The 230,686-nt window shown below is 72.7% G+C and carries 198 protein-coding genes, 1 tRNA gene, 3 pseudogenes and 2 riboswitches (2 of these 204 cut by a window edge); of the genes and pseudogenes, 81 read left to right on the plus strand and 121 right to left on the minus strand.

Translation table 11 applies throughout. The features are described from left to right. Positions 1-552, plus strand: the 3' portion of a protein-coding gene (locus tag ACN28C_RS02785) for a medium chain dehydrogenase/reductase family protein (RefSeq protein WP_422772047.1). 480 nt of this gene lie to the left of the window's left edge; only the last 552 of its 1,032 coding nucleotides appear in the window; its start codon lies off the left edge, out of view; it ends in the stop codon at positions 550-552. 183 nt (positions 553-735) lie between these two features. Here ACN28C_RS02785 and ACN28C_RS02790 read toward each other — a convergent pair whose 3' ends face one another. The 3 genes from ACN28C_RS02790 to ACN28C_RS02800 all read right to left on the minus strand — a co-directional run bounded on the left by ACN28C_RS02790 (position 736) and on the right by ACN28C_RS02800 (position 2,158). Next, a complete protein-coding gene (locus ACN28C_RS02790) occupies positions 736-1,056 on the minus strand; it encodes a DUF1416 domain-containing protein (protein ID WP_422772048.1) in 321 nt (106 codons plus the stop codon). Between the two features lie 5 nt (positions 1,057-1,061). After that, positions 1,062-1,910, minus strand: a complete 849-nt coding sequence (locus ACN28C_RS02795) for a sulfurtransferase (protein ID WP_422772049.1) — start codon at positions 1,908-1,910, stop codon at positions 1,062-1,064. A 170-nt stretch (positions 1,911-2,080) separates the two neighbouring features. Further along, a complete protein-coding gene (locus ACN28C_RS02800) occupies positions 2,081-2,158 on the minus strand; it encodes an Ms5788A family Cys-rich leader peptide (RefSeq protein ID WP_311202345.1) in 78 nt (25 codons plus the stop codon). Here ACN28C_RS02800 and ACN28C_RS02805 point away from each other — a divergent pair. Then, the gene (locus ACN28C_RS02805; protein WP_422774951.1) at positions 2,157-2,303 is read left to right on the plus strand and encodes a hypothetical protein; all 147 of its coding nucleotides are present in this window, start codon (positions 2,157-2,159) and stop codon (positions 2,301-2,303) included. The genes ACN28C_RS02800 and ACN28C_RS02805 overlap by 2 nt on opposite strands. Here ACN28C_RS02805 and ACN28C_RS02810 read toward each other — a convergent pair. Both ACN28C_RS02810 and ACN28C_RS02815 read right to left on the minus strand, forming a co-directional pair. Next, positions 2,296-3,108 (minus strand): DUF2993 domain-containing protein, encoded by an 813-nt coding sequence (locus ACN28C_RS02810; protein WP_422772050.1) that lies wholly within the window; start codon positions 3,106-3,108, stop codon positions 2,296-2,298. The two genes, ACN28C_RS02805 and ACN28C_RS02810, sit on opposite strands and share 8 nt — an antisense overlap. Before the next feature lie 191 nt (positions 3,109-3,299). After that, positions 3,300-4,310, minus strand: coding sequence for a hypothetical protein (locus ACN28C_RS02815; protein WP_422772051.1), 1,011 nt, complete (start codon positions 4,308-4,310; stop codon positions 3,300-3,302). A gap of 274 nt (positions 4,311-4,584) precedes the next feature. On the opposite strand from ACN28C_RS02815, the gene ACN28C_RS02820 reads away from it, so the two are divergent. From ACN28C_RS02820 to mshD, 3 genes are all read left to right on the plus strand, one after another. After that, entirely contained in the window at positions 4,585-5,298 is a 714-nt protein-coding gene (locus ACN28C_RS02820) for a winged helix-turn-helix transcriptional regulator (protein ID WP_422772052.1), read from the plus strand. 283 nt (positions 5,299-5,581) lie between these two features. Further along, positions 5,582-6,553 (plus strand): polysaccharide deacetylase family protein, encoded by a 972-nt coding sequence (locus ACN28C_RS02825; RefSeq protein ID WP_422772053.1) that lies wholly within the window; start codon positions 5,582-5,584, stop codon positions 6,551-6,553. A gap of 32 nt (positions 6,554-6,585) precedes the next feature. After that, complete coding sequence (mshD, locus tag ACN28C_RS02830) at positions 6,586-7,584, plus strand: mycothiol synthase (protein WP_422772054.1); 999 nt, start codon at positions 6,586-6,588, stop codon at positions 7,582-7,584. A 66-nt stretch (positions 7,585-7,650) separates the two neighbouring features. On the opposite strand, the gene pstB is transcribed toward mshD, so the two are convergent. From pstB to ACN28C_RS02860, 6 genes are all read right to left on the minus strand, one after another. After that, positions 7,651-8,430: a phosphate ABC transporter ATP-binding protein PstB gene (gene pstB, locus ACN28C_RS02835; protein WP_422772055.1), complete on the minus strand. Its 780-nt coding sequence runs from the start codon at positions 8,428-8,430 to the stop codon at positions 7,651-7,653. Between the two features lie 19 nt (positions 8,431-8,449). Beyond that, a complete protein-coding gene (pstA, locus tag ACN28C_RS02840; protein ID WP_422772056.1) occupies positions 8,450-9,526 on the minus strand; it encodes a phosphate ABC transporter permease PstA in 1,077 nt (358 codons plus the stop codon). Next, positions 9,523-10,506 carry a phosphate ABC transporter permease subunit PstC gene (pstC, locus tag ACN28C_RS02845; RefSeq protein ID WP_422772057.1) on the minus strand — a complete coding sequence of 328 codons (984 nt, stop codon included), beginning with the start codon at positions 10,504-10,506 and terminating at the stop codon, positions 9,523-9,525. The genes pstA and pstC overlap by 4 nt, the downstream gene beginning before the upstream one ends. A 141-nt stretch (positions 10,507-10,647) precedes the next feature. Continuing rightward, complete coding sequence (pstS, locus tag ACN28C_RS02850) at positions 10,648-11,748, minus strand: phosphate ABC transporter substrate-binding protein PstS (protein ID WP_422772058.1); 1,101 nt, start codon at positions 11,746-11,748, stop codon at positions 10,648-10,650. 235 nt (positions 11,749-11,983) lie between these two features. Further along, positions 11,984-12,430: a hypothetical protein gene (locus ACN28C_RS02855; RefSeq protein WP_422772059.1), complete on the minus strand. Its 447-nt coding sequence runs from the start codon at positions 12,428-12,430 to the stop codon at positions 11,984-11,986. Between the two features lie 233 nt (positions 12,431-12,663). Beyond that, entirely contained in the window at positions 12,664-13,494 is an 831-nt protein-coding gene (locus ACN28C_RS02860) for an NUDIX hydrolase (protein ID WP_422772060.1), read from the minus strand. A 115-nt stretch (positions 13,495-13,609) separates the two neighbouring features. On the opposite strand from ACN28C_RS02860, the gene ACN28C_RS02865 reads away from it, so the two are divergent. Next, positions 13,610-14,578, plus strand: coding sequence for a Gfo/Idh/MocA family protein (locus ACN28C_RS02865; protein ID WP_422772061.1), 969 nt, complete (start codon positions 13,610-13,612; stop codon positions 14,576-14,578). A gap of 55 nt (positions 14,579-14,633) precedes the next feature. Here the strand turns inward: ACN28C_RS02865 and ACN28C_RS02870 are convergent, their stop codons facing one another. Both ACN28C_RS02870 and ACN28C_RS02875 read right to left on the minus strand, forming a co-directional pair. Further along, positions 14,634-15,635, minus strand: coding sequence for an inorganic phosphate transporter (locus tag ACN28C_RS02870; RefSeq protein ID WP_422772062.1), 1,002 nt, complete (start codon positions 15,633-15,635; stop codon positions 14,634-14,636). A 5-nt stretch (positions 15,636-15,640) separates the two neighbouring features. After that, entirely contained in the window at positions 15,641-16,267 is a 627-nt protein-coding gene (locus ACN28C_RS02875) for a DUF47 domain-containing protein (protein ID WP_421496718.1), read from the minus strand. 287 nt (positions 16,268-16,554) lie between these two features. Here ACN28C_RS02875 and sigJ point away from each other — a divergent pair, with 287 nt between their 5' ends. Continuing rightward, entirely contained in the window at positions 16,555-17,571 is a 1,017-nt protein-coding gene (gene sigJ / locus ACN28C_RS02880) for an RNA polymerase sigma factor SigJ (protein WP_422772063.1), read from the plus strand. A 23-nt stretch (positions 17,572-17,594) separates the two neighbouring features. Here the strand turns inward: sigJ and ACN28C_RS02885 are convergent, their stop codons facing one another. Beyond that, a complete protein-coding gene (locus tag ACN28C_RS02885; protein WP_422772064.1) occupies positions 17,595-18,098 on the minus strand; it encodes a DUF402 domain-containing protein in 504 nt (167 codons plus the stop codon). 143 nt (positions 18,099-18,241) lie between these two features. Between ACN28C_RS02885 and ACN28C_RS02890 the strand changes: the two genes are divergently transcribed. After that, entirely contained in the window at positions 18,242-20,644 is a 2,403-nt protein-coding gene (locus tag ACN28C_RS02890; RefSeq protein ID WP_422772065.1) for an ATP-dependent DNA helicase, read from the plus strand. 114 nt (positions 20,645-20,758) lie between these two features. Here the strand turns inward: ACN28C_RS02890 and ACN28C_RS02895 are convergent, their stop codons facing one another. Then, on the minus strand, positions 20,759-22,054 hold the full coding sequence (locus ACN28C_RS02895) for an AI-2E family transporter (protein WP_422772066.1): 1,296 nt from the start codon (positions 22,052-22,054) through the stop codon (positions 20,759-20,761). A 142-nt stretch (positions 22,055-22,196) separates the two neighbouring features. Between ACN28C_RS02895 and ACN28C_RS02900 the strand changes: the two genes are divergently transcribed. Next, positions 22,197-22,535, plus strand: coding sequence for a GroES family chaperonin (locus tag ACN28C_RS02900; RefSeq protein WP_422772067.1), 339 nt, complete (start codon positions 22,197-22,199; stop codon positions 22,533-22,535). A gap of 12 nt (positions 22,536-22,547) precedes the next feature. On the opposite strand, the gene ACN28C_RS02905 is transcribed toward ACN28C_RS02900, so the two are convergent. Then, the gene (locus ACN28C_RS02905) at positions 22,548-24,089 is read right to left on the minus strand and encodes a PrsW family glutamic-type intramembrane protease (RefSeq protein ID WP_422772068.1); all 1,542 of its coding nucleotides are present in this window, start codon (positions 24,087-24,089) and stop codon (positions 22,548-22,550) included. 99 nt (positions 24,090-24,188) lie between these two features. Next, positions 24,189-24,310: riboswitch (SAM riboswitch) on the plus strand. A gap of 44 nt (positions 24,311-24,354) precedes the next feature. On the opposite strand from ACN28C_RS02905, the gene ACN28C_RS02910 reads away from it, so the two are divergent. Beyond that, the gene (locus ACN28C_RS02910; protein WP_422772069.1) at positions 24,355-25,674 is read left to right on the plus strand and encodes an aminotransferase class V-fold PLP-dependent enzyme; all 1,320 of its coding nucleotides are present in this window, start codon (positions 24,355-24,357) and stop codon (positions 25,672-25,674) included. A 21-nt stretch (positions 25,675-25,695) separates the two neighbouring features. Here the strand turns inward: ACN28C_RS02910 and ACN28C_RS02915 are convergent, their stop codons facing one another. Continuing rightward, positions 25,696-26,967, minus strand: coding sequence for an FUSC family protein (locus tag ACN28C_RS02915; protein WP_422772070.1), 1,272 nt, complete (start codon positions 26,965-26,967; stop codon positions 25,696-25,698). Between the two features lie 152 nt (positions 26,968-27,119). Between ACN28C_RS02915 and ACN28C_RS02920 the strand changes: the two genes are divergently transcribed. Continuing rightward, positions 27,120-28,514 carry an FAD-binding oxidoreductase gene (locus ACN28C_RS02920; protein ID WP_422772071.1) on the plus strand — a complete coding sequence of 465 codons (1,395 nt, stop codon included), beginning with the start codon at positions 27,120-27,122 and terminating at the stop codon, positions 28,512-28,514. 106 nt (positions 28,515-28,620) lie between these two features. Here the strand turns inward: ACN28C_RS02920 and ACN28C_RS02925 are convergent, their stop codons facing one another. Continuing rightward, complete coding sequence (locus ACN28C_RS02925) at positions 28,621-30,450, minus strand: glycerol-3-phosphate dehydrogenase/oxidase (RefSeq protein ID WP_422772072.1); 1,830 nt, start codon at positions 30,448-30,450, stop codon at positions 28,621-28,623. A 97-nt stretch (positions 30,451-30,547) separates the two neighbouring features. Between ACN28C_RS02925 and ACN28C_RS02930 the strand changes: the two genes are divergently transcribed. Both ACN28C_RS02930 and ACN28C_RS02935 read left to right on the plus strand, forming a co-directional pair. Beyond that, the gene (locus ACN28C_RS02930) at positions 30,548-33,151 is read left to right on the plus strand and encodes a S8 family serine peptidase (protein WP_422772073.1); all 2,604 of its coding nucleotides are present in this window, start codon (positions 30,548-30,550) and stop codon (positions 33,149-33,151) included. Between the two features lie 79 nt (positions 33,152-33,230). After that, complete coding sequence (locus ACN28C_RS02935) at positions 33,231-34,226, plus strand: GNAT family N-acetyltransferase (RefSeq protein WP_422772074.1); 996 nt, start codon at positions 33,231-33,233, stop codon at positions 34,224-34,226. Positions 34,227-34,588: 362 nt separating this feature from the next. Here the strand turns inward: ACN28C_RS02935 and groL are convergent, their stop codons facing one another. After that, a complete protein-coding gene (gene groL / locus ACN28C_RS02940) occupies positions 34,589-36,211 on the minus strand; it encodes a chaperonin GroEL (RefSeq protein WP_107257537.1) in 1,623 nt (540 codons plus the stop codon). Between the two features lie 839 nt (positions 36,212-37,050). After that, a complete protein-coding gene (locus ACN28C_RS02945) occupies positions 37,051-37,254 on the minus strand; it encodes a cold-shock protein (protein ID WP_033342363.1) in 204 nt (67 codons plus the stop codon). 317 nt (positions 37,255-37,571) lie between these two features. On the opposite strand from ACN28C_RS02945, the gene ACN28C_RS02950 reads away from it, so the two are divergent. Further along, positions 37,572-38,234: a GNAT family N-acetyltransferase gene (locus ACN28C_RS02950; protein WP_422772075.1), complete on the plus strand. Its 663-nt coding sequence runs from the start codon at positions 37,572-37,574 to the stop codon at positions 38,232-38,234. A 45-nt stretch (positions 38,235-38,279) separates the two neighbouring features. On the opposite strand, the gene paaN is transcribed toward ACN28C_RS02950, so the two are convergent. The 4 genes from paaN to ACN28C_RS02970 all read right to left on the minus strand — a co-directional run bounded on the left by paaN (position 38,280) and on the right by ACN28C_RS02970 (position 44,026). Continuing rightward, on the minus strand, positions 38,280-39,953 hold the full coding sequence (gene paaN / locus ACN28C_RS02955) for a phenylacetic acid degradation protein PaaN (RefSeq protein WP_422772076.1): 1,674 nt from the start codon (positions 39,951-39,953) through the stop codon (positions 38,280-38,282). 85 nt (positions 39,954-40,038) lie between these two features. Further along, a complete protein-coding gene (locus ACN28C_RS02960) occupies positions 40,039-41,055 on the minus strand; it encodes a GNAT family N-acetyltransferase (protein ID WP_422772077.1) in 1,017 nt (338 codons plus the stop codon). Between the two features lie 467 nt (positions 41,056-41,522). Beyond that, positions 41,523-42,818 (minus strand): threonine synthase, encoded by a 1,296-nt coding sequence (thrC, locus tag ACN28C_RS02965; RefSeq protein WP_422772078.1) that lies wholly within the window; start codon positions 42,816-42,818, stop codon positions 41,523-41,525. A gap of 14 nt (positions 42,819-42,832) precedes the next feature. Next, positions 42,833-42,949: riboswitch (SAM riboswitch) on the minus strand. A 111-nt stretch (positions 42,950-43,060) separates the two neighbouring features. After that, positions 43,061-44,026, minus strand: a complete 966-nt coding sequence (locus ACN28C_RS02970; protein ID WP_422772079.1) for a S24/S26 family peptidase — start codon at positions 44,024-44,026, stop codon at positions 43,061-43,063. Positions 44,027-44,344: 318 nt separating this feature from the next. On the opposite strand from ACN28C_RS02970, the gene ACN28C_RS02975 reads away from it, so the two are divergent. Next, positions 44,345-45,037 carry a response regulator gene (locus ACN28C_RS02975; protein WP_422772080.1) on the plus strand — a complete coding sequence of 231 codons (693 nt, stop codon included), beginning with the start codon at positions 44,345-44,347 and terminating at the stop codon, positions 45,035-45,037. Here the strand turns inward: ACN28C_RS02975 and ACN28C_RS02980 are convergent. Then, positions 44,974-46,266, minus strand: a complete 1,293-nt coding sequence (locus ACN28C_RS02980; protein ID WP_422772081.1) for a sensor histidine kinase — start codon at positions 46,264-46,266, stop codon at positions 44,974-44,976. The genes ACN28C_RS02975 and ACN28C_RS02980 overlap by 64 nt on opposite strands. A 296-nt stretch (positions 46,267-46,562) precedes the next feature. On the opposite strand from ACN28C_RS02980, the gene ACN28C_RS02985 reads away from it, so the two are divergent. Both ACN28C_RS02985 and ACN28C_RS02990 read left to right on the plus strand, forming a co-directional pair. Beyond that, entirely contained in the window at positions 46,563-47,066 is a 504-nt protein-coding gene (locus ACN28C_RS02985) for a Panacea domain-containing protein (RefSeq protein WP_422772082.1), read from the plus strand. A gap of 6 nt (positions 47,067-47,072) precedes the next feature. Next, positions 47,073-47,552 (plus strand): hypothetical protein, encoded by a 480-nt coding sequence (locus ACN28C_RS02990; protein ID WP_422772083.1) that lies wholly within the window; start codon positions 47,073-47,075, stop codon positions 47,550-47,552. Between the two features lie 62 nt (positions 47,553-47,614). Here ACN28C_RS02990 and ACN28C_RS02995 read toward each other — a convergent pair whose 3' ends face one another. Both ACN28C_RS02995 and ACN28C_RS03000 read right to left on the minus strand, forming a co-directional pair. Further along, positions 47,615-48,514: an ABC transporter permease subunit gene (locus ACN28C_RS02995; RefSeq protein ID WP_422772084.1), complete on the minus strand. Its 900-nt coding sequence runs from the start codon at positions 48,512-48,514 to the stop codon at positions 47,615-47,617. Position 48,515: 1 nt separating this feature from the next. Beyond that, a complete protein-coding gene (locus ACN28C_RS03000) occupies positions 48,516-51,503 on the minus strand; it encodes an alpha/beta fold hydrolase (RefSeq protein WP_422772085.1) in 2,988 nt (995 codons plus the stop codon). Between the two features lie 377 nt (positions 51,504-51,880). Here ACN28C_RS03000 and ACN28C_RS03005 point away from each other — a divergent pair, with 377 nt between their 5' ends. The 7 genes from ACN28C_RS03005 to ACN28C_RS03035 all read left to right on the plus strand — a co-directional run bounded on the left by ACN28C_RS03005 (position 51,881) and on the right by ACN28C_RS03035 (position 61,100). Beyond that, positions 51,881-53,176 carry a hypothetical protein gene (locus ACN28C_RS03005; RefSeq protein WP_422772086.1) on the plus strand — a complete coding sequence of 432 codons (1,296 nt, stop codon included), beginning with the start codon at positions 51,881-51,883 and terminating at the stop codon, positions 53,174-53,176. Beyond that, positions 53,166-56,324 (plus strand): nitrate- and nitrite sensing domain-containing protein, encoded by a 3,159-nt coding sequence (locus ACN28C_RS03010; protein ID WP_422772087.1) that lies wholly within the window; start codon positions 53,166-53,168, stop codon positions 56,322-56,324. The genes ACN28C_RS03005 and ACN28C_RS03010 overlap by 11 nt, the downstream gene beginning before the upstream one ends. After that, complete coding sequence (locus ACN28C_RS03015; RefSeq protein ID WP_101369297.1) at positions 56,321-56,791, plus strand: roadblock/LC7 domain-containing protein; 471 nt, start codon at positions 56,321-56,323, stop codon at positions 56,789-56,791. The genes ACN28C_RS03010 and ACN28C_RS03015 overlap by 4 nt, the downstream gene beginning before the upstream one ends. A gap of 151 nt (positions 56,792-56,942) precedes the next feature. Next, on the plus strand, positions 56,943-57,413 hold the full coding sequence (locus ACN28C_RS03020) for a DUF742 domain-containing protein (RefSeq protein ID WP_422774491.1): 471 nt from the start codon (positions 56,943-56,945) through the stop codon (positions 57,411-57,413). Further along, positions 57,391-58,179 (plus strand): GTP-binding protein, encoded by a 789-nt coding sequence (locus ACN28C_RS03025; protein WP_422772088.1) that lies wholly within the window; start codon positions 57,391-57,393, stop codon positions 58,177-58,179. The genes ACN28C_RS03020 and ACN28C_RS03025 overlap by 23 nt, the downstream gene beginning before the upstream one ends. 50 nt (positions 58,180-58,229) lie before the next feature. After that, positions 58,230-58,637 carry a hypothetical protein gene (locus ACN28C_RS03030; RefSeq protein ID WP_422772089.1) on the plus strand — a complete coding sequence of 136 codons (408 nt, stop codon included), beginning with the start codon at positions 58,230-58,232 and terminating at the stop codon, positions 58,635-58,637. Positions 58,638-58,805: 168 nt separating this feature from the next. Further along, the gene (locus ACN28C_RS03035; RefSeq protein ID WP_422772090.1) at positions 58,806-61,100 is read left to right on the plus strand and encodes an AAA family ATPase; all 2,295 of its coding nucleotides are present in this window, start codon (positions 58,806-58,808) and stop codon (positions 61,098-61,100) included. Between the two features lie 94 nt (positions 61,101-61,194). On the opposite strand, the gene ACN28C_RS03040 is transcribed toward ACN28C_RS03035, so the two are convergent. From ACN28C_RS03040 to ACN28C_RS03050, 3 genes are all read right to left on the minus strand, one after another. Beyond that, positions 61,195-61,713, minus strand: coding sequence for a GNAT family N-acetyltransferase (locus ACN28C_RS03040; protein WP_422772091.1), 519 nt, complete (start codon positions 61,711-61,713; stop codon positions 61,195-61,197). Positions 61,714-62,060: 347 nt separating this feature from the next. Beyond that, entirely contained in the window at positions 62,061-62,924 is an 864-nt protein-coding gene (locus ACN28C_RS03045) for a hypothetical protein (RefSeq protein ID WP_422772092.1), read from the minus strand. A gap of 42 nt (positions 62,925-62,966) precedes the next feature. After that, a complete protein-coding gene (locus ACN28C_RS03050) occupies positions 62,967-63,986 on the minus strand; it encodes a phosphotransferase (RefSeq protein WP_422772093.1) in 1,020 nt (339 codons plus the stop codon). 158 nt (positions 63,987-64,144) lie between these two features. Between ACN28C_RS03050 and ACN28C_RS03055 the strand changes: the two genes are divergently transcribed. After that, the gene (locus ACN28C_RS03055) at positions 64,145-64,357 is read left to right on the plus strand and encodes a hypothetical protein (RefSeq protein WP_421496687.1); all 213 of its coding nucleotides are present in this window, start codon (positions 64,145-64,147) and stop codon (positions 64,355-64,357) included. Positions 64,358-64,385: 28 nt separating this feature from the next. On the opposite strand, the gene ACN28C_RS03060 is transcribed toward ACN28C_RS03055, so the two are convergent. From ACN28C_RS03060 to ACN28C_RS03080, 5 genes are all read right to left on the minus strand, one after another. Then, positions 64,386-64,847, minus strand: coding sequence for a DUF3263 domain-containing protein (locus tag ACN28C_RS03060; protein WP_422772094.1), 462 nt, complete (start codon positions 64,845-64,847; stop codon positions 64,386-64,388). Positions 64,848-65,168: 321 nt separating this feature from the next. Next, entirely contained in the window at positions 65,169-66,185 is a 1,017-nt protein-coding gene (locus ACN28C_RS03065) for an ABC transporter permease subunit (protein WP_422774492.1), read from the minus strand. Next, the gene (locus ACN28C_RS03070) at positions 66,182-67,216 is read right to left on the minus strand and encodes an ATP-binding cassette domain-containing protein (protein WP_422772095.1); all 1,035 of its coding nucleotides are present in this window, start codon (positions 67,214-67,216) and stop codon (positions 66,182-66,184) included. The genes ACN28C_RS03065 and ACN28C_RS03070 overlap by 4 nt, the downstream gene beginning before the upstream one ends. 241 nt (positions 67,217-67,457) lie before the next feature. Then, entirely contained in the window at positions 67,458-68,114 is a 657-nt protein-coding gene (locus tag ACN28C_RS03075; protein WP_422772096.1) for a hypothetical protein, read from the minus strand. Between the two features lie 169 nt (positions 68,115-68,283). Further along, positions 68,284-69,069 carry a DeoR/GlpR family DNA-binding transcription regulator gene (locus ACN28C_RS03080; protein WP_422772097.1) on the minus strand — a complete coding sequence of 262 codons (786 nt, stop codon included), beginning with the start codon at positions 69,067-69,069 and terminating at the stop codon, positions 68,284-68,286. A gap of 276 nt (positions 69,070-69,345) precedes the next feature. Here ACN28C_RS03080 and ACN28C_RS03085 point away from each other — a divergent pair, with 276 nt between their 5' ends. The 4 genes from ACN28C_RS03085 (at position 69,346) to ACN28C_RS03100 (ending at position 73,750) form a co-directional block, all read left to right on the plus strand. Next, positions 69,346-70,275 carry an SIS domain-containing protein gene (locus ACN28C_RS03085; RefSeq protein WP_422772098.1) on the plus strand — a complete coding sequence of 310 codons (930 nt, stop codon included), beginning with the start codon at positions 69,346-69,348 and terminating at the stop codon, positions 70,273-70,275. A gap of 206 nt (positions 70,276-70,481) precedes the next feature. After that, a complete protein-coding gene (locus ACN28C_RS03090; protein WP_422774493.1) occupies positions 70,482-71,441 on the plus strand; it encodes an ROK family protein in 960 nt (319 codons plus the stop codon). Positions 71,442-71,515: 74 nt separating this feature from the next. Continuing rightward, positions 71,516-72,649, plus strand: coding sequence for an N-acetylglucosamine-6-phosphate deacetylase (nagA, locus tag ACN28C_RS03095; RefSeq protein ID WP_422772099.1), 1,134 nt, complete (start codon positions 71,516-71,518; stop codon positions 72,647-72,649). A 498-nt stretch (positions 72,650-73,147) separates the two neighbouring features. Further along, positions 73,148-73,750, plus strand: coding sequence for a DUF3105 domain-containing protein (locus tag ACN28C_RS03100; protein ID WP_422772100.1), 603 nt, complete (start codon positions 73,148-73,150; stop codon positions 73,748-73,750). A gap of 71 nt (positions 73,751-73,821) precedes the next feature. On the opposite strand, the gene ACN28C_RS03105 is transcribed toward ACN28C_RS03100, so the two are convergent. Together ACN28C_RS03105 and ACN28C_RS03110 are read right to left on the minus strand one after the other, a co-directional pair. Next, the gene (locus tag ACN28C_RS03105; protein ID WP_422774494.1) at positions 73,822-75,057 is read right to left on the minus strand and encodes an APC family permease; all 1,236 of its coding nucleotides are present in this window, start codon (positions 75,055-75,057) and stop codon (positions 73,822-73,824) included. A 113-nt stretch (positions 75,058-75,170) separates the two neighbouring features. Further along, the gene (locus tag ACN28C_RS03110; protein ID WP_422772101.1) at positions 75,171-75,935 is read right to left on the minus strand and encodes a phosphatase PAP2 family protein; all 765 of its coding nucleotides are present in this window, start codon (positions 75,933-75,935) and stop codon (positions 75,171-75,173) included. A 211-nt stretch (positions 75,936-76,146) separates the two neighbouring features. Between ACN28C_RS03110 and ACN28C_RS03115 the strand changes: the two genes are divergently transcribed. Then, the gene (locus ACN28C_RS03115; protein ID WP_422772102.1) at positions 76,147-77,361 is read left to right on the plus strand and encodes a DUF4032 domain-containing protein; all 1,215 of its coding nucleotides are present in this window, start codon (positions 76,147-76,149) and stop codon (positions 77,359-77,361) included. A gap of 78 nt (positions 77,362-77,439) precedes the next feature. Here ACN28C_RS03115 and ACN28C_RS03120 read toward each other — a convergent pair whose 3' ends face one another. Then, positions 77,440-79,371, minus strand: a complete 1,932-nt coding sequence (locus ACN28C_RS03120) for an NAD-binding protein (protein WP_422772103.1) — start codon at positions 79,369-79,371, stop codon at positions 77,440-77,442. Between the two features lie 117 nt (positions 79,372-79,488). Here ACN28C_RS03120 and ACN28C_RS03125 point away from each other — a divergent pair, with 117 nt between their 5' ends. The 3 genes and pseudogenes from ACN28C_RS03125 to ACN28C_RS03135 all read left to right on the plus strand — a co-directional run. Next, a complete protein-coding gene (locus ACN28C_RS03125) occupies positions 79,489-79,989 on the plus strand; it encodes an MSMEG_6728 family protein (protein ID WP_422772104.1) in 501 nt (166 codons plus the stop codon). Beyond that, positions 79,989-81,467, plus strand: a complete 1,479-nt coding sequence (locus tag ACN28C_RS03130; RefSeq protein ID WP_422772105.1) for an FAD-dependent oxidoreductase — start codon at positions 79,989-79,991, stop codon at positions 81,465-81,467. The genes ACN28C_RS03125 and ACN28C_RS03130 overlap by 1 nt, the downstream gene beginning before the upstream one ends. Before the next feature lie 111 nt (positions 81,468-81,578). Then, positions 81,579-82,760, plus strand: a pseudogene (locus ACN28C_RS03135) (cation:proton antiporter); the annotation flags it as partial. A gap of 255 nt (positions 82,761-83,015) precedes the next feature. On the opposite strand, the gene ACN28C_RS03140 reads toward ACN28C_RS03135, so the two are convergent. Beyond that, positions 83,016-83,252 carry a hypothetical protein gene (locus ACN28C_RS03140; RefSeq protein WP_422772106.1) on the minus strand — a complete coding sequence of 79 codons (237 nt, stop codon included), beginning with the start codon at positions 83,250-83,252 and terminating at the stop codon, positions 83,016-83,018. 57 nt (positions 83,253-83,309) lie between these two features. Continuing rightward, a complete protein-coding gene (gene lhgO, locus ACN28C_RS03145; RefSeq protein ID WP_422772107.1) occupies positions 83,310-84,500 on the minus strand; it encodes an L-2-hydroxyglutarate oxidase in 1,191 nt (396 codons plus the stop codon). Between the two features lie 320 nt (positions 84,501-84,820). Between lhgO and ACN28C_RS03150 the strand changes: the two genes are divergently transcribed. Then, positions 84,821-85,129 (plus strand): hypothetical protein, encoded by a 309-nt coding sequence (locus ACN28C_RS03150; RefSeq protein WP_422772108.1) that lies wholly within the window; start codon positions 84,821-84,823, stop codon positions 85,127-85,129. A gap of 40 nt (positions 85,130-85,169) precedes the next feature. Then, positions 85,170-85,799 (plus strand): hypothetical protein, encoded by a 630-nt coding sequence (locus tag ACN28C_RS03155; RefSeq protein ID WP_422772109.1) that lies wholly within the window; start codon positions 85,170-85,172, stop codon positions 85,797-85,799. 73 nt (positions 85,800-85,872) lie between these two features. On the opposite strand, the gene ACN28C_RS03160 is transcribed toward ACN28C_RS03155, so the two are convergent. Next, positions 85,873-86,778: an AraC family transcriptional regulator gene (locus tag ACN28C_RS03160; RefSeq protein ID WP_422772110.1), complete on the minus strand. Its 906-nt coding sequence runs from the start codon at positions 86,776-86,778 to the stop codon at positions 85,873-85,875. A gap of 159 nt (positions 86,779-86,937) precedes the next feature. On the opposite strand from ACN28C_RS03160, the gene ACN28C_RS03165 reads away from it, so the two are divergent. Continuing rightward, on the plus strand, positions 86,938-87,711 hold the full coding sequence (locus ACN28C_RS03165; protein WP_422772111.1) for an SDR family NAD(P)-dependent oxidoreductase: 774 nt from the start codon (positions 86,938-86,940) through the stop codon (positions 87,709-87,711). 1,703 nt (positions 87,712-89,414) lie between these two features. Continuing rightward, entirely contained in the window at positions 89,415-89,948 is a 534-nt protein-coding gene (locus ACN28C_RS03170; RefSeq protein WP_422772112.1) for a hypothetical protein, read from the plus strand. On the opposite strand, the gene ACN28C_RS03175 is transcribed toward ACN28C_RS03170, so the two are convergent. From ACN28C_RS03175 to ACN28C_RS03185, 3 genes are all read right to left on the minus strand, one after another. Further along, on the minus strand, positions 89,945-91,258 hold the full coding sequence (locus ACN28C_RS03175; protein ID WP_422772113.1) for an ISL3 family transposase: 1,314 nt from the start codon (positions 91,256-91,258) through the stop codon (positions 89,945-89,947). The two genes, ACN28C_RS03170 and ACN28C_RS03175, sit on opposite strands and share 4 nt — an antisense overlap. A 357-nt stretch (positions 91,259-91,615) precedes the next feature. After that, positions 91,616-91,894 carry a hypothetical protein gene (locus ACN28C_RS03180; protein WP_422772114.1) on the minus strand — a complete coding sequence of 93 codons (279 nt, stop codon included), beginning with the start codon at positions 91,892-91,894 and terminating at the stop codon, positions 91,616-91,618. A gap of 76 nt (positions 91,895-91,970) precedes the next feature. Next, on the minus strand, positions 91,971-92,432 hold the full coding sequence (locus tag ACN28C_RS03185) for a hypothetical protein (protein ID WP_422772115.1): 462 nt from the start codon (positions 92,430-92,432) through the stop codon (positions 91,971-91,973). A 184-nt stretch (positions 92,433-92,616) separates the two neighbouring features. Here ACN28C_RS03185 and ACN28C_RS03190 point away from each other — a divergent pair, with 184 nt between their 5' ends. Beyond that, complete coding sequence (locus ACN28C_RS03190) at positions 92,617-92,823, plus strand: hypothetical protein (RefSeq protein ID WP_422772116.1); 207 nt, start codon at positions 92,617-92,619, stop codon at positions 92,821-92,823. A 105-nt stretch (positions 92,824-92,928) separates the two neighbouring features. Here ACN28C_RS03190 and ACN28C_RS03195 read toward each other — a convergent pair whose 3' ends face one another. From ACN28C_RS03195 to ACN28C_RS03210, 4 genes are all read right to left on the minus strand, one after another. Further along, the gene (locus ACN28C_RS03195) at positions 92,929-93,198 is read right to left on the minus strand and encodes a hypothetical protein (RefSeq protein ID WP_422772117.1); all 270 of its coding nucleotides are present in this window, start codon (positions 93,196-93,198) and stop codon (positions 92,929-92,931) included. Between the two features lie 5 nt (positions 93,199-93,203). Beyond that, a complete protein-coding gene (locus tag ACN28C_RS03200) occupies positions 93,204-93,359 on the minus strand; it encodes a hypothetical protein (RefSeq protein ID WP_422772118.1) in 156 nt (51 codons plus the stop codon). After that, positions 93,356-93,742, minus strand: a complete 387-nt coding sequence (locus ACN28C_RS03205) for a hypothetical protein (RefSeq protein WP_422772119.1) — start codon at positions 93,740-93,742, stop codon at positions 93,356-93,358. Before ACN28C_RS03205 ends, ACN28C_RS03200 begins: the two co-directional genes overlap by 4 nt. Positions 93,743-93,838: 96 nt before the next feature. Then, complete coding sequence (locus ACN28C_RS03210) at positions 93,839-94,054, minus strand: hypothetical protein (RefSeq protein WP_422772120.1); 216 nt, start codon at positions 94,052-94,054, stop codon at positions 93,839-93,841. A 130-nt stretch (positions 94,055-94,184) separates the two neighbouring features. On the opposite strand from ACN28C_RS03210, the gene ACN28C_RS03215 reads away from it, so the two are divergent. Together ACN28C_RS03215 and ACN28C_RS03220 are read left to right on the plus strand one after the other, a co-directional pair. Next, positions 94,185-94,967, plus strand: a complete 783-nt coding sequence (locus tag ACN28C_RS03215) for a GntR family transcriptional regulator (RefSeq protein ID WP_422772121.1) — start codon at positions 94,185-94,187, stop codon at positions 94,965-94,967. Next, a complete protein-coding gene (locus ACN28C_RS03220; RefSeq protein WP_422772122.1) occupies positions 94,964-95,515 on the plus strand; it encodes a GCN5 family acetyltransferase in 552 nt (183 codons plus the stop codon). Before ACN28C_RS03215 ends, ACN28C_RS03220 begins: the two co-directional genes overlap by 4 nt. A gap of 438 nt (positions 95,516-95,953) precedes the next feature. Here the strand turns inward: ACN28C_RS03220 and ACN28C_RS03225 are convergent. Beyond that, positions 95,954-96,027 (minus strand) — tRNA-Thr (locus tag ACN28C_RS03225). 318 nt (positions 96,028-96,345) lie between these two features. Here ACN28C_RS03225 and ACN28C_RS03230 point away from each other — a divergent pair. Continuing rightward, on the plus strand, positions 96,346-97,437 hold the full coding sequence (locus ACN28C_RS03230; RefSeq protein ID WP_422772123.1) for an ABC transporter ATP-binding protein: 1,092 nt from the start codon (positions 96,346-96,348) through the stop codon (positions 97,435-97,437). Positions 97,438-97,524: 87 nt separating this feature from the next. Here the strand turns inward: ACN28C_RS03230 and ACN28C_RS03235 are convergent, their stop codons facing one another. The 8 genes from ACN28C_RS03235 to ACN28C_RS03270 all read right to left on the minus strand — a co-directional run bounded on the left by ACN28C_RS03235 (position 97,525) and on the right by ACN28C_RS03270 (position 109,768). Continuing rightward, the gene (locus ACN28C_RS03235; RefSeq protein ID WP_422772124.1) at positions 97,525-99,132 is read right to left on the minus strand and encodes a right-handed parallel beta-helix repeat-containing protein; all 1,608 of its coding nucleotides are present in this window, start codon (positions 99,130-99,132) and stop codon (positions 97,525-97,527) included. 102 nt (positions 99,133-99,234) lie between these two features. Then, positions 99,235-100,857, minus strand: coding sequence for a pectate lyase family protein (locus ACN28C_RS03240; RefSeq protein WP_422772125.1), 1,623 nt, complete (start codon positions 100,855-100,857; stop codon positions 99,235-99,237). Positions 100,858-100,955: 98 nt separating this feature from the next. Continuing rightward, positions 100,956-102,377: a pectate lyase family protein gene (locus ACN28C_RS03245; protein WP_422772126.1), complete on the minus strand. Its 1,422-nt coding sequence runs from the start codon at positions 102,375-102,377 to the stop codon at positions 100,956-100,958. A 257-nt stretch (positions 102,378-102,634) separates the two neighbouring features. Next, positions 102,635-103,930, minus strand: coding sequence for a Gfo/Idh/MocA family protein (locus tag ACN28C_RS03250; protein WP_422774495.1), 1,296 nt, complete (start codon positions 103,928-103,930; stop codon positions 102,635-102,637). A gap of 101 nt (positions 103,931-104,031) precedes the next feature. Then, positions 104,032-105,555, minus strand: a complete 1,524-nt coding sequence (locus ACN28C_RS03255) for a mannitol dehydrogenase family protein (RefSeq protein WP_422772127.1) — start codon at positions 105,553-105,555, stop codon at positions 104,032-104,034. Then, positions 105,552-106,862 carry an enolase C-terminal domain-like protein gene (locus tag ACN28C_RS03260; RefSeq protein WP_422772128.1) on the minus strand — a complete coding sequence of 437 codons (1,311 nt, stop codon included), beginning with the start codon at positions 106,860-106,862 and terminating at the stop codon, positions 105,552-105,554. Before ACN28C_RS03260 ends, ACN28C_RS03255 begins: the two co-directional genes overlap by 4 nt. A gap of 61 nt (positions 106,863-106,923) precedes the next feature. Next, a complete protein-coding gene (uxaC, locus tag ACN28C_RS03265; protein ID WP_422772129.1) occupies positions 106,924-108,360 on the minus strand; it encodes a glucuronate isomerase in 1,437 nt (478 codons plus the stop codon). An 82-nt stretch (positions 108,361-108,442) separates the two neighbouring features. Continuing rightward, entirely contained in the window at positions 108,443-109,768 is a 1,326-nt protein-coding gene (locus ACN28C_RS03270; protein ID WP_422772130.1) for a Gfo/Idh/MocA family protein, read from the minus strand. A 262-nt stretch (positions 109,769-110,030) separates the two neighbouring features. On the opposite strand from ACN28C_RS03270, the gene ACN28C_RS03275 reads away from it, so the two are divergent. The 5 genes from ACN28C_RS03275 (at position 110,031) to ACN28C_RS03295 (ending at position 115,141) form a co-directional block, all read left to right on the plus strand. Further along, complete coding sequence (locus ACN28C_RS03275) at positions 110,031-111,185, plus strand: LacI family DNA-binding transcriptional regulator (protein ID WP_422772131.1); 1,155 nt, start codon at positions 110,031-110,033, stop codon at positions 111,183-111,185. A gap of 18 nt (positions 111,186-111,203) precedes the next feature. Continuing rightward, positions 111,204-112,550, plus strand: a complete 1,347-nt coding sequence (locus tag ACN28C_RS03280) for an ABC transporter substrate-binding protein (RefSeq protein WP_422772132.1) — start codon at positions 111,204-111,206, stop codon at positions 112,548-112,550. 74 nt (positions 112,551-112,624) lie between these two features. Next, positions 112,625-113,605, plus strand: a complete 981-nt coding sequence (locus ACN28C_RS03285) for a carbohydrate ABC transporter permease (protein ID WP_422772133.1) — start codon at positions 112,625-112,627, stop codon at positions 113,603-113,605. Next, positions 113,605-114,480: a carbohydrate ABC transporter permease gene (locus tag ACN28C_RS03290; protein WP_422772134.1), complete on the plus strand. Its 876-nt coding sequence runs from the start codon at positions 113,605-113,607 to the stop codon at positions 114,478-114,480. Before ACN28C_RS03285 ends, ACN28C_RS03290 begins: the two co-directional genes overlap by 1 nt. Positions 114,481-114,505: 25 nt before the next feature. Next, entirely contained in the window at positions 114,506-115,141 is a 636-nt protein-coding gene (locus tag ACN28C_RS03295; RefSeq protein WP_422772135.1) for a hypothetical protein, read from the plus strand. 27 nt (positions 115,142-115,168) lie between these two features. On the opposite strand, the gene ACN28C_RS03300 is transcribed toward ACN28C_RS03295, so the two are convergent. The 8 genes from ACN28C_RS03300 to cysS all read right to left on the minus strand — a co-directional run bounded on the left by ACN28C_RS03300 (position 115,169) and on the right by cysS (position 124,889). After that, complete coding sequence (locus ACN28C_RS03300) at positions 115,169-116,428, minus strand: cytochrome P450 (protein ID WP_422772136.1); 1,260 nt, start codon at positions 116,426-116,428, stop codon at positions 115,169-115,171. After that, positions 116,425-117,060 carry a GTP-binding protein gene (locus tag ACN28C_RS03305; protein ID WP_422772137.1) on the minus strand — a complete coding sequence of 212 codons (636 nt, stop codon included), beginning with the start codon at positions 117,058-117,060 and terminating at the stop codon, positions 116,425-116,427. Before ACN28C_RS03305 ends, ACN28C_RS03300 begins: the two co-directional genes overlap by 4 nt. After that, positions 117,041-117,412, minus strand: coding sequence for a DUF742 domain-containing protein (locus ACN28C_RS03310; RefSeq protein ID WP_422772138.1), 372 nt, complete (start codon positions 117,410-117,412; stop codon positions 117,041-117,043). The genes ACN28C_RS03305 and ACN28C_RS03310 overlap by 20 nt, the downstream gene beginning before the upstream one ends. Positions 117,413-117,460: 48 nt before the next feature. Beyond that, entirely contained in the window at positions 117,461-117,865 is a 405-nt protein-coding gene (locus ACN28C_RS03315; protein WP_422772139.1) for a roadblock/LC7 domain-containing protein, read from the minus strand. 27 nt (positions 117,866-117,892) lie between these two features. Beyond that, positions 117,893-119,371, minus strand: a complete 1,479-nt coding sequence (locus ACN28C_RS03320) for an ATP-binding protein (protein ID WP_422772140.1) — start codon at positions 119,369-119,371, stop codon at positions 117,893-117,895. Between the two features lie 249 nt (positions 119,372-119,620). After that, positions 119,621-122,278, minus strand: coding sequence for an Hsp70 family protein (locus ACN28C_RS03325; protein WP_422772141.1), 2,658 nt, complete (start codon positions 122,276-122,278; stop codon positions 119,621-119,623). A gap of 8 nt (positions 122,279-122,286) precedes the next feature. Further along, the gene (rlmB, locus tag ACN28C_RS03330) at positions 122,287-123,468 is read right to left on the minus strand and encodes a 23S rRNA (guanosine(2251)-2'-O)-methyltransferase RlmB (RefSeq protein ID WP_422772142.1); all 1,182 of its coding nucleotides are present in this window, start codon (positions 123,466-123,468) and stop codon (positions 122,287-122,289) included. Continuing rightward, positions 123,468-124,889 (minus strand): cysteine--tRNA ligase, encoded by a 1,422-nt coding sequence (gene cysS, locus ACN28C_RS03335; RefSeq protein ID WP_422772143.1) that lies wholly within the window; start codon positions 124,887-124,889, stop codon positions 123,468-123,470. The genes rlmB and cysS overlap by 1 nt, the downstream gene beginning before the upstream one ends. Before the next feature lie 151 nt (positions 124,890-125,040). Between cysS and ACN28C_RS03340 the strand changes: the two genes are divergently transcribed. Then, positions 125,041-125,724 (plus strand): IclR family transcriptional regulator, encoded by a 684-nt coding sequence (locus ACN28C_RS03340; protein ID WP_422774496.1) that lies wholly within the window; start codon positions 125,041-125,043, stop codon positions 125,722-125,724. 49 nt (positions 125,725-125,773) lie between these two features. Here ACN28C_RS03340 and ACN28C_RS03345 read toward each other — a convergent pair whose 3' ends face one another. Beyond that, positions 125,774-127,174 carry a class II fumarate hydratase gene (locus ACN28C_RS03345; protein ID WP_422772144.1) on the minus strand — a complete coding sequence of 467 codons (1,401 nt, stop codon included), beginning with the start codon at positions 127,172-127,174 and terminating at the stop codon, positions 125,774-125,776. A 70-nt stretch (positions 127,175-127,244) separates the two neighbouring features. Beyond that, a complete protein-coding gene (locus ACN28C_RS03350; RefSeq protein WP_422772145.1) occupies positions 127,245-130,238 on the minus strand; it encodes a BTAD domain-containing putative transcriptional regulator in 2,994 nt (997 codons plus the stop codon). Between the two features lie 244 nt (positions 130,239-130,482). Between ACN28C_RS03350 and ACN28C_RS03355 the strand changes: the two genes are divergently transcribed. Beyond that, positions 130,483-130,737 (plus strand): hypothetical protein, encoded by a 255-nt coding sequence (locus ACN28C_RS03355; RefSeq protein WP_422772146.1) that lies wholly within the window; start codon positions 130,483-130,485, stop codon positions 130,735-130,737. A gap of 752 nt (positions 130,738-131,489) precedes the next feature. On the opposite strand, the gene ACN28C_RS03360 is transcribed toward ACN28C_RS03355, so the two are convergent. The 3 genes from ACN28C_RS03360 to ACN28C_RS03370 all read right to left on the minus strand — a co-directional run bounded on the left by ACN28C_RS03360 (position 131,490) and on the right by ACN28C_RS03370 (position 135,317). Continuing rightward, entirely contained in the window at positions 131,490-133,160 is a 1,671-nt protein-coding gene (locus ACN28C_RS03360) for a fumarate hydratase (protein ID WP_422772147.1), read from the minus strand. Positions 133,161-133,279: 119 nt separating this feature from the next. Beyond that, positions 133,280-134,707, minus strand: a complete 1,428-nt coding sequence (locus tag ACN28C_RS03365; protein WP_422772148.1) for a PQQ-binding-like beta-propeller repeat protein — start codon at positions 134,705-134,707, stop codon at positions 133,280-133,282. 124 nt (positions 134,708-134,831) lie between these two features. Then, complete coding sequence (locus tag ACN28C_RS03370) at positions 134,832-135,317, minus strand: Lrp/AsnC family transcriptional regulator (RefSeq protein WP_422772149.1); 486 nt, start codon at positions 135,315-135,317, stop codon at positions 134,832-134,834. Between the two features lie 133 nt (positions 135,318-135,450). Between ACN28C_RS03370 and hppD the strand changes: the two genes are divergently transcribed. The 5 genes from hppD (at position 135,451) to ACN28C_RS03395 (ending at position 140,660) form a co-directional block, all read left to right on the plus strand. Continuing rightward, a complete protein-coding gene (gene hppD / locus ACN28C_RS03375; protein ID WP_422772150.1) occupies positions 135,451-136,671 on the plus strand; it encodes a 4-hydroxyphenylpyruvate dioxygenase in 1,221 nt (406 codons plus the stop codon). Between the two features lie 76 nt (positions 136,672-136,747). After that, positions 136,748-137,698: an RDD family protein gene (locus tag ACN28C_RS03380; protein WP_422772151.1), complete on the plus strand. Its 951-nt coding sequence runs from the start codon at positions 136,748-136,750 to the stop codon at positions 137,696-137,698. Further along, a complete protein-coding gene (gene hisC, locus ACN28C_RS03385) occupies positions 137,695-138,858 on the plus strand; it encodes a histidinol-phosphate transaminase (RefSeq protein ID WP_422772152.1) in 1,164 nt (387 codons plus the stop codon). The genes ACN28C_RS03380 and hisC overlap by 4 nt, the downstream gene beginning before the upstream one ends. A gap of 205 nt (positions 138,859-139,063) precedes the next feature. Then, a complete protein-coding gene (locus tag ACN28C_RS03390; RefSeq protein WP_422772153.1) occupies positions 139,064-139,618 on the plus strand; it encodes a hypothetical protein in 555 nt (184 codons plus the stop codon). A 217-nt stretch (positions 139,619-139,835) separates the two neighbouring features. Further along, positions 139,836-140,660 (plus strand): hypothetical protein, encoded by an 825-nt coding sequence (locus ACN28C_RS03395; protein ID WP_422772154.1) that lies wholly within the window; start codon positions 139,836-139,838, stop codon positions 140,658-140,660. Positions 140,661-140,667: 7 nt separating this feature from the next. On the opposite strand, the gene ACN28C_RS03400 is transcribed toward ACN28C_RS03395, so the two are convergent. The 5 genes from ACN28C_RS03400 to ACN28C_RS03420 form a co-directional block, all read right to left on the minus strand. Then, positions 140,668-142,062, minus strand: coding sequence for a PQQ-binding-like beta-propeller repeat protein (locus ACN28C_RS03400; RefSeq protein WP_422772155.1), 1,395 nt, complete (start codon positions 142,060-142,062; stop codon positions 140,668-140,670). A gap of 211 nt (positions 142,063-142,273) precedes the next feature. Then, a complete protein-coding gene (locus ACN28C_RS03405) occupies positions 142,274-142,876 on the minus strand; it encodes an SRPBCC family protein (protein WP_422772156.1) in 603 nt (200 codons plus the stop codon). Positions 142,877-143,150: 274 nt separating this feature from the next. Further along, entirely contained in the window at positions 143,151-143,348 is a 198-nt protein-coding gene (locus ACN28C_RS03410; protein WP_422772157.1) for a DUF397 domain-containing protein, read from the minus strand. Between the two features lie 103 nt (positions 143,349-143,451). Then, positions 143,452-144,672: a fumarylacetoacetase gene (gene fahA / locus ACN28C_RS03415; RefSeq protein WP_422772158.1), complete on the minus strand. Its 1,221-nt coding sequence runs from the start codon at positions 144,670-144,672 to the stop codon at positions 143,452-143,454. Between the two features lie 36 nt (positions 144,673-144,708). Then, complete coding sequence (locus ACN28C_RS03420; RefSeq protein ID WP_422772159.1) at positions 144,709-145,566, minus strand: hypothetical protein; 858 nt, start codon at positions 145,564-145,566, stop codon at positions 144,709-144,711. A 94-nt stretch (positions 145,567-145,660) separates the two neighbouring features. Here ACN28C_RS03420 and ACN28C_RS03425 point away from each other — a divergent pair, with 94 nt between their 5' ends. Further along, positions 145,661-146,842, plus strand: coding sequence for a homogentisate 1,2-dioxygenase (locus ACN28C_RS03425; protein WP_422772160.1), 1,182 nt, complete (start codon positions 145,661-145,663; stop codon positions 146,840-146,842). 28 nt (positions 146,843-146,870) lie between these two features. Here ACN28C_RS03425 and ACN28C_RS03430 read toward each other — a convergent pair whose 3' ends face one another. The 4 genes from ACN28C_RS03430 to ACN28C_RS03445 form a co-directional block, all read right to left on the minus strand. Beyond that, positions 146,871-147,914, minus strand: coding sequence for a tetratricopeptide repeat protein (locus ACN28C_RS03430; protein ID WP_422772161.1), 1,044 nt, complete (start codon positions 147,912-147,914; stop codon positions 146,871-146,873). Between the two features lie 229 nt (positions 147,915-148,143). Continuing rightward, positions 148,144-148,614, minus strand: a complete 471-nt coding sequence (gene ispF, locus ACN28C_RS03435) for a 2-C-methyl-D-erythritol 2,4-cyclodiphosphate synthase (protein ID WP_422772162.1) — start codon at positions 148,612-148,614, stop codon at positions 148,144-148,146. 18 nt (positions 148,615-148,632) lie between these two features. Further along, entirely contained in the window at positions 148,633-149,343 is a 711-nt protein-coding gene (gene ispD, locus ACN28C_RS03440) for a 2-C-methyl-D-erythritol 4-phosphate cytidylyltransferase (RefSeq protein ID WP_422772163.1), read from the minus strand. Between the two features lie 63 nt (positions 149,344-149,406). Next, positions 149,407-149,892 carry a CarD family transcriptional regulator gene (locus ACN28C_RS03445; RefSeq protein WP_007073334.1) on the minus strand — a complete coding sequence of 162 codons (486 nt, stop codon included), beginning with the start codon at positions 149,890-149,892 and terminating at the stop codon, positions 149,407-149,409. Positions 149,893-150,219: 327 nt separating this feature from the next. Here ACN28C_RS03445 and ACN28C_RS03450 point away from each other — a divergent pair, with 327 nt between their 5' ends. Continuing rightward, a complete protein-coding gene (locus ACN28C_RS03450; RefSeq protein WP_422772164.1) occupies positions 150,220-150,972 on the plus strand; it encodes a hypothetical protein in 753 nt (250 codons plus the stop codon). A gap of 41 nt (positions 150,973-151,013) precedes the next feature. Here the strand turns inward: ACN28C_RS03450 and ACN28C_RS03455 are convergent, their stop codons facing one another. From ACN28C_RS03455 to ACN28C_RS03470, 4 genes are all read right to left on the minus strand, one after another. Next, positions 151,014-151,505, minus strand: coding sequence for a hypothetical protein (locus ACN28C_RS03455; protein WP_422772165.1), 492 nt, complete (start codon positions 151,503-151,505; stop codon positions 151,014-151,016). A 58-nt stretch (positions 151,506-151,563) separates the two neighbouring features. After that, entirely contained in the window at positions 151,564-152,664 is a 1,101-nt protein-coding gene (locus ACN28C_RS03460) for a type III polyketide synthase (RefSeq protein WP_422772166.1), read from the minus strand. Between the two features lie 196 nt (positions 152,665-152,860). After that, on the minus strand, positions 152,861-154,030 hold the full coding sequence (locus tag ACN28C_RS03465; protein ID WP_422772167.1) for an acyl-CoA dehydrogenase family protein: 1,170 nt from the start codon (positions 154,028-154,030) through the stop codon (positions 152,861-152,863). 47 nt (positions 154,031-154,077) lie between these two features. Then, positions 154,078-154,944 carry a methyltransferase domain-containing protein gene (locus ACN28C_RS03470; RefSeq protein WP_422774497.1) on the minus strand — a complete coding sequence of 289 codons (867 nt, stop codon included), beginning with the start codon at positions 154,942-154,944 and terminating at the stop codon, positions 154,078-154,080. Between the two features lie 4 nt (positions 154,945-154,948). Between ACN28C_RS03470 and ACN28C_RS03475 the strand changes: the two genes are divergently transcribed. The 4 genes from ACN28C_RS03475 (at position 154,949) to disA (ending at position 159,666) form a co-directional block, all read left to right on the plus strand. Beyond that, complete coding sequence (locus ACN28C_RS03475; RefSeq protein ID WP_422772168.1) at positions 154,949-155,836, plus strand: UbiA family prenyltransferase; 888 nt, start codon at positions 154,949-154,951, stop codon at positions 155,834-155,836. 194 nt (positions 155,837-156,030) lie between these two features. After that, positions 156,031-156,750 (plus strand): hypothetical protein, encoded by a 720-nt coding sequence (locus tag ACN28C_RS03480; protein ID WP_422772169.1) that lies wholly within the window; start codon positions 156,031-156,033, stop codon positions 156,748-156,750. A gap of 52 nt (positions 156,751-156,802) precedes the next feature. Further along, the gene (radA, locus tag ACN28C_RS03485) at positions 156,803-158,248 is read left to right on the plus strand and encodes a DNA repair protein RadA (RefSeq protein WP_422772170.1); all 1,446 of its coding nucleotides are present in this window, start codon (positions 156,803-156,805) and stop codon (positions 158,246-158,248) included. 236 nt (positions 158,249-158,484) lie between these two features. Beyond that, complete coding sequence (gene disA, locus ACN28C_RS03490; protein WP_422772171.1) at positions 158,485-159,666, plus strand: DNA integrity scanning diadenylate cyclase DisA; 1,182 nt, start codon at positions 158,485-158,487, stop codon at positions 159,664-159,666. A 55-nt stretch (positions 159,667-159,721) separates the two neighbouring features. Here the strand turns inward: disA and ACN28C_RS03495 are convergent, their stop codons facing one another. The 3 genes from ACN28C_RS03495 to ACN28C_RS03505 all read right to left on the minus strand — a co-directional run bounded on the left by ACN28C_RS03495 (position 159,722) and on the right by ACN28C_RS03505 (position 161,739). Further along, on the minus strand, positions 159,722-160,459 hold the full coding sequence (locus ACN28C_RS03495) for a hypothetical protein (protein ID WP_422772172.1): 738 nt from the start codon (positions 160,457-160,459) through the stop codon (positions 159,722-159,724). 135 nt (positions 160,460-160,594) lie between these two features. After that, positions 160,595-161,134 (minus strand): peptide deformylase, encoded by a 540-nt coding sequence (locus ACN28C_RS03500; RefSeq protein ID WP_422774498.1) that lies wholly within the window; start codon positions 161,132-161,134, stop codon positions 160,595-160,597. Positions 161,135-161,226: 92 nt separating this feature from the next. After that, the gene (locus ACN28C_RS03505) at positions 161,227-161,739 is read right to left on the minus strand and encodes a glycine cleavage system protein R (RefSeq protein WP_422772173.1); all 513 of its coding nucleotides are present in this window, start codon (positions 161,737-161,739) and stop codon (positions 161,227-161,229) included. Positions 161,740-161,841: 102 nt separating this feature from the next. Here ACN28C_RS03505 and ACN28C_RS03510 point away from each other — a divergent pair, with 102 nt between their 5' ends. After that, complete coding sequence (locus tag ACN28C_RS03510; RefSeq protein WP_422772174.1) at positions 161,842-162,735, plus strand: A/G-specific adenine glycosylase; 894 nt, start codon at positions 161,842-161,844, stop codon at positions 162,733-162,735. A 75-nt stretch (positions 162,736-162,810) separates the two neighbouring features. Here ACN28C_RS03510 and ACN28C_RS03515 read toward each other — a convergent pair whose 3' ends face one another. From ACN28C_RS03515 to lysS, 3 genes are all read right to left on the minus strand, one after another. After that, positions 162,811-165,342: an ATP-dependent Clp protease ATP-binding subunit gene (locus ACN28C_RS03515; protein WP_422774499.1), complete on the minus strand. Its 2,532-nt coding sequence runs from the start codon at positions 165,340-165,342 to the stop codon at positions 162,811-162,813. A gap of 525 nt (positions 165,343-165,867) precedes the next feature. Then, positions 165,868-166,218, minus strand: a complete 351-nt coding sequence (locus tag ACN28C_RS03520; protein ID WP_421496606.1) for a histone-like nucleoid-structuring protein Lsr2 — start codon at positions 166,216-166,218, stop codon at positions 165,868-165,870. A 108-nt stretch (positions 166,219-166,326) separates the two neighbouring features. Beyond that, complete coding sequence (gene lysS, locus ACN28C_RS03525) at positions 166,327-167,781, minus strand: lysine--tRNA ligase (protein WP_422774500.1); 1,455 nt, start codon at positions 167,779-167,781, stop codon at positions 166,327-166,329. Positions 167,782-167,924: 143 nt separating this feature from the next. On the opposite strand from lysS, the gene ACN28C_RS03530 reads away from it, so the two are divergent. Beyond that, complete coding sequence (locus ACN28C_RS03530) at positions 167,925-168,671, plus strand: class I SAM-dependent methyltransferase (RefSeq protein WP_422772175.1); 747 nt, start codon at positions 167,925-167,927, stop codon at positions 168,669-168,671. A gap of 56 nt (positions 168,672-168,727) precedes the next feature. Here the strand turns inward: ACN28C_RS03530 and ACN28C_RS03535 are convergent, their stop codons facing one another. From ACN28C_RS03535 to ACN28C_RS03565, 7 genes are all read right to left on the minus strand, one after another. Next, positions 168,728-169,486 (minus strand): type III pantothenate kinase, encoded by a 759-nt coding sequence (locus tag ACN28C_RS03535; RefSeq protein ID WP_422772176.1) that lies wholly within the window; start codon positions 169,484-169,486, stop codon positions 168,728-168,730. Between the two features lie 46 nt (positions 169,487-169,532). Then, a complete protein-coding gene (nadC, locus tag ACN28C_RS03540) occupies positions 169,533-170,534 on the minus strand; it encodes a carboxylating nicotinate-nucleotide diphosphorylase (RefSeq protein WP_422774501.1) in 1,002 nt (333 codons plus the stop codon). After that, positions 170,531-172,294 carry an L-aspartate oxidase gene (locus ACN28C_RS03545; RefSeq protein WP_422772177.1) on the minus strand — a complete coding sequence of 588 codons (1,764 nt, stop codon included), beginning with the start codon at positions 172,292-172,294 and terminating at the stop codon, positions 170,531-170,533. Before ACN28C_RS03545 ends, nadC begins: the two co-directional genes overlap by 4 nt. A 129-nt stretch (positions 172,295-172,423) precedes the next feature. Then, entirely contained in the window at positions 172,424-173,329 is a 906-nt protein-coding gene (locus ACN28C_RS03550; RefSeq protein WP_422772178.1) for a septum formation family protein, read from the minus strand. Positions 173,330-173,438: 109 nt separating this feature from the next. Then, positions 173,439-173,864: an aspartate 1-decarboxylase gene (gene panD, locus ACN28C_RS03555; RefSeq protein ID WP_422772179.1), complete on the minus strand. Its 426-nt coding sequence runs from the start codon at positions 173,862-173,864 to the stop codon at positions 173,439-173,441. A 39-nt stretch (positions 173,865-173,903) separates the two neighbouring features. Then, on the minus strand, positions 173,904-174,779 hold the full coding sequence (gene panC / locus ACN28C_RS03560; RefSeq protein WP_422772180.1) for a pantoate--beta-alanine ligase: 876 nt from the start codon (positions 174,777-174,779) through the stop codon (positions 173,904-173,906). Between the two features lie 118 nt (positions 174,780-174,897). Beyond that, the gene (locus ACN28C_RS03565; protein WP_422772181.1) at positions 174,898-175,923 is read right to left on the minus strand and encodes a Rossmann-like and DUF2520 domain-containing protein; all 1,026 of its coding nucleotides are present in this window, start codon (positions 175,921-175,923) and stop codon (positions 174,898-174,900) included. A gap of 250 nt (positions 175,924-176,173) precedes the next feature. Between ACN28C_RS03565 and ACN28C_RS03570 the strand changes: the two genes are divergently transcribed. Together ACN28C_RS03570 and ACN28C_RS03575 are read left to right on the plus strand one after the other, a co-directional pair. Then, a complete protein-coding gene (locus ACN28C_RS03570; RefSeq protein ID WP_422772182.1) occupies positions 176,174-177,319 on the plus strand; it encodes an SAM-dependent methyltransferase in 1,146 nt (381 codons plus the stop codon). Positions 177,320-177,379: 60 nt separating this feature from the next. After that, positions 177,380-178,543: an NADH-quinone oxidoreductase subunit D gene (locus tag ACN28C_RS03575; RefSeq protein WP_422772183.1), complete on the plus strand. Its 1,164-nt coding sequence runs from the start codon at positions 177,380-177,382 to the stop codon at positions 178,541-178,543. Positions 178,544-178,612: 69 nt separating this feature from the next. Here ACN28C_RS03575 and ACN28C_RS03580 read toward each other — a convergent pair whose 3' ends face one another. From ACN28C_RS03580 to ACN28C_RS03595, 4 genes are all read right to left on the minus strand, one after another. Beyond that, entirely contained in the window at positions 178,613-180,859 is a 2,247-nt protein-coding gene (locus ACN28C_RS03580) for a hypothetical protein (protein WP_422772184.1), read from the minus strand. Between the two features lie 172 nt (positions 180,860-181,031). Further along, entirely contained in the window at positions 181,032-182,045 is a 1,014-nt protein-coding gene (locus tag ACN28C_RS03585; protein ID WP_422772185.1) for a glycine betaine ABC transporter substrate-binding protein, read from the minus strand. Between the two features lie 245 nt (positions 182,046-182,290). Next, positions 182,291-183,025: an ABC transporter permease gene (locus ACN28C_RS03590; RefSeq protein ID WP_422772186.1), complete on the minus strand. Its 735-nt coding sequence runs from the start codon at positions 183,023-183,025 to the stop codon at positions 182,291-182,293. 1 nt (position 183,026) lies between these two features. Continuing rightward, positions 183,027-183,713: an ABC transporter permease gene (locus tag ACN28C_RS03595; protein WP_421496593.1), complete on the minus strand. Its 687-nt coding sequence runs from the start codon at positions 183,711-183,713 to the stop codon at positions 183,027-183,029. Between the two features lie 2 nt (positions 183,714-183,715). On the opposite strand from ACN28C_RS03595, the gene ACN28C_RS03600 reads away from it, so the two are divergent. Then, positions 183,716-184,861, plus strand: coding sequence for an ABC transporter ATP-binding protein (locus tag ACN28C_RS03600; RefSeq protein ID WP_422772187.1), 1,146 nt, complete (start codon positions 183,716-183,718; stop codon positions 184,859-184,861). Positions 184,862-185,024: 163 nt separating this feature from the next. Here the strand turns inward: ACN28C_RS03600 and ACN28C_RS03605 are convergent, their stop codons facing one another. After that, positions 185,025-185,516, minus strand: a complete 492-nt coding sequence (locus tag ACN28C_RS03605) for a hypothetical protein (protein WP_421496591.1) — start codon at positions 185,514-185,516, stop codon at positions 185,025-185,027. 332 nt (positions 185,517-185,848) lie between these two features. Between ACN28C_RS03605 and ACN28C_RS03610 the strand changes: the two genes are divergently transcribed. After that, a complete protein-coding gene (locus ACN28C_RS03610) occupies positions 185,849-188,464 on the plus strand; it encodes a beta strand repeat-containing protein (RefSeq protein ID WP_422772188.1) in 2,616 nt (871 codons plus the stop codon). A 180-nt stretch (positions 188,465-188,644) separates the two neighbouring features. On the opposite strand, the gene ACN28C_RS03615 is transcribed toward ACN28C_RS03610, so the two are convergent. The 6 genes from ACN28C_RS03615 to folP form a co-directional block, all read right to left on the minus strand. Continuing rightward, on the minus strand, positions 188,645-188,953 hold the full coding sequence (locus tag ACN28C_RS03615) for a hypothetical protein (RefSeq protein WP_422772189.1): 309 nt from the start codon (positions 188,951-188,953) through the stop codon (positions 188,645-188,647). Positions 188,954-189,005: 52 nt separating this feature from the next. After that, positions 189,006-190,205, minus strand: a complete 1,200-nt coding sequence (locus tag ACN28C_RS03620) for an ABC transporter permease (RefSeq protein WP_422774502.1) — start codon at positions 190,203-190,205, stop codon at positions 189,006-189,008. Between the two features lie 329 nt (positions 190,206-190,534). Further along, complete coding sequence (locus ACN28C_RS03625) at positions 190,535-191,014, minus strand: DUF3180 domain-containing protein (protein ID WP_422774503.1); 480 nt, start codon at positions 191,012-191,014, stop codon at positions 190,535-190,537. A gap of 223 nt (positions 191,015-191,237) precedes the next feature. Further along, the gene (folK, locus tag ACN28C_RS03630; RefSeq protein WP_422772190.1) at positions 191,238-191,762 is read right to left on the minus strand and encodes a 2-amino-4-hydroxy-6-hydroxymethyldihydropteridine diphosphokinase; all 525 of its coding nucleotides are present in this window, start codon (positions 191,760-191,762) and stop codon (positions 191,238-191,240) included. After that, complete coding sequence (folB, locus tag ACN28C_RS03635; protein ID WP_422772191.1) at positions 191,759-192,172, minus strand: dihydroneopterin aldolase; 414 nt, start codon at positions 192,170-192,172, stop codon at positions 191,759-191,761. The genes folK and folB overlap by 4 nt, the downstream gene beginning before the upstream one ends. Continuing rightward, complete coding sequence (gene folP, locus ACN28C_RS03640) at positions 192,169-193,092, minus strand: dihydropteroate synthase (RefSeq protein ID WP_422774504.1); 924 nt, start codon at positions 193,090-193,092, stop codon at positions 192,169-192,171. Before folP ends, folB begins: the two co-directional genes overlap by 4 nt. A 414-nt stretch (positions 193,093-193,506) precedes the next feature. Between folP and ACN28C_RS03645 the strand changes: the two genes are divergently transcribed. The 8 genes from ACN28C_RS03645 to ACN28C_RS03680 all read left to right on the plus strand — a co-directional run bounded on the left by ACN28C_RS03645 (position 193,507) and on the right by ACN28C_RS03680 (position 203,296). Beyond that, complete coding sequence (locus tag ACN28C_RS03645; RefSeq protein ID WP_422772192.1) at positions 193,507-193,824, plus strand: hypothetical protein; 318 nt, start codon at positions 193,507-193,509, stop codon at positions 193,822-193,824. A 15-nt stretch (positions 193,825-193,839) separates the two neighbouring features. Continuing rightward, the gene (locus ACN28C_RS03650) at positions 193,840-194,202 is read left to right on the plus strand and encodes a hypothetical protein (RefSeq protein WP_421496584.1); all 363 of its coding nucleotides are present in this window, start codon (positions 193,840-193,842) and stop codon (positions 194,200-194,202) included. Positions 194,203-194,331: 129 nt separating this feature from the next. Beyond that, positions 194,332-197,787: an ATP-binding protein gene (locus tag ACN28C_RS03655; RefSeq protein WP_422772193.1), complete on the plus strand. Its 3,456-nt coding sequence runs from the start codon at positions 194,332-194,334 to the stop codon at positions 197,785-197,787. Between the two features lie 2 nt (positions 197,788-197,789). Further along, the gene (locus ACN28C_RS03660; RefSeq protein WP_422772194.1) at positions 197,790-199,742 is read left to right on the plus strand and encodes an MFS transporter; all 1,953 of its coding nucleotides are present in this window, start codon (positions 197,790-197,792) and stop codon (positions 199,740-199,742) included. Between the two features lie 3 nt (positions 199,743-199,745). Next, on the plus strand, positions 199,746-200,288 hold the full coding sequence (locus ACN28C_RS03665) for a hypothetical protein (RefSeq protein WP_422772195.1): 543 nt from the start codon (positions 199,746-199,748) through the stop codon (positions 200,286-200,288). A 25-nt stretch (positions 200,289-200,313) separates the two neighbouring features. Beyond that, the gene (locus ACN28C_RS03670; RefSeq protein ID WP_422772196.1) at positions 200,314-201,447 is read left to right on the plus strand and encodes a M23 family metallopeptidase; all 1,134 of its coding nucleotides are present in this window, start codon (positions 200,314-200,316) and stop codon (positions 201,445-201,447) included. Positions 201,448-201,471: 24 nt separating this feature from the next. Continuing rightward, on the plus strand, positions 201,472-202,443 hold the full coding sequence (locus ACN28C_RS03675) for a phosphotransferase enzyme family protein (RefSeq protein ID WP_422772197.1): 972 nt from the start codon (positions 201,472-201,474) through the stop codon (positions 202,441-202,443). Positions 202,444-202,489: 46 nt separating this feature from the next. Beyond that, positions 202,490-203,296 (plus strand): SAM-dependent methyltransferase, encoded by an 807-nt coding sequence (locus ACN28C_RS03680; RefSeq protein ID WP_422772198.1) that lies wholly within the window; start codon positions 202,490-202,492, stop codon positions 203,294-203,296. A gap of 86 nt (positions 203,297-203,382) precedes the next feature. Here the strand turns inward: ACN28C_RS03680 and ACN28C_RS03685 are convergent, their stop codons facing one another. Beyond that, positions 203,383-204,057: an alpha/beta fold hydrolase gene (locus tag ACN28C_RS03685; RefSeq protein ID WP_422774505.1), complete on the minus strand. Its 675-nt coding sequence runs from the start codon at positions 204,055-204,057 to the stop codon at positions 203,383-203,385. 294 nt (positions 204,058-204,351) lie between these two features. On the opposite strand from ACN28C_RS03685, the gene ACN28C_RS03690 reads away from it, so the two are divergent. Then, positions 204,352-204,981, plus strand: coding sequence for a hypothetical protein (locus ACN28C_RS03690; protein WP_422772199.1), 630 nt, complete (start codon positions 204,352-204,354; stop codon positions 204,979-204,981). A gap of 27 nt (positions 204,982-205,008) precedes the next feature. Here ACN28C_RS03690 and ACN28C_RS03695 read toward each other — a convergent pair whose 3' ends face one another. After that, complete coding sequence (locus tag ACN28C_RS03695; RefSeq protein ID WP_422772200.1) at positions 205,009-205,575, minus strand: hypothetical protein; 567 nt, start codon at positions 205,573-205,575, stop codon at positions 205,009-205,011. A 173-nt stretch (positions 205,576-205,748) separates the two neighbouring features. Between ACN28C_RS03695 and ACN28C_RS03700 the strand changes: the two genes are divergently transcribed. Beyond that, positions 205,749-208,595, plus strand: coding sequence for an FtsK/SpoIIIE domain-containing protein (locus tag ACN28C_RS03700; protein WP_422772201.1), 2,847 nt, complete (start codon positions 205,749-205,751; stop codon positions 208,593-208,595). Next, positions 208,592-209,023 carry a hypothetical protein gene (locus tag ACN28C_RS03705; protein WP_422772202.1) on the plus strand — a complete coding sequence of 144 codons (432 nt, stop codon included), beginning with the start codon at positions 208,592-208,594 and terminating at the stop codon, positions 209,021-209,023. The genes ACN28C_RS03700 and ACN28C_RS03705 overlap by 4 nt, the downstream gene beginning before the upstream one ends. 145 nt (positions 209,024-209,168) lie before the next feature. Here the strand turns inward: ACN28C_RS03705 and folE are convergent, their stop codons facing one another. The 4 genes from folE to ACN28C_RS03725 form a co-directional block, all read right to left on the minus strand. After that, complete coding sequence (gene folE, locus ACN28C_RS03710; RefSeq protein ID WP_422774506.1) at positions 209,169-209,846, minus strand: GTP cyclohydrolase I FolE; 678 nt, start codon at positions 209,844-209,846, stop codon at positions 209,169-209,171. Between the two features lie 41 nt (positions 209,847-209,887). Further along, positions 209,888-211,912: an ATP-dependent zinc metalloprotease FtsH gene (gene ftsH, locus ACN28C_RS03715; protein ID WP_422772203.1), complete on the minus strand. Its 2,025-nt coding sequence runs from the start codon at positions 211,910-211,912 to the stop codon at positions 209,888-209,890. 343 nt (positions 211,913-212,255) lie between these two features. After that, positions 212,256-212,831, minus strand: a complete 576-nt coding sequence (gene hpt, locus ACN28C_RS03720; RefSeq protein WP_422772204.1) for a hypoxanthine phosphoribosyltransferase — start codon at positions 212,829-212,831, stop codon at positions 212,256-212,258. 102 nt (positions 212,832-212,933) lie between these two features. Continuing rightward, positions 212,934-213,065 carry a hypothetical protein gene (locus tag ACN28C_RS03725; RefSeq protein WP_422772205.1) on the minus strand — a complete coding sequence of 44 codons (132 nt, stop codon included), beginning with the start codon at positions 213,063-213,065 and terminating at the stop codon, positions 212,934-212,936. 180 nt (positions 213,066-213,245) lie between these two features. Here ACN28C_RS03725 and ACN28C_RS03730 point away from each other — a divergent pair, with 180 nt between their 5' ends. Then, positions 213,246-214,223, plus strand: a complete 978-nt coding sequence (locus ACN28C_RS03730; RefSeq protein WP_422772206.1) for a GlxA family transcriptional regulator — start codon at positions 213,246-213,248, stop codon at positions 214,221-214,223. Between the two features lie 96 nt (positions 214,224-214,319). Here the strand turns inward: ACN28C_RS03730 and ACN28C_RS03735 are convergent, their stop codons facing one another. The 7 genes and pseudogenes from ACN28C_RS03735 to dacB all read right to left on the minus strand — a co-directional run bounded on the left by ACN28C_RS03735 (position 214,320) and on the right by dacB (position 221,843). Next, a complete protein-coding gene (locus ACN28C_RS03735; RefSeq protein WP_422772207.1) occupies positions 214,320-215,513 on the minus strand; it encodes a hypothetical protein in 1,194 nt (397 codons plus the stop codon). Beyond that, on the minus strand, positions 215,506-216,036 hold the full coding sequence (locus tag ACN28C_RS03740; protein ID WP_422774507.1) for a sigma-70 family RNA polymerase sigma factor: 531 nt from the start codon (positions 216,034-216,036) through the stop codon (positions 215,506-215,508). Before ACN28C_RS03740 ends, ACN28C_RS03735 begins: the two co-directional genes overlap by 8 nt. A 201-nt stretch (positions 216,037-216,237) precedes the next feature. Beyond that, positions 216,238-217,878 carry a gamma-glutamyltransferase family protein gene (locus ACN28C_RS03745; RefSeq protein WP_422772208.1) on the minus strand — a complete coding sequence of 547 codons (1,641 nt, stop codon included), beginning with the start codon at positions 217,876-217,878 and terminating at the stop codon, positions 216,238-216,240. A gap of 9 nt (positions 217,879-217,887) precedes the next feature. Further along, positions 217,888-218,109: pseudogene (locus ACN28C_RS03750) on the minus strand (TilS substrate-binding domain-containing protein); the annotation flags it as partial. Between the two features lie 144 nt (positions 218,110-218,253). Next, a pseudogene (gene tilS / locus ACN28C_RS03755) lies at positions 218,254-218,994 on the minus strand (tRNA lysidine(34) synthetase TilS); the annotation flags it as partial. Positions 218,995-219,009: 15 nt separating this feature from the next. Beyond that, on the minus strand, positions 219,010-220,080 hold the full coding sequence (locus tag ACN28C_RS03760) for a zinc-dependent metalloprotease (RefSeq protein WP_422772209.1): 1,071 nt from the start codon (positions 220,078-220,080) through the stop codon (positions 219,010-219,012). A 113-nt stretch (positions 220,081-220,193) separates the two neighbouring features. After that, positions 220,194-221,843, minus strand: a complete 1,650-nt coding sequence (gene dacB, locus ACN28C_RS03765) for a D-alanyl-D-alanine carboxypeptidase/D-alanyl-D-alanine endopeptidase (protein ID WP_422772210.1) — start codon at positions 221,841-221,843, stop codon at positions 220,194-220,196. A 685-nt stretch (positions 221,844-222,528) separates the two neighbouring features. On the opposite strand from dacB, the gene ACN28C_RS03770 reads away from it, so the two are divergent. Continuing rightward, positions 222,529-223,035: an inorganic diphosphatase gene (locus ACN28C_RS03770; RefSeq protein ID WP_421496564.1), complete on the plus strand. Its 507-nt coding sequence runs from the start codon at positions 222,529-222,531 to the stop codon at positions 223,033-223,035. A gap of 22 nt (positions 223,036-223,057) precedes the next feature. Here ACN28C_RS03770 and eccD read toward each other — a convergent pair whose 3' ends face one another. Further along, positions 223,058-224,485: a type VII secretion integral membrane protein EccD gene (gene eccD / locus ACN28C_RS03775; RefSeq protein ID WP_422772211.1), complete on the minus strand. Its 1,428-nt coding sequence runs from the start codon at positions 224,483-224,485 to the stop codon at positions 223,058-223,060. Positions 224,486-224,737: 252 nt separating this feature from the next. On the opposite strand from eccD, the gene eccCa reads away from it, so the two are divergent. The 3 genes from eccCa to ACN28C_RS03790 all read left to right on the plus strand — a co-directional run. Continuing rightward, the gene (eccCa, locus tag ACN28C_RS03780) at positions 224,738-228,718 is read left to right on the plus strand and encodes a type VII secretion protein EccCa (protein ID WP_422772212.1); all 3,981 of its coding nucleotides are present in this window, start codon (positions 224,738-224,740) and stop codon (positions 228,716-228,718) included. Positions 228,719-228,871: 153 nt separating this feature from the next. Then, a complete protein-coding gene (gene mycP, locus ACN28C_RS03785; protein ID WP_422772213.1) occupies positions 228,872-230,209 on the plus strand; it encodes a type VII secretion-associated serine protease mycosin in 1,338 nt (445 codons plus the stop codon). 475 nt (positions 230,210-230,684) lie between these two features. Then, positions 230,685-230,686: a 2-nt sliver of a pentapeptide repeat-containing protein gene (locus ACN28C_RS03790; RefSeq protein WP_422772214.1), read on the plus strand. 820 nt of this gene lie beyond the right edge of the window; a 2-nt sliver of its 822-nt coding sequence is all that appears in the window; the start codon is cut by the window's right edge — 2 of its three bases fall inside, at positions 230,685-230,686; its stop codon lies off the right edge, out of view.

The following is a 230,686-nucleotide window of genomic DNA, read 5'->3' on the forward strand; positions in this document are numbered from 1 at the left end:
ACACTGGTCCAGCTCGCCCGCCTGGCCGGGATCCGGGTCATCGGCACCGCGTCCCCGCGCCACCACGACCGGCTGCGGGACCTCGGCGCCATCCCGATCGACTACCACACCGATGTGTCCGCCGCCGCCCGCGCGATCGCTCCCGGCGGCGTCGATGCGGTCTTCGACCACCTCGGGGCCCGGAGCGTCCGAAACTCGTGGCGACTACTCGCCCCCGGCGGCACCCTCGTCGCGTACGGAAGCGCTGCCACGCGCGACGACACCGGCAGCAAACAACGTCCGGTGCTCGAGATCCTCGCCCGGGTCTGGGCCTGGAACGCGCTGCCGAACGGTCGGCACGCCTACTTCTACAACGTCTGGTCCGGGCGGGCGCTGGCCAGGCAGCGATTCCGCGTCCGGCTCCGGCACGACCTCACCCAGGTCCTCCAAGCCGTGGCCGAGGGGCAGATCACCGCGCAGGTTGCCGCCCGGTTTCCCCTCGCCCGTGCCGCCGACGCCCTGCGGCTGGCCGAGTCCCGGACCGTCATCGGCAAGGTCGTCCTCACCCCCTGACCAACGCGGGGCGCACGGGCGGGGCAGCTCGACAGCGTCCGAAACAGGACCTCTTCCGCAGTCAGCTCTCCGGACTGACCACGAAGACAGCCCCTGCTCTGCCGGGGTGACCCGGTTCCGGGGCACACGGAAGGGCCCGCCGATCGACACGAGATCGGCGGGCCCTTCGACGTGGTACGGAAATCAGGCGACCGTGACCGTCACCTCGTTGACGCCACGGGCGGCGGTCACCTCGGTGTCGCCGTTGCCGTGCCGGGACAGCGCCCGCAGCGTCCAGGTGCCGGGCGCGGCGAAGAACCGGAACTGCCCGGCCGGCGAGGTGACCACCTCGGCGGTGAACTCGCCGGTCGAGTCGAGCAGCCGGACGTACGCCCCGGGCACGACCTCGCCGCTCTCGGCGCTGACGATCCCGGTGATCACGGTTTCCTTCTCCAGGTCCAGGCTTGCCGGCAGCGGTGCCGCCTGGTCGGGTGCCGCGCAGCCGGCGGCTATCGGAGCGGTCATGGTCGTCACGCCTCCCCCGGTTCGTCACCGAGCGCCACCGGCACGCCGACGAGCGAGCCGTACTCGGTCCAGGACCCGTCGTAGTTCTTCACGTTCTGGTGCCCGAGCAGCTCCTTGAGCACGAACCAGGTGTGCGAGGAGCGCTCGCCGATCCGGCAGTAGGCGATGGTGTCCTTGCTGCCGTCCAGCCCCGCCTCGCCGTAGATCCTGCGGAGCTCGTCGTCGGACTTGAAGGTGCCGTCCTCGTTGGCCGCCTTCGACCACGGCACGCTGATCGCGGTCGGGATGTGCCCGGCGCGCTGCGCCTGCTCCTGCGGCAGGTGCGCCGGGGCGAGCAGGCGGCCGGCGTACTCGTCGGGAGAGCGGACGTCGACCAGGTTCTTGGCGCCGATCGCGGCGACCGCCTCGTCGCGGAAGGCCCGGATCGACAGGTCCGGCTCCCGGGCCACGTACTGCGTGGCGGGCCGGGAGACCTGGTCGGTGACGAGCGGCCGGGCGTCCAGCTCCCACTTCTTGCGACCGCCGTCGAGCAGCTTCACGTCGCGGTGGCCGTAGAGCTTGAAGTACCAGTAGGCGTACGCGGCGAACCAGTTGTTGTTGCCGCCGTATAGCACCACGACGTCGTCATTGGAGATGCCCCGCTCGGAGAGGAGCGCCTCGAACTGCGCCTTGTTGACGAAGTCCCGGCGCACCGGGTCCTGGAGGTCGTTCTTCCAGTCGAGCTTGATTGCACCGGCGATGTGCCCACCGTCGTAGGCGGTGGTGTCCTCGTCGACCTCGACGAAGACCACGCCGGGGGCGTCGAGGTTCTTCTCGGCCCAGTCGGCCGAGACGAGTGCGGTGTCGCGACTCATCAGATCACTCCTTGGTGAGGATGGTGTGTGAGCCTGCGCGTGGTGATCGACTGCCGTTGTTGTCGCATGTCACGCGCGGAACCCATGGAAGGACGGATCACGGGACGTGCGACGGCGCCGCTGCCGGGCGTGAGGGAAGGACTCAGAGGGTACGCAGAACAGCCCCGCCGTCAGATGACGGGGCGACACAGGCAGGTGGCCACGCGGCACAGGTCGACCGCGCGCCGTTTGGTGAGGAGCGTCCCCATGGATCCGAAGCCTACCAGTGGGAGCGGGCCGGAACCCAGGACCAACCACGATCCGGGATCGTTCCACCCCGACGAGTCGCCACCGCCACTCCGCGGCTCGGCCCGGCCGAGCTGCCCTGCCGCCACCATCCTCACGCTCAACTGAGCTGGCTGAGCGCCACGTTCTCGGCGCTGGCCGTCACGGCGAGACCGTCGGGCGCCGGCCGCACCTCGTGCAGTTGCAGCGCGAAGGGCAGCGGCGGCAGCGGCACCCGGACGGCGAGCTGCCGGGCGAAGTTGGTGACGAAGGTCTGGATCACCGGGTTGTCCGGCAGGTCGGAGGAGCGCAGGTTCTCAAAGTTGATCACGACGTCGTCGCCCTCGACGCTCAGCTTCGCGGTGCCCTGGACGGTCAACTCCTGGTTCAGGATCGGCACCTGCACCGGGGCGGTGATGCCCAGGTTGCCGTCCTGCTCCCGCAGTTGCACCCCGGGCCGGTCGATCAGCTCGACCACGCTGTCGTACGCGATGGTCCCGGTACCCCGCACCGTCGCGGCGGTGACCTCGCCCTGCCCGGTGCGGAGCGTGTCCATCGAGGCGGTCACGTCCTGCGCGTCGACGGTCAGCTCCGGCACCCGCACCGCCGCGCCGGTGCCCTGCACCGGGCCCTGTACGTCGCGGAGCAGCACCTTGATCGAGTCGTACCTGCCGTTGAGCACCTGGGTCAGGAACGGGAAGCTGCCGACCGTCACCTCGGGGGCGGTGGACTGCACGTTCTGCTGCGCGAGCTCCTGCTCGACCTGGTCGGCGACCATCCGCTCGGCGACCCCCGCGGCGACCCGGTCGGCCACCACCAGGAGCCCGGCCAGCACGAGCAGGACGACGATCAGGATGACCACTGCCCGACGCCCCCTGCGCCGGCGCGGCCGCTCGCCGTATGTCCCGCCCTCTGCCGGATAGCTATCCGCCACGCCGCCTCCCCGATCGCAGGTGCCGTCGCAGCACGGCACCGTCCGTACATCATCATCGCCGGGACCACTATCTACCCGACACAGCACATCTCCAACCGTCGGGGACGCCCGCGGCCTACGCGTCAGAGCCGGCGGCCAGCGGTTAGGAGGGGGCCCTTCTACAACAGAAAGCGATAAGCGGGGGCCCTTCCTTACAGGAAGAAGACGGACATGGCGTAGGCGGCGGGGGCGGCCAGGGCAAAGCCGCCGAGCGGGCCCTGCATGTGCCGCGCGACCCACATCGTCGGCGGTTCGCCGGCCATCTGGCGGCCCGCCTCGGCGTACCCCACACCGAGGTCGGCCAAGGCGGCGGCGGCCGCCGCGACCAGCCCGACCAGTGCGCCGCTGGTCGGGGTGAAGGCAACCAGATAGCTGCCGAGAAGACCGGCGGCGAGGGTGCCGAGCATCGCTCCGATCACCACGCCGGCGGCGCCGCGCGGCACCTGCGGGGCAAGTCGCGGCCAGGGCAGCAGCGCGTCGGTCAGCCGGGCCACGGCCAGGGCCACCGCCGCCGCGGTCAGGCAGACGAAGATCGCCTGGGTGCCCTTCGGGATCCGGCTGAGCACGATCAGCGTGCCGAAGGAGACCACACCGACCACGATGAAGAGGGTGGCGCCGAGTGACTCGGTCACCCGGGCCCGGTCGGCCGGACGGACCAGCTGCCCGAGTACGCCGACGAGGAACCCGCCCGCGGCGACGTACCCGAGGGGGGCCAACGCGGCTATCTGGGGCAGCACGGCGGCCGCGTCGGAGGCGGCCGCCACCGCCACCGCGACCCCGGCGACCAGCGGCAGTGCCGGCGGCCGCATCGCCATGGTCCAGGCGAGGACGAAGAGGAGCTGCACGCCGAAGACCACCACGGCGAACGGCAGCCGGGCGCCCGGCCCGGCGGTCTGGGCGCCGAAGATCAGTCCGACGCCGAGCAGCCCGGCGAACCCGGCGATGGCCACCGAGAGCAGCCGGCGGACCGGGACGGGCGGGGCGTCGTCGTCGCCGTCGGTGGCCGCCGGGTCGGGGTCCGTTCCCGCCGGCCGGGTGGCGCCGCCGCTACGTGGGCCGCCCGGGTTGCGCGGGCCGGCGTCGCCGGGGCGTGGACCGTCGAAGGGGTTGCGCGGTTCCGGCCAGGAGTCGCGCCCTGTCTCCGGTGGAGTCGAGGGGTACACGCCCCGATCGTGCCAGACCCACCGGCCGACGCGCCGGGCCCGGCCCCGCCCAACCCGGAAACACGATCCGGAAACCTGCCTGTAATGACCGATCACACAAGCGATGAACCGAACGTGTGAGAGCGCCGGCCGTAAGTTCCGATAAGGTTAAGCCTTACCTGCCCGTCAGTGACGCCGGGACGACCCCATTCCCAGCGGTCCCGGAGTCCCCGCCCGAGTGCCGCTGGCCACCGCGCGGCGCATACTCCCGGTGCCGCGGGGACGGAGGTGATGTGTGGAGATCCTGCTGCTGGTGACCGCGCGCGCAGGCGAACCGTCCGTTGTGCTGCCGGCCCTCGACCTGCTTCCCCACTCGGTGCGTACCGCTCCGCGCGATGTCCGTACGCTCGTCTCCGGGCCGAGCCCGGACGCCGTGCTGGTCGACGCCCGCTCGGAACTGAGCGAGGCCCGCGCGACCTGCCGGATGCTGCACGCCACCGGGCTCGGTGTGCCGCTGGTGGCGGTGGTGACCGAGGCCGGCCTGATCGCGTTGAACGCCGACTGGGGCGTCGACGACGTCATCCTGGCCAGCGCCGGACCTGCCGAGGTGGAGGCCCGGCTGCGGTTGGCGGTGGGCCGGCTGAGCAACGCGACCGCAGCCGCCGGCGGGATGATCCGGGCCGGCGAGCTGACCATCGACCCGGACACCTACGCCGCCAAGCTCAAGGGCCGGCCGCTCGACCTGACCTACAAGGAGTTCGAGCTGCTCAAGTTTCTCGCCCAGCACCCGGGTCGGGTCTTCACCCGGGATCAACTACTGCGCGAGGTCTGGGGCTACGACTACTTCGGCGGCACCCGCACCGTGGACGTGCACGTCCGACGCCTGCGCGCCAAACTGGGCTCCGAGTACGAGTCGATGATCGGCACCGTCCGCCAGGTGGGCTACAAGTTCGTCACCCCGCCGTCCCGGCCGCTGCCGGAGTCCGAGGGAGTTCCGCTGCCCGTCTGAGCAGCTGCTGCTGCCCTGTCTGAGCAGCTCTGCTGCCCGTCCGGATCACGACCAGAAGGCCACCCAACGCGCCGGGTGGCCTTCTGGCGTGCGTCGGGCATCGCAGCAGATCGGCAATTATCGGAAAAGTGAGATAATTCGGTCATTCCGTACGTAGCCTTTTACCGGAAGTATCCGGTAGGAGGCAGGGTTTGGTACCAGCGGTCACCACGATGGTCCGCAGCGTGGCACGGGCGGTTTCACACCGGGCGGCGCGCTGATGCCGGCCGTCTCCAGGACCCGCATGCTCACCGCCGCGACGGTGCTCGCCGTCGCCGTCCTGGGCGGTGCGTACGCGCTCGGCCACGTCCTGGGCCGGCCCGGCGGGCCACTGGCCGCGCCCACACCCCGCGCCCAGCAGCAGCCGGAGCCGCACGCCGGAGCGGAGCCGGACGTACGGCCCGGCAACCGCCCCGGCGGGCACCCGGAGGGGCGGGGTGACCCCGGCCTGACGGCTCCACCGCCCGGGAGTGGCACCGCGCCCGGCGCATCGGCCACGACGTCGCCGGGCGCGCAGCCCTCGCCCGGCGGCAGCCCGCAGCCCGGTGCCACCGGGCCGGACCCCGACCACGGGTACGGGCCACCGCAACTCCCCGCCGAACAGGGCGGCCCGTACGGCGCCCGGGTCAGCACCGGCGACAGGTACGTGGCGCTGACCTTCGACGACGGCCCCGATCCCCGGTACACGCCGCAGACCCTGGCCGCGCTCCGCGACCATCACGTCAAGGCGACGTTCTGCCTGGTCGGCCAGAACGCCAAGGCGTATCCGGAGTTGGTACGGGCGATCGCGGCGGACGGGCACACCCTCTGCAACCACTCCTGGCAACACGATCTCAAGCTCGGCAGCCGGTCCGGCGCCACCATCCGGGCCGACCTGGAGCGCACCAACGCGGCGATCCGGGCGGCCGTCCCCGATGCCCGGATCGGCTACTTCCGGCAGCCCGGCGGCGCCTGGACCTCGTCCGTCGTCGCGGTGGCCCGGCAGTTGGGGATGACGTCGCTGCACTGGGCGGTGGACCCGCAGGACTGGACCCGCCCCGGCGCCGGCACCATCGCGGCGCGGGTGACCGCCGGGGTCACGCCGGGGGCCATCGTGCTGCTGCACGACGCGGGCGGCAACCGGCAGGGCACGGTCAACGCGCTCTACCGGCTGCTGCCGAACCTCGGCCGGTGGTACGCGCTCGCGGCGCTGCCGACCGCCTCTCGACCGGCCTGAGCGCCGGATCAGGGCGCGGATACGGTGTAGGTGTGTACGGCAGCAACGCGGTTTCCGAAGCACGCCGGCTCGCCCCGGCCGAGGTCGACGAGGTGCTGGCGCTCGCCCGGGCCGCCGGCACCGCCGACGGGGCGGATCCGCTCGCCGAGCACGTGCTGCTCCGACTCCGCCAGCCGGACGCCCCGGCCACACACCTGACCGTACGCACCGCCGACGGCGTACTCGCCGGCTACGCCTACCTGGAACCGGACGAGCCGGATGGACCGGATGGACCGGGCGAGTCACGCGAGCCCGGCGGGTACGGCGAGCCGGCGGCCGGGACGACGGCCGAGCTGGTGGTGCATCCGGAGCACCGGCGCCGCGGAGTGGGGCGCGCGCTGGCGGAGAAGGTCGCGGCGACGCCGGGCCCGCTGCGCCTCTGGGCACACGGCGACCACCCGTCCGCCGCCGCACTCGCGGTCGACCTGGGCTTCCGGCGGGCCCGGATGCTCTGGCAGCTGCGCCGCCCGCTCGGCCCGGCGCTCCCGGAGGCGCCCCTGCCCGCGGGCGTACGGCTGCGCGCCTTCCGCCCCGGCGTCGACGACGAGGCGTGGCTTTCGGTGAACGGGCGGGCCTTCGCCAGCCATCCGGAACAGGGCCGGTGGAGCCTCGCCGACCTGCGGCTCCGGCTGGCCGAGCCGTGGTTCGACCCGGCCGGTTTCCTGCTCGCCGTCGAGGAGTCCGGCGATCGCCTGCTCGGCTTCCACTGGACGAAGCTGCACGGCGGGGGAGAACCACACGGCAAGGCAGAGCTGCACGGCGAGCCGGGCCCGCACCGCATCGGCGAGGTCTACGTGCTCGGCGTGGATCCATCGGTGCACCGGGGCGGGCTCGGCCGGGCGCTTACCGTCGCCGGACTGGCCTACCTGCGGGACCGGGGCGTCGCCCGGGTCATGCTCTACGTCGACGAGTCGAACACCTCGGCGGTGGCGCTCTACGAGCGCCTCGGCTTCGCCCACTGGGCGGCACACGTCCACTACCGCCGGGACTGACCCCCGGTACCGCCGGGACCGACCGCCGCCGCAGCGCGGTCGCCCGGCGGGCGAGGGCAGGGCGGCTCAGCCGAAGCGACCGGTGATGTAGTCCTCGGTGGCCTTCACCGACGGGTTACTGAAGATCTTCTGCGTCGCGTCCATCTCGATCAGCCGGCCGGGCTTGCCGGTGCCCTCGATGTTGAAGAACCCGGTCCGCTCGCTCACCCGGGCCGCCTGCTGCATGTTGTGGGTCACGATCACGATCGTGAACTGCTCCTTGAGCTTGTAGATCAGGTCCTCGATCGCCAGGGTCGAGATCGGGTCGAGCGCCGAGCAGGGCTCGTCCATCAGCAGCACGTCCGGCTGGACCGCGATGGCCCGGGCGATGCAGAGCCGCTGCTGCTGGCCGCCGGAGAGGCTGGACCCCGGCCGGTTGAGCCGGTCCTTGACCTCCTCCCAGAGGTTCGCGCCGCGCAGCGTGCTCTCGACCAGCTCGTCCAGGGCGGGCTTGCGCATCCGCCTGCTGTTGAGCTTCACCCCGGCCACCACGTTGTCGTAGATCGACATGGTGGGGAACGGGTTCGGCCGCTGGAAGACCATGCCGACGTGCCGGCGTACGGCGACCGGGTCGACACCGTCGCCGTAGAGGTCGTGGCCGTCCATCACGACCTTGCCGGCGACCCGCCCACCCGGCAGCACCTCGTGCATCCGGTTCAGCGAGCGCAGAAAGGTCGACTTGCCGCACCCGGACGGTCCGATCAGAGCCGTCACCGAGCGCGGCTCGATCGCCATGTTCACGCCCTCCACGGCCTTGAACGAGCCGTAGAAGATGTCGAGGTCCGAGACGTCGATCCGCTTGCCCACGAGAGGTCCTTTCCGCGCGTCAGCGGTTGTTCGAGATGCTGAAGAACCGGGAGATGAGCCGGGCCACCAGGTTCAGGCCCATCACGATGATGAAGAGCGTCAGGGCGGCGGCCCAGGCGCGGTCGACGCCGAACTCCGGCCGCGCCCCTGGAATGCTGTACGAGTAGTAGGTGAAGACCGGCAGCGACGCCATCCGGCCGTCGAAGAGGTCGGTGTTCACGCTGGTCGTCGCGCCGGCGATGATCAGCAGCGGTGCCGTCTCGCCGATCACCCGGGCGATGGCGATCATGACGCCGGTGGCGATCCCGGCCGCGGCCGTCCGGAGCACGACCCGGATGACGGTGCGCCACTTCGGCACGCCCAGCGCGTACGACGCCTCGCGCAGCTCGTTCGGGACGAGCTTGAGCATCTCCTCGACCGACCGGACCACGATCGGCACCATCAGCACCGAGAGCGCCACGGCACCGCCGATGCCGAACCGGACGCTCGGGCCGAGGAAGATCGCGAAGAAGGCGAAGGCGAAGAGGCCGGCGACGATGGAGGGGATGCCGGTCATCACGTCGACCAGCAGTGTGATCGCCCGGGCGAGCCGGCCACGGCCGTACTCGACGAGGTAGACCGCGCACATGACGCCGACGGGTACGGAGATCGCAGCCGCCGCACCGGTCATCAGCAGGGTGCCGACGACGGCGTGCAGCGCACCGCCGCCCGGGCCGAGCACCCCCCGCATGTCGCTGCTGAGGAACTCCCCGTCGAGCCGGCCGATCCCCTTGGTCAGCACGGTGACGAGGAGGGAGATCAGCGGCAGGATCGCCAGGCTGAAGGCGACCGAGACCACCACCGTCACGAAGCGGTCCTTGGCCCGCCGTGCCCCCTCGACCCGGGCGGAGACCGCCGGCAGCACGATCGCGGCCAGCAGCACCGCGAGCACCACGGCCAGCGGCAGCGCCGCGCCGAGCAGGGTGGCGCCGACGACGCCGACGACGATGCAGGCCGCGGCGATGGTCCACGGCGCCCAGCCGGGCAGGACGGGCCGGCTCAGGGCGGCGCCGAGAGCGGCGGGCGGTGCGCTCGGCTTGGTGGTCGTCGCCGTCATGCGTTCGCTCCCGAGAAGTCACGCCGCCGGGCGACGATCGCCCGGGCCGCGTAGTTGACGACGAAGGTCAGGACGAAGAGGACCAGGCCCGAGGCGATCAGCGCGTTGACCGCGAGGCCGCTCGACTCCGGGAAGTCCAGCGCGATGTTCGCCGCGATGGTGTTGGTATTGGTGCTGCTGATCAGGTTCACGGTGATGACGTTGGAGGCGGAGAGCAGCATGGCGACCGCCAGCGTCTCGCCGAGGGCCCGGCCGAGCCCGAGCATGCTGGCGCTGACGATGCCGGAGCGGCCGAACGGCAGCACGGTCATCCGGATCATCTCCCAGCGGGTCGCGCCGAGCGCGAGCGACGCCTCCTCCTGCAGGGTCGGCGTCTGGAGGAAGACCTCCCGGTTGACGGCCGTCATGATCGGCAGAATCATCACCGCCAGCACCAGGCCGGCGGTGAGCATCGTCCGGCCGGTCGTGGAGGTCGGGCCGGCGAAGATCGGGATGAAGCCGAGGGTGTTCTCCAGCCAGCGGTAGACCGGCACCACCTGCGGGGCGAGGAAGAAGATGCCCCAGAGGCCGTAGACGACGCTCGGCACGGCGGCCAGCAGGTCGACGAGGTAGCCGAGCACCGCGGCCACCTTCCGGGGGGCGTAGTGCGAGATGAACAGCGCGATGCCGATGGAGAGCGGAACCGCCACGACCAGGGCGATCACGGCGGCGAGGACCGTACCGAAGAGCAGCGGACCGACGAAGGCGAGGAAACCCTCACCGCCCGGCACGTCCACCGGGTCGGCGACGAGGGCCGGATAACCCTCGTAGATCAGGAAGGCGGCGACCGCGGCGAGCGTGAGGAGGATGAGGACCCCGGAGGCGACCGCCGAGCCGGAGAAGATCCGGTCGCCGATCCGCCGGCTCGCGGTCGTCCATCCCGCCTGCGGTCCCTCTCCGCCGGTCGGTGCCCCGCTCTGCGCGGTGGCGGGGGTGGTCACGTGTACGCCTCCTCAGGCTCGTACCCGGTTTCAGGCTGGTATTCGGTTGTCGAACCTGTGCCGCGGCGGTGGGCCCGGCCGGCGATCACACCGGTCATCCGGGCCCACCGCGTCACACCACTTGACGCATCGGTACGGCGGTCAGCCAGCGACCTTGATGGAGTCGATCGCCTGCTTGGCCTGCGTACGCAGGGTGTCCGAGATCGGCGCGGAACCCGCGTTCTTGGCGGCGGCCTCCTGGCCCTCCGGGCTGATCACGTAGGAGAGGAACGCCTTCACCAGGTCGACCTTCTCCTGGCTGTCGTACTGGGTGCAGGCGAGCTGGTAGGAGACCAGCACGATCGGGTAGACGCCCGACTGCTTGGTGTCGCGCGGCAGGTCGATCGCGTAGCTGTGGGTGGGCCGGCCGGAGACCTTCTCCGCGGCGTCCACGACCGCAGCGGCAGCCTCTGCCGAGTACTCGACGAAGCCCTCACCGACCTGCACGGCGACGGTGCCGAGGCCACTGGCCTGGGAGGCGTCGAGGTAGCCGATGGTTCCCTCGCCACCGCGCAGCGCGGCGGCGACGCCCTGGGTCTGCGCCGCGGCCTCACCGGTCTGGGTCGGCCACTCACCGTCGACCTCGTGCGTCCAGTCCTGCGGAGCGGCCTTGGCGAGGTAGTCGACGAAGTTCTCGGTCGTCCCCGACTCGTCGGAGCGGTGCACCGGCGTGATGTTCCGGTCGGGGAGCTGGACGCCCTCGTTGAGCTGGGCGATCGCCGGGTCGTTCCACTTGGTGATCTTGGTGTCGAAGATCTTCGCGATCACCGACGGGGAGAGGTTGAGCTTCTGCACGCCGGGCAGGTTGAAGGCGACGGCGATCGGGCTGATGTAGCCCGGGAACTCGACGAAGCCGTCCGGCCCGCAGGTCGCGTTCGCCGCGGTGATCTCTTCCGGCTTCAGGTAGGCGTCGGAGCCGGCGAACTGCACGCCGCCGCTGGTGAACTGCTTGCGGCCGGCACCGGAGCCGGCCGGGTCGTAGGTCACGGTCGCGTCCGGCGCCTGCTCCGAGAACCCGGCGATCCAGGCCTCCATGGCGGCACCCTGCGAGGAGGCGCCGGCACCGGCGAGGTTGCCGCTGACCGAGGCCGCGTCGCCGTTGCCGCTGTCGGAGTCGTTGTCGCCACCGCCACAGGCGGCCGCGCCCAGGGTAAGCATGACGGCGACCGGCAGTGCGGCCAGCCGAAGGGTCTTACGCTTCACGGTAATGGTTGCCTCTCTGAGGTCTGGGTCGAGCCGCCGGCCTAGCGGCCTGGTACTGGTCCCGTGTCGAACGCCGTGGACAGTACGAGCCGTTCATAAACGGCTGGACCGGCCATGGTGAACGGAAGCTGAACAAAAGCTGTCGCCGTGGAGTTGCGCCCGCCCAGCCATTCGCCGTCTGGATCATTTCCGGCCGACGCGTGCCCTTATTACCGTTTGTCGCTCGCCCGGCGCGTTATTCGCCGTCCCGGACCAACCGCCACCGGCGGGCCTGTTCCGCCGAGACGCCGTAGTAGACGACGGTGGCCCGCCCCGGAGCCGACTGGCACGTCCGGTGCACCGGTAGGCCCCATTGCTGATAATCGTGGTACGCCTTCACGATGCGGGTGAGTCCACCCAGCGCGCCGATCAGTTTGCCGACCGGGCTGCCGAGTTCGGCGGCGATCTCGCTCACCGGAAGCCGCTCCCCCGGGCGGTCGGAGAGCAGGTCGAGGACGGCGACGACGGTCTCGTGGGTGCGGGAACGCCCCTGGGCGAACCGGCGCAGCTCGTCGACCGGCCACTCACCGCCGTGCGGGGCCACCACCGGCTTGTCCCGCCGGGTCGGCGGCGCCAGCGGCCGGGCCCGCCGGTCGAGATCTTTGATCAGCCGGGCGATGTGTTCGACGTACTCGGCCGGCACGGCAATGTGTACGAGATCCGATTCCCGCGGCGTGTCGTTCGCGATTGATGTTCGTTGTGGGTTCATCTACCCCGTCCGATAGCTGTACGACCGCCGCCGAAGGCGATTGACTTCCGTCTACCCGTGCCGCCTGCGCCAAAATATCACCACTCGGTAACGTTTGATCACCGAGTGGCAACCCGATACACGAACTCGACGCCGAGAATTCATCTTCCGTACGTCCGGCGGAAGATTCAGTCCAGTGTGAACCGGGACGTGCCGTCCGGGGCGGTGCCGAGCCTCGGGGTCAGCGGTCGGGCCGGGTCCCGCTGGGCGGCGGCGACCGGCACCGCGGCCAGGTCGGGGCAGCCGGCCAGCTCGGTCAGGGTGATCAGCGTGGGCGGCAGCATGGCGATCGTCCCGGCCCCGACCTGGGCCAGCGCATCGGCCGGGCGGATCCACATCGTGTGGTCCGCCTCCCCCGAGACGTCCCGGGGACGTTGCCCGGCCGGCAGCAGCGCCACGAAGAAGTACGTGTCGAAGCGGCGCGGCTCGAACTCCGGCGTCACCCACCGGCTCCACGGCAGCAGCAGGTCGGAGCGGAGCGTGAGCCCACGGTCCCGGAGTAGGTCGGCGAAGCCGGTGCGCCGCTCCACCAGCGCCCGCCGGTCCCGCTCCCACTCCTCGCCGCTGACGTCGCCGACCACCGTCTCCGGGCTCGGCCCGGCGAGCAGCACGCCCACCTCCTCGAAGACCTCCCGGGCCGCCGCGCAGACCAGCGCCTGGGCCGGCCCGGCGGCCTGCCCGAGCCGGTCGCCCCAGTCCGCCGGGGCGGGACCCGACCAGTCCAGCCGGATCTCCGAGTCGCCCGGGTCGACGCTGCCGCCCGGGAAGGCGTACATGCCGCCGAAGGTCATCGAGGCGGCGCGGCGGAAGACGTACACCTCGAAGCCCTCCCGGCCGGACGGGTCCGGCCGGAGCAGCAGCACGGTGGCGGCCGGCCGGGACGGTGCCGGCATCCTGCCCTCGGCGTAGAACCGGCGGGCGTGCGCGACGATCGACTCCGGGGCGACGAAGCTGGTCATGCCGCGAGCGTAGTTCCCGAAGGAGGGGCGGCCGGGAGTCCCGGCCGGGAAGCCGCGCGATCTTGCCCGCCGGGGTGCGCCGTCCGGCCGGGCCCGGCTGGGCTACCGTGCCGGGATGACACGTTGGGGCATCCTGGCCACCGGCTACATCGCCGCCACCTTCGTCGAGGACCTCCGGCTCCTCCCCGACGCCGAGGTGGTCGCGGTCGGCTCCCGTACGCCGGAGACCGCCCGGGCCTTCGCCGACCGGCACGGGATCGGCCGGGCGCACGGGTCGTGGCAGGAACTCGCCGCCGACGACGAGATCGACGTCGTCTACGTCGCCACCCCGCACGCGGCGCACTTCGAGGCCGCCTCGGCCTGCCTCGCCGCCGGCCGGGCGGTGCTGGTGGAGAAGCCGATCACTCTGGAGCGGTCCACCGCCCAGCGACTCGTCGACACCGCCGTCGCCGGCAACCGCTTCCTGATGGAGGCGATGTGGATGCGCTGCAACCCCGTCGTACTCCGGATCCTGGAGCTGATCGCCGACGGCGCGATCGGCGAGGTGACCGGCGTGCAGGCGGACTTCGGGGTCGGCGGACCGTTCCCGCCGGAGCACCGGATGCGGGCCCGGGCGCTCGGCGGCGGCGCCCTGCTGGACCTCGGGGTCTATCCGATCAGCCTGGCGCACCTGCTGCTCGGCCTGCCGGACCACGTCCGCTCCTGGGCGAAGATCAGCCCGGAGGGCGTCGACGAGAACACCGGCATCATCCTCGGCTACGACTCGGGCGCGGTCGCCACGCTGAGCTGCGGCATGATCGGCGCCAGCCGGGTGGCGGCGGTGATCACCGGCCGCACCGGCCGGATCGAGCTGGCGCCGCCGTTCTACCGGCCGGGCCAGGTCACCCTGCTCCGGGACGGCGCCGACCCGGAGCTGCTCCCGGTCGACCTCACCGGCTCCGGCTACCAGCACGAGGCGGCCGAGGTGCAGCGCTGTCTGGCCGCCGGGCTGCTGGAGAGCCCGCTGGTGCCGCACGCCGCCACCCTCGAGGTGATGGGCCTGCTCGACGAGATCCGCGCCCAGCTCGGCGTCACGTATCCGTGAAAGGAAGGGCCCCCGCTTATCGCTTTCTGTTGTAGAAGGGCCCCCTCCTTACACCTCAGAAGAGCGGGTTGACGAGCACGTACATCAGGGCGCCGATCGAGCCGGCCGCCGGGAAGGTGAGGACCCAGGCGCCGATGATGTTGCCCGCCACGCCCCACCGGACGGCGGAGAGCCGCTTGGTCGCCCCGACGCCCATGATCGCCGAGGTGATGGTGTGCGTGGTGGAGATCGGGGCGCCCAGCACCAGGGCGTTGAAGTAGAGCACGCCGCTGGCGACGGTCTCCGCGGCGAAGCCCTCCGGGGGGCGGAGATCGATGATCTTCCGACCGAGGGTACGGATGATCCGCCACCCGCCCGCGTACGTGCCGAGGGCCAGCACGGTCGCCGAGGTCCAGAACGCCCACTCGGGGATGTGCTCGCCGCTGCTCTGGTAGCCGCCGACATAGAGGGCGAGCACCACGATGCCGATCGTCTTGGCCGCGTCCTGCATGCCGTGCCCGATCGACATCGCCGCCGCCGAGACGGTCTGGGCCCACCGGAAGCCCCGGTTGAGCTTGCTGGGCTGTCTGTTCCGGAAGATCCACTGCACGGCGACCATGACCAGGTAGCCGAGGACGAAGCCGACCATCGGGGAAAAGATCATCGGCAGGACGACGCTCTCCCCGATGCCCTTCCAGAGCACCGTGCCGGCGGCGGCGAGCGTCGAGCCGACCAGCCCGCCGATCAGCGCGTGCGAGGAGGACGAGGGGAGGCCGAAATACCAGGTGATCAGGTTCCAGGTGATCGCACCGATCACGCCGGCGAAGACGATGCCGAGGCTGGAGACGCCGGTCGGCAGCTCCACCAGCCCGGAGCCGACCGTCTTGGCCACGTCCGCGCCGAAGTGCGCGCCGACGAAGTTGCCGACGGCGGCCATGGCCAGGGCGACCCTGGGGGTCAGGGCCCGGGTGGAGATGCTGGTGGCGATGGCGTTCGCGGCGTCGTGGAAGCCGTTGGTGTAGTCGAAGACGAGCGCGACGGCGATCACCGCCAGGACGGCGATGAGTTCAGGGGTCACCGGAGTCAGCTCTCCTTGACCGCGATCGTCTCGATGGTGTTGGCCACGTGCTCGAACGCGTCACAGGCCGCCTCCAGCTCGTCGGCGACCTCCTTCATCTTCAGCACGGTCAGCGCGTCGTACTCACCGGAGAAGAGCCGGACCAGCAGCATCCGGTACGCCTGGTCACCGTCGTTCTCCAACCGGTTGCACTCGATCCAGTAGTCCTCGAGGTCCTTCATCGCCCGCAGCCGGGGCATCGCCTCGGCGGTGAGCTTCGCCTGCTGGTCGAGGACGTTCACCAGCTCGTGCATCTCCCGGGGCAGCGACGGCAGCTTGGTCAGCCCGTAGAGGTAGAGCAGGTTGCCAACCGCCTCCAGGTGGTCCATCACGTCGTCGAGCAGGGAGCCGAGCCGGTAGATGTCCTCCCGGTCGAACGGGGTGACGAATGTCGAGTTGATTTTCTTGTACAGCTCGTGGGTGATCTGGTCGCTGTCGTGTTCGACCTCGGTGAGCCGCTCGCTGACCGACTGGACGTCGACGCCGGGCAGGGCCAGCTCGTTGAGGAGCTCGGTGCCCCGTACGAGGTTCTGCGCAGCTCTCGTGAACAACTCGTAGAAGGCGCCCTCGGAGGGGCGGAGGGAAAACTTCACGGCTCAGGAACCTCGTTGCGTCGGCGGACGGGTGGCGGGCGCAAGAGGCTGCCCCCCGGGAATGCTAGGAAACCTCGGATCAGCGCTCTCGCCGGCCCACCCCTGGTCAGGGTTGATTCAGCTTCCATTCATCTAATGTTCACTTAGCAACCCGACACGGCGGGACGGAGAGCCCGGAACCGGTCGAGAGGGAGGACGGGGCGGGTCACACCGCCGGGCTAACCTCGCGGGAAAGAACCTTGGAGTCGAGAGAGCTCGGGACAAGGTTACGGCGGCGGGAGGCGGCGATGCGGGACCTGGCAACCGAGTTCGAGGCCGAGCGGGACCACCTCACCGCGGTCGCCTACCGGATGCTGGGCAGCCGGGCGGAGGCGGAGGACGCCGTGCAGGAGACCTGGCTCCGCTACGCCGCCGCGCTCGGCACCTCGCAGGCCCGTGCCGAGATACGCGACCTGCGGGCCTGGCTGACCACCGCCACCGCCCGGATCTGTCTCGACCTGCTCCGCTCGGCCCGGATACGGCGGGAGTCGTACCACGGCCAGTGGCTGCCGGAGCCGACCGTCGGCCGGCTGCCCGGTCCGGCGGGTGCCGGGTCGCCCGGTCCGGGCGGCTCCGGGCCGGGCAGCGGCGCGGAGGGGTTCGCCCCGGACCCGGCCGAGCGGGCCGCGCAGACCGAACAGGTCGGCATCGCCCTGCTGACCCTGATGGAGCGGCTCATCCCGGAACAGCGGGTCGCGTTCGTGCTGCACGACGTCTTCGCCGTGCCGTTTCCGGAGATCGCCGTGGTGCTCGGGACCAGTCCGGGCGCCGCCCGGCAGCTCGCCTCGCGGGCCCGGCGCGCGGTCACCGAGGACGGCCCCCGCCACTCCGCCGACCCGGCCGAACACCGCCGCCTGGTCGCCGCGTTCCTCCGGGCGGTCGAGTCCGGCGACCCCGAGCGGCTGCTCGAGGTGCTCGCCCCGGACGTGGTCTTCGTCGGTGACGGCGGTGGCCTCTTCCCCACCGCACGGCAGCCGGTCGCGGGTGCCGCCAAGGTGGCCCGGTTCGCCCTCGGGCTGATGCGCCGGGCCTCCCGGGAGACCCGCGACCTGCGAATGCGGCTGGTACTGGTCAACGGGACGCTCGGCATCCAGGTCGAGGCGGAGTACCGGCCGGGCCTGCCGCTGCACGGCGTCATGTGGTTCACCGTCGCCGACGGCCGGATCACCGGCGCCTACCACCAGGTCAACCCGGAGAAGCTGGCCCGGGTGCCCCGGATCACCGAGGACGCAGGGGCCCGCCCGGTGCCGCCGGTGCGTGGCTAGCAGGGTCCGGGAGCGGTGCCGGGTCAGACCACCAGGGCCAACCACTTCCGGTACGCCGACGCGAACGGCTCGGTGCCGTCACCGAGGGCGACGAAGAGCCATTCCGCCGCCGCCCTGGCCTGCGCCACCGTCTCGTCGGGATAGCCGAACCGGATCCGGTGCTCGGCGAACTCGTCCTCGTCGCGCAACTCCACCAGGCCGGTGCCGCGCCGGCGCACCACGTCCAGGTCCAGGTCGATCAGGTGGACCGTGTCGCCCTCCCAGCGGGCCGGGCTGGCGATGTCGCAGTAGACCTCGCTGGTCCGGGGTGGCGGGTTGAACATCGTGCTCCACCAGGCGTCGTGCGGCACCAGCAGCACGAACGGGATCTGCTCCACCGACGGCCGGCCATGGTAGACCGACTCCGTGCCGGCGGTCACGCCGAGCCAGACCCCGAGATCATCCTCAGCCAGTCTGCGGGCGGGGTAGTCCCGGTGCGCGGTGCCGTCGTACTTGCGGTAGACGACCCGGACCACATCGCTCGACATGCCTCCGCACCCTAGCCGATATCGCCCAAGTCGCGTGGTGCGCGAAGCGTCCGGAAGGCGTCTGGATCAACAACATCGCCCGTGGGCCGGCGGTTCCCACCAGCGCCCCGTGCTCCGCGACGCCGGTCCGGTACGAGGCGGGGGTGGCCCGCGGCGAACCCGCCCGGGGGAGGCGGGTGCGCGACGGTGTCGGGATCGGCCGGTACGGTCGCACAGTGACCGTGCCCGCCACCGACGCCAGTTCCCCCGCCCCGACCGGCTCCACGGCGGCAGACTCCGGCCGGTCCCCGGCGTCCCCGGGCCGCCGACGGCGCCGGGGCGACCGTCCGACCGGTTCAGACCTGCTGGCCGCCGCGGTCGGCGCCGTGCCCGGCGGCAGTGCCCGGCCGGGCCAGCAGCAGATGGCCACCGCGATCGAGGAGAGCATCCTCTCCGGCGACCACCTGCTGGTGCAGGCCGGCACCGGCACCGGCAAGTCGTTGGCATACCTCGCCCCGGCGCTGACCGTCGACGGCCCGGTCGTGGTCTCCACTGCCACCCTCGCGCTCCAGTCCCAGCTCGTCGAGCACGACCTGCCCCGGTTGGCCGACGCGGTCGCCCCGGTCCTCGGCCGGCGGCCGACCTTCGCGGTGCTGAAGGGCCGGCACCACTACCTCTGCCTGGCCCGGCTGGAGAACTCCACAGAGGACGAGCCGGAGGACGCCCTCTTCGACGCACCGGGCCGGGGCGGCGGTGGCGCGACGAAGTGGCTCGGTGAGGCGGGGCGGCTGGGCAAGCAGGTCGAGCGGCTCCGCGACTGGGCGATGGAGACCGAGACCGGCGACCGCGACGAACTCGACCCGGGCGTCGACGACCAGACGTGGCGGCTGGTCTCGATGCCGGCCCGGGAGTGTGTCGGGGCGGGCCGGTGCCCGTACGGCACCGAGTGCTTCGCCGAGGCGTCCCGGCTGCGCGCCCGGGAGGCCGACGTGGTGGTGACCAACCACAGTCTGCTCGCCGTCGACATGCTCGCCGGCCGGCACATCGTGCCGCCGCACAAGCTGCTGGTGATCGACGAGGCGCACGAGCTGGCCGACCGGGTCTCCTCGGCGGCCCAGGCCGAGCTGATTCCGGAGCTGATCGACCGCGCCGCCCGGCGCAGCCGGACGCTGCTCGCACCGGAGCTGGCCGAGGCGCTGGTTGCGGCCGGCGACGCGCTGGCGGTCGGACTGGCCGAGGCGCCGGCCGGCCGGATCACCGGTGAGCTGCCGGCACCGCTGCGCGAGGCGTGCACGCTGCTCGACGGGGCGACCCGGGCGGCCCTGGAGAAGATCGGCGACGTCAAGGCCGACGACCCCGACCCGGTGCGCAAGCAGCAGGCCAAGGCCGTACTCGACGACCTCTCCACGACCGCCCAGCGCCTGCTGGAGGAGGCCGACCACGACGTGGCCTGGGTGGAGAAGCCGGATGGCGCCGCCGCGGGGCGCCGCGCCCTGGTCGTCGCGCCGCTCTCCGTGGCCGGCACCCTCGCCACCCACCTGTACGACGACCGCACGGTCGTCGCCACCTCGGCCACGCTCGCCCTCGGCGGCCGGTTCGACACCGTGGCCCGGTCGCTCGGGCTGGCCGCCCCGGCCGATCCGGCGGCCGACCCGACCCGGCCACATCCCCGGGCGGCCGCACTCCGCACCGTCCGGCCCGCACCCGCACCCGCACCCGCACCCGCACCGGCACCGGCACCGGCACCGGCCGGCAAAACGACGGCGGGGCCGGACCGGCGCCCGTCACCCGGCCCGGCCGCGTCGCCGCCCGCCGGCTCCGCCCCGGCGAGGCCGGAGCCGGCTCCGTCGGGCACCGGCGCGGCCGCGGCGGGCCGGGGCGGCGCGGAGCCGATCGCCGGCTGGCGCTCGCTCGACGTCGGATCCCCGTTCGACTACCCCCGGCAGGGCATCCTCTACGTCGCCGCGCACCTTCCCCGGCCCAGCGCCTCGGGACTGCCGGCGGCGGCCGGTGAGGAACTGCTCGGGCTGGTGGGCGCGCTCGGCGGCCGTACCCTCGGGTTGTTCTCGTCCCGCCGGGCGGCGTTGCAGGCCGCCGAGCTGCTCCGGGCGCGTACCGACCTGCCGATCCTGTTGCAGGGTGAGGAGGCGCTGCCGCTGCTGGTACGCCGGTTCCGCGAGGAGCGGGCGAGCTGCCTGTTCGGGGTGATGTCGCTCTGGCAGGGCGTGGACGTGCCGGGCGACTCCTGCCAACTTGTCGTGATCGACCGACTGCCGTTCCCACGCCCGGACGAGCCGCTGGCGGCGGCCCGGTCGGCGGCCGTGGATGCCTCGGGCGGCTCGGGCTTTGCCTCGGTCAGCGTGCCGATCGCCGCCGTACGCCTGGCGCAGGGGGTCGGCCGGCTGATCCGCTCGACCGGCGACAAGGGTGTGGTGGCGGTGCTCGACTCCCGGCTGGAGACCGCCCGGGGATACGGGGCCTTCCTGCGCAGGTCACTGCCGCCGTTCTGGTACACCATCCGGCCGGAGGTCGCCCGGGGCGCCCTGGAGCGGCTCGGCCGGACCTGAGCCGGCCCGTTTCCGGCCGCACCGGACACCGACCGGACACGAACCGGACGCGCGAGCCGGACGCGAGCCGGACGCGAACCGGACGCGAACCGGACGCGAAACTGCCCGGGGCGGTTACGGGGACTTGGCGGCGATCACCACGGCGTCCGGTGGCACCTCCGGCGCCCGGCGGTGCGCCAGCCGGCGGACCGCCGTGTTGAGCACGGCGATCAGCGGCACCGAGACCAGGGCGCCGACGATGCCGGCCAGCACCACCCCGGCGGTGATGCCAACGATCACCGCGAGCGGGTGGATCGCCACCGCCCGCCCCATGATCAGCGGTTGCAGGATGTTCCCCTCCACCTGCTGTACCCCGATCACCACGCCGAGGATGATCAAGGCGGTCACCCAGCCGCTGTCGACCAGGGCGACCAGCACCGCCACCGCACCGGAGAGGGTGGCGCCGACGATCGGAATGAACGCGCCGAGGAAGACCAGGGCGGCGAGCGGAAACGCGAACGGTATGTCGAAGATGACCAGGAAGATCCCGATCCCGACCGCGTCGATGAAGGCGACCAGGACGGTCGCCCGGACGTACGCGACAAGCGTCGACCAGGAGGCCCTACCGGCGTCGTCGACCCGCCACCGGGCGGCCACCGGCAGCAACCGGACGAGGAAACGCCAGATCTTCTCGCCGTCCCTCAGGAAGAAGAAGGTGGCGAAGAGCACCAGCAGGGTGCCGGTGAGCAGCTCGGCGACGGTCGCGGCGGTCGAGACCGCTCCGCTGGTCAACGACTGGGTGTTCTCGTCGATCCACCGCTCGCCCTGCTCGATGTAGGAGTTGAGCTGGTTGTCCGACAGGTGCAGCGGCCCGGTCTTCAGCCATTCCTGGATCTGCCGGATCCCCCGGGTGGCGTCACGGCTCAGGTGCGGTACGCCCTGGATGAACTCGTTGACCACCAGGGTGAGCGTGCCGACCACGGCGGCCACCCCGGCGACCAGCACCACGGCGGTGGCCAGCGAGCGGGGCAACCGGGCCCGGAGCAGCACCCCGACCAGCGAGGCCAGCAGCGCGGAGAGCAGCAGCGAGATCGCCAGCGGGATGATGACGATCCGGATCGTGCCGATCACCCGGACCAGTGCCCAGGCAACGAGGCCGATCACGATCAGTCGCCAGGACCAGGCGGCGGCGATCCGCAGTGCGTGCGGCACGTCCGCGTCGTCCCGGCTCGACGTCGACGGGTGGAGGTCCTTCGGTTCCTCGGCGCCCGGCGGTGGCACGGCAAGCGGCCCCGGCTCGGGTGTCGCCGCCGGGTGGCTGTCCGACGCGGCGGCGTGCCCGGCGGAGGGGTCCGACGACCGTCCGGACGCGTACGCGCGACGGATCCTTGCTCGTAGCTCATCGAAACGGCGCAAGCGCGCACCTCCCACGGCGGCCGCCGGGGCATCCGCGCCGACCCGGCGGCGGAATCGGCCTCCCTACGGTAGCGGCACCGGTACAGGTCGGCTCGGTGCGGCCAGCGGGCCGACGCCACCAAACCCGCCGGTGGTGGCGCACGGTACCGTCACCGTCGTGATCGCCGAGGAGAACAACGACAACGGCCTGCCGATCCGACTCCTGCACGACCGGGTGTTGGTGCGGACGGACGGCAGCGAGGGCGAGCGGCGCTCGACCGCCGGCATCGTCATCCCGGCAACCGCTTCGATGGGACGGCGGCTCGCCTGGGCGACCGCGGTGGGCGTCGGTCCGAACGTCCGCTCCATCGTCTCCGGTGACCGGGTGCTCTTCGATCCCGACGACCGCTCCGAGGTGGAACTGCACGGCCGGGAGTATGTGCTGCTCCGCGAGCGGGATGTGCACGCCGTGGCCGCCAGGCGGGTGGAGACCGACTCCACCGGGCTCTACCTCTAGATTCAGGGCCCTTCAGGGCCGGCCCGGCCCACCGTGCGGGCCTGGCGGCATCCAACCAGGTCCGGACGGAGGCGGGGCGCCGTAACCGGACGGAGGCGGGGCGCCGTAACCGGACGGCGGGGGCGGATAGCCGGTGCCGGCCGAGGCCGGCGGTCGCGGCGGTGTCACCAGGACCACCGGGATCGGCACCACCGGCTCGGCCGGGGCCGCCAGGCTCCGCCGTGAACCGTCCGGGAAGGCCAGGTGGTAGCGGTTGCCGTCCCAGATCCCGACCGGCGCCTGCGGATCACGGCCCACGAAGACCCGCCGGGTGGCCTGGATCGCGTCGAGCAGCCGGCGTTCCTCGCCCAGCCCCTGGGCCAGCCGCCCCGGCCGGGTCTCCAGCCCGCGCACCAGCCCGTCCCGGAGTAGCGCCAGTTTGGTCGCGGAGACCTGCAATCTCCGCATCGCCTGCACGCCCTCGTCCCCGGCCACCCGGCGGGCCCAGCGGCGGGCGGCGTGCCGCCGGCCGAGCGTGCCGAGCGCGGCCAGCTCGGGCGGGGTGAGCCAGCCCGCCCGCACGTACTCGGGCAGCCGTCGCTGGGTGAGCCGCCCCTCCCAGCTCCGCACCCACACGGCGAGGCCGACCACGCCCAGGAAGATCGGCACCATCAGGCCGACGTAGCTGTAGAGCAGGATCAGTGGCTCCCCGGCGACCTGGGTCAGGGTCGCGGCGAGATTCCACGTGCCGTGCAGGATCATCGCCAGCAGCAGACCGGCCAGCGGGGCGAGGATCCGGATCGCGCGGCTGGCCGAGCGGGCGGCGATGCCGAGACCGATGCCGGTCATCGCGGTGAAGAGCGGGTGGGCGAAGCCGCTGATCAGTACGCGCAGGATGAAGATGCCGAAGACGTTCTGCGCGCCGGTCGCCGGCCCGTACTGGTCGACGCCCTCGGCATAGCCGTGCAGGCCGAAGTAGAGGATGTTCTCCACCATGGCGAACCCGACCGCCGACAGGCCACAGTAGACGATTCCGTCGGTGATCCCGGCCCACTTCCGGCGCTGGTAGATCAGCAGCAGCAACGGGCCCAGCGCCTTGGTCAACTCCTCGATGAAGGGCGCCACCAGCACCCCGACCAGCGGGAGGGGCAGCTCCAGGGTGTCGGCAGCGAAGGTGTTCGTCCGCAGCGACGCGTACGTCGACACCGCCGCGCCCCAGCCGAGGCAGAAGAGGAGATACCTGACCGGCTCCGGGTCGTACCGGTCGAGCCAGAGGAAGCAGGCGACCAGCACCGGCACCGGCAGCAGGGCCGCGGCCAGTCCGACCAGCGGCGGTGTGATCCCCGCCGGCTGCACCAGCTCGATCGCCATCAGCACCGTGCAGGCGACGATGAGCGTGATCGCCCCGACCACCACCAGCAGGCGGGCCCGACTCCGCTTCTCGGGCGTCGCCGCACCCTCCGGCGCCGCGCCCGTCACCGGCGACGGTGGTGACTGGGGTGGCGGGGTGGGCGGCCACGGCGGAATCGGCGACGGCGGCTGCGCCGCCGCCGCACCGGGTGGGGTGTCGGCCATGTGGTCAGCGTAGTTCCTCCGGAGAGGCCGGCCGGACCAGATCCGCCCGCGCTGGACGGCCTGGCCGCACGGCATCCGCTCCGGCTATGCTTCCGGCCAGGTCACGAGTGCCAGCGTCCAAGCCCCGGCTTGCTGGCCGGCAACCCTCGTCGAGGTTCGCGGTGGGGTGCCCCGGGTGATGACCGGGCTCGGTGCGGAAGCGCGTCGGGCAAGCGCGGACCCCGCTCCCGCCCGCACCGGGGTCCCTGAGACCGGAGGTACCCCGATGGGCAGCACCCTCGTGTCCACGTCCGCCCGCCCCACCCGCCCCACCGGCCCGGCCGGGCCGCTCGACGCGCCGCCGCCGTCCGGGACGAGCCCCTCCGGGCCGCTCGACGTGCTCGGCGTACCCGGGCAGGTCAACCTCGACTACGCCGCCACCGCACCCTGCGCGCGGGCCGCCGCCGACGCGGTGGCCGAGCTGCTCCCCTGGTACGGCAGCGTGCACCGGGGAGCCGGCGCGCTCTCCCGGCGCAGCACCCACGCCTACGAGCAGGCCCGGCAGCGCGTCGGTGACTTCCTGGGGGTGCGCCCCGACGACCACGTCGTCTTCACCCGGAACACCACCGACGCGCTGAATCTGCTGGCCCGGGCCCTGCCGCCCGGTTGCCGGGTGGTGACCTTCGCCGCCGAGCACCACGCCAACCTGCTGCCCTGGCCCGCCGGAGCGGTCCGGTTGCCGGTGCCCGGCTCGGCCGGCGACGCCATCCGGGCGGTCGACGCGGCCCTGCGTGAGCTGCGCCGGGGAGACGGTGGCGGCGCACCGATCCTGGTCGCGGTGACCGGGGCCGGCAACGTCACCGGCGAGTGCTGGCCGGTCGCCGAGCTGGCCCAGGTCGCCCACCGGCACGGCGCCCGGATCGCGCTGGACGCCGCGCAGCTCGCCCCGCACGCGGAGCTGGACATCGCCGCCCTGACCGTCGACTACGTCGCCGTCTCCGGACACAAGCTCTACGCCCCGTTCGGGATCGGCGTACTGGCCGGGCGGGCCGACTGGCTGGACGCCGCGCCGCCGTACCTGGCCGGTGGCGGGGCCACCCTCGGGGTCGGGGCCGCCACCCATGACGTCCGCTGGGCGACCGGACCGGGGCGGCACGAGGCCGGCACCCCCAATCTGCTCGGCGCGGTCGCACTGGCCGCCGTCTGCACCGCGCTGGCCGGTGCCGACCGGGCCGCGCTGCACGCCGCCGAGCAGGCCCTGCTCAGCCGCCTGCGCACCGGGCTGGCCGCGCTGCCGGACGTGGTCGAACTCCGTACCTTCGACGCGGACGCTCCCCGGGTCGGGATCGTGTCGTTCGTGGTCGCCGGCCGGGACTCGGCGACGGTCGCCGCCGACCTCGCCCGAGGCTGGCAGGTCGGCCTGCGCGACGGCCTGTTCTGTGCGCACCCGCTGGCCCGGCGGCTGCTCACCGAGGCGGCCGCCCGGAGCGGGCGGCGGGACCTGCCACCGACCGCGCTGCGGGCCAGCATCGGGCTGGGCAGCACGGCGGCGCACGTCGACCGCCTGCTGACCGCCCTCGCGGCCCTCGGCGGGCCGCCCCGGTAGGTCCACCCACTGGCCCCGGTGCTACCGGGCGGCGGGGCCGGCCTCGGAGGACGGGGTGTCGGAGGGCCGGTCCGACGCCGGCGTGCCGGGCTGCGCGGCGGCCGTCTCGGCGGCCTCGCCGGCATGTCCGCCCGCCGCCCGGCGCACGAGCTGGTTGGCCTCGAGCCGTTCGATCCCGGTGGCCCGGAGCAGGTCACTTCCGGTGGTACGCACCTGCGCGATCACCACGCTGCCGGAGAACCCGACCCCCTCCGCGTACGCCCGGCCGGCCTGGCCGATCGCCTGCAACGCCTGCTCCCGGGTGGCCTCCGGGCGTACCCCGTGGCCGAGGTCCTTGCGGAGCAGCCGCACCGACTCGGCCAGCAGGGCCACCGCCTGGGACATCTCCTCCGGGATCGGCTCCCCGTCCTCGATGGCGGTGACCGCCCGCCGGATCAGGGTGCCACTGTTGTGCACGGCATGTTCGATGTACTCGGAACTCTCCACGTACTGGGTCAGCGCCCCCCGGCGGTGCCAGCGCACCGGCGACAGCACGGAGGTCTCCCGGCCGCCCTCCAGCGCCTCCTCGAAACCCTGCATGTGGCTCTCCACCTCGCGCAGCCGGTCGAGGGCGGCCTGGGCCCGACCGGGGTCCCGGGTCCTGATCGCCTCCGCGGTCTCGCTGAGCTCCTCGGCGAGCCGGCCGAGCGCGGGCCGGGCCGCCCGGTCGACCACCCGCAGGGGGTTCAACGGCAACAGCAGGGTGATCACCAGCAGTCCGGCGGCTCCGCCGATCAGCGCGTCGATCACCCGGGGTAACTCGACGCCCGCCTCCGCCCGGGTCGTCACGGTCACGATCAGCACGGCGGTCGCCGCCGCCTGGGTCACGACGGCCGGACCGCCGCCGAGGAAGATCGTGGTCACGATCGCCAGGAAGACGATCAGGCCGAGCTGCCAGGGCCCGGTGCCGGCGGCGAAGACCAGCGCGTCGCCGAGGCCGATGCCGACCGCGACCCCGATGATCAGCTCGACGGTCCGGCGGAGCCGCTGGCCGACCGAGGAGGCGAGGGTGCCGATGGCGGAGATCGGCGCGAAGACCGGCGACGGGTTGCCGAGGAACTCGTGCGAGCCGACCCAGGCCAGCGCCGCCGCCACCCCGGCCTGGAGCGCCAGCACCAGATTGAACCGTACGGCGTGCCAGCGGTCCTTCACGGTCGCCCGGGACCGCTGCCGGAACTCCCTCGCCAGGCCGGCGACCCGCTCCCTGTCAAGCTCCTTGGGGCTTCTGGCCACGGTGTCCCGGACGGAGCGCATGGCGGGGACTACCCGCTGACGACCCCGCCGAACCCGCGCAGGTCGTCGGCGTCCCGCCGATCCCCGGCCGTCCCGTGCCGTCCCCGGTGGCCCGGAAACTGCCGCCGTCGCCGCACTCGTCGGGCGGCGGGTTCCGCACTAGCCTGCCAGGCATGCCGGATCTTCTCGACGACCTGCGGGGCGCGCTCGGCGAGTCCGCGGTGCTGACCGACCCCGACCTGCTCCGTGCCCACCAGCGCGACGAGGCCGACCTCTGCCCGGCCGGCGTGCCCGCCGTGCTGGTCCGGCCCCGGAGCACGGCCGAGGTGGTCGCCGTGATCCGGGCGGCCGTCGCGCACGGCGTGCCGGTGGTGCCGCAGGGTGCCAGGACCGGGCTGGCCGGTGCCGCCAACGCGGTCGACGGGGCGATACTGCTCTCGACCGTGGGGATGGACGAGATCCGCGAGATCGACCCGGTGAACCGGATCGCGGTGGTCCAGCCGGGCGTGGTCAACGCCGCTTTGGCCGCCGCCGTCGCCAAGCACGGCCTACGCTATCCGCCCGACCCCGGCTCCTGGGAGTCGTCCACCATCGGCGGCAACGTGGCGACGAACGCGGGCGGTATGTGCTGCGTCAAGTACGGCGTGACCACGGAGTACGTCCTCGGCCTGGAAGTGGTGCTGGCCGACGGAGAGATACTGCGCACCGGACGCCGTACCGCCAAGGGAGTCGCCGGATACGACCTGACCCGGCTCTTCGTCGGTTCGGAGGGAACTCTCGGGGTGATCACCGAGATCACCGTCTCGCTGCGACCGGCCGCCGAGGAGTCGCTGACCCTGGTCGCGGTCTTCCCCTCCACCGCCAGCGCGGGCCGGGCGGTCGCCGAGATCTCCGCCCGGGGCCTCACCCCGAGCCTGCTGGAGCTGCTGGACCGGACGCATCTCGGCGCGATCGAGGCGTACCGGCCGATGGGGTTGCGCACCGACGCCGAGGCGCTGCTGCTGGCCGCGGCCGACACCGGCGACCGGGCCGCCGCCGACCTCGCGCGACTCGCCGAGGTCTGCACGGCCAGCGGCGCCGACGAGGTCTTCGCGGCCACCGACACGGAGGAGGCCGCCGCGCTGCTCCAGGCCCGCCGGTCGGCGCATCCGGCGATGGAACGGTTCGCCGCCGAGAGCTTCCCCGCCGGCAACGGCGGCCTGGTCATCGACGACGTCGCCGTACCCCGGGACGCGCTCGCGGCCCTGCTGGACGGGGTGGCCCGGATCTCCGCCGAACACGACGTGCCGATCGGCGTGGTCGGGCACGCCGGTGACGGCAACATGCATCCGAACATCGTCGTCGACCGGTCCGACCCGGCAAGCCTGGAACGCGGCCGGCGCGCCTTCGACGCCATCATGGAGCTCGGTCTCTCGCTCGGCGGTACCTGCACCGGCGAGCACGGCGTCGGCCTGCTGAAACGGGACTGGCTGGCCCGGGAGGTCGGGCCGGTGGGTCTGCGGGTGCAGCGGGCGATCAAGGACGCGCTCGACCCGACCGGGCTGCTCAACCCCGGCAAGGTGCTCTGATCGGCGGGCCGGCCCGACACTCCACCCCGGCCCGACGCCCCACAGCCCGGCCCGACGCCCCACACCCCGGCCCGGGTCAGCCCGGCCCGGGTCAGCCCGGCCCAGGTCAGCCCGGCAGTTCCACCTCGTCCAGGCCGGCGTCCCGGCCACGGTCGGCAGCGAGGCCCCGCACGTCCGGCGCACCCATCCGGGCCGCGTCCGCCGTGGCGTCGTCCGGCATCCGCTGCGACTGCCGTTCCGCCTGCACCCGGGCGAGATAGTGCTCGACCTCGCGGGCCCGGACCGAGGCGTCCCAGCCGAGCACCCGACCCATGATCTCGGCCGCCTGCTCGACCGACTCCGCCCCCCGGTGCGGTGTCTCGAACGAGATCCGGGTACGCCGGGTCAGCACGTCGTCGAGGTGCAGCGCCCCCTCGGCCCGGGCCGCGTACGCCACCTCGGCGGCGAGGTATTCCGGTGCCCCGGCCAGCGGGGTGCCGAGCAGCGGTTCGGCATCGATCATGTCCAGCAGGTGGGTGGTGAGGTTTCCGTACCGCTCCAGCAGGTGTTCCACCACCCCGCCCGGTACGCCGTGCCGGCGGGCCAGGTCGGCACGGTCCCGCCACAGCGCCGCATACCCGTCGGCGCCGAGTAGCGGCAGGTCGGCGGTGCGCGACGGGCGTACCCCGCCGAGCCGCCGGGCGGCCCGGTCGACCACGTCGGCGGCCATCACCCGGTAGGTGGTGTATTTCCCGCCTGCCACCAGCAGCAGCCCGAGCATCGGCTCGTAGACCGCGTGCTCCCGGGAGAGTTTTGAGGTGGAGTCCGCCTCGCCGGTCAGCAGCGGGCGCAGTCCGGCGTAGACGCCCTCGATGTCGGCGGTGGTCAGCGGCCGGTCCAGTACGGTGTTGACCTGGTCGAGCAGGTAGTCGATGTCCCGGGCCGAGGCCGCCGGGTGTGCCCGGTCGAGCCGCCAGTCGGTGTCGGTGGTGCCGATGATCCAGTGCCCACCCCACGGGATGACGAAGAGCACCGAGGTGGGCGTACGCAGGATCAGCCCCGCCTCCCCGGTGATCGCCGAGCGGGGCACCACCAGGTGCACGCCCTTGGATGCGCGTACCCGCAATCCTCGCCGGACCCCGACGTCGCCGAGCATCTCGGAGAGGTCGTCGCTCCACACGCCGGTGGCGGCGATCACGGTTCGGGCGCGTACCTCGAACTCGGCGTCCGGTGAGCCGGGCGGCGCCTCCATGTCCCGGACCCGCACCCCGGTGACCTCGCGGGCCTGCCGGGTCAGGCCGACGACGCGTGCACTGGTCACCATCGCCGCGCCCACGCTGGCCGCGGTGCGGGCCAGCGTCACCACCAGCCGGGCGTCGTCAACCTGGCCGTCGTGGTAGCGGATGGCCCCGGCGATCGCGTCGGCGCGCAGGCTCGGGAAGGTGCGGCGGGCACCCTCCCGGGTGAGGTGCCGGTGCAGCGGCATCCCCCGCTCGCCGCCGAAGAGCCCGGCGAAGGCGTCGTAGGCCGCGACACCGGTGCCGTAGTAGGAGCGCCGCCAGACCCTGCCGGGCAGGCCCCGCGGACCGCGTCCGGCGGGCAGCGGCACCAGGATCGGCACCGGGCGGACCAGGTGCGGGGCGAGCCGGGTGGCGAGCAGGCCCCGCTCGACCAGCGCCTCGTGGACCAGCCCGAACTCCAACTGCTCCAGGTAGCGCAGCCCTCCGTGGATCAGCTTGCTGGACCGGCTGGAGGTGCCGGAGGCGAAGTCGCGGGCCTCGACCAGGGCCACCTTGAGCCCCCGGGAGGCGGCGTCGAGCGCGGCCCCCGCGCCGGTCACTCCACCCCCGATGACGAGTACGTCGAACCGCTCGCTCCGGAGCCGTCGCAGGTCGGTGGCGCGGCGGGACGGGGAGAGCCGGCTGGCCGTGTTGCGGGAAAGGCTGGGGTCACGCACCCGTCCACGGTAGCCGCAGCGGCGATCCGGACAAGCTCGGCCGGGCGAGCCGTCGCCGACACGGTCGTCGTCCGGGCCGACACCGTACTGTTCGATGATGCCGGACCATCCGCCCCCGCCGCCGGACCATCCGCCCCCGCCGCCCGACGAGCCGCCCCCGCCCCTCGCCCACCAGCCCTGGTCGGGCTCCCCCGCCCGTCCGCGGCCGGCCCGCACCCACCATCCGTTGCCGGCGGGCGCGAGCCTGCCGGCGCACACTCCCGAGGGTGGTGGTGTGTGGCCGGTGGTCGCCGCCGTGCTGATCGGCTGCTGGGCGGTCGGGGCGACCGTCGGCGGCCAGAGCATCGCCTGGCTCGTCGAGCAGGTCCTGCTCGTCGCCGGCCTGGATCGGCAGGCCTGGCTCTGGCCGACGATCGCCCTCGGAAACGCGCTGCTCGTCGGCGTGCCGGCCGCGCTGCTCGCCGCGCTCCCCCGCTCCGCGGCGGTACGCACCGCCGGCCGCGCCTGGTTGCTCGGCGCGCTCGCGCTCGGCGGCCTGGGGCTGCTCCGGGCAGTGCCGCCCTCCCAGCCGGAGGTCTACCTCGTCGGGTTGGCCGGTACGGCCGGGGCGGCCGCCCTGCTGATCGGGCGCCGCCGCGATCGGCGGGAGCAGCTCCGCGCCGAGCCGGCCGCGATCGGCCTGGCCGTGGCCGGCGGGCTCGTCCTGCTGCTGCCCTGGGTCTGGCTGGGTGCCCTGGGCGGGGTGCTGGAGACGGTGTGCGGGCTGCTCGCCTCGGCCGCCGTGGGCTGGCTGGCCGCCGCCATCCTCGATGGACGGTTCTGGGCCGGTTACGAGCGTTGGGCCGGCCGCCGCAACGCGGGAGCCGGCGTGCGGCCGCCGGTCGGCGGGGCGCGGCTCGTGCTGGTCGGCGGCCTGGTGGCCGGGGTGACGCTGGCACTGGTCGCCGGTGGGCTCGGCCAGTCCGGTGCACAGCTCTGCGCGCTGCTCGTGCTTCCGCCCGCCGGGTTCGCGATCGCCGCCCTGCGGGTTCCCTCCCGGCCCCGGCCGCCGGCCGAAGCCGGCCCGGCGGAGGCCGCGCTCCCGCCCGTCGGGTCCGCGCCCGTCGGCTGGCTGGTCGGCATCGCCGCCGCCGGGCCGCTGACCCTGGTCGACCCGGAAGAGATCACACTGCTGCTCTCCGGTGCCCGGGACATCCCGTTCTGGGCCGCCGTCGCCGCCGGCGGCTCGCTCGCCGTCGCGCTGCTGCTCGCGCTCGGGTACGGCATCGGCCTCGGTCGCGCCGGCACAGCGGCACCGCGACGCCCGGTCGCCGCCGGCGTGGCCGGCGTGCTGCTGCTCGTCACCGGCGTGGTCCACGTCGGGCTCGGCTCGCCCGGCTGGCACGGCGAACGGCTCTTCGTCGTGCTGAGGGAACAAGCGGATCTCGCCGGGGTGGCCACCGGGCAGACGGGTCCGGCGGGTCGGGCCGCCCGGGGCGGCGAGGTCTATCGCCGGCTGGTCTCCACCGCCGAACGCTCCCAGGCGGACCTGCGCCGCGAACTGGACCGGCTGCACCTCGACTACACGCCGTACTACCTGGTCAACGCCGTGGAGGTGGACGGCGGATCGGCGGTGCGGGCCTGGCTCTCCCGCCGGACGGACGTCGACCAGGTCCTGGTCAGCCAGCGGTTACGGCCACTGCCGGCGAGCGGATCACCGAGGCGTGGCGACGAGCCGGCACCGGCCACACCGACCTGGAACCTCGGCGTCATCGGTGCGGACCGGGTCTGGTCGCAGCTCGGCGTCGACGGCTCGGGCATTCTGGTCGGCAGTTCGGACTCGGGCGTGGACGGCCGCCACCCGGCCCTATCCGCCGGGTGGCGGGGTGGCGACGATTCCTGGTACGACCCCTGGAACGGCTCCCGTCTCCCCACGGACCTGGGCGGGCACGGCACGCACACCCTCGCCACCGCCGTCGGTGAGCAGCGGGTCGGCGTGGCGCCGGGCGCCGAGTGGGTCGGCTGCGTGAACCTCGACCGGAACCTGGGCAACCCGGCACGCTACCTGGACTGCCTCCAGTTCATGCTGGCTCCGTTCCCGCCCGGCGCCGACCCGTTCACCGCCGGGCGTCCGGAGCGGGCGCCACAGGTGTTGACCAACTCGTGGGGCTGCCCGGCGATCGAGGGCTGCGCCCTGGAGACGCTCCGGCCGGCGGCCGAGGCGTTCGCGGCGGCCGGGGCCTTCTTCGTCGCCGCCGCCGGCAACACCGGCCCGTTCTGCGGCTCGGTCGACGACCCGCCCGCACCGTATCCGGACGTCTTCACGGTCGGCGCCGTGGACCGGCAGCGGCAGGTCGGCCTCTTCTCCAGCCGCGGCCCGACACCCGGCGGTCTGGTCAAACCCGACCTGGTCGCACCCGGCGTCGAGATCCTGTCGGCACTGCCCGGCGGTGGCTACGGCACGCTGACCGGCACCTCCATGGCGGCGCCGCATCTGGCCGGGGTGGTCTCGCTGATGTGGTCGGCGAATCCGGCACTGGTCGGCGACCTGCCGGCCACCCGGCGCATCCTGCGCGACACCGCCACACCCGCCGAGCCGACGTACCGGTCACGGCAGAGCGCCGACACCTGCGGCGCGGAGCGCAACATCACCGGGGCCGGCCTGGTCGACGCGTACGCCGCGGTCCAAGCCGCCCAGCGGCTCGCCGGGGCCGCCCGGTGATCCGGGACGGCCTGATGACCGCGGGCCGCCCGGTGACCGGGGTACGTCGGGGCGGCGGGCTCGGTTATGGTCGGCGACCATGAACGCCGAGTCCGTCTCCGCCGGGTCTTCCGCTGCCGGGTTCACCCTCACCGACCTGACCGGTGACCGGATCCCCGCCGTCGTGCGGCTCTGCCGGACGGCGCTGGACCTGCCGGACGACTCGGCCGAGGCGGCGCAGATCGTGGCCCGGCTCCGGGACGACTCTCCGCTGCCCGGTGCCGCCGGGCCACGCCGTACCGTCGGAGTCGCCGCGGAGCGGGACGGCGCGCTCGCCGGGGTCGCGCTCGGCTCGATGGCGGACCTCGATCCCGACCCGGCCGTCGGCCACGTCGACCTGGTCGCGGTTCACCCCGACCTGCGGCGTCGGGGCATCGGCCGGGCGCTGGTGTCGCGGCTGGAGCAGGCGCTCGGCCGGCTCGGCGCGGCACAGGTACGGATCGCCGGCAACCCACCGCACTATGCCTGGCCGGGGATCGACGTCCGGTACACCCCGGCCGTCTGCACCGCCCTTGCACTCGGCTACGCCCCGGACGGGACCGCCTGGAACATGACGGCCGACCTTTCCACCGGATCCTCGCCGGCGCTGCGCTCCACCGAAGCCGCCGAGCAGCGGCTGGCGGACCAGGGCGTCACGGTACGCCGGGCGGAGCCGGCCGACGTGGCGATGCTCACCCGGTTCGCCCGGTCGACCTTCGGCGGCAGTTGGGACGCCGAGCTGCTGCACTCGATCGGCAGGGAGGGTGCCGGCTGCCACCTCGCGGTGCGTACGGCCACTGCCGACGGCACACCGGAGTTGCTCGGCTTCGCCGCGTACGGCTCGTCCCGGCCGAGCTGGTTCGGGCCGATGGGCACCGCCCCGGCCGCGCAGGGCATGGGAATCGGAGGTGTGCTGCTCCGTCGGTGCCTGCGCGACCAGCGGGCGGCCGGACACCTGCGGGCCGAGATCGGCTGGGTCGGCCCGGTGCCGTTCTACGCGGCCAGCGCGGGTGCGCGGATCGAGCGGGTGTTCTTCCTCTACCGCAAGCGGCTCTAGGCCGCCCTCAGGGCTAGGCGCCTCCGGGTTGCTTCCAGGAGAGCCTCGCCACTACCCGCCCGCCGTCGACGAACAGCGAACGTCCGGCCCCTGGGCGGGCACTCGGGCGCTCGGGCGCTCGGCCCCTGGGCGGGCACTCGGGCACTCGGGCGCTCGGCCCCTGGGCGGGCACTCGGGCGCTCGGCCCCTGGGCGGACGCTGTCGGGTCACCGCGGTCGGCGTGACCGAGGTCTGCCGAGGCTGGCCGTCCCGCAGATAGGTCAGTGGTACCTGATCGCCCGGCTCGACGCCACGCAGCGCCCCGAGGAAGGAAGGGGGCGGACCGCTGACGCGGTCCGCCCCCTTCGACGTGGAGCGTGGACTCAGAAGTCCATGTCCCCGCCGCCCGGCGCAGCCGGGGCAGCCGGGGTCTTCTCCGGCTTGTCCGCCACCACAGCCTCGGTGGTCAGGAACAGGGCCGCGATCGACGACGCGTTCTGCAGCGCCGACCGGGTCACCTTGGCCGGGTCGATGATGCCGGCCTGGAGCAGGTCGACGTACTCACCGTTGGCCGCGTTGAGGCCGTGCCCGGCGTCCAGGTTGCGGACCTTCTCGACCACGACGCCGCCCTCGAGACCGGCGTTGACGGCGATCTGCCGCAGCGGGGCGTCCAGCGCGATCTTGACGATCTGCGCACCGGTCGCCTCGTCGCCGGCCAGGTCCAGCTTGTCGAAGGCGGTCTTGCCGGCCTGCACCAGCGCGACGCCACCACCCGGGACGATGCCCTCCTCGACGGCGGCCTTCGCGTTGCGCACCGCGTCCTCGATGCGGTGCTTGCGCTCCTTCAGCTCGACCTCGGTGGCCGCGCCGACCTTGATCACCGCAACACCGCCGGCCAGCTTGGCCAGGCGCTCCTGCAGCTTCTCGCGGTCGTAGTCGGAGTCGCTCTTCTCGATCTCGGCGCGGATCTGGTTCACCCGGCCGTTGATCTGGTCGGCGTCGCCGGCACCGTCGACGATGGTGGTCTCGTCCTTGGTCACCACGACCTTGCGGGCCCGGCCCAGCATGTCGAGGCCGACGGCGTCCAGCTTGAGGCCGACCTCCTCGCTGATCGGCTGGCCGCCGGTCAGGATGGCGATGTCGCCCAGCATGGCCTTGCGGCGGTCACCGAAGCCGGGAGCCTTGACGGCGACCGACTTGAAGGTGCCCCGGACCTTGTTGACCACCAGGGTCGCCAGGGCCTCGCCCTCGACGTCCTCGGCGATGATGGCCAGCGGCTTACCCGACTGCATGACCTTCTCGAGGATCGGCAGCAGGTCCTTGACCGTCGAGATCTTGCTGTTGACGATCAGGATGTACGGGTCGTCGAGCACGGCCTCCATCCGGTCGGGGTCGGTCATGAAGTACCCCGAGATGTAGCCCTTGTCGAAGCGCATGCCCTCGGTCAGCTCCAGCTCGAGCCCGAAGGTGTTGCTCTCCTCGACGGTGATGACGCCTTCCTTGCCGACCTTGTCCATCGCCTCGGCGATAATCTCGCCGACGCTGGTGTCCCCAGCCGAGATGGAGGCGGTGGAGGCGATCTGCTCCTTGGTCTCGACGTCCTTGGCGAGCTTGCTCAGCTCCTCCGAGACGTTCGCGACCGCGGCCTCGATGCCCCGCTTCAGGGCCATCGGGTTCGCGCCGGCCGCGACGTTGCGCAGGCCCTCGCGGACCAGCGCCTGGGCGAGGACGGTCGCCGTCGTCGTGCCGTCACCGGCAACGTCGTCGGTCTTCTTGGCGACCTCCTTGACCAGCTCCGCGCCGATCTTCTCGTACGGGTCCTCGAGTTCGATCTCCTTGGCGATGCTCACACCATCGTTGGTGATGGTCGGAGCGCCCCACTTCTTCTCGAGTACGACGTTGCGGCCCTTCGGGCCGAGCGTCACCTTCACGGCGTCGGCGAGGGTGTTCATGCCCCGCTCAAGGCCGCGGCGCGCCTCCTCGTCGAACGCGATCATCTTGGCCATACGGCGTTGTCCTCCTGGACACTCGCGGCCACCGGGAACCTTGCCGGCCCCGGATGTGCCGCCTGGTTACGCACCTTCGGACGTCACTACGGCACTGGCGGACGGGGTCGCCGGCACCGAGGTGCCGGCTCGACTCCGTCGCGCTGTGCGACAGTGACGTCCGTCGGCCGGGCCGGACAGCCCGCGACGACCGGCCATGTGCCGCGCACCTGCTTGCACAGGTCCACGACCGTGGCCCTACCGCCCCGACCTTTGGCACTCACGATGTGCGAGTGCCAAACACTTGTTTAGCACTCTCCCCTGCCGAGTGCAAGCGGCTGGGCCAGTCGAGCCGGGAGTTCGGGCATCTCGCGGTGCCCGGGCCGCACTCCACGGCCCCTCCGGCCCTCCACGGGCACCCGGCAGGCACGCGGGCAGGCCGGCACCCCGGGCAGGCCGGCAGGCACCCCGGGCACGCCGGCAGACGGGGGACCCGAGCGTCAGCAGCGGGGCGGAGTGAGAGGCAGGCGAGCGCCACGCCGTGACATGGCAGCGCCGCACGCGACCATTCGCACGCATACCTATCCGTGCACGCCGCACGGTAGTCGGGCACAGCCCGGACAAAGGGCATCCCAAGCGGGACAAAGGGCATCCCAAGCGGTCGGAAAGCTCGGGATCTGGAAATCAGGGATCGAATTCCTCTGCCCCGGAAAGAACCGGCCGCACGTGCCCTCCCGGACGCGCGGCCACACCGGATCCGACGGGCGTCGTACCGGCGGCCTCCGTCCGGGGTGGGGCCTAACGTCCGGGTGATTGAAGAAGGAGAGGTCCGTGAGAGCTACGGGCGGTGGCCCGGCAGCTCAGGCGATGACCCGGACCTTTTCCGCCTGTGGGCCCTTCTGGCCCTGGGCGATCTCGAACTCGACGCGCTGACCGTCGTCAAGCGCCTTGTAACCGTCCATCTCGATCGCGGAGAAGTGGACGAAGACGTCCTGCCCGCCATCGACGGCAATGAAGCCGTAGCCCTTTTCGCTGTTGAACCACTTCACGGTGCCCTGCGCCACGGTGCACTTCCTTACTTCGGTCGCGTCGGAGCTGCCCGAGCTCCGGCGACGACATAGCCTGCCGGGGCCGCCGACTCGCTTTCCCCTAATGGATCATGCGGTGATCGGATCTCACGAATCGAGCGGCCGAACCCGCACCGTACACCAAGGTCGGGTCACAGCGCACTAGTCCAAAACGGGCACGAGGCGGGCAACCGGGCGGTCGCTTTCCACCTCTCACCTATTGGCGGCCGTCGTTGCCCAGGTCACCGGGGTATGCGCAGAAACCTGCAAGGCCCCGTTACCCGCCGAAACTGGTCGCCGTACGGCGTGCGACCATGACCGACGTGCCGGCTCCCACCCCGCAGACCACCGCCGATCCGGACTCCGGGCCCGCCGCCGGCCGCTCCGGAACGGCTCCTCCCCACCGGGCCGGCGGTGCGATCGATTCCGGACCCCGGGGCAGCCTCGACCTGCCGCCGGTCCGCCGGGTACGCCCCGCCGACGCCGCCCGGGTCCGGGCGATACGGCTGGAAATGCTCGCGGACTCGCCGCTGGCCTTCCTGGAGACGGTCGCCGACGCGGCGGCCCGGCCGCACGCCGAGTTCGCGGCCCGGATCGCCGGTATGTCGACCGGCCCCAGGATGGCCGCATTCGTTGCCGAGGTGGACGGCCGGATCGTCGGACACGCCGGCGGGCAGGTGGTGCCCGGCGACCCCGGAGCCACCGTGGTCTTCGCCGTCTACCTCACCCCGGCCTGGCGGGGCAGCGGGCTGCTGGCCACCCTGGTCGACGCGGTGGGCGCCTGGTCGGCGGCGGCCGGCCGGCCGGAGCTGCTGCTGGAGGTCGTGGTCGGCAACAACCGGGCGGTACGCGCCTACGAGCGGCTCGGATTCGTCGACACCGGGGTCCGGGTGGCGCACCCCGTCCTGCCCACGCTCCGTGAACTACAGATGCGCCGCACCGCCCGGTCGGGCGCCGCACCCGCCCGACCCGGTTAGGAAGGGGCCCTTCTTCTACAGAAAGCGATAAGCGGGGGCCCTTCCTTACAGGTGTCGGCGGGCCTGGACCACGCGGAAGCGGTTGGCGACGTAGGCGCCGTCGGTCAGTGCCGCGTTCGCCGCCGGGTTGGCGCCGCTGCCGTGGAAGTCGGAGAACGCCGCCGACTGGTTGACGAAGACGCCGCCGGTGAGGTTGCAGGAGAGATGCACCCCGGTCTCGATCGCCACCGTCTCGGTGGCGTCCAGCACGGCGGGGTCGGTGGAGTAGACCGAGGCGGTCAGTGCGCCCCGCTCGGCGACGGTCTGGCGCAGGACCGCCAGGCTGTGTGGGGTGGAGTCGGTGGCGACCACGAACGAGATCGGCCCGAACCACTCCCGCCCGTACGTGCCGATCTCGTCGGCGCCGAGCTTGGCGATCAGCGGCGTACGCACCACCGCGCCCGGGTAGCTCGGGTGCTCCACCGGCCGGGACGGCAGCACGGGTTCGCCGACCCCGGCGACCTCGTCGAGCCGGGCCAGTACGCCGTCGTTGACGACCGCGCCGGTCAGTTCGACCGCGCGGGCCGGATCGCCGGTGAGCTTGCCGACCGCTCCGGCGATGCCGGCGGCGACCTCGTCGACGCTCTTGTGCCCCTGGTCGGTGTCGATCCCGGCGGCGGGCACGAGGATGTTCTGCGGGGTGGTGCACATCTGTCCGCTGTAGAGCGTCAGCGAGAAGCCGATGTTGCGGCACATCCCGGCGAAGTCGTCGGTCGAGTCGACCACGATGCTGTTGACGCCGGCCTTTTCCGTGTAGACGGCGGCCTGGCGGGCGTTCGCCTCCAGCCAGTCGCCATACTCGGTGGAGCCGGTGAAGTCGACGATCCGCACCTCGGGGCGGAGCGCCAGCGTGGAGGCGAGCCCCTCGCCGGGCGCCTCGGCCGCGAGCAGGATCAGGTTGGGGTCGAAGCCGGCCTCGGCCAGCACCTCGCGGGCGTACCGGACGGTGACGGCGAGCGGCAGCACGGCCCGGGGGTGCGGCTTGACCACGACGGGGTTGCCGGTGACAAGCGAGGCGAAGAGGCCGGGGTAGCTGTTCCAGGTCGGGAAGGTGTTGCAGCCGACCGCCAGCGCCACACCGCGCGGCACCACGTGGAAGGTCTTGGTCATCCGCAGCGGGTCGCCCCGGCCGGCCGTCTTCTCCCAGGCCGCCGTCGCCGGGTGCCGGGTCATCTCCTGGTACGCGTAGGCGAGCGCCTCCAGCGCCCGGTCCAGGGCGTGCGCCCCGCCGGCCTGGAACGCCATCACGAAGGCCTGCCCGGTGGTGGCGTGCACCGCGTGTGCCAGCTCGAAGATGTTGGCGTGCAGCCGGGCGAGGATCTCCAGGCAGACCCCGACCCGGGTCTGCGGGCCGGCGTCCCGCCAGGCCGGCAGCGCGGTCGTGGCGGCGGCCAGCAGCACCTCCGGGTCGGCGTGCGGGTAGCTCACCCCGAGGTCGATCCCGAACGGGCTCGCCTCGGTGCCCACCCAGTCGCCGGTGCCGGGCTGGTCGAGCGGGAACTTCCCGCCCAGGTACGCCCGGTAGGCCGCCTCGCCCTCGGCGGCGGCGGTCTCGCCGTAGACCCGAGGGCTGGGTGACTCGGGGTACGCGGACCAGTAGGACCGTTCGGTGATCGCGGTCAGCGCCCGTTCCAGGGTGTCGGTGTGCCGGGCGAAGAGGGGGTGCGGGGTCTCCGTCATCCCGCCATCATGCCGCACCGGGCCGGCCCGCCCCAGCCTCCCGCCTGCTCCGGGACGGCGCTGGCCAGCCGGTGGGCGGCGCCGGTCAGAGAGTGGCCTGCCAGGTGTTGAGTCCGGCGACGGCACGGAAACCGAGTGCCTCGTTGATCGAGATCATGTAGTCGTTGCTCGCCGCGTTGAAGGTGTCGATGACCCGCAGGGCCGGCTCGTGCTCCCGGATGTGCCGCAGGTTGTCAATCTTGATCACGGTGCCGAGCCGGTGCCCCCGGTGCCCCGGCTCGACCAGGGTGATCTGCTGGAAGGCGTGCCAGTCGCAGCCCTCGTTCATGCCGATCCCGGTCCAGGCCACCAGGCGGCCGGTCGCGTCGTGCCGGGCGGCGCTGTTGTACCACTCCTGGCCCCGCGCGCGGTGCGCGGCCTCCATCTCGCGCAGCCGGGGCACGTCCGGCCTGGCCGGCTCCCAGGTGAGGTCGCCGATGGGTGCGTCCTCGATGAGCCGGCTGTCCAGGTAGGCCACGTCGGCGGCGTACTCCTCCGGGGTGTCGCCGCGCCAGCGCACGATCGAGTAGCCCTCGGCCCGGGCCATGCCCTCGGCGAAGAGGCGGTCGAGTGCCGGTTCGTCGAGTGCGGTCAGGTCGAGCCGGCGGCGTACGTCGGCCAGGGCCGGCCGGGCGCCCATCGCGGCGGCGAAGGCGTCGCCGGGCATCGTCGCGGCGGCGTCCGGGTTCATGTTGACGACCTCGCCGATGACCCGCTTGCGACCCAGGTCGCGGAGCATCCGCACGGCGTACTCGTAGAGCGCCCGCCCGACGCCCCGGCGCGCGTATCCGGGGTGGACCGCGAGCGCGAGGCTGGCGTTCTCCCGGTTCTCCAACTGCGGCAGCATGACGTTCAGATAGCCCACCGGCACGCCGTCGAGGTAGCCGAGCGCGGGCCGTTGCTCGTCACCGGGCCACCCTTGGCGGAGCCCGACGACGAAGCGCCGCCGGGAGGCCGGTGGCATGTCCGGCTGGACGTGTGCCCGCACGGCGGCCTCGATCTCGTACGCCCGCTCGACGGCGGCGGCGTCGGCGACGTCCAGCGGAGTGACCACGATGTCCATGGAGTGGAGCGTGCCGGTTGCACGACGCGGGCGCGACCGAATATCGACGAGCCCGTCACCGACGTTGCTGGATCGGCGTTGAGCCCGAGAGCGTGCGGCGACACCGGCCGGCCCGGGAAGATTTGGTCGGGAGGGGCGCCCGCACAACGCCTCCGGCGTTGGGTCGTAAGAGCTTAGAAAGTCTACGGCGGTGCGCCCTCCCGCACGGAGCATCTTGCGTCCTGCAGATGCGGGCGTCAAGCCCTCGACCGCGTGTTTTCGTCACGGGCGGCAAAACAGCAGCTACGCACTGCATCCACACCGCCGGAAATGACACTCGTCGGAGGAGCCCCTAAAGTTTCACCTGCAAGTTGCACGTGCATTTGCCCGTTCGGGGCCGGCAGGATGCCGCGAAAAAATCTTGGACTTTTTCGGTCGGGCGGGCCGACTTGACCCCGGCGGGCCGGCGTCAGCCGAGTAGGCCGGCGTCAGCCGAGTAGGCCGGCGTCGCGGGCCGCGCGCAGCGACGGCTTGAGCCGGTACGTCGGACCGACCTGTGCCGCGACCGCGTCCAGGGTCTTGAGCCCCTCGCCGGTGTTGTAGACGACGGTCTCGGCGTCCGGGTCCAGCCGGCCACTCGCCACCAGCTTGCCCAGCACCGCGACCGTCACCCCGCCGGCCGTCTCGGCGAAGACGCCGGTGGTCCGGGCGAGCTGCCGGATCCCCTGCCGGATCTCGTCGTCGTCGGCGTGGTCCATCCAGCCACCGGTCCGGCGCACCGCCTCCAGGGCGTAGAGGCCGGCAGCGGGGTCGCCGATGTTGAGCGACTTGGCGATCCCGGTCGGCCGGACCGGGGTGATCACGTCGGTTTCGGCGTGCAGCGCGGCGGCGATCGGGTTGCAGCCCGCCGACTGGGCGCCGAAGACCTTCCAGCCGTTGGCCGGCGCCTCGACCAGCCCGATCTCGACCAGCTCGCTGAAGGCCTTGTCAATCTTGGTGAGCAGCTCGCCACTGGCCATCGGGATGACCACCTGCTCGGGGATCCGCCATCCCAACTGCTCGGCGACCTCGTAGCCCAGCGTCTTGGAGCCCTCGGCGTAGTAGGGCCGGACGTTCACGTTGACGAAGGCGGTGTCGGCGAACTCGTCGGTCTCCACCAGCTCACCGCAGAGCCGGTTGACGTCGTCGTAGGAGCCGTCGACGGCGACCAGGTCCCCGCCGTAGACGGCGGTGGTGACCACCTTGCCCTGCTCCAGGTCGCCGGGGATGAAGACGACCGACGGCACCCCGGCCCGGGCAGCGTGCGCGGCGACCGAGTTCGCCAGGTTGCCGGTGGAGGCGCAGGCGAACCGGGTGAAGCCGAGGCCGCGGGCGGCGGTCAGCGCCACCGACACCACCCGGTCCTTGAACGAGTGGGTGGGGTTGGCGCTGTCGTCCTTGACCCAGAGTGGTGCCCGGATGCCCAGCTCGGCGGCGAGGCCGGCGGCCGGCACCAGCGGGGTCAGCCCGGGGTCGAGGGTGACCCGGGCGGTCGGGTCCTGGCCGGTGGGGAGCAGAGCCGCGTACCGCCAGAGGTTGCCCGGGCCGGCCTCGATGTCGGCCCGGGTGACCCGGGCCAGCGCGGCCGAATCGTAGCCGACCTCCAGCGGGCCGAAACACTCGTAGCAGGCGTGCTGGGCGATCAGCGGGTATTCGGTGCCGCAGCCGCGACAGACCAGCGCGCGCGCGGGATTGGGCGCTACCGGAGTGGTCTGGCGGGAGGTCGCGTCGATGATCGACGTCATGGCGATGTGCCGTCCTCTCATCTTTCCCTGGCGCCGCACCGCGCGGCGGGGACGGAATTGGCACCTGCTCCGCCGTGGAGTGGTTGCCGGGGCGTCATCGGGCCGTATCCCTCAGCCCCTCTGGATGAGGTATGAAGTTGTGCCGCCAGTCTACGGGGCGGGCAGGCCGCTGTCCCGACCCCGTCCCGGCGTGTGAGCTACATCCCCGAGCCGCCTGCCCGAGCCACCCGCCCGTGGGTGAGCTAGGACGCCGGCCGCAGCGTCCGGGACCGTGCCGCCAGGCCCGGTGCGGAACCGTCCACCGCCGGCCCGCCCGGAGACCTCGGCAGCGACGGTACGCCCAGCGTGACGAGGATGGCCCGGATCGCGCCCTCCGGCCCGGTCCTTCGCAACGGCGGCCCGGTCCGCAGATGGTGGTCGACCTCGTCGGGGGCGATGACCGGCTCGCCGTCGGTGGGTACCCCCGCCGACCACGCCTCGTCGTCGGCACCGGCCGGGCCGGTGGTGCCGGCTCCGGGGTACCCCTCCGGAAGCCCGAACCGGCAACCGAGCACGATGTCGAGCCGGCGCACCTCCTGGCCGGGTGTGCTCCGGCCGGCGAGGCCGGTACGCAGGTCGTCCACCGGCCGTACCGCCGCCGGGGAGATGCCGACCGTCACCCCGCCCAGCGCGTCGAGCGCGTCGAGCGCCCGGCGTACCCGGTCCGGGAGGGCGGAGCCGCCCGCGAGATGGCGGATCCGGACCAGGGTCCCCGAGCGGTGGGTGTCGGGCACCGGGAGCTGGTGGTCGCTCTCCGGCAGGGCGCGGGCCGCCGCGCCGACCAGCCAGAGCGTGACACCCTCCGGAAGGGCGGCGGCCGGCCCGCCGGGCATCGTGGCCGCGGGGGCGACCGGTGAACGCGGGGCGACCTGCGGCACCCGGCCGAGCACCGCCGCCCTGGGCACGGGCGGGTCGTAGAGCGGCAGGTTGTCGCCGGCCGTCAGCAGGTGGCCGGGGCGCCGGGCGACCACCCGGTGCACCACGATCCGATCGCCGGCCTGGTACGCGACCACGTCGCCGGGGTCGATCTCGGCGAAGTCGACCGGCTCGACCACGACGGTGCCGGCGGAGAGCGCCGGGGACATCGCGGAGCCGGTGACCTGCACCCGGGCCAGACGCCCGGCGGCCAGCGCCGCCCGTACCAGATGGGCAGCGCCGCTTCCGGTCACCGGTCGCCGTCCCCGCGGCCCGTCGGGGCCGGCTCGGCGGGCTGGGTTCCGGGCTGGCTCCGTCTGGTCATCGCCGATGGTCCCTCTTCTCCGACGTACCGGGCGACACAGGCCGTTCCCCGTTCACGGGCTCGAACCCCCGGAGGATGATCACTCACCGTCATGGGAAGTTACCAGAGAGCGAAACTGCGGTCTTGACAGTGCGACAACCTGGGTATAATGTCCGTTATTCTGCCCACCGGCCGGGCCCCGGTACCGGTTCCGCAGATCGCTCTGTTGCGCAGATCGCTCTCCCGGCGGAAGGCGAGGTCGCCCATCGTGTCCGTGATCTCGGTCTCCGTCGTCGACGACGACCGGATGCTGCTGGACGGCATGGCGGCCTGGCTCGGCTCCGCACCCGACCTGCGGCTGGTGAGCACCGCCGCCACCGTCGACCACCTGCTGGATACCGAACCGGAGCGCGCCGACGTCGTCGTTCTCGACCTGCTCCTGGCCGACGGGTCCGCCCCGGCCGAGAACGTCCGCCGATTGGTCGCCGCCGACCGGACCGTGCTCGTGGTGAGCGTCGTGCCGCACGTCGTGCACGGGGTGGACGTGATGCGGGCCGGCGCGTCGGGCTACCTCACCAAGGACCACGACCTGCCGACGCTGGCCGACGCGATCCGGACGGTCGCCCGGGGCGAGGTGGCACACTCCCCCGAGCTCGCCTTCGCCTGGTCCTGCGACGAGCGGCCGGACCGGCCGAAGCTCTCGCCCCGGGAGCGGGCCGTGCTGGTCGCCTACGCCTCCGGCATGACGTTGACGGCGACGGCCCGCAAGGTCGGCATCCAGCCGGGCACCGCCAAGCAGTACCTGGACCGGGTCAAGGCGAAGTACTCCGACGCGGGCCGGCCCACGTACACCAAACTCGACCTCGCCGACCGGGTACGGGAGGACGGGCTGCACCGCTACCGCTCCGCCACCTCCGAGGACGGCGACGCAGGCCAGAACAGCTCGACGCTGGTGCCGTGACCCGGTTCGGAGAAGAGGTGCAGGTCGCCACCGACCTCGGCCATCCGCTCCGCGATGGAGCGGCGTAGGCCGAAGCCGCCGGTGCCAGCGGTGTCGGCGTCGGCGTCGGCGTCGAAGCCGACTCCCCGGTCCACGACGCGGACGGCGAGCACCCCGTCGTGCCACTCGACGGTGAGCCACGCCTCGCCGGTGCCGGCGTGCCGGGCGACGTTGTTCAACGCCTCCCGGGTGGCGTCGCAGATCGCCCGTACGACGTGCCGGGGCGGCTGGGTCGGCACGGTTCCCGAGCGCAGGTGCACCCGCAGGCCCAGCGCGGTCGCGTCGGCCGCCACCTCGGCGATGCTGGTGCCGAGCGTGTTGACCACCTCCGCCCGGTCCTCGGTGACCAGGCCCCGGATGTAGTCCGCCTCCCGGCCGCAGCGCCGCCGCACCTCCTCGGCCCGGTGGTCCAGCCCGCCCCGGGCGATCGCGGTCAGCGTGGCCAGTGCGGTGTCGTGCAGCCGGCGGTAGTGGTCCAGCCGCTCGGCGAACCGCGCCTCGCCGGCCGCCGTCGCCGTCTCGGCGGCGAGCCGGCGCTGCGTCGCCTCGTCGACCGCGCTCGCCTGTGCGCAGAGGAACCGGCGGGCGAAGTGCAGCACCAGCGCGAACCAGATGCTCGAGTTGATGTGGTTGACGAAGCCGGACTCCAGGGGCGGCAACCCGCCGATCTGGACGGAGGCGGCGACCACGGCGGTCAGCACCAGCACCCCGAGCACCGCGAGCAGCCTCGGCAGGGTGAGCACCGCGCCGACCAGCGCCGCCGAGCCGAGGGCGAACTTGCCGGCCCAGTTCGCCGCCGACAGTTCGTAGCCGGACCGGATGTTCATGTTCACCACCACCAGCAACGCGCAGACGATCCCCACGTCCACCGCCACGTGCGGGTAGCTGAACCAGCCGCGCCGCCACACCGCCACGCCGAGCGCGACGTTCCAGAGCACCGCGGTGAGCATCAGCGCCGTGTTCAGCGCCGGGCTGTGGTAGCGGTCGGCGGCGCCGTCCATCCCGACCAGCGCCGGCACGATGTAGCTGGCCCGCTGCCCGAAGAGCACCACCGCGACCAGGCGCAGCGCGCGTTCCCGGCCGGGCATGGTGACCATCAGCCGGGCGTCCACCCAGCCCAGCCGCGCCTCGGCGAGAAACCGACTGATCCGCCGGGGCGGTCGCCCGACCCGGGTGGCATGGTCCAGCACCGGCCCACCCCCTGTCAGAGAGTCACCAGGCCGCCACCTGCGGCTCGACCGCCGCCGACTATAGGCCAGCGCGTCCGCTCTGTGCCATGTCCGTCAGGTACCCGCCTCCGATGATGGCGTGTCGGCTACGACGATGCGGAACCAAGGAGAAGGAAATTATCGGGCATCACGGCACAAAAACGCCTATAAACGCCAAGGAGTGTTTAACGTTGATCGTGGGAAAACCGTCGCAGGCAACCGCTACCCTGGTCACACCCGAGAGCGGACGCCGGGAACGCCCGCAGGAGGTGAAACTCATGGCCAGCGTCTACGATGTCGCCGCCTACATTCTCGCCCAACAAGGCGAGATGTCGTCGATGAAGCTCCAGAAGCTTGTCTACTACTCGCAGGCATGGCACCTCGTCTGGGACGACGAACCTCTGTTTCCCGAGAGAATCCAGGCATGGGCCAACGGGCCGGTCGTCTACGACCTGTACGCCTTGCACCGCGGCCGGTTCTCCGTCTCGGAGTTGCCGCTCGGTAACCCTGACAACCTCACTCGCTCCGAGCGCGAGACGATTGATGCCGTGCTGCGCACGTACGGACATCTTGATGGCCGGAAGCTCAGCCACCTGACACATGGGGAAGACCCTTGGGCGCACGCACGGCGCGGCCTCCCGGCAACAGCCCGGTCGAGCGCCGAGATCACGCCCGAGGCGATGCAGATGTACTACTCGACGATCGATACCGCAGAGGAAGCGATCCCGGTGGACGAGATCAGCTGGGACGAGTGGGCGGGCGACGGTAGCGCCGAACGGTAGGCACCTGTGTCACCGAAGAAAAACCCGAAGGTCAACAAGGCTGCCCTGGCAAAGGCCACAGGCGAACGTCAGCCGAAAACGATAGTTCGGCCTCAGGGCAATGACCGAAAGTTGATTTTCTCATTTCAGTACGTAGACCGGGGCTACGACGGACTGTGGTCGTGGCCCCGGTCCGACAGCGGCGACGCATACGAAATCCTGACCTTCCTCTGTGAGGCCAGCCAGTGCACCTGGGGCGAGCTCATGGCCCAGATGACAGGGCAGAGCCACAACCGGAAGAAGAAGCACCACGCGTACCCGATCAAGAACGTGTGCGCTGCTGCGCAAGCCAGGATCGTTGAGCTTCGCCTCGATGAGGTCTTCGAGGAGTTGTTCAGGTTCCGGATCTCCGGCGAACGACGGCTGTGGGGATTCCGGGCCGAGGATGTATTCCACGTCCTGTGGTGGGATGCGCACCATCAGGTGTATCCGACCGACCGAAACTGATGATCACGACAGGTTGCACCGCCCTCCGCAACGGCCCGTCTCCCTGCCCTCCTACTGCCCTCCTACGACACGACGTCCTTGCGGGTGAAGCGCCAGAAGGCGATCGCCCAGAATGCGGTGGCGTAGCAGATCGCCGATATCGCGCCCCTGACCATGTCGTCGGTCTGCACCGGCGTGGAGAGCAGGCCGAGCCAGGCGCTGCTGTAGTGGGTCGGCAGGAAGTCCCGGAGCACCCCGAGCGCGGTGATCTGGTCGAGGATGCTGGAGAGGATCCAGAGCAGCACGGCGCCGCCGACCGCGCCGAGCGCCGCGTCGGTGCTCACCGAGAGCAGGAACGCCAGGCCGGCCACGACCAGCAGCACCACCGCCAGATAGCCGAGGATGCCGAGCAGCCGCAGCAGCCCCTCGCCGGCCGGGATCTGCGCGGCGACGGTGCTGGAGAGGGGGGACCAGCCATACCGGAGGGTGCCGGCGAGCAGGGCGGTGCCGGCCAGCAGCAGCAGGGCCAGCAGCGAGTAGCCGAGCGCGACGACCAGCTTCACCGCCAGCAGCCGGGCCCTGGGCACCGGCACGGCCAGCAGGTAGCGCAGGCTGCCCCAGCTCGCCTCGCTGGCCACCGTGTCGCCGCAGAAGAGCGCCACCACCACGACCAGCAGGAACGACGACGAGACCAGCAGCGCGAAGAGGGTGAAGTTGAGCCCGCCGGTGGTGGCCAGCTCGATCAGGCTGCCGAACTCGCCGCCGCCGTTGTCGTCGTCCCCGGACCCCTCGAACTCGAAGGCGACCAGGATGATCAGCGGCAGCAGCACCATGAAGCCGAGTGAGAACTGCGTACGCCGCCGGGACGCCTGCCGGCGCCACTCGGCCGCGATCGAGAGGGTGCCCCGGGGCCGGTAGCCGGCGGCTCCGCCGGCCGCGTCCACCGCCCCGGTCTGCACGCTGGTCTCGGTGCCGATGGTCATCTCAGCGGTCCCCGCTTCCCCGAGAGTTCTCGCCGACCAGGGCGAGGAAGGCGTCCTCCAGGCGGCGCCTCGGCACCACCCGGTCCACTCCGACACCGGCCCGGACCAGCTCGGCCACCACCTCGCTGCGGGCGGTGCCGTTGGTGTCGACCACCAGCGCGCCGTTGCTCTCCGGCAGCACCCGCACCCCCGCCAGCCGGTCCAGCACGGCACGGGCGGCCTCGACGTCGGAGACGTCGAACTGGGTACTCGGCGACTCGCCGACGATCTCCTCGACCCGCCCGGCCGCCACGATCTCCCCCTTGTGTACGACGACCGCGTGCGTGCAGGTCTGTTCCACCTCGGCCAGCAGGTGGCTGGAGACCAGCACCGCCCGGCCGTCGGTGGCGTACCGGCGCAGCACCCGGCGCATCTCGGCGATCTGCGGCGGGTCGAGCCCGTCGGTCGGCTCGTCCAGCACCAGCAGCTCCGGCAGGCCGAGCATGGCCTGCGCGATCGCGAGCCGCTGCCGCATGCCGTGGCTGTACTTGCGGGTCTTCCGGTGGATCGAGTCACCGAGCCCGGCGATCTCCAGCGCCTCCTCGAAGTGCGCGTCCGCCTCCGGTCGGCCGGTCGCCCGCCAGTACGCCCGCAGGTTCTCAAGGCCGCTCAGGTGTGGCAGGAAGCCCGGCCCCTCCACGAGCGCACCGATCCGGGAGAGCACCGGGGAGCCCGGCACCAGCCGGTGACCGAAGACGTGGATCTCGCCGGTGGTCGGCTGGGTCAGCCCCATCAGCACCCGCAGCGTGGTGGTCTTGCCGGCGCCGTTCGGTCCGAGCAGGCCGACGACCTGGCCCCGGTGCACCTCGAAGTCGATCCGGGAGACCGCGACGAAGCCGTCGGCGTACTCCTTGCGCAGGTCGCGGACGACGAGCGGGGTGTCGGCGTACTCGGGATGCACCGACGTGTCGTGGCGGCGGTGCCGGCGCCGGAGCACGGCCACCACCACGACGAGCCCCAGCACGATTGCGGCGAGCAGCCCGGCCAGCGCCCAGCGCCAGAGCGCCGCCGGGGTGGCGATCGGCTCGCCGACCACGGTCGGCAGCGACACCTCGGCGCCGGTCAGGGCGGCGCCGGGGGGCATCCCGGGTACGGTCCCGGACGCCGTCCCGCCGAGCGCCACGGTGTAGGTGACCGGCTCGACCGGCGTGGCGTAGCCCTGGTCGGAGGTGGCGACCACGATCCGCAGCCGGTGCCCGGCCTCGATCCGGCGCACGATCGCCGGCAGGGTGACCCGGACCGGGGTCGCGGCGGAGACGTCGGCGGGAAGGCCGGTCAGCCGTACCGGGGCGACCAGGCCGTTGGGGAGCGCGGCCGGGCCGTTCGGGTCGACGTCGTAGAGCTTGACGAAGAGCACCGCCTCGCCGGTCGGCGAGGCGGCCCGGATGGTGACCGCTGGCGACCCGACCACGTCGACTGCCCGGTCCAGGGGTGCCGACTCGAACCGGGCGTGCTGTCCGGGCAGGTCACCGGCGACGCCGTCGAGCAGCGACGAGAAACCGCCGCCGAGCGGCAGCGTCGAGATCGCCGCCGGGTTGCCGGCCGGCGGGTTTGCGATCCGCTGCGCCGGGCCGGCGACCGGGATCGACTCGCCCGCACCGGCCGTGCCGCCGACGCCGGGATAGTCCGTGACGGAGTAGCCGGTGGCGACCAGGCCACGGTCGAGCGCGTCGAAGCCGGCAATCCGCGACCAGGTGAAGCTGGTCGAGGGCGCCTCGCCTGCGCCCTTGACGTAGTGACCCAGCCACTGCGCCATCAGGAAGCGCAGCCGGTCCCGGTCGGTCTGCGGGCCCTCGCCGCCGTCGTGCCCGCCGGTGAACCAGGCGACCCGGACCGGGGTGCCGCCGGCCGCGATGCCCCGGGCGTTGGCGTCCGCCTCGGCGAGCGGGAAGAGGCTGTCCGCCGCGCCCTGGATCAGCAGCGTGGGCGCCGTGATCCGGTCGAGCACCCCGGCCGGGCTGGAACGGCGGAGCAGTTCCACCGCCGCCGGGTCGCCCCGGCCGGCGGTGGCGATCCGCTGGTACGCGGCGCAGACGTCGGCGGCGAAGCGCCCGCAGGCGGGATCGGCCGGGGTACTGCCGGGCACCGCACCCGGCACCGTGCCGAGCACCGGGTCCCGACCGGCGTCCGGCCCGGAGCCGGGCACGGAGCCCGCTCCGGAGTCCTGTGCGGAGTCCGGCTCCCCGCCCTCTTCCGCCTCCGGCGCGCCGCCCTCGCCCGCTCCGGGTGCGGCTCCGGGTGCGGCCAGCCCGCCGAGGCCGGCGCCGGCCGCGCCGCCGCTGCCGAAGAAGAGCCCGGCCCAGCCCTTCTTGAACACGCCGTCGACCGGCTCCCGGCCGGTGGACTCGGGCAGGAAGGAGCGGGCCAGGTCGTGCCAGGTGATCATCGGCACGATCGCGTCCACCCGCTGGTCCTGGGCGGCGAGCAGCAGCGCCAGGGCGCCGCCGTACGAGCCGCCGACCACGCCCACCCGGGGATCGCCGTCCGCGTCCCGGCGGATCTCCGGCCGCTGCGCGAGCCAGTCGAGCAGCCGGGCGGCGTCCCGCACCTCGTAGTCGGGATTGTCCAGGTGGATCTGCCCGCCACTACGCCCGAATCCCCGCGCGGTGTACGTCAGCACCGCGTAGCCCAGCTCGGCCAGATCCTCCGCGTCGGCGCGCACCGAGCGCTTCGTACCGCCGAAGCCGTGTGCCAGCAGCACCGCCGGCACCTGCCGGGCGGCGCTCGCTCCGTCCGGCAGGTAGAACGTGCTGTCCAGATCGACCGGCTGGTCCCCGGCCGGTCCGGAACGGACGGTGATCATCGAATCCGTTGTGGAGTACGGCGGGCGCTCCGGCCACACCGCCCAGCCGACCAGCGCGGCGAGCAGCACCAGCACGGTCGATCCAGCCACCGTCCGGCGTCGGGTCGGCCGGGCACGGCGCAGCCGCGCCAGCAGTCGGGAAGGCATGGCTCTCACCGTACGGCGCCGAGGCTGAGCGTTGGCTGAGATCCGCCGTACGTCCGTCCGGCTGGCCCGTTCGGTGATCGGGCACCGTCGTCCGCGTGGGGCGCTCCGGTATCCGGCGTGCCGAGTTCGGATGCCGTGAATTCCGATCTATCGGTACACAAAGCCACCAATCAATACATGCACGTAGGCAAGTACGTACCAGGAGTCACAATTTTGGTCACCCGGTGTTACCTGTACCCAAGTGACGCATAACTGACTGCTCGGCCCGGATCGTGTGGGTCCGACGTCTATTAGTTTTCCGGTCCGGTGGACGGGACCGGCGGGCCTTCCCACGCGCCACCACGCAGATCGACCCCTCGCGCCGATGGAGATGGACGATGACAGTTCCTGCGCAACGGTCCCGGCGCGTGCCGGACCGGACCGGCACGGCGCTGCGAGTGCTGCTCGCGGTCGCCCTCCTCGTACCGGTCGGCGCGCTGTTCAGCTCGACCTGGCGCAGCAACGACGAGCAGCGGTCGGGCACCGAGCGCGAACGGCACGGCGTCGAGTACCTGCGCTCGCTCGGGCAGCTCACCCTCGCCCTGGTTGACGCCCAGTCCGGTGCCGTGGCCGGCCGGTCGGTGGCGTCCAGCGCGCTGCGCAGCGCCGTCGAGCAGACCAGCGCCGTCGACGTCCGGTACGGCGCCGACCTGCGTACCAGCGAACGCTGGGCGGGGCTGCACGCGAAGATCGAGGCACTGCCCGACCGGCCACCCGCCAACCCGCAGGACGCGTGGACGGCCTACACCGAGACGGTCGACCTGCTGCTGGCGCTCTACGCCAAGGTGCGGGAGAGTTCCGGGTTGATCCGGGACCCGGACTCGGACGCCTACCACCTCCAGGACGCCGTCGCCGAGGAGCTGCCGGAGGCCCTGGTCGCGGCCGGCCGGCTCGCCGACCGTACGGTGCTCGCCGCCGAGCGGCCCGGCGGCGACCGGGTGCGTACCGCCAGCGAGCTGGCGCTGGCCCGGGCCGCCGTGCTGAGCCCGGCGGCGGACCTCGTCGACGACCTGCGTGCGGCGGTGGAGAACACTGCCAGCCGGAGCCTCGGCGGCAACGTGCTCAGCCGGCTCGACGGTTACCAGCGCGCGGTGGAGGACCTCGCCACGCTCACCCGCGAATCGGCGACGGCGAACCCGATCCAGGTCGGCGCCGCCCGGTCGTCCGCGCAACTCGCCGGCTCCGGCCTGGCCGTGATCATCCTTACCGAACTCGACCTCCTGCTCCGCGAGCGGATCGACGACCTGACCGGCGAACGGCAGATCGCGGTCGGCGCACTGGTGCTGGCCCTGCTGCTGGTCTGCGCCCTCGCCGCCATACCGCTGCTCGCCGCCCGCGCCGCCGCCCGGAGCACGGCCCGGATCCGGGCCGGCGAGGCCATCCCGCTCGGGTTCGGCCATATCGTCGGCACCGAGCCCGGAGCACCGCCGACCGGACCACCGCCCTCGGGATCGACGGCCGGCGAGGTGACGCCCATGCCGGAGGGGCGGCCCTTCCGGCCGGAGCCCGCAGGTGAGCCGGGCCGGCGCTCCGCACTGGCGGACTGGCAGAACCCGGTGCCCGCCGGGTCGGCCACCCGTCCCACCACTGCCGAGAGCCAGCCGTCGCCGTGGGGACGCCGCGATGCTCGGTAGGCTCCGGATCCGTGGCCGGCTGGCCCTGCTCGTCATCCTTCCCCTGCTCAGCACGATCGGCCTCGCTGCCCCGATCCTGGCCGACCGGATCGAGTCGGCCCGGGAGGCGACCGAGACCGCCGAGTCGGTACGCCGGGCCGGCCGGGTCGGGACCCTGGTGCAGGACCTCCAGCGGGAACGGCTGCTCTGCATCGGCTACCTGCTCGGCGTGGCGGACCGCTCCGAGCTGGTACAGCAGATCGCGCAGGTCGGCGACCGGATCGCCGACCTGCGGGCCGACCTCGCCGGGCAACTGCCCGAGGAGGTCGACGAGGCGATCGACGGCGTGCAGCGGATCGCCGAGCTGCGCACCGGCGTCCTGGCCGGCCGGGCCAACCCGCAGCAGGTGCTCACCACGTACGGGCAGGTGCACGTCGGGCTGATCGAGTCGCTGCGGCTGACCCGTTCCGCGGACGCGACGACGCCCGAGGGGCGCCAGATGATCGCGCTGGACGCGGTGCTCCGCACGGACGAGGGGATCAGCGCCGCCGGTGGCCTGATCGTGTTGGTCGCAGGGACGAAGAACCCGGCCGCCGGCGCCGCCTACGTCGCCACCATGGCCGGCCTCCAGGTCCACCTGGACCGGTTCCGCAGCTTCGCCACCCCGGCGCAGAACACGCTCTACGGGCTCATCGAGCGGGCGACGGCGGCCCGCACCAGCCCGGAGTTCCTCAGGGCCGGCGCCGCCGACCCGACCGACGCGCTCGCCGGACTCAGTCTGGAGGCGCTCTTCCCGGCCGCCTCCTCGCTGATCACGCTCGGCCAGTTCATCGAGAAGAAGATCATCACCGACGTGATCGCCGAGGTGACCGACCAGCGCCAGCGGGCCATCGCCGGGGCGTACGGCGTCGGTGCGCTGGTACTGCTGATCATCGCCCTGATGATGCTGCTCAGCCTCGCCGTCGCTCGTACGGTGGCCCGGCCGCTGACCCGGCTCACCGTCTCCGCCGACCGGATGGCCCGGGCCGCCGAGGAGGAACTGACCCGGATCGTCGACGACGAGTCCGAGTCCTACCAGCCGATCCGGCTCGACCCGGTGGACGTGGACGGCCGCGACGAGATCGGCGACCTGGCCCGGGCCTTCGAGCGGGTGCAGGGCACCGCCGCCGGGCTGGTGGAGCGGCAGGCCGCCAGCCGGCGCAACGTGGCCCAGATGTTCGGGCACGTGGGGCGGCGTACCCAGAACCTGGTCGGCCGGCAGATCGCCCTGATCGACCGCCTGGAACACCAGGAGACCGACCCGGGGCGCCTGCAGCACCTGTACCGGCTCGACCACGTCTCCAGCCGGCTGCGCCGCAACGCCAGCAGCCTGGTGGTGCTCTCCGGCGGCGCCGGCGGGGACGGCCACGTGGCGCCGCTGCCGCTGGGCGACGTCGTCCGGCTGGCGCTCGGCGAGATCGAGGATTTCACCCGGGTCGACGTGCAGGTCCGGCTCGACGTCGCCGTGGCGCCGGGAGTCATCGGTGACCTCGTGCTCACCCTCGCCGAACTGATGGAGAACGCCACCCAGTTCTCGCCGCCGCACACCCGGGTCACCGTGCTCGCCGAGGTCATCCCGGGCGGGGTACGCCTCAACCTGGTCGACCATGGCATCGGCATGTCGCCGGAGCGGCTGGCGGAGGAGAACGCCCGGCTGACCCGCCGGGAACGACTCGACCTCGTCCCGACGGAGGTTCTCGGGCTCTTCGTGGTGGGCCGACTCGCCCGCCGGCACGGCTGGCGGATCACCCTCTCGGCGACCACCCCCGGCGGCGGGGTCACCGTGGGGGTGGAGATCGACGACCGGTTGCTGGTCACCCGCGACCCGGGTCCCGAGCTGCCCTCACCCCGGGCCAGCGCGTCGGCCCCGCTGCCGGTCCGGCCGGTCGGCTTCGCCGGCAGCGGTCCCGTTGCCGGCAGCGGCGGTGGAGCCGACAGTGGCAGTGTCGCCGGTGCTGGCAGTGGTGCCGGTGCTGGCAGTGGTGCCGGCGGCGGCACCATGTACGGCCGCCCGGCGCCCTACTCGTCGGAACCGGCACGCACGCCCGTACGGCCGGCGCCGGGGATGGCGGAACCGGCCCCGGCGACCGCGCAACCCGCACTCCCGCAACCCGCGGCCGGACAGCCCGCACCCGCAGCCGGACAGCCCGCTCCCGCGGTAGCCCAGCCCGCACCGACGGTGGTCGAGCCGGCGCCGGTGTTCCGGCTTCCCGAACTGGCGCCGGCGGCGGTACCGGCCGGACCGGTCTTCGACGAGGAGCTGATCCGCCGGGCCACCCGGTCGCTGACCACCGGTAACCCGTGGAACGCCTTCGAGACCCGCCCCGCAACGGCCGGATCGGACACCGACGACGGCGAGAGCGAGGCGGTACGGCTCGGCGGGCCGAGCGGTGGAGGCGGAAGCGCACCGGCGGGCGCACCGGCAGTACCTCCCGCCGCCGACAGCGGCCCGGGACCCGCACCGTCCGGCCCCGGCACCGGGCTGCGCCAGCGGGTCCCGGGCGCCCAACTCCCGGACACCACCGGCCGGGCCCGCCCCGAACCGACCCCGGCCGACCCGTCCGTGGTCCGGGCGCTGATCGAGGAGTTCGAAGCCGGAGTACGCCGGGCGCAGCGCGAGCAGCAGACCCGCCCGGCCGGCACCGAAGCCCGGTCGGCCGGCACCGAAGCCCGGTCAGCCGGGCCGGAACCGCGGCCGGAGCAGGGCGGCACCGGGCCCGGACTCCCCCGGCGGCCCACACCTCCGCAGCAGCCGCCCGGTCCGGAACGGCCCGAGTCGTGGCCGGCAGCCGGCGGCACGCCGGGCGAGCGGAACGTTCCGGGCCCGCAGGGCGGTAATCTCGCACCGGCGGAACCGGCATCCCGACCGAACGGCGCCGGGATGGCGACCGGCACGCCCACCACCGCACCGGACGCTCCGCCGCCGCGGCTCAACCGCCGGATCCCCGGAGCCAACCTGAGCGTCCCGCCGCCGACCACCCCGCTCGGCCAGGCGCCGACCATCACCACCGCCCCGCCGGACGACCCCGACAAGGTGCGCGAGCTGATGACGCAGTTCGAGTCCGGCGTCGCGCGCGCGTTGAGCGAAGTCCGCACAGATCATCGCCACGAAGAGGGAACCCCACGATGAGCACTCCCTTCATCCGTACCGAACAGGACCAGCAGGCAGCGGGCACTGGTGAGCTGAGCCAGGAGGCACGCACCTTCAACTGGTTGCTGGACTCGTTCACGTCCGGCACCGCCGGCGTACAGGAGGCGATCGCGGTCTCCTCCGACGGGCTGTTGATGGCCATGTCGTCGATCAAGGACCGGTCCAACGCGGAGCGGCTGGCCGCGGTCGTCTCCGGGATGACCAGCCTGGCGAGCGGGGCCGCCAACTGGTACACGCTGGGTGCGCTCAACCGGGTGGTGGTGGACATGACCGACGGCTACCTGCTGGTCAGCGCGATCAGCAGCGGCTCGGTCCTCGGGGTGGTCGCCGACCGGTCGGCCAACCTGGGCACCGTCGCATACGAGATGACGCTGTTCGCCGGTCGGGCCGGAGGCGCACTCACCCCTCGGCTGATCGTCGAACTGAAGAACTCCGTCCAGTCGTGATCGCGGGTGCTGCGGTGGATGGCCTGCTGCGCCGTGCGCCGTGGAACGACATCGGGCGGGGTGAACCGCTGTGACCGAACGGAGCGAGGGCATCAGTCAGCCCGGCCGGCGTGCCGGCGGCACCGAGCGGAGCGATGCGCCGGAACCGGAGGTGGAACCGGAGCCGGAGGTGCTGCCGACGGTACGGATCCGGCCCTACCTCCAGGCCGCGCTGGCGGAGGAGACGCCCGAGCCGGAGGTCGACACCGGGGAGCTGCCGACGGTCGAGCCGGTACCGACCGGGTTGCGCCCGTTTGTCCTGACCTCCGGGCGGGTCTGCGGGGCCGACCCGGCGATCGGGCTGGAGACGCAGGTGACCGCGAAGATCGACGGCGAGTCGTGGACCGTCCCGCCGGTCAACCGGCTCTCCTCCGAACTTCAGGAAATCGTCGCGCTCTGCGCCGAGCCGATGTCCGTGGCGGAGATCTCCGCCCGGCTGCGGATGCACCTCGGCGTCACCAAGATCCTGGTCGGTGACCTGCGGGCCGCCGGCCACCTCGACGTACACGTGTATCCCGTCGAGGATGCCCACGACCCGGACCTCATTATGCGAGTGATCGATGGACTTCGTGCGATCTCCTGAGTGGCCCGCCTCGCCATCGGCCGGCCCACTGGCCAACAGCGCACCCGGCCGGTACGGCAGCCCGGCCGGACACGGTGTCGCGGGCGGCCGTGGGCTGCCCGCCGGGTACGCCCCGCCCGCCCGCCACACGCCGCCCCGGCACGCCGCCCGGGAGACCGGCGGCGACCCGGCGGCGGCGACCCGGCCCGAACAGCGGCGCGGCACCGCACCGCCGATCCCGGTGAAGATCCTGATCGCCGGGGGCTTCGGTGTCGGCAAGACGACCACCGTCGGCGCCATCTCGGAGATCGCGCCGCTGACCACCGAGGCGGAGATGACCACCGCCGGGATCGGCGTCGACGATCCCGGCATCCGTTCGGAGAAGACCACCACCACGGTGGCTATGGACTTCGGCTGCGTCACCATCGACCGCAGCCTGAAGCTCTATCTCTTCGGCACGCCGGGGCAGTCGCGGTTCGGCTTCATGTGGGACGACCTCGCCCGGGGTGCGCTCGGTGCGCTGGTGGTGGTCGACTCGTCCCGGCTCGACGACTGCTATCCCGCGATCGACTACTTCGAGCGGGCCCGGCTACCCTTCGTCGTCGCGGTCAACGCGTTCGACGGCAAGATCGCCCACGATCTCACGGCGATCCGCTGGGCGCTGGCGATCGGGGAACATGTCCCGTTGGTCCAGTTCGACGCCCGAGACCGACTTTCGGTGCGGGATGCCCTACTGATCGTGCTGGATCGGGCGCTGGATCGAGCGATCCGGGAGCGGGAGACTTAGCCCCGACGGTTGGTCGCGATGGTCGGCGGCGGGCCGGGGAAGGTGACACGATGAGGGGCGAACTGGACGACGCGCTGGCCCGGATGGAGCGCCGCGAGGCGCTGCAACGACGGCGGGCCCAGGAAGCGGCGGCCCGGGCCGGATCACCGGTCGACGAGGTGACCGAGGCGGTCCAGCGGGTCGTAGCGCAGTATCCGAACGTGGCGGTCACGATGTGGGTCGCCGACGGACCGAACATTTCGGCGATGCACGTGGCGTGGAACGACGGCGTGGTCACCGTACGACCCGCCGCCGAGCCGGCGTTGCCCACCGCCGGCCAGCCGCCCCACTCCTGGCCGATGTCGGTCAAGACGGTGCCGAGCTGGGCAGACCCGGAAGATCCGCCCAACCCCGACGCCGCCGCCCGGCTCGCCGACCTGATCCGTCGGGACCCGTCACTGCTCGGCCCCGACGACTAGGTAGTTCGGCCCCGACGACCAGGCGGCTCGGCCCCGAACGACCAGGCGGCGACCGGTGAGCCGGGCCGGTCCCGTCGGGCTGTGGCCCGGAGCGGTGATCCCGGAGCGGTGATCCCCGGTCGCGTCCTCGCGCGTCGGCGGCTGGTTCCGGCCGGTACTCTCGGCCCGGTGACGGGTCGGGATCTCACGCTCACCGCCAGCCTGCGTCCGGCCGCGCTCGACGCCCGTCGGGGCATCGTCCGGCTGCACCCGGAGGTGCTGACCGCGCTGGGGCTGCATCCCGGCGACCCGGTACGGCTCACCGGGCGCCGCAGCACCGCCGGGATCGTGGCCCGGGCGGAGTCGTCGGCGAGCCGCGCCCTGCTCTACGCCGACGACCTGCTCCTCGGCAACCTCGGCGTACGCGACGGTAGCCAGGTCACCGTCGCTCCGACCCCGGTGCTGGCCGCCCGCCGGGTGGAGCTCTCCGGGCCGCCGGAGATCGTCGCCGTCGTCTCACCGGAGATGCTCCGCCTTGCCCTGCTCGGCAAGATGGTGACCGCCGGCGACGATGTCTCCCTGCTGCCGCAGGACGTACTTCCCGCCGCGGCGGTGCGGACCCTGGTCGAGGCGGCCCGGCGCAGCCTGGCGAACACGGTCGGCTATGCCTGGACCAGCACCCTGTTGACGGTCACCGCGGCGGAGTCCGCGCCCGGACCCGCCGACCGGGTCGGGCCCGACGCCCCGCGGGATCGGGCGGATTCCGTGCTGGTGACCATGGACAGCGTGGTGGCCTGGCGGGACGGCCACTCGACGCACGGGTCGACGCCGGCCGATGCGCGGGCGGTCGCCGGAGCCCCGAGCACAGGCACGGACGGGAGCGGCGCCGGGGGTGCGGGCATCGCGGCCGGGCCGTCGGATCCGGCTCCCGGGCTGGACGAGCTGCCCGGACTGCGGGCCCAGGCCGAGGAGCTGACCGAGCTGCTCGACCTCGGTTTCCACCACCGGGAGGTGCTGGGCCGGCTCGGCACCACCGTCTCGCTCGGCGTACTGCTGACCGGGCCCGCCGGGTCGGGGAAGTCTGCGCTGGTCCGGGCAATCTCCCGCGCCGTGGGGGCCCGGTTCACCGCGATCTGGGCACCCGAGATCGCCGCGCTCACCAACGACGCCGCCGCCCGCCGGCTCCGCGAGGCCACCGCGTCGGTCCGGGACGCGGCCCCCGCGGTGCTGCTGGTCTCCGACGTCGAGGCGCTGGCGCCGCGTGACACCCCCGGTCCGGTGGGTACGGTCTTCCGGCAGCTCCTGGCCGAGACGGTACGCGCGGGAGCCGCCGTGGTCTGCACCACGAGCCGGCCGGAGTCGGTCGACCCGGCGCTGCGCTCCCCCGACCTGCTCTCCCTGGAGATCGCGATTCCGCTGCCGGACACCGCGCTGCGCCGGGAGCAGTTGACCGTGCTGACCCGGGGCATGCCGCTCGCCGACGACGTCCGGCTGGACGAGGTGGCCGCCCGTACGCCCGGATTCGTCGCCGCCGACCTGGCCGCGCTGGCCCGCGAGGCCGGGGTGCGCGCCGCGCTGCGCCAGAAGGCGGCGACCGGCCCGACGGTGGCGATGGCCGACTTCGCGGCGGCGCTGGAGGTCGTGCGACCGACGTCGATGGCCGAGTCCTCGATGCTGGAGCTGGCCGAGGTGACCCTGGACGACGTGGGCGACATGGCCGAGGTCAAGGAGGTGCTGACCGAGTCGGTGCTCTGGCCGCTGAACTACCCGGACACCTTTGCCCGGCTCGGTGTGCAGCCGCCGCGCGGCGTGCTGCTCTACGGCCCGCCGGGCTGCGGCAAGACCTTCCTGGTCAGCGCGCTCGCCGGCACCGGGCGGGCGAACGTGCTGTCGGTGAAGGGCGCGGAGCTGCTCTCGAAGTGGGTCGGCGAGAGCGAGCGGGCCGTCCGGGAGCTCTTCCGCCGGGCCCGGGAGGCGGCGCCGACCCTGGTCTTCCTCGACGAGGTGGACGCGCTGGCTTCGCTGCGTGGCCAGGCCACCGACGGCGGCACCACCGACCGGGTGGTCGCCGCGCTCCTGACCGAGCTGGACGGGGTGGAGCCGCTGCGCAACGTCGTGGTGGTCGGCGCCACGAACCGGCCGGACCTGGTGGATCCGGCACTGCTCCGGCCGGGCCGGCTGGAGCGGCTGGTCTACGTGCCGCCGCCGGACACCGCGGCCCGGGCCGCGATCCTGAAGGCGGCGGCCCGGAACGTGCCGCTCGCCCCCGAGGTGGAGTTGGCGGCGCTGGCCGGGGAGTTGACGGGATTCTCCGCCGCCGACTGCGCGGCACTGGTCCGGGAGGCGGCCCTCGCCGCGATGCGGGAGTCGCTGGAGGCGAGCACCGTGCACGCCGGGCACGTGGCGGCGGCCCGGGAGCGGGTCCGGCCGTCCCTGGATCCGGCCCAGGTCGCCTGGCTGGCCGCGTACGCCGCGCAGCGGTGAGGAGGGGGCGACGGCGGCTCAGCCCTGCCGCATGGTGGCCGGGGTTCCGGCGGTCTCGTGGATCACGTCCTGGCTCCCGGCGCGCGGCTGGTGGTCACCAGGCGCCGGCCGGCGCCTCGTTGACACCGAGCCGGATCTCCGCCCGGATCGCCGCCCCGTCTTCGCAGAACACCGCGCCGCACCGGCGCAGCAGGTTCAGCGCCGGCAGGTTGTCCGACCGGGTCTCGGCCACCACCCGACAGGCGCCGGCCTCGATCGCCTCGGCGAGCAGCAACCGCAGCGCGATCAGCCCGATGCCCTGCCCCCGGGTGGACTTGCCGAGCCACATCCCGGTCTCCAGGGTGCCCGGCTCGGCGCGCCGCCCCAGTCGGATCATGCCGACCACGTCGCCGTCCTGGATGATCGCGTACATCAGGTTGCCGGTCGGCCCCGTCAGGCCGCCGAAGTTGGCCCGGTAGAACTCCCGGAACGCGTCGCGGCGCGCCTGCGACCAGCCGGCCGGCGCCTCGACCGGCGGCATCACCTCGTCCGGCTCCGTCTCGGCGACCGCCACCGACAGCAGCGGTTCGAGATTGTGCTCGCCTATCGGCGCCAGCCGTACCTCACGGGTCACGATCTCGATGCTTCTCGCCGGGTCGCCGCCGCGTCCACCGGTTTGCCAGACCCGCGCCGTTCGGGCCATCCCCAGCCGACCGGGCGTCCCCCCTGCCGACTGGCTGGTCGTGCCTGTGCCGACGCCGGCCGGCGGACCCGGCCCGGCCCCACGGTCGGCGCTGGCCAGGACATGCGCCGGTCCCGGTCGGCCGCGCCGCCGGTCCCGGTCGGCCGCGCCGCCGGTCCCGGTCGGCCGCACCGCCGGTCCCGGTCGGCCGCACCGCCGGTCCTGGACAGACGCGGTGGCGCGGGAAACGCCACCCGGCCTTCCCCCGGTCCCGCGCCGTCGACGGCGTCCCCGTGGGGTCACTCCTCGAACTCGCAGAGCACGGCCGTCGCGTCGTCGTGACGCTTGAAGCCGGCACGGCGCCGGCCGTCCCCCGCCTCGGCCAGCCGGACCCGGCGGACCAGCTCGCCCGGCCCGGCCTCGCAGAGCAGGTCGAGCAGGCCGCGCCAGTCGAAGAGCCCGAACTGCTCGACCGCGACCGAAGCACCGTCGGTCAGCAGCGCGGCCCGGCGGACCCGGCCCGGCCCGTGCAGCGGCAGGCTCCCGGTGACCGCGTGGAAGGCGGCGTCGGGATCGGCGGCGGCCACCCAGTAACCGTGGGTCCGGTTCATCTGCTCCCGCTGCAACGTCACCGAGCGGCGGAACCGGGTCGCCGCGTCCACCTGCCCGGGATCGGCCACCGCCAGCGCCTTCTGCCGCAGGTCGGCCATTGCCGTCCCCAGCCGCTCGTCCGAGACCACCCGGATCCGTTCGCCGAGGTCGAGCACGAGCGGGCTGTCGCAGAGCACCAGATAGTCGACATGGTCGCCGACCTGCCGCAGCAGGCAGACCGTCGCCGACGGGGTGCCCGGATGGTCCAGGTCGCAGGCGCCGCCGTGGTCGGCCCGGACCGCGAGGATCGCGGCGGCGAGGTTGCCGGCCAGCGCGGCGGCGGGCCGGTCCGCGGCGGCCAGCCCGAGCCGCGCCGCGAGCCGCCGGACATACCAGGCCGGTCCGTGTACGCAGCCGGTGTCGAAGCCGTCCGGCACCGTCGCCCCGTCGAGGACGCCGACCAGGTCCCCGTACCGGAAGACGTGGTCCTCGTTCTCCGGTCGGCCCGGCGCCGGCACGGAGACCGAGCGGACCCGCATCGCCTTCGGCTGCTCCTGGCCCAGCGGTCTCATCGGCGGCTCCCGGCGGTCGGACAGGTGGGTTCCCGTCCTGTTCTACCGCGAATCGCCACCCTCCCCGGCCCGAATCGGCCGGTCGTCGAGCTTGCGCGCCCAGTCGTCGAGGTGGGCGAGGAATGCGGGCAACCGCTCCAGCCGCGCACACGCGGTCCGGTCCAGTTCGGCGACGTCCCACGGGCCGCTCTCCTGCCAGCCGACCGAGACGTTCAGCCGCTCGGCCAGCCGGCTGAGCATCATTCCGGCCCGGCGCAGCAGGAGGGCGTCGGCTGCCGGCAGGCGACCGCCGTGCCGCGCGTACGCCGCCAGGATCCTCCGGCCGACCACCGGGTCGGGCACCTGCCGGCCCAGGGCGGCGAAGGCGTACGCGGTGTGCCCGGCCTCCAGCCCGGCACAGTCCGGGCCGGCGGTGTCCCAGTCGACCAGCACCGGGGCACCGTCGTCGGTGACGAGCACGTTCCACGGTTCGACGTCCCGGTGGGTCAGGACGTAACCGCCGGCCGCCTCGAACCCCTGCCTGATCCGTTCGCTCTCGGCGAGCAGCAGCGGCAGGCGGTGGGCCAGCAGCGGCGCCCACGGCCGGCCCCGCCGGGCGCCCTCGTCCCGCCACCGCTGCCACCGCGCCCGGTCGTGCAGGCCGTACACCTCCGGTTCGGCGGCCGGCAGCGGGTGCACCCGGTGCAGGGTCGCCAGGGTCGTGCCGAGCCACTCCGCGAGGTCGTCCTCGGCGGTCGGCGCCCGTCCCGGCACCCACTCGTACGCCCGCAGCATGCCGAAGCCGGACACCTCGGTGACGTACCCGAAGGCGGGGCGCACCGGTGGGACCGGGCGCGGCAGGTCGATCCCGGCGGCGCGGGCCCGGCCCTCGAACTCCATCGCGCGGGCGAACTGCTCGCGCCAGCCGGCGCAGTCCACCTGTTTGACCAGCACCCGCCCGTCGGCGGTCTGCAGGCTCCAGGTCCGGTGGCTGGTGTGTGCCCATTCGGTGAACGGCCCGGTCGGTCGGGCCAGCCCGAAGGCGTCCGCCACCATCCGTGCCGAGTCCGTTACCGCCGTCACCGGCGTCACGGTACCGGCCGCGCACACCGTCGATGTGCCCCGGGCCGGCGCGAGCGGGGCGGGGCTTTGCTGGACCGCATCCCGGCAACCAGCCGACCAGCAACGATTACCGAAGGTAGTTTCATGTTACGAGCGGTTACGCGAGGAGGGGACAGCAGATGTTGGAGCACCTGCACCGGATGGGCCTGCGGGCCGAGCACATGTACATGGCCGGCGCGGCCAGCATCGGGTTGTCGTTCCTGAGCTGGATGCTGTCGAAGCAGATGGAGCACGCCGGAATCGACCGGGCCGACCGCTGGGGGATCTTCATCGGCGAGTGGGCACCGACCTTCATCGCGCTCGGCAACGGGCTGCGCACCTACGAGAAGTAGCCACCACGAGCGCCCGGGAGCCGGGTGCTCAGCGGCGACGGTTGCGGCTCCGGGTCGCGCGGAGCCGGCGGAGCCGGGCGACCAGCATCGGCTCGGCCTCCAGCGCGGCCGGATTGTCGAGCAGTCCGTTGAGGATCTGATAGTACCGGGTCGCGGAGAGGTCGAAGGCGTCCCTGATCGCCTGTTCCTTGGCGCCGGCATGTTTCCACCAGCGCCGTTCGAAGGCGAGGATCTCCCGCTCCCGCTCGGTGAGTGCCGGGTCGGCCGGCGGTGCCTGCGCGGGAATCTCCGCCAGCTCGTCGGACTCCGCGCCGGGGGCGGCACGCGGCTGCGGGACATGGCCGGCCGTCTCGCGAGCCCGGCCCCGCACTCCCCGGTCGGCCTCTTCGAGGTCGACCTCGCCGGGGGCGGCCTCGCCGAGCCCGGTCTCGTCGGGGTCAGTCTCGTCGGGGTCGGTCTCGTCGTCGGCGGGTGCAGAGGGGTTCCGCATGGCACTCCTCTGATGTCGACACGACACGACCTGCGAACAGTTCACCAGCGTAGCGACGCCGGCCCAAGACCGCACCGGCCGCCACGGGCGACAACCGTCACCTGCGCCACGCCCGCGACCGCCGTTGTGGACACATCCACCAGGGACGCGACGGCCGTCGGGGTGACCGCCGACGGCCATGGGGACGCGACGGCCGTGGGGGACGCGACGGTCGCCGGGGACGGCGCCCCCGGCCGCCGCCCCCGCCCCCCCGTGACCGTCGCCGTGACCGGCCGCCGCGCATCGCCGCGACCGTCACCGCGCCCGTGGTCCCGCCGCGGGTCAGGTGATGTCCCGCCGCCTCATGGACCAGATCGCCGTACCGAGCACCGCCACCAGCGCGACGGCGAGCAGGACCGACGAGTTCTGCCAGGTGATGTCCCGGGTCGCCGGCTCGCACCCACCGGTGAACGTCGTCTGGCAGGCCTCCCAGTTGCGCAGCGTGATTTTCTTGTCCATCCAGGCCAGCAGGTATGTCGGCAGCAGATATGCCTCGATGAACTTGACCTGCGCCATCGACAGCACGATGCCCAGACCGAACTGTCCGACCACCATCACCCCGAGCACGCCGCCGAGTGCCAGCGCGGTGTGCCGGCCGAGCGAAGCCAGGCCGAAACCGAGCGCCCCGGCCACCAGGATCAGGGTGAGCCCGCGCAGACCTGTCAACCCGAGCGACTGCCAGACCCCGGAGGTCATCCCGTCGGTGCTGCCCCGGAGGCTGCCGGTCGCCCAGAACGCGGCCGTCCACAGGGCTCCGGCCGCCACCGTCAGGCCGAAGAGCGCGGAGAGCAGGGCTGCCAGCTTGGTGAGGAGTACCCGGACCCGCTGCGGGCGCCAGAGCAGCAGGTTCATCATGCCGCCCGTACTCCACTCGGCACCGACGAACGACGCACCACCGACGAACGCGACCAGCGCGAGCACGGCGGTGAGCGTGGTGATGGTGGGTGCGAACTCCTGGCGGAACTCGAAGGTGGGCGGCATGTGCCACTCGGCCCGGAAGGCGTTCCGGGGCGGAGCCTCGATCACCGAACAGTCGTCCGGGAAACCGTCCGCCACGGCCCCGCCGGTCGCCTTCGCCCGCTCGCACTCCGCCCGGTGCTGCTGCACCATGGCGACGTTCTGCTGATATTCCCGCTCGGCGGCGCGTTCCGCCTCGGCGATCTGGGCCGGCCCCACCCTCTGGTTGGTGAGGAACATGCCGACCGCGACGGCGACCAGCACGAGCAGCCCGGCCAGGGTCAGATAGCGGACGAACCGCCGCTTGCCGAGCCGGCGCAGTTCGGTGGTGTAGAGGTTCACACTCCCCACCCCCCGTTGGTTCCCGTCGTTCCTGTCGTTCCCGTCGAGCCGGCCGTGCCGCCGCCGTCAACCACCACGGACTCGTCCACCTGGCGGTGCTGGCCGGGCACCGGGGCGGTGGCGGTCAGCTCCAGGAAGACGCTCTCCAGGTCGACGGTGATCGGGGCCAGCTCGCTGACGAAGAGGTTGGCGGCGGCGAGCGTACGGGTGACGCTGGCCGGCTTGTCCACCTCGTACACCAGCAGGTGGTCGTCCTGCGGGGTGACCCGTACGCCGGACCGGGCGAGCAGGTCGGCGGCGACCGGCAGGTCGGTGACCGCCTCCAGCCGGACCCGCAGCCCGCCGCCGGAGTGCTCGGCCAGCACCTCGGCGACCGGGCCGGCGGCGACCCGGCGGCCCAGCGAGATGATGGTCACCGAATCGCAGATCAGCTGCACCTCGCCGAGGATGTGGCTGGAGACCACCACCGTCATCCCGGAGGCGGCGAGGTCGCGCATCAGGGTCCGCATCTCCCGGATGCCGCCCGGGTCGAGCCCGTTGGCCGGCTCGTCGAGGATCAGCAGCTTCGGGTTCTTCAGCAGGGCGGAGGCGACCGCGAGCCGCTGCTTCATGCCGAGCGAGTAGGTCTTGACCCGGTCCTTGGCCCGCTCGCGCAGGCCGACCAGCTCCAGCACCTCCAGCACCCGGGTCTGCGGCACGCCGCCGGCACCGGCCAGCAGCGAGAGGGTGTCCCGGGCGGAGAAGTGTGGGAAGAACTGCGGGCTCTCCACGATCGCACCGACCTGGCCGGCGACCACCGGCAGCGCCGCCGGCACCTCCCGGCCGAGGATCGCCATCCGGCCGCCGTTGGGCCGGATCAGGCCGAGCAGGGTACGCAGGGTGGTGGTCTTGCCCGAACCGTTGGGGCCGAGGAACCCGTGCACCTGTCCGGCCTCGACCCGCATGTCGAACCCGTCCAGGGCTTGTCGGACGCCCCGGCGTCTACTCCGGTAGGTCTTGCGCAGACCTTCGATCTCGAGTACCGCAGCCATCGCGACCCCTCTGGTCATGTCCGGTTGTCGCGGGCCACCGTACCATCGCTTTGCAGGCTACCGCGCTATACACGCTAGTAGCGCAGAGAAACACGCTAGTAGTGCAGAGAAGGTCGCTCTCGACGACGCATCGCCTTGCCAGTGGATGGCGAGCGACAGCACGCCGGCACCGGGCTCCCGGTGCCGGCATGCGCCTCCGGCCGCCCGACCGGGGTGCGGACCGGACCGTGGGCCATGCCGGTCAGCCGGCCCGGCGGGGTGCGACTCCCACCACCCAGAGTTCCCGGCCGAGCCACGCCGCTCCGACCGCGACGAGGACGCCGTGCGCGATCCGGATCGGCGCCGGGGTGTAGAACTGCGGCAGGAAGAGGACGAACCCCGCGGCGAAGAGGAGCCCGCTGGGGCGGTACAGCGTCCCGGACCGCCACACCGCCGCCGCGGTGCACACTCCGGCGACGGCCAGCGCGAGCAGCCCGAGCACGAATGTCGTGGCGGCGACCGGGCTGAAGCGCACCGCCTCCACCAGACCGAGCAGGTCGAACCGTTCCCCCTCGGCGGCCTGGCGGGCGATGGCGTACAGGCCGAAGTCCTCGGCGCCGTAGTACGGCAGCACCAGCCCCGCACCGAGCCAGCCTGCGAGGGTCGCGGCGATCCCGAGCCGATCACCCGGGGTGCCCCGGACCGCACTCCAAACCGCGAGCAGGGCCGGGGGCAACAGAATGAAGCCGACCATGGCGAAGAGGTGCGAGGCGATCCAGCCACCGGAGCCCATCGCGGCGAGCGCGCCCTCGACGGTGGTCTCGTCGTGCCACGGTCGCAGGGCCGGATAGAGCACGAACAACCCGCCGGCGGCGACGAAGGCGAACGCGCCGAGTCGGGTGTGGGTCAGGGTTGCCATGTCTTCTCCCATGCCGTGGCGTGGGCGCGCTGACGCAGGCGCCCAGCCGTGCCGATGGTGCGTAGCTGTAAGGCTAATGACAGTAGCTTTGGGCGTCAACCGGCCCGCCCGGCCACGGGTGGGGCCGCCGCGATCTCGGCGAGTGGAGCAGTGGCGACCGGTCGGAGTTTCAGGCGGAGATGACGTGGACGCCGGCGTCGCGGAAGGCAGCGACCGTCTCCGGGTCGGCGCCGGAGTCGGTGACCAGGGTCTCGACCCGTTCGATCGGGCAGATCCGGGCGAAGGCGTGCCCACCGAGCTTGGAGGAGTCGGCGATGATCACGACCCGCTTGGCACGGGCCACCATCAGGTTGTTCATCGACGCCTCGCCCTCGTGGTGCGCCGCCGCGCCGAGCTGTACGTCGATGGCGTCCACCCCGAGCAGCGCCACGTCGAGGGTCACCTCGCGGAGCAGTGCCCCGCCGAGCGGCCCGACCAGTTCGAAGGACTGCGGCCGGACCACGCCGCCGGCCACCACGATCTTCATCCGGGACCGGACCAGCAGCTCGTTGGCGATGTTCAGCGCGTTGGTCACCACGGTCAACTGGGCACCGTCGGCGCTGCTGTTCAGGTCGGGCCGGACGGCCAGTGCCCGGGCGACCTCGGTCGTCGTGGTGCCACCGTTGAGCCCGACTACCGTCCCCGGTGCGACCAGGGCCGCGGCGGCGGCGCCGATCCGCTGCTTCTCGGCCGAGTGCTTGGCCGTCTTGTAGCGCAGCGGCAGGTCGTAGGAGACACCGTTGGCGACCGCACCGCCCCGGGTACGTGTGATCATCTGCTGCTGGGCCAGTTGGTCGAAGTCGCGGCGGATGGTGGCCTGCGATACGTCCAAGCGGCCCGCCGCGTCCTCCACGCTGACCCGACCGGTCTCGGTCAGCAGTTCGAGCAGCGCGTTCCATCTGGCATAGCGGTCCACCCCGGGCCTCCAGCTATGTGCGTGCGGAGATTTCGTGCACAATAGTGCGCGAAACGCGCGCCCGCAAAACTCGCTTCTGCGCGAAGCTGTGGAACTCCGGCCCGGCGTCCCCCAGGTCCGTGCCCCGGCGCAAATCGTGCCCCGGTTGCCACGACCACAATGTTTCGCGCAGAATAACGCGCGAAAGATCGTTAAACCGAGCCGTATTGTGCAGGCCGGTCCGCCGCGACACGGCGCCGCCCTGCGGGTGCGGGTTATCGCCCGCGAGGAGCTGCGATGGGCCACGTCGACGCCGAGATCAGCAGTCAACCCGAGTGCTGGCGACGGGCCGCCGCGCTGGCCGCCGACTCCACCGCCGCCCTGCCCCGACCCGGTGAACGGGTCGCGGTCGTCGGCTGCGGGACCTCCTGGTTCATGGCGACGGCCTACGCCGGGCTGCGCGAACGCGCCGGACACGGCGAGACGGACGCGTTCCAGGCCTCCGAGTTCCCGCTCGACCGCCCGTACGACCGGGTCGTCGCGATCACCCGCTCCGGCACCACCACCGAGGTCCTGGACGTGCTCACCGCGGTGCGTGGCCGCCGGCCGAGCAGCGTCATCGTCGGCGACCCCGGCTCGCCCGCCGCAGAGCTGGCCGACCAGTCCGTGGCGATGCCCTTCGCCGACGAGCGTTCCGTGGTGCAGACGCGCTTCGCCACCAGCACCCTGGCCCTGCTCCGGGCCCACCTCGGCACCGATGTCCCCGCCCTGGCCGCCGACGCCGAGGTGGCGATACGCGCCCCGCTCCCGTTCGACCCCGCCCGGGTCGAGCAGATCACCTTCCTGGGCAGGGGCTGGACGGTCGGGATCGCGCACGAGGCCGCGCTCAAGTGCCGCGAGGCGGCCACCGCCTGGGCCGAGGCGTACCCGGCGATGGACTACCGGCACGGGCCGATCTCGATCGCCGCGCCCGGCCGGGTGGTCTGGGCGTTCGGGGAGATCCCGGACGGGCTCGCCGAAGACATCGCGGCGACCGGTGCGGCGTTCGTGCACAGCCGGACCCACGGGGTGCACGCGGTGATCGGCGGCTGGGCTGCCGGCCGTACCCCGCTGGACCCGATGGCGGACCTGATCCTGGCGCAGCGCTTCGCCGTCGCCCTGGCCAAGGGACGCGGTCTCGACCCGGACGCACCCCGGCATCTCAGCCGCTCCGTGGTGCTGGCGTGACCACCGACGCCACCCCGAGCGCCCCTGCCGGTGCCACCGGCACCGCGGCCGATCCACCGAGCGCCACCGGCGCCGCGCTCGACCCACCGAGCGCCACCGCCGCCGCGCTCGACCCACCGAGCGCCACCGCCGCCGCGCTCGACCCACCGAGCGCCACCGCCGCCGCGCTCGACCCATCACGCGCCACCGCCGCCGCGCGGAGCGCCGTGGGCGGGGTGCGGGGCGGGGAGGTGGTGGTCGCGCTCGACGTCGGCGGGACCGGCATGAAGTGTGCGCTGGTCCGGCCGGACGGCGGCGTCGTGCACGCCGAACGGCACCACACCCGGGCCGAGCGCGGCCCGGCCGCCGTGGTGGAGAGCATCCTCGACGTCGCCGACGGGCTCGCCGGCAAGGCGCGGGCGGACGGCTTCACCCCGGTCGCGGTCGGAGTGGCCGTGCCCGGAGTGGTCGACGAGACCAGCGGAAGGGCGGTCTGGTCGGCCAACCTCGGCTTCCGGGACGTACCCCTGCGGGAGCTGGTCGGTGCGCGGCTCGGCCTGCCGGCGGTGCTCGGCCACGACGTGCGGGTGGGCGGGCTCGCGGAGGCCCGGCTCGGCGGCGGCCGGGGCACCCGGCACGTGCTCTTCCTCGCCATCGGCACCGGAATCGCCGCCGCGCACGTGGTCGACGGGTCGGCCTTCGCGGGCGCGCACGGCGCCGCCGGCGAGCTGGGCCACGTCGTCATACGCCCCGACGGGCCGCCCTGCGGCTGCGGCCGGCTCGGCTGTCTGGAGGCGGTGGCCTCGGCCGCCGCCGTCGGCCGGCGATACGCGGCGCTGGCCGGAACAGCGGCGACCGCCGCCGAGGTGGTCGCCCGGGCGGCCGGCGGTGAGGAGACCGCCGCACGGGTGTGGCGGGAGACGATCGACGCCCTGGCCGACGGCCTGACCATCGCCCAGGCCCTCTACGACACCGAGGTCGTGGTGCTCGGCGGCGGGCTGGCCGAGGCCGGCGCCGACCTGCTCGACCCGCTCGGCGTCGCGCTGCGGCAGCGGCTCACCTTCCAGACCGAGCCCCGGTTGCGGCGGGCCGCCCTCGGCGACGAGGCCGGTTGTCTCGGCGCCGCCCTGCTCGCCGTCGACACCCTGGACAGGCTCGACACCCTCGACGTCCTGGAAACTCCGTAACCCGAGCGCCGTGGCGGCGCCGGCCCGACCGGTCCGACACGTCATGGCGCCGACGAGTGCACCGAGGAGACGACATGACCGTCCGCGTCAGCGGCAAGGTGGTAACCCCGACCGGCGTGATCCGCCAGGGGTGTGTGGAGTTGGAGGATGACCGGATCACGGCGGTCGCCGAGTATCCGTCCATAAGGGACGGACACTGGGTCGTGCCCGGCTTCGTCGACATGCACAGTCACGGCGGCGGCGGGCACACCTTCACCACCGGCGACGCCGACGCGGCCCGCGGCGCCGCCGCCTTCCACCTCGCGCACGGCACCACCAGCATGCTGGCCAGCCTGGTCAGCTCGCCGTACGAGCTGATGCGGGACGCCACCGAGGCGTACGTCCCGCTGGTGAAGGAGGGCGTGCTGGCCGGCGTCCACTACGAGGGGCCGTACCTGTCGGCGGTGCGCTGCGGCGCGCAGAACCCGGCGTTCCTCCGCGATCCGTCCCTGGACGAGCTGACCGAGCTGCTCTCCCTCGGCGACGGTACGGTCCGGATGGTCAGCATCGCCCCCGAGCTGCCCGGCGCGCTGGCCGCGATCGAGCTGCTCGTCTCCCGGCGGGTCGTCGCGGCGATCGGGCACACCGACGCCACGTACGAGCAGACCGGCGCCGGTGTGATCGCCGGGGCGACCGTGGCGACCCACCTCTTCAACGGCATGCCCAGCGCACATCACCGTGAGCCGGGGCCGGTCTTCGCGCTGCTCGGCTCCCCCAACGTGGTCTGCGAGTTGGTCGCCGACGGCGTACACCTGCACCAGGGCACCCTGGCCTTCGCCGCCGGGGTGGCCGGCCCGGACCGGGCCGCGCTGATCACCGACGCGATCGCCGCCGCCGGGATGCCGGACGGCGAGTACGAGTTGGGCGGTCAGCCCGTGGTGGTGGCCGACGGCACGGCCCGGCTCGCCACCGGCGACTCGTCCCCGGATTCCTCCCCCGGCGCGATCGCCGGCAGTGTGCTGACCATGGATGCGGCGCTGCGGGCGGCGGTCGCGGCCGGGATCCCGATGGTGGACGCCTGCCGGATGGCCGCGACGACCCCGGCCCGGGCGATCGGGCTCGGCGAGCGGATCGGCGCCCTGATGCCCGGCTGGCGGGCCGACCTGGTGGTGCTGGACGACGACCTCAACGTCGTACGGGTGATGCGTGCCGGCGAGTGGATCGAGTAGGCGCCACCCCGGATCCGCTCCGCCTCGGTGCGGGCCGCGCTCTCGGCCCGCCGCAGGTCTTCCAGTTCGTCGGCGAGGCGGCACAGGTAGGCGTACACCCGCTCCGGGCCCCGCATACTCTCCGGCGAGCCTGTCGCAACGGCGCCGGCCCGATAGGATCGGCACTCACCACTCTCAGCCGAAGGCGTAGACGAAGACATGGGCACCCCGGAACCGCCACAGTCCCAGCAACCCAGCTCGCCGCCGGAATCGCTGCCCCCGCATCCCGGACACGCGCCGCCGCCCGTACCCCCACAACCCGGTCCGCCGCACACCGGATACCCGGCGCCACCGGCACTCGCACAGCCGCTCCACGACCACCCCCAACCCGGGTACCGCCAACCCCCTCCTCAGCCACCCGTCCCGACCCCCGGCTACGGCCAGCCCGGTTATCCCTACCAGCCCGGTTATCCCTACCAGGGCGGCCAGCCCGGGTACCCGTACCAGGGTGGACAGCCGGTGCCGCCTCCGAGGTCGGGGCCCCGGGTCGGGCTGATCGTCGGGATCGTCGCCGGTGCCGTGGCGCTGCTGCTGCTCCTCGTCTGCGGCGCGGGCGCGTTCATCTGGTACCTGCAGCGGGACGCCGACGGCGGTGGAGGTGACCTCGCCGGGGTGGTCAACTACCGGGAGACGAACCCCGACGCGCTCTCCCAGGAGCACCGGCCCGACGGCTCCACCATCAGCTATCCGATGATTCCGCCGGCCGGTGGTCCGCACTACCCGGAGTGGCAGAACTGCAACGGCGACGTCTACGACGCACCGGTCGTGGACGGCAACGCGGTGCACAGCCTCGAACACGGCGCGGTGTGGATCACCTATCGGCCCGGGCTGCCGGCGTCACAGGTGGAGGCGCTCGCCGAGCGGGTACGCGGGCAGTCGTACGTCTTCATGAGCCCGTACCCGCGACAGCCGTCGCCTATCTCGCTCCAGGCCTGGGGCTACCAGCTCGCTGTCGACGACGCCGACGACGACGCGATCGACGAGTTCATCCGGCAGTACCGGGAGACCGCCTCGATCGAGCCCGGCGCCACCTGCGGCGGCGGCACCACCCGCACCCGCTGACCCCGCCCCCACGACGGCTCCCGATGGTCGGGTAGCGTCCGGCCTGCCAGGGCATGCCAGGCGCTACCCGATCATGGCCGTATCCGGCGACGGTGGACGGCGTGCCGGATGGCGTGGCCGAGGGCGCCGGCGGCGAGCACCGCGAAGCCGGCCAGCACGCTGCCGAGCGGGAGGGTGACCGCGAGCAGCAGGCAGCCGGCGAGCCCGGTCCAGGCCATTGCCCGGACCGGCAGCCGGCGCTCCGGATCGGGGCCGAGAGTCAGCGCGGCGGCGTTGGTGATCGCGTAGTAGACCAGCACCGTGCAGCTGGAGAAGCCGATCGCTGACCGGATGTCGCCGAGCGCCACCACCACGATCACGATCACGGCGACCGCCAGCTCGGCCCGGTGCGGCACCCGGAATCGCGGATGCACGGCGGCCAGCCCGCCAGGCAGGTCGCGACGCCGGGCCATCGCCAGGGTGCTCCGGCCGACCCCGGCGACCAGGGCCAGGAGTACGCCGAGCACCGCCACCGTCGCCCCGGCCCGGACCAGCCAGGCCAGCCCGGAGAACCCACCGGCCTCCACCACCTCGGCGAGCGGGGCGGTCGAGCCGGCCAGCCGGGCCGGGCCGAGCACCGAGAGTGCCACCACGGCCAGGCCCAGGTAGGTCAGCAGCACCAGGCCGAGCGCGACCGGCACCGCCCGGGGAATGGTGCGGGCGGGGTCCCGCACCTCCTCGCCGAGGGTGGCGATCCGGGCGTACCCGGCGAAGGCGAAGAAGAGCAGGCCGGCGGCGGTGAGTAGACCGACCCCGGCCGGCCCGTCGAGAGCGGCGGCGGGCTGGGCCGAGGTGGCTACAGGGTCGCCGAGACGGGCCGCGCGGAACTCGCCGCCGAAGAGCCCGACCAGCACCACCAGCAGCAGCACGGTCAGCGTCACCGCGACCAGCCACTGGGTGACCTGGGCCGTCTTCTGCACCCCGCGCAGGTTCACCGCCGTCACCGCCAGCACGGCGGCGACGGCGACGGGCCGGGCGTACCCGGGCCACAGGTAGGCCCCGATGGTCAGCGCCATTGCGGCGCAGCTCGCGGTCTTGCCGACCACGAAGCCCCAGCCGGCGACGAAGCCGGCGAACGGGCCGAGCCGTTCCCGGCCGTAGACGTAGGTGCCGCCGGACTCCGGATAGCGGGCGGCGAGCCGGGCCGAACTGGTGGCGTTGCAGTAGGCGACCAGGCCGGCGACGGCGAGCGCGCCGAGCAGGGCCGGCCCGCCACCGGCGGCGGCGGTCGCCGGAGCGAAGACCACGAAGACGCCGGCCCCGAGCATCGACCCGAGGCCGATCACCACCGCATCGGGTACGCCGAGCCGGCGCTCCAGGGTCGTCACCTTGCCGAACCTAGTGGCCGTCGGTGAACACGTCACCTCGGTTGAAGACTCACCTACAGGTCGTCGGTGAAGACTCCGCGCCGGTGCACCCCGCCGGGCAGGTCGGGCAGCGGCAGGTCGTCCCACGGCACCCGGCCGAGCAGCCGGCCGAGGAGGAGTCCGAGGAGCAGCCCGGCGACCGAGTCGGTGATCCAGTGCCACCCGAGGTAGGTGGTGGTGCAGAAGACGATGGCCGGGGGTGCCACCCGGATCGCGACGTAGAGGCTCCGGGGGGCGGCCGGGCGGTCGAGGGTACGCAGCAGCGCGGCGACCAGCAGCGCGACCGCCCCATACCAGATGATGGTGTTCGCCACGTGCCCGGAGGGGTACGACAGGTCCCACTCGTCGGGTGGCAGCGTGGCGAAGATCTGCACCGACTCCTCCGGCGGCAGCTTCGAGCTGGGCGCGGCACGATCGGTCCAGAGCTTCGCCGGTCCGACCGTGAACGAGGTGAGCACGAACGCGCCGACGCCGACGAGCAGCGGCCGGATCGAACGGGTACGCACGGCGACCGCCACGCCCAGCCCGAACGTCAGCGGCATCAGCACCCAGCCGCCCTGGCCCAGGAAGTTGAGCACCACCGCCACCTGGCGTGCCGGCTCCGGGCGGTGTGCGTTCACCCATTCCCGGACCGTCAGGTCGACGTCGAGGAGCTGGCCGGCGGCGAGCGCGGCGGTCAGTGCGACCAGAGCGGCGAGCAGTACGCCGTCGAACCACCAGCCGGCCGGGCGGACGGGGCGCAGGCGCAGCGGTCGCCGTACCGTCGTGGTCTCCCGCATTCCGACCACGCTACCGGGCGGACGGGCCCGAGCTGGCGCGGGACGGGGCCGACGCCTACGCGGGACGGGGCCGACGCCTGCGCGGAAGCGGGCCGAAGCTGGCGCGGGAGGACGAGCCGGACCGGACCGGCGCCGCGCGAGGTGCCCGGGGCCTGACGGCCGGCGATGTGTGCCCGCCCACGTGGAGCGGCACAGGGCGGCCCGGACCGGCATGCTTGTTTCCGTGCGGATCACCTCGGCCCTCGTCGACCCGGCGCTGCTCGACCTTCCCTGGTCGACACCGCTGGAGCAGTGGCCCGCCGACCAGTTGGTGGCGCTACCCCAGGGCATCTCACGGCATATCGTGCGGTTCGTCCGCCTCGCCGGTACCGTCTACGCGGTCAAGGAGACCGGCGAACGGGTCGCCGAGCGGGAATACGACCTGCTCCGCGCCCTGGAGCGGATCGACTTCCCGTCCGTGGAGGCGGTCGCGATCGTCGCCGACCGGCAGGACGAGGAGGGTGCGCCGCTCGACCCGGTCCTGATCACCCGACACCTCCAGTTCTCCCTCCCCTACCGGGCGCTCTTCTCACACACGCTGCGTCCCGAGACGCTGAACCGGCTGCTCGACGCGCTCGCCGCGCTGATCGTCCGGATGCACCTGACCGGCTTCTTCTGGGGCGACTGCTCGCTCTCCAACACCCTGTTCCGGCGGGATGCCGGTGCGTTCGCCGCCTATCTCGTCGACGCCGAGACCGGTGCGCTGCATCCGCGGCTCTCCAACGGGCAGCGGGAGGAGGACCTGGAGATCGCCCGGGTCAACATCTTCGGCGAGGCGCTGGACCTGGAGGCCGCCGGGCTGCTGCACCCGTCGATCGACCCGGAGGTGGTCTGTGAGGAGGTGGTCCTGCGCTACCAGCGACTCTGGCACGAGATCACCTACGAGCAGCGGATCGAGCGGGAGGCCCGGCACGACATCGAGCGCCGGATCCGCCGCCTCAACGAGCTCGGCTTCGACGTCGCCGAGGTGGCGATGTCGGTGGTGGACGGCGGGCGCTACCTGGTCCGGCCCAAGGTGGTCGACGCCGGCTACCACAGCCGCCGGCTGCTCCGGCTGACCGGGCTGGACACCGAGGAGAACCAGGCCCGGCGACTCCTCAACGACCTGGACACCTACCGGGCGGAGAGCGACCTCACCGACGAACAGCAGGCCGCGCACCGCTGGCTGACCGAGGTCTTCGAGCCGGTGGTCCGGGCGGTGCCGGTGCACCTGCGCGGCAAACTCGAACCGGCCGAGCTCTTTGTGCAGGTCATCGAGCACCGCTGGCGGCTGTCCGAGCGGGCCGGCCGGGACGTCGGGCTGGCTCCGGCCGTGCAGTCGTTCCTCGCCGACGAGCTGGTCCACCGCCCGGACGAGCAGGCGATCCTCGGCGTCGAGGTCGGCTGATCCACCCATCGGGGATCACCCGGCCGGCCACGGTTGCGCCCGCTCCACCGGGGAAGCCGGTCTACTGGGACAGCCGGTCTACTGGGGAGGATCGCCGCGGCGCGGTGCGCGGCCGGGTTGGCTCCGCCCGCCGGGCCGGTCCCGTCGACCCGACCGGTCGGACTGCCGGGGCACGGCGCGTCGGGCGGGTCGACCGGCCGTGGCACCGGGTCGGTCCGCCGGCCCGGCGGACGGCACCGGAGACGCGGACGGGGGCGACGTACTCGCCTCCCGGAGCAGCCGGTTCAGGCCGGCCCGCCGCACCACCACGGTCAGCACGTCGCCGGGGCGGAGCCGGTGCTCCGGCGGTGGCGACCACTCGGTACGCCGCTGGCCGGCACCGGTCAGCGCGACCACCCGCACCCACTCGGCCTGGCTGACCACCCGGAGTTCCTGGCCGGCCAGCGCCGAGCCGGGCGCGACCGGCACCTCGGCGACCAGCAGCGCGTGCCGGGCAACCGGGATTGTCGCGATCACCGCCCGGTTGAGCAGCGCCGCCGCGAAGGAGGGCGCGGCAAGGTACGAGACGCTCCGGGAGACCCCGATCCGGAAGGTCTTCTGGATCCGCTGCGCGAAGTCACCGTCGAAGAGCCGCAGCACGACCCGCAGGTCGGCGCGGAGCGCCCTGGCGTTCAGCGCCGCCTGGAGGTTGCTGACGTCGTCGGTGGAGACCACCACCAGGGCCTGGCTGGTGCCGACCGAGGCGGTGTCCAGGATCTCCTCCCGGGCGGCGTCCCCGACGATCAGCGGGATGTTCAGCCGGCGGGCCACCGCCGCGCCCCGGGCCTCCGGGTCCTTGTCGATGGCGACCACCTCGACGCCGAGGTCGTTGAGCTGCCACATAACCCGGGTACCGACGTTGCCGAGGCCGACCACCACGACGTGCCCGCTGCGGTCGCGTGGCAGCAGGCCGGCGTCGAGCGCCAACCGGGCCTGGACGATGCCGTCCACCACCGCGGCGGTGATCAGCGGGATCAGCGCCAGCCCGGCGAGGTTCAGCACCACCTGGAGGATCTGCGCCGCCGCCCCCTTGCTGGTGTCCGGGTCGGCGCCGACGATCGTGGTCACCATCGTCAGGTAGATCGCGTTTCCGATGTTGGTGTCCTCGGCGAAGGAGAGCAGGAAGCCGAGCACCGCCACCACGACCAGCACGGAGATGGTGGCCATCCCGATCTTGCGGGTGGCGAACGAGCGCACCGCCCGAAGCAGGACCGCGTTGCGGCGGCGCCGCCCCCGGCGGGCGCGCAGCAGCCGCCGCCGGGTGGCGGCGTGCTCGGTGTCGACCTGGCCAATCGCCTCGGCGAGCACCAGGTCGGCGTCGGCCGGATCGGCGGGCAGCACCAGCGGGTGGTGCGGATCCCGGGTGTCGGCGAGCCCGCAGACCACCTGCTCCGGCCGGACCTCGGACCGGGGTGTGACGAAGAGGGTCCGGCCGCCGTGCCGGAAGTACGTCGGCGCGACCTCGCCGAGCGCCGCCGCGACGAAGGCGGGTGCGGCCATCGAGGCGTCGGAGAGGACAGCACTGTTCGGGAAGAGCTGACGGATCCCGTTGCCGAGGCTCATGTTGAACATCCGCAGCACCACCCGGATGTCCGGCTCGACCTCCTGGGCGCAGAGCGCCGCGTGGATGTTGCCGACGTCGTCCTGGTGCAGCATGGCCAGACCGCTCGCCCCGGCCAGCCCGGCGGCCCGGAAGGTCTCCTCGTCCAGCCGGTCCGACTCGATCGTCCGGATGCCCCGGACGGTGCGGATGTCCGGCCCGTCCGGCCGGCGCCGGTGCGGCACGATCACCGTGACCCGTACGCCGCTGCCCTGCGGATCGTTGCCGAGCAGCTCGGTGACGAGTTGTACGGCGAGCGCGTCCTGCCCGCAGACCACGTAGTGCGCGCGATGGTCGCCGTTGGTCCGCAGGCCGTCCCGGAGCCGGGTCTCGAACGCGCGCCGGGCTCGGATACGCCAGAGATCCGCCATGCCCGGATGGTAGTCACTCCGATCATTACGCGGGTACCGTCCCATCCACGGATCGGGGCAGTAAAATCACGCTCCGTGTTCACGTGTGGAAACCTCGGTCCCGGGTAGTGCCGGCGGATGCAGACCTTCCTGCCCTATCCGGACTTCGGGTCGACCGCCCGGAGCCTCGACCCGCTACGGCTGGGCAAACAGCGGGTGGAGGCGCTCCAGGTGCTACGCGGCCTGATCCGCCCCGGCTACGGCTGGCGCCACCACCCGGCGGTGAAGATGTGGGCGGGTTACGAGGAGGCGCTGGTCCGCTACGGGCTGGATATCTGCGACGAGTGGCGTTCGACCGGCCGGGCCGACACCTGCGCCGGCACCCTGGTCGCCGACCTCGGGACCGGCTGCGGCCTGACCGAGGTGCGCCGGCAGGAGGAGCTGACCGCCGCCGGTGAGCTGCCGCCCTGGCTCGGTCGGGAGGATCTGCACCTCAGCCACCGCTCCGCGCTGCTGCGCAAGGATCCGGCGCACTACGGGCCGATCTTCGGCGACGTGCCGGAGGTGCCGTACGTCTGGCCGTCCTCCGACCGGCCGCCGCGCTGCCGCCCGCCCTCTCCGCCGGCCGGACAGTCCTGATGGGGCGGTCGGGACGGTCTCGGGGGCGGGCGCGCGACGGCACCGACGCGATCGTGGTGGGTGGCGGCGTCGCCGGCATGTCGGCCGCGGTCGTGCTCGCCGAGCGCGGCGTGCAGGTCACGGTGCTGGAGGCGCGCTCCCGGCTCGGCGGCCGGCTCGACACCCGGCCCGAGACGCTGTCCGACGGCACGGTGCAGCCGGTCGACCACGGCTTCCACGCCTTCTTCCGGCAGTACTACACGTTCCGGTCGATCCTGCGCCGGGTCGATCCGACGCTCGCCCTGCTCCGGCCGGTGCCCGGCTACCCGGTGCTGCACCGGGACTGGCCGGCGGAGGAGTTCGGCCGGCTGCCGGCGAGACCGCCGTGGAACCTGCTGGCGCTGCTGGCCCGCAGCCCCAGCCTGCGGTTGCGGGACCTGCGCCGGATGGACCGGCGGGCAGCGCTGCCACTGCTGGCATACCACCCGCGCCGCACGTACGCCGAACTCGACGCCACCAGCGCGGCGGACCTGCTCGACTCGCTGCAGCTGCCGGACCGGGCCCGGGCAATGCTCTTCGAGGTCTTCTCGCACTCGTTCTTCAACCACGAGGCCGAGATGTCCGCAGCCGAGATGATCGCCAACTTCCACTTCTATTTTCTCGGCAACCCGGAGGGGCTGGGCTTCGACGCCCCGGGCCGGGACTACGAGTCGGCGATCTGGCAGCCGCTCGCCGGGCACCTGCGGCGGCACGGCGGCCGGATCCGCCTCGACGCGCCGGTGACGGCGGTACGGCCCGGAAGCGGCGGCGGCTGGCGCCTGGAGACCGGCGGCGGCGAGCAGCACCGGACCGGTGACGTCGTGCTGGCCGTGGACCCGCCGGCGCTCTCCGCGCTGCTGGCCGGCTCGCCGGAGCTGGCCGCCGCCGCACCGGTACTCGCCAGGCAGGTCGCCCGGTCCGGCACCGGCCCGCCGTACGCGGTCGCCCGGTACTGGCTGGCTGGGGAGGTGGCTCGGGACCGGCCGGTGTTCAGCGGCGTCTCCCGGCAGCCCACCCTGGACTCGGTGACGCTCTACCACCGGCTGGAGGCGGCGGCGCGCCGCTGGGCGGCCGGGTCGGGCGGATCGGTGCTGGAGCTGCACGCGTACGCCTGCCCGGAGGGCGTGCCCGCGCCGGAGCTGGCCCGGCGGATGCGGGCCGAGCTGGCCGGACTCTGGCCGGAGGTGGCGGACATGCCGGTACGCGACCTGCGCTGCCGGGTCGAGCGGCAGGCGCCGGCGTTCCGGCCGGGGTCCGCCACCGACCGGCCCGGGGTGCTCACCGACGCCGGCCGGCTCTACCTGGCCGGGGACGGGATCCGGACCGACCTGCCGAGCGCGTTGCTGGAGCGGGCCGCGCTGACCGGGACACTCGCCGCGAACCACATCCTGCGGCGCGCGGGCGCCGCCACCGAACCGATCCGGACCATCCGCCGCTCCGGCCTGCTGAGCCGGACGTGAACCGCCGCCCCGTCCAGGTGCCGGACCGGAGAGCCGGTAGGTTGTTGCGTTGATCTGCCGGGAGGTCTGCCGGCGAGCTGACCGCCATGCCGGACGACGGGACGGTTCCAGATGTCACTGCTGCTGATCTTCGCCGTTGTGTTGCTGCTGGCCGTACTCCTCTCCGCGCTGGCCCACCGCACGGTCCTCTCCACGGCGGTGCTCTTCCTCGTCGCCGGCTTCCTCGTCGGTGACGGTGTGCTCGGCCTCGTGCACGTCACCTCGGGTTCGCCGGAGGTGGCGGCCCTGGCCGAGCTGGCACTCTTCGCCGTGCTCTTCACCGACGGCATGCGGGTCGGCTGGTCCGACCTGCGCTCGGCGTGGCGGCTGCCCGGTCGTGCCCTGGGCTGGGGCCTGCCGCTCACCCTGCTGGTCACCGCCCTGCTCGCGCACTACGTCGCCGGGCTCGGCTGGCCGGAGTCCCTGCTGGTCGGCGCGATTCTCGCCCCTACCGACCCGGTCTTCGCCGCCGCACTGGTCGGAAACGAGCGGGTCCCCGCCCGGCTGCGGCACCTGCTCAACGTCGAGTCCGGCGTCAACGACGGTCTCGCCCTGCCGTTCGTGGTGGTGCTGCTCGCCGTCGCCGCGCACGAGGACGACCTGCACCTGCCGATGCTCGGCACGGAACTGCTGCTCGGCATCGTCATCGGCATCGCGGTGCCGTGGATCGCGATCCGGCTGGAACAGACCCGCTGGTTCGCCGTCTCCCCGCAGTACCTGCCGCTCAACGCCGTCGCCATCGGTCTGCTCGTGCTCGCCCTGGGCAAGGCCACCCACGCCAACCTCTTCCTCGCCGCGTTCGCCGCCGGCATCACGGTGGCAACCGTCGGGCGCCAGCAGCGCGAGGCGTTCGAGCACTTCGGCGAGTTGGTGGCGGAGATCCTCAAACTCGCCGCGCTGCTGGTCTTCGGGGCATTGCTCTCCCCCGCATTCTTCGGCGGCATCCCCTGGACCGGCTGGCTCTTCGCGGTCCTGGCCCTGGTCGTCGCCCGCCCGGTCGCGCTCTGGATCTCGTTCCTCGGCGCAAGACTCGACCTGCGCGAGCAGCTCGCCGCGATGTGGTTCGGACCGAAGGGTTTCGCCTCGGTCGTCTACGGCCTCCTCCTGCTGGCCTCCAGCATCCCCGTGGCCGAACAGGCCTTCGCGTTGGTCGCCCTCACCATCGTGTTGAGCATCGTCCTGCACTCCTCGACCGACGTGATCGTCGCGCGCGGTTTCAACCCGCAGCTGCTGCCGGCCTGGCAGCTCCGCCTGGAAACGCGTGGCCGCCGGCTCTTCCACCGCGGCCGACCCCACCCGTCGGAGGACGAGCCGGGGTCCGCTCCGGACGAACCCCCTGGACCGGTGGACGAGCTTTCTGGACCGGTGGACGAACCCCCTGGACCGGTGCACAAGCTTTCTGGAGCGGTGGACGAACCCCCTGGGCCGGCGGGTCCGTCCGCTCGACCGGCGGACGGACCCGCTCGACCGGCCGACTGATCCCTCCGGGGCCCCTTCGAGTGGCTGTCCTCAGTTCTCGCCACCGGTGGCCGCCCAGCCGGCGGCGGCGAGGCAGAGCAGCAGCACGATCCCGCCGCGGCTGGTGGCGATCCGGGTCACGGCCCAGGCCGTCCTGCGCATCCCCGGCAGGCTCGCCTTGACCTTCCGATAGTCCGCCCAGGCGCGCCGGGCCACCGCGAACGCGATGCCGGCGAAGACGCCCAGCACCACTCCCGCGAGCAGCAGGGCGGCAGCAGGGTGGTCCACCCGTCCAGTGTCACCGGCGACGGCCGACGATCGCCATTACCCGAAGTGGTGACGACGTCAGGACGGTGCGGGCAACCGGTCGACGATGTGCCGGGCGATCTCGAACGAGCTGGTCGCCGCCGGGGAGGGCGCGTTGAGCACGTGCACCTGCCGGTCCGCCTCGACGATCAGGAAGTCGTCCACCAGGGCACCGTCCGGGCGGACGGCCTGGGCGCGTACGCCGGCACCGGTGCGGACGATGTCGGCCTCGGTCAGCTCCGGCACCAGCCGGGCCAGGCTGGCCGCGAACCGTCTCCGGGACAGCGACCGGGTCACCTCGGTCAGCCCGTACCGGACGTGCCGGCGGGCCAGCGCCCACAGGCCGGAATAGCCGACCTGCTCCCACACGTCGCGCGGGTCGAACCGGCGCCACGAGTAGCCCTCGCGGGCGGTGGCCAGCACCGCGTTCGGCCCGGCGTGCACGGTGCCGTCGATCATGCGGGTCAGGTGCACGCCGAGGAACGGGAACCTCGGGTCGGGCACGGGGTAGATCAGCCCGCGCACGAGTTTCCGGCGCTCGGGGAGCAGCTCGTAGTACTCGCCCCGGAACGGCACGATCCGGGCCGGCGGGTCGAGGCCGGCCAGCCGGGCGATCCGGTCCGCGTACAGCCCGGCGCAGTTGACCAGTACGTCGCCGGTCGCCTCGCCCCCGTCCGTGCTCACCACCACGCCACCGGGCCGGGCGTGGATGCCGGTGACCCGCGCGTTCAGCCGCAGGTCGGCACCGTCGGTGGCGAGGAGTTCGGCGAGGCGCCGGCAGACGGCGCCGAAGTCGACGATCCCGGTCGAGGAGACCCGGAGCGCCGCCACGGCGGCGACGTGCGGCTCGTACTCGGCGGCTTCGATCGCATCGAGCAGACTGACGGCGAGCCCGTTGGCGACCGCCCGCTCGTACAGCGCGTGCAGCCGGGGCAACTCGGCCGCCTCGGCCGCGACGATCAGCTTCCCGCAGACCCGGTAGGGCAGCTCCTGCTCGGCGCAGAACCGCACCATCGAGGCACTGCCGGCCCTGCAGAGCGTCGCCTTGAGACTGCCGGGCGGGTAGTAGACCCCGGCGTGGATCACTCCGGAGTTGTGGCCGGTCTGGTGTGCCGCCCAACCGGTCTCCTTCTCCAGCACGATGACCGTGTCCTGCGGGCGGTCGGCCCGGAGCCGGTGCGCCACCGCGAGCCCGAGGATGCCGCCGCCCACGATCACGTACCTGGCCATCCGCACCTCCCGACGTGACGTCGAAGCCGATGGTATGCGCCACCCCACGCACCGGTACGCCTCGACGTCAACGGCGGTCGGCCGCGTGTCCCGGCGGGACACTGTCCGGTTGCCGACTGGTTTCTCCCCAAGATGACGCATCACGGCAAATATCAATACTGGGCATTATTGTCCACTTGAGAATGTTATTCGCGACAGCGAGGTCCGGCGAAATGGTCACCCAGTACAGACGGCGCTCCGCCGCCGCCTACAAGAGAGCAGTCCGCCCCCGGAGCGCGGCGGAGTCGGTGGCGGAATCGGGTATCCCGGCGAGCTGACGTGTGGACGAACTGGCAGGTTTCCTCCCGCCCGGCGGCTTCAGCGCCGTCGGGGTCGGCGGTCTGCTCGTCATGATCGTCGCGTATCTGCTCAACGCCAACCGGGCCGATCGCAGGGAGTACCAGGAGGCGATCGACCGCGCCGAGAAGCGCGCGGACGACGCCGCACGCCGGACCGACGCGGCCGAGCAGCGGGCCGAAGGGCTGCAACAGGCCGTCGACGAGGCACGCCGGGCACGCCGGGCCGCCGAGGACTCCCTCGCCCTGCTCGAACGCGAGCTGTACCGCTACCGCTCGGACGGTCCGCCATGACCCGCACGGGCCGCCCTGCGCTGGAAGGACGGTAGGACGCGTGACCGAGGAGACGGAGACCTTCCGCCGCCGGATGGACCGGCGCCACCGGCGCCGGCTCGTCATCGTCACGGCGGCGACCGCGCTGATCGCGGCAACCGGCGGCTGGGCCTGGGCGCGCCTCGACCGGCAGGCCGCCGTCGAGCAGCGCCGGGCCGCGACCGCCGTCTCCGGTGCCGAGCAGCTCTGCCAGCAGGTACGCCAGCTCGGCGGTGAATGCGTCGTCGATCCCGCCAACCTGCGCCCCGCGCAGGGCCCGGCGGGACCTGCGGGACCGCCGGGGCCGCCCGGACTGCCCGGCCGGGACGGCCGGGACGGTGATCCCGGCCCACCGGGCGCGCCCGGCCCTCCCGGAGCGCCCGGGCCGGCGGGCGCGCCGGGACCGCCCGGCCCGGACGGCGACCCGGGTGCGGCCGGGCCGGATGGCCCGACCGGGGCGGAAGGTCCGCCCGGTCCCGAGGGGCCCGCCGGCCCGACCGGCGAGCCGGGACCGCCTGGTGCTTCCGGCCCACCCGGTCCGAGCTGCCCCGCCGGTACGAGCCTGCTCACCGTCACCGTGGTCACGCCCGAGGGGCCGCAGCAGATCGCCGCCTGTGTCCTCGGCCCGACGCCACAGACCCGCACCCGGTAACAGTTGCCCGTAGCCGGTAACAGGGCCGGCGTGCGATGCAGCGCCATGCCCACTGCCGGCGTGCGATGCAGCCCTACGGCACGAGCGGCACCGGGCTGGGCGTGGTGTCACGGAGCCGGGTGGCGTCCTGACTCGGTGGCACGCCGAACTGGCGGCGGTATTCGCGGCTGAACTGTGACGGGCTGTCGTATCCCACCCGGCGGCCGACACCGGTGACGTCGTCGGGGTTGGTCGCCAGCAACAGCCGGGCCTGCTGGAGCCGGATCTGCTTCTGGAACTGGATCGGGCTCATCGCGGTCACCGACTGGAAGTTGCGGTAGAAGGCGGAGGCGCTCATGCCGGACATCTGCGCCACGTCCTCGACCCGGAAGGACTCCCGGTAGTTGTCACGGATCCACCGGACCGCGCGGGAAACGTGCGCCACACTGCTGCTGGCCAGGCCGAGCTGGCGGACGGCGGCACCCTGCTCGCCGGTGATGAGCCGCCACAGGATCTCCCGCTTGATCAGCGGCGCGAGCACCGGGATGTCGCGCGGCCGCTCGAGCAGGCGCAGCATCCGTACCGCGGCGTCGACCAGCTCGACCGGGGCGTCGCTGACCGCCATCGCGGATGGGGCACCGGCGGCGTCCCGGGGAAGACTGCCGGGCGGCGCCTCGAGCAGCAGTTCGGCGATTGCGGACGGCTCCAGCACGAGGCCGAATCCGAGCGCCGGCCGCTCCGGACTGGCCTCGGTGTAGTGGCCGGTGACCGGCAGGTCGACCGAGGCGATCAGGTACTGGCCGGCACGGTACTCGTAGACCCGGTCGCCGAGCGCGAGCGTCTTCGCACCCTGTGCGATGAGGGCCAGCACCGTGCCGGACATCGAGGTCGAGGACTCCTGTGCCCGCTCGGCCCGGCCGACCAGCACACCGTCGATGGCGGTGGCCCAGTCGGGCCGGGCGTGGCGAGCCAGCAGCACCCGCAGGTCGTCAAGTGACACGAGCCGATTGAAGCATTCGAGGGAAGTTCCGGCAACGAGAGGATCAGGCAAGAGGCGAAGAGCATCCTTCTACTGACATACCTGCTCGGAGTGGTCAGATGGATGTAGCCAGATCCCACGGAGCAACAAGCGGCTCCACTAATGAACAGGTGATGGATCATGCGGATCGCGATCGTCGTCGGCGCCAGCTCCGGCATCGGGCAGAGCACGGCGGTGCAGCTCGCCAAGCGGGGCACGGGCGTCATCCTGACCTACCGCGGCAACCCGGCCGGCGCCGAGGAGACCGTCGCCGCCGTCGAGAAGGAGGGCGGCACCGCCGTCGCACTCCCGCTCGACGTCGGCCGCACGGAAACCTTCCCGGCCCTCCGGGAGCAGGTCGTCGCCGCGCTCCGGGACACCTGGCAACGGGACACGTTCGACTATCTGGTCAACAACGCCGGGTTCGGCGGGATGGCGATGTTCGAGGAGACCAGCGAGGAGCTCTTCGACAGGTTCATGCGGGTCCTGCTGAAGGGGCCGTACTTCCTGACCCAGACCCTGCTGCCGCTGATCGCCGACGGCGGCGCCGTCGTCAACGTCAGCAGCAACTCGGCGCTGCCCACCGGTGAGGTGGCCACCGGATACTCCGCGTACGCCACCATGAAGGGCGGGCTGAACGTGCTGACCCGTTACCTGGCCAAGGAGCTCGCCATCCGTGGCATCCGGGTCAACGCCGTCTCGCCCGGCCCGACCCGCACCCGGCTCTCCGACGCCTCCGGGGTGGTCGGCTTCGAGGCGTACCCCGAGGTGATCCCGGCGCTCGCCGCCAGGACCGCCCTCGGCCGCATCGGCGAACCCGACGACGTCGGCATGGTGATCGCCACGCTCCTCGGCGAGGAGAGCCGCTGGATCACCGCGCAGAACATCGAGGTCTCCGGCGGGCACGACCTCTGATCCTCGTCCGACGTCGTCCCCGGCCCGGCAGTGACCGCCGCCGTCCGCGTCGGCGGCGGTCCCATGCGGTCGGGGCGGCGCCGTCGGGTATGTCCGACGGAGTAGGCGCTTGGTGGAGACGGTAGGCGCTTGGTGGAATGGAGTCTGGTGGAGTTGGAGCCCCCGGCCGGGCTCGAACCGGCGACATCGACCTTGAGGCGGGCGCGTCGGGCGGCGGCGTCGTCCTTCCAGGCTTCGATGACAGCGCGGGTGCGCGTGCACCGGGCCGCCGGGGTCGAGCCGGAGGGCTCCCTTGCTCGAACTCGAGGCCGAGTTCATCGACTATCCGACTGACCGTGCGACCACTTCGACCGATCCGACGGGCGATCTCGTTCCCGGAGAGGCCCTGGGCGTAACGTGCCCGGACCTGGCCGCAGGCGGCTTGGCCGACGGGCGGCGTTCGGGGCGGTTGCTCATAGGTTACCTCGTGAGGCGGCTCACCTCGGCCGGGTAGTGATGGGCGTCGAGACGTTTGGAGATACCGACTGGTTGCGGAGAGTGGCCACGATGACCGAATGCACCACAGCCGCCACACGATCCGTACGGCCCGCACCAGCCGTCACAGCCCTACTCGGCGCCGCCCTCCTCGCCGTCCCCCACCGGTCGTCTACGTTCCAGCAGCAGACCCCCAAGGGGTTCATGGGGCGTGTAAACGATCGTGGCAGCGAGGAGGGTGCCACCGTGCATCTCTCCCTGACCCAGGGTGCGTTCGCCACGGACCAGGTGACAGCACCGGTCTCGGTGGTTGCTGCGGTCGATAGGGAACAGACCGGCGAACAGCTCGTGGCGGGGTGGACAAAACGGCGTCCACAGTTCGGGGCCGCGGTTGAGTCGCTCAAGGCCTCTGCCGAATAGGGTGGGTGCGTGTGCGAGGCCGTCCACCGCCAATCGGCCGCGCGTCCACCACCACCGATCGCCCGTACGCCGTCCCCGGCTGTCCCGGCCCTTGGAGACGACGACAGCCCCGGGACCATGACGGCTCGACCGGGCTGCGGGCAGACTCCACCACTAGCGGGGCAAGTAAGCCGTCCGGCCGACGTGGTGGACGTAAGGCCGTCGCGGTCGCGCCAGCGGCGGGCCATGGCGGGGGCGACGTCGGGGTCGAGGTGGCGGCGAGCTCGGCGACGGCGCCGTAGTCCTCCCCTTGATGCGGATCACGAACCGTCCCCTAGTTCCAGCCCGGCGGCATGGGCACTGCGACCCAGTCCGGCTGCCCCTGCCAACGCACCCAGACCTCCCGCAGGGCATCCTCGTTCATAGCCCTGACGTTACGAAGCGGTATCGAAGCGCCCGGCCGGATTGGCACAGACTCCCGCTCGGCTCGCACAACACTCGGCGCCCGTTCTGCGTCGATCTCAACCTCGTTGGCTACTTCTGTTCCTATATTGACCATGGCCCAGCCGTCATTACGGCCAGGCCGAATCTCCCAGCCGACGGCGGGCGGAGGCGGAGGGAGAGATGCCTCAGCGACAGCGGCCTGGCGTTCGGCAGCGAGAATCGCGCGACGGGTGAGGCGTGCCTGGTAAAAGGCGACGGTTACGGCGAGCAACGCGACAGAGACACCAGCCCAAGCGGCCACGACGGCGGCATCCATACCGGCACGTTACTGAGGGATTCGCCAACGGCACAGGTCTGGGTAGCGGGGCCGTGTCATCGTCGGCGGGGTGGAGAAGGCCCCGAAGAAGTCGACCGGGCGCGACGTGCTGGAGCATGTCGTCGCAGCCGCCGCCGGACTGGCGCCCGTCATCGGAGGCCCGGCGGCGTCGGCGTTGACGGTTGCTATGAGCTGGACGTACCAGCAGCGCCTAGCTCAGTGGTTCGATGATGTCGCGGAAATGTTGACCGACCTGGAGAGCCGGCCGGGAGGCCGCTCATTCGAGGACCTGGCCTCGGACGAGGGGTTTGCAGATGCCTTTTTCACAGCAACCCGGGCGGCCCAGGCGACGCATCGTGCCGAGAAGCTGGCGGCGCTCAGGAACGGCGTGCTGAACAGCCTGTCCCCGGACGCACCGGAGCTTGACGAGCAGTTGCGGTTCTTCCGGCTCGTGGATCAGTTCACGCCTGCACATCTTCGGCTGTTGCACCTGCTCGACGACCCGACGACTGTTGCCGAGTCGGGCGAGCCCGAACGGGTACTGATGGGGCCGGCTGGGACCCTGGGCGATCTGGTCGAGCGCATACCGGCTCAACGACGTTAGCGGGGGTCGAGGTGGCCTCGGGTTCGTCGGGTGGTGGCGCAGCGAGTGCGTAGTCGCTGGTTGACGGGATTGCGGAAGCCGTAGGCGTCGCGGGCGGCGGTCTTGATCACTCGGTTGGTGCCTTCGGAGCCGGCATTGGTGATTCCGGTGCGGATGAACGCGAGGATCTGTGGCCACCAAGTCTCGATCGTGGTGGCGAGGCGGTGAAGTTCGGGCAGGTCGGTGTTGGCGCAGCGGCGGTAGAAGCGGTCCAACAGCACGGCGACGCGTTCTCGGTCCGGGTCGGTACGGGCCAGCGCGAGCAGATCGAGCAGGTCCTCCTTGGCGTTCCACGCCGCCAGGATCGGCACGCCGATCCTGGCGGGCAGCGCGGCCAGTTCGTCTTGCAGGTCATCGACGTGCTCGGCGCGCATCCGGGCGGCGTTGCGGGTCAGCCGGTTACGTAGTTCCCACTCGCGGTTGCCTTTGCGTCCGCGTCGGCCCCGTTGCTGCACGGTGACCCGGCGGCGGACCTCGGTGACGGTGGCGTTGGCCAACTGCACGAGGTGGAAGTGATCAACGACGAGCTGGACGTGCGGCAGCACCCGCCGCACGGCGGACTTGAAGACCGTGCACATGTCGATCGCGACGTAGCGCACCCGGTCACGCCAGGCCGGAGGGCGGGCCAGGAGCCAGTCGGCCACGACCTGGGCGGTACGGCCCTCGATTTGACCGAGCAGCCCCTGCCCGTCCGACAGATCACAGAATCCGACGTGCCAGCGGTCGACGGTGCTCTCCCACGTGCCGGCGGCCTCATCGAACACGAACTTCGGTCGGCCCCGGCGAACCTCATCGATGCCCAATACCTCGACAGGTTGCGGCTGTTCGGGCAGCACCGCTGCCGCATGCGCGGCGAACGCGGCGCCGACCACCGGCCAGGACACGTCGTGATCCCGCGCTGACTGCACCACCGTGCGTCCACCATCGGCGACCGCCGCACCAGCCGCCGCCCGCAACCGTACGGTCAACCGCTTACGCGCCGGCACAACCTCCACCGCCTCGGTGAACGAGCCTCGCACGCAGGCTGGCTCATCACAACGCCAGCGCCGCTTGCGCCACCGCAGCGCCGGCCGCCGCCCACCGATCGGCAGGTCACGTGGCCGGGTCACCCGCCGGCCCTTCGACCTGCGCGCCGGTGTTCCGCACTCCGGACACCGCCGTGCCCGCTCATCCGCGGTGACCAGGTCCACCACAAGACCCTCCGGCCCGTCCGTGACCCCGACGACGGCCAGCCCGGCAAGGCCCAGCAGCCGGGTCGTATCCTCAACCATGCCCGTGGCTTTTCTGTTGTGATCAACCTTGCTTCGACAACAAGATGATCAACCAGAGGCCACGGGCGTCCTCACACCAGGGTCCACCCTGGACAGGCCCCGGACATCAGCCGGCCCCCATCAACTTCGTTGAGCCCGCATACCGGAGTTCACAGACCGCGTCGAGTGGTATTCGCTGCTTGCGCTCGACCTGAAGACTGCCCTGCTCATACAGGATTATGATTTCAGCGCGAGGCTGACTGCAAAGGGCTTGTGGCGCTCGCTTACGACAGGACTCGGAGTACGGTTTCTGGACTTCATTCAAGATCCACCTGTGCAGGACGCGCCATAAGGCGCATCATCGCTACAACCGCACGGTTACTCAACCGATCCGGGACGGTGCTCGGCCTCGTACGTCGCGATGGCCAGCCCAACCTCCTCCAGCACTTCGGCTGGTGTGTCGCCACCACGCTCGGCGGCGAGGTCGGCGAGCAAGGAGCCGAGAACGATCAGGCCACTGATGGTCGTGCCGGCCGTACGTCCGTTTATGAGGGGCGCGATGCGGTCGCTGAGTGCCTCGCCATCGTTGCCGGCCTCGATGGCGAGGGTGACGAGGGCGACGGCATGTTGGATCGCGTCGGCGTTGGAAGCTGCCATCGCCTGATGCTACGACCAGCGGGCCACGCGACCTGCCCGGCCGACTGATCGCGCTGCGCTCATCGCCCGGCACGAATCAACGTACGGGGACTGCCACCCACTCGGGCTGACCATCCCATCGCAACCACAGTTCGTTGGGAACCCCACCTGAGGCGTTACCGGCCATCAGCAGGGATACAGATCCACCTGACTGGACTTTTCCATCTGGAATCTCCGCGCGGAAAATGTACGACTTATGCTTCTTATCGATCTCAACACCGGTGGCGGTCTCCGTTCCTCCGTTTCGGAGCACATACGAGTCTCTGCCAGTGCCTTTCGCTATGGACCATGCGATGCGTGGTGGGGGTGGCGGGAGGGCTTGCTCAGCGGCATCGGCTTGACGTTCAGCGGCATCGGCAGCGCGGGTGGCCGCCGTAGCAGCCTTTCGCGAGTAGTAGAGCGCCCAGATTGAGACGAACAGGGCCGCAAGAGCGACGACGGACGCGCCGACAGTCGCCCAGGTGTCGAGAGTGACCAGCATGATGTCGACCGTATCCATCGGCTGCTACCGAACTCACGCTACGCGGCCTGCCCAACCCTGCCCCTGCCCCGGTGCCTGACACCGATGACACCGCCGGTGACACCGAGGATGATCCGCCGTGGTGGGAGCCGATTGTGACCGGCCCGGACGGCCGCCGATCTCGCCGGGTACGCCAGATCGCCCACATCCTCCGCACCGGGTTTTGGCTGCCGCCGGCAGGTACGACATCGACCTAACCCTCGACGACCCGGAGCAGGCCGAGCCGTCGTTGGAGGAGTTCGTCGACCGGCTCGACCTGGGCGGGGTGCCGTACGCGGAGATCGTCCGCCGCGCCATGGCGGAGTACAAACTCAGCGAGGCGACGGCGAAGCGGCGGATCCGGGACTGCCGGGAGCGGCGCGCGACGTAGTGTCGGTCCGGGCCTGGACGGCTGTGGCCTCGGTCGCCTACGGAACCGGGGCCACAGTCGCGCGGCCGGGTTTACCAGCGGTTGCCGCCGCAGGCACCGCGCTGTTCACTCATCGGCCATCCGTCCCCGCAAAGTCTGCGCGACCTCCCGCAGTTCGGCCGGCGTCACCTCGCCCGGGTGGGTGGCGCGAGCCAGTATCTCTGCCGCCTGCCCCGGCACCGGGTCACCAATCTGAGCGAAGTAGCCGATTGCCCACGTGAGGTACCGGCACCGGCTGTCGTCGTCGCACTGCCAGCAGCGAGCGCCGTTGCGGTGCATGTGCAGGAACCGGCGGGCGGTCAGATCCTCAAGCGTTGTCGACCAGCCGTCGAACATGGACGTCACAGGCTGTCCTCCTGCTCAGGTTCCGAGAGCGGACCGTAGCGCCGATCGAGGGCGTCGATCAGTCGCTGCGCCAGTGACCCCGGTGGCAGGGTTCGCTTCAGCACGTGCGCACGCCGCAACATCCGGCGGATTCGGGCCGGGTCGTTGGTCACTGCTGGTCCATCGCGTCGATGATGGCGCCGACCCGGCACATCAGGGTGATGCACGGGCCGTGGTCAGGCTGACCGCCGCAGCGCGGGGTGTGTCCCCAGATCCGCAGATAGCCGACATCGTCCCGGTACATGATCGGCGGGTGGGTGGTCGACACGACCACGACCGGGCGGCGATCGACATCAGGGGCGACGATCTCCAGCCAGTCCGTGGGTTCGAGGCGGAGCTCCAGTCCGGTGGGGATCCGCCGCACCGCCGCGGCTTCGAGTGCCCGTTGCTTGGCGCGGGCCGCTTCGGCGTCGTCGGCGGTGCGTGCCCGTTCACGGATCCGTTCGGCACGCTGCTCTTCGAGAGCGAGCTTCCACCTGCCAAGCGTGTTCATCATGGGGCCCTCCCTTCTGGGGGTGGGCGGCACCCGAAGGGGAATGGGTGCCGCCCGTGGACGCGAGCCGTTCCGGGGGGAAGGTCCGACCGCGTCCGACTATGGGCGGGAGGACTCCTCCCGCAGGTACCGCGTCACCGCCTCTGCCGCGACTTCGGCCTGTTCGAGCAGGGTTCGCAACGGCGAGTTGGCGATCTGAGCCCGCATAGCTCGGGCGTTGTCGGCCTGGTCGAGTCCAGCGACGTGGACACGTGCGACCTCCAGTGCGCGGTTGACGCGTTCCATCTCGCGCGCCATCTCACCCGCTCGGTTCATCACGCCTCCGTGATCATCGACCTGACACCGAGTAACGTTGGATTGGTACCAACCATTTCAGTGACCAGGCACACAGTCAAGCCCAACGGATAGATTGGTTGGTACCTCAACGCGGAGAGGGGTGGAGGGCGTGCCGCCGCTGTACCGAAAGATCGCCGCTGGCCTGCGGGAAGAAATCCTGTCCGGACGGCTCCGGGCCGGCGATCGGCTGCCGACCGAGACGCAGTTACAAGACCAGCACGGCGTCAGCCGGAACACGATCCGGCTCGCCACCGCGCTGCTCGTCAACGAAGGGCTCGTCGAGCACGTGCCCGGTCGGGCCGGCGGCATGGTCGTCCGCCAGCGAGTCACGCTCACCTTCCACGCCAGCCGCGCCGAGATGCCCGGACCGTACTCCGAATCCGACGCCTGGTTCTCCGAGGTACGGGAACAGGGCTACGAGCCGTCGCAGACGTTCGAGCTGCGGATCGAGGCCCTGCCGGCCGAACTCGCCCAGCGACTCGGAGTCGAGGCGGACTCACCGGCCGCGGTCCGCCGCTGCATCCGGTCGGTCAACGGCAACGCCTCCTCGGTACAGGACACCTACTACCCGATGGACCTGTGCCAGGAGGTACCCGAACTGCTGTCGCCGCACGACATTCCGCAGGGCACCACTCGTCACCTCGCCGAGCACGGTCACGTACAGGTCGCCTACGAGGATGAGGTGGTGGCCGCGATGCCCGGTCCGACCGAAGCGGCGATTCTCGAGTTACCCGCCGGCACGCCGGTGCTGACCTACATCCGGACCGGGTTCACCCCGGAGCGGGCGGTGCGGGTGTCCGTGACGACGTTCGCTGCCGACCGGAACCGGATCATGTATACGCTCGGCAACGCCGACGTGATCGCCAAGTTCAGGGCCAGCGAAGAGCCGTGATCATCACCCCGGCGACGCTCGCGGACGTCGACACGATCATGGCCTGGCGGCGGGAACGCGTGGCCTGGCTTCACGACCGCGGCGAGGACCAGTGGTCGATCCCGCTACCCCGGCCGGCGGTCGCCGCCACGGTGCAGGCGGGGCAGACGTGGATGGTATGGGAGGACGCGGATCCGCTGGCGACGATCACCCTGACCGCCTACGTGGACGTCGACAGCCTGTGGAAGCCGGACCGCGACCCGGAAGCGCTGTGGCATCCCGAGGACGACCCGGCCGATGCCCTCTACGCCGCCAAGATGATGATCCCGCTGCGGCACTCCGGCGCCGGGCTCGGTGGGGAAATGCTCGACTGGGCCGGCGGCCGGGCCTACGACGCGGGTCTGACCTGGCTGCGGCTGGACGCCTGGACGACGAACCCGCGCCTGCACGCCTACTACCTTGGCCAGAGATTCCGGCACGTACGCACCGTCGACTCCCGGGTCTCCGGGACGTGCTTCGAGCGGCCTGCTCAACCGTACGTCGGCCGACTCAAGACCGAGATCAGGTGACCGCCATGGGCCCGTTTGCCCCTAATATCTCGGCGGCGGTCACACGGATTTGATCATGTCACCGAGCCGGTCACAGAGGACGTACCTCGCCGCCGCCATCGACCCTCGCCAACGCGGTCGACTTGGTCCCAGTCGCGTATGCGGGGTGGGTGGTGAGGAGCCAGCCGGCGAAGAAGCGGCCGACTCGAGGTAGAACTCCCTGCTGCGCTTGCTGAGGCCGTCGGAGGCCATCGCGAGGTCCCAGGAGGCCAGCCAGGTCTGGTAGGGACCGGAGTCGGGACGCGGGATCCGTGGGTGGCGGCTCATGCCGATCACCTTGCCCCGGGCCGGGCTCGGCCCGGCATCCTTGGATGGGCGGTAAGCGAATGGTCTTCAACCATCGGTCGGTCTGCCTCTCGTGCAGGCTTACCGACATCTGCGCTGGCGGGAAGGTGTCGGAGCCCCCGGCCGGGCTCGAACCGGCGACATCTCGCTTACAAGGCGAGTGCTCTGGCCAACTGAGCTACAGGGGCAGGATGTCCGTGGTCAGCATAGCCACAGATGCCCTTCTCGCACGTCCGGCACTGATTCCGACAACCGACAGCGAGTGGCACTCCGCCGGTTGCGGCCGGACCGTGCCCAGATGCCCGAAATGTTCGTCGGGTATCTCCCAGGAATGCCGTCCCACCTTGGCATGTGAGAAAAACCCGTTTACCGTGGCGTGACGCGGATGACACCGACGCGGCCCAGGCTGCTCCGATGCCTTCCACGCCACCGGAGCGGGAACGCCCCGGTGTTCTTTCACTCGGATCGTCCGGCACGTTCCTGCCGGTGAAAGGAAGCGCCGCACCATGGCTACGGTCACGTACGCGAAGGCCACCCGGATCTACCCGGGCACCGAGCGCCCAGCGGTCGACCACCTCGATCTGGAGATCGGCGACGGGGAGTTCCTCGTCCTCGTCGGCCCCTCCGGTTGCGGGAAGTCGACCAGCCTCCGGATGCTCGCCGGGTTGGAGGACGTCGACGACGGCTCGATCTACATCGACACCCGGGACGTCACCCACCTGCCGCCGAAGGCCCGCGACATCGCGATGGTCTTCCAGAACTACGCGCTCTACCCGCACATGACGGTCTACGAGAACATGGCGTTCGCGCTCAAGCTCCGCAAGACCTCGAAGTCGGAGATCGACCGGCGGGTCAAGGAGGCGGCCGCGCTGCTCCAACTGGAGGAGTACCTCAGCCGCAAGCCCAAGGCGCTCTCCGGTGGTCAGCGCCAGCGTGTCGCGATGGGCCGGGCGATCGTCCGCGAGCCCCAGGTCTTCCTGATGGACGAGCCGCTCTCCAACCTGGACGCCAAACTCCGGGTGCAGACCCGTACCCAGATCGCGACCCTGCAGGCCAAGCTCGGCGTCACCACCGTCTACGTGACCCACGACCAGGTCGAGGCCATGACCATGGGGCACCGGGTGGCGGTCATGCTGGACGGCGTGCTCCAGCAGGTGGACACCCCGCGCGAGCTGTACGACACCCCGTCCAACGTCTTCGTCGCCGGTTTCATGGGCTCGCCGGCCATGAACATCAAGACCGTGCCGCTGACCGAGGGCGGAGCCTCCTTCGCCGAGATGACCGTGCCGCTGACCCGGGAGCAGGTGGCCGCGGCCCAGGCCGAGGGTGGCGACGGCAAGGTGACCGTCGGCTTCCGTCCGGAGGACTGCGACCTGGTCGCGCAGAGCGAGGGCGGCTTCGCCATGGTCGTCGAGCTCGTCGAGGACCTGGGCTCGGACGCGAACGTCTACGGTCACGCCACCATCGAGGGCACCTCGGAGCGGTTCGTGGTCCGGACCGACCGGCGGAACATGCCGGCCATGGGCGACACGGTCTACGTCAAGCCGCGCGGTGGCCGGCACCACGCCTTCCACGCCGTGACCGGCAACCGGATCTGATCCGGTCCGCGTCCTGACGACCCGCACCGGGGCGGTCGCTTCCACTGGAAGCGACCGCCCCGGTCGTCGTTTGCCCGGATCCGGCGGCTACAGGCCGATCCGGCCGGTACCGGCACCGCCGGTCACGATCGACTTCACGCTGTTGGCGCTGTCGAGCTGGTAGGAGTACGGGATCCCCGCGACGCTCCCGCCACCGCTCTGCGGGCTGCCGGAGCCGACGAAGACGTTGTTGCGCTGCACGATCGCGCCCGGGTCGGAGGAGGCGTACCCGACCAGGGTCGGGTCCTCGACGTTCTCGAAGTAGTTCCCCTCGACCAGCACCCCGGCGTTCATCGTCGACGCGACGCCGTACTCGTTGTCGTAGTAGTAGTTGTTGAACACATGCACCGGGTTGCCGAACCGGACCCGGGGGTGCCGGGTGCCGGAACCGTCGAACCAGTTGTGGTGGTAGGACACCCGCAGGTGTCCGACGTCCTGGCTGGCGTTGTCGTCGCTGTGGCCGAGCAGCATCGACTTGTCGTGGCCGTAGATCCGGTTCCAGGAGACGGTGACGAAGTCGGAGCCGCGCTTGATGTCGACGGCGCCGTCGTACCCGTCGGTGAAGCTGTTGTGGTCCACCCAGATGTTCGTGGCCGACTGCTCGACGTTGATGGCGTCGTCGTCCCAGCCCCGGAAGTTCAGGTTGCGGATGATGACGTTCCGGTCCCCGTTGATCGTGAAGCCGCAGCCGGAGATGGTGGCGTTGGCGCCGACCCCGACGATGGTCTTGTTGGAGCGGACCCGGAGCATGCCGGAGCAGGAGATGGTGCCGGAGACCCGGATCACCGCCGCGTTGCTGGAGCCGACCGCGCTGGTCAGCGCGGAGGCGCTGGTGACGGTCGTGGCGCCGGCGTTGCCGCCGCCGCTGGTGCCGCCGTTCTGGGTGGCCCAGCCGACCAGTCCGGTCTGCGGCGGCAGCGTCGGGCCGGTCGTCGGCGGCGGGGTCGTCGGCTGCCCCGTCGGCAGGTTGGTCGGCGGGTTGGTCGGTTGGCCGGTCGGCGGGGTCGAGCCGACCGTGTCCACGCTGACGTCGTCGAAGACCGCGCTCGCGTAGACGGTGACCAGGGCGATCCGGCCGGCGGCCTGCGCCGAGTTGCTGCCCGAGCCGACCTGGGTGCCGTTGACGAAGCCCTGGATCGAACTGCCGTCGACCACCAGCCGCAGGGTGTACCAGGTGCCGGTGGAGACCGAGAGCGACGCCGAGCCGATCACCGTGATCGCGCTGCCGTTGACCGCCTGGAGCTCGGCCCGGTTCGCGTTGGTCAGGGCCAGCCGGTACATCCGGGTCGCGCTGCCCACCCGGGCCGCGATGGCGACGAGCCGGTTGGAGCCGTTGAACGACAGGGGCTTGACCCGGGCCTGGACCTGGTAGTTCGTCCAGCCGGTGTCCCCGGCGAAGCCCCGGGCGAGTTCGCTACCGGCGTTGCCCTGCCGGTAGGCGCGCGACCCGTCGGTGACCACCGACCAGTCACCGCCGGACTTCGACCAGCCGTCGGCGTTGCCATCCTCGAAGTTGTCGGAGTAGAGGGTCGCCGCCTGGGCGGGGTTGCTGCTGGCGGCCCCGACGATCAGTGCAAGGGCCAGCAGCCCCGCGCCGGTCGCGGCCAGGAGACCGCGGCGGTGTCTCCGCCGGGTGTCGGTGTCGGTGGTGTTCACGGAACCTCCTCGGCTGTGCTTTCACCCTGCTCGGGCAGGACGGTGCAATCAGGACGATATGGCGTAACTAAGGCGACACGGTGGAATTGGTGCGGCCGGCTGTCAGAAGGGCAGCTTTCCGGTGCCGCTGCCCGCCATCACCGCCGTCCGGACACCGGACGGATCGGCGACCGTGTACGGGTAGTACGTGCTCGGCTCGGTCACCGTGCCACCGGAGTCGCCCGGCTCGCTCGTACCGGCCAGCACGTTGTTCCGGGCGACGAGCCGGCCCCGCGCTCCGGAATAGCTGATCGACCAGGGCACCTCGACGTCCTCGAAGTAGTTGCCCTCGACGACGCAGCCGGAGTTGAGCTGGCACGCGACGCCCACGTCGGTGTTGTAGACGAAGTAGTTGTTGAAGACGTGCACCGGGTCGCCGAACCGGACCCTGGGGTTACGCTGCGGCGTACGGTCGAACCAGTTGTGGTGGTAGGTCACCTTCAGCCGACCGGTGTCCTGCGCCGCGTTGCCGTCGTCGTGCCCGAGCAGCATGTTCTTGGTGTGGTGGTGGGTGTGGTTCCACGACACCGTCACGTAGCTCGCACCCCGCTTGACGTCGATCAGGCCGTCGTAGCCGTCCGACAGGTCGTTGTGGTCGATCCAGACGTGGTGCGAGAACATCTGCACGTTTATCGCGTCGTCGACGGTGTCCCGGAAGTTCAGGTTCCGGATGATCACGTTGTGGACGGCACCGGGCGGTGGGCTGGTCGCGTCGCTGACCGGCAGGCCGATGTTGAGACCACCACCGGTGATCCCCGAGTTCGCGCCCACCCCGACGATGGTCTTGTCGGACATCACGTCGTGCATCGGGCCGGGCAGCGCGAGCATGCCCTGCACCCGGATGTTCAGCGGGCCGGGCTGGCTGATCGCGGTGAGGAAGTCGGTCGCGGTGCCCACCGTCACGGTCGGTCCGCCGGCCCCACCGGTGGTACCGCGCTGACCGAGCGCGTCGACCGAGGCGAAGCCGATCGGCGGGGCGCCCGGGTCGAGCGGCGGACCGGTCGGTGGCAGTGTCGGCCCGCCGGTCGGGCCACCGGTCGGCGGGGCGCCGGTCACCGTCGCCACCTCGACGTCGTCGAAGGATGCGCTGGCGTACGAGGCGGCCAGGCCGATCCGCCCGGACGGGAGTGCGGAGTCGCTCGCCTGCACCACGAGGCCGCCGTTGACGTACCCGCGCAGGGCGCTCCCGTTGGCCTCCAGCCGCAGCGTCGCCCAGGTGTCCACCGGCACCGCAGCGGAGCCGTTGGCGAGCGCGACCGGCGCCGAGCCGTCCCGCTTGACCAACTGCACGCCGCCGGTGCTGGTCACCACGAGCGCGTAGTAGCGGCTGCTGCTCTGCGCCCTGGCGATCACGCCGACGTGCCGGTTCGCCCCGTTGAAGCCGGTCGGCCTGACCCGCGCCTGCACGGCGTAGTCCCGCCACGAGGTGGTGCCGGTCAGCGTACGGGCGTCGCTGCTCTGCCCGGACTGCCGGTAGACCCGGCTCCCGTCGGTCGTCACCGACCAGCTTCCGCCGGAGGAGGACCAGCCGGACGAGTTGCCGTCCTCGAAGTCGTCGGTCAGCAGGGTGTCGGCGAAGGCCGCCGGCATCGCGACGGTCATCGCACCGGCGGTGAGTAGTCCGGCCACCGTCGCGACGGCGATCAGCCGCCCACCCGGTCGCCTCCGGAACTGGTTGGCGCGCACGGTGAACCTCCGTGTGGTGGTCGAGGGGTGTGTGAGAGGTGGGCGTCGGCGAGGTCCCGCGCCGCGCCCGGCAGCCCTTCCGGGCGGCCGGACCGCGGCTAGAGCGGCAGGCGGCCGGCGCCGGCCAGGGTCTGCACCACCAGTGGGACGAGCGGGGCGGGCAGGACCGGCCCGGCGCGTAGTGTCGGCGTCCAGTCGGCGTCGCCGCCCAGGTCGGGGTCGTGCTCGGCGTTGTACGCGGCCAGCAGGCTCACCGGCCGGGCCGGCGAACGGCCCTGGCGCACCCAGTTGCCCCGCTCGGTGAGCGCCGTACCGCCCCAGTCGTAGAGCAGGTCCGCGGCGGTGACGCCGGTGCCGAGGGTGAAGTGGTTGTTCTCGGCGTGGATCGCCGACTGGACGCCGACGCCGAGCGCGTAGCCGAAGCCGTCACCGCCGAGCCGGTAGGCGTTGTTGTAGATGTCGACCTGGCCGAACCGCACCCTCGGCAGTCGCTGCATGGTGCCATCGAAGAGGTTGTGGTGCAGGGTCACGTTCAGCCGGCCGACGTCCGGGCCGACGGTGTTGGACGACCCGATCAGCATCACCTTGTCCCGGGCCACGAACCGGTTGTACGAGACGGTCACCCGGCTGGCGGTGTGCGTGATGTCGAGCGACCCGTCGTGCACCATGTACGGCCGTCCGAAGTAGACAGGCAGTCCGCTGTCCGGGTTGTCGCCGTCGGTGAAGGTGTTGTGGTCGACCCAGACGTTCTCGCTGCGCCGCACCGACATCAGGTCGAACTGGGAGTTCCAGTTGCCGGCTTCCCCGTCCGTCGGCGACCACGCCGGGAAGCAGTCCCGCGCGTCGACGAAGCTCAGGTTGCGCACGATGACGTTGTTCGCGGTGTCGACCATCAGGGTCAGCCCGTGCAGGGTCGCCCCGCGCAGCCCGACGATCGTGGTGTTCGGTCCGACGTTGATCTGGGTCTGCCGGGTCTGGTTCGCCACCGACCGCACCCGGGCCTCCTCCAGCGGCCCGGACGGCGCCACCCGCCCCCAGGTCGCCGGGTCGTACGCGGCCAGGTAGGCGTCCAGCGAGTAGCCGGGGTCGGCGAGATCGGTGCAGTCGAGCAGCCGCCCGTCGGCGTCCTCGAAGCCGTCGACCTCGCCCTCGATATAAATGATCTTCGGCGTGGCGTTGTCCCGGTTGGTGGCGTTGTCACCGCCGAGCGCCCGGACCAGCCCGGCCCGGCTCCGCACCACGTGCACCTGGTCCGGGGTGGCCGCCGCGCCGCCGGTGGTGCCGGGCCCGGCGGCGGCCCAGCCGTCACCGGCCGGCAGGGTCTGCCGGCCCAGCAGACGGGCCGGCCAGGACAGCCGCTCGCCGCCCCGGTCGCCGCCCCCACTGCCGGTCCCGCCGGTCGTCGCGCTGGTCGTCGCACCGGCGGTCGCGCTGGCCGTTCCCGAGGCCGTCAGGACGCCGCCGGAGATCATCACGAGAAGACTGCCGACCACGGCGGCGGTCAACCTGCTCGATCGCATCGCACTCTCCGCGTCTGTCTACCGTTCATGGGATCTCGTTAACGATCACGAAATCTTTCTGTCATTTTGAACGGTAGGTAAGCGCGCTCATAAGTGTCAATGCATTCTGTTTGCAGATAAGTTGCACTAACTAGGCACAACGGGGAACGGCTCGGCCGCCGTATGCCGAGAAGAGGGGTATTCGGTCCGATTTCTAGCTGGCAGTTGTCCTCGGCATTTGCAGTCCGTACTCCAATTTCACGCAACAGTCCCGGCCGTCATACATCGCCTGGCGCCCCCTCCACCGCCGCCCGGTGTGGCTTGACCGCCCACGGCACACCCAGCTCCGACAGGAGCGCACCCTCGGCGGCCGCCCGGCGCAGCACCGCGTTGACCCCTCGGATCGTCAACACCCGGTCCGGTCCGGCGCCGGTGGCCAGCATCCGATCCCCGGCGACCAGCTCCGGCTCGGGAGCGGCCTGGATCGCCTGCGCCAGGGCGGTGAACGCCGCCGTCCGGTGAAGCGGCGCGATCAGCGGCACCGCGATCGGGTCGGCCCGGTGCGCCAGCAGGTTCTCCAGCAGGTTGACCCGGCCCGGCACCGCTCGCGGCCCCGGGTCACCGGGGAGCGTCAACCGGTCGGTGGTGTATTCCAGCACCGCCCGGCCGGCCGTGCCGTGCACGATCACCTCACCGGCGATGAAGTCCTCGCCGGCCAGCGTCACCGCGGCCACCACCGGCAGCCCGCAGCCGAGGGTCACCCGCAGCGCGGCGGTGTCGTCCACCTCGATGGGCCGGACCCGGTAGCGCTCCAGCTCGACCTGCGCCGGCCAGCCCGGCGGCACACCGTCGACCCCGACCGGAGACGCGCCGTCGACCCCGACCGGAGACGCGCCGTCGACCAGGGGCACGCCGTCGACACCACCGGGCGGGATGACGGCGACGGCGGCCACCGCCGCCTCGGCCACCGCCAGGCACTGCATGACCGCATGCGCCAGCGGATTCACCAGTACGCCGTCCAGCACCGGCCGCCCCTGCACGCTGCGTCGACCCGCCCAGGGCGCCCGGGCGTAGTAGCCGTCGGCGCGCTGCCAGGAGGCGACCGTGGAGATCCCGGTGACCCGCCCCAGCCGGCCGCCGGTGACCGCCGAGACCAGCTCGCGCAGTGCCGCCGAGCCGAGCGCCTGGAAACCGATCTGCGCCACCCGCCCCGCCCCGGCCAGCGCGGCGGCCAGGGTGCGGTGGTCGGCCAGTGACAGCACCGGCGGCTTCTCCAGCAGCAGGTCCGCCCCGGCCGCCAGCGCGTCCAACGCGATCGGCAGGTGGGTGTGCGGCGGGGTGCAGATCACCACCACGTCCGGGCGGACCGCCCCGAGCATCTCCCGATGGTCGGTGAAGACCCCGGCGCCGGCCGGGACCGGCGCGTCCGGTGCATCCTCCACCGGCCGTACGTCGACCAGGGCGACCAGCTCCAGCCGCCCGGCGTCGTGCAGCGGGGCGATGGTGCGGCGGTGCCAGAGCCCGTGCCCGCTCGCCCCGACCAGCGCCACCCTCGGCGGCGCGCCACCCGACACCGTCGACCGGGTGCCATCCGACACCGTCGACCGGGTGCCACCCGACACCGTCGACCCGGCGCCACCCGACACCGTCGACCCCGTCTCCGCGCGCTCCCCGGTCACGCCACGCCCTCCAGGAGCTTCTGCACGCCGTGCCGGTCCAGCGCGGTGAGCCACTCGACGACGAGTTCGCGTACCTCGTCGTCGGCGGTCAGCTCCGCCGGGAAGACCTCGGTCAGCCCGAAGAGCGCCTCCACCACCCCGGCCGGGGAGTCCGTCCCGGCCGCCAGCGCGGCCCGGATCCGGTCGGCGAGCGGGTCGTCGAGCGGCAGCGGCGTACCGTCGTCGGCCCGGCCCTGGACGAAGCGCATCCAGGCCGCCACCACCAGGGCCGCCCAGCGCGGCCGGGCCCCGGCCGTGCGCAGGTCCGCGATGGTGTGCAACACCCGCTGCGGCAGCTTCTGCGAGCCGTCCATGGCGATCTGGATGGTCCGGTGCCGGATCACCGGGTTGCCGAACCGCTCCAGCACCTCCTCGCCGTAGTCGACCACCGAGACCCCGTCCGGCGGGGTGAAGCTGCTCGCCACGTCCTCGGCGATCAGCCGCCGCAACACGGTGGCCAGGTGCGGGATCTCCAGCGCCTCGGCGATGGTCTCCCGGCCGGCGAGCGCACCGAGATAGGCGGTGGCCGAGTGCACCCCGTTGAGCGCGCGCAGCTTCAGCCGCTCCCACGGGCCGGCGTCGTCGGTGAGCACCGCCCCGGCCCGCTCCCAGGCCGGTCGCCCGCCCGGGAAGCGGTCCTCGATCACCCACTGCCGGTACGGCTCGGCGGCCACCGCCGCCAGGTCGTCGGCGCCGAGCGCCGCCGCCGCGTCGGCCAGCGTCTGCGGGGTGCTCGCCGGGACGATCCGGTCCACCATGGTGCCGGGAAAGCTGACGTTCTCCCCCAGCCACCCGGCGAGCGGGTCGTCCCGGCCGGCCGCCGGGCCACCGCCACAGCGTCGGAGCGCCTGCTCGACCAGGCTCTGCAGCCGCTCCCCGTTGGAGGGCAGGTTGTCGCAGCTCACCAGGGCCAGCGGGCCGGCCTCGGCGGCGGCGCGGGCCAGCAGCCCCCGGACCAGCAGGCCGGGCACCGTCCGGGGCGCCCGGTCGGTGGTCAGGTCGGCCAGCACCGCATCGTCCGGCCGCAGCCGGCCGGTCGCCGGGTCGAGTTGGTACGCCTTCTCCGTCACCGTCAGCGTCACCACCCGGATCGCCGGGTCGGCGAGGAGCGCCACGATCGCCGCCGGGTCGCTCGCCGCGTGCCGGACTCCGGCGAGCGCCCCGACCACCCGGGTCTGGTTTCCCTCGCCGGAGGTGGTGGTGACGCTGAACAGGCAGTCCTGGGCGGCGAGCTTCGTCACCATGTCGGTGCTGCGCGGGGCGACCCCGACGATCCCCCAGTCACCGCCGGCCGCCGCGACCGCCTCCTCGGTGTAGACCGCCTGGTGGGCCCGGTGGAACGCGCCGAGCCCCAGGTGCACGATCCCGGCCGGTACGGTGCCGGGCCGGACCAGCGGGCGGCTGGCGGGCGGCAGCCGGCGCAGCGCGCCGAGACTCAGCCGCGACGCACCGGGACCCGGACGCGACGCACCGGCGGTCACGCCCACACCGGGCCGTCCGGGAAGGCGTACTCGGCGATCGATGCGGGCTTCATCGTCGCGCTGTAGCCGGGCAGCTCCGGCAGCAGGTAGCGGCCGTTGCGGGTGCGTACCGGGTCGACGAAGTGCTCGTGAAGGTGGTCGACGTACTCGACCATCCGGCCGTCCAGCGAGGTGCCGACCCGCAGGTAGTCGAAGATCGCCAGGTGCTGGACCAGCTCGCAGAGGCCGACACCGCCGGCGTGCGGGCAGATCGGCACCCCGAACTTCGCCGCCATCAGCATCACCGAGAGCACCTCGTTGATCCCACCGATCCGGCAGGCGTCGATCTGGCAGACCCGGATCGCCTCGGCCTGCATCAACTGCTTGAAGATGACCCGGTTCGCCGCCACCTCGCCGGTGGCGACCCGGCACCGCCCGCCGGAGAGCCCGGTCACCGCCTCCGCGATCCGGGCGTGCCCGAGTACGTCGTCGGCGTGCGTCGGCTCCTCGATCCAGTACGGGTCGAACTCGACCAGCCGGGTCATGTTCCCGATCGCCTCGTCGACGTCCCAGACCTGGTTGGCATCCATCATCAGCAGCGCGTCCGGGCCGATCTCCTCCCGGATGATCCGCGCCCGGCGTACGTCGTCGTCGATCGGGCCGCCGACCTTCATCTTCATCGCCCGCCACCCCTGGGCGTACGCCTCGCGGGTCAGCGCCCGCACCTTCTCGTCCGGATAGCCGAGCCACCCGACCGAGGTCGTGTACGACGGAAACCCGTCCCGCTCCAGCTCGGCGAGGCGGTCGGCCAGCCCGACCGTCCCCTTCTCCAGGATCGCGGCGGCCTCGGCCGGGTTGATCGCGTCGATGACGTGGTGGAAGTCGACGTTGCGGACCAGTTCCTCGGTCGGCATCTCGGCGAGCAGCCGCCACATCGGCTTGCCGGCCAGCTTGGCCCGCAGGTCCCAGACCGCGTTCACCAGTGCGCCGGCCGCCATGTGGATGACGCCCTTCTCCGGCCCGAGCCAACGCAGCTGCACGTCGGCGGTGAGCGACCGCCAGAACGTCACCGGCTCGGCCGCGATCTCGGCAGTCGTCCGCCCCACCAGGTGCGGGGCCAGGGCGTGCACGGCCGCACAGGTGATCTCGTTGCCCCGGCCGTTGGTGAAGGTGAACCCCGCCCCGACGGTCCCGTCCGGCGCGTCGGTGCGCAGCTCGACGTAGGTGGCCGAGTAGTCGCCCCGGTTGATCGCGTCCGACCCGTCCCCGGCTGCCGCCGTCGGAAACCGCACGTCGTGCACGTCGACGCCGGTGATGGTCACGTTCACTGAACTTGCCTTTCGTTCGCGACTGCGGGACTCACTCGCTCCGCTCGCCCATTCCTCGCGCTCACCGGTCGGCACTCCCGAGCTTGAAGACCTTCTTGGGCAGGTGGTAGGCGAGGTCGACGATGGTCTCGGCGGCCTCGTCGAGCGGCAGCCGCTCCTCGGCGACGAGCCGGGCCAGGAAGCCGGCGTCGATCCGCCGGGCCACGTCGTGGCGTACCGGGATGGAGCAGAACGCCCGGGTGTCGTCGACGAACCCGGCGGTGTTGTAGAAGCCGGCGGTCTCGGTCACCGCCTCGCGGAACCGGCGCAGCACCTCCGGCGAGTCCAGGAACCACCAGGGCGCGCCGAGGTAGAGCGCCGGATAGCCGCCGGCCAGCGGGGCCAGTTCCCGGGTGAAGGTGTACTCGTCCAGGGTGTAGACGACGAGTCGCAGCCGGGAGTCGTTGCCGTACGCGTCGAGCAGCGGGGTGAGCGCGTGCACGTACTCGGTGGCCTGCGGGATGTCGCCACCGACGTCCCGGCCGTGCCTGACGTAGAGCTGGCGGTTGTGGTTGCGCACCGAGCCGGGATGCAGCTGCATCACCAACCCGTCCTCAATGGACATTTTCGCGAACTCGACCAGCATGTGCGCCCGGAACGCCTCGGCGTCCTCGGCGGTCGCCTCGCCGCGCAGGCCGCGCTCGTAGAGGGTCGCCGCCTCGGCCTCGCTCAGCCGCAGGGTCAGCGCGGTCGGATGTCCGTGGTCGGTCGAGGTCGCCCCGGCAGCGATGAACGCCTCGCGCCGCCGCCGCAGCGCGGCGAGGTATCCGGGGTACCGCCCGGTGTCCTCCCCGGCCACCTCGCCGAGGCGTACGACGTTGTCGGCCCAGCCGTCGAACTCCATGTCCACCACGTTGTCCGGACGGAACGTGGTGACCACCCGTCCGCCCGGCCCGCCCCAGCCGTCGGCGGCGAGCTTGGCGTGCCGGCCGAGGTCGTCCAGCGGTGACTCGGTGGTGGCCAGCACCTCGATGTTGAAGCGTTCGAAGAGCGCCCGGGGCCGGAACTCGGGCTGCCCGAGCTGCACCGCGATCGCGTCGTAGATCTCGTCCGCGGTCTCCGGGGAGAGCCGGGTGGTCACCCCGAAGACGTTCCGGAAGGTCTCCTCCAGCCAGAGCCGGCTCGGCGTACCCCGGAACAGGTGCCAGTGCGCCGCGAACCGTCGCCAGATGGTCCGCCCGTCGGTTTCCACCGCCCCGCCGTCCACCGCCGGCACCCCCAGCTCGGCCGGCCTCACCCCCTGGCTGAGCAGCATCCGGGTCAGGTAGTGGTCCGGCACGACGAGCAGCCGCGCCGGGTCCGGGAACGCGACGTCGTCGGCGAGGATCCCCGGATCCACGTGCCCGTGCGGCGAGATCAACGGCTTGTCCCGGACGAGCGCGTACAGCTCGCGGGCGATCGCCCGCTGCCCGGGCTCGGACGGGAAGAGCAGATCGGGCCGGTCAGACGGTGCGGACACGAGCCAACTCCTTGCGGGTCGGAGGTGTAAGGAAGGGCCCCCCGTTATCGTTTTCTGTTGTACAGGGGGCCCTTCCTTGCACCTAGAGGGTGAGCAGGTCGGCGACGCTGACGGGGTGGCCGGTCTCGAAGGAACGGTTCGCGGCCAGGCCGGTGAGCAGGGCGAGGGCGCCGTCCCGGGCGGTGGCGGCCCGGTTCATCGGGTCGCTGTGACCGCCGAGGAGCACCGCCGTCATCCGGGCGTCGGCACCGCCGTGGCCGGTGCGGGTGTAACCGGCGACCGGCACCTCGCGGGGCTGCTCCCAGAACGGGCGCAGGGTGAGCCGCGCCGAGCCCTCCTCCACGGCGGCCTGTACGCCGTGCAGCGCGGCACCCTTCAGCTCGCCGGCTGCCTGCGGGCTGACGAAGTCGCTCTCCACCACCTCGAGTTCGAGCCGGCCCCGGCTGCCGTTGAACATCACCCGGTAGCCCTCCCAGGGCGCGTAGGCGGTGAGGTGGTAGGTCATGGTGGCACCGCTGTCGTAGCGGGCCAGCACCGCCATGTCGTCCTCGATGGTCACCCCGGGAGCGAAGACGTTCTGGTCGCGGTGGTAGCCGTCCTCGGCCTCCGCCTCCAGGTAGAGTGCGCGCAGCCGGGGGTGGTCGGCCAGGTGCAGCGCGAACGGGTCGTCGGCGGCGGCCGGCGCCCCGTGCGCCCGGTCGTACGGGCGGGCGTAGCCGTGCCGCCGGCCGGCCTCGTCACCGTAGAAGAAGAGCCGCCCGGCGGCGTAGACCTGGACCGGCTTGGCGGCCAGCCACCAGTTGACCAGGTCGAAGTGGTGGCTCGCCTTGTGCACCATCAGGCCGCCGGAGTTGGCCTTGTCGCGGTGCCAGCGCCGGAAGTAGTCCGCGCCGTGGCGCACGTCGAGCAGCCACTCGAAGTGCACGGAGCCGATCTCGCCGATGGCGCCCTCGGCGAGCACCTCCCGGACCTTTTCGTGCAACGGGTTGTAGCGGTAGTTGAAGGCGACCGAAACGTTTCGGCCGGTCTCCGCGACGGCCCGCAGGATCCGCTCGCACTTCGGCACGTCGGTGGTCATCGGCTTCTCGGTGATCACGTCGCAGCCGGCCCGGAGCGCGGCGACGACGTACTCGTCGTGGGTGGCGTCGACGCTGGTCACCAGGACCACGTCGACCCGCTCCTTCTCCAGCATCGAGGCGAACTCGCTGGCCAGGTAGGTCGGAACCGGCTCGAAGTCGAGTTCGGCGAGCCACCTGTTGTGCGCGTCCATCCGCGCCTGGTTGACGTCGGCGAAGGCGACGAGTTCGGCCGTGTTCGGGTGGTCCAGCACCAGGGCCCGGACGAACATCTCCGCCCGCGCACCCGTGCCGACCAGGGCGAAGCGCTGCCTTCCCGGGGTTACCGACATCCGAGCTCGCCTCCCGTTGGCTGCAAAGGTTTGCAGGAGAAGTAACCACGCGCGTGGGGCGCGCGTCAACGGCTCGGAACAAAGCTGCGGCCTTTACCCTTTTTTGCACCTATGGGAGTGCTCCCACGGCTGCTGAACGCAACAAAGCCGTAACCGATCCCCGTTGACACCTGAGCAACCGTTTGCATTAATTGGCCAACCAAACCAAGTGACGCCAGACACACCGACGACAGACACACCGGCAGCCACGGGAAGGACTTGCGTGCCAGCCACCATTCGCGACGTCGCGCGAGCCTCCGGGGTACACATCTCCACCGTGTCGCGGACCTTCTCGGCACCGCACCTGGTCAACCCGGAGACGCGCAACCGCGTGCTGGCCTGCGCCGAACACCTCGGCTACCGGCCCAACCGGGCCGCCCGGGCACTGATCACCGGGCGCACCCACAACATCGGGTTGATCATCGCCGACATCGCCAACCCGTTCTTTCCACCGCTGATCAAGGCGGCGGAGAGCCAGGCCCGGCAGCGTGATTACCACATCTTCATCGCCGACACCAGTGAGGACCCGGCGGTCGAGGAGGACCTGGTGCACGCCCTGGCCAAGCAGGTCGACGGCGTGCTGCTCTGCAGTCCGCGGATGAGCAACAGCCTGATCGAGCAGCTCAGCCGCGAGGTGCCCCTGGTCGTGATCAATCGCCAGGTCACCGGCCTGCCGGCGGTGGTGATGGACGTCGGCCAGGGCGCCCGGCTCGCCGTCGAACACCTGGCCGGGCTCGGGCACCGCGAGCTCGCCCTGCTCGGCGGCCCCCGCGGCTCGTGGACCAACCGGGAGATCCGCCGGGCGGCCACCGCCGCCGCCCGGTCCGCGGACGCCACGCTGACCGTGCTCGGCCCCAACCCGCCCACCGAGGGCGGCGGCGTCGCAATGGCCGAGCAGGTACGCCGTACCGGCGCCACGGCAGTGCTCGCCTACAACGACCTGATGGCGATCGGCCTGATGGAAGGGCTCGACTCACTCGGGCTACGGGTGCCGCAGGACATCAGCGTCGTCGGCATCGACGACATCGCGCTGAGCCGGCTCACCCGGCCCAAACTGACGACGGTGGCCACGCCGACCGCGGCCGCCGGACGGACGGCCGTCGACATGCTCCTGCAACACGACGGTTCCTTCTCCGCACGCGCCGGGCGCGGCGGCGGACGGACCGGCACCACCGACGACCGTCGCACCACCGCACAGGTAACGCTGCAGACCGAGTTGGTCATCCGCGACTCGACGGGGGTCGGTCCGGCCGGCCGGTCCGGGGCGGCGGCACAGGCCGATCGCCCCGGCGCGGCAGCTCCTGCGGACCCGGGTCCGGACCGCCATCCGGACCCGGGCGACGCGACCGCGGCCACCCCCGAAGTTGTCGCCTCCTAACGCCAAGGAGTGAGCGCAATGCACCCCGCCACATCCCCGACGGCAAACGCGCCTGCCGCGCGTGGCCACCGTACGCTGCACCGTCGAGGCCTGCTCCGCATCGCCGCCGCGATGGTCACCCTGCCCCTCGTCCTCGGCACCGCCACCGCCTGTGGCGACGACGAGGAGGAGCCGGGCGGTCCGGTCAGCATCGAGTTCTTCTGGTGGGGCGGTGAGGCCCGGGCCGAGATGACCCAGCAGGCCCTCGACCTCTACAAGCAGAAGAACCCGAACGTCACCATCAACGCCGTCTGGCAGGCCTTCGACGGCTACTACGACAAGCTCGCCACCATCTCGGCCGGTGGCAACGCGCCGGACATCTTCCAGATCGACGACAACGGCCTGGCCGAGTACGCGGGCCGCAACGTCACCCTCGACCTGACCCCGTACGTCGAGGACGGCAAGATCGACCTCTCCAAGCACGCCGAGAGCCTGACCAGGTACGGGCAGATCGACGGCAAGCAGGTCGCGGTCGCCACCGGGGAGAACACCCCGGCCATGATCTACGACAAGACGAAGCTCGCGGAGCTCGGCGTCGGCGAGCCGCAGGAGGGCTGGAGCTACCAGCAGCTCTTCGACTGGGCCGCACAGGTGAGCGCCAAGGGCGGCGGAAAGTACTGGGGCACCATGGACACCAGCTCCGACTACAAGGCGCTGTGGCTGTGGCTGCGGGCCCAGGGCAAGGAGTTCTACGACGGCAACAAGTTGGCCTTCACCGAGGCCGACCTCGCCGCCTGGTTCCGGCTCTGGCAGGAGGCCCGGGCCAAGAACGCCACCCCGCCGGCCGACGTCGTACACGAGGCGGTCACCGGCAGCGTCGCCACCCAACTCGTGGTGACCGGCAAGGCCGCCACCTCGTTCATGTGGTCCAACCAGCTCGGTGAGCTGCAGAAGGCCACCAAGAACGAGCTGGGCATGGTGGCGTACCCCGGCGACCCGAAGGGTCAGTGGGCGCGGGCCTCGCTCTACTGGGCGGGCTCGCGCAGCACCGACCACCCCGAGGTGGTGGCCGACGTCATCAACTTCCTGGTCAACGACCCGGAGGTCGCCAAGATCTTCGGGGTCGACCGCGGCCTGCCCGCCAACATGGAGACCCGGAAGGCGATCGAGGCGACCCTCACCGACCCGGCGCTGAAGACGACCGTGGCCTTCGAGAACGCCCTGGCCCCCAAGTTCGGTCCGGCGCCCACGCCGCCGCCGAAGGGGCACAGTGGCCTGCGCAACAAGCTGCGTGACATCGCGGAGAGCGTGACCTACGGCCGCGCCACCCCCGAGGACGCGGCGAAGCAGTTCTTCGCCGAGGCCCAGGCGGCCCTCGCCGGCTGACCGTCCGGCCGGGGGCGGGGACGGCACGGCCGGTCCCCGCCCCCGGCCGGAGCGTCCGAGAGGAGAACACCCCCGTGGCTGTATCCACGGCGGCCGAGCCGCGTCCCGGTGACGCGGCGCCGGCCGCCACCCCGCGCCGGCCGACCCGGGCCGGCCGGCGGCACCGCGCCGAGGGCGTGGCCGGTTACGTCTTCCTGTCCCCGTGGCTGATCGGCCTGATGGCGATCACCGCCTTCCCGATGCTCTTCTCGCTCTACCTGAGCTTCACCAACTACGACGTGCTCTCCAGTTGGGACGCGATCGAGTGGATCGGGCTGGAGAACTACCGTCGGATGTTCGGCGAGGACCCGGCGTACTGGCACGCGGTCACCGTCACCCTGACGTACGCGTTGATCGCCGTGCCGCTCAAGCTCGCCGCCGCACTCGGCGTCGCGCTGCTGCTCAACCGCGAGCGGCGCGGGGTCGGCCTGTTCCGCAGCCTCTTCTACCTGCCCTCGCTGCTCGGCGGCAGCGTGGCGCTGGCCCTGGTCTGGCGGGCCATGTTCGGCGGCGACGGCGCCTTCAACAGCTTCCTCGGGCTCTTCGGGATTCAGGGCGAGGCCTGGGTCAACGACCCGCAGTGGGCACTGGAGACGCTGATGGTGCTGGCCGTCTGGCAGTTCGGCGCCCCGATGGTGATCTTCCTGGCCGGGTTGAAGCAGGTACCGACCGAGCTCTACGAGGCCGCCTCGGTCGACGGCGCCGGCCGGTTCCGCCAGTTCTGGAACGTCACGCTGCCGATGCTCTCCCCGGTCATCTTCTTCAACCTGGTGTTGGAGACGATCAACGGCTTCCAGGGCTTCACCTCGGCGTACGTGATCAGCAACGGCACCGGCGGCCCGGTCTACTCCACACTGCTGTACACCCTGCACATCTACGACCAGGGCTTCGGCGAGTTCCGGATGGGCTACGCGTCAGCGCTGAGCTGGGTCTTCCTGCTCGCCATCGCCGTGATCACCGTGATCTTCTTCAGCACCGGCCGGTTCTGGGTGCACTACTCCGACGGAGACGACTGATGGCAGTCCAGGCAGTGCGGGCCACCCCCGCCCCCGCGACCCGCCGCCGCTCCCGGGGCGTCGTCCGGGTCCTCGTGCTGGTCGGCGTGCTCGGCTTCGTGCTCTATCCGCTGCTCTGGATGGTCGGCTCGTCACTGAAGTCACCGACCGAGGTGGTAAGCAACCTCTCGGTCATCCCGCAGGACGTGACCTGGGCCAACTACCCGGACGGCTGGGGCTACATCAGAAATCTCAGCTTCGGCCGGTTCTTCCTGAACAGCACGGTGATCGCCCTGGCCACCGTGGTCGCCAACGCGGTCTCCTGCCTGGTCGCCGCGTACGCTTTCGCCCGGCTGCGGTTCCGGCTGCGCAAGGGGTGGTTCGCCATCATGATCGGCACGCTGCTGCTCCCCAGCCACGTACTGATCGTGCCGCAGTACGTGATGTTCAACTACTTCGGCTGGATCGACACCCCGCTGCCGCTGATCGTGCCGAAGCTGCTCGCCACCGAGGCGTTCTTCGTCTTCCTGATGGTGCAGTTCATGCGCGGCATCCCCCGTGAGCTGGACGACGCCGCCAAGATCGACGGCTGCTCGCCGTACGGGGTGTTCCGGCACGTGATCCTGCCGCTGAGCCGGCCGGCCCTGGTCACCACGGCGATCTTCTCGTTCATCTGGACCTGGAACGACTTCTTCACCCAGCTCGTCTACCTGCCTAGCCCGACCAGCTACACGGTGCCGATCGGGCTGCGGCTCTTCATCGACTCCAGCGGGCAGACCTCGCTCGGGCCGATGTTCGCGATGTCGGTCCTCTCGCTGCTGCCGGTCTTCGTCTTCTTCCTGGCCTTCCAGCGCATGCTGGTGCAGGGGATCAACACCAGCGGCCTGAAGGGCTGAGGCCGACACCGTGCAGACTCGGGGAATGACTGCGAACTGGCCGGAGCAGCCCGCCCCGGAGGCCCGGCCCGACTGGCGGGACACCCTGCGCAACGGGGCCGACCTGGCGCTGCTCGGCATCGTCACCACGCTGGCGGCGGTGCCGCTGGTCACCGCCGGGGCCGCCGTCGGCACCGCCAGCGCCGCGCTGCACCACTGGATCGAGACCGGTTCCTGGCCCGGCGCGCGGGCGGCGCTGCGCGGATTCGGGCGTACGCTGCTGCCCGGCGCCGGGGCCACGGCGGTGGCCGGGGTGGTGGCCGGCGTACTCGCGCTGAACCTGCTGGCGTTGGGCCGGGGCGCCGTGCCGGGCGGTCCGGTGCTGGTCGCGGTCACCGTCGCGCTGGCCGTGGCCGCCGGCGGCTTCGCCGGGCTGACCGTGGTGCGACTCGGCCGGCAGGGCGGGCAGGGCTGGCGTCGGGCCGTACGCGGTGCGGCCCGGGTCGCGGCGGCCCGGCCGGTGGCCCTGCTCGCCAGCGCCGGTACGGTCACGCTCGCCGCCGTGCTCTGCGCGCTGGTGCTGCCGGTGCTCACCCCGCTGCTCGTCGGCTACACCCTCTTCGGGCTGCACACGGCTACCCGCCGCGTCGCCGGATCCACCCTGTCGGGCACGCCGGAGTAGGACCGCTCCCTCACCGACCCGGTCGGGTCAGTCGGTCGCGGGCTGCTGCCGCGCGACCGGGGCGAAGCGTACCGGGATGGAGCGCGGCGTCCGGCCCCACGGCGAGGGGACCGATTCCAGCTTCTCCGGCGGGACCGCCAGCCGGACGCCGGGCAGCAGGTGCAGGACGGTCTCGACGGCGGTGCGGATGATCAGCCGGGCCGGGACCTGCGCCGGGCAGGCGTGCGGGCCGGCGCCCCAGGAGAGGTGCGCCCGGTTGCCCACCTCCCGCCAGGGCTCGCCAGTGGTGTGGATCCGGGGGTCGGCGTTCGCGGCGGTCAGCCCGAGGATCAGCGCGTCACCACGCCGGACCGGCTGCCCGGCCAGCTCGGTGTCCCGCAGCGCGTACCGGGCCGGCGCGTTGGTCATCGGCGGATCCCGCCACAGCACCTCGTCGATCGCGTCGTCCACCCCGAGCCGCCCGCCCCGGAGCCGTCCGGCGAACCGCTCGTCGGTGAGCATCAGCCGCAGCGTCTGGGCGATGCAGCTCATGGTGTTCTCGTTCGCGGCGACCAGCACCAGCACCATGGTGTCGTAGATCTCGGCGTCGTCGCGCAGGTTCGGGTGCTCGGCGAAGTAGGTGGTGAGGTCGTCCGAGGGCACGGCCCGGCGGGCCGCGAGGACATCGGCGAGAATCTTCATCACGCGTTCCCGGGCGGCGAGCGCGTCGGCGCCCCAGGCGAACATCGCCGCCAGGCCGGCCTGGAGTTCATGGCTCTCGACCGCGTTCAGGCCGAACCGGTCGGCGACGGCCAGCACCGGCACGATCGCGGCATAGTCGGCGACCAGGTCCGCCTCACCCCGGCCGGCGAAGGAGCCGATCACGTCGGTGCAGAGCGCCGTGACGGCCCGGCGCATCGCCCGCTGGTCGATCTCGGCCATCCCGCCGGCGATCGGCGCCCGCAGCCGGCGGTGCCGCTCGCCGTTGACGAAGAACGCATTGTCGTAGGGCGACATCATCGGGCGCAGCAGCGAGTCCGCCGGCAGGCTGCCGTCGTGCTGCGCCGACCAGTCGCTCGGGTCGCAGGAGTAGAGCTGCTCCTGCCGGGTGACCGTGAGGATCTCCGGATAGCCCATCACCAGCCAGGCGTGCACGCCTGGTTCCAGCTCGACGGGGGCGACCGGGCCGTGCTCGGCGCGGAGCCGCCCGAAGACGTGTTGCGGGTCGGGGCAGGCCGTCGTGGCTGCCAGCGGCGTCAGCCCGGTCAACTCGGCCAGTGGCCTGCGTGCGGCGGTGGGGGTGGTCACGACACCATTTCCTTGGCAACGGCGGCAGGGACGGATTCCTCGGTGGAGGCGACGTCGAGGGCGTGCTGGACGAGAGTCGTCAGCGCGGTCAGGGCCGAGGCGCGGTCCCGGGCGTCGCAGTCCACGATCGGCGTCTCCGGCAGTAGGTCCAGCGCGGTACGCAGCTCGTCGGCGGAGTGCGGCACCGTGTCCGGGAAGTGGTTGACCGCCACCACGAACGGTAACTGGCTGCCGAGTTCCAACTGGTCGAAGACCTCGAAGCTGGCCTCCAGCCGGCCCGGCCTGGTGTCGACAAGCACCAGTACGCCGACGGCACCCTCGGCAAGCCCTTCCCACAGGTCCCAGAAGCGCCGCTGCCCGGGGGTACCGAACAGGTACAGTGCCAGGCTGCCGCCGAGCGTGATCCGGCCGAAGTCCATCGCGACCGTCGTGGTGCGCTTCGCGTCCACGCCGCGCAGGTCGTCGACACCCTCACTGACCTGGGTCACCACCTCCTCGGTCCGAAGTGGAGTGATCTCGCTGACCGAGCCGATCAGCGTGGTCTTGCCGACCCCGAAGCTGCCGACCACGAGGATCTTCACCGATGTGGTGACGGTCCCGGGGAGGTAGCCGTCAGAGTGCGCGGAGACCATTGAGCACCTCTTGCAGTAGTTCCGTGGACGGCTGCGCGGAACGGGGACTGCCGGCCCGCGCGGTCAGGTGGCCGGAGTCGACCAGGTCACTGGCGAGGACGCGTACGACGCTGACCGGCAACTCCAGCCGGGCGGCGACCTCGACCAGTGACAGCAGCCCCCGGCACATCGCCAGCAGGGCACGCTCCTGACGCCCGGCCGAGATCGGCAGCGGCGGCGCCGGATCGGTCGCGATCAGCAGCGTGTCGACGCCGATGGTGTTGCGCGACGGGCGGGCCCGCCCCTTCGTCAGCACGTACGGGCGCAGCGCCGAGTCGCGGTAGTGGCCGCCCCGCTCGTCGGAGGAACTCATCGCCGATCCCCGGCCCGCGCCGTCATGACACGGCCCCGCCGTGCCCGGTCATGCCGTGCTGCCCTGACGCGCCGACGTGGCGAGGGTGCGCTCGCCGATCCGGTTGACCTGGGTCTGCATCTGGTGGGCGATCAGGGCCGGGTCGACGGCGGGCTCGGTCACCACCGCCAGGTGCGAGCCGTCACCGGCCCGCCGGACGAAGAGGTAACCGCCGTCGAACTCGATCATCAGGTGGCGGAGCGAACGACCGCCGGAGCCGAACTCGCGGCCGATGCTGCGGCCCAGCGACTGCAGTCCGGAGCAGGCGGCGGCGAGCCGGTCGGCGACATCCTGGTCGGTGTGCTCGGAGCGGACCATCGCCAGGCCGTCGGCGGAGAGGACCACGGCGTGCCGGACGTACGGCACCGAGACCACCTCGGCCAGCATCCAGTTCTGGTCTTGCGTCATGCTCATCGTTCCCATCCTCCGGGGTTGTCGCGGTCAGCGCGCGTCCGCCGGGCCTGGGTCGCCGCCGCTGCGGCCACCTGCGATGAAGGCGCCCATCCACGAGCCAGCCTGCTCCGGACTCGGATCGGACGGCTCCGCCGCCGCTGCCACGACCTCGTCCGGCCCGGCGGACTCGTCTCCGGCGACGGAGCCGGTCCCGTCCGGGCCGGCGGAGTCGGCCTGTCCACGGCGGGAACGCCGCCGGGGCAGCGTCGAGCCGGGGGCGGCGGCTTCGGTCTCGACGGACCCTGGTTCGACGGACCCTGGTTCGGCGGACCCTGGTTCGACGGACCCGGGCCCCGGTTCGTCCGGCGTCATGGCCGACTCCACCGGTGCCCGAGCCGGCCGGCGGGTGGCGACCGCCTCCGGCGGCTCCACGGTCTCGACGACCTTCGACGGGATCAGCACCACGGCGCGCACCCCGCCGTACGGTGACTCGCTCAGGTCGGCGCGGAACCCGTGCCGGCGGACGTAGTGCCCGACGACGGCGAGCCCGGTCTGCGGGATCTCGCCCAGTTCCGCCAGCCCGACGGGACGGCGCCCGGAGACCGTCTCCCGGGCCTGCTCCAGCCGATGGTCGTCCATGCCGATGCCGCCGTCGTCGATCTCGATGACCGCACCGCGCTGCACCCGCCGGACGGTCACCGGCACGGTGGTGGCCGGCGGCGAGGACTGGGTGGCGTTCGCGAGCAGCTCCGCGACGAGGTGGATGACCGGCTCCACCACCTCGGCGGCGACCGCCACGTCCTGGTCACCGGAGACCTCGATCCGCCGGTACGCGAGGATCCGGGCCGAGGCGGCGCGTACCACGTCCACCATGGCCAGTGGCTCCTGCCACTGCTGCCCCGGCCACTCTCCACAGAGCACGGCGAGGCTCTGGGCGTGCCGGGCCTGCTGTGCGGCGGCATGGTCGACACGCATGCTCGACTCGACCACGTCCGGGTCGTGCTGGTGCCGGTCGGCCATCAGCGACACCTGCTCCTGGATGGAGTGTGCCGCCGTCTGCACCCGCCGCGAGAGCGCGACCACCGCGAGCCGCAGCGACTCCTCGCGCTCGTCCGAACGCTTCAGGGCGCTCGCCGCCTCTGCCAGGATCCCGTCCACGAGGCCGGCCGTCCGCTCGCTGAGCTCGGGATCGCGTGCTACGGCGGGCATCGGCGCACCGTGCAGCACCGCCGGAAGCCGATTCTGGAGCAGGTGGTCGAGGGCGTTGTCCACCGCCGCCGACCGCGCCTCGGCCCGCTTCCGCCAGTGCGTCTCCCGCTCCGCAAGCTGCTGCTGGTAGCTGCGGACCTGCCGCTCGAACTCCCGTTCGCGCTGGCCGAAGGCGTCCCAGGCGTCCCGCTGCCGGCGCCGCAGCGTCACCAGCAGCACAAGGGAGAGCCCGGCGGCGGCCGCCGCCAGCACGGTCAGCGCCGTACCGGCCGAGCCGGAGCCGATCAGCGCGCCGAGCACGGCGGCGGCACCGGCCACGGTGGTGAGTAGGAGAATCGCGGACCACGTCGAACGGCCCCCGGGCGAGGGACGACCTGACGAGAGCAGAGGTGTCATGTTCACCTTCGGCGGAAGATCCGGGCAGGACGGAGCCCCAAACCGCAGTTCAGGCGCGCAGTGGATCAGGATCGTACCCGATCAGGCCGGGATCACCGTCCCCCTGACCGGACAGTTTCCCGCGCCCGTAGCGGGCTCGCCCGCCACGGCGAGGCCGGTCCGGCGCCCCGTTCAGGCCCCTGCGGCGGTGAACCGGGCGACGACGAACTCGGCGCGGGCACCGCAGACGATCACCGAGGTGTTCCACGAGCAGGAGGCCGTGTTGACCTGCTTGAGCTGGCCCAGCTCGGTCAGCGCCCCGGAGCCGGCGACCACCCCGGCGACGCTGGCGTCCTGGCTGTACGTACCCGGATCCTCGGCGAAGACCAGCAGGTTGCCGCCGTCGACCCGGACGGCCACCCCGTCCCGGTCGAGCAGTTCGTCCCCGCCTGCGGAGAAGAGCTTCGACACCGGGTTGCCGGGGTTGGCCCGGACCAGGGCGTGCTCGCCCACCGGTTGCAGGTCCCGCGCCTGCGGCACCGCCCGGCGCCAGGCCGCCTCCTGGCTGCCGGTCCCGTCGGTCCGGACCGCCAGCAGTTCGGTGCTGGCGGCGTCCGAGCCGGCGTTCTCCAGCAGGCAGACCTGCCGCTCGCCGCAGGGCTCCAGGTCGAGCGGGCGGCGGCTCTTGTCGGGGGCGGTGTAGATGCTGGTCGGCGGGCCCAGGGTGGCCAGGTCGTAGCGGGCCAGCCCGTAGCCGTCGTTCGACGGGGCGACGAAGAGCTGCCCCTCGTAGGCCAGCACCGTGTCGTCGGTGTCGGCGGCACCCGGCCGGGACGCCAGCACCCGACCGCTGCGCACGTCGACGACCCGGATCGAGTCGTCCGCGCCGACCTGGACGAGCCGTGGCTCGTCCCCGCGGTTCGGCAGCGCCGGATCGCCGTCCAGCTCGGCCGCCCCACCCACCTCCGGCGCGGTCCGCACCGGATGGACGGCGGAGTCGCTGTCGTAGTCACCCTTCGGGCTCGGCAGCGTCCAGTCGTCGCCGCTGCGCGCGTCGATCCCGACCAGGGCGTCGGCGGTCGCGTCGAGCAGCACGACGTGGTCGTCGAAGAAGTAGAGCTCGTCGTCGCCGCGGACCGACCGGCTCCAGAGCTGCTCGCCGCTGGCCGGGTCGAAGGCGATCACGTCCCGGGGCGCGCTGGTGGTGATCGCATCCGCCCGCACCAGCAGCACCTCCGGCAGCGCCTTGATCCAGGCCCACCGCTCGGCGGCGACCTCGGTGGTGAACCACCGCTCGACCTTCGCCGATCCGGCCGTCAGCACCGCGATCTCCAGCCGCTGGTCGGCCCGCTGATAGGCGACGTAGGCCCGCTTCCCCGCGGTGGCGGTGAAGAGTGCGGAGGGGTTCTCCTCCCGGATGGCGATCCGGTCGACCTCGGTGAACGGCGCGAAGTCGATGCCGGGATACGGCTCCCGGTTGAGGTAGAGCAGCGCCGTGACGACCACTCCGACCAGCGCGAGCAGGGCGCCCGCGCCGATCCAGACCGCCGGCCGGCGTACCGGACCGGGCAGCCGGGCCGGCACGGTCGGACCACCCGGTGGGGTCGGCCCGGCAGGCGGGGCGGCGACCACCGCGACGGGGGCGGCGGCGTGACCCCGGTTCTGCGCGGGGACGGGCGCGCCGCCGACGGCGGCCGGGCTGGTCGGCATCCCGGCGCCGCCCTGCATCGCCGGCACCGCCACCGGGAGTTCGGCGAGCGCGCCCTCGGCGACCGGCAGTTCCGGCTGTTCGAGTACGGTCGGCGCGATCCCGAGCTCGGCGTGCAGCAGCCGGGCCACCAGCGGCACCCGGGACGAGCCGCCGACCAGGAAGAGCCCGGCGAGCTGGTGGACGCTCAGCCCGCAGCGGGCGATCACCGAGGCGGCCTCGAGGACACCCCGGCGCAGCAGCGGGGTGATGACGCTCTCCAGCTCGTCCCGGGTGAGGTGCAGCGCCTGTTCGACGCCGGGCACCGGCACCGGCGCGGTCGCCGCCCGGGAGAGCATCTCCTTGGCCCCGCGTACGTCGTCCCAGAACTGCCGTCGGCCGCGCCACTGGCTGGCCGTGACCGGCCGAACGAGCCGCTCCCAGACCGACGCGTCCGCAGCCCCGATCGTCCGGCCCAGGTGCTCGACCAGCGCCTCGTCGAGGTCGAGCCCGCCGAGGTCGCCGAGCCCGCCCGCGCCGACCACCGCGAACCGGGTCCGGCCGCCGGCCCCGGTGCCCTCGTTGCGGACCACGGCGATGTCCAGGGTGCCGCCGCCGAAGTCGAAGACCGCCAGCGCCGACCGGACCGGCACCGGCCGGCACAACACGTCGGCGAAGTAGCGGGCGGCGGCGACCGGCTCGGGCACCAGCAGCGTGCCACCCGCCGCCACCGGGGGCCAGCCGGCTCGGGCGACGGCGGCGGCCAGGGTCTCCCGGCGGCGGGCTCCCCAGGTCGCCGGATAGGTCAGCACGGCCGGCGGCAGGAACCCGACCGCCTCGACCGCCGCGCCGGCCACCGTGCCGAGCACGGCGGCCAGCAGCTCCACCGTGAGAACCTCCCGGTCCCCGAGGAGCACCGCCGGCTCGTCGATCCGCCGCTTGGGGTTCGGCTCGTAGCGGCCCGGGTCGGCCCGGGCCAGCCGCTGCGCGTCCCGCCCGACGTGCGGCTGGCCGGCCGCGTCGAGGAAGACGCCGGACGGCAGGATCGGTTGCCCGTCGTGCAGCAGCGGCCGGGTCCGCCCGTCGGGCCAGCGCAGCACCGCCACCGTGTGCGAGGTCCCAAGATCGACGCCGAGTCCGTGGCCCCCGTCCTGTCCTGCCATGGATTGGCTCAGGCGGCGGACAGGCGGCGGCGGGCGACCTCGGCGAGCGCCACCGCAGCCGCGACGCTGGCGTTGAGCGACTCCACCTCGGAGACCATCGGGATGCTCACCCGCAGGTCACAGGTGGCGCCGACGAGCCGGGACAGCCCGCGCCCCTCGGAGCCGACCACCACGACGAGCGGGCCGACCGCCGCCTCCAGGCCGTAGAGGTCGGTCTCGCCGTCGGCGTCCAGCCCGACCACGAGGAACCCCTCCTGCTGGGCGAGCTTGAGCGCCCGGGTCAGGTTGGTCACCTGGCTGACCGGCACCCGGGCCGCCGCGCCGGCACTGGTCCGCCAGGCGGTCGCGGTGATCCCGGCGGCCCGCCGCTCGGGTACGAAGACCCCCTGCGCGCCGAAGGCCGCCGCCGACCGGATCACCGCGCCGAGGTTGCGCGGGTCGGTGACGCCGTCGAGCGCGACGAGCAGCGGGGTGGGGTGCTCCAGCGCCGCCGCCAGCAGGTCCTCGAACGGCTCGTAGGCGAAGGGCGGCACCTGCACGCCGATGCCCTGGTGCAGCACCCCGCCGGTCATCCGGTCCAGCTCGGCCCGGCTGACCTCCAGGATCGCGATGCCCCGGTCGGCGGCGGTGCGTACCGCCTCGTTCACCCGGTCGTCGATGTCGATGCCCTGCGCGACGTAGAGCGCGGTCGCCGGGACCTGGGCACGCAGCGCCTCCAGCACCGGGTTGCGCCCGACCAGCAGCTCGGCCGCGTCCCGGGCGGGTGCGGAGCGGCGTCCCGGTGCGACCCGGGGACCGCCCGGACGCGGGGCGGGCTTGCCGCCGGTACGCCCGGCACCGGCCGCGCCCCGCCCGCCGGCCCCACCGGCGCCCCGCCCGGTGGTCGACCTGCGGCCGCCCTTCTTCGTGCCGGCGCCACCGGCACCCCAGGTGGTGTCCTTGCTCCCCGGTACGCCCACCTTCGGCGCCCGGCCCTCCTCGGCGGCGGCCCGGCGCTCCTTCTGCTGCTTCCACGCCGTGCGCTGGGGCACCTGCTCGGTGCCGGAGTATGCCTTGTGCCAGGGACGCTCGTCGGCCGGAAGCGTCTTTCCCCGGCCGGCAAGGGCACCCCGGTTCTTGCCTCCGGAGCCCGTGGTGGCGCCCTTCTTGGCGGTGACCCGACGCCCCTTCCGGGGCGAGTTTCCGGGCATCAGTCCTGTTCTCCGATCGTCCAACGCGGCCCGTGCGGGGTGTCCTCGACCACCACGCCCGCGTGCTTGAGCTGGTCACGCACCGAGTCGGCGGCGGCCCAGTCCCGGCGGCTGCGGGCCTGTGCCCGCTGCTCGAGGGCCAGCGCCACCAGCGAGTCGACCACGGACCGCAGCTCACCATCCTGCCCGTCCCCACCCCAGGCCGGGTCGAGGGGGTCGAGTCCCAGGACGTCGAGCATCCCGCGTACCACCGCGAGCGCGGCCGCGGTCCCGGCGTCGTCGCCGCCGGCCAGCGCGATCTGGCCGTCCCGGACCACGTCGTGCAGCACGGCGACGGCGGCGGAGGTGTTGAGGTCGTCGTCCATCGCCGTGCCGAACCCGGCGGGCAGCTCGCCGAGGCCGCCGGCGCCGACCCGGTCCGCGGCCCGACGCACGAAGCCCTCGACCCGTCGGTACGCCACCGCGGACTCGCGCAGCGACTCGTCCGAGTAGTCGATCCGCGACCGGTAGTGCGGCGCCACCAGGTAGTAGCGCAGCTCGACCGGACGGATCCCGATCGAGGCGACGTGGTCGAGGTCGACGACGTTCCCCAGCGACTTGCTCATCTTGGCCTCGCCGAGGTTGAGCAGGCCGTGGTGTACCCAGTAGCGGGCGAAGGGCAGGCCGGCTGCCCGGGACTGGGCCTGCTCGTTCTCGTGGTGCGGGAAGGTCAGGTCGAGGCCGCCGCCGTGGATGTCGAACTCGGCACCGAGGTAGCGCCAGCACATCGCCGAGCACTCGATGTGCCAGCCGGGCCGGCCCGGCCCCCACGGCGACGGCCAGGCGGCGTCCGCCGGCTCCTCCGGCTTGAGGCCCTTCCAGAGCGCGAAGTCGGCCGGGTCACGCTTACCCCGCTCCGCCGCCTCGTCGGCGATCTGCGTCTGCGTCGCGTCCGGCCGCTGGCCGGAGAGCGAGCCGTAGTCCGGGTATGACCGGACATCGAAGTAGACATCGCCGGAGCCGTCGTCGGCGACGTACGCGTGCCCCTCGGCGAGCAGCTTCTCGATCAGCTCGTGCATCTGCGGGACGTGCCCGGTCGCCCTCGGCTCGTACGTCGGCGGCAGCACGTTGAGGCTGCGGTACGCGGCGCCGAGGATCACCTCGTTGTCGTACGCGATCGACCAGAACGGGCGCTCCTGCTCGACCGCCTTGACGAGGATCTTGTCGTCGATGTCGGTGACGTTGCGGATGAAGGTCACCTCGAAGCCGCTGCGCAGCAGCCAGCGACGCAGCACGTCGTAGTTGACCCCGCCCCGGAGGTGGCCGATGTGCGGCGCGGACTGGACGGTGAGACCACACAGGTAGATCCCCACCATGCCGACGTGCTTGGGGACGAAGTCCCGCACCGATCGGGTGGTGGTGTCGTACAGGCGTAGCGTCACCGTACAAGGGTACCGACCGATGCCAGGCAGGGCTCGCCCCGCGGCCCCTGCGCGACCCCCGCCGACCGCGCCACCCGCTGGGACCGCAGCCCGTTGCGGCCGTACGCTGCCTGGTGTGGGAGCGACGGCCGGTGGCGGCGCGGCCGGCCCGGTGGACGGGACCGCCGGCCGGACCGGCGAGACCGCGCAGACAGCCGCCGCCCGAGCCGGCGAGACCGCGCAGACGCTGGACCGGGGCCTGCGCCTGCTGCACCTGGTCGCCGACGCGACCGGTGGGCTCACCGTGACCGAGGCTGCGGCCCGGCTGGGTGTCGGCCGGGCCGTGGTCTACCGACTGCTCGGCACGCTCACCGAGCACGGGATGCTCCGCCGCGACGCGGGCGGCCGGCTGCGGCTCGGCGCGGGCCTGCTGCACCTCGCCCGCCGGGCACAGCCACTGCTCGCCGAGGGATCGCTGCCGGCGCTGCGCCGGCTCGCCGAGCAGACCGGGGCGACCGCGCACCTGACCGTGGTCGAGGGCACCGAGGGGGTGGCGCTGGCGGTGGTGGAGCCGAGCTGGACGGCGTTCCACGTCGCGTACCGGACCGGGACCCGGCATCCGTTGGAGCGCGGCGCTGCCGGCCGGGCGATCCTGGCCGGCCGCGAGGGCCGGACCGACCCGGTCGCGAGCAGCGGCGAACTCCAGTCCGGCGCGTACGGGGTGGCGGCGCCGGTGCTCGGGGTGCCGGGGCTGGAGGCCAGCGTCGGGGTGGTCGCCCTCGCCCCGCTGGACGTCGCGCAGGCCGGCGTCCGGGTGCGGGCCGCCGCCACCGAGATCGCCGCCGCGCTCGGCTAGCCCGTTCCCGCGCTCGGCCGGCGCCGGCACGGTCCGACCCCGCCAATCCTCACGGGTGGGTCATCCGGAGGACGTCGAGCGCCTCGTCGAGCTGCTCGGCGGTGAGCCGACCCGCCTCGACGTGGCCCCGGGCGAGCACCACCTCCCGGATCGACAGCTCCTTGGCCAGCGCCTCCTTGGCGATCGACGCCGCCTCGTCGTAGCCGAGGTAGCGGTTGAGCGGGGTGACCACCGAGGGGGAGCCCTCGGCGTACGCCAGTGCCACGTCGACGTTGGCGACCAGGCCGGTCACGCAGCGGTCGGCGAAGAGCCGGCTGACCCCGGAGAGGAGCCGGACCGACTCCAGCACGTTGCGGGCCAGCACCGGCAGCATGACGTTCAGCTCGAAGTCGCCCTGCGAGCCGGCGAAGGCGACAGTGGCGTCGTTGCCGATCACCTGGGCGCAGACCTGCCGGACCGCCTCACAGACCACCGGGTTGACCTTGCCGGGCATGATCGACGACCCGGGTTGCAGGTCGGGGATCTGCAACTCGCGCAGGCCGGCCCGGGGGCCGGAGCCCATCCAACGGATGTCGTTGGCGATCTTGTAGAGGCCGACCGCGACCGTCCGGAGCTGGCCGCTGGCCTCGACCAGCGCGTCCCGGGCACCCTGCGCCTCGAAGTGGTTGCGCGCCTCCGCCAGTGGCAACCCGGTCATCTCACGCAGCTTCTCGATGACCCTGGGGGCGAAGCCGGCCGGGGTGTTGATCCCGGTGCCGACGGCGGTGCCGCCGAGCGGCAGTTCGGCGAGCCGGGGCAGGCAGCTCTCCAGCCGCTCGATGCCGTACTGGAGCTGGGTGGCGTAGCCGGAGAACTCCTGGCCCAGTGTCACCGGGGTGGCGTCCATCAGGTGGGTCCGGCCCGCCTTCACCACCTCGGCGAACTCGTCCACCTTGGACTCCAGCGCGAACTCGAGGTGCCGCAGCGCCGGCAGCAGGTCGTGCACGACCGCGTGTGTCGCGGCCAGGTGGATCGAGGACGGGAAGACGTCGTTGCTGGACTGGGCGGCGTTGACGTCGTCGTTGGGGTGCACCTCGCGGCCCAGCTCCCGGGCGGCCAGGGTGGCGATCACCTCGTTGGCGTTCATGTTGGACGAGGTGCCGGAGCCGGTCTGGAAGACGTCGACCGGGAACTGGTCGTCGTAGCCGCCGTCGGCGACGTGCGCGGCGGCGGTGGCGATCGCCCGGGCGACCTCCTCGTCGATCACCCCCAGTTCGGCGTTGACCATCGCCGCGGCGCCCTTGATCTGGGCCAGCGCCCGGATGTGCGCCGGTTCGAGCCCGCGCCCCGAGATCGGGAAGTTCTGCACCGCGCGCTGCGTCTGGGCCCGCCACAGCGCGTCGACAGGCACCTCCACCTCGCCCATCGTGTCGCGTTCGATCCGGTAGCCGGCCGCCTCTGGAGTGGTCACGCGTTCCATCCTGCCCCGCACCGGGCCGGCCCGCAGATGATCGCCGTCACCGGTTGCCCGGTCGGGCCCGTCACTCGACCTCCCGCAGGCGCCTCCGCACCTCGTGCTGGTCCGGGGAGTCGATCTGGATCAGCAGCCCCAGCGCCCTGGTCCAGTACGACCGGGCGGCCACCGGGTCGGTCGAGCGCAGGCAGTCGGCCAGCCCGTCGAGCGCCCGCGCCTGCTCGTACGGGAGCTGGATCTTCGTGGCGGCGAGCAGCGCCTGCCGGTGCAGCTCCATCGCGGCGGAGGTGTCCCCCAGGACCAGCATCGCCCGGCCCAGCAGGTTGCGGGCGGTGCACTCGCCGGCCCGGTCGCCGGCGTCCCGCATGGCGGTCAGCGCCTCCTGGTGCCGGGTCACCGCCACCTCCGGCCGGCCGCACATCCGCTCGACGTCACCGATCTCGTTGAGCAGGTCGGCAATGTGGAAGGGGCTGCCACGGGCCCGTTGCACCCGCAGTGCCGCGTACATCTGGCGCAGTGCCCGGTCGTGCTGCCCCTGGCGGGCGTAGATCGCGCCGATCGAGCCGAGCGTGTCCGCCACCAGGGCGATCTTGCCGATCTGGCGGGCGACGAAGAGCCGGTTCCGCAGCACCCGCAGCGCGTCCGCGTAGCGGCCGACCGCCAGATAGATGCTGCCCAGGTTGGTCAGGGCGTTCGGCAGGGCGTGCCAGCCCGGGGTACGCCGGGCCAGCGCCAGCCCGAGTTCGAGGTAGTGCACCGCCTCCCGGGTCCGGCCCAGCATCATCAGCGGCAGGCCGAGGTTGACCGTCGCCACCGACTGCCCCGCGACGTCGCCGAGCCGTTCCCAGATGGCGATCACGACCCGCAGCGACTCCACCGAGCGCTGGTACTCGCCGAGGCGGAAGTACGCCGAGGTCAAATAGTTGTGCATGATGGCGACCCCGGTGTCGTCGCCGAGCGCCTCCGCCGCGCGCAGACCGTCGGTGTGCGACTGGATCAGCTCGTCGAGGTGGCCGCCGAGATAGAGCTGCCGCCAGTTGGCCCGGGCGAGCTGCCAGGCGTACCGGTGCAGACCCTCCTCGACGGCGAGGTGGACCAGTGCGACGAGGTTGCGGCGCTCCGCCTCCAGCCAGTCACGCCCGTTGCCGGCGGCGGCGGCGACCAGGTCGGGCCGGGCGGGCTGCCCCGCCACCGCCATCCGCAGGTTTCCGGTCGGCTCCAGCACCTGGCTCACCGAGGCGGCGGTGTGCAGGTAGAAGTCGAGCAGCGCCTCGAGGGCGTGCTTTCGCTCCGGCTCGCTGCCGACCACCGTGGCCAGCTCGGCGGCGTACTCCCGGACCAGGTCGTGCAGGCGGAACCGGCCGGCCTCCACCTCGTCGACCAGATGCGCGTCGACCATCTCGTCCAGGTGCTCGCGGGCGACCGCCAGCGGCAGCCCGGTCAGCGCGGTCACGGCGTACTGGTCGTATTCCACGCCGGGAAACAGGCCCAGCAGCCGGAAGCTCCGCTGCACCGGCTCGGGGAGTTGGGCGTACGACAGCGCGAAGGCGTCCGCCAGGGTCCGGTGCTCGACGGCGAACTCGGCGAGCACCCGGCGGTCCGCGTCGCCGAGCCGCTGTGCCAGGTCCGCCACCCGCCAGCGCGAGCGGTGCGCCAGCCGGGCGCCGGCGAGCCGGATCGCCAGCGGCAGGTAGCCGCAGCGCCGCACCACGTCCGCCGCCGCCTCGGGCTCGGCCCGGACCCGCTCCGGGCCGACGATCCGGGCCAGCAGCTCCACCGCCTCGGCCGGCTCCAGCACGGTCAGCGACTGCGCCCGTACGCCGTCCAGGCCCATCAGCCGGCGCCGGCTCGTGATCAGGGTCAGGCAGCCGGGGGCCGCCGGCAGCAGCGGACCGACCTGGGCGGTACTGGCCGCGTTGTCCAACACCAGCAGCGCCCGCCGGCCGGCCAGCTCGGTGCGCCACAGCGCCAGCCGGTCGGCGAGGTCGGCCGGTATCCGCTCACCGGGCACGCCGAGTTGTCGCAGCAGCGTGGCGACCGTCACGCTCGTCGGCAGCGGGCTGTGCACGCTGTGCCCGTGCAGGTCCACGAAGAGGTGCGCGTCCGGGTAGGCGTTCCCGAGCGACGTGGCCAGGTGTACGGCGAGCGCCGTCTTGCCGCTGCCCGCCATGCCGTCGATGACGTACACGGGGGAGAAGTTCGGGCCGGCGTCCTCGATCTCCTTGCACAGCCGGGCGACGGTCTCGTGCCGGCCGGTGAAGTCCTCGATGGCCCGGGGCAGGCAGCGTACCGGTGACCGGGCCGGCTGCTCGCCGTCGGCCGGTCCGACCTCGCCGGCGAGGACCCGCCGGTGGATCTCCCGCAGGGCCGGGCCAGGCTCGATGCCGAGTTCTCCGGCGAGGATCTCCCGGCCGGCCCGGAACACCGCGAGCGCTTCGGCCCGGCGACCGCTGTCGGCGAGCGCCAGCATCAGCTGACCCCGGAGCCGCTCCCGCAACGGATGGCGCTCCACCAGCTCGGTCAGCTCGGCGACCAGGTCGCCGGTGCGGCCGAGTCGCAGTTCGACCTCGAAGCCGTCCTCCATCGCCAGCATCCGCTGCTCGTCCAGCGAGGCCGCACCCCGGCGGACCGCCGTACCGGCGATGCCGGCGAGCGCGGGGCCGCGCCACAGCGCCAGGGCCGCCTGGTAGCCCTCGCGTGCCTCCGTCCAGTTCTGCTCGGCGGCGGCGGCGCGGGCCCCGGCGACCCGCCGTTCGAAGAGTTGGGCGTCGAGGTCGTCCGGGCCGAGCACGATGCGGTAGCCGGCCGGGCCGGTGACGATGGTCTCGCCGGGCACTCCGGCGGCGGAGAGCAGCCGGCGCAGCCGGGAGACACACGTCTGCAACTGCCCCCGCGCCGTGACCGGCGGGTCGTCGTCCCAGACCGCGTCGACCAGCTCGTCGACCGGCACCACTCTCGGGGCATGCAGGAGTAGCACCGCCAGGACCACTCTGTCCCGGCCAGCGGTCACCGTCGACTCACCGCCGCTCACCTGGAGCGGCCCAAGGATCCCGAACCGCATGCCCGCTCCTGACCGAGGTCGCATCCGGCAGCAGAGTAACCCGTCAATCACGCGCAGCAGAATCGACTTGATAGCGGGCTGGCAGCGGATCGAGAGCGAGAGCGCACAAACTGTCCGGTGGGACGCACGACACAGGTGAGACACATCGACGGGGGCGGTGCGTCCGCCGGCCCGTGGGGGCGACGGACGCACCGTGTCGGAGCAGCGGTTTCGCCGCCATCCACACCTGAGGGAGACGCCAGACATGGACGCCTCTGCGAGATCGGAAAAGTCCCGGCCGGTGCCGGCCGCCGGGGACGTGTTGCAGTTCGCCGAGTCCGACTACTGCTATGGAAGCGGTCCGCTCGTCCTCCGGGTCACCGGGGTCAGCGCGGACCTTGGCAGCCACCCACGTCTGGAGTGGCTGTCGCTACGCGGGGTTGAGCTGCTCGGAGACGGCAGCATCGGCCCCGAGCGGCAGGTGCTGGTCCGCACCAGCGCCCTACAACGCGCCGCCTGACGCGGAGCTGAACAGCGTCGTCCGTCGGTCAACGCCGCCCGACGGGCCGACGCCGTACGTCCTTTTGCGCCCGGCCCGCCCTTCTTTCGGCCGGCCGGGTGGCTTCGCGTGCCCGCTCACCGATCGACGGCAACGAGCATGCTCGACCACCTCGGCGTCGGGGCCTGCCGGTGTTCTCGACGCTCAGGGGTCAGCGGTTCCAGTGTCGCCGGGCTCCACACCCCCGGCTCGCAAGATCCGCCGGACCTGTTCGCGGCCGTACCCGGTCACCCGCGCGATTTCGCCGACCCGCCGGCCGTTCCGGTAGGCCGCCACGATCGCGGCGGCCAGCCGTTCGCGCACCCTCGGCACGTCGGCACGGGCCGAGGTGACTTCCGCGAGCCCGTCCTGTACTCGCTGGAGCGCGGCCCTGTACGCCTCCGACGCTGCCTCAAGGTCGCCCGCCACGTGGCCACTCAACCACGCCGCTCACGTCCCACCTGATGGTATGTCTTGAAGTTGTCGGTGAGCGACTCCGGGCAGGGACCGACTGCCATCTACGATCTCCGGATCTTCTACTGTCGAGGGTGAGTGGTGCGTTCTCGGTAACCCGCCTCGTCCTCGGCGGGACCGAGACCAGAGCGCAGTTCGAGGCCGAACCAACCGCGTTCCGTTGGCGGTTCCATCACGGCGGCGACGTGGTCAAGTTTTCGGTCCGCAACTTGAAATCACAACGGTGAAATTCAAGTGCACTACAAGACGCCCCCCGAAGCTCAGCGCCGTCCCACGGTCAGTACCGGCTTGGTCACCTCGGCGAAGAAGTCGTTGCCCTTGTCGTCGACGACGATGAAGGCGGGAAAGTCCACCACCTCGATCTTCCAGACCGCCTCCATGCCGAGCTCCGGATATTCCAGGACCTCGACGTGCGTGATGCAGTCCTGCGCCAGCCGCGCCGCCGGGCCGCCGATGGAGCCGAGGTAGAACCCGCCGTGCTGGTGGCAGGAGCGGGTCACCTGGCCGGAGCGGTTGCCCTTGGCCAGCATCACGTGCGAGCCGCCGGCCGCCTGGAACTTGTCCACGTACGCGTCCATCCGGCCGGCGGTGGTCGGCCCGAACGAGCCGGAGGCGTAGCCCTCGGGGGTCTTCGCCGGGCCGGCGTAGTAGACGGCGTGGTCGCGCAGGTACTGCGGCATCGGCTCGCCCGCGTCCAGCCGTTCGGCGATCCTGGCGTGCGCGATGTCCCGGGCGACCACCAGCGGGCCGGTCAGGGAGAGCCTGGTCTTCACCGGATATTTCGACAGCTCCGCCCGGATCTCGTCCATCGGCCGGTTGAGGTCGACCCGGACCGCCTCGGCGCCCTGCTCCAGTTGGGCGTCGGTGACGTCCGGCAGGAACCGCGCCGGGTCGGTCTCCAGCCGCTCCAGCCACACCCCGGACGGCGTGATCTTGCCCATCGCCTGGCGGTCGGCGGAGCAGGAGACCGCGATCGCGACCGGGCAGGAGGCGCCGTGCCGGGGCAGCCGGACCACCCGGACGTCGTGGCAGAAGTAGCGCCCGCCGAACTGCGCGCCGATGCCGAACTGCCGGGTCAGCTCCAGCACCTCGGCCTCCAGCTCCAGGTCGCGGAAGCCGTGCGCCCGCATCGAGCCCGAGGTCGGCAGGTTGTCCAGGTATTTCGCGGAGGCGAGCTTGGCGGTCTTTAGGGCGTACTCGGCGGAGGTGCCGCCGATGACCACGGCGAGGTGGTACGGCGGACAGGCGGCGGTGCCGATCAGCCGCAGCTTCTCCTCCAGGAACTGCATCATCCGGGTGGGATTGAGCAGCGCCTTCGTCTCCTGGTAGAGATAGGACTTGTTGGCCGACCCGCCCCCCTTGGCCATGAAGAGAAACTTGTACGCGTCCGGGTGCCCGTCCGGGTCCTCGGCGTAGATCTCCACCTGGGCCGGCAGGTTGCTCCCGGTGTTCCGCTCCTCCCACATGGTGAGCGGGGCGAGCTGCGAGTAGCGCAGGTTCAGTCGGGTGTACGCCTGGTAGACACCCCGGGATATCGCCTCGTCGTCGGAGCCGTCGGTCAGCACGTGCCGGCCCCGCTTGCCCATGACGATCGCGGTGCCGGTGTCCTGGCACATCGGCAGCACACCGCCGGCCGCGATGTTGGCGTTGCGCAGCAGGTCCAGCGCGACGAACCGGTCGTTCGGCGACGCCGCCGGGTCGTCGATGATGGCGCGCAGCTGGGCGAGGTGCGCCGGCCGCAGGAAGTGGGCGATGTCGTGCATCGCCTCGGCGGTCAGCGCGGTCAGCGCGGCGGGCTCGACGGTCAGGAAGCGCCGGCCACCCGGCCCGTGGACCATGTCCACGCCCTCGTCGGTGACCAGTCGGTATTCGGCCTGGTCGGCGCCGAGGGGCAACAGGGGGGAGTACGAGAACGGCGCGCCACTGCTCATAGCCGGCAAGCCTAGGGCAGCGGGCCGGGCCCGGCGCACCCGCCGGGTCGCCCCTGCGATGCCGCTCTCATCGGAGCCGGGATGCCGCTCTCACCCCCGCCCCGGGCGGGTCGGCCGGGTCAGCCGTCCTTGTCGCTGGCGGATGGACACTCGGGCTGTTTGGGGCCGCCGCACTCGGTGCCCGGATCGGGTTCCTGGCCGCCCGGACCGGCCGTCGGGGCCGGGCCGCCGGTCGAGACCCCGGCGAACCGGAGATAGCCGATGTCGCGCCCCTCGCCGATCACCATCCCGGCCGGACCCACCGCCAGCACCTCCGCCGACGAGCGGACGTTGGCCAGTTCCCGGCCGCTGCGCGGGTCGAGCGCGACGATCCGGTCCGGACGGCGGTCGACCAGCACGGCGGCGTACCGGGTGAGCGCGGCACTGCCGTCGGAGTTGAGCGGCCGGGTCCACCGTGCCCGGTCGATGGCGAGTTCGCTGCCGATGACCGACCGCCCGTCGGCGGAGCGGGACAGCGCGTACCGGTCGTCGACGGCGAGCAGCTTCTCGCCCTTCGGCCCGGACCAGAGCACCCGGCCGTCGTACGCGTCGACGACCGTCTCCCGGGCGTCCGGCGCGACCCCGACGAAGACGTTCTCGCCGCCCTGCGGGTCCTCGCGCTGGGCGCACCCGGCGCCGTCGGCGGTACGCAGGTTGAGCCCGTCCCGGCGCCACACCTCCTGCCCGGTCGTCGGGTCCCGGGCTGTCACCGTGAAGTAGCAGGTGCCGTCGGCGGCCCGGGCCTCGATCCGCAGCATCCGCCCGCCGACCACCACGATCCGGTCCTCGGGGCCCGGCTCCACGTCCTGCATCACCCGGCCGGTCGCGGTGTCCACGATGTGCACCCGGCCGTCGACGGAGAGCCCGAGCAGCGGCGGCATCTCGACCGGGCCACTCGCTCCGTCGTCCACCTGCCGGGCGGTCAGCCGCCGGGTGCCGAGCGTGTCGGGGTTGCCGGCGAGCGGGCCGGTCTCCACGCCGGGCAGGAACGTCGTCCAGATCGGAGTGCTGCCCCGGGGGTCCCAGGCGGTGAGCGTGCAGTCCCGGGGCTCCCGGCAGCGCGCGTCGAGCAGGGCGTTGCGGTAGGTCCAGACGCCGACCGCCGAGTTGTCGCTGCGGCGTACCGCGCCGGTCTCGGGGTCGAGCAGTTCGTAGCCCTTGCTCAACAGCTTGCCGGCGGCGACGACGGCGTCCCGGTCACCTCCCGCGACGGCGGCCCAGTCGGCCTTGCGCTCCCACAGTCGCAGGCCGGTGGCGAGGCTGCGGGCCTCGACCCGGGTCCGGTAGCGGATCACGACGGCGTTGCCGGCGATGGTCACGCTCTGTGGCGTACCGCCGATCCGCTGCTGCCAGACGACGTCCGGGTCGGAGATCGGCTCGTCGCGGTTGACCCAGTCCCAGACACCGGGGAAGGGGTTCCAGACGTTGGTCGCGGCGAGCACGATCACCGCGATCAGCGCGATGGCCAGGGCGGACATCAGGCTGCCCCGGGCGCTCCCCTTCGCCATCCGGCTACCGTAAACGAGATCGTCCCGCAAGGCCGCTAAGGCGATTTGTCCGTGTCGCGGATGCCGACGGTGGTTAGGCGGGGGCCCTTCTTCTACAGAAAGCGATAAGCGGGGGCCCTTCCTTCTATCCCACGGCGGAGCGGAGGAGTGGGAGTACCCGGTAGGGGATCTTCTCCGCCAGCGCGATGATGCTGGAGGCGCGGGCGACGCCCTCGTGCGAGACGATCCGGTCGAGCACCCGTTGCAGGTCGGCGTTGGAGCGGGCCACGATCCGGCAGAGCACGTCGCCGGAGCCGGTGATGGTGTGTGCCTCCAGCACCTCTGGGATGCCGCCCAGGTGCGCGGTGACCGGGTCGTGACCGTGCCGCTGGTTGATCTCCAGCGTCACGAAGGAGGTCACCTGGAACCCGATCGCCGCCGGGTCGAGCTGCGGCCCCAGCCCCGAGATCACCCCCCGGGCGAGCAGCTTGTCCAGCCGGGCCTGCACGGTGCCCCTGGCCACCTGGAGCCGGCGGGAGCACTCCAGCACTCCGATCCGGGGTTCGGCGTCGAGCAGGTCGACGAGCCGGACGTCAAGCCGATCGAGCTGCACATCTTGCACAGTGCTCATGGTTTTTCACCATACCAAATGCACAACCTGACCAGCGTTTCGCGGATGGGTTGCCCAGGTTCGCACCGCAACGGATGCTGCGGGGAAGACGGCCGCGCCGCCGGCCGGCCGCGGCACCCAGGGAGGTAGGACGATGACCAGCGCACTCCACCAGCCGTCCACCGCCGGCTCGGAGCTGGACTCCGACATCGACGTCGACCGGCTCGTCGGGGCCGTGTCGCACGACGACGGCACCGACCCCTTCCCGGTGCAGGGCATCGACCACATCCGGTTCATGGTCGGCAACGCGAAGCAGGCCGCGCACTACTACTCGACCGCCTTCGGGATGACCCGGGTCGCGTACCGGGGGCCGGAGCAGGGTCACCGGGACCATGCCGAGTATGTGCTGACCAGCGGCTCGGCCCGGTTCGTCTTCACCGGAGCCGTCCGGCCCGGCGCGACGGACGCCGACCACGTGGCCCGGCACGGCGACGGCGTACTCGACATCGCACTGACCGTGCCCGACGTCGATGCGGCGTACGCGCACGCGATGGCGCAGGGCGCGACCGGCCTGGCGGAGCCGTACGACGTCACCGACGAGCACGGGACGATCCGGATCGCCACCATCGCCGCCTACGGCGAGACCCGGCACTCACTGGTCGACCGGTCCCGGTACCGCGGGCCCTTCCTGCCCGGCTTCGTGGCCCAGGGCCCGATCGTGGACCGGCAGCCGATGATCGACTCCGGGGTGCAGCCGAAGCGCTTCTTCCAGGCCGTCGACCACGTCGTCGGCAACGTCGAACTCGGCCGGATGGACGAGTGGGTGGAGTTCTACCGCCGGGTGATGGGCTTCACCAACATGGCCGAGTTCGTCGGCGACGACATCGCCACCGACTACTCGGCACTGATGTCGAAGGTGGTGGCGAACGGGACCCGCAAGGTCAAGTTCCCGCTCAACGAGCCGGCGGTGGCCCGCCGCAAGTCGCAGATCGACGAGTACCTGGAGTTCTACGGCGGCCCGGGTGCCCAGCACATCGCGCTGGCCACCAACGACATCCTGACCACCGTCGACGCGATGCGGGCGGCCGGCGTCGAGTTCCTGGACACCCCGGACTCCTACTACGACGACCCGGAGTTGCGCGCCCGGATCGGCAAGGTGCGCGCCCCGATCGAGGAACTGAAGGCCCGGAAGATCCTGGTCGACCGGGACGAGGACGGCTACCTGCTGCAGATCTTCACCAAGCCGGTGCAGGACCGCCCCACGGTCTTCTTCGAGCTGATCGAGCGGCACGGATCGCTCGGCTTCGGCAAGGGAAACTTCAAGGCGCTCTTCGAGGCCATCGAGCGGGAACAAGAGGCACGCGGAAACCTGTGACACTGTCCTGGGTGACTCAGGGCAGTGGTGGTTAAGGTCTCAGCGTGAATGTCAGGACGCAACCGAGGTCGTTCCGGTGACGGTGGAACCGGGCTGGTACGCCGACCCCGCCGAGCCAACCACCCAGCGGTACTGGGACGGAGAGGGCTGGGTCGGCGCGTCGCTGCCCGCCGGTGCCACCCCGCCGCCCGGGCCGCCGCCGGCCGACGAGCCCGAGCCGGTCCCCGCGCCAACGAGTGGCGCCGGGGCGGCACCAGGCTCCCCCGCCACCCCGGCGTCGTCGGCCGGCGCACCGGCGCCGCCGGGCGCCCCCGGCGGGCCTGCGGCGCCCTGGGGCGGCCCGCCGGTCAGCAGCCCTCCACCGGGCGGAACGCCGACGGGCGGGCCGCCGCCAGGCTGGCCGGGGCCGTACTGGGCGGCGCCACCGCCCCGGCCGCATGGGCTGGAGTTGGCCCCGCTCGGCGCCCGAGTGCTCGCCCGGCTGATCGACATCGGCCTGGTGCTGCTGCTCAACGTGCTGGTCAACGGCTGGTTCGTCTGGCGGTTCGTGCAGGAGGTCGAGCCGGTGACCCGGGAGATTTTCCGGCGTGCCATGGCCGGCGAGTCGACGACCGAGGGCCTGCCCCAGGCGAGTCCGCAGGCCGACGGGTTACAGGTGGTCATCCTGCTGATCGCCGCCGCGCTCTGGTTCGCCTACGAGGTCCCGTCGGTGGCAAACTCCGGGCAGACCTTTGGCAAGCGGGTGATGGGGATCAAGGTCGTCGCGCTGGCCGAGACCGAGCAACTGGGCTTCGGCCGGTCGTTCCGGCGGTGGAACATGCTCGGCCTGCCGGTCTTCCTCTGGAGCTGCTGCGGCATCGGCTTCCTGATCCAGCTCGTCGACTGCGCACTCGCGTTCTTCGACCGACCACTACGGCAGTCCCTGCACGACAAGCGGGGGCAGACGGCGGTGGTCCGGCTCCCTTCCCGGGCCGGCTCGCCGCCCGAACCCACCCCGAACGATCGCTCTGGAGGCCCCGCGTCATGACCGGCCCGACCAGTTCCGCCCCCGACCGGCGCTCCGGGGCTCCCCGGCTGACCCGGGCCGACCTCGACGCACTGCCGAACTACGTGCCGGGGCGCAGCCCGGCGGACCTGGCCCGGGAGCTGGGGCTGCCGGAGGCGATCAAGCTGGCCAGCAACGAGGTGCCGTACGGCCCGCTGCCCGGGGTTGCCGAGGCGGTCGCCGAGGCGGTCGCCGGTGCGCACCGCTATCCGGACATGGGCGTGCTGGCGCTGCGGGCCGCGCTGGCCGAGCGCTACGGCGTGGAGGCGGAACGGATCGCCACCGGCTGCGGGTCGGTGGCGCTGGCCGAGCACCTCGTCCGGGCCAGCTGCCTGCCCGGCGACGAGGTGGTGTATTCGTGGCGCTCCTTCGAGGCGTACCCGATAATCGCGGCGACCAGCGGCGCGACCAGCGTGCGGGTGCCCAACGACGCCGGCCACGGGCACGACCTGGCCGCGATGGCGGCGGCGGTGACCGACCGGACCCGGCTGATCTTCGTCTGCAATCCGAACAACCCCACCGGTACGAGCCTGCGCCGCGTCGAGCTGGACCGGTTCCTCGCCACGGTCCCGGACGACGTGCTGGTGGTGCTCGACGAGGCGTACCGGGAGTTCGTCACCGACCCCGAGGTGCCGGACGGCCTGGTGAGCTACGGCGACCGGCCGAACGTCGTGGTGCTGCGCACCCTCTCCAAGGCATGGGGGCTGGCCGGGCTGCGGATCGGCTTCCTGGTCGGCCACCCCGAGGTGGCGGCGGCGGTACGCAAGGTGGTGACCCCGTTCTCGGCCAGCGTGGCGGCGCAGGCCGGTGCCCTGGCCGCGCTCGCACAGGCCGCCGAGATGCGGCGGCGCTGCGCGCTGGTGGTGGCCGAGCGGGACCGGATGATCGAGGCGCTACGCAAGCGCCTGCCGGCCGGCCCTGCCGGCGGGGGCGGCCCTGGCGGCCCTGGCGGCGCGGGCGTGCCGGAGAGCCAGGCCAACTTCGTCTGGCTGCCGCTGGGCGCCGCGTCCGTGCCGTTTGCGCAGGCGTGCGAGGCGCGCGGCATCATCGTCCGACCGTTCGCGGGTGAGGGCGTACGCGTCACCGTCGGCACCCCGGCGGAGAACGACGCCTTCCTGGCCGCCGCGGATTCCGCGCTCTAGACGCGGGACCTCTCGCCCGGGCGGCTCGCGTCGCCCGGGCGGGGTTACGCGCCTTCGCGACAACCACTCACGGGGCCCCTGCGCCGTTTAGCCGATTTGTGGGTTTTGCGCTATATCTCCGCCTCTTCTGGGTATTTTCGCGCTGTCGGGCGATCCACCGCCCCGCAGACTCTGCCGAAAAATCGACACGAATTGGATGAGAAACGTGCGCATCACCAGAACTCTGCTGGTCGGCTCCGCCGCCCTGCTGGCGGCGGGACTGATCGCCGCCCCCGCCGCGGCGGCACCGACCGGGGACACCGAAGTCACCTTCGAAATTCTCGCCGGCACCCTGGACATCACCGTGCCCGCCACCGCCGACCTCGGCACCGGCGCGCCCGGCAGTGAAATCGAGGGGCAACTCGGGTCCGTCACCGTCACCGACGGTCGGGCCTCCGACGACGCCTCCTGGACCGCCACGGTGACCTCCACCGACTTCACCACGGGCACAGGCACCGCGAGCGAGACCATCCTGGCCTCCGAGATCGACTACTGGTCGGGCCCGGCCACCGCCACGACCGGCAACGGCACCTTCACCCCCGGGCAGGCCAACGCGGGAGCGGCGGCTCCGCTCGACACCACCACACCGCTCACCGCGTTCACCCACGCCGGCGGCACCGGCAACAACAGTGCGTCCTGGAACCCGACCCTGGTGGTGAACGTCCCCCTCGACAACGTGGCGGGCGTTTACACCGGGACGGTGACGCATTCGGTGGCGTAGCGGCGGGAGAGCCGCCGCACGACTGCTCCTCGCCGTCTCCTGCCTCGCCGGCACCGGGCTTTCCGCCCGGGCCGGCGAGGCGGCTCCGGCACCCGATCCGGCAACGATCGGAATCCAACTGCTGGAGGCCCCGGTCGAGCGCCGTGCCGATCCTCGGGCCCAGCGGCACATCGTCGACCACCTGCCGCCGGGCACACTCATCCGGCGCAACCTGCGGGTGGCGAACAACTCCGACCGGAAGCAGCGGATCGACCTCTACCCGGCGGCGGCCACCATCGAGGAGGGCCGGTTCCGGTTCGGGGAGGGGCGGACCCAGAACGAGCTGACCTCGTGGATCTCGCTGGACAGGACCCGGGTGGACCTCGCGCCCGGCGCCGAGACGCGGGTCGAGGCCACCCTCGACGTGCCGCCGCCCGCGCCGGCCGGCGAGCGCTATGCGGTGATCTGGGCCTCGACGACCTCCCCGAACCAGACCTCGGCCAACGTCACCCAGATCCATCGGGTCGGCGTACGGGTCTATCTCGACGTCGGTCTCGGCGGCGAGCCTCCGTCGGACTTCCGGATCGGGGAACTCGTGCCCACCCGCGACGTGCGCGGCGTGCCGTCGGTCGCCATCCGGGTCGACAACACCGGACAGCGGGCGCTGGACCTCGCCGGGTCGGTGTCGCTGTCGGAAGGTCCCGCCGACACACGCGCCGGGCCGTTCGACGTCGTCCAGGGTACGACCCTCGCACCGGGCGAGGCCGGGGCGGTCACCGTCCGGTTCCCCCGCGAACTGCCGAACGGACCGTGGAAGATCGACGTCGCCCTGGAGAGCGGCACGGTGCGGCGGACCGCCGCCGGGAAGGTCACCTTCCCGGATCCGGGGAAGGTGGGCGAGCCGAGCCCGCTGCTCGCGCCGTTGCGCACCCCGTGGGGGATCCTCGGCAGCTCGCTCGTCGTCGGTCTGCTCGTGGCCGCCGCGCTCTTCGTGGTCGCCCGCCGCCTGCACCACCGGCGACGACGTGTCGCCAGGGTGGGCCCGGGCTCGGGCGACCCGTAGCCGGGACTCAGGTACCGGCCAGGATCACCGGCTGGGCCGCCAGGTAGTAGCGGTCGTCCCCGGCCGCCGGGTCCACCGGCTCGGCCAGCCGCTCGACGGTGACAAAGCCGCCGGCCGCGTACGCGAATCCGGCTGACCAGGTCGTCGAGTCCCGGCCGTACGTGAACGGGAAGCGGGACCGTTCCGCCCCGGTTGCCGCGTCGAGGGTGACCAGGTCCCCGCCCCCGGTACGCAGGTGCACCCGCCCCGGTTGGGTGGCGATCAGTCGAGCCGGACCGGCCGCGCGCTCCGGCTCCGTCTCCAGCGTCGGCGTCGGCGTCGGCGTCGGCGTCGGCGTCGGCGTCGGGATACCGGACCAGCGCCACCGCTCGGCGCCGGTCCGCGCCGAACGGGCCACCAGCCCGGCCCCGTCCGGCGCCACCGCGATCCCGTCGACCAGTACCGCCTCCGGTGCGTCCAGGGCCGGGGCAGGCACCGGGCGGACCCCGTCGACCAGCCAGCCCCGGGTCACCCCGCCGCCGACCGTCCGCAGGGCCCGACACCCGGAGCGGCCGGCCACGCAGCCGACCGGGGCGATCTCGATGGGCGGGTCCGCGTCACCGGGCCGGTTCACCTCGTCGGGCCGCCATCGGTTGGCGAGTGCGCCCGTGCCCACGTCGTAGAAGTCGACCTGCCGTGCTCCGGCGCAGACGTCGACGACCGCGAAGAGGCCGGCGGTGGTCGTCACCCCCTCGCCCGCTCCGGCGGCCGCCTCGCCGTCGGGACCGCTGCCCGGCTCGCCCTGGTGGCAGGTCGGATCGGCGGAGAGTCGCCAGAGCTGCCGGCCGGTGCCCAGGTCGATCCCGCGCCGGTCGGCGGTCTCGCCGACCACCAGGACTCCCCGCCCGGCCGAGCTGCGGGCGGTGTGGAGGCCGGTCGGTGCGTACACGGTGGCGGCTCCGGTGCGCCGGCCGAGGTAGCCGTGCCCGGGGCGGGGCCCCGAAGCGCGCCAGCGGACCGTGCCGGTCCGGGCGTCCAGCGCCACCAGCTCGCCGTCCGACCAGCGGGTCACCACGGTGGTGCCGTCAGCCACCACCCCGGCGACCTGCGCCGGCCAGCGCCGGTAGGACCAGTACGGCGTACGCCGGGTGGGGGCGTCGACCGGCTGGTCGGCCCAGACCTTCCGGGTGGTGGCGTAGACCCGGAGCCGGTCGTCGACGATGAGCGGTGCCGCGTTCAGCGTGCCGACCACGCCGGGTCGGACGCTCACCGGGACCGGATGGTCGCCCCTGGCCGGCGTGATCACTTCGGCGGGTGCCAGCACCCGATGGACGACCACGGCGGACCCGGCCACGAGCAGCACCGCCACCGCGAGGGCGATCGCCGTCCGCAGCCACGTCCGCGCGCCGTTCGGCGTTGCCATGCCCGGACACCTCCGCCCGGAACCCTATCGACCAGCGCCCGGCCATCGCCCGGCAGGTGCGCGATCCGGCGCCGCGCCGAGCCCAGATTCACCAGGTCAGCGGAGGTCTACGGCAGCTGGTCGGCGAACGCGCGCCACCCGGCACGGGGCGGCGCCGCCACCCGTCAGGGAAGTCCGTGCGGCCCGCGAACCGCGCGGGCGGGGAGGTGCGTCAGGCGGCCGTGGCCGGGTCGATCCGGCCGGGCTCGGTGGCGGTCGCGAGGTCGGCCAGGTCCCGGCGGAGGGCGCCCTCTCCGGCCCGCGCGGCGAGCCCGCCGAAGACCACCGCCAGCAGCCGGCCGTACCGGGCGGTGGGCACGCCCTCGTGGCTCACCGTCAGCACGGTGCGACCGCGGCCCGGCCGTCGCGGCTCGCTCCGCCGCCGCCCGGACCGTCTCGCCTCGACCGGGATGAAGGTGTACGTCGTCAGGTAGTCCACCCCGTCGCCGGAGGAGCTGATCACGAGTCGTCGGGGCGGCGCCGCCTCCCGAACGGCGAACTCCTCGACCATCCCGGTGCCGTCCGGCCCGGTCCGGCGCTCCCGCCAGACCGTGCCGATCCCGAATCCGGCGCCTGGCCCCGGCGCGGCCATGGCGCCCGCCCCGGCGCCCGCCCCCAGCGCGGATGGCGGATCGGTCCCGCCCGGGGCCGTCGCCAGCACCTCGACGGCGTGAACGTGGCAGAGCCAGCGGGGGCGCGCGGGCAGGTCGGTGAAGACCCGCCACAGCTCGTCGGCGGGCGCCTCGATCAGCCTGCTGAACGTCACCGTCGACATGGGAACCTCCCCGGATACCACGGTACGGCGTGGGAGAGGCCGCCCATAGCCCGGGCCGGCGCAGAGTGATCAGAACGTGACAGGACGATGTTCGGAAGCCGCCCCTGAATCACCGGCGTCGGCCTGGTCGGCTCGGGGATCTGCTCCGGACGGACCAGACCGGCCGTCGCGCCACGACCGGCCGTCCGCACCACGACCGGCCGTCCGCACCACGACCGGCCGTCCGCACCACGACCGGCCGTCCGCACCACGACCGGCCGTCCTACGCCAGTCGTCAGCTTCCGAACGCGCCCGTCCTGGTCGCGGTCACGAACGCCGCCCAGCTGGCCGGCTCGAACGAGAGGACCGGGGCCGGGTCCTTCGAGTCACGCACGCCGACGACCCCGGGCAGGTTGTCGGCCACCTCGATGCAGAGTCCCTGGTCGTTGGAACGGCTGCTCTTGCGCCAGCGAGCGGCTCCCGCGTTGAACATTTTCGTACCCTTTCAAGGTGAATCACACTTGATAACGGGTTTGTACCCGCCTGGGTAAGTCAACGCGCGATAAAGGGTCCCGTAACGCTACGGAAGAATCCTGTTACCCGCCGCCACCGAACGATCGCACACCTCGTGCGACCGTCCCGGCGACCGCTCCGAGGCCGACCGTGGTGCCGTCCGGCCCCGGAGCGGTGGCGCCGATGACGACGGTGTCACCGTCCTCCAGGAAGGTCCGGGTCGAACCGTCGGCCAGTTTCACCGGATCCGCCCCGCCCCAGGTCAGTTCGAGGAAGGAGCCGACCTGGTCGCGCCGGGGGCCGGAGACGGTGCCGGAGGCGTAGAGATCACCGGTACGCAGCGCCGCCCCGTTGACGGTCAGGTGCGCGAGCTGCTGTGCCGGGGTCCAGTACATCCCGGCGAACGGCGGCTCGCTGACCCGCGTGCCGTTCCAATCCACCGTCAGCCGCAGGTCCAGCCCCAGGTGCGGTACGTCCCGCAGGTAGCCGAGCACCGCCGGCTCCTGCTCCGGGGCCGGCACCCAGGCGTCGGCCAACGCCTCCAGCGGCACCACCCAGGGCGAGACCGAGGTGCAGAACGACTTGCCGAGGAAGGGCCCGAGCGGCTGGTACTCCCATGCCTGGATGTCCCGGGCCGACCAGTCGTTGACCAGTACCACCCCGAAGACGTGTGTGGCGAAGTCGTCCACCCCGACCCGCTCGCCGAGCGGCGACGGTACGCCGACCACGAAGCCGACCTCGGCCTCGATGTCCAGCCGGGTCGAGGGTCCGTAGACCGGCCCGTCCGGGGTGCTGCGCTGGCCCGCCGGGCGGACGACCGGCGTGCCGGAGACCACCACGGTGCCGGCCCGGCCGTGGTAGCCGACCGGCAGGTGCCGCCAGTTCGGCAGCAGCGCCGCCCCGCCCGGCCGGAAGATCTGCCCCACGTTGGCCGCGTGGTGCTCCGAGGAGTAGAAGTCGACGTAGTCGGCGACCGCGAAGGGGAGTTCCAGCTCGACCCGGTCGAGCGGGACCAGCAGCGGCGCCACCGCGGCCCGGTGCTCCTCCTCGGTCAGCAGCTCCACGATCCGGGTCCGGACCGTCGTCCACTGTGCCCGGCCAAGCGCCAGGAACGCGTTCAGGTTCGGCTGCCGCAGCGCGCCGCCGGCCAGGATCAGCCCGGCCGCCTCCGCGCCGTCGAGGTCGAGCACGGAGTTTCCGATCCGTACGCCGATCCGGGGCGGCCGCCCCGCCGCCCGGAAGACCCCGTACGGCAGGTTGTGTACCCCGTACGGCGATCCGATCGCCTCGGCCACCCAGGTCACGTCAGCTCCTCGACTGTCACGTCAGCTCCTCGACTGTCACGGCTCGAAGCCTCCGTTCACCAGGCCCAGCCGGACCAGGTCGATCAGCGGTTCCATCACGCTGCACGACCCGAACCCGATCCAGAGCGGGCGCCGCTCGTCCCGCCGCGACCGGGCCGCCTCGACCAGCGGCACCGGATCGGTCGAGGCCAGCACCTCGGCCACCCCGGTCACCTCCGCACCGGAGCACGCCACGGCGGCGGCGGCCAGGACGTTGACGAAGCCGTGGTGGGTGAAGCCGGTCTCCGGGTCGATGTGCCGGATCGCGTGGTGCAGCCCGGCGGTGAGCTTGAACGGAAGTTCCCGGTCGCGGCACGCGCCGATCACCGCGGCGAGCTCGACCGGGGTCGGGAAGAGTTCGGCGGCGAGCCCGCCGGTGCGGAACTTGGCCGCGATCCGCCTCCCGGCGGCCCGCTCTTCGGCCAGCCGGTCGAGGGCGCCGAGCAGCCCCCAGGTGAGCGGGATCTCGGCGTAGACGTCCGCGTCGTCCAGCCGGGCGGGAAGCCCGGCGAGCGCGGCCAGGCCGGGCAGCGGGTCCTCGCCGCGCTTGGCGACCGCCATCTCGACCTGCCGGATCCGGATCCGGGGATCGGTCCGGCCGCACAGCGGATAGAGCTCCGGCACCGGCACGTCGCCGATCACCCCGACCTCGATCCGCTCGCCGTCGTCGAGCAGCGCCGACAGCTCGGACAGGGCCGAGGCGGGCAGCAGCAGCGGGCCGACCAGCGGGGCGTACCAGGCCCTGCGGTGCCGGCGGTGCGCGGCGACCGCGTCGGGCAGCGTGGCACTGCCGGGCGGGAAGACGGCGGCGTCGTCCACCAGCCCGGCGAAGAGCCGGGGCACCTGCGTTGACACGAACAGAGAACTTACGGGACGCTACGACTAGCGGACAACACCGTCCGATTATCGGACGTTCTTGCCCGTTCACTGGGACAAAAGGGAGGCGATCATGCCGTACTACCGCAGCATCGGCGAGGTGCCCCGGAAGCGCCACACCCAGTTCCGGCAACCCGACGGCAGCCTCTACGCCGAGGAGCTGATGGGCCAGGAGGGCTTCTCGTCCGACTCGTCCCTCCTCTACCACCGCCATCTGCCGACCGCGATCGTCGCCGCCGAGGAGTTCACCCCGCCGGGCGCGCCGACCCGGGTGCCGAACCTGCCGCTCAAGCCCCGCCACCTGCGTACCCACAAGCTCGACGGCGGCGCCGGCACCGACGCGGTCCTCGGCCGGGTGCACCTGCTGGCCAACGAGGACGTCCGGATCTCGTACGTCGTCGCCGACCAGCCCTCCCCGCTCTACCGCAACGCCGTCGGCGACGAGTGCCTCTACGTCGAGTCCGGCGCCGCCCGGATCGAGTCCACCTTCGGCGTGCTCGGGGTGACCGCCGGCGACTACGTGATCATCCCGACCTCGGTGCTCTACCGGGTCGTGCCGGTCGCACCGGTGCCGGTGCGGATGCTCACCATCGAGGCGACCGGGCACATCGGCCCGCCCAAGCGCTACCTCTCGGTACGCGGCCAGTTCCTCGAACACGCCCCCTACTGCGAGCGGGACGTACGCGGCCCGGATGCGCCGCTGCTGGTCGACGGGACCGACGTCGAGGTCTACGTCCAGCACCGCCGGGGCTGGACCCGGCACGTCTACGCCAACCACCCCTTCGACGTGGTCGGCTGGGACGGGCACCTCTACCCGTGGGCGTTCTCCATCCACGACTTCGAGCCGATCACCGGCCGGCTCCACCAGCCGCCGCCGGTGCACCAGACCTTCCAGGGCCCCAACTTCGTGATCTGCTCCTTCGTGCCCCGCAAGGTCGACTACCACCCGCTGGCCATCCCGGTGCCCTACAACCACCACAACGTCGACTCCGACGAGATGCTCTTCTACACCGGCGGCAACTACGAGGCCCGGCGGGGCTCCGGGATCGAGCAGGGCTCGATCTCGCTGCATCCGGCCGGCTTCACGCACGGCCCGCAGCCGGGCGCCCCGGACCGGGCCATCGGGGCGGAGAGCTTCGACGAGCTGGCGGTCATGGTCGACACCTTCCGCCCGCTCGACCTCTGCCCACCCGCGCTCTCCTGCGAGGACACCGGCTACGCCTGGACCTGGTCCGGCCGCCCACCCTCCGCCTGACCGGTCCGGGAAGCATTTCCGTGCCGGGTCAGTCGCGTCCGCTCGCGGGTGACCAGCCGAAGAGCACCGCCAGCTCGGTAGCGGCGGAGGTGAAGAGCGCCAGCACCAGCGGCCACGGGGACCCGACGAACGCGTAGAGCAGGATCAGGCACGGACCGGCGATCACGGCGTAGACGGCGAGGGCCAGCAGCCCGTCGGAGCGGATCAGGTCGGGCAGCCGCCCCCGGCCCATCGTCGGCACCCGGCGGGCGAAGCGCCACACCAGGATCCCACCGGTCACCGCCGCCAGTCCGGCCCAGACCCGCGACGCGAACGGGTTTCCCCCGGCCAGGCACGCCACCAGCACCGAGACCACGATGGTGTAGCCGGCGCCGTACATCAGCAGTCGGCGCAGCCCGTCGCCGACCGTACGCCCGCTGTCGCCGCTGGCCGGGGCGAGCGCGGCGGCGTCGGCGAGGTGTTCCAGCGCCTCGGCGTAGCGCCGCTGCTCCAGCCGGATCACCCCGATGTTGTGCTGCGCCGCGGCCAGCTCGGGGTCGAGCCGCAGCGCCTCCCGGTACGCCCGCTCGGCGAGGTCGAACATCTCCATCCTGGCCGCCACCAGGCCGAGCACCAGATGCGCCTGTGCCTCCTCCGGTGCCAGCTCGACACCGCGCCAGGCGGCGTTGAGCGCCTGCTGCCCGTTGCGCGACTCGCCGAGGATCGCGGCGGCGCTGCGCTGGGCGTACGCGTCGTCCGGGCCGAGCGCCAGGATCTGGCCGGCGACCGCCGCCGCCTCGGCGAACCGGCGCAGGTCGGCAAGGGCGTGCCCCCGGATCACCAGTGGGTGGACCAGTTCCGGAGCGGCGGCGACGGCGGCGTCGGCAGCGCCCAACGCCTCCTCGGACCTGCCCGCCGCGAGTTTGACCATCGCCAGCATCACCAGCGCGGGCACATGCTCCGGGTCGAGCGCGATCGCGAACCCGACCTCGGCGGCGGCCTCGTCGTAGCGGCCGAGTTCGGCGAGCAGTTCGGCGCGCTGGACATACCCTTCGGCGGAGGAGGACTGGTCGGAATCGGCGTCGCTGGACACGGGCCGAGCCTATCCGGCGCTGTCCCGCCGATCTCCACGGCCGACCCGGCCAACATCGACACTCCGGGTGGTTAACGACCGGCCTCCGGCCAGTTAATCGACGACCCGCCGAATGCCCACTCCCCAGGCGCGCGATTGCGCGGTACCGTAGACGGGACCAAGCCTGGCGCTCCCCCCGTGGTGTCAGGCTTGGTCCCTATCTCGCCCCGGAGGTCAACCTCCGACGGGCTCACCGGTGGATCAGGGCGACGGCGATGCCGGCCAGGCCCTCGGCCCGGCCGGTCAGGCCGAGGCCGTCGGTCGTGGTGCCGGAGACGGTGACCGGGGCGCCGACCGCAGCCGTCAGCGCCCGCTGGGCCTCGTCGCGGCGGGGACCGATCTTCGGGCGTACGCCGATCACCTGGATCGAGACGTTGCCGATCTCGAACCCGGCGGCCCGGACCCGGCGTGCGGTCTCGGCCAGCAGGGTGACCCCGGCGGCGCCGGCCCACTCCGGCTCGGCCACCCCGAAGTTGCTGCCGAGGTCGCCGAGTCCGGCGGCGGAGAGCAGCGCGTCGCAGGCGGCGTGCGCGGCGACGTCACCGTCGGAGTGTCCGGCGAGCCCGTCCACCCCAGGCCAGTGCAGGCCGGCGACCCAGCAGGGCCGGCCCGGCTCGAACCCGTGCACGTCGGTACCGACACCGACCAGCGGAACGATCACGTGCGAAAGCGTAGGCGATCAGTGGTGCCCGGCGAGCGGGACGGCACTGAGCAGGTGCTCGGCCAGTGCCAGGTCGAACGGGCGGGTGATCTTCATGGCGTACTCCGAGCCGGGGACGCAGGCGACGCGTACGCCCTGCTTCTCGACCAGGCCCGCGTCGTCGGTGAGCGGGTCGACGGCGGCGGCGTGCGCGGCGGCGAGCACCGCCCGCCGGAAGCCCTGCGGCGTCTGCACGGCCCGCAGCGCGGCCCGGTCGACCGTGCCGAGCACCACGCCGGCGGCCGAGACCTCCTTGATCGTGTCGACCACCGGCAGCACCGGGATCACGGCGTCCGCGCCGCCCCGCACCGCCCCGGCCACCGACTCGACCAGAGCGGTCGGGGTCAGTGCCCGGGCCGCGTCGTGCACGAGGACGATCTCGGGGCCGGCCGGCACCGCTGCCAGCGCGGCGGCGACCGACTCCTGCCGGGTGGCTCCGCCGGTCACCACCGTCAGCTCGGCGACCGGCCTGAGCAGCGCCCGGACCGCCTCCTCGTCGCCGGGCGGCGCCGCCACCACAACGGTGTGCACCGAGGGTGCGGCCGCGATCCGCCGAACGGCGTGCACGAGCAGCGGTTCGCCGCCGATCCGGCGGAGCGCCTTGGGACCGCCGGGCCCGAGCCGGACCCCGGCACCCGCCGCAGGAACGAGGACCGCGACGTCACCGCGCGGATTGAGCTGCGCGGTCACGTCGCGGTCCTCGGACTTTCTACGGGGTACGGCAGGCACGGCGGAAGTGCCTGACGTAGGGGGCTATGCCTCGGTGAGCACCTTGTCGAGAAGGGTCTCCGCTTCGTCCTTGGTGCTCTTTTCGGCGAGCGCGACCTCACCGACGAGGATGTCGCGGGCCTTGGCGAGCATCCGCTTCTCGCCCGCGGACAGCCCCCGCTCCCGCTCCCGGCGCCAGAGGTCACGAACGACCTCCGCCACCTTGAGTGGGTTGCCGGAGGCCAGCTTCTCCAGATTAGCCTTGTAACGCCGCGACCAGTTGGTCGGCTCCTCGGTGTGCGGGGCACGGAGGACATCGAAGACCTTGCCCAGGCCCTCTTCGCCGACCACTTCGCGCACGCCCACGATCTCGGCATTCTCCGCGGGCACCCGGACCGTCAGATCACCCTGAGCGACCCTGAGGACGAGGTACTGCTTGGGCTCGCCCTTGATGACCCGAGTCTCGATTGCCTCGATGAGTGCGGCCCCGTGGTGGGGGTAAACAACGGTCTCGCCGACACTGAAAACCATAGGTTCGAAACCCCTTTCGCTGTGTCTAGGGTAACACGCTCAGGCACCGATGTCCCACCGCAGTCCTGACCGTTAGCGCAGCTCAGAGGCCCTGTGAGAGGTCTTTCTTCGGCTTGACACGGCAGGAATCCATGGATTTAGGCACGCTCTGTGACACACGGATCACCGGCCGACAAGACGGATCGGAAAAATCGGATCTAGGGCGTTGCGGTTCTTCCAGCATATCTCTTCCGCGCCCGGCGCCGCCCCCACTGGCGGTACGACCTCCGGTGGGGGAGGCTGGGACGACAACCCGTTCACACCTCAGGTGCGAGCCAGGGGGTGCGCATGAGCACGTCGGCGGATGGCGACGGCAGGCCGGAGAACGGCCCGTTCGAGGGCCTGCCCGACCTGCCGGCCGAGTGGGGGCGGATAGTCATCCCCGACGATCCCGCCGAACTCGCCGCCGAAGCCGCCGAGGTCCGCCGCGAGCTACGGTTACACGCCCGTCACGACGTGTGGCGGAGGCTGCTCGGACTGCCCTCGGCCACCGCCGGCCGGTCCCCGCTCCGGCTCTGTCTCCTGATCATGTCGGTCGCACTGCTGGCGACCCTGACCAGCCTCTTCGCGATCACCTGGCCCGGCCAGCAACGCCCCCAGGCCACCGGCCGGACCAGCCCGAGCAACCCGGGCACCACCCCCGGAGGTGCCCTGCCGGCGCTCGACCTGGTGGGCGAGGACGGTCAACTCGTCCCGTTGCGCGGGCTGCTCCCCGCCGTGATCATGCTGGTCGACGGCTGCGCCTGCACCGGGGAACTCGACGCCGCCGTCCGGTCCGCTCCGCCCGGGGTCGCCGTACTGGCGGTCAGCAGCCGCCGGGCCGTGCCGAGCGCCCGGCCCGTCGCGCCACCGGCCCGGACGCCGCGCCACCTGACCGACCCGACCTCGGAGCTGCGGACCGCGCTGCACCTGAACGACGCCGGCGGGGCGGTCAGCGTCGTACTGGCCAGCCGCTCGGGCCGGATCGTGCGGACGGTGCCGGACCTCACCTCGGCGGCGGACTACCAGCCCGACCTGTCCGGCCTGCTGACCGCCGCCTGAACGCCGCCGCCTGAACGCCGCTGCCCGAACCCCGCCCCGGGTCAGGAGAGGTCGACCACCTGGAGGACCACCTTCACGTGCCGGTGGTTCAGCCGCCGGGCCCCGATGGTCAGCTCGTCCCCGGTCGCGACAAGCTGGACGCTACCGAACGGCCCGGGGCAGCTCACCGACCTCGACCAGCTCCCCGCCACCCCGCGCACCACCCGCACGTAGAGCTGGCCGTCGCTGACGCAGACGTACTGGAGCAGGTAGCGACCACCCGGATGGGTCTGCACCGACCAGGTGACGAACCTGCGCTGGTCCAGCGTTGCCGTCTGGCGCCAGAGCGTCTCCGGAAAGCGGGGCAGGGCCTGCGCCGCCGCACCCTCGCCCCGCTCGCCGGCCAGGTCCGCGCCGCCGCCCCCGGAGCCGACCACCGGCGCGTCGACCCCGGCCTGCCCCGGCCGGGGCGGCTTCGGCGCCGACCTGACCGACCACCAGCCGCCGATCCCGACCAGCAGCACCGCCGCCATCGTCAGAGCCAACCTACGCATCCGGTCGCCTCCCTGTCGTCGGCACCGCGCACCTGTCCCCAGGAGTCACCCCGGCCGGTCACGCCGGCCGGCCGCGCACCGCCGCCACTCCCGGCTGCCGGTCCAGCAGGGCCGCGTAGAGGGTCAATCCGGGGCCGAAGGCGAGCATTACCACGGTACGGGGTGGAACGTCCGCCCGCCGCAGGCGTTCCAGGATGAGCAAAGACGTCGGCGACGAACAGTTGCCGTGCTCGCCGAGGACCGCCCGGGAGGTGGCCAGCGCCTCCGGCGGCAGTCCCAACTCCTCCTCCACCACGTTGAGGATCCGGGGCCCGCCCGGATGCACCGCCCAGCCGTCCACCTCGGATATCCGCCGACCGTGCCGGGCCAACAGATCGGTGACCAGGTCGGTCACGTGCGCCGCCAGCACCTGCGGCACCTTCGGCGACAGTCCCATCCGGAACCCGGTGTCGGTCAGCTCCCAGGTCATGTGGTCGGCCGTCGAGGTGTCGGTGACGGCGGTGACCTCGCGGACCGCGTACCCGGGGCGGGTGGTCGGGGCGATCACGACGGCGACCGCCGCGTCGGAGAAGAGTGCGTGCGAAATGATCTGCTGGGTGTCCATCCGGGCCGTGGAGGGCTGGAGGTGCAGGCTGGTCAGTTCGGCGCAGAGCAGCAGCGCCGGACGGCCCCGGGCGGCGACGAAGTCGTTCGCGGCGGCGAGCCCGGGCAGCGCCGCGTAACAGCCCATGTGGCCGACGAACATCCGCTGGGTGTCGGGTGCCATTCCCATGTCCCGGGCCAGCAGGATGTCCAGGCCCGGTGTGGCGTACCCGGTGCAGGAGCAGACCACGAAGAGGCCGATCTGCCCCGCCGTGAGGCCGGCGTCGGTCAGTGCCCGGCCGACCGCCTCCTTGCCCAGCGGCAGCGCCTCGATCTGGTAGCGGCGCATCCGGCGCTCGGTCGGCCAGTCGGAGACGTCCTCCAACAGCGGGCTGACCGCCGCCTGCCGGTGCCGTACGCCGGAGTTGGCGAAGATCCGCTCGGCGAGCGCCCGGGTTGCTCCGGAGAAGTGCCGGGCGAAGAAGCCCGCCCACAGTTCCTCCTGGCTCGCCCTCGGTGGTAGCGCCACACCGACGCCGACGACCACGCCGGAGCCGTCCTGCCTGCTTCCGCTCACAACCCGTCCTCCGATCGCGACTGCGCACCCCGCGCGCCCATCGAGCCCAACCCCCGAGCGTGACCTCGGGACTCGCCGGCCGGGCGCACCGCTCGCGGTGCGGCCGGCGGCGGCGGTCGCGCCGGCCGTCCACACCGCACCGGGCGGGAGCGCCGGAGCTGACGGTCACCTCCTCGATACCCCGTCACCGCGCGCCTCACCACCGTGGAGTCGAGGCGTCCAGGTCCGGGTCGCCGCCGAGGGCGGCGATGCCGAGCCAGTCCGCGCAGACGTCCGAGGTCGCCGGGTGCAGCGAGCCGCAGCGGGCGTCCCGGTAGAGGCGTTCCAGCGGATGCCCCCGGCGGGTCGCCGAGGTGCCCGCCGCCTCCACCATCGAGGCCGCCACCTCCGCGGCGGTCGTCCCGGCGAGCAGCTTGGCCCGCCACACCCAGCGGTTCGTCTCGGCGTCGCCCGGGGCCCCGTCGACCCGGCGGGCCGCCTCGGTCACCGCCAGCCCGGCGGCGGCGGTGGCGGCGTCCGCCCGGCCGAGCCGGGCGCGCACCGCCGGCAGTCCGTCCAGCCCGCGTGCGGTCAGGTGCTCGACGGCGGCGTCGACCGCCGCCCGGGCCACCCCGACGTAGACGGCGGCGTAGCTGGCCACCAGCCAGTGCGGCATGAGCTGCGCGACCACCAGCGCCAGCCCCTCCACCCCGCCGAGCAGCCGGTCGGCCGGCACGACGACGTCCAGGTGCAGGTCGTGCGAGGCGGTGGCCCGCATCCCGAGCGAGTCCCAGGTCGGCTCGACGTGCAGCCCGTCCGGACCGGCCGGGACCAGGAACTGCGACACCACCGACTGGTCGGCGACGCTGCGGGCGGCGACGAGGTACGCGTCCGCGTGCCCCGCCCCCGAGCAGAAGGTCTTGGCACCCTTGATGTGGTAACCGCCCTCCACCGGCTCGTAGGTCGTGCTCAGCTTCGACAGCCGGGAGCCGACGCCGCGCTCGCTCATCGCCACGGCGTACCAGGCGCCGGCGGCCGCCTCGGCGAGCAGCCGGTCCCGGGCCGCCAGCGCCTCGGACGGTACGCCCAGCGCCTCGGCCAACTCCTCGGTCAGCGCGCCGAGTGCACCGGTGACCGAGGCGTGCATGTTGAAGACCAGCGCGGTGGCGCCGTTCCCCCTGGCCAGCTCGGTGGCGACCGCCGCGTACCCGGCGAAGGTGGCGCCGAGGCCGCCCAGCCTCGGCGGCACCATCAGCCCGAAGAGCCCGGCCGAACGCAGGTCGGCGAAGTCCTCGACCGGAAACGTGCCGTCCCGGTCGTGTCCGGCCGCCCGGGCCGCCAGTCTCGGCGCCACCCGACGTGCCGCTGCGAGCGCGTCCACCGTCATCCGTGTCCCCTCCCGCACCGGCCGGCGGCCGGTGCTGTCGCCCGCCGCTATCCGTTCTTGGTGCCCCACCCCTGGTAGAGCACCGCCGCCGACCAGGTCGGCACGATCCGTGGCGCGCTCCGGCCGGCCGGTGCCGACGTGGCCGTGCTGGCCGAGCCGCCTACGCCGCCCGTGCCGTCGGTGCCGATCGGGTCGGGGACGGCGGCGGCCGGGGCGCCAGGGCGGGCGGCGGCGCGGCGCAGCAGCCAGCGCGCCGTGCCCCAGACGGCCGGCCGGATGCCCCGGACCCGCAGCGCGATACCGTGCCGGGCACACTCCCGCACCAGCTCACCCGAGTCGACGAAGAGCCGGGGATCGTGGATCCCCCGGGGCACGCCCCGGAACATCTCGGCCACCCGCACCGCCAGCAGGCGGCTCAGCGCGGTGTCGTTGAGCGTGTCCAGCACCAGCGTGCCGCCGGGCCGGAGCAGCCGGGCCGCCTCGGCGACCACCCGCCGCCAGTCCGGCACGTGCTCCAGCACCTCGCCGGCGGCCACCAGGTCCGCGCAGCCGTCGGCCAGCGGCACCGCCCCGGCATCCCCGTTGACCGGACGCACACCGTGCGCGGCGGCCTGGGCGAGGGCGGAGCCGACCAGGTCGACCCCGACGTGCCGGTAGCCCCTGCCGGCCACCCGGGGGGCGAGCAGCCCGGCGCCGCAGCCGAGGTCGACCAGAACCGCCCCGGGGCGGGCGGCCGGCGGCACCAGCCCGGCGCGGGCCTCGGCCAGCCAGTGCAGCATGGCGAAGGCGCCGTCCGGCTGCCACCACTGGTCGGCGAGGTCGTCGTACTGCCGGGGGTCGTTGCGCGGCAGCGCGCGGGACCGGCCACCGGGCGCCGTGGCCCCGCCGCCCGTGTCCGACCTGGTCCGCGCCATCCGCATGCGATCGAGCCTGGCACGACCGCGCGGTAACAACCAGACTTCCCATATGTCGCATGTGGTGTTAGGGCTGGTCCGGGCGAGCCATCCCGAGCCGGCGGTGGCGGTGACCGCCGTCTCCGCCCTGCTCGCCTGGGGCGTCGGGCATTCACCGGGCGGCATCGCGGCCGTGGCGCTCACCGTGCTCGCCAGCCAGCTCGCCGTCGGCTGGACCAACGACCGGATCGACGCCGACCGGGACGCTGCCGTCGGGCGCCGGGACAAACCGGTGGCCAGCGGCGTGATCAATCGCCGGCTGGTGACCGTGGCCGGGGTACTCGCCGCCGTGCTCACCCCACTGCCGGTGCTCCTCCTCGAGCCGGCCGCCGCCGGGGCGGCCACCCTCGCTCTGGTCTCCGCCCTGCTCTACAACTGGCCGCTGAAGTCCACCCCGCTCTCGGTGCTGCCGTACGCGGTCTCGTTCGGGACGTTGCCGGCCCTTGTCGTGCTCGGGCTGCCCGGCGCGCCCATCCCGCCGGCCTGGCTGGTGGCGGCGGGCGCGCTGCTCGGCGCCGGGGCGCACTTCGCGAACGTCCTGCCGGACCTGGCCGACGACGAGCGGACCGGGGTACGCGGGCTGCCGCACCGGCTCGGCCCGGCCGGTTCCCGCGTCGCCGCCGCCGGGCTGCTCCTGGCGGCGACCGCGACGCTGGTGGCGGGGCCGCCCGGGCCACCGTCCTGGGCCGGGCTGGCGGCGGTCGCGGTCGCCGCCGTGGTCCCGCCGCTCGGCTGGTACGCGAGCCGGGCCGCCGCCGCCCGGGGCGACCGCCCGGTGGCCGTCTTCCGGGCCGTCATGCTCGTGGCGCTGATCGATGTCGTGCTGCTGGTGACGAGCGGCCGGGTGGTCTGACCGGCCGGGTGGCCCAGGTCGGTCCCGTCGGGACGGGGCTGACCGGGATGCCGGGTCGGCGTACGGGAGCGGATCACCGCCCACTACCCTGGAGCCCGTTGAGCCGGGTACGGCCCTCGTGGCCGGGCGGCCGAGCCGGAGATCGCGACGGCACCGTTCGCGACGGCGACCGGGATCGCAATGAGGAGGACCAGGTGACGCGCTCGATCAGTGGGGCTCGGCGGGCTGCTGCGGTGCTGGCCGGTACGGCAGCCGGCGCCGCCCTGCTGCTGTCCGGGTGCGGCGCGGGCCAGATCGCCGAGACCGCCGAGCGGATCCCCACCAACCTCGGGGTCAACGCGGAGTCGCCCGACAACAACTACCTGGTCCGCAACGCGTTCATCGGGTACCCGGGCACGACCGGCTACCCGGCCGGCGCCAGCGCGCCGATGAGCGTCACCCTCTACAACGACACCGGCGAGCCGGTGACCGTCCGGGTCAGCAGCGCCGGGGCCGGCGGCGTGACCCTCACCGGCCCGTCGGCCGCGCCGAGTCCGGGTGGCGGCGCCCCGGCGAGCCCGTCGCCGGAGGCGACCGCCGGTAGCCCTTCACCGGACGCGACCGAGCAGAGCCCGTCCCCGGGCGGCAGCCCGTCGGCACCCCCCTCGGCGGAGGCCACCCCCGCCCCCGCCCCGGCCACGCCCGTCGAGATCCAGATCCCGGCCCGCGGGTTCGTGGTGCTCAACCAGGAGACCGCCGGCCGGTGGCTGGAGCTGACCGGGCTGACCGAGGCGCTTCCGCCGGGGCACAGCATCCAGGTGACCTTCGACTTCGGCGGCACCCAGGTCCCGGTCCAGGTACCGGTCACGGTGCCACTGGAGCCGGCGCCTCCCGGCACGCCGGTCGTCGGTGGCGAGGAAGAGGAACACGAGTAGGCCGTCGGTTGCCCCAGCGGCTTCCGTCGTACCGGTTGGTTAGCGTGCTCTGGTGACGACCAGCCGAGCCACCTCCCGCCCCGCCTCCGGTCGCGGCCGCGCGGCAGGCCGCGACCCGCGCCCCGCCTACGAGTGCGACGCCTGCGGGCACCAGCCACCCAAGTGGGTCGGCCGGTGTCCGGAGTGCGGCGAATGGGGTGCGGTCGTCGAGTCGACCCTCACCGGTCCCACCGTCTCAGGGCGGGTGGTGAGTTCCCGGGCGCCCGCCGAGCCGGCCCGGCCGATCGCCACGATCAGCGCGGCCCCGGCCCGGGCCCGGCCCACCGGCGTCCCCGAGCTGGACCGGGTGCTCGGCGGTGGCCTGGTCCCCGGCGCGGTGGTGCTGCTCGCCGGTGAGCCCGGGGTCGGCAAGTCGACGCTGCTGCTCGACGTCGCGCAGCAGTGGGCCGCCGGTGCCGGCAGCCCGTCGCTGGTGGTCAGCGGCGAGGAGTCGGTGAGCCAGGTCCGGCTGCGGGCGGAGCGGATGGGCACCCTGCACGATCAGCTCTACCTCGCCGCCGAGAACGACCTCGGCGCCGTCCTCGGCCATCTCGACGCGGTCGGGCCCGGGCTGCTGGTGCTGGACTCGGTGCAGACCATCACGACCCCCGGCACCGAGGGGGTGCCCGGCGGGGTCACCCAGGTCCGGGCGGTCACCGCCGCCCTGGTCTCGGTCGCCAAGGAGCGGGGCATCGCGACCGTGCTGGTCGGGCACGTGACCAAGGACGGCCAGGTCGCCGGGCCCCGGGTCCTGGAGCACCTGGTCGACGTGGTGCTGCACTTCGAGGGCGACAAGCACTCCTCGCTGCGGATGGTGCGGGGGGTGAAGAACCGGTTCGGCACGGCCGACGAGGTCGGCTGCTTCGAGATGCACGAGGGCGGGATCACCAGCCTGGCCGATCCCTCCGGGCTCTTCCTGACCCGCTCCGCCGACCCGGTGCCCGGCACCTGCGTCACCGTGGCGATGGAGGGGCGCCGGGCCCTGGTCACCGAGGTGCAGGCGCTGATCGGCGCCACGGTCGCCGGGTCGCCCCGGCGGACGGTCTCCGGGCTCGACAGCGCCCGGTTGGCGATGGTGCTCGCGGTGTTGCAGCGCCGGACGGAGCGGCTGACCCTGCACGACCGGGAGGTCTTCGCCGCCACCGTCGGCGGGATCCGGGTGGTCGAGCCGGCGGCCGACCTTGCCGTCGCTCTGGCGGTCGCCTCCGGCGGGCTCAATCTCGCCATCGCGCCGACCCTGGTGGCGATCGGTGAGGTGGGGCTGACCGGCGAGGTGCGCCGGGTCGCCGCCGTGCCCCGGCGGCTGGCCGAGGCCGCCCGGCTCGGTTTCCGGCACGCACTGGTGCCGGCCGGCTGCGGCCCGACGTCGAGCGGTGTGACCCCGGAGAACATGCGGGTGATGGAAGTCACCGACGTACGATCGGCGCTGCAGTGCGCGGCGCGGACATCGGCTGAGTAACCATACCATCACAGCGGGTCCGTATTCGCCCGGTCATGGCATGCTTGCGGCCGGCGTCACCCGTGGCCGGCGGGACGTCATGATCGACCAGATCCGCTATTCAGCTACAAACTGGACATCACCCGGCCGGTCCTCCGGACCGTACCGACGGCCCGCCCACGGGAGGAAACAGGCACAGTGGCACGTGACAGTAACCACGACGGCACCGAACGCAGGGCGGTCCGTAGAATGTCCGGGTGCCGATCGACCGCGACGCGAACCGGACTGCCAGCGCGGCGTCCTCTGTCCGCACCAGCGCCGGGCCCTCGGCGCGCCCTACCAGCATCGGTCTGACCGTGAACGGGACAGGGCCGACCGGAGATCCGTTGCGGGCCAACCTCGCACTGATGGCGCCGGGTACGGCGCTGCGGGACGGGCTCGAGCGCATCCTGCGCGGCCGCACCGGTGCGCTGATCGTGCTCGGCTACGACCGGGTCGTCGAGACGCTCTGCACCGGCGGGTTCCCGCTCGACGTCGAATTCTCCGCGACCCGGGTCCGCGAACTGTGCAAGATGGACGGCGCTGTCGTGCTCTCCAGTGACGGCACCCGGATCGTCCGGGCCGCCGTGCACCTGATGCCCGATCCGGCGATCCCCACCGAGGAGTCCGGCACCCGGCATCGCACCGCCGAGCGGGTCGCCCGGCAGACCGGGTTTCCGGTGATCTCGGTCAGTCAGTCGATGCGGATCATCAGCCTCTACGTCAACGGTCAGCGGCACGTGCTCGACGACTCGGCCGCGATCCTGTCCCGGGCCAACCAGGCGCTGGCGACGCTGGAGCGCTACAAGCTCCGCCTCGACGAGGTCTCCGGCACGCTCTCCGCGCTGGAGATCGAGGATCTGGTCACCGTCCGGGACGCGGTCGCCGTGGTGCAGCGGCTGGAGATGGTCCGCCGGATCGCCGACGAGATCGCCGGCTACGTGGTCGAGCTCGGCACCGACGGCCGGCTGCTCGCCCTCCAGCTCGACGAGCTGATGGCCGGGGTGGACGCCGACCGGACCCTGGTGATCCGCGACTACCTGCCGACCGGTCGCAAGGCCCGCACCCTGGACGAGGCCCTGGTCGAGCTGGACCTGCTCACCGCCACCGAGCTGATCGACCTGGTCGCGGTCGCCAAGGCGATCGGCTATCCGGGCGCCTCCGACGCACTCGACGCGGCGGTGAGCCCGCGCGGCTTCCGGCTGCTCGCGAAGGTGCCCCGGCTGCCCGGGCTGGTGGTCGACCGGCTCGTCGGGCACTTCGGCAGCCTGCAACGGCTGCTCGGCGCCACCGTGGAGGACCTGCAGGCCGTCGACGGGGTCGGTGACGCCCGGGCCCGGGGCGTACGCGAGGGCCTGTCCCGGCTCGCCGAGGCGTCCATCCTGGAGCGCTACGTCTGACGACCCCCGCCCGGGGCGGCGGCGATACACGCCGGTCCCGAGCCGACCGACCGGATCAGCCGGTGATGGTTATCCGGACCGGGTCGCTGTGCTTGTTGCCGAGCCGGCCGAAGAGCTGGTAGGTGCCGGCCGCCGGATAGGGGCCGGCAGCGAGCTGGTTGGCACACTTGGAACTCTCCCGGCCGTTCCACGAGACCGTGTATTCGTTTTCGTGGCTGGGCGGGAACGGCCTAGGGTCGTTGGAGCGCACCTCGCTGCACACGTCCGACGACCAGACCTTCCGGGCCCCGGACTTGATGTAGAGCTCCTGCAGGTCTGCGCCGACGTCTCGGTTGCAGGTACGGCCGGACACATTCTTGATTTTGAGTCGCAACTGGATCGGCTCCCCACGCCGCGCGGAGGTCTGCGACGGCACCGGCGTGACCGATATCTCCTCGTCGGTGCACTCGTTGTCGACCGGCGGCGGCGGTGCCGGCACCTGGCCGCCGCCCGCCGGCTCCAGCGAGGTCCCGTCACCCTCCGGTGGCGGCACGTCGGTCGGCTCACCGCCCAGATCCGGGTCACCGGCATCGGGTGGGCCGGACGCCGAAGGGTCGACCTGCGGGGTGAGCGTCGAGGACGGCCCGGTCGTCTGTCCCGGGTTGGCCTGCCCGTCCTTCCCGGAATCGCCCGACTCACCCATACCGATGCAGGAGTAGAGCAGCACGATCAGGAAGAGCAACAGAGCACCGAGCACGACGGCGCGACGCCGCCAATACACGGCGGGCGGAAGGGGGCCAACCGTCAGACGCATAATGTCTTCACCGTATCGGCACGGCTGGTGTCGGCTCTCACGACGCGCCGAGGTCCGCCACGCCGTATCGCCGCCGTTGGCCCGTCCGTCGGCGACCTGCGGCAGCGCCGGGTCGGTGCGCGGTGTCGGCGGGCGTCACAGATAGACCTGGCGCTGGTAGACCGCGTGCGCCCCGGCCACCCGATCGAGAAAGAGCCGGCCCGCACAGTGGTCGATCTCGTGTTGCAGCGCCCGCGCCTCGAAACCGTCGGTGACGAGCCGGACGGCCGCCCCGGTGCCGGGCAGGACCCCACGGACCACCACCCGGCTGGCCCGCTTCACGTCCCCGGTGAGGTCGGGAACCGACATGCAGCCCTCCCGGCCCGGCCGCCAGCGACTGGCCTCGACGACCTCGGCGTTGCAGAGCACGAAGGTGCCGTGCGACGTGACGGTCTTGGGGTGCCCGGTCACGTCCACGGCGAAGACCCTGGCGCCGACCCCGATCTGCGGCGCGGCCAGGCCGACGCAGCCCGGCGACACCCGCATGGTGGCCACCAGGTCGGCGGCGAGCCGGACCACCTCGTCGTCAAGCGGATCGACGGTGGCGCCGGCCCGACTCAACACCCCGGCCGGCGCGGTCACCACCGGCCGTACCCGGCCCGGATCGCCGAGCGCCGCCGGGCTCCAGTCGCCCAGACCGCACGTCTCGACCGAGCCCGAGCCTCCGACCCGTCCGGAGTCCTGGGCCGTCCCGGCACCCTCGACCGTCCGGGGTGTGTCACGCCCGGTCACAGCAGATCCGAGTCGGCTCGCCGGAGGGTGACCTCCACGTCGAGTCCGGCGGCCACCTCGGCCAGCCGGGCGGCGACGCCCTCGGCCGCCTCCGGCCGCAGTTCCACCTCGGCGACCAGCACGTAGAGCGGTCCGGTCAACCGGGTGGTCAGGTCGGTCACGTTGCCGCCGGCCTCGGCCAGCACCCGGGTCAGCGCGGCGACGATGCCGAGCCGGTCGGCCCCGTGCACGGCCATCAGATACGGCTCGCCGAACGGCTCGCTCGTCGCCTCCGCACCGACGTGGCGAACCGTCGCCACCAGCGGGCCGTCCGCGACGACCGGGGCGAGCGCGGCCTCCGCCTCGGCGCCGGACGGGCCGCCGCAGATCAGTGTCATCGCGAAGTGCCCCCGCAACCGGGTCATCGTGGAGTCGGTCAGGTTGGCCCCGACCTGGGCGAGCGCCTCCGCCACGTCGGCCACGATGCCGGGGCGGTCCGGACCGATCACTGTGATCGCGAGCTCGTTCATCCGGGCAGTCTGCCCCATCGACCGCCCGTCCCGGGGTACGACCCGACGTCCGGCCCACGCTCCGAGACGCCCTCCCGACGGCATGGCAGGATCGACGGCGCCATGTCGACAACGCAACTCGCCGCCGAGGCGATCCGGTGGTACGACGAGAACGCCCGCGACCTGCCGTGGCGGGAGCCCGGCATCGGTGCGTGGCCGATCCTGGTCAGCGAGGTCATGTTGCAGCAGACGCCGGTGGTGCGGGTGCTGCCGGCCTGGCGGTCCTGGCTGAACCGGTGGCCCACACCGGCGGGGCTGGCCGCTGACACCCCGGCCGAGGCGATCCGGATGTGGGGGCGGCTCGGCTATCCCCGCCGGGCGCTCCGGCTGCACGAGTGCGCGGTGGCGCTGGTGCGGCGGCACGGTGGCGAGGTGCCGACGGGGCTGGCGGAGTTGCTGGCGTTGCCCGGCGTCGGCGAGTACACCGCCCGGGCGGTGGCGGCGTTCGCCCACGGCCAGCGGCATCCGGTGGTGGACACCAACGTACGCCGGCTGGTGGCCCGGGTGGTGGCCGGCGAACCCGACGCCGGACCGTCGACCCGACCCGCCGACCTGGTCGCCACGGAGGCGCTGCTGCCGGCGGAACCTGCGCGGGCCGCCCGAGCCAGCGCCGCGTTCATGGAGCTGGGCGCGCTGGTCTGCACCGCCCGCGCTCCCCGGTGCGTCGACTGCCCGCTCGCCGCGCGCTGTGCCTGGCGGCTGTCGGGGCGGACCGCACCGCCCGGCCCAACCCGCCGACCCCAACGGTACGCCGGCACCGACCGGCAGGTCCGGGGCAGGCTGCTGGCGGTGCTGCGGGAGGCAACCGGCCCGGTGCCCCGGGAGCGGCTGGATCTGGTCTGGGCCGACGACCTGCAACGGTCCCGGGCGCTGGCCGGGCTGATCGAGGATGGCCTGGTCGAGATGGTCGACGACGCCTGCGTACTCGCCGGTGAGCAGCCGGCGGCCGCTCCCTGAGCCGGGGGGCAACCTCCCGGCATACGGAAGGGGTCCGGCGGCTGCGCCGCCGGACCCCTTCCGGGTGTTGTGCTGTTATTCGTCCGCGCCGGCGGCGGCGGTGTTGCCGAGGTCGGCCGGCACCGCGTCGGGCACCTCGACCGGCTTGTCCGCACCGCGGAAGACCAGCTTGGACTTGTCGACGTTGTCCGGGTCACCCTCGCAGTCCACGACCACGATCTGTCCCGGGGTCAACTCGTTGAACAGGATCCGCTCCGACAGGTTGTCCTCGATGTCGCGCTGGATCGTCCGGCGCAGCGGCCGAGCGCCCAGCACCGGGTCGAAGCCCTTCTTCGCCAGGTACTTCTTGGCGTTGTCGGTCAGCTCGAGGCCCATGTCCTTGTTGCGGAGCTGGGTCTCGATCCGCTGGATCATGATGTCCACGATCGAGAGGATCTCCACCTCGTTGAGCTGGTGGAACACGATCGTGTCATCGATCCGGTTGAGGAACTCCGGCCGGAAGTGCTGCTTCAGCTCGTCGTTGACCTTCTGCTTCATCCGCTCGTAGTTCGAGTCGGAGTCCTCGGAGGCCTGGAAGCCCATCGAGACCGCCTTGGCCACGTCCCTGGTGCCCAGGTTGGTGGTCAGGATGATGACCGTGTTCTTGAAGTCCACGATCCGGCCCTGGCCGTCGGTCAACCGCCCGTCCTCCAGGATCTGGAGCAGGGTGTTGAAGACATCCGGGTGTGCCTTCTCGATCTCGTCGAAGAGGACCACCGAGAACGGCCGGCGCCGCACCTTCTCGGTGAGCTGGCCACCCTCGTCGTAACCGACGTAGCCGGGAGGCGCCCCGACCAGCCGCGAGACCGTGTAACGGTCGTGGAACTCGGACATGTCGAGCTGGATCAGCGCGTCCTCGCTGCCGAAGAGGAACTCCGCAAGCGCCTTGGACAGCTCGGTCTTACCGACACCGGACGGACCGGCGAAGATGAACGAGCCGGACGGCCGCTTCGGGTCCTTCAGACCGGCCCGGGTACGCCGGATCGCCTTCGAGACCGCCTTGACCGCGTCCTCCTGGCCGACGACCCGCTTGTGCAGCTCGTCCTCCATGCGCAGCAGCCGGGAGGTCTCCTCCTCGGTGAGCTTGTAGACCGGGATGCCGGTCCAGTTCGCCAGCACCTCGGCGATCTGCTCGTCGTCGACCTCGGAGACCACGTCCAGGTCGCCGGCCTTCCACTCCTTCTCCCGCTGCGCCTTCTGACCGAGCAGCTGCTTCTCCTTGTCCCGCAGCTGGGCGGCCCGCTCGAAGTCCTGCGCGTCGATCGCGGACTCCTTGTCCTTGCGGACCTGGGCGATCCGCTCGTCGAAGTCCCGCAGGTCCGGCGGCGCGGTCATCCGGCGGATCCGCATCCGGGCACCGGCCTCGTCGATCAGGTCGATCGCCTTGTCCGGCAGGAACCGGTCGGAGATGTACCGGTCAGCCAGCGTCGCCGCCGCGACCAGCGCGGCGTCGGTGATGCTCACCCGGTGGTGCGCCTCGTACCGGTCCCGCAGACCCTTGAGGATCTCGATGGTGTGCGCCAGCGACGGCTCACCCACCTGGATCGGCTGGAACCGCCGCTCCAGGGCGGCGTCCTTCTCCAGGTGCTTGCGGTATTCGTCGAGGGTGGTCGCGCCGATGGTCTGCAGCTCGCCACGGGCCAGCATCGGCTTGAGGATGCTCGCCGCGTCGATCGCACCCTCGGCGGCACCCGCACCCACCAGGGTGTGGATCTCGTCGATGAACAGGATGATGTCGCCCCGGGTGCGGATCTCCTTGAGCACCTTCTTCAGGCGCTCCTCGAAGTCACCGCGGTAGCGCGAGCCGGCGACCAGGGCACCGAGGTCGAGCGTGTAGAGCTGCTTGTCCTTCAGCGTCTCGGGCACCTCGCCCTTGATGATCCGCTGGGACAGCCCCTCGACGACCGCGGTCTTGCCGACCCCGGGCTCCCCGATCAGGACCGGGTTGTTCTTCGTACGGCGGGAGAGCACCTGCATCACCCGCTCGATCTCCTTCTCGCGCCCGATAACCGGGTCGAGCTTGCCCTCGCGGGCAGCCTGGGTCAGGTTGCGGCCGAACTGGTCCAGCACGAGGCTGGTCGACGGCGCCGCCTCGCCCGGTGCCGTACCCGCGGCGGCCGGCTCCTTGCCCTGGTAGCCGGAGAGGAGCTGGATGACCTGCTGACGGACCCGGTTGAGGTCAGCGCCGAGCTTCACCAGCACCTGGGCGGCGACGCCCTCACCCTCGCGGATCAGACCGAGCAGGATGTGCTCCGTACCGATGTAGTTGTGGCCGAGCTGCAACGCTTCGCGCAGCGACAGCTCCAGCACCTTTTTGGCCCGCGGCGTGAACGGGATGTGCCCGCTCGGCGCCTGCTGGCCCTGGCCGATGATCTCTTCGACCTGCTGACGGACGCCCTCCAGGGAGATGCCGAGGCTCTCCAGGGCCTTTGCCGCCACGCCCTCACCCTCGTGGATGAGGCCGAGCAGGATGTGCTCCGTACCGATGTAGTTGTGGTTGAGCATCCGGGCCTCTTCTTGGGCCAGGACGACAACCCGCCGCGCTCGGTCGGTGAACCGCTCGAACATGCCCTCGTGCTCCTCACGTGCCGTGCGCACTCGATCTTGATGGTCCAAGCATCGTGGCGGGGCCACCACTCGGGCGCCCTGGGTGGACGTCCGTGCTCCCTTACTCTATCGCCGCGAGCCGACTCTCCTGAGGTCGTGTGTTCCTCAGAAGAAGCACCGTCGCGACGTTTTTCCCAACCGCCCGCGCTCAGCGCCGCTTCCCGGCCCGCCGGCTGTACGCGCAGAGCGAAATCCCCGACTCTCGCGCCGACGGGCGACCTCCGTCGTCCACAGGCTGTGGACAACTTCGTCCACTGGATGTGGATAACGCCTCGGCCGCCAGGATGTTCCCGGGTCGGCGTGATCCTTCCGGGCGGCTCCACCCCGGCCAGGGAGGCTCCCACCGGAGCCGGGGGCAGAGCGTTTCGACGAAACCGACATTACGCCCAATAGTCGCATAACAGCTAGAAGCACGAGCAAAAGCGCGCGGGGTGGCTGGACACACCGGCCCCGCCACCCCGCACAGCGATCAGATGAGAACGACGCCTAGCGGCCCGCCTTGGCGTGGTACTCGTCCACGATCTCCTGGGGGATGCGCCCCCGGTCGGAGATCTCCTTGCCTTCCTTCTTGGCCCAGGCCCGGATCGCCTTGTTCTGCTCACGGTCGGCAGTGGCGCCACCCCGTCCCCGTGCGGCCCGACCACCGACGACCACGCCGCCGCGACCGACCTTCGAGCCGGCCGCCACGTACGGGGCGAATAGGTCCCGCAATTTGCCGGCGTTCTTGTTCGAGAGGTCGATCTCGTACTGCACGCCGTCGAGCGAGAACTTGACGGTCTCGTCCGCGTCTCCGCCGTCCAGGTCATCGACCAGCTTGTGAATGATCTGCTTGGCCACGTGTCGCTATCCTTTCGAGCAGGTTCGCCGCAAACAAGAGCACAATAGCCCGCGAGATGCTTGCTCCGTCAATAGGATGGCGAAACTACGCGAGGCCGGCGGCGCCAACTACTCCGGGCGGACCATCGGGAAGAGGATGGTTTCCCGAATTCCGAGGCCGGTGAGGGCCATCAGCAGCCGGTCGATTCCCATTCCCGTGCCGCCGAGCGGCGGCATTCCGTACTCCATGGCCCGCAGGAAGTCCTCGTCGAGCCGCATCGCCTCGTCGTCGCCCTTGGCCGAACGCTGGGCCTGGGCGACCAGCCGCTCCCGCTGGACCACCGGGTCGACCAGCTCGGTGTAGCCGGTACCGAGCTCGAAACCGAGCACGTAGAGGTCCCATTTCGCGGTGAGGCCCGGCTCGTCGGGGTGCGCCCGGACCAGAGGGCTGGTCTCTTCCGGGTAGTCCCGGACGAAGGTGGGTTGCCGCAACGACGGGACCACCAGTTCCTCGAAAAGCTCCTCGGCGAGCTTGCCCGGACCCCACTTCGGATCCACCGCCAGGCCGACCTTTTCGGCGTAGCCCAGCAGGTCGGCCATGCCGGTCCGGACCGTCACCTCCTCGCCGAGCGCCTCGGAAAGGGCCCCGTAGAGGGTCACCGAACGCCACTGACCGCCGAGGTCGAACTCGGTGCCGTCGGCATGCCGCACCACGTGCGATCCGGCGACCGCGAGCGCCGCGCCCTGCACCAGCTCACGGACGAGGGTCGCCATAGTGTCATAGTCACCGTACGCTTCGTATGCCTCAAGCATGGCGAACTCGGGCGAGTGCGAAGAGTCGACCCCTTCATTACGGAAGTTGCGGTTGATCTCGAACACCCGGTCGATGCCGCCGACCACCGCCCGCTTGAGAAAAAGCTCGGGGGCGATTCGCAGATACAGATCCGTGTCTAGCGCATTGCTGTGCGTCACGAATGGCCTGGCCGTGGCACCGCCCGGCAGCGGTTGCAGCATGGGGGTTTCAACTTCGATGAAACTCCGGGCGTGCAGTGAATCACGCAGACTACGCAGCGTCGCCGCCCGGGTCCGTACCATCTCGCGGGCCCGGGGGCGCACGATCAGGTCGACATAACGCTGCCGGACCCGGGCCTCCTCGCTAAGCGGCTTGTGCGCCACGGGCAGCGGACGGAGCGCCTTCGCGGTCAGCTCCCAGGAATCGGCGAGCACGGAAAGCTCTCCCCGCCGGCTGGTAATCACCTCACCGGTAACCCCGACGTGGTCACCGAGGTCGACCAGGCGCTTCCAGGCGTCGAGTCGATCCGCGCCGACCCGGTCGAGCGAGAGCATCGCCTGCAACTCGGTGCCGTCGCCGTCCCGAAGGGTGGCGAAACAGAGCTTGCCGGTGTTGCGTATGAAGATCACCCGGCCGGTGACCGACGCGGAATCCCCACTCGCGGTGTCCGTCGGCAGCTCCGCGTAGCGAGCCCGGATCTCGGCCAGCGTGGCGGTACGCGGATAGCCCGTCCGGTACGGCTCGACGCCCTCGGCGAGCATGCGCTCCCGCTTCTCCCGCCGGACCCGCATCTGCTCGGGAAGGTCGTCCACGGGGTCGGTGGGGTTCGGGATCTGCTGGCTCACGGCATGCTTCCTCGGAGATCGGATCGGCGGAGTTCGGCACCGAGCGTACTCAAGCGCCGGGACGGCGGGGCACTGGATAACCTCCGAGCATGGCTGATCAGGTCCACGCACTCTCCTTCGGCGCGGCGGCCGACCGGTACGACCGGTACCGGCCGAGCTATCCGGACCCGGCGGTGCGCTGGGCGGTCGGCCGGCCGGCCCCGGCCCGGGTGCTCGACCTGGGTGCCGGCACCGGCATCCTCAGCCGGGTGCTGCTCGGCCTGGGTTACCAGGTGACACCGGTCGAGCAGGATCCGGGGATGCGGGCCAGGCTCGACGCCGTCACTCCGGGCACGGTGGCGCTGGCCGGTTCCGCCGAGCGGGTGCCGCTGCCGGACGGGGCGGTGGAGGCGGTCGTCGCCGGACAGGCGTACCACTGGTTCGACCACCCCGTCGCGCACGCCGAGGGTGCCCGGCTGCTCCGGCCCGGCGGGACGTACGCGGCGATCTTCAACCAGCGGGACGAGACGGTGCCCTGGGTGGCCGCGCTGACCGCGATCACCGTCGACCTGCTCGGCGGGCGGGGTGCCCGGGACGACGGCCCGGGAGTCGACGGGTACGGCCCGGACTTCGCGCCGGTCGAGCGGGGCGAGTTCCGGCACGCTCTGCGGCTCACCCCGGAGGATCTGGTCGGGATGATCAGCACCCGCTCGTACTACCTGACGGCGGGCCCGCAGCGGCAGCGGCGGGTGGACGAGGCGATCCGGGAGCTGACCGCCGGTCATCCGGAGCTGGCCGGCCGGGAGAGCTTCGAACTGCCGTACCGGACCGTCGTCCTCCGGGCCCAGCGACGGTGAACCGCCCGGCGGCGCCGGATCGCCCGCCGGGATCGGCGCGCCGTCTCTCCGGCTGATCACCTGTTCCGGACGTAGACCATTCGCAGCCCGATCAAGGTGATCATCGGCTCGTGGTGGGTGATCGTCCGACACTCACCGATCACCAGCGGCGCCAGCCCGCCGGTGGCGATCACCGCCCGCACCTCGCCCAACTCCCCCGCCATCCGCTCGACGATCCGGTCCACCTGGCCGGCGAAACCGAAGTACATCCCGGCCTGGAGGCACTCCACGGTGTTCTTGCCGATCACCGATCGGGGAACCGCCGGCTCCACCTTGCGCAGCTGCGCCGCCCGGGCGGCCAGGGCGTCGAAGGAAATCTCGATGCCGGGCGCGAACGCCCCGCCGAGGAACTCCCCCCGGCCGCTGATCACGTCGAAGTTGGTGGTGGTGCCGAAGTCGACCACGATCGACGGCCCGCCGTAGAGGGTGTACGCGGCCAGCGTGTTCACCACCCGGTCGGCGCCGACCTCCTTGGGGTTGTCGATCGCCAACTGCACGCCGGTCTTCACCCCCGGCTCCACGATCAGGTTCGGGATGTCGCCGTAGTAGCGGGCCAGCATCGTACGCAGCGAACGCAGCGCCGCCGGCACGGTGGAGCAGGCGGCCACCCCGGTGATCTCCACCGCGTCACCGGCCAGCAACCCGCGCAGCTTGAGGCCGAGTTCGTCGGCGGTGGAGCGGGCGTCGGTCTTGATCCGCCAGGAGTGCACCAGCTTCTCGCCCTCGAAGGTCGCCAGCACGGTGTTGGTGTTACCGATGTCGATACACAGCAGCATTCGTCAGTCCCGGCGCCCGAGGTCGTGGGGGTGGTGCGTGTGGTGCCTACCGCCGCGCGTCCGACGAGCGGAGGTCGAGTGCGATGTCCAAGATAGGCGAGGAGTGCGTCAGCGCCCCAACCGACAGGTAGTCGACGCCGGTCGCCGCGTACCCGGCAGCGGTCTCGAGGGTCAGCCCACCGGTCGCCTCCAGCTCGGCCCGGTCACCCACCGCCGCCACCACCTCGGTCAGCAGCTCCGGGGACATGTTGTCGCAGAGCAGGAAGTCGGCACCGGCCTCCACCGCCTCCAGCGCCTCGGCCACCGTGGTCACCTCGACCTGGATCGGCACCTTCGGGAACGCCTCCCGGACCCGCCGGTACGCCGGACCGATGCCGCCGGCCGCCAGCTTGTGGTTGTCCTTGATCATCGCGACGTCGTAGAGCCCGAGGCGCTTGTTGGCACCGCCGCCGACCCGGACGGCATACTTTTCCAGCGGGCGCAGCCCGGGGGTGGTCTTGCGGGTGTCCAGCACGGTCGCCTTGCTGCCGGCCAGTTCCGCCACCCAGGCCCGGGTGTGCGTGGCGACCCCGGACATCCGGCAGAGCAGGTTCAGCGCCGTCCGCTCGGCGGTGAGCAGCCCCCGGGTCGGCCCGGTCACCGTGGCCAGCACGTCCCCCTTCCTGACCTCGGCACCCTCCTCGGCCACCGGCAGCACCCGGACGGCCGCACCGGCCACCGGCCCGGAGCCGGCCACACCGGCCGCCGGCGCGGAACCGGCCACCGGCGCGGAACCGGCCACCAGCTCGGAAGCGGCCACCAGCTCGGAGCCGACCAACCCGGCCGCCAGCTCGAAGACGGCCGCCGCCACTGACAGCCCGGCAACCACGCCGTCGGCCCGGGCCACCAGCTCGGCGGTGTCGACCTGCTCGGCCGGCACCGTCGCCACGCTGGTTACGTCCTGCCCCTGCGGCCCCAGGTCCTCGTCCAACGCCCCCCGGACGATGCGTTCCACCACCACCGGATCGAGGCCGGCGGCCCGCAGCGCCTGCGTGGTACGAAGTGTCAGCACAGTGCCTCCCAGTCCTGTTCGAGAGTGCCCGCCGGACCGATCGACCCGACCAGGTGCCCGAGCCAATCGTCGCGCGATTCCGAGTAATCCTCGCGCCAATGGCAGCCCCGGGTCTCCTGCCGGGCGTACGCCGCACCGACCAGGGCCGCCGCCACCGTGATCAGGTTGGTCGCCTCCCAGCTCGCGGTACGCGGCGCACCCCGGGTCGCGCCCAGCGCCACCAGATCGGCTGCGGTCGCCCGCAGCGAGTCGGCGGAACGCAGCACCCCGGCTCCCCGGGTCATCGCCCGGGCCAGGCTCGATCGCACCGCCGGGTCCACCGTTGCGCCGCCGCCCCGCCAGGCTCCGATCGGTGCTGGCTCGACCTGGGCCGGCAGGTCCCGGGCGATGTCCTGGGCGATCCGGCGGGCGAAGACCAGTCCCTCCAGCAGCGAGTTGCTGGCCAGCCGGTTGGCGCCGTGCACGCCGGTGCAGGCGACCTCGCCGCAGGCGTACAGGCCGGGGATCGAGGTGCGGCCGTGCAGGTCGGTGCGGACGCCGCCGGAGGCGTAGTGCGCGGCCGGGGCCACCGGGATCGGCTCCGCCGCCGGGTCGATGCCGGCCGCCAGGCAGGAGGCGACGATGGTGGGGAAACGCCGGGCAAGATAATCCCGGCCGAGGTGCCGGGCGTCCAGATAGACGTGGTCGGCGCCGGTGGCGAGCAGCACCCGGTGGATGCCCTTGGCCACCACGTCCCGGGGGGCCAGCTCGGCGAGCTCGTGCTGGCCGACCATGAAGCGCTTCCCGTCCCCGTCGACCAGGTACGCTCCCTCGCCGCGCAACGCCTCGGTGACCAACGGCCGCTGCACCGCCAGATCCGGCCCGGCACCGCCGGCCGCCGGGGCGGCACCACCGACCGCCAGCCCGGCACCACCGACCGCCAGCCCGGCACCACCGACCGCCGGGGCGGCGGGCGTCAGCAGGGCGGTCGGGTGGAACTGGACGAACTCCAGGTCGGTCACGGCGGCACCGGCCCGCATCGCCAGCGCGACCCCGTCCCCGGTCGAGACGGCCGGATTGGTGGTGGCGGCGAAGACCTGTCCCATGCCGCCGGTGGCCAGCACCACCGCCCGCGCCAGGATCGCGCCGACGCCGTCCTCGCTGCCCTCGCCGAGTACGTGCAGGGTGACCCCGCAGGCCCGCCCGGGGGCGGCAGAGCCGCCGTCCGGAGCCCGGAGCAGGTCGAGGACGAGCGCGTGCTCGACCAGGCGGATCCACGGGTCGCGGCGGACCGCGGCGTGCAGTGCCCGCTGCACCTCGGCCCCGGTCGCGTCGCCACCGGCGTGCACGATCCGGTCTGCGCGGTGCCCGCCCTCCCGGCCCAGCATGAGCGAGCCGTCCGGGTGGCGATCGAACTCGGCACCCACGCGGATCAGTTCACGCAGCCGGGTCGGCCCCTCCTCCACCAGTACCCGAACGGCCGCCGGGTCGCAGAGCCCGACCCCGGCCAGCTCGGTGTCTGTCGCGTGCGCCGCAGGGGTGTCCAGCGGATCGAGTACGGCCGCGATCCCGCCCTGCGCCCACCGGGTGGAGCCGTCGTCAATGTTGACCTTGGTCACCACGGTCACGTGCAGCCCCGCCTCGCGCAGGTGCAGTGCGGCGGTGAGTCCGGCGATGCCCGACCCGACGACGATCACGTCCGTCGTCTCCACCCAACCGGGTTCCGGGGCGGCCAGCATCCGGGGTACCACCGGCAGGTCGACGGTCGGAAACTGCATCGTTCCAGTCAACCGCGGATCCCCGGCTCCGGCGTGCCCGGGGCCGCCAGAAGTGGCCTACGACGCTCTCCTGCCGTGTGAGGAGGGGGCCCTTCTTATACAAAAAGCGATAAGCGGGGGCCCTTCCTTTCACCCTGTCCGGATCGGGAGGCCGGCGGGGCCGGCGCCCTTGAGCGAACGGGTGAAGGTGCGGTCGGAGATCCACAGGTAGCAGCGGACTCCCCGGTTGCCCGAGGTCCAGTCGTCCGGCCCGCCGGGCAGCACCACGACGCCGGTGCGGAACCGGACGGTGCTCTGCGACACCCCGACGTAGCGGGCGGCGACGGTGTAACAGCCGTCGTAGAAGGTCTGCCAGTCCCGGTCCGCGGTCGGATATTTGAGCGTCGCGGGTGCCCGCCACACCCCGGCGAACTCGGCGTTGTGCCGGGCCGAGCACTCCACCGAGGTCATCTGGTCGACGGTGCGGTTCCGGGTCAGCGTCGTGCGGTAACAGCCGAGGTGCAACGGACCGGCCTCGCGCAGTGCGCCCTTGAGGGTCGCGGTCCGGCCGACCGCGTCACCGTCCTCCTCGACGTTGGCGAGCTCGGTCAGGTCGCAGCGGAACCAGCGGGCCCCGGCGGTCCAGCCGATCGGCGCGGGCAGCGCCACCCCGAGCCAGAGCCGGCCGGTCCGCCAGTCCGCGCCGAGGAAACCGCGCGCCCGGTCGTCGCACTCCGCGTACGCGGTGCCGAACTGGGCCGAGCCCGGCTTCGGCGGCGCCTCCAGCTCGCCTGCCGCCCCGGCGAAGGTGCCGACGTGGACGGTCTCCAGTCGATGGTTGGTGGCGCAGTCGACCGGCAGGTACGACGAGAGGTAGACGGTCTCGGAGAAGTCCGCCGAGTGGCAGGTTTCGGCCGCCGGGGTGAAGACCGCCGGCTCACCGAGCGGGGCCCAGTCGTTGGTGAGGTCGCCGTCGGTGCCACCCGGCGGCGCGCAGCCGGTGGCACCGAGCACGACTGCCCCGGTCACCGCCAGGGCGCTCATCCAACGGCGCATCACGTCCTCCCCAGGGCGACCAACGGTCCGGATGGCTGCACTTTACGTTAACGGGCGCGGGCATCCGGACGGAGAGATCGTCCCCTGGGCGGGTCGGCGCGGGGCCGGATCAGCCGGTGGCCAGGAGGTCTCCCCGGACCGGGTCACCGACCATCCCGGGCGCCGCCGCGGCCGGGTCGGCGCCCAGCTCGACGATCCGGTTCTCCGCGTCGACGTGCACGATCCGTGGCCGGTACGCCCGCGCCTCGCCGTCGTCGAGCTGGACGTACGAGATCAGGATGACCAGGTCGCCCGGATGTACCAGATGCGCGGCGGCCCCGTTGATGCCGATCACACCGCTGCCCCGCTCACCCGGGATCACGTACGTCTCCAGCCGCGCCCCGTTGGTGATGTCCACGACCGCGACCTGCTCGCCCGGAAGCAGGTCGGCGGCGTCCAGCAGGTCGGCGTCGACGGTCACCGAGCCGACGTAGTGCAGGTCGGCCTGGGTCACCGTGGCCCGGTGGATCTTCGACTTGAGCATGGTGCGGAACATCTGCGTCCTCCGTGGTGCAGGGTCTGGGGCGGTCAGGGGTCAGCCGCCCGGCGGGGTGGCGACCGGAACGGAGACCGGCGCCAGCTCGACCGGCACGTTGTCGATGAGTCGGGTGCCACCGACCCAGGCCGCCACCAGCATCCGGGCCGGTCCGGTGACCGGCGCCGGGCCCAGCTCCGGATCGGTCAGCACCAGGTAGTCCAGCTTGGCGCCGGTCGTACCCTCGCCGAAGGCCCGGTGGGCGGCGGCGAGCGCGCCGTCGGCACCCCGGCCGGCCCCGGCGGCGGCCGCGCCTGCCCGCAGCGCCGCCGAGAGCCGCAGCGCGGAGGCCCGCTCCTCGGTCGAGAGATAGCGGTTGCGGCTGGAGAGCGCCAGCCCGTCCGGCTCGCGCACCGTGGGCACGCCGGCGATCTCGACGTCCAGCTCCAGGTCACGGACCATCCGGCGGACCAGGGTGAGCTGCTGGTAGTCCTTCTCCCCGAAGATCGCGACGTCCGGCCGGACCAGGTTGAGCAGCTTCAACACCACCGTCAGCACGCCGGTGAAGAATCCCGGCCGGCTGGCACCCTCCAGTTCCTCGCCGAGGTCGCCACCGGTCACCCGGACGATCGGCTCGCCGCCCGGATACAGCTCCTCACGGGACGGCGCGAAGACCGCGTCCACTCCGGCCGCGCGGCAGATCGCCAGGTCCGCCTCCAGGGTGCGGGGGTAGCGGTCGAAGTCCTCGTTCGGACCGAACTGGAGCGGATTCACGAAGATCGTCGCGAGTACGACGTCAGCCCGCTCCCGGGCCGCGCGCAGCAACGTCTCGTGCCCCGGGTGCAGGGCGCCCATGGTCATCACCACCGCCAGCCGCCCGGGCAGCGGGCCCAGGGTGGCCGCCAGTTCCGCCCGGGTACGCAACACCGTGGTCATCTCCGCCCCCTCCTCCGGCCGGTCATGCGGCGACCCGCCGGGCGGGTCGTCCCGTTTCCCCGGCCGGTCATGCCCTGGCGACCTTCTGGCGGGCGGGTCGTCCCGTTTCCCCGGCCGGTCATGCCGTGGCGACCTTCCGGTCGCGGTCGGCCAGCACGCCGAGCAGCGACTCGGCGTCGGCCGGCCGGAGTCGTCCGGCCGCGATCGCCCGGTCGGCGGCGCGGCGGGCCAGTGCCAGATAGCCGGGCACCGAGTCCGGGGCGTTCTGCGCCAGCCGCTCCAGGTGCCGGGCGATCGTACCGGCGTCGCCCCGGGAGACCGGCCCGGTCAGCGCCGCGTCACCGAGCCGCAGCGCGTTGTCCAGGGCGGCCCGCAGCAGGGGCCCGAGCAGTTTCTCCGGCCGGTCCACCCCGGCGTCGCGGAGCAGGTCCGCCGCCTCGTTGACCAGCGTGACGAGATGGTTCGCGCCGTGCGCGAGAGCCGCATGGTAGAGCGGACGGTCCCGTTCCGCCACCCACTCGGGTACCCCGCCGAGGTCGGCGACGAGCCGGACGGCGAACGGCCGCAGCGGCTCCGGCGCGGTCACCCCGTAGGAGATGCCGGGGAGCCGGTGCAGGTCCTCGGCGGTACCGGTGAACGTCATCGCCGGGTGCAGCGCCAGCGGGCGGGCGCCGGCCCGTACGGCCGGGGCGAGGACGTCCAGCCCGTGCGCGCCCGAGGTGTGCGCCACCACCTGCCCCGGCCGGAGCGCACCGGTCCGCGCCAGCCCGGCGACGACACCGGCCAGCGAGTCGTCCGGTACGGCGATCAGCAACAGATCGGCGCCGGCCCGGGCCACCTCGTCGGCGGGGCGTACGGCGGTACCCGGCAGAAGCCGGTCGATCCGGTCCCGGGCGGCGGTCGAGACCCCGGCGGCGGCGACCACCCGGTGTCCGGCGCGGCTCAGTGCGGCACCGAGCACGGCGCCCACCCGGCCGGCACCGATCACGCCAATGGTGAGCCGGCGGGGGATCTTGGAATGCGACTGGCCCTGAACGGCGGTTTCACGACCCCGGACGGCGGCCGGAGGCCCAGCCGGCCTGCCGGAGGCCCCAGTGGCCGACCCGCCCGAAGCGGCGGTACGCGGGCGCGCGGAAGCGCTCATGGCGATGATCCAGTCCTCGATAAGTGGTACCGGTCGATCGCAAGTATGCGCCGTCCGGCCAGTTCAGGACCAAGGGGTTGTGAAAACCTTCACCGCCCGCCCGGCACCCGTCGGCGGTGCTCGGAGACCGGCCCGGCTGCTGCTCGGAGACCGGCCCGGCTGCGGTTTGGAGACCGGCCCGGCGGTGGCTTCGGGCGCCGGGGAGCAGGGCGCATAACCTGGGCCGGTGCCGATCGGATGGCGAGCCGCGATGAGCAACGCACTCTACGGTGACCGCGGGTTCTTCGTCAGCGGCGCCGGGCCGGCCGCACACTTCCGAACCAGCGCTCACGCCGTTCCGGTGCTCGCAGCCGCCCTGCTGCGGCTGCTGGACCGGCTCGATACCGCGCTGGGCCGGCCCGACCCGCTGGACGTGGTGGACGTTGGCGCCGGCCGGGGTGAGCTGCTCGGCACCATGGCCCGGCTCGCGCCACCGGGACTCGCCGACCGGCTCCGGCTGACCGCGGTCGAGCTGGCGCCCCGCCCCGACACGGTGCCGGCCACCGTCGGCTGGCGCGCCGACCTGCCTGAGCGGATCGTCGGGTTACTGGTCGCCACGGAGTGGCTCGACAACATACCGCTGGACGTGGCGGAGCGCGGTCCCGGCGGCTGGCGGCGGATCCTCGTCGACCCGGTCAGCGGCGTCGAGTCGGTGGGCGCCCCGCTGGACCCGGCGGAGTCGGAGTGGCTGACCCGGTGGTGGCCCCCCGCCGGGAGGGGGAGTGAGCGGCCCGCCGGGCCCAGGACGACCGAACCGACGACGACCGAACCACCAGCGACCGAACCGCCGGAGTGGCTGGAGCCACCGGAGGAGCTGGGGACGGCGGAGGGGCTGGGGGCGGCGGAAGGGCTGGGGGCGGAGCGGCCGGTTGCCGGTCGGGGTGAGATCGGGCTTCCCCGGGACGCCGCCTGGACCGCCGCCGTACGCAGCGTGCACCGAGGGCTGGCGCTGGCCGTGGAGTACGGGCACCTGCGGGAGGAACGGCCCCACTCGGGGACGCTCACCGGCTTCCGCGCCGGCCGCCAGGTCGAGCCGGTGCCGGACGGCAGTTGCGACCTGACGGCCCACGTCGCGATGGACTCGGTGGCCGCCGCCGGTACGGCGGTCGCCGGGCTGCCGTACACCCTGGTCGACCAGCGCAGGGCGCTTCGTGCGCTCGGGGCGGACGGACGACGCCCCGGCCTGGCGCTGGCCACCACCGATCCGGGCGGCTACGTCCGAGCGCTGGCCAGGGCATCCACGGCCGCCGAACTGACCGATCCGGCCGGTCTCGGCGGCCACTGGTGGCTGCTCCAACCGATCGGCATCGACCTCGACCTCGGATCGCTTTCCGGCCCCGGTGACCGGACTTCCTGACCCAGGGCTCCTCCGCTCTGGTCCGCTTCGCCCCGTGCGCGTCCGGCGAAGCGTGGCACGATGTCGGGCATGACTGCCGACACCGGAGCGCTGCGGGAACTGACCGTCGGCACCGGGGCGGGCCTCGACACCGCCGACATGGTGCTGAACATCGGGCCACAGCATCCGTCGACCCATGGCGTACTCCGGCTCAAGCTCGTGCTCGACGGCGAGCAGGTGATCTCCTGCGAGCCGATCGTCGGCTACATGCACCGGGGTGCGGAAAAGCTCTTCGAGGTACGCGACTACCGGCAGATCATCGTGCTGGCCAACCGGCACGACTGGCTCTCGGCCTTCTCCAACGAACTCGGCGTGGTGCTGGCCGTCGAGCGGCTGATGGGAATGGAGGTGCCGGAGCGGGCGGTGTGGCTGCGCACCGCGCTGGCCGAGCTCAACCGGGTGCTCAACCACCTGATGTTCCTCGGCTCGTACCCGCTGGAGATCGGCGCCATCACGCCGATGTTCTACGCCTTCCGGGAACGCGAAACCCTCCAGGCCGTCATGGAGGAGGTCTCCGGCGGACGGATCCACTACATGTTCAACCGCGTCGGCGGGTTGAAGGAGGAGGTGCCGGCCGGCTGGACCCGGCGGGCGCGGGAAGCGATCGGGCAGGTGCGTCGCCACCTCCCCGACCTGGACAACCTGATCCGGCGCAACGACATCTTCCTGGCCCGTACGGTCGGCGTCGGCGTGCTCTCCGCCGCCGAGGCCGCCGCCTTCGGCGCCTCCGGCCCGGTCGCCCGCGCCTCCGGCCTCGACCTCGACCTGCGGCGCGACGAGCCGTACCTGGCGTACGGGTCGCTGGAGGTGCCCGTGGTAACCCGGACCGCCGGCGACTGTCACTCCCGGTTCGAGGTCCTGCTCGACCAGGTGTACGCCTCACTCGAGCTCGCGGAGCGCTGCCTGGAACAGGTCGACCGGATCACCGGTCCGGTGAACGTGCGCCTGCCCAAGGTGCTGAAGGCCCCCGAGGGGCACACCTACGCCTGGACCGAGAACCCGCTCGGCATCAACGGCTACTACCTGGTGTCCCGTGGCGACAAGACGCCGTGGCGGATGAAGCTGCGGACCGCCTCGTACGCCAACGTGCAGGCGCTGGCCACGCTCTTGCCCGGCTGCCTGGTGCCGGACCTCATCGCCATCCTGGGTTCGATGTTCTTCGTGGTCGGCGACATCGACAAGTAGTGGCCGGACAGGCGAAACCGCGCGATCGGCAGCACAGCAGTGCCGGAAACCCTCCTCGACCCGCCCAGCTCAGCGCCAGCCGCCGTTGTCGTAGCCGTACTCCGACCGTCGGGTGCCGCCGGCCCGCGGCGCCTCGTCCAGCGGCGGGTAGCCGTACTCCTCGTCGTCCCGGTACCGCCGCCCCCGCCGGGCCGGCTCGGGTTCCGGCTCTGGCTCCTGCCGGGGCGGCCTCCAGGCGGACGGCGGCTCCACCCCGCCGGCAGGCAGCGCCCCGGCGGCGCCGGTACGGCCCCAACCGCGGTCCTCACCAGGGTCGTCGCGACCGCCCCGCCAGGCGCCCTCCTCATCCGACCTGCCGGACGAGCCGGGACGACCCGCGGACACCCGGTCGTCGTCGCGGGGCTCCGACCATTCGCGACCGGCGCGCCGCTCCTCGTCCGGCCTCGGCCCTTCCCGGTGCACCGCCGACGCCCAGCGGTCCTCGACCCGCAACTCCGTGCCGGAGTCGTCGGCCCGCATCGATGCCCGCCGTTCGCCCGTCCGGACCTCCCGACCGCGGTCGTCGGTCCGTACGGAGGTCCAACTGTCGCCGGCCCGCAGCTCGGCCCAGTACGAGTCGTCTTCCGGGTCGCCGGTCCCCGGCTCCCGCTCCGGCTCTGCCAGGCGACCACGCCAGCCACCGCCGCCGGATCGCCGCCCCTCCCGCTCGCCGTCGGCAGGATCGCCGGCTCGCCTGCCCGGCGCCGGTCGCCACTCCTGGCCGGCGCGCTCGCCGTCCCTGCCGTCCCGTTCGGGCTCGCCGCCGTAGCCGGCGCCCCCGTAGGTACCGCCGGAGTAGCTCTCGCCGCCGTTGCTGCCGCCGTAGGTACCGCCGCCATAGGTACCGCCGCCGTCACCGGTGCCGTCACCGCCGCGTCCCTCGCCGCCGTAGGTGCCACCCCGGTCACCGGCGCCGTAGCGACCGCGCTCCTCGCCACCCCCGTAGCCGCCACGTTCTCCGCCGTCGCGGTAGCCGCCGCGTTCTCCGCCAGCCCCGTAGCCGCCACGTTCGCCATCGCGGTAGCCGCCGCCTTCTCCGCCGTCGCGGTAGCCGCCGCCTTCTCCGCCGTCGCGGTAGCCACCGCCCTGGGCAGCGCCGTAGACACCGCCGCCGCCGTAGACGCCTCCGCCGTACGTACCGCCGCCGTAGCCACCGCCACCGCCGTAGCCACCGGCCTCGTGGTCGTCGGCCTCATGACCGCCGACGACGGTGTGCCGGGTGGTCACCTGCACGGTCTCGGTGTGCCGGACCACGCCACGGCCCAGCCGCGGCCCGGACACGCCTCCGGGACTGCCCGGCATCCCGGCCGGTCCCCCTCGATGCGACCGCCCACCCTGCGCCCGCGGCTGGCCGTACTGCCCGGAGTCGCCGCCGTACTGCCCGGAGTCGCCGCCGTACCGGTAAGACTCACCGCTGTACTGCCCGGACGCGCGGCCGTACTGGACCGGCTCGCCGGCTGGGGCGTCGTCCCGGCCGTAGCTGCCGGAATACGCACCGGCCCGGTCACCACCGGAATGCGCGCCGGCCCGGTCGCCGCGGGAATAGTCGTCTCGTTGATACCCGCGGCCTGGGCCAGCCCGGACCTCTCCGGTGTCGCCCGGATCCGCAGCATGCGACGGTCTCGACCCGCCGACGGCCCGGCGAGGGCCGTCAGGGCGCGAGCCGGACGTGTCGCGCCCCGGTGCGGCAGGCGCCCAGCCCGCCGAGGCCGGCTCGTCCGGCGACCGACCGGCCGGGGGATCGGCCGGGGCCCAGGCGCTCCGGCCCGGTTCGCCCGCTGCGCCAGGGGCCGGCACGCTGGCGGCACCCACCTGGCCGGCCACCGGCGCCGCGCCGCCGGCCGGGACGCCCCCGACCGCCGCGCTGCCGGAGACGGCCGGCGCGGAAACGGCACCAAGGCGTACGGCATCGAGTTGGCCCCGCAACGCCTCGACGTCGCCCTGCACGATCTGCAGCTTCTCGCCGAACGCCTTGTGCGTGGCGCGGGCGGCCGTGGCGATGTCGTTGCGTAACTCTCCGCGCAGGTCGTCGAGTTCCTCGACCAGGGTCTCCTCGATTTCCAGCCGGATGCCCTCCGAGTCGCCGCGCAATGTGATCGACAGTCCGATGAGTACGACCGCCAGCACGGCGAGCACGGCCGCGATCCGCAGCGGTCCGTTGCCCTGCCCGATCAGCAGGAGGAGGGCGGCCAGCGGAGCCAGCCCCACCCCGACCCAGAAGAGCACGGTCAGCAGCGGCCTGCGGCGGGATTCCTCGGGGGCCTCGCGGGCTGGCATGGCACCCGAGCCTACCCACAGTCGCCGGGGACGGAAATGCCGGCGGCCGGGCCGGCCGACGCCATTTCCGGCGACGCCGACCGGCCCTGCACACGCGCCGTGCCGAGCGACGGGTCGTCAGACCTCCTGCTCCGGCATCACACCTTCCGCCCCGGCAGCAGCCGTCCTGGCCTCAGCTCGTGGCGAGTGCGCCGTCCGAGGAGAAGACCAGGCCGACGCTGATCGCGCCGGTGGTCAGCGCCGACTTGGTCTGCGGTCCACCGGCGTCGAGCGAGTCGAAGCGGCCCGCTTTGAAGTTGTAGACCTCGACCAGCCCTGCCTGGCACTTGGGGCGCTGCGGGCACTCCGGCGGCCCACCCAGGACGGTCGCCGAACCGGAGCACTTCGCCGCCAGATCGCTGAGCGTGCGGACGTCGTACTTGTCGGCGAACTCCTTGGTGACCGCGAAGGCGTTCTGGTCCTGGGCGGCCGACGGCTTGCCGAAGGTGATGCCCACCTGCTCACCGACCGCCCTGAGCCCGGCCACCGTCTGGTTGAGGTCGGGCGAGGAGATCGGCGGCGGGGTGGCGCCGCCCTTGGCGTTCACCTTGTTGTTGAGGAATTCGGCCATCGTGGCGGCGTACTCCGGGACGACCTGGATCTCGCCCTTCTCCAGCGCCGGCTCGTAGAGCTCGCGGTTGCCGATCTGCTGGACCCTGACCTGGTAACCGGCGGCGGTGAGGGCGATCCGGTACAGCTCGCCGAGGGTCTGGTTCTCGCTGAAGTTGGCCGCGCCGACGGTGATCGAGCCGGTGCCGCCGGTCGGGATCCCCTCGGTGAGGTTGTTGGCGGCGGCAAACTCCTCGGCCGCCACCTTCGGGGTCTTCCGGTCGACGTCGACCGCCTTGTTCAGGTTGATCAGCTTCGCGGTGTCGAGGCTGTCCGAGACCTTGTCCAGCGCGGCGACCAGCTGCGGCTGGGCCGCCTTGCTGTTGATCGCCGGGATGATGTTGTCGGTGTTCTGGAGCTTCTTGTCGTCTTCCAGCACCACCAGGCTCGACCCGGCCACCGGCGCACAGCCGGCGCCCTGCGCCCCGGTGGCCGGGGCCTGGGTGCCGGACGACCCGGCGCCGCCGCAGCCGGCGAGAAAGCCGGCCGCGATGACGGCGCCGGTAGCGCCGAATGCCAGACGTGTACGAATGCGCATGAGAACGCCCGCCTCCTGTGTCCCGGCGCGGCCCCGGCGGGCCGGCCGCGTGTCCGACGAGCGACATGTCAGAACGGCCGCCCGCGACTACCCACAAAACATCTTCTCGTTGGGTACGACAATCCGCCGAGAACTTCGTCACCGGATCGTCACGCAAACGGGCATGACCCACGCAGAGCCGACTACCAGACAGATACGTTCAACCACCCACAGTGGTCGTGTGAGCGCCAGACGGGACGCCGGCCTCAGGAACCGGTGATCGCGGCCGCAGCCCGCTGGTCGGCCCGCCGGCCCAGCCGTCTGCGGTTCCGGCGCAGCGGCCTGGGCGTGACCACCCGCTCCACCAGCGCGAAGACCAGTTCGACCAGGAGTGCGAGGACGGCGACGAGCAGCCCTCCGGCCAGGATCTGGCCGCCGCCGACCGAGATGCCCAGCCCGAACCCGGCGCTGATGATCTGGCCGAGCCCGCCGCCGTTGACGAACGACGCGAGTGCGGCCGTCGCCACCACCTGCACGGCGGCGGTCCGGAACCCGGCGGCCAGATACGGCACCGCGAGCGGCAGTTCCACCCGGCGGAGCAGCTGCCCGCCGGAGAGACCCATCCCCCGCGCCGCGTCCCGCACCTGCGGATCGACCTGCCGGATCCCGGTGTACGCGTTCGCCAGCAGCGGTGGCACCGCGAAGACCGCCAACGCGATGATCACCGGTGGCTTGCCGAAGCCGAGCGCGGTCAGCGGCAGGATGGTCAGCAGGGCGATGGTGGGGATGGCGAGTGTCACGTTGGAGACGAGCACCACCAGCCCGCCGCCCCGGCCGCTGTGCCCGAGCCAGAGCCCGAGCGGCCAGGCGACCAGGCAGCCGAGCGCGACCGCCGCGCCGGAGATGCCGAGGTGCTCGACCAGGCGGTCGAGGACCCCGCCGGGGTTGGTCCAGTTCAGCGGATCGTTGAGCCAGACGACGGCCTGCTCGATCGGGTTCATCTCAGCTACCCCCGGTCCGCGTCCATGGCGTGAGCAGCCGGCCCAGCCCGGCGAGGATCAGGTCCAGGACCAGCGCCAGCAGTACGCAGAGCAGTGTCCCGGTCATGATCTCGGCCTTGAAGAAGTTGTTGCGGAAACCGCCGAGGATGAGCTGCCCGAGGCCGCCGTGCCCGACCAGGACACCGACCGTGACCAGCGCCACCGTGGAGACGGTGGCCAGGCGCAGGCCCGTGACGATGCCGGGCAGGGCCAGCGGCAGGTCTATCCGGAGCAGCCGGGCGAAGCGGCCGTACCCCATGCCCTGGGCCGCGTCCCGTACCTCCGCCGGCACCTGGTTGAGCCCGGCGAGGACGTTGCGGACGATCAGCAGCAGGGCGTAGATGACCAGGCCGAGCAGCACCGTCGACGTCCCCGTACCGAGATAGGGTGCGACGAAGGCGAAGAGCGCCAGCGACGGGATCGTGTAGAGCACCCCGGAGAGTGCGAGAATCGGCCCGGTGAGCGGCCGGAACCAGTACGCCAGGACGCCGAGCGGGATCGCGACCAGGGCGGCGATCAGCACGGCCTGGGCGGTGAGGGAGGCGTGTTCCCGCAGTGCGGCGATAATCGTCTCCGAATTGCCCTGCACATAGTCCCAGGAGAACCACGGATTGGCCGGCTCGGCCCGGTCGATGATCCGGAAGGACATACGTGGACGTTACCCCGGAGGCCGGCTCCGGCGGGTCCGCCGGCACCCATGGTGCCGCCGCGATCACGCTCGACCAGGTACGCAAGCAGTATCCCGACGGCACCGTGGCGGTCGGTGACCTGAGCCTGGAGGTCAAGGCCGGCGAACTGGTCGTGCTGATCGGCCCGTCCGGCTGCGGCAAGTCCACCGTGCTTCGCATGATCAACCGATTGATCGAGCCCACCTCCGGGCGGATCCTCCTCGGTGACGAGGACGTGACCCGGGCCGATCCGGTGCAGCTCCGGCGACGGATCGGCTACGTGATCCAGAACGTCGGGCTCTTCCCGCACCAGACGATCAGCGCGAACGTCGGCACCGTACCCCGGCTGCTCGGTTGGTCCCGGGCCCGGACCTCGGCACGCGGCGCGGAACTGCTCGACCTGGTTGGCCTTGATCCGGCGACCTTCGGCCCGCGCTATCCGCACGAGCTCTCCGGCGGCCAGCGGCAGCGGGTCGGGGTGGCCCGGGCGCTGGCCGCCGATCCGGTGCTGCTGCTGATGGACGAGCCGTTCTCGGCGGTCGACCCGATCGCGCGCGGCCGACTTCAAGAGGAGTTCCTGCGGCTACAGGCCGAGGTGCGCAAGACGATCGTGCTGGTCACCCACGACCTGGACGAGGCGGTGCGGCTGGGCGACCGGATCGTGGTGCTCTCCCAGGGCGGCCGGCTGGAGCAGTACGCCGGCCCGGCGACCCTGCTCGGGGAGCCGGCCTCGCCGTTCGTCCGTGAGTTCGTCGGTGCTGACCGGGCGATCCGCCGGCTCGCGGTCACCCCGGTCACCCGGGACCTGGTACGTCCGCTGCCGGCGGACGCCGGGGCGACCGCCGGGCTGCCGACCGTGCCGCTCGGGTCCTCCCTCTACGACGCGCTGGCGCTGCTGCTCCGGACCAACTCCGATGAGGCCCTGGTGACCGATGGTGCCTTCGTGACGGACGGGGCGACGGTGACGGACGGGGCGACGGCGACCGACGGGGCGACGGCGACCGACGGGGCGACGGCGACCGACGAGGTTGTGGTGACCGGCGGGGGCGGTGGGCCCCCCGGGGTCGGGACGATCAGCCGGCACCAGATCCTCAGCATCGACTATCCGGCCGACCCGGTCGGCGGGTGACGGACCTGCGGCGCGAGCGCCGCATCCGCGAGCGCCGCGTCCGAAGCGACCGATCCCGGGAGGGGGCGATGGTCGCTCCGGGCGCGGCGAGCGGCGCCGGGGCCGTCGGGGAGGGCGACGCGGGCGGGCCGCGGCGCCTCGGGCGGGTCCGGCGTGGGATGCCTCAGCGCCGGCCGCGCCAGCCGCCGAGACTGGCGAGGCCGACGATCCAGCCGACGAAGAAGCCGTAGCCGGCGCCGCTGCCGGCGGCCTGGAAGGCGCCGAGCAGGGTGGGGTTGCTGCCGATCAGCGTGGCGAGGAGCGCTGCGAAGGCACCGGCGAAGATGTACGCCGACCAGCCGGCGAGGAGCTGGCTGAGCGTGCCCCTGGCGCGGGCCAGTTGTGAGCCGGGGAGCATGAAGAGGAAGACCCAGGTGAGCACCACCACGAGGATCGCCTTGAGGTCGGCGGCGATGATGTTCTGGATCGTGTCGTCCGAGTCGAAACGCCAGGCCGGCCAGGCGAGCAGCCGGAGGAACCAGCCACCCGCGGTGTCCGGGTCGGTTTCGTCCCGGGCCCAGTCGGCATACCAGGGGCTGCCGAAGACCAGGACCAGTACGAGTGCGGCGAGCGTGCCCGCACCCGTGGCCGTCTTGTACCTGTTGGTGAGAGCCATGCATCCGTTAGTTCCCAACGGAATCCGGCCGTGAAACCCGGTGTCTGATTTCCGGCGACCCGCCGTGGTTGCTCCACTGGAGACCTCCGCGTACCAATGGCGCCATTTACCGGACTCATTGCGTCACCGGCGTTTCGGCGGGCCGGCACCGCTCCGGCGACACGCCCGGCGGCAGTGGAGCGACCGATGGCGCGCGGATATTTATAAGCTTTTGAGTAACCTGTCCTGATTTGTCTCGTTCATCGGAGAGGGCGGGACCATGCGGCTCCGTCTGTCCGGACTTGCCTGTAGACAACGGGGGAAACGTGACTTCCACTCGGAGACGATTGTCCATGCTGTCGGTGGCGTTGCTCGCCGCCGGCACTGTCCTGAACCTGCCGACACCGGCGCTGGCGCAGCCCGGCTCCGCCAACGCCCGGGGCCTGGTGGTCGACCTCGACGCCGAGGTCGCCGGCGTGGCGGTGATCAGCGCGGACGCCACCGTCGGCAGCGCGACCGCCCCGCCCGGCGGCGGTACGGACACCTCGACCCTGATCCCCATCGCGCTGCCCGGCGCCCTCGGGGTGACCGCGAGCGGCACCGTCGAGGAGGTCACCGCCACCCGGGGTGCGACCGAGTCCTCCGCGTTCGCCAGCGTCAACGGCCTGAACCTGACGGTGCTGGGAATCGACGTCCTCGACGCCACCGAGGTGACCGCGACGGCCACCTGCCCGCTGGTCGGGGCGCAGAGCGCCGACACCACGGTCGCCGGCCTGGAACTGTTCGGTACGACCGTCACGCTGCTGCCGAACGGCCCCGCCGTCACCGGCAGCGCCGCCGTCACCGTGCCGGGACTACTCGGAGCCGCGCTCAACGCCTCGCTGACCCGCACCGAGACGACCACCGCCGACGGGGCGGCGGCCACCGCGATACTGGCCGCGCTCACCCTGACCGGCACCGTCCTCGGTCAGCCGGTGACGATCCCGGTCGGCACCGTGATCGTGTCGCAGGCGACCTGCGAACGGCCGCCCGCACCGGCGCCGCCGACCGCCTCGGCGATCGACCCGGACTCGGGACCGCAGTCCGGCGGCCAGACCGTCACCATCACCGGCACCGGCTTCGCGCCCGGCGAGACCACGGTCACCTTCGACGGCGTACCAGCCACCGGTGTCGCCGTGGCGCCCGGCGGCACCTCGCTGACCGCCGTCACCCCGGCCAACCCGATCGGACCGGCCGCGGTCGTGGTCACCACGCCCGCCGGCTCCGCCGCACCGCTGGACTACACCTACCTCGCCGACGGCAGCGACGCCGTCATCACCGACCTGACCCCCACCTCCGGCCCCACCTCCGGCGGCACCACCGTCACCATCACCGGCACCGGCTTCACCGGCGCGGCCGGGGTGGACTTCAACGGACTGCCCGGCACCGACTTCACGGTCAACCCGGCCGGTACGACGATCACCGTCGTCACCCCGCCGAACCCGGCCGGTCCAGCCCTGGTCGAACTGGTCTTCCCGGCCGGCCGGGTCACCGCGCCGACCTTCACCTATATCGCGCCGACCATCACGTCGATCGTGCCGGACACCGGGCCGAACACCGGCGGCACCAGCGTGACGATCACCGGCACCGGCTTCACCGGCGCCACCGGGGTCACCTTCGGTGACAATCCCGGCACCGACCTCGTGGTCGACCCGAGTGGCACCTCGCTCACCGTCACCACCCCGCCCGGCGTACCCGGACCGGTCGACGTCACCGTGCTGATCCCCGGCGCCGACGCCGTCGCGCCGGACGGCTTCACCTACCAGGCGGTCGCGCCGACGGCCTCGGCGATCACCCCGGACTCCGGACCGCAGTCCGGCGGCCAGGTCGTCTCCATCACCGGCAGCGGATTCGTGCCCGGTGACACCACGGTCACCTTCGACGGCGTACCCGCGACAGGTGTCACGGTGGCGCCCGACGGCACCTCGCTGACCGCCGTGACCCCGGCCAACCCGGTCGGACCGGCCGCGGTGGTGGTCACCACGTCCGGCGGCTCCGCCGCACCGCTCGACTACACCTACCTGGCCGACGGCAGCGATGCCGTCGTCACCGGGCTCGATCCGACCTCCGGTCCGACCATCGGCGGCACCACCGTCACCATCACCGGCACCGGCTTCACCGGCGCCACCGGGGTGACCTTCGACGGCGTCCCGGGCACCGGCTTCACGGTCGACCCAGGTGGTACGACGATCACGGTCGTCACCCCGCCGAACGCCGCCGGAGCGGCGGACGTGGCGCTGGTCTTCCCGGCCGGCACGGCCGACGCGGGTGACTTCACCTACATCGGTCCGACGATCGCCGCGGTCTCGCCGCCGGCCGGACCGAGCACCGGCGGTACCCGGGTCACGATCACCGGCACCGGCTTCACCGGCGCCACCGGAGTCGAGTTCGGCGGTAACCCCGGCACCGACCTGGTGGTCGACCCGAGCGGCACCTCGCTCACCGTCACCACCCCGCCCGGCACACCCGGACCGGTGGACGTCACCGTGCTGCTCCCCGGGGCCGACGCGGTGCTGGCGGACGGCTTCACCTACCAGGGGATCGCCCCGGTGATCGACACGGTCGACCCGGGTCAGGGGCCGACCTCGGGCGGGACCGACGTGACCATCGGCGGGTCCGGTTTCGTACCGGGCCAGACCACGGTGACGATCTGCGGCCGGACCATCCCGGCCAGCCAGGTCGCGGTCGCCGCGGACGGTCTCTCGTTGACCTTCCGCACTCCGCCCTGCCCGTCCGGTGACACCACGATCACCGTCGCCACGCCGGGCGGTGTCTCCAACACGGTCGCGTTCCGATACGTCGGCCGGAGCCTTCCGGTCACCGGCAGTTCCCTCGACGGGCTGCTCCAGGTCAGCGCCGGTGCGCTGGTCACCGGGGCGCTGTTGATGCTGCTCGCCCGTCGCCGACGCGGCGGTCACGCCCTCGGCTGAGCACCGGAGAGACCACGGGCCCGGGGAGCACAACTCCCCGGGCCCGTGGTCTTCGCCGGGACGCCGGAGGGCTCGATCCTCCTGGAGGGCTCGATGCTTCTGGAGGGCTCGATGCTTCTGGAGGGCTCGATGCTTCTGGAGGGCTCGATGCTTCTGGAGGACTCGATGCTTCTGGAGGGCTCAGTGCTTCTGGAGGTAGTCGATGAAGGCGGCCCGGAGCAGCGGCGCGGTCTCGTCGTACCCGTGGCCGGTGAACTCCCGCCAGAGCGCCACCGCCTCGTCCACGGTCGGCCCGGCTGCGTTCGGCGCGCCGTCGAGCGCCGCCGCCTCGTCCGCGTTCGGCAGATGCCGGATCACCGACCAGAAGAAGCCGATGTCCCGCCGTTCCCGGGCCAGCGCGAAGGCCCGCTCACGCAGTTCCTCCGTGGAGAGCGCGTCCAACTCGGCGAAGGTGGGACTGCTCTGCGCCTCGGCATCCGATTCCGTCATAGGCCGAGCCTAACCGCCCGAACCACCGCAACCGGCACCGGCCGCAGCCGGCTCAGCGGTCGGCGCCGTCCCACCGGTCGCCGCCCCACCGGTCGGTGGGCTGCCCCGGCAACGACGACGTCCAGGGCTCGGGCGGCTGCGCCGGCGCGCTGTCCCAACTCGCCGTCGTCGCCGGCTCCGCCTCCCAGTCCCGGTCCCGGTCCCGCTCCGTGTAGGACCGGGGGCGGCCGTTCGCCTCGACGAGCCGGGTCACCAACAGGCCGGCGGCCACCAGGACGGCGGCGAGTGCGGCGGGTGCGATGTCGAGGTTCCGCTCGTCGGCGTACTGGATGAAGAGGGTCAGCGCGGTGGCCGCGAGCAGCCCGCCGGCGATCCCGCCCCGCCGCCCGAAGGCACTGGTGCCGGCGAGCAGCGCGGCGCCGAGGGCCAGACCCGTCCACTCGATGCCGGTGGTCGGCGCCACCCGACCCGGTCCACCGGACGCGAGCAGCATCCCGGCCCCGACCGCGAAGAGCATCGACAGGGCCAGGGCAAGCGTGACGACGACTCCGGCCGCTCCGCCCCGGCGCAGCGCCGGATCGGCCACCGGCCGGAACCGTCCGACGGCCCGGCGCACCGTTTTCACGGTACCGAGGAGGCCGGTCAGCACCGCGACGGCGGCGAAGCCACCGAAGAGGTAGGTCGCGTGCTGGGTCGGGTCGTACTCGCCCTGCACGTCGACCGGCCCGGTCCGCTGCTCGATGAAGACGACGACCGCTAGCCCGACCGCGAGGCTGGCCGCCCAACTCGGCACGTGGAAGCCCACCACCAGTACCGCGATCACCAGGCCGGCGACGAGGCCGGCCACCAGCGCCGGCAGCATCGCCGGCACGACGCCACGATCGGAGTTCTCCGCGAAGTGCAGCGCCGCCGCCACCGCGACCGGGCCCAGCGCGAGGTTGGGCACGGCGGCCCGCAGGGTCAGCCCGGCCCCCAGGGTGAGCAGCCCGATCGCGGTACCGAGGACGAGCAGCTCCTCCCGTTGCGCTCCGCGCAGCAGATCCGGGTAGTCCCGGTTTGTCAGGAAGAGCAGCGCCCCCACCAGGACCAGCAGGACGACTTCCCAGAGCAGGTGCACGGCGATCCGGTCCCGGCCCGGCTCGCCGTGTGCCGGGTCGTCGAAGACGTTCTCCAGGGTCGCCGGCGAGACGTTCCGGCGCCGGGTCGGCCCGACCGGGTCCGGCTCGTCGGCAATGGTCGGCTCGCTCCCCATGAACCGGCCGGTCACGTGGCTGGACGTCGTACGGGTGTCGGCGCCGTCCCCGTATCCCTGGTCACCGCCGTACCGAGGATCCGCACCACTGGCGGCCGGGTCCGTTCCCGGATCCCGTCGCCGATAGATCGAATCGTCGTACGCCATCTCGCGCGCCTCCTGTTTCGTCCCGCCGGACGGCACCGGCCCGGGGCGGCTTCCGGGACCGGAGCGGTCGGACGTGGGCCCGATCCGGCGGAGCGGGGCGGATCCGGCCCGGTCGGAGGCACCGTACCCGCGTGCACGCCCAGCCGTCACCCCCAGTGCGCGTCGATTCGGCGCGCGGCTGTTCAGCGCTGGTCGGGCCGATCCAGATCGTCACCCTCCGGAGTTCCGTCATCACGATCGGGCACCCGACAGGAGCGCTCCAGCCAGAGCGCCGCGCCGATCAGGGCGAGCGACGCGGCGAGACCCGCGCTGGCCGCCGGTACGTCGTTCGCGGCGGCCCGGGTCCGCTCGATCAGCAGCCAGGCGACCAGACCGGCGTAGAAGCCGGCGAAGATCGCCCCGGCCAGCGCCGACGCCTTGGCCAGCACGACGAACCGGGCCACCGCCAGCGGATCGACAGGATCCCGCCCCGGCCTGCGCTCGATCCGGGCCCGGGTGTTCGCCGCGGCGTACCCCTCCAGCGCGGCGAGCCCGAGCAGGGTGACGGTCGGTAGCCAGGGCAGCGGGGGGATGTGGCTGTAGAAGCTGCTCACCAGCAACCAGGCCAGGGCCGCCGAGGCCAGGCCGGCCACCACCAGGGTGGCGGGTTTGGTCGGACCCATCCGCCCCCGCTCCGGGGCCGGGCCACGGGTCGGAGGTCTCCGCTCGGTCACGACTCTTCCTCACTCCGCTCGTCGGTCGCCACTGCACGACTCCGCTCGTCGGTCGTCGCTGCACGCCCGCCGCCACCGGAACCCGCCGGACCGGACCGGGCAGGGCCGCCCCCGCCCGACCAGCGCCGGGTACCGCCAGCCACCGGACCGGTGCCGCCCACCGCGGTCACCGTCAATTCGACTCTATCCGTAGATCCGGACGAGGGCGCAGGTCCAGCACGTCGCTGGCGAGCGGTTCGGCGGTCAGCAGGTCGGTCAGCCAGCCGTGGCCGGGCAGCCGCCCGTACGGCTGGATGTCGATCCACGGCCGGAGCACGAACGCCCGCAGGTGGGCCCGGGGGTGCGGCAGGGTCAGTTCCGGATCGTCGCTGACCAGCGGCTCGCCCTCGGCCGTCCAGACCGCGACGACATCGACGTCGAGGCTGCGCGGCCCGAAGCGGCGCTCCGGATCGCGGACCCGGCCGGCCGCCGTCTCGGCGGCGCGGGCCCGGTCCAGCCAGTCCCGGGGGCCCGCCGCACCGTCCCCGACCAGCAGCACGGCGTTGAGGTACGCCGGCTGGTCCGGGTCGCCCCACGGCGGCGTCTCGTAGACCCCGGACGCCACCAGGAGCACGTCCCGCAGCCCGGCCACCGCCATACGCAGGTGTGCCAACCGGTCGCCGAGGTTGCTGCCCAGCGAGAGCACCGCCCGGGTCACCCGGTCACCTCCCGCCCCGGCCGGCCACCCCGCGCCCCGCCGGAGGACCGCGTCACCGTCACCGCCACGTCGGCGAAGTCGTGCGGGATCGGCGCCCGCGGCTTGTGCACGGTGACCGTGGTCACCAGCACCCGCGGATCGGCGAGGCAGGCAGCGGCGAGCCGCTCGGCCAACGTCTCGATCAGGTTGACCGGCTCACCGGTCACGATCGCGACCAGCCGGTCGGCGAGTTCGCCGTAGTGGACGGTGTCGGCCACGTCGTCGGAGCGGCCCGCCGGGCGCAGGTCGAGCTCCAGCACCACGTCCACGACGAAGTCCTGTCCCCGGGCCCGCTCGTCGGGGTAGACGCCGTGCCGGCCGCGCGCCCGCAGCCCGGTCAGCACGATGCGATCGGTGCCCGGCCCGGTCATCCGGTTGCCCGCTCCGTCGCCGGTCGGGGTCGCTCCGTCGCCGGTCGCTCCGTCGCCGGCCACTCCGTCGCCGGCCACTCCGTCGCCAGCCGGGGCCGGCCGCTGGCGGCCCAGACCGCGAGCGCGTCCACGGTCTCCCGTACGTCGTGCACCCGTACCCCCCAGGCGCCGGCCGCGACCGCGAGCACGCTGGTGGCGATCGTGGCGGCGGTACGCCCGCCGGTCGGCCGGGGCGTCCCGTCCGGGGCGGCAAGCAGCGCGCCCAGGTACGACTTGCGGCTGGCGGCGAAGAGCACGGGGTAGCCGAGCGCCAGCACCTCGGGCAACCTGGCGGTGAGCTGCCAGTTGTCGGCGGCCCGCTTGGCGAAGCCGAGACCCGGATCGAGGACGATCCGGTCTGCCGCGACGCCGGCGGCGAGGGCGTCGGCGACCCGCTGGCTCAACTCGGTCCGGACGTCGGTGACCACATCGGTGTAGCGGGCCAGGTCCTGCATCCGCTTGGCGTGGCCGCGCCAGTGCATCAGGATCCACGGGCAGCCCGCCTCGGCGACGACCTTGGCCATGCCCGGGTCGGCGAGGCCGCCGGAGACGTCGTTGACCACGGTGGCGCCGGCCGCGAGCGCGGCGGCCGCGACGCCGGCCCGGTAGGTGTCGACGCTCATCGGCACGCCCCGGGCGGCGAGTTCCCGGATGACCGGCAGCACCCGCCCGGCCTCGGTCGCCTCGTCGACCCGGTCGGCACCGGGCCGGGTGGACTCGCCGCCCACGTCGATGAGGTGGGCGCCGTAGGCGTGCATCTGCACCCCGTGCCGGACGGCGGCGTCAAGGTCGGCGTAGCGACCGCCGTCGGAGAAGGAGTCGGGCGTGACGTTGAGGACGCCCATCACCACCGGTTCCGGCGCGCGGAGCAGATCCACCACCGGTTCCGGCGCGCGGAGCAGATCGCCGCGGGGCGGGGCCGCACCGCCGGTCGCGCCGGGGCCCTGGACTGGCTCTCTCACGGCTCGACGTTACCCAGCCCGCCATCGCCCCCTCCGGGCCACCTGCCCACCTGCCACCCGGAGACCGCCGGGCCGGGCACGTGAAAACCGGCCGGTCGGGACGGATCGGTGCAGTCGGCCGCGCTTGTTCGAAACAGGCACGGGCCGTACGCTCGCATCAGCCAGATGCCAGAACTTAAGAGATGGGCCAAACCAGGACACAGTTGCCCAGAAACCATCACCCTTCGCGGTGATTGCGAGACGCAGGGTCGATCAAACCCCACGAGCGACCCGGTTGACCGGGCTTGACAGCAGTGCGGAGGCGGGGCGTCACCGCACCGGGGGAGGATTCCGATGTTCGCCATGGAGCTGGTGGAGACGGCATGGCCGGCTGCCACGCACGCGCTCCACTCCTTCGCCCTCGTCACGGCGGCCGAGCCGTCGCCCGAGGGCAGAATCGACACCGACGGGATCGTCGGCTTCTTCGCCACCAACATCGCGCCGATCCTGCTCGCCGTGCTCGGTGTGATCTTCATCGGGCGGGCCAGCAAGGGCGAGGTCTCCAAGGTGCTGACCAGTTCGGCGATCGCACTGCTCGGCCTGGCCTTCATCGCCGGGGCGGCGACGCTGTTCTTCGTCGGCGAGAACCTGATCAACCTGATCTTCGAATAGACCGCGGAGCACGAGATGCGGCTGCGCACCGACGACGACATCTATCGGGCCCGCCTGGTCTATCTGGGGCCGCCCGGCTACACGTTGCCCATCCACCTGCCTTACACGCAGTACGGGCTCTTCATGGTGCTGGTGCCGCTCTTCATGTTCATTCATTGGCTCTTCACGTTCACGGTCGAGCTGATCCCCGCCTGGGAGATCGCGCTCGCGATCGTGACCACCTCGTTCGTCTTCCGGTACGTCGACCCCGATCGGCCCGCCCGGATGGTCATCCGGACGGCACTGACCGACTGGCGGCGCACCCGCGAACCGGCAACAGAGCAGCGCGACCCGCGGCTGGTCGCGACCCGCATCCGGATCCGGGAGCAGTTGACATGACCGACCGCAGCGAGGTGACGGCGTGATCGAGCAGACCAGACCTAACCGCCACCGCACAGCGGAACCCCGCCACACAGCGGGGTTCCGCCGCCGCACAGCGGAACCGGTCGGGCCGGGCGGGACGGCGGCATGACCCGCCCCTCTCCGCCGGGCTCCACCCCGGCCGGCCGGCCGGGCGAGAACGCCGGTAACGGTACGCAGTCTTCCAGCTACCACCCGTCCGAGCTCGCCGACGAGGCCGAGTACGACGCCGCGCTGCTCAGCAACACCGGGCACGGTGGAGTCGCCGTCTTCCAGGCACCGCAGCCACCGGCCCGCAACCGTCCGCCCCGACCGGGCGCTCCGACGCCAGCCCAGCCGCACGCCGCAGCCCCGGCCCGGCCATCGGCCCCGGCCGAGCACCCGGACATCGACTCCCCTTTCCTCGACCTCTTCGGCACCGGCCCGGTACAGCCTCCGGCGCCGGTCGCGCCCTCGCCCCGACCGGCCCCCCGCACCCCGCCCGCGCCGCAGTCCCGCCCGCAGGGTCGGTGGGGCGAGGATCGGGACGCCGCCGTCGGCCTCCCGGCCTGGGAGCCGGCGCAGTCCCCGGCGGGCGGCACCGCCGGCCGGGAGCCCGCGGCGTCACCCGGTCAGCCCGCCGCCAGGGGCGCCGACACCAGGGGCGCCGACACCAGAGCCGCGCCACGGTCCCCGGCCCGGCCCGGCCCGGCTGCGGCGCCCGGTACCGGCTGGCCGCCCGACGTGGCGGTGTCCCACCCCGCGCCGGGCGGTGCGCCGGCAGCCCAGAACGGCGGCCCCGCCGAGGCGTACCCCGGGCGACCGGGTCCGGCGCCGCAGCAGCGCGGCGGCGCGCACTCCGACACGCTGCCGATCGTCCGCGAGCCGGCCGAGCAACCGGCCCGCCGGTCGTCCGCCCGACCCGCCAGGGAGGCACCGCCGGGCCCGCCCAAGCAGCGGCGGAGCACCCCGAAGCCGACCAGGCCGCAGCCGGTGACCACACCCCAGCGGGTACGCGCGCCCAAGCTCCGCTTCGGCGACCGGGATCCCGCCGTCGAGCTGGCCATCACCGAGATCGCCGGTCACCTGACCTTCACCCCCAACACCGTGACCGCCTGGTACTGGCTGCCGGAGGTGCGCTGGGCGTTCCGGCCGGACGCCGAGCGGGAGGCGCTGCTGGCTGCCATCTCCGAGCAGTACGCCGGTCTCGCCGGCTTCCGGCTGCACCTGCGCCGGACCACCCGGCCGTTCCCGGCCGACGAGTGGGCCCGGACGATCGACAGCCACACCCCGCAGCCGCTGCCCGGGGTGGCCGGCGCGCCGAGCTGGTCGGACCACCTGGTCGCCGCCCAGCGGCACCTGCTCTCGGTCAACCACGCCGAGGGGCAGACCTACCTCGGCGTCACCTTCGCCCGGCGCTCCCTCGGCAACTCGCTGGCCGAGCGGTTTCTCCGGGCCTTCGGCCGGGGCACCGCCGACGGCGAGCGGCGCAAGCTGGGCCGCACCGTCGAGCAGTTCGACGAGGTGCTCGGCGCGTTCGGCATGCGCGGTCGGCAGGTCAGCGCCGAGGAGCTGGAGTGGCTGATGTACCGCTCCGTCGCGCTCTGCATGGCCCCGCCCGGCACGCTCTCGCCGGTCACCAACGGCCACTGGGAACGCGGCGACCTGCTCGCCCTCACCGAGCAGGTGGAGCGCTACCGCACCCCGTACGGCTCCACGGTCAAGCTGGTCAACCGGATGACCGGCGAGGAGCGGCACGTCGCGGTGCTGGCGGTGGGCCGGATGGAGCCGCTGGAGATCCCGGAGCGGCACGAGCCATGGCTGCACTTCCACGAGCGGCTGCCCTGGCCGATGGAGATCTCCACCCGGGTCGACATCCTCGGCCCCAACGACTCGTTCCGCAATCTGGAGCACCGGCTGCGGATGATCCGCTCGCAGCAGCTCGACTACGCCGAGCACGGCATCGACGCACCGCCCGAGCTGGAGCGGCTGGCCAAGCGCGCCCTGGTGATCGGCGACGAGATGACCACCGGCCTGCCGGTGGAGTCGGCCCGGGCGCACGGCTGGCACCGGATCGCGGTCGGCGGGCGTACCCGGGAGGAGTGCCTGGAGCGCGCCCGGCGGCTGATCCAGCTCTACAGCCGGGAGCTGCGGGTCTCGCTCCAGCATCCGAAGAACCAGGACTGGCTGGCCCGGGAGTTCATCCCCGGCGAGCCGATCGCCAACACCGGCTACCTGCGCCGGATGCCGGTCAACCTGCTCGCCGCCGCGCTGCCGCAGGCCGCCTCCACGGTCGGCGACCGGCGCGGCGACCTGATCGGGCGGACCGCCGGCACCTGCCGCCGACCGGTCTTCCTCGACCTGCACTTCCCGATGGAGGTACGCGAGCGCTCCGGGCTCGCCGTCTTCGTCGCCGAGCCCGGCGGTGGCAAGTCGACGCTGCTCGGTGCGCTCGGCTACCTGGCGGCCCGGCGCGGGGTGCAGGTGACCCTGCTGGACCCGTCCGGCCCGCTGGCCCGGCTCTGCGCCATGCCGGAGCTGCGACCGCACTCGCGGGTGCTGAACCTGACCGGTTCCGAGCACGGCACGCTGGCGCCGTACGCGCTGATCCCGACCCCGCTGCGCACCGAGTTTCCGGCCGGCGCCGCCGGTGACCGGGAGTTCCAGATCGCGGTCTCCAACGCCCGCGCCGAGCGGCGGATGCTGGTGCAGGACATCTGCATGATGCTGGTGCCGCCGCAGGTGGCCCGGGAGGCCTCCACCGCGACGCTGTTCCGACACGCGGTCCGGCAGGTGCCGGCCGAGGAGACCTCCACCCTGGACGACGTGGTCGCCTGCCTGGCCGGGCTGGAGGACGAGGGCCGGGAGCTGGCCAACCTGCTGCTGGACACCGCCGAGATGCCGTTGGCGCTGCTCTTTTTCGGCCGCCCGCCGGAGGGGCTGCTCGGCGCCGACGCCACGCTGACCGTGATCACCATGGCCGGGCTCCGCCTCCCCGACCTGAAGATCGAGCGGGAGTACTGGTCCGCCGAGGAGGCGTTGGCGCTGCCGATGCTGCACACCGCGCACCGGCTGGCGGTACGCCGCTGCTACGGCGGGTCGATGTCGTCGCGGAAGCTGGTCGGCCTGGACGAGGCGCACTTCATGGAGGGCTGGCGCTCCGGCCGGTCCTTCCTGGTCCGGCTGGCCCGGGACTCCCGCAAGTGGAACCTGGCGGCGCTGGTCTCGTCGCAGAACCCGAAGGACATCCTCGGCCTCGACGTGCAGAACCTGGTCTCCACCGTCTTCGTCGGGCGGATCGCCGAGGACGTCGACATCGCATCCGAGGCGCTGCGACTGCTCCGGGTGCCGGTCGACGACGGATACGAGGCGACCCTCGCCGCACTTTCCAGCGTGGACGCCGCCTCGGCCGACCGGCTCGGCTTCCGGGAGTTCGTGATGCGTGACGTCGACGGCCGGGTGCAGAAGGTACGCGTCGACGTCTCCTACGTCCCCGGCCTGCTCGACCACCTGGACACCACCCCGGTCGCGGCGAAGGCCGTCGCGGCCAACCTGCCCTCCCCCGTCGCGGATCTGGAGGCGTGACCATGGCGAGGATCGGAGCCCGGGTCGCCGCCCTGCTGCTCGCGATCGGGGTGCTCGCGACCGCCACCCTGATCTGGCCGGTGCTCGGCGCCACGGCACCCGCCTCCGCCGCGCCGGTCCCGACCCGGGCCAAGGCCGCGCTCTGCACCACCGCCGAGTGGGAGGCCGACTTCCGGGCCTGCGTCGACCGGCTCGCCGACGTCGGCCAGAACGTCCGCGACTGCGTGAAGGCGCCCACCCCGGGCGCCCCGGACCAGGGCTTCGGCGGCTGGTTCGGCAGCCGCCCGGAGGCGAGCACCAAGCCGGGCGTGAAGGGGATGTACACCGAGTACGGCAACGCCGGCTACAGCTACGAGACGTACGACGACACCGGCGGCTGCGCCTCGGACGTGATCGACCCGGGCAGCAAGGTCTTCAACAAGATCGCCGACGGCGAGATCCGGATCGCCGCCGGCATCATCGGCGCCTCGAACGCGCTGCGCGAGCGGGCCTGGGACCCGGGCAGCATGTGGGACTGGGCCGATCCGCTCGTCGAGCAGGCCACCAAGGCCGTCTACGAGCGGGTCTTCAGCGTCTTCGGGATCATCACCCTCTGCGTCGTCGGCGTCTACCTGCTCTGGCGCTCCCGGCAGTCCGACATGAGCAACGCGATGACCACGGCCGGCTGGGCCGTGTTCGTGATGGTGGCGGTGACCGCCGTCGCCGCCTGGCCGGTGCACTCCGCCAACGTCGCGGACGGCACCCTGGTCACCACGCTGAACGTGGTGCACGAGGCGGTCGGCCCCCGGGACAAGAGCATCCCGGCCGACCGCTGCGGCGCGCTCAACCCGGCGAGCTGCAGGGACAACCGGCCGCCGGCGCTGCGGGCCAGCGACACCGCGACCGAGACGATGCTCTACCGCAACTGGCTGCGCGGTGCCCTGGGCTCCTCCGACAGTGAGACGGCCCGCAAGTACGGGCGGGCGCTCTACGACGCCAAGGCGTTCACCTGGGAGGAGACCGCGAAGATCGCCGCCAACCCGGAGACCCGGAAGGCGACCGTCGAGGCCAAGCAGGAGCAGTGGATGAAGGTCGCCGAGCAGATCCGGCAGGAGGACCCGGAGGCGTACGAGTACCTGCGCGGCGCCCGGGACTCGGACCGGATCGGCGCCGGGCTGATCGCCATCCTTGCCGCGATCCTCTTCGCGATGTTCGACCTGACCGCCTCGGTGTTGGTGCTCCTCGGCTTCCTGCTCTTCCGCTGGGCCGTGATCGCCGCCCCGGTGCTCGGCACGGTCGGGCTGCTCCGCCCGGCCAGCGCCGGGCTGCGCCGGCTGGGCAACGCCGTGGTGGCGGCCGTCTTCAACATCGCCATCTTCGGCACCGGCGCGGCGATCTATCTCTTCGCCGTCGACCTGGTGATGGGCACGTCGACGATTCCGGGCTGGCTCCAGGTGGTGCTGGTCTGGCTCTGCGGGGTGGTGGGCTGGCTGCTGCTGCGGCCGTACCGCCGGATCACCCAACTCGGCGGTGGCAGGGACAGCAGCCAGGTGATCGCCTCACCAGGGTCGTGGCACCGCCGGTTCTTCCGGGACGTGCGGGCCGCCTCCCAGCTCGACGACGACGACCGCCGCACCGACATCCGGATCAAGAACCGGAGCGTGGTGATCCAGCAGACCAACGTACGCCCGGAGACCCGGCACGAGGAGGCGGTCTCCAGCGGTGCCGGCAGCCGCCCGGAAACGGCCGACCGGGGCGCCGACCGGCCCGAGACCGCCCCGGCGGGTGCTCCGGAACGGTCAACCGGTTCACCGCCGTCCCGGAGCCGGCCGTCCCGACGGAGGCCGGCCGAGTGGACCGAGCCCGACGTGCCGGTGGAGAACCCGTCCTACGTCATCTACCGGCCCGACTCGGCGCCCGCGCCGGACCCGGCGCCGGCGCCCCGGGCGCCCCGGATCCGCTCCGAGGCGAGGTAGCCGATGCGGCGGGCGCTGGAGTACCTCGTCACCCGGATCCTCCGGTCCCGGCTCGGGTTGGCACTCGGACTCGCCGTGGTGATCATCGGCATCGTCGGCGCGGCCCGGCTGATTGCCGGACCGGGCGACGACCGCCCCGGCCTGGTCGGCGGGACGCCCGGCCCGATCAGCATCACCGATCCGGCGGCCGGCGACGACGGCCTGATCGCGACCGAGGAGCCCTCGCCCCGGACCAGCCCCGGCGCCCCGGAGCCGGCGGAGGTGGCCCGGTCGTTCGCCACCGCCTGGCTCGACCACGACGTGACCGCGCAGGAGTGGCAGGAGGGTCTCCGGCCGCTCGCCACCGACGATCTGGTCGAGCAGCTGACCGGCGTCGACCCGGTCACCGTGCCGGCCGACCGGATCACCGGCGAGCTGGTGGTCGTGCCCCACAACGACAGCCTGGTCGAGGTGGTCGTACCGGTCGACTCCGGCGAGCTGCGGCTCGGCCTGGTGGCGGCGGAGGGCCGCTGGCGGGTCGACACGGTGGACTGGCAACGGCGTTGAGCGGGTGCGGGGAGGTGGGGCGACGATGACCGAGCAGGGTCCGGCCCGGCGGCCGGTACGCCGGGTCGCGCTGGCGATGGCGCTGACCGGCGTACTCGCGCTGCTCTGCTGCGGCGGCGGGACCGGGGCGTTCCTGGTGACCATGTTCGCCTCCGAGCAGGAGAACCTGGCGGCGACCACCTTCGGCTGCGGCAGCGGCGACCCGGTGCAGACCGAGGGCGACCTGCCGCTGGTCGGCCCCTACAAGGCGTCGCAGATGCGCAACGCGGCGATCATCATCAAGGTCGGCCGGGAGATGGGGCTGCCACCCCGGGCCTGGGTGATCGCGGTGGCCACCGCCATGCAGGAGTCCGCCCTGAACAACCTCGGGCACCTCGGCGACCGCAACGACCACGACTCGCTCGGGCTCTTCCAACAGCGGCCCAGCACCGGATGGGGCACCCCGGAGCAGATCCTGAACCCGGAGTACGCCGCCCGGAAGTTCTACGAGAAGCTGAAGACGATCGGGAACTGGCAGCGCCGCTCCCTGACCCGGGCCGCCCAGGCGGTGCAGATCAGCGCCTTTCCGGACGCGTACGCCAAGCACGAGCCGCTGGCGACCGACATCGTGAACGCGTTGACCGGTGGGGCCGCCCGAGCCGCCGGCACCGATCTCGAGCTCGACTGCGCCGAGGGTGCGGAGATCGCCGCCTCGGGCTGGACCGCGCCGATCCCCGGCGCGGTCACCTCCGGTTTCCAGACCACCCAGCGGCCGTCACACAACGGCGTCGACATCCCGGCGGCGAAGTACCGCACCGAGATCCGGGCGGCGGCGGGCGGCCGGGTGATCGTCTCCCGCTGCGATCCCGACCGGCGCGGCCGGTTGAGCTGTGACGTGGACGGCTTTCCGGGCAAGGGCGGCTGCGGCTGGTTCGTCGACATCCTGCACGCCGGCAACGTGATCACCCGCTACTGCCACATGGTGACCCGACCGACGGTGTCGAAGAACGACACGGTGGAGGCCGGGCAGGTTATCGGACGGGTCGGGTCGAGCGGCAACTCCTCCGGGCCGCACCTGCACTTCGAGGTGCACCTGCGCGGCGACCGGACCAGTGCCGGCGCCACCGACCCGGTGCCGTTCATGCGGCTGCGGGGCGCACCGCTGACGGACCGCGGATAGCGGTAGTTTCTCAACGATATGCGCGTGATCCATTCGCTCCTGGACGCTGACGACCTCGCCCGGCTCGTAGAGTGGGAGTACGCCGTCGCCGCGCCGGTCAGGGTGAGCCTGCTGAACCGCGGCTTCAACGACACCTACCTCGTCACCGATGTCGAGGGCGATCGCCGCGTGCTGCGGGTCTACAACCGCGGCAAGTACTGGATCCGGTCGGAGTCCGATTTCCGGTTCGAACTCGACCTGCTCGAGCACCTGGCCGCGGCCGGGCTGGACGTCATCCGCCCGTACCAGCGGACCGTCGGCGACCGGCTCGGCCGGCTGACGGCGCCCGAGGGGGAACGCTGCTTCGCCCTGTTCACCCACGCACCCGGGGCGCCCCTGTACGAAGGCACGCTGACCGCCGAGCAATGGCGCAAGTTCGGCTCCGGCATTGCCCGGATGCACCTTGAGATGGACGCCTTCCAAACCGGTCACGACCGCTACCACCTCGATGAACGCATCCTCGTCGAACGGCCGCTGGTCAGCCTGGCACGCTATGCCGAGTCGGGGCAGGCCGCGGCGGACCTCGCCGAACTCGGCAGGCTCGGCAGGCGACTCACCGACGAGTTCCACCGACTCCGAGCGATCCGCGGCGCGTACGGGATCATCCATGCCGACCTGCATCGGGGCAACACCAACGTCGATGGCGACGGGCGGTTCGTCACGTTCGACTTTGACCACTGCGGGTTCGGGTTACGCGCGTACGACCTCGTCACCCTGTATCGCGGGCCCGATGCGCCGGACGAGGATCGCGACCGCTGGGCAGCGGTCCTCGCCGGCTACCAGCAGGTCCGTCCGCTGAGCCCGGCCGAGGTGGCCGGCTTCCCCGTACTGGCTGCCTGCCGGGCGATGTGGGACATCGGTGACTGGCTGGCCGCCGCCGACCGCACCGGCGACGCCTGGGTGACCGAGGCGCTGATCACCAAGCTGTTGGGGGACGTTCGCAGGGCTGCGAAGTGACGCCCCACTTGCGTGACCGCCCCCCGCGTGCGGAAGAATGCTCCTCATGACCGAGGACCGGGTGCTTCCCTCAGGCTCCAAACTGGACACCACGGTTCCGCACTCGGCGCGGATCTGGAACTACTGGCTCGGCGGCAAGGATCACTTCGCGGTCGACCGGGCCGCCGGCGATGAGGTGATCGCACACATCCCGGACATCCCCATCGGGGCCAAGTCCGAGCGCGCATTCCTCAAGCGCGTGGTCAGGTTCCTCGTCGAGGATGCCGGCATCCGCCAGTTCCTCGACATCGGCACCGGGCTCCCCACGGCGGACAACACCCACGAGGTCGCGCAGTCTCTCGACCCGCGCTGCCGGGTGGTCTACATCGACAACGATCCGCTCGTCATGGCGCATGCGCGAGCGCTCCTGACCAGTACGCCGGAAGGCAGCTGCGACTACGTCGAGGCCGATCTGCGGCAGCCGGAGACGATACTCGAGGCCGCGCGGCAGACGCTCGACTTCTCGCAGCCGATCGGGCTCATGCTCCTCGGCGTCGTCAACCACCTCATGGACGACGCCGTGGCGTACGGCTCCGTCGCGCAGCTGGTGCAGGCGATGCCCACCGGCAGCCACCTGGTGCTCACCCACTCCACCGCGGAGATCCACGGCGAGCCGATGCTACGCGCGATGCGGGAAACCACCGAGCGCGGCGGCACGCCGATCCGCGCCAGGACGAAGATGGAGCTCGAACGCTTCTTCGACGGGTTGGATCTGCTGGAGCCCGGCGTCGTCACGTGCTCGCGCTGGCGCCCCGACCCGGAGTCCGACGAGCCGGAGGTCTACCTGTTCGGCGGCGTCGGTCGCATCGGCTGAGTGAGTCTCTCGACGCCGGTCGGCCCGAGGGCAACCTGTTCGCGAGTCACGGGTCGGCGGGCGCCACCGGGCCTCGTAGACGTACGTCAATCTGCGCCGGCCCATGCAGGGCCGAGGTCCAGGAACCCGCGGACCGCGGCGACGAAGGCGGCCGGCTGGTTGCGGTGTACGTGGTGACCGGCGGCGATCGTCACGAACCTGGCGTCCGGCATGCGCCCGGCCAACTCCGCGAGTATCTCCTGCGGGATCTGGCTCTGCGGGCCTCCGCCGACCACGAGCGTCGGGACGGCGATGCCGGCGCTGCGCTCCCACCACTGCGGATCGGGGTTGGTGAGCTGCTGGCGGATGGCGTTGACGACGGCGAAATCGTATGGCGGGGGCTCGTCCGGTGGCTCCAGCGGCGGCCGGTCCAGCGCACCCGGCTTGGGCGGCGGGGCGTCCTCCAGGACCAGCCGCGGCACCCGGTGCGGCGCGGCGTCGGCGACGAGCAACCCGACCACGGCGCCCAGCGAATGCCCTATCAGGACTGTTTCCGGCACCCCGAGCGCGTCGAGGAGACCGAGCACGTCGTCGCGGATCAGCTCGAAGGAGTATTGCCCGGGAAAGCCGCTGGCGCCGTGCCCGCGCAGGTCCGGGACATGCACCCGGTGCGACCGGGCAAGTTCCGGGAGCACGCCTCGCCAGTCGTGCCCACTCTCGCCGAGCGCGTGGAGCAACAGCATCGGAGGGGCGGCCGGGTCGCCGGCAACCCGGTAGGCCATTTTCAACCCGCCGACGTCGACGCTGCGCAGCTCACCAACATCGCGCTCCATCCGCCCACCCTAGCCGGGCCGGGCAGCGTCGCAGCGCCTGTTCGTTGCCGGCGAACACGTCGGCGACGGATCCGGCTCCGGTCCGGATCACCGCCCGGCGCGGCCCGGAGCCGGCGCGTCCGCGGGCAACGGGGCAGGGCACAGGCCGAAGAACTTGGAAAGTCGACGGGAGAGCCTGGAAAATGGCCAGGTCAGGGTTCAAGCTGCGGTCAACCGAGGATCTACAGATAGGTCGAGCGACCCGTGAGCCACGATCCACTTCCAGATCCGTTCGCCGGGCAGCCCGACTGGGCCCCGGCGCCGCCCCGTCCGATCGTGATCGCCGCCGCGGCCGACCGGACGGACCTGCGGGGGTGTCGGGTCCTCGTCGGCCTTCCCGGCCTCGGTTGGCGGGCCGACCTGCGGGCCGACGAGCGGGTGGTGCAGGGTAGCCGCACCTACGTGCCGGTGCTGGCCGAACACGAGTGGTACCGGGCGGAGGCCGAGCAGATCGAGGTCTTCGCCCCGCTGGTGCCGGCGGAGCGGGTCTGGGTCGAGACCCTCGGCGAGGTCTCCGGCCGGGACGCCGGCGCGTCGCCGATCCCCCGACCGACCCGGCCGGACGTGATCTCCCGGCTGGTCTCGCTGGACGCGCCGACGCATCGGGCCCCGGTGCCGGTGGTCGAGGCGGACGCGGTCGCCGGCCGGCGGGTGGTCCAGGTCGCCGACGCCGTCGAGCGGCGCGACCTGCGCGCGGTCACCGAGGTCCACACCAGCGCCGACGGGGACATCTGCGTACGGGTCACCGCCGAACTCGACTGGTACCGCTGGGCGTGGAGCGGCCGGCCGCCCACCACACTGGAGGTCCCGGTCCACCTACTCTGGATCGAGTGACCGGTCAGCCCGCCGGTCAGCTGCCGGTCAGCCGGCCGGTGCGGCCTCGCAGACCCGCCAGCCGTCGTCCTGCTCGGTCACGAACCGCCACGGCTGGTGGTCGGTCTGGGCCAGGTTGTCGACCCGGTACGAGATCACCAGCTCCACGAGCACCTCGGCGGTCGACTCCTGGCTGCGGACGTCCAGCGGCCCCCACTTGACGACGAAGGTGATCTGGAACTGCCGCTCCCGGGCCGCCAGGTCGGCCCGGAGCGTGTCCAATGGAGCCAGTCCGGCGCGGTCGGCGCACTCGAACTGTTCGGCGAGTACGTCGTTCTCGTCGACCAGGAAGGCCCGCAGGTAGTTGTCCACCACCACGCTCGGGCTGCTCCGGTCGGGCGCCGTGAACCGGTCGTAGGCGACGTAGCCGATGGCGGCACCGGCCAGGCAGAGCAGTGCCAGCGCACCGCCGACCACCGCCAGCACCAGGCCGAGACGCCGCCGGCGCGGCGCCGGTGGCGGCGCGACCGGCTCGCCGACCGCCTGCCCGGGTGGGGTCCGCTGGGACGGGACCCGGGACACCTGGGAATCGGCCGGGGGGTGCACTGATTCCACCCCCTGAGGCTAGCCGCTGGCGGTCCCGTACCCAATGGGCGGAAATTCCAGCTTGATAACCAATGGGAAGCAGAACGCCACTCTCCGCCACAGCGGGCGCGTGCCGTGGGAGGTCCGCGAGAATGCCGCCGCGCTGGGATACCGTCTCAGGGCAGGACGAGGGAGTTGGTGCGGTGGACACCTGGAGGGGACCGACCGGCCACGCCGCCACACTACGCTGGCGGGCCGCCGCCGGCACCGCGGCTGCGCTGCACCGCCGGGCCGCCGCCACCACCGCCGCCGCGAGCAGCGCCCTCGATGCGCTCCGTCCGGTCCCCGCCGACCAGCGGGAGCAACACGAACTCGCCGAACGGCTGCGCGCCGCCGCCAGCCTGCTCGCTCCCGGCTGGCTCGGCGCCCCACTGGACGCCCAGTCCGAGGACGCCCCGCTCGGCGGCCCGGCCGCGCCGGCCTTCGTCCGGATCGGCACCGCCCAACCGCTGGACGACGCCCGGTTCCCGGTGGTGGTGCCGCTGCTCGGCACCGGCCACCTCACCGTCGACGCGGACAGCCGGGACCCCCGGGTGGCCGGACTGCTCCGCTGCGTACTGCTCCGGCTGCTCGCCGCCGCCCCGGCCGGCTCGCTGCTGGTGCGGGCCGTCGACGCCGCCGAGGGGCAGCTCTTCGCGCCGTTCGCACCGCTCGCCGACGCCGGCCTGATGCCGCCACCGGTCGCCGACCGCACCGGCCTGCGCGCCGTGCTGGCCGAGGCCGAGCACTGGGTACGCCCGACCCGGCCGGCCGCCGCCCGCTACAACCGGCACGACCGCACCCTGCTGCTGGTGATCGGCTCGCTGCCGGAGCTGACCGAGGCGACCGACCTGGCCCGGATCGGCGCGCTGGCCCGGGAGGGGCCGGAGGCGGGGCTGCACCTGATCGTCGCCGGCTGGCCACCCCCGCCGCTGACCGCGCAGACCAGCGTCGCGCCGCTCTCCCGCACCACGATGATCGCGATGCGCAACCCGTACGCCCTGGTCGGCGATCCGCCCGGAGCGTCGTTCAGCACCCCCGGGCCGCATCTGCCGGGCACCGGGCTCAACGCGCCGGTCTTCCTCGACGAGTCTCCACCGGCCCCGCTCCTCGACCGGGTCTGCCGGGACCTGGCCGCACGGTTCCACGCCGACTACCGCCGTACCCTGCACGACCTGCTGCCGGACGCGCCGGACGGGTTCTGGACGGAGTCCGCCGGCGACGGACTGAGCACGCCGGTCGGGCACGACGGCGAACGGACCGTGACGCTCGGCCTCGACGACCGCACCCCGCACTGGCTGGTGGGCGGGCGGGACGGTGCCGGCAAGACCGCGTTCCTGGTCAACGTGCTCTATGGGCTCTGCAGCCGTTACCGCCCCGGTGAGCTGGCGCTCCATCTGGTGGATTTCGCCGACGGGACGGCGTTCACCGAATTCGTTCCGGAACCGACGGACGGGGGCGCCGGGCCGGGCCGGCCGTGGCTGCCGCACGTCCGGGTGGTCGGGATGCAGGCCGACCGGGAGTACGGTCTCGCCGTGCTCCGCGAACTCGACGCCGAGCTCGATCGCCGGGAGCTCGCTCGCCGGGAAGCGACAGACGCCTCCCCGCCATCCGCGGACCGTCAGCAGCCGGAGGCAGCGCCGTCGGTGCCCGCCCAGCGGCGCGGTGCCGACGGGTCGGCCGAGCAGCCGACGCCCCGGGTCGTCTGCGTGCTGGACGAGTTCGCAGTGCTGCTCGCCGAGGAGGACGCGGTCGGTGCCGAGGCGCTGGCCCGGCTGGAGTCGGTGGCCCGCCGGGGCCGGGCCGGGGGCGTACACCTGATTCTCACCGGCCGCCCGACGCCGGTGCTGGCCGCGTTGCGGGCCCGGCGGGACTCGCTGCTCGGGCAGTTTCCGGTCCGGATCGCCCTGCCCGGCGGCGCGGACGTGCTGGAGCCGGCGAACGACTCGGCTGCGGGGTTGCCGGTGGGTGCGGCGGTGGTGAACACCGCCGGGGGTCTCGGCGGGCCGCGCGGCGCGACCAGGGGACACGAACGGATAATCAGGTTCCCCGACCCGTATGCCGATCCGGGCGCGCTCAGCGGGCTACGGCACCGGCTCTGGGCGGACCGACCCGCCGGTACGAGCCGTCCGGCGGTCTTCACCGGATATCTGCCCCCGCCCCTCCCCACGGTCCCGCCCGGAGACGGGCCGGAGGCTGCCGCGACGGAAGATCCGGAGGCTGTTGCCGGAGGGCGGGTATCCGGCTGTGCGCCGGTCGGGGTGCTGGTCGACGTGTCGCCGCGCCCGGCGGAGCTGCGGCTCGACGAGGCACCCGGGCGGCACCTCGCGGTCCTCGGAACGGATCCGGCCGCTGCCGGGGTGCTGGCCGGCGCGGCCCGGGGACTCGCCGCGCGGCATCCGGCCTGGAGCGTCGAATTCGTGATCGCCACCGCCGGGCCGGACCCGGTCGCGACGGCGCTGGCCGCCGCGCTCGGCCGACGGCACCGGGTCGACCTGGTCGGCACCGCCGGGCTGGCCGACGCGCTGGCGCTGCCCGGCCCCGGCTACCTGGTCGCCTTCGGCCTGGACGACCTGCTTCCGGCCGCCCCTGCCCCGGACGGCTTGGCCCCGGGTGGACCACCCGCAGCCGGACTGGTCCCAGGCGGACCGACGGCGGGACGGCTCCGGGCCCTGCTGCGCGACGGGCCGGCCCGGGGCGTGCACCTGCTCGCCTGGTGGCGGGCGACACGCCCCTTCGCCGATCTGGTCCCCGTACCGCCGGAGCCCGGACCACCCGCCGACCCGGAGCCCGGCGTCGGGACGGACGTCGAGCCGGAGGCTGCGGCGCCGGCCACCATCGACGGGCTGGTCTTCCTCGACGTGCCCGGGCCGGAGGTGACCCGGTTGCTCGGCCGGGACGTGCTCTGGCGTCCCCGTCCCGGCCGGGCCCTGCTCTACGACCGCCGCACCGACCGGGCCAGCCTGGTCGTCCCGTACGGCGCACCGGACGGCGGGGAGGGCACCGCATGAGCGGCGACCCCTGGCAGGACTACCTGGCCGCCGCCCGTCGGTTGGACGCGGTTCGTCGGGCCGCGGCCAGCGCCGCCGCCGAGCAGGACCGGGGCGTGCACAGCGCCCTGGCGGAGCTGGCCGGCGTACGGGCCCGGCTGGTGCCGCAGCAGTCCCGGCTGCGGGCGTTGGGCGTCGCCGAGGCCGACCTGGTGCCCTCCGAGCCGGAGGTGGCGGCGGCGGGCCAGGCGATGGCCGGCGGTCCGCAGGCGGTGCTGGCGGCGTTGCGGGACGCCCGGGCAACCGCGGACGCGGCCGACGCCGCCACCCGGCTGCCCGGTGCGGGCCCACTGCCCTTGCCCCGGACGCTGCTCTACGGCGCGCTCGCACTCGCGGTGCTGGGCGTGCTGTCCCTGCTCTGCCTCGGCGGATTCTGGCTGGTCAGATAGGCAGATCGGCGCATCAGACGGGTGGACGGGGCCGCGAGCGTCGTCATCGGCCGGACGGTGGTGGGCGGGCGGTGGTGGGCGGGCGGTGGCGACCAGCGCGCGGAGAAACGACGATCCGGATCGGCCGGGAAGTCGCGGGGCGGGTTCAGGCGGTTCGGTTGGCGCCGAGGATCAGCATCATCGCCTCGGCCCGCGACTTGGCGTCCCGCTGCAGCAGGCCGCGCACCGCCGAGGTGATGGTCTTCGCCCCGGCCTTCTGGATGCCGCGCATCGCCATGCACATGTGCTCGCACTCCAGCACCACCAGGACGCCGCGCGGTTCGAGTTTGTCCATCAGCAGGTCGGCGATCTGCGAGGTCAGCCGCTCCTGCACCTGGGGGCGACGGGCATAGACCTCGACCAGCCGGGCCAGCTTGGAGAGGCCGGTGATCCGGCCGCTTTCCCCGGGGATGTAACCGATGTGCGCCGAGCCCCGGAACGGCAGCAGGTGGTGCTCGCAGAGGCTCATCACGTCGATGTCCCGGACCAGCACCAGCTCCTCGTGGTTGGCCTCGAAGGTGGTGCTGAGCACCTGGGCCGGATCGACCCGCAGCCCGGCGAAGAGTTCCGCGTACGCCCGGGCCACCCGGGCCGGGGTCTGCCGCAGGCCGTCCCGGTCGGGGTCCTCGCCGACGGCGGTCAGGATCTCCCGCACCGCCTTCTCGATCCGGGCCAGGTCGACGGCCTCCTCCACCGGCCGGCCGGTGAGGTTGCCGTTGACCAGCCGGGCGGCGAGATAGTCCAGCTCCTCGTCACCGTCGGGCTCGGTGGCGGACGCGGACAGGCCGCCGGCGTCACCGCCGGCGGCCTGTGGGAACGCTGCGCTCAGTGTGGGCCGTCCGAGTTTGGCGTCGTGTTGTTGGTGTTGTTGCCGATCGTCGCCTGGACGCCGTCCGCCTCGGCCTGCGCCTTGAGCTTCTCTTTCTCGCCCGGGGTGAGTACCGGCGGCTCGGTCGACGGCTGCCGCTTGCCGAAGCCGTTGTACGGCGCCATCGGCGGGCGCTTGACCACCCGGGCGCAGATCCGCGCCATGTCGGCGGTGGAGAGGGTCTCCTTCTCGATCAGCTCCAGCACGAGGTTGTCCAGGACGTCCCGGTATTCCACCAGGATCTCCCAGGCCTCGTCGTGGGCCAGCTCGATCAGTGACCGGATCTCGGCGTCGATCTCGGCGGCCACCGCGTCGGAGTAGTCCCGCTCGTGCCCCATGTTGCGGCCCAGGAACGGCTCGTCGCCACTGGTGCCGTATTTGATGGCGCCGAGCTTGCTGCTCATGCCGTACTGGGTGATCATCGCCCTGGCCAGCGCGCTGGCCTTCACGATGTCGTCCGCGGCACCGGTGGTCGGCTCGTGGAAGACGAGTTCCTCGGCGGCCCGGCCGCCCAGCGCGTACGCCAGGGTGTCGATCATCTCGGCCCGGGTCTGGGTGTACTTGTCCTCCGTCGGCAGCACCAGGGTGTGCCCGAGGGAGCGGCTGCGGGAGAGGATCGTGACCTTGTGCACCGGGGCGGAGTGCGGCAGCGCCCACGCCACCAGCGCGTGCCCGCCCTCGTGATAGGCGGTGATCTTCTTTTCCTTGTCGCTCATCACCCGGGTCCGACGCTGCGGGCCGGCGACCACCCGGTCGATCGACTCCTCCAGCGCCTCGTTGGAGATCGCCCGCTTGTCGCTGCGGGCGGTCAGCAGCGCCGACTCGTTGATCACGTTGGCCAGGTCGGCGCCGGTGAAGCCGGGGGTACGCCGGGCCACCGCGTCGAGGTCGACGTCGGGCGAGAAGGGCTTGCCCTTGGCGTGCACCCGCAGGATCGCCTTACGGCCCTCCATGTCGGGGGTGTCGACAGCGATCTGCCGGTCGAACCGGCCGGGGCGCAACAGCGCGGGGTCGAGGATGTCCGGCCGGTTGGTGGCGGCGATCAGGATCACGCCGCCCTTGGTGTCGAAGCCGTCCATCTCGACGAGGAGCTGGTTGAGCGTCTGCTCGCGCTCGTCGTGGCCGCCACCCATACCGGCGCCACGGTGCCGGCCGACCGCGTCGATCTCGTCGACGAAGACGATCGCCGGGGCGTTCGCCTTGGCCTGCTCGAAGAGGTCGCGGACCCGGCTCGCGCCGACACCGACGAACATCTCGACGAAGTCCGAGCCGGAGATCGAGTAGAACGGCACGCCGGCCTCGCCGGCCACCGCGCGGGCGAGCAGCGTCTTACCGGTACCGGGCGGACCGAAGAGCAACACGCCCTTGGGGATCTTGGCGCCGAGGGCCTGGTACTTCCCGGGGTTCTGCAGGAAGTCCTTGATCTCGTGCAGCTCCTCGACGGCCTCCTCGGAGCCGGCCACGTCCGCGAAGGTGGTCTTCGGGGTGTCCTTGGTGATCATCTTGGCCTTGGACTTGCCAAAGTTGAGCACCCGGGACCCGCCGCCCTGCATCTGCGACATGAAGAGCAGCAGCAGGATCACCAGGATGGCGATCGGCAGCAGATTGACCAGCAGCGAGACGAAGAGATTGTCGCCGGAGACCTCCGTGTCGGTCGCTCCGGTGATCCGGCCGGCCGCCTTGGCCGCGGTCACCTGGTTCCAGACCTCGTCGCTCACCTCGTACGGGAACTGAGCCTGGATCTTGTCGGTGTCCGTGTCACCGAACTTGGCCGACTCGGCCAGGTCGAGCTGGAGCGTCTGCTCCTTGTCCTGGAAGATCGCCTTCTCGATGCCACCCTGGTTGAGCCGGTCGAGCACCACGTTGGTGTCGACCTTGTGATAGCTCGGGCCACCACTGAAGAATGAGCTGAGCGCTATCGCCCCGATGATCACCAGGATGATCCAGACCACCGGGCGGCGGAAGAAACGCGTACGTTCCATGCTGTTGTCGAGCGCCGTAAACGCCCGGACCCTCCTGATCGACGTCCTAGATCGTCTGGTTGCCTACTGCCGCCGCCGGAGCGGCGGGCCGGTGCCGTCCCCTGCGGGCCGGCTCCGACGCCGGGCGCTTGGTACCGCGCCGCGGTCATTCGACGGTACACCGTTAACGCGAGGAGCGAGCCTGCGAGCCCTGGGGTAGCAGGTTGGCTTCCGCGCCACCACCGCATACCGTAACCGCGTTTCCTGAAAGTGCGCTGTACGTCGCCTCGATATTTCGGCGCCGACATCCAGGACGGTCAGGGGGTACCGGGCAACGATTCCGGTCGACGACCGGACGGCGGTCTCAGGACCGGGCGTAGACCTCCGGCTTCAACACGCCGACGTAGGGCACCTCGCGGTAGCGCTCACCGAAGTCGAGCCCGTAGCCGACCACGAACTCGCTCGGGATGTCGAAGCCGACGTACTTCACCGGCACCCGGACCTTGATCGCGTCCGGCTTGCGGAAGAGCGCGACCACCTCGACGCTGGCCGCCTCACGGGACTCCAAATAGCGCAGCAGCCAGGAGAGGGTGAGCCCGGAGTCGATGATGTCCTCCACCACCACGACGTGCCGGCCGGCGATCTCGCGGTCCAGGTCCTTGCGGATCCGGACGGTGCCGGAGGAGGTGGTGCCCTGCCCGTACGAGGAGAGGGCCATGAACTCCAGCTCGGCCGGGGGCCCGTGCCGGCCGAGTGCCCGGGCGAAGTCGGCCATGAACATGACCGCGCCCTTGAGTACGCAGACCAGGAGCAGCCGGTCCGTGACGGTGACGTAGTCCGCTGCCACCTGTTTGGCCAGTTCCGCGATTTTTTCCCGGATCTGCTCCTCCGAAATGATCACGTGGTCGATGTCGGCGTCGTACCAGGAGCCCTGAGCCATGCGCCTAGCCTGCCGTACGCCCGTTCGTGTCCGTCGCCGGGGCGGCCCCTTCGGCACGGCACCACCCCGGCTGGCCAGGCGCGGACTCCCCGGCACGGCACCTCAGCCACGGGGAGACGACCGACGTCCACCATTGCTGGGCCGCCAGTCGGCCGAGTCACGGCTGTCGGCGGTGAGCCCCAGCACGGAGGCGAGGAGCAGGACGAGGAAGAAGAGCAAGAGGAAGAGTTCCATGGCGGCGTGACCTCCGCAGTCGATGCGGTCGGCCCGGGTTCACGGGCCCGACCGGTGGGTTCGCCGCCGGTGCGCACCGGCTGTTACGACCACCAGTCTGCGCCGGCCGGTACTCTCCGGACAGTGGCAGCTTTGCCATGCACCCTCGATTTTCTGCCACTTCTTGGTTATCGTCGATCCATGTTGCGGAACGTGGCCGTGATCGCCCTGGACCCGGTCGCCCCCTTCGAGCTGGGCGTACTCTGTGAAGTCTTCGGGACCGACCGGGTCGCCGACGGCTTCCCCGGCTACCGGTTTGACCTCTGCACCTTCGACGGCCGACCGGTCCGCACCAGTTCCGGCTTCCGGCTGACCCCGACCGCCGACCTGACCCCGGTCGAGGACGCCGACCTCGTCGCCGTGCCGGCGACACACACCATCGGCGCCCCGATCCCCGAGAGCGTCCGGGCGGCACTGCGCCGCGCCGCCGATCGCGGAGCGTATGTGCTCAGCGTCTGCTCGGGCGCGTTCGTGCTCGCCGCGGCCGGCCTGCTCGACGGGCGCGAGTGCACCACCCACTGGAAGTACGCCGACCAGCTCGCCGAGATGTACCCGCTCGCCAAGGTGCGGTGCAACGCGCTCTACGTGCAGGACGGCAACCTGCTCACCGGGGCCGGCACCGCGGCAGGGATCGACGCCTGCCTGCACCTGGTCCGCCAGGAGCACGGCTCGGCGCTCGCCACCAAGTTGGCCCGGCGAATGGTGGTGCCGCCGCACCGCGACGGCGGGCAGGCGCAGTACATCGAGGCGCCGATCGCACCCACCCCGGCCGCACCGACCCTGGAGCCGGTGCTGGGCTGGCTGATGGAGCACCTCGACCGCCCGCTCACCGTCGACGACCTGGCCGGGCGGGCCCACATGGCGCCCCGGACCTTCGCCCGGCGGTTCCGCGCCGAGACCGGCACCACGCCGCACGACTGGATCACCAGCCAGCGGGTGCTGCTGGCCCGGCGGCTGCTGGAGGAGACCGAGCTGAGCATCGAGGCGGTCGCCACCCGGGCCGGCTTCGGCGACGCCGCCACCCTGCGGCACCACTTCGGCCGGCGGGTCGGCGCCACCCCGCACGCCTACCGCTCCACCTTCCGGAGCCGCGACCCGGGCCGGGCACCGGTGGGCTGACCCGGCCCGGACCGCCGGGTCGGGTCGCCGGCCCGCCGGCGGACGGCACCCGGCGGACGGACCGGACCGGCCCGGTCCGGGCGGCGACCGGCGGCGTCAGAACACGATCTCGAGGTCGACCTCGTTGTTCTCCCACTCCGGGTCGCCGTACGCCTCGCCGACCGACACGCCGACACGCGGTTGCGCCCACGAGCTCACCGGCACCGGCGTCGTGAACCTGAACAGCACCTCCCGTGCCCTGCCGGGCGGGAGCGGGGCATGGTCGCAGTCCACGCTGAGGACGGCGTCACGGGTGTCCGTCACACAGCCGTCCGGAGCCACCAGGGTCAGCCCACCCGGCAGGGTCATCGCCAGCCTGAACGGCAACGCCGTCCTGCCGAGGTTGCGCACGGTCGCCGTCACCGAGCCGGTGCGTACCCCGTCCACCGGCGGCCCGAACACCAGGTCCGAGCTGGCGATCGAGTAGTCGGTGACCTTGGGATTGGCCGGGAACGCCGCCGCTCCGCCGACCTGGCGGAACCGGTCACCGTCCCAGCCGTAACTCCGCCACTGGAACTGCGTGTAGGGCGCCGGATACAGGCCGCGGAGAGCGGCCGGGAAGTCGCCGACCCTGACGTCGATCCGGCCGCCCCCGCCGGCCCGGATGCCGGCGATCGTCCGGATGCTCGTGGTCTGCGTCAGGACCTGCCCGATCGTGCGGATCCGGCCGTCGGCGCTCCGGTCGAAGGCCACCACCTGGAAGGTGCTGCCCTGGTCGCCGCAGGCGAACCGCACCACCGTGTCGGCCGTGCCCTCGCCGTCGGCCTGGAGGTGCAGAACGTCCTCGATCCAGATCGACATCGAGTCCCGGACGGGATGGGAGCCGTTCGAGAACGTCGTCGGACCCGAGGGACAACCGTCGGCGGTCGCGTGCGGCCCCCAGGGCGGAAGGTCGAGCGTCGCACCGTCCAACACGGCCCTGCCGATCCTGCCATCGGGGGCCGCCGACGGTGTGCCGGTGCGGCCGGTCGGTGCGGGCGAGGTCGGCACCGCCGTGGTGGGCGTGGGTGTGGACGACTCACCGACGTCCACCGGTGGGCCGTGCGGATCGCGGTTCACCATCACGTACCCGGTCATCGGCCCGGCCACGAACAGTGCCGCGAGGACGCCGGCCACGACCATCCGGTTGCGGCGCCGGCCGCGGAGCGTGGCGTACGCCGCAGCCGCTCCGGCCGGTCGCACCTGCGGCGTCGTCTCGGCGCGAAACTCGGTGAAGGCAGCGGTCAACAACTCGTCGTCGAAGTCAGCCATCCCGCTTCCCCTGTTCCGATAGTTGGGCCGCGAGTGCCTTCCGCCCCCGGTGCAGCCACGACCGGACGGTCGCCTCGGCGACACCGTCCTGGCGGGCTATCTCGCCGACCGGCAGATCGGCGAGATAGTGCAGGATCACCGCCCGCCGCTGCTGTCCGGGCAGCACCCTGAGCGCCGCCGCCAACGCCACCCGATCCGGGCTCGGCGCTGCCGCGTGCTCCGCACGCTGGCGTTGCAGGAACCGGGCCGCGGTCCTGGCCCGGCGCCACCGGCTCGTGGCGAGGTTCCAGGCGACCCGGCGGACCCAGGCGGCCGGATCGTCGTAGTGTGCGATCGTCGTCCAGCGGGCGAGTGCCCGGACGAACGCCTCCTGGACCAGGTCCTGGGCGGCACCGAGGTCACCGGTGTACGCGAAGAGCTGCACCGTCAACGGCTGGAAACATGTCGCGTAGAACTCCTCGAACTCGACGTGCCGTGGTGGTCCGGTGTCGGCGACCACCCGCGGGCCGGTCTCGCTGTGCAACGCGACCACACCTGCCTTCCTCCCCGGGTGACCGGTCTCCTCCAGCCACTTCCGGAGAACACGTGCCGGCAGGCATGGATGTTGCAGTCGGTCCCGGGTTTACCGGACCGTCAGTGGCCCAAGGCAGTGGCCGAGTCCCATGCCCCGAGTCAGTGGCCCAAGGCAGTGGCCGAGTCCCATGGCCCGAGTCAGTGGCCCGAGTCAGTGGCCGACCGCGCAGCCGTCCGCCCTGGGCTCCGAGCCGGCCACGTAACCACCGCCGGGCAGCCGCCAGATCGCCTGCCCGTACCCGAAGGCCGACGGATCGGCCTCGACGGTGATCTCGTGCCCCCGGGCGCGCAACCGCTCGATCCCGTCCCCGCCGGCGACCAGGCCCGGCTCGACCAGCACCGCCCGGCCGGCGTGCCAGTACCAGCGGGGCCGGTCCAGCGCCGCCTGCGGGTCGAGCGCGTCGTCCACGGTCGCGGAGACGACCTGCACGTGCCCCTGTGGCTGCATGTGCCCGCCCATCACCCCGAACGGCCCCACCGGCTCGCCGCCCCGGGTCAGGAACCCGGGGATGATCGTGTGGAACGGCCGCTTGCCCGGTGCCACCACGTTCGGGTGCGCCGGGTCGAGGCTGAATCCGGCACCCCGGTTCTGTAACCCGAAGCCGAGCCCGGGCGGCACCACGTACGAGCCGAAACCCAGGTAGTTGGACTGAATCAGGCTCACCATCATCCCGTCCGCGTCGGCGGCGCAGAGGTAGACGGTGCCACCCCGGGCCGGATCGCCGGGTGCCGGCGTACCGGCGGTGTCGGTGACGCGTGCACGGCGGACGGCGGCGTATTCCGGGGTGAGCAGTTCGGTGGTCGGCACCGCGACCCGGTCCGGGTCGGCGACGTACGCGTGCGCGTCGGCGAAGCCGAGCTTGACCGCCTCGATCTGCCAGTGCAGCCGCTCGGCCGGGTCGAGGGCGGCCAACTCCACCCCGTCCAGGATGTTCAGCGCGAGCAACGCCGCCACACCCTGCCCGTTCGGCGGGAGCTCCCACACCTCGTGTCCCCGGTAGCCGGCCCGGACCGGGTCCACCCAGGTCGATCGATGAGCGGCGAGGTCGTCGCCGCCGAGCACGCCACCGGTCCGGGCCGCGTGCTCCGCCAGCGTCCCGGCGAGCTGCCCGGTGTAGAAGTCCACCGCACCGGTCGCCGCGATCCGGCGCAGCGTGGCGGCGGCGTCCGGGTTGCGCCACCGCTCGCCGGCCCGGGGCGCCCGTCCGCCGTCGACGGTGAAGACCCGTCCCCACTCCGCGTACTCCTCGCCGACCAGCTCGGCGTGCACCTGCACCGACCGATCCCAGCTCGCGGCGACCCGCAGCGAGACCGGGAAGCCGTGCTCGGCGTAGCCGACCCCGTCGGCGAAGAGGTCGGCAAAGGGCAGCCTGCCGAAACGCTCGTGCAGGTCCCGCCAGCCGGCCGGCGCACCGGGCACGGTCACCGGGAGCCAGCCCCGGGCCGGCATCGCCGGCCCGACCGCCTGGGCGCCGCCGTGTGCCGCCGTCGGCTCGGCGCCCCGGCCGCCGGTCGCGGCGAGCACCACCTCCCGGGTCAGCCCGGCCGGTGACCGGCCGGAGCCGTTCAGCCCGTGCAGCCGGTGTCCGTCCCAGACGATGGCGAAGAGGTCACCGCCGATGTCGTTGGAGCCGGGCTGGACCACGGTGAGGGTGATCGCGGTGGCCAGGGCGGCGTCCACGGCGCTGCCGCCCCGACGCAGTACCGCCAGCCCGGCGGCGGCGGCGAGCGGCTGGCTGGTGGCGACGGCGCCGTTCGGCGCGTAGACCGGCTGTCGGGGATGCGGGGACATCCCCCATGTCTACTCCGCGATCAACATGCCGCCGCGCCGGGTCGCCCGGAGGTCGCCGGGCAGATGCACCGGCCCCTGTCCACGCCACGCGGTGACCAGCGCGTTCAGCGCCGCGATGTGCCGGTACGACAGCGCGGCCGGCGGCGCGCCCAGCTCCCGGCACCACAGGTGCAGGACCCGGGTACGCACCGCCGGCGGCATCCCGGCCAGCACCGGCACGGCCAGCCCGCCACCAACCAACCCGTCGCCACCGGCCAACCCGTCGCCACCGGCCAACCCGTCGCCACCGGCCAACCCGTCGCCACCGGCCAACCGGTCGCCACCGGCCGGGACGGCGTCCACCGCCGGACCGGCCGGCAAGATCCGGGCTTCGGCGTAACCGGCCCGGGCCAGGTCGTCGAGTGCCGCGCCGTCCTCCGCCGCCAGCCGGGCGGTGCGGGCCAGGTTGTCCAGCACCCCCGGCCCGAGCGCCCGGACCAGCACCGGCAGCACGTCGGCCCGGACCCGGGCTCGGGCGTACCGGTCGTCGGTGTTGTGCGGGTCCTCCCACGGGGTCAGGCCGAGCAGTGCGCACGCCTTGCGGGTCTGCTCGCGGGTGATCTCCAGCAGCGGGCGGGCCAGCGCCACCCCGGCGTACTCCCGGACCGCCGGCATCCCGGCGAGCCCGCGCGGTCCGGCACCCCGGGCCAGCGCGAGCAGCACCGTCTCGGCCTGGTCGTCCCGGGTGTGCCCGAGCAGCACCGTCGTGGCGTCGTGCCGGCGGGCGGCCTCGACCAGGGCCTGGTAGCGCGCCTCCCGGGCCGCCGCTTCCGGCCCGCCCGGCCGGCCGGCGACCTGGACGGCCGCCACCTCGATCGGCGCGAACCCCTGGCCGCCGGCCCACTCGGCGACCGCGGCGGCCCGGCGCTCCGACCCCTCCTGCAACCCGTGGTCGACGGTGACCAGCCCGACCGGCACGCCCAGCCGGGGCGCCACGAACGCGGCGCCGGCGGCCAGCGCCAGCGAGTCGGCGCCGCCCGAGCAGGCGACCAGCACCGGCCGGTTCCGGGGTACGCCGGCCAGCGCCCGCCGGACGGCGACCCGGACGGCGGCGACCGGCGGCGGCAGGGCGGCCACGACCGATCCCCTACCTCAGCCGGTGGCGGCGACCGGGCCGACCGGACCGTGCACCCGGGCCACCCAGGCGTCCGGGTCGGAGAGTTCCTCCAGCCGGGGCAGGGTCAGCGGAGAGCTGAAGATCTTGTTGAAGCCCTCCATGCCGACCCGGTCCACCACGCCGTGCACGAACTTGCGACCCTCGGCGTACTGGCGCATCTTGACGTCGACGCCGAGCAGCTTGCGGATCGCCCTCTCCAGCGGGTTGCCCGACTCGCGGCGGCGGTTGAACTTGGCCCGGATCGACTCGACGCTGGGGATGACCTCCGGCCCGACGCCGTCCATCACGAACTCCGCGTGCCCCTCCAGCAGGGTCATCAGCGCGGTCAGCCGGTCGAGCACGGCCCGCTGGCCGGGCGTCTGCACGATGTCCAGCACGCTGGCCCGGCTCTCCGGGTTGCGGATCGAGTCGGAGAGGGTGCCGACCCCCCGGCGCACCCGGTCGAGGAAGTTGTCCCCGCCCGCCTGGGAGGCGTCGACGAACGCCTGCACCTCGCCGAGGAAGTGCCCGCGCATCCACGGCACGGCGGTGAACTGCGTGCGGTGGGTCACCTCGTGCAGGCAGACCCAGAGCCGGAAGTCCCTCGGCTCGGCCTGCAGCTTCCGCTCCACGTCGACGATGTTCGGGGCGACCAGCAGCAGTTGCCCGGGGTCGGCGGAGAAGACCTCGTACTGGCCGAGGACCCGGCCGGAGAGGTAGGCGAGGACCGTGCCGGCCTGCACCCCGGTCAGCCGGGAGCCGATCGTGTCGGTGATGACCCCCGGTGGCCTGTCGCCGGAGAGGCGATTGATCAGCGGTGTGATCACCTCGCGCAGCCCGGCGATGTTGGTCGCCGCCCAGTCACGCCGGTCCACCACCCGCACCGGCGGGTGGGCGACCTGCGAGCGCAGCCCCGTGTACGCCAGCACGTGCCCGGCGGCCTCGTCGGTCAGCCGACGCAGTTCGGCCACCACCGCGGTCGCCTCGTCGTACGAGACGCGCGGTCCCGCCTTGCCCAACGCCCCAGCGGTGGCGGCGGCCAGATCCCAGTCCACGAACTGCGCCATGCTCCCACCGTACCCGCGCCCTCACACCGCTACGCGGGTGAAAGGAAGGGCCCCCGCTTATCGCTTTCTGTAGAAGAAGGGCCCCCTCCTAACACGTGCGCGGCAGTCGGAGCTCAGCGGCAGCCGCACCGGGCCAGGGTGGTGGCGATCCGGTCCAGCTCCGGTTGGGCCACGTCCTGCCCCACCGGCACCTTGTTGGCGAGCACGGCGAACGCCAGCAACCGGCCGTCGACGGTGGTCACCACGCCGGAGATCGCGTGTACTCCGCTCAGCGTGCCGGTCTTGGCGCGTACCACGCCGGCCCCGGGCCTGGTCGGCTTCTCCCCGGAGCGGTCGAACCGGTCACTGAGCGTCCCCGACCAGGCCGCCACCGGCAGTCCGGGGAAGAGATCCGCCAACTCCGGCCGGTCGCCCTTGGCCGCCATCGCGAGCAGGTCGGTCAGCAGGCTCGGGGTGACCCGGTTGGCACGGGACAGGCCGCTGCCGTCGGCGAGCGCGCTCTCCGCCGCCGGCAGGCCCAGCTCGCCGACCATCTCGTCCACCGCCTCGGCCGCGCCGACGAACGAGGCCGGCTTCTCCCGGGCCAGCGCGACCTGCCGGGCCAGCGCCTCGGCCACCACGTTGTCGCTCTCCCGCAGCATGAACTCGACCAGCCGGATGATCGGCGGCGACTGGACCCGGCCAAGCTCGGTGCCGGGACTCTGCGGACCGGGACTCGGCGTACCGGGAGCGGGGCTGGCCGTCGCGGACGGCGCGGTCCCGGCGGCGGCCGGCGCCGTGCCGGTCACCACCGCCGAGACCGGCAGCCCGAGCAGCTTGGCGAAGGCACGCCCGGCCGCCTCGTCCGGCTTGGCGTGGCGTGCCTGCCCCCGGCCCTGGTCCCGCGGGTCCTGCCGGGCGCCGTCGGTCATCAGGGCGGTGATCACCGCGCCGTACCCGCCGGTGGGGATGTCCGAGTCCCAGGCGGGTTCGAGGACCGGGCCGGAGTAGAGGCTGCCGTCGATGACCACCTTTGTCGGCGCGGTGCCGCCGAGCGCCTTCTTCACCTGGGCGGCGAGCCGGTCGAGTCGCCCCGCCCCCGGGTACCAGCCGGTGGCGTTCACCGCCAGCGTCGGGTCACCGGCACCGATGAGCACCACTTCGCCCGGGTTCGCGCCGGCCACCGCCCGGGTGCTGATCCGGTACGCCGGTCCGTGCGCCGCGAGTACGGCCGCCGCGGTGACCAGTTTCGTCGTCGACGCCGGGACGGTCGGGGTGTCCTGGCCGTTCTGGTAGAGCGCCTCCCCGGTGACCGCGTCGACCACGGAGATGTTCACCTCGTTGCCGAGCACGGAGGAGGTGAGCAGCGGGCCCAGCGCGGCCCGTACACCCTCCGGGGTCGGTGCCGGAGCGCTCGCCCCGGCGGCGGTCAGTACGGGTGGCGGCGGCGGTTCGGTCGGATCGACCTGTGGGCCGGAGGTGGCCGGGCCGCCCCCGCCGAGCCACTCGTCCACGGGTCCGGGGCGGAGCACGGCCACCCCGGCGATCGCCAGCGCGAGGACGAGGACGGTGGCGAGGGCGCCGACCAACCTGCCCCGACGGCGGCGCGCCGGCGCTGGTACGCCTCCGGGCGCCAGCGCACCGGCACCGCCGCCCGGCGACGCCGGTGCGGCAGGGGGCACCGAGGCCGCCCCGGCAGGGGGCACCGGGGCGCTGCCGGACGCCGGCGTCCTCGCCGGCACCCGCCCGCCGGGCGCACCCGTTGCGACCTCCCCGCCGGGCATACCCGGCGGCGCCTGACCGACCGGCGTACCCGGCGGCATCTGACCGGCCGGCATACCCGGCGGCATCTGACCGGCCGGCATACCCGGCGGCATCTGCCCGGCCGGGGTGCCGGCGGCCGATCGGCCGGGCCAGGCCGGCGGCGCGGGCCGGTCCGACCGGATCGGCGGGGCCGCTGAGGGTTGCGGCGGGCTCGCTCGACCGAGGTCGAGCCTTTCCGGCCACACCGGTAGGGGTAGGGTCTGCCCCGACCAGCCAGGTGCGCCGGTCGGCACCGGACCCGGCCGGGCGGGCGGAGCGGGCGGGAGGTTCGCGGCGCCCGGAGGCGGGACCGCCCCGTTTCCGGGGGACGACGGTACGACGGCCCGGCCCCGCGCCGACGCGGGTCCAGCCTGCGACGCGGGTCCAGCCTGCGACGCGGGTCCGCCCGACGGCGGGCCGCTGGCGCCCGGTACCACCACGCGGCCCTGCGCCGGGTGCTCCGGCGGGTTCTCCCCCGTCAGGCCCGAGTGTGAATCTTCACTCCCCACCGGCCCCTCCTCCCCGTCGAATTCTGCCTAGGCGACACTACTTTGGTCCGAACACCGCACGGGGATCGGCGCAGCCAGTGAATCGCCAGATCGCCCGCGCCGGTGCCGACCGTTGTGGTTCCGTTGGCCAGCGCCGGCAAACGAGGGAGCGTGCGAGATGGACTTCGACGTCACGGTCGAGATTCCCAAGGGTCACCGCAACAAGTACGAGGTTGACCACGCGACCGGACGGATCCGACTGGACCGCACACTCTTCACCTCGACCCAGTACCCGGCGGACTACGGTTTCATCGAAGGCACGCTGGGTGAGGACGGCGATCCGCTCGACGCTCTGGTCCTGGTCCCCGAACCCACGTTTCCAGGTTGCCTCATCCGGTGCCGGACGATCGGCATGTTCCGGATGACGGACGAGAAGGGCGGCGACGACAAGGTCCTCTGCGTGCCGTACGAGGACCCGCGCCAGGAGCACCTCCGGGACATCCACCACCTGGGCGAGTTCGACCGGCTGGAGATCCAGCACTTCTTCGAGGTCTACAAGGACCTCGAACCGGGCAAATCGGTCGAGGGCGCCACCTGGGTCGGCCGTACCGAGGCCGAGGCGGAGATCCGCACCTCCTTCCGCCGTCACCAGGACGCGGTGGCGCGGGGCGAGGACCCGCACTGATCCGCCTGGCCGGGGCCCCGGTTCAGCCGAGCAGGCCCCGGGCCTCGGCATAGAGGCCGAGCACCGCACAGGCCACCGGCACCACCGCGACCACCAGCAGAGTGTCGAGGATGTCGGCGGTCCGACCGAGGTACGGCCCCGGCTCCCGCTTCGAGTACGTCGCGCCGGCCCCGATCACCACCAGGGCGAGCACCAGGCCGCCGACGGTGACCAGCAGCAGGCCGGTCTCCTGCATCCGGAACAGCCAGGCGGTGCCGAGCACCACCGCGCAACCGATCCCGGCGACCATCAGCGGGACCCGCTGCCGGACCGTGACGAAGAGCCGGGAGCGCAGCAGCAGGGCGGCGGCGGAGACCGCCACCATCAGCCGGCCGGAGAACCCGCCCGCCACCACCAGCACCAGCGCCGCCGCCACGGCGAGGACGGCGTGCCCGACCAGCATCCCGGTGAGCATCTCCTCGGTCCGGGCGACGGCGGCGAAGACCCGGCCCCGATCCGGCCGCTCCCGGACGCCGCTGGCCACCGGGCTGGCCGCGGTGAAGCCCTCCGCCGCCTCGGCGCCGGTGGGCAGGGTGATCGGCGGCATCGGCAGCTTGCCGAAGCGGATCGCCAGCAGCGGCAGCATCCCGATCGCGCAGACGAGCACGGCCATCAGGATCGCGGCGGAGCCGGCCGCCGACAGCAGGAAACCGAGCAGCGCCGTCACCGCGCCGAGCAGGCCGACCGAGATGCCGGCGGCGAAGACCCGCAGCCCCGCGGCGACCCCCACCATCCCCAGCACCGCGACGAGCATCAGCGCGACCGATCCGGCCAGCGCCTCGGGCGCACCGAGCCAGCGAAAGGGTCCGAGCACGCCGACCGGGTCGCCGGAGGCCACCAGCAGGGCGCCACCGAAGAAGGCGAAGGGCAGCGCGTACCCGCCGAGGGCGGCGCCGGCCGTGGCGTCCCCGTACGCCCGGGAGCCCACCACCGCACCAAGCGAGAGGAGCACGGCGGCACCGATCGCGACGAGGCTGCCCAGTTCCCAGGCCGTGCCACCGGCGACCACCGCGAAAAGGCAGACCACGAGCACGCCGCCGGCGGCGTTCAGGGTGCCGATCCGGGTGTGCCGTCCCGACCACGCGCTGCCCCGGCGCCGGGCCCCGTCGGCGATCGCCTCGACGACGTCGTCGTACTCCAACTCCGGCCACTGTGCCCGTGCCGGCACCAGGTGCAGCACGTCGCCGTCGCGTACCCCCTGCGGCAGCAGCGCCTTGCCGCCGACGAGCGGCTCGCCGTCGGTGCGACGCAGCAGCCACCCGCCATGCTTCTCGCCGTCGTCCGCCAACCCTTCGCCGGCATGCCGGAGCACCTCGGGCAGGAGTTCGGCCAGCGGCAGGTGTTCGGGCAGCGCGACGTCCACCCGTCGTTGCGGCGCGCTGATCGTGACGCGGGCGAGCCCCGTACTCATCGACAGTCCTCCATCGAGGCGGCAGCCCATGGCTGCGCGGACGACCGCACTTTACCTAGGATGGGTCAGGCTCGTCCGACCGCGCACGAGGACATGTGCGACGCTGCCGCGTCGAGTGGCCCGCCGGCACCGGACAACCGCTCCATCGCCTGCGGCCTTAGGGGAGGCTCACATGGACACGGCTAGCCAGCGCCGCGGCGGTGCCGCCGGTCAGCGCACCGGCGGTGCCGGCAGGCCGGGCGGAGGCGAGCGGTGAGCACCGTCGTCATCAAGCGCCCGCCGCGCCGGCCGGCACCGGAGATCCCGACCGGCGAACTCGCCGTCGAGGCACCGCCGGAGATCCCGCAGGCGGCCGGCGGCAAGTGGCAGCAGATGATGATGGTGCTGCCGATGCTCGGCGGCTCCGTCGCGATGGCGATGATGTTCGGCCGGGGCGGCGGCGCCTACTCGTACGTCATCGGCGCGATGTTCGGCGTCTCCTCGCTGGCCATGGTGGCCTCCTCCTGGGGCAGCGCCTCCGGTTCGCCGAAGAAGTCGGAGATGATGCAGGCCCGCCGGGAATACCTGCGGCACCTGGCCACCCTGCGCCGCCGAGTCCGGGAGACCGCCGCCAGGCAGCGGGCCGGGCTCTTCTACCGGCATCCCGACCCGGCCCAACTCTGGTCCACTGTGGGCAGCTACCGGGTCTGGGAGCGGCGCCCGACCGACGGCGACTTCGGGGTCGTCCGGGTCGCGGTCGGTCCGCAGACCCTGGCCACCCCGCTGATCCCGCCGGTGACCCGGCCGCTGGAGGACCTGGAGCCGATGACCGCCGGTGCGCTGCGCCGGTTCCTCGACGCCTACTCGGTGGTGCCGGACCTGCCGGTGGCGCTCTCCATGCGCGGCTTCGCCCGGGTCTTCGTGCGCAACGCGCCCGGCCAGCGCGACCAGTCCCGCGAGCCGGCCGGCGGCGAGCCGCAGGCGCTGGCCCGCGCGGTCCTCACCCAGCTCTCCGTCTTCCACGCCCCGGAGGAGTTGCTGATCGCGATCTGCGCCGGCCCGGAACGCCGGGCCCGGTGGGAGTGGGCCAAGTGGCTGCCGCACGCCCACCACCCGACCGCCGTCGACGCGCTCGGCCCGGTGCGGCTGGTGGCCAGCTCCGCCGTGGAGCTGGAGAAGCTCATCGACGACGTGGTCGGCAACCGGTCCCGGTTCAGCCTCTCCGGCCCGGCGACCGACGGCCCGCACGTGGTGATCGTGCTCGACGGCGGCGACCTCAACGGCGCCGGCTACCTGGCCGGGGACAGTGGAATCGACGCGGTGACCATCATCGACCTGGACAGCCCGCCGCCCCGGCTGCTGGACCGGGCCATGCTGGTGCTGGAGACCGACGGCGGCCGGCTCAACACCTACTCGATGGAGGGCGAGGCCGAGGTCGGCCGGGCGGACCGACTCAGCGTCGAGGAGGCCGAGGCGGTGGCCCGCCGGCTCGCGCCGCTGCGGCTGGCCGCGGCCCAGAAGGGCTCCACGGACGCCCCGCTGGTCAAGGAGATGACCCTCGGCGAGCTGCTCGGCGTCGGCGACCCGGAGAATTTCACCACGGTGCAGGGCTGGGCGCCCCGACCCAACCGGGACAAGCTGCGGGTGCCGATCGGGGTGGGCGCCGACGGCGGCGTGGTCGACCTCGACCTCAAGGAGTCCGCACAGGACGGTATGGGTCCACATGGCCTGTTGATCGGCGCCACCGGTTCCGGCAAGTCCGAACTGCTGCGTACGCTGGTGCTCGGGTTGGCGGCGACGCACTCCTCCGAGTCGCTCAACTTCGTCCTCGTCGACTTCAAGGGTGGCGCGACCTTCGCCTCGCTGGACCGGCTGCCGCACACCGCCGCCGTGATCACCAACCTCGCCGACGAGCTGCCGCTTGTCGACCGGATGGTGGACGCGATCAACGGCGAGATGATCCGCCGGCAGGAGCTGCTCCGCAAGGCCGGCAACTACGCCAACCTGAAGGACTACGACAAGGCCCGCTCCGGCGGGGCGGCCCTGGCGCCGCTGCCGTCACTGCTGATCATCTGTGACGAGTTCTCCGAGCTGCTCAGCGCCAAGCCGGACTTCATCGACCTCTTCGTCCAGATCGGCCGGTTGGGCCGGTCACTCGGGGTGCACCTGCTGCTCGCCTCGCAGCGCCTGGAGGAGGGGCGGCTGCGCGGGCTGGACACGCACCTGTCGTACCGGATCGGCCTGCGGACCTTCTCGGCCCTGGAGTCCCGGGCGGTGCTCGGGGTGCCGGACGCGTACGAACTGCCCCGGGCGCCGGGGCACGGCTACCTGAAGTTCGGCACCGAGCCGCTGGTCCGGTTCAAGGCCGCGTACGTCTCCGGCCCCTACCAGAAGGCGACCGGGAGCGGGCCGGGCGCACAGGGCTACACCGGTCCCCGGCTGCTCTCCTACTCGACGCACCACGTGCCGGTCCCCAAGCCGACCGTGCCGGCCGCCCCGAAGCCGGAGCCGGAGGACCCGACCGCGCAGAGCCTGCTCGACGTGATGGTCTCCCGGCTGGTCGGCCAGGGCCCGCCGGCCCACCAGGTCTGGCTTCCGCCGCTGTCCCAGGCGCCGGCTCTGGACGAGATCCTCGGACCGGTGATCACCGATCCGAACCGGGGGCTCACCTTCGGCAACCCGGAGCTGCACGGCGCGCTCCAGGTGCCGGTGGCGATGATCGACAAGCCCTTCGAGCAGCGCCGCGACCTGCTCTGGCTCAGCCTGGAGGGCGGCGCCGGGCATGTGGCGGTGGCCGGTGGTCCGCAGTCCGGCAAGTCCAGCCTGCTGCGTACGCTGATCTGCGCGCTGGCCCTCACCCACACCCCGGCCGAGGTGCAGGTCTACTGCCTCGACTTCGGTGGCGGCTCGCTCGGCACGCTCCGCGACCTGCCGCACGTCGGCGGCGTCGCCGGGCGGAGCGAGGCGGCGGCGGTGCGGCGTACCGTCGGCGAGATCTCCACCCTGCTCAACGAGCGGGAGCAGCGCTTCGCCGAGTTGGGCGTGGAGTCGATGGCGGCGTACCGGAAACGGCGCGCCGCGTCCGGCGGCGTCGGCGTCGGCGCGGACCCGTTCGGTGACGTGTTCCTGGTCGTCGACGGCTGGCCCACGCTGCGCGGCGAGTACGACGACCTCGAACCCCTGGTCACCGACATCGCCACCCGGGGCCTCTCGTACGGCGTGCACGTGGTCGCCGCCGCCCCCCGCTGGATGGACTTCCGCCCGGCGATCCGCGACCTCTTCGGCTCCCGGCTGGAGCTGCGGCTCGGTGACCCGACCGACTCGATCGTCTCCCGCAAGGCGGCGGCGAACGTGCCGGAGAAGTCGCCGGGTCGTGGCATCACCGCCGAGAGCCTGCACTTCCTCACCGTCCTGCCGGAACTCTCCAGCCTGAGCGGCGGGCAGACGCAGGCGCTGGTCAAGGCGGTGGCGGGCAACTGGAGCGGCGCACCGGCCCCCCGGGTCCGGCTGCTGCCGCCGGTGCTGCCCTACGCCGATCTGGACGTCGCCGGTGCGCCCGGCCTGCGGCTGCCGATCGGTATCGCCGAGGCGGATCTCCAGCAGGTGTCGGTCGACTTCGCCTCGGAGCCGCACTTCCTGCTCTTCGGCGACGCCGAGTGCGGCAAGTCGTCCTTCCTCCGCGCGCTGGCCACCTCGATCACCACCCGCTACACCCCGGAACAGGCCCGGATCATCCTGGTCGACTTCCGGCGCAGCCTGCTGGGTGTGATCCAGTCCGACCACCTGATCGGGTACGGCACCGCCGCCCAGGCGACAAGCGAGCTGATCGAGTCGGTCGCCGGCTACATGCAGCGGCGGCTGCCGGGGCCGGACGTCACCCCACAGCAGTTGCGGGAGCGCTCCTGGTGGACCGGGCCCGAGCTCTTCGTCCTGGTCGACGACTACGACCTGGTGGCGACCGGCCCGAACAACCCGCTGCTGCCGCTTGTCGAATACCTGCCCCAGGCCCGGGACGTCGGCCTGCACGTGGTGCTGACCCGCCGCTCCGGCGGCGCCTCCCGGTCGCTCTACGAGCCGATCATCCAGCGCCTCCGAGAACTCTCCTCGCCCGGCCTGGTGATGTCCGGCAGCAAGGACGAGGGTGCGCTGATCGGCTCGGTGCGCCCCGGCCCGATGCCGCCCGGCCGTGGCCGGCTGGTGACCCGGAAGGAGGGCGTCCGACTGGTGCAGCTCGCCTACCTCCCGTCGACCTGACCCGAGCAGGGTTCGGAGAACGGCGTCAACCATGCCGGTCTCGGGGCGATGGACAGCCGATCTCGGATCGGTTGCAAAGTTTCGCCACCCGACGGGGGTGAAACGGGGTAACCTCCGTGCATCATGTGTCCCCAGGGGTGAAATGACCACACTGTGACCAGGCTGCCGCATCAACACAGACGTGCTGTCGCCCGGGTCGCCGGAGCGGCCTTACTCGCCACGGCCGGGATCGCCGGATCGCTGGCCGGTCCACCCACCGCGCCGGCGGCTGCCGCCGTGCCACCGCACGCCGCCGTGCCACCGCACGCCGCCGTGCCGGCGTCGCCGGCAGGCCTGCCCGTGCTGGCCGACCCGGTCCGGGACGAGCAGTGGCAACTGACGGAGCTCGACGCCAAGGCCGCCTGGAAGGTCGCCACCGGCAAGGACGTCACCGTGGCGGTGATCGACTCCGGCGTCGACGCCTCGCACCCCGACCTCGCCGGGCAGGTGCTGTCCGGCATCGACCTGGTGGACGAGACCGGCAACGGGCAGACCGACCCGGTCGGCCACGGCACCACCGTCGCCGCGCTGATCGCGGGACGCAACGACGACAGCCGGGGGGTGGCCGGGCTGGCTCCCAAGGCCAAGATCCTGCCGGTCCGGGTGCTCGACGAGGAGAACCGCTACGACGACGCCCTGATCGTGGCGAAGGGCGTCCGCTGGGCGGTCGACAACGGCGCGCAGGTCGTGAACCTCTCACTCGGCGGCACCGGCGACAGCCCGGCCCTTGCCGCCGCCCTCGACTACGCCTTCGCCCGCGACGTGGTCGTCGTCGCCTGCACCGGCAACCTCGGGTCCTCCTCCGGCAAGCGGGTCTGGTACCCGGCCCGCGAGCCCGGCGTGGTGGCGGTGGCCGGCCTGGAACGGGAGAGCGACGCCCTCTGGTCGGGCTCGATCACCGGGCCGGAGACCGTCCTCACCGCGCCGGCCACCAATATCACCGGCGCGCGGCCGGGCGGGATCTGGCGGGTGCAGGGCACCAGCTTCGCCGCTCCGCTGGTGGCTGCGGCGGCGGCGCTGGTCAGGTCACACTGGCCGAAGATGTCCGCCGGTGACGTGGTCAACCGGCTGATCAACACCGCCCGGGACGTCGGGCCGTCCGGCCGGGACGACCGGTTCGGCTTCGGTGTCGTCGACCCGGTCGCCGCACTGAACGGCGAGGTCTCCAGCGTTCGGTCCAATCCGCTGGACGACGGTGGGGCACCGCCCGGCGTGGCCGGATTCGGCTCCGCCCCCGGCCAGGAACCGACGACTCCGCCCGCCGCCGAGCAACCTGAGGGGGTCGGCACGGCGGCATCCGGCAGCTCGGCCGACTGGGACGCCGAGCCGGCGGGCAACCAGGTCGTGCACCCGCTCTCCGGGCTCTGGGGCGGCGGGGGCCTTCTTCTCATCCTCGCCGTCGCCGCGGCGGTGACGCTCCTCCGCCGCCGGCTCCGCCGCGACCGCCTCTGACACACGCGACCGCTCTGACACACGCGACCGCCTCTGACACACGCGACCGCCTCTGACACACGCGACCGCCTCTGACACACGCGACCGCCTCTGACACAGCAGAGCACCCGAACTCTGACACAGCAGAGCACCCGAACCCGGCCGCCGGGTCTGCCGGCCCGGCCTATCCCGCCGCATGCCCTGCTGGCGGCCCAGAGCCCTGCCCGCGTTGAGCCGGTAGCGTCGGCACGCTCCAATAGACGTCATGCCGACCCTTCGTGATCGTCTGGCCGCTGCCTATGCCGGCTGGCGCCTTGGCCGTCCGATCCCTTGGGTCGGGCCCCCCGCCTCCCACCGTCGCTCGCGGGCCGGGGGCGCTGACAGCCGTCGTCGCCTTCGTCCCCACCCCACGGCCACGGGTGGCCACCCCGGCACCTGGGCTGCGACGCGCGAGGTCGTGCACACCGTGTTTCAGGGTCTCACAGCGGTCGCCGCAGT

This window comes from Plantactinospora sp. WMMC1484, assembly GCF_049315195.1.
In the GTDB taxonomy this organism is placed as follows: Bacteria; Actinomycetota; Actinomycetes; order Mycobacteriales; family Micromonosporaceae; genus Plantactinospora.

Bases quoted from the DNA above. Each gene is read 5' to 3' on its own strand.
- ACN28C_RS03210 (WP_422772120.1), bottom strand. From the start codon at position 94,054: ATGAACCGAGCGGGTGAGATGGCGCGCGAGATGGAACGCGTCAACCGC.
- hppD (WP_422772150.1), top strand. From the start codon at position 135,451: ATGACCAGCGCACTCCACCAGCCGTCCACCGCCGGCTCGGAGCTGGAC.
- ACN28C_RS03405 (WP_422772156.1), bottom strand. From the start codon at position 142,876: ATGTCGACGGTGACGTTCAGCAGGCTGATCGAGGCGCCCGCCGACGAG.
- ACN28C_RS03470 (WP_422774497.1), bottom strand. From the start codon at position 154,944: ATGGCGCGGACCAGGTCGGACACGGGCGGCGGGGCCACGGCGCCCGGT.
- ACN28C_RS03410 (WP_422772157.1), bottom strand. From the start codon at position 143,348: ATGTTCAACGCGGGAGCCGCTCGCTGGCGCAAGAGCAGCCGTTCCAAC.
- ACN28C_RS03770 (WP_421496564.1), top strand. From the start codon at position 222,529: ATGGACTTCGACGTCACGGTCGAGATTCCCAAGGGTCACCGCAACAAG.
- ACN28C_RS03110 (WP_422772101.1), bottom strand. From the start codon at position 75,935: ATGCGGGAGACCACGACGGTACGGCGACCGCTGCGCCTGCGCCCCGTC.
- nagA (WP_422772099.1), top strand. From the start codon at position 71,516: ATGACCGTCCGCGTCAGCGGCAAGGTGGTAACCCCGACCGGCGTGATC.
- ACN28C_RS03120 (WP_422772103.1), bottom strand. From the start codon at position 79,371: ATGGCGGATCTCTGGCGTATCCGAGCCCGGCGCGCGTTCGAGACCCGG.
- ACN28C_RS03705 (WP_422772202.1), top strand. From the start codon at position 208,592: ATGAGCGGCGACCCCTGGCAGGACTACCTGGCCGCCGCCCGTCGGTTG.
- ACN28C_RS03115 (WP_422772102.1), top strand. From the start codon at position 76,147: ATGCTTGTTTCCGTGCGGATCACCTCGGCCCTCGTCGACCCGGCGCTG.
- ACN28C_RS02930 (WP_422772073.1), top strand. From the start codon at position 30,548: ATGCCGGACCATCCGCCCCCGCCGCCGGACCATCCGCCCCCGCCGCCC.
- ACN28C_RS03055 (WP_421496687.1), top strand. From the start codon at position 64,145: ATGTTGGAGCACCTGCACCGGATGGGCCTGCGGGCCGAGCACATGTAC.
- ACN28C_RS03660 (WP_422772194.1), top strand. From the start codon at position 197,790: ATGGCGAGGATCGGAGCCCGGGTCGCCGCCCTGCTGCTCGCGATCGGG.
- ACN28C_RS03545 (WP_422772177.1), bottom strand. From the start codon at position 172,294: ATGCAGTTTCCGACCGTCGACCTGCCGGTGGTACCCCGGATGCTGGCC.
- ACN28C_RS02995 (WP_422772084.1), bottom strand. From the start codon at position 48,514: ATGACCATCGGCACCGAGACCAGCGTGCAGACCGGGGCGGTGGACGCG.
- ACN28C_RS03510 (WP_422772174.1), top strand. From the start codon at position 161,842: ATGTCGACAACGCAACTCGCCGCCGAGGCGATCCGGTGGTACGACGAG.
- ACN28C_RS03760 (WP_422772209.1), bottom strand. From the start codon at position 220,080: ATGGCGCAGTTCGTGGACTGGGATCTGGCCGCCGCCACCGCTGGGGCG.
- ACN28C_RS03015 (WP_101369297.1), top strand. From the start codon at position 56,321: ATGAGCACTCCCTTCATCCGTACCGAACAGGACCAGCAGGCAGCGGGC.
- ACN28C_RS02915 (WP_422772070.1), bottom strand. From the start codon at position 26,967: ATGCGCTCCGTCCGGGACACCGTGGCCAGAAGCCCCAAGGAGCTTGAC.
- ACN28C_RS03105 (WP_422774494.1), bottom strand. From the start codon at position 75,057: ATGCTCGGGGCCGGCGTCTTCGTGGTCTTCGCTCCGGCGACCGCCGCC.
- folB (WP_422772191.1), bottom strand. From the start codon at position 192,172: ATGACCGGGCCGGGCACCGATCGCATCGTGCTGACCGGGCTGCGGGCG.
- ACN28C_RS03620 (WP_422774502.1), bottom strand. From the start codon at position 190,205: ATGGGGAGCGAGCCGACCATTGCCGACGAGCCGGACCCGGTCGGGCCG.
- ACN28C_RS03570 (WP_422772182.1), top strand. From the start codon at position 176,174: ATGAGCAACGCACTCTACGGTGACCGCGGGTTCTTCGTCAGCGGCGCC.
- ACN28C_RS03665 (WP_422772195.1), top strand. From the start codon at position 199,746: ATGCGGCGGGCGCTGGAGTACCTCGTCACCCGGATCCTCCGGTCCCGG.
- ACN28C_RS03680 (WP_422772198.1), top strand. From the start codon at position 202,490: ATGACCGAGGACCGGGTGCTTCCCTCAGGCTCCAAACTGGACACCACG.
- ACN28C_RS03400 (WP_422772155.1), bottom strand. From the start codon at position 142,062: ATGGCAACGCCGAACGGCGCGCGGACGTGGCTGCGGACGGCGATCGCC.
- ftsH (WP_422772203.1), bottom strand. From the start codon at position 211,912: ATGGAACGTACGCGTTTCTTCCGCCGCCCGGTGGTCTGGATCATCCTG.
- ACN28C_RS03585 (WP_422772185.1), bottom strand. From the start codon at position 182,045: ATGCGCATTCGTACACGTCTGGCATTCGGCGCTACCGGCGCCGTCATC.
- lhgO (WP_422772107.1), bottom strand. From the start codon at position 84,500: ATGGCCAGGTACGTGATCGTGGGCGGCGGCATCCTCGGGCTCGCGGTG.
- ACN28C_RS03245 (WP_422772126.1), bottom strand. From the start codon at position 102,377: ATGCGATCGAGCAGGTTGACCGCCGCCGTGGTCGGCAGTCTTCTCGTG.
- ACN28C_RS03655 (WP_422772193.1), top strand. From the start codon at position 194,332: ATGACCCGCCCCTCTCCGCCGGGCTCCACCCCGGCCGGCCGGCCGGGC.
- dacB (WP_422772210.1), bottom strand. From the start codon at position 221,843: ATGCCCGGCGGGGAGGTCGCAACGGGTGCGCCCGGCGGGCGGGTGCCG.
- ACN28C_RS02805 (WP_422774951.1), top strand. From the start codon at position 2,157: ATGGATCCGAAGCCTACCAGTGGGAGCGGGCCGGAACCCAGGACCAAC.
- ACN28C_RS03445 (WP_007073334.1), bottom strand. From the start codon at position 149,892: ATGGTTTTCAGTGTCGGCGAGACCGTTGTTTACCCCCACCACGGGGCC.
- ACN28C_RS03270 (WP_422772130.1), bottom strand. From the start codon at position 109,768: ATGTCGGTAACCCCGGGAAGGCAGCGCTTCGCCCTGGTCGGCACGGGT.
- ACN28C_RS03325 (WP_422772141.1), bottom strand. From the start codon at position 122,278: ATGGCAGGACAGGACGGGGGCCACGGACTCGGCGTCGATCTTGGGACC.
- ACN28C_RS02865 (WP_422772061.1), top strand. From the start codon at position 13,610: ATGACACGTTGGGGCATCCTGGCCACCGGCTACATCGCCGCCACCTTC.
- ACN28C_RS03565 (WP_422772181.1), bottom strand. From the start codon at position 175,923: ATGAGCGCTTCCGCGCGCCCGCGTACCGCCGCTTCGGGCGGGTCGGCC.
- ACN28C_RS03535 (WP_422772176.1), bottom strand. From the start codon at position 169,486: ATGCTGCTGTGTATCGACATCGGTAACACCAACACCGTGCTGGCGACC.
- ACN28C_RS03360 (WP_422772147.1), bottom strand. From the start codon at position 133,160: ATGAGCAGTGGCGCGCCGTTCTCGTACTCCCCCCTGTTGCCCCTCGGC.
- rlmB (WP_422772142.1), bottom strand. From the start codon at position 123,468: ATGCCCGGAAACTCGCCCCGGAAGGGGCGTCGGGTCACCGCCAAGAAG.
- ACN28C_RS03205 (WP_422772119.1), bottom strand. From the start codon at position 93,742: ATGATGAACACGCTTGGCAGGTGGAAGCTCGCTCTCGAAGAGCAGCGT.
- ACN28C_RS03590 (WP_422772186.1), bottom strand. From the start codon at position 183,025: ATGAACCCGATCGAGCAGGCCGTCGTCTGGCTCAACGATCCGCTGAAC.
- thrC (WP_422772078.1), bottom strand. From the start codon at position 42,818: ATGACGTCGATCATCGACGCGACCTCCCGCCAGACCACTCCGGTAGCG.
- ACN28C_RS03615 (WP_422772189.1), bottom strand. From the start codon at position 188,953: ATGACGGAATCGGATGCCGAGGCGCAGAGCAGTCCCACCTTCGCCGAG.
- ACN28C_RS02800 (WP_311202345.1), bottom strand. From the start codon at position 2,158: ATGGGGACGCTCCTCACCAAACGGCGCGCGGTCGACCTGTGCCGCGTG.
- ACN28C_RS02910 (WP_422772069.1), top strand. From the start codon at position 24,355: ATGGGCAGCACCCTCGTGTCCACGTCCGCCCGCCCCACCCGCCCCACC.
- ACN28C_RS03515 (WP_422774499.1), bottom strand. From the start codon at position 165,342: ATGTTCGAGCGGTTCACCGACCGAGCGCGGCGGGTTGTCGTCCTGGCC.
- ACN28C_RS03350 (WP_422772145.1), bottom strand. From the start codon at position 130,238: ATGCGGTTCGGGATCCTTGGGCCGCTCCAGGTGAGCGGCGGTGAGTCG.
- ACN28C_RS02935 (WP_422772074.1), top strand. From the start codon at position 33,231: ATGAACGCCGAGTCCGTCTCCGCCGGGTCTTCCGCTGCCGGGTTCACC.
- hisC (WP_422772152.1), top strand. From the start codon at position 137,695: ATGACCGGCCCGACCAGTTCCGCCCCCGACCGGCGCTCCGGGGCTCCC.
- ACN28C_RS03530 (WP_422772175.1), top strand. From the start codon at position 167,925: ATGGCTGATCAGGTCCACGCACTCTCCTTCGGCGCGGCGGCCGACCGG.
- ACN28C_RS03725 (WP_422772205.1), bottom strand. From the start codon at position 213,065: ATGGAACTCTTCCTCTTGCTCTTCTTCCTCGTCCTGCTCCTCGCCTCC.
- ACN28C_RS03450 (WP_422772164.1), top strand. From the start codon at position 150,220: ATGAGCACGTCGGCGGATGGCGACGGCAGGCCGGAGAACGGCCCGTTC.
- ACN28C_RS03290 (WP_422772134.1), top strand. From the start codon at position 113,605: ATGGCAGTCCAGGCAGTGCGGGCCACCCCCGCCCCCGCGACCCGCCGC.
- ACN28C_RS03575 (WP_422772183.1), top strand. From the start codon at position 177,380: ATGTCGGGCATGACTGCCGACACCGGAGCGCTGCGGGAACTGACCGTC.
- ACN28C_RS03280 (WP_422772132.1), top strand. From the start codon at position 111,204: ATGCACCCCGCCACATCCCCGACGGCAAACGCGCCTGCCGCGCGTGGC.
- ACN28C_RS03425 (WP_422772160.1), top strand. From the start codon at position 145,661: ATGCCGTACTACCGCAGCATCGGCGAGGTGCCCCGGAAGCGCCACACC.
- panD (WP_422772179.1), bottom strand. From the start codon at position 173,864: ATGTTCCGCACCATGCTCAAGTCGAAGATCCACCGGGCCACGGTGACC.
- ACN28C_RS03195 (WP_422772117.1), bottom strand. From the start codon at position 93,198: ATGTTCGACGGCTGGTCGACAACGCTTGAGGATCTGACCGCCCGCCGG.
- ACN28C_RS03455 (WP_422772165.1), bottom strand. From the start codon at position 151,505: ATGCGTAGGTTGGCTCTGACGATGGCGGCGGTGCTGCTGGTCGGGATC.
- pstA (WP_422772056.1), bottom strand. From the start codon at position 9,526: ATGACGGCGACGACCACCAAGCCGAGCGCACCGCCCGCCGCTCTCGGC.
- ACN28C_RS02860 (WP_422772060.1), bottom strand. From the start codon at position 13,494: ATGACCAGCTTCGTCGCCCCGGAGTCGATCGTCGCGCACGCCCGCCGG.
- ACN28C_RS03610 (WP_422772188.1), top strand. From the start codon at position 185,849: ATGCTGTCGGTGGCGTTGCTCGCCGCCGGCACTGTCCTGAACCTGCCG.
- ACN28C_RS02795 (WP_422772049.1), bottom strand. From the start codon at position 1,910: ATGAGTCGCGACACCGCACTCGTCTCGGCCGACTGGGCCGAGAAGAAC.
- ACN28C_RS03505 (WP_422772173.1), bottom strand. From the start codon at position 161,739: ATGAACGAGCTCGCGATCACAGTGATCGGTCCGGACCGCCCCGGCATC.
- ACN28C_RS03185 (WP_422772115.1), bottom strand. From the start codon at position 92,432: ATGGATACGGTCGACATCATGCTGGTCACTCTCGACACCTGGGCGACT.
- ACN28C_RS03005 (WP_422772086.1), top strand. From the start codon at position 51,881: ATGACAGTTCCTGCGCAACGGTCCCGGCGCGTGCCGGACCGGACCGGC.
- ACN28C_RS03605 (WP_421496591.1), bottom strand. From the start codon at position 185,516: ATGGCTCTCACCAACAGGTACAAGACGGCCACGGGTGCGGGCACGCTC.
- ACN28C_RS03165 (WP_422772111.1), top strand. From the start codon at position 86,938: ATGCGGATCGCGATCGTCGTCGGCGCCAGCTCCGGCATCGGGCAGAGC.
- eccD (WP_422772211.1), bottom strand. From the start codon at position 224,485: ATGAGTACGGGGCTCGCCCGCGTCACGATCAGCGCGCCGCAACGACGG.
- panC (WP_422772180.1), bottom strand. From the start codon at position 174,779: ATGACCACGGTGTTGCGTACCCGGGCGGAACTGGCGGCCACCCTGGGC.
- ACN28C_RS02920 (WP_422772071.1), top strand. From the start codon at position 27,120: ATGCCGGATCTTCTCGACGACCTGCGGGGCGCGCTCGGCGAGTCCGCG.
- ACN28C_RS02985 (WP_422772082.1), top strand. From the start codon at position 46,563: ATGGCCAGCGTCTACGATGTCGCCGCCTACATTCTCGCCCAACAAGGC.
- hpt (WP_422772204.1), bottom strand. From the start codon at position 212,831: ATGGCTCAGGGCTCCTGGTACGACGCCGACATCGACCACGTGATCATT.
- ACN28C_RS03075 (WP_422772096.1), bottom strand. From the start codon at position 68,114: ATGGCAACCCTGACCCACACCCGACTCGGCGCGTTCGCCTTCGTCGCC.
- ACN28C_RS03645 (WP_422772192.1), top strand. From the start codon at position 193,507: ATGTTCGCCATGGAGCTGGTGGAGACGGCATGGCCGGCTGCCACGCAC.
- ACN28C_RS03130 (WP_422772105.1), top strand. From the start codon at position 79,989: ATGGGGCGGTCGGGACGGTCTCGGGGGCGGGCGCGCGACGGCACCGAC.
- ACN28C_RS03125 (WP_422772104.1), top strand. From the start codon at position 79,489: ATGCAGACCTTCCTGCCCTATCCGGACTTCGGGTCGACCGCCCGGAGC.
- ACN28C_RS03230 (WP_422772123.1), top strand. From the start codon at position 96,346: ATGGCTACGGTCACGTACGCGAAGGCCACCCGGATCTACCCGGGCACC.
- ACN28C_RS03000 (WP_422772085.1), bottom strand. From the start codon at position 51,503: ATGCCTTCCCGACTGCTGGCGCGGCTGCGCCGTGCCCGGCCGACCCGA.
- ACN28C_RS03310 (WP_422772138.1), bottom strand. From the start codon at position 117,412: ATGAGTTCCTCCGACGAGCGGGGCGGCCACTACCGCGACTCGGCGCTG.
- ACN28C_RS03370 (WP_422772149.1), bottom strand. From the start codon at position 135,317: ATGAGCACTGTGCAAGATGTGCAGCTCGATCGGCTTGACGTCCGGCTC.
- ACN28C_RS03475 (WP_422772168.1), top strand. From the start codon at position 154,949: ATGCGATCGAGCCTGGCACGACCGCGCGGTAACAACCAGACTTCCCAT.
- paaN (WP_422772076.1), bottom strand. From the start codon at position 39,953: ATGACGGAGACCCCGCACCCCCTCTTCGCCCGGCACACCGACACCCTG.
- ACN28C_RS03030 (WP_422772089.1), top strand. From the start codon at position 58,230: ATGAGGGGCGAACTGGACGACGCGCTGGCCCGGATGGAGCGCCGCGAG.
- ACN28C_RS03070 (WP_422772095.1), bottom strand. From the start codon at position 67,216: ATGGCTGCGGTACTCGAGATCGAAGGTCTGCGCAAGACCTACCGGAGT.
- ACN28C_RS03550 (WP_422772178.1), bottom strand. From the start codon at position 173,329: ATGCGCCGTTGGATGAGCGCCCTGGCGGTGACCGGGGCAGTCGTGCTC.
- ACN28C_RS03735 (WP_422772207.1), bottom strand. From the start codon at position 215,513: ATGGCTGACTTCGACGACGAGTTGTTGACCGCTGCCTTCACCGAGTTT.
- ACN28C_RS03295 (WP_422772135.1), top strand. From the start codon at position 114,506: ATGACTGCGAACTGGCCGGAGCAGCCCGCCCCGGAGGCCCGGCCCGAC.
- ACN28C_RS03730 (WP_422772206.1), top strand. From the start codon at position 213,246: ATGTTGCGGAACGTGGCCGTGATCGCCCTGGACCCGGTCGCCCCCTTC.
- ACN28C_RS02825 (WP_422772053.1), top strand. From the start codon at position 5,582: ATGCTCACCGCCGCGACGGTGCTCGCCGTCGCCGTCCTGGGCGGTGCG.
- lysS (WP_422774500.1), bottom strand. From the start codon at position 167,781: ATGCGGGTCCGGCGGGAGAAGCGGGAGCGCATGCTCGCCGAGGGCGTC.
- ACN28C_RS03180 (WP_422772114.1), bottom strand. From the start codon at position 91,894: ATGGCAGCTTCCAACGCCGACGCGATCCAACATGCCGTCGCCCTCGTC.
- ACN28C_RS03625 (WP_422774503.1), bottom strand. From the start codon at position 191,014: ATGGGTCCGACCAAACCCGCCACCCTGGTGGTGGCCGGCCTGGCCTCG.
- ACN28C_RS03580 (WP_422772184.1), bottom strand. From the start codon at position 180,859: ATGCCAGCCCGCGAGGCCCCCGAGGAATCCCGCCGCAGGCCGCTGCTG.
- ACN28C_RS03175 (WP_422772113.1), bottom strand. From the start codon at position 91,258: ATGGTTGAGGATACGACCCGGCTGCTGGGCCTTGCCGGGCTGGCCGTC.
- ACN28C_RS02950 (WP_422772075.1), top strand. From the start codon at position 37,572: ATGACCGACGTGCCGGCTCCCACCCCGCAGACCACCGCCGATCCGGAC.
- ACN28C_RS03650 (WP_421496584.1), top strand. From the start codon at position 193,840: ATGCGGCTGCGCACCGACGACGACATCTATCGGGCCCGCCTGGTCTAT.
- ACN28C_RS03670 (WP_422772196.1), top strand. From the start codon at position 200,314: ATGACCGAGCAGGGTCCGGCCCGGCGGCCGGTACGCCGGGTCGCGCTG.
- sigJ (WP_422772063.1), top strand. From the start codon at position 16,555: ATGCGGGACCTGGCAACCGAGTTCGAGGCCGAGCGGGACCACCTCACC.
- ACN28C_RS03495 (WP_422772172.1), bottom strand. From the start codon at position 160,459: ATGCGTCTGACGGTTGGCCCCCTTCCGCCCGCCGTGTATTGGCGGCGT.
- ACN28C_RS03045 (WP_422772092.1), bottom strand. From the start codon at position 62,924: ATGAGACCGCTGGGCCAGGAGCAGCCGAAGGCGATGCGGGTCCGCTCG.
- groL (WP_107257537.1), bottom strand. From the start codon at position 36,211: ATGGCCAAGATGATCGCGTTCGACGAGGAGGCGCGCCGCGGCCTTGAG.
- ACN28C_RS03365 (WP_422772148.1), bottom strand. From the start codon at position 134,707: ATGGCGAAGGGGAGCGCCCGGGGCAGCCTGATGTCCGCCCTGGCCATC.
- ACN28C_RS03595 (WP_421496593.1), bottom strand. From the start codon at position 183,713: ATGTCCTTCCGGATCATCGACCGGGCCGAGCCGGCCAATCCGTGGTTC.
- ACN28C_RS03685 (WP_422774505.1), bottom strand. From the start codon at position 204,057: ATGGCCTACCGGGTTGCCGGCGACCCGGCCGCCCCTCCGATGCTGTTG.
- ACN28C_RS03465 (WP_422772167.1), bottom strand. From the start codon at position 154,030: ATGACGGTGGACGCGCTCGCAGCGGCACGTCGGGTGGCGCCGAGACTG.
- ACN28C_RS03025 (WP_422772088.1), top strand. From the start codon at position 57,391: ATGGACTTCGTGCGATCTCCTGAGTGGCCCGCCTCGCCATCGGCCGGC.
- ACN28C_RS02790 (WP_422772048.1), bottom strand. From the start codon at position 1,056: ATGACCGCTCCGATAGCCGCCGGCTGCGCGGCACCCGACCAGGCGGCA.
- ACN28C_RS03060 (WP_422772094.1), bottom strand. From the start codon at position 64,847: ATGCGGAACCCCTCTGCACCCGCCGACGACGAGACCGACCCCGACGAG.
- ACN28C_RS03085 (WP_422772098.1), top strand. From the start codon at position 69,346: ATGGGCCACGTCGACGCCGAGATCAGCAGTCAACCCGAGTGCTGGCGA.
- ACN28C_RS03315 (WP_422772139.1), bottom strand. From the start codon at position 117,865: ATGAGCATGACGCAAGACCAGAACTGGATGCTGGCCGAGGTGGTCTCG.
- ACN28C_RS03305 (WP_422772137.1), bottom strand. From the start codon at position 117,060: ATGGTCTCCGCGCACTCTGACGGCTACCTCCCCGGGACCGTCACCACA.
- ACN28C_RS03745 (WP_422772208.1), bottom strand. From the start codon at position 217,878: ATGTCCCCGCATCCCCGACAGCCGGTCTACGCGCCGAACGGCGCCGTC.
- ACN28C_RS02885 (WP_422772064.1), bottom strand. From the start codon at position 18,098: ATGTCGAGCGATGTGGTCCGGGTCGTCTACCGCAAGTACGACGGCACC.
- ACN28C_RS02960 (WP_422772077.1), bottom strand. From the start codon at position 41,055: ATGGACATCGTGGTCACTCCGCTGGACGTCGCCGACGCCGCCGCCGTC.
- ACN28C_RS03355 (WP_422772146.1), top strand. From the start codon at position 130,483: ATGGACGCCTCTGCGAGATCGGAAAAGTCCCGGCCGGTGCCGGCCGCC.
- ACN28C_RS02905 (WP_422772068.1), bottom strand. From the start codon at position 24,089: ATGGCCGACACCCCACCCGGTGCGGCGGCGGCGCAGCCGCCGTCGCCG.
- ACN28C_RS03010 (WP_422772087.1), top strand. From the start codon at position 53,166: ATGCTCGGTAGGCTCCGGATCCGTGGCCGGCTGGCCCTGCTCGTCATC.